Here is a 230,686-nt window from a genome sequence, read left to right as displayed (position 1 = left end):
TATTTGGTGTAATTGATATGATAAATATCAGTATCAATATACTGTAAATTTTGTGCATGTTAAATTTAATTATCATTAAAATGCTACCAACTATCATGTAAAAGAATAATACTGACAATGATTAAACTGTAATTAGTTTTGATTAGCAAGAATTAAGTATCAAGTTTAATTAATTGAGTGCTGTATTGTTGTTTTAGTCAAATAATAAGTTTTGGATTCAAAAGTATGATAAATTAATATTAAGTAATAATATTAACTTATATTTTTTTAGATGTGAAATTTAATATAATGTGTATATGAGAAAGTATAGTGTATTTTTGATAGTTTTCTTAGTTCATTATATAAAATTGAGTAATTTATTAATGTTGGTTGCATAATCACTTATTTAAGATCCTGCTCTTAAGATAGTATGAAGGCTGATTAATATAAGTGCTTTACTAATTCCTGAGCCATAGCTCTAGCCTGTAATGTGTGTCGTGTTTCAAATCTGATTTTCAAATAAGTGAAATATATAATTAGTTTATGTTGACAAAAATTAACTGTATGATTACTATGAAGATTTATTAACGATAGATGCAAATGGAGACTTTTTCTTTAAAGGCAAGTCAGATAAAAAAGCGTTGGGTTGTAATAGATGCAAGTGGAGTAGTGGTTGGTAGGCTTGCTGCTTTTGTTGCTAATATATTACGTGGCAAGGATAAACCTGAATATACGCCTCATATGGATTGCGGAGACAATGTTATTATAATTAATGCTGAAAAAGTGCAGTTTACTGGTAGTAAGCTAAAAGGTAAAGTATATTATAGACATACTGGGTATCCTGGTGGGTTAAAAAGTTGTACGCCTGCTGATTTGCTTTTGAACAAACATCCAGAGCGTATAATTAATATGGCAATTCGTCGTATGCTTAGTACTGGCCCGATGGCACGTCGTCGTTTAAAAAATTTATATATATACTCTGGTCCAGAACATAAGCACAATGCGCAACAGCCTGTAAAATTGGATTTTTTGTCAATGAATGCTAAAAATAATAAGAGGAGATAATGGAGAGTAATCCTGATATGTTATCCGATCATCTACAAGGTAATCGCTTAAAAGTAGATGCTTATGGTCGTGCTTATGGTACTGGTAGAAGAAAGGAAGCTGTTGCACGAGTGTGGTTAACAGTAGGAAAAGGAAATGTTACTGTTAATGGCTTAGATATTTTCAACTATTTTAAAAAAAATACTTTGTGTAGGAAGGTTTATCACCCATTTATTGCAACATCGACTTCTGGGTGTTATAATGTTGTTGCCACTGTACGTGGTGGTGGAATTTCAGGGCAGGCTGGAGCTGTGGCTCATGGAATCAGCAAAGCGCTTAAAGAAATTAATCCTAGCCTTCATGCTGTTTTAAGAGCAGGTGGATTTTTGACAAGAGATTCACGTGTTGTTGAACGTAAGAAATATGGTCAACATAAAGCTAGAAAAAGTTGTCAATATTCTAAAAGATAATTTACTACATGAGTTATCAGGTATCAGTTGCTGTAGTTGGGGCTACAGGTTATGTAGGGGTTGAGTTGGTTCGCTTGTTATTAGCTCACCCTATGGTTAAGATAAGGTATTTGTGTGCAACTCAATCTACTGGGAAATTGCTTTCTTCTAGCTATTTTCATATTTCTCAGAATTATATCTCTATTAGTGTGTCATCTTTTGATGATATTGATTTGGATAAGTTAGATGTGGTTTTTTTATGTTTACCTCATGGTGCATCAAGTGAAATTGTAAAAAAAATTCATAATGTAGTTAAAGTTATAGATCTATCAGCTGACTTTAGAATTAAAGACCCTGATATATATAAACAATGGTATGGAGTACATTATTGTCCAGATCTTATAAAAGATTTTGTTTATGGATTGACTGAAATATATTATGAAGATATTCAAAAATCTAGCTTTATAGCTTGTCCAGGGTGTTATCCTACTTCTGTGTTGATACCACTGTTTCCATTATTAAGACTACGTTTAGTAAAAAGTAACAATATAATAGTAGATGCTAAATCAGGAGTGAGTGGTGCTGGTAGGTCTGTAAAACAAGATAATTTATTTTGTGAAGTGTATGACGCTATCAAGTCATATAAAGTTTCTAACCATAGGCATATTCCTGAAATAGAACAAGAATTGTGTTTTGCTGCATGTAGGGAAGATATTAATTTACAATTTGTACCTAATTTAATACCAGTAAAAAGAGGTATGATGTCTAACATATACCTTGAATTGGAAGTTGGTGTATCTCTTACTGATGTTCGTGAGGCATTACTACTTTTTTACAGAGATTCATTTTTTGTTGTTGTAGATGAGGAAAAAGCTATAACAACTAGATCTGTTGTGGGTACAAATTATTGTTATTTAGGAATTTTTCCTGGGAGATTACCTAATACAATTGTTATAATATCTGTTATAGATAATTTGTTAAAAGGTGCTGCTGGTCAAGCTGTACAAAACTTTAATGTTATGATGTCTTATGAAGAGAAACTTGCATTGTCTAATATTCCTTATTTTTAAATCTGCTAAATATTACAAACATGTTATAAGTAATTTATGCAAGTTTATTGATTAATAGTGCATATAATACGCATTAAGAAATGTGTCTTTATAACTTTTATCTAAGGGTAATAAGACTATATTTTATTATAGTAATTTGTGAGTAGTGCAAAGTTTCAATAATTGTAATGCCATACCAACATTATTATTATATTGTGATTAATTTGTAAATCTGTTGAAACGTAATTACATATATTTGTAAGTAATTTGTTTAAACTAATCAAAATGATTAATGTAAATTTTTGTAATATTTGTGTAGCAAGTAATTTATAGGTATTCATTATTATTGAATAAGTATGTTGTATTATAGTTTTGATTAACGTATAGATCTTAGTATTTTAGATGTAATGCGTTATTATATTTAATCCATTAGAAGTTACAACATGTGTTTAAGTGACTTGTGCAGTTTCTTAATCAAATACACTTTATACGAGTACATTATAGACATGAGGGTAATTGCTACTTTGTACAATAGTAATAAAGTATATTTTACCATAGTAATTTGTTAGTAGTGCAAAATTTCAATATATGAAATCTTTTCTAAACACGTTACATATTTTTTGAGGCTCTTGAAACATGGTAATATAATTTATATGTAGTTTTATTCCAGCTAATCAGAGTGATGGATGGAAAATTCTGTAAAGTTTTTGATAAAAAAGCTTGTTGGATATTAACTAATTTGTTCAATGTTGTACTGTAGTAGTTTGCCAGTAGTATAATATTATTATGTTTTAGTATAATATGTTATCAAGTGATGTGTTGACTTGATCCTATTCAAGGTTATTACATGTGTTTATAGGTAATTATATAAGCTTATTATCAAATATTACTTTATTTAAAACATGTTGTGAAAGGGTCGGTTGATTTGTTCGTTATTTTCTGTCTGCTTTAAAATGCGTAAATTTACAGAATGTGTTTGAGATTAAGCTTAAGCAAGCGGTATTGAGTTTTTTGTTCTGTAGTTTTTTATGTGTAAAATTTTATGGCAGTATAAATTTGAGATACATTCGTTAGAAAATAATTGTTCAATTAAATGCGGTATTTATTGTGTTGTACTTGCAATAGTTGTGAATATTGAGTTGAGAAAAGGATTGACTACAATATAAAGGACATTAGTATTATTATAAGTTTAATGATCATTTCTTGATCTTGTATACAAAAAAATTTTGCTCATTTTGTTATGTAAGGGATTAATTATGAATTTAGATAATTTGACTAGTGGTGATAATGTACCTAAAGAAATCAATGTTGTTATTGAAATTAGTCAGAATTCATGTCCAGTGAAGTATGAGTTTGACAAAAAGAAAAATTTATTTTGTGTAGATAGATTTTTACCTACATCTATGTATTATCCATGTAACTATGGATTTATCCCACATACTTGTGCTGGAGATGGTGATCCTGTTGATGTTTTAGTGACGACTAGATTTCCTGTGATGCCTGGGGCAGTGCTCTGTGCAAGGCCGGTAGGTGTATTAGTTATGTGTGATGAGGGAGGAGAAGATGTAAAAATATTAGCTGTTCCTACAAGTAAGATAGATCAACACTATGCTAATATAAAGAATTATTCTGATTTTCCCGTGTCATTTTTAAATTCAATAACGCATTTCTTTTCTTTTTATAAAAAGCTAGAAGAAGATAAATTTGTATCTGTAGATGGTTGGCGAGATATTAAAGCTGCAGAAGATTTTATATTAAGTGCTTTAACTAAGTAAATATATTGATTTTGTTGTATAGTGGTTTATAGCGTAAGTTCATACCATATTGTTATATGGTGTAGTGCTTTTATCGTGTATCGCAAATACAGATTTTTATAATACCTTTAGCTTGAAAAATATGACTGTTGAGTTATGTCGATATACTATAATGTTAATAATAAGCAATAAATTACCAAGATATTTTAATACTATGACAGAAGTGTGAACTTTCTGCAAGTAGTTTGTGGTATTACGTTATTTGATTGTTAATATGATGGTTTTTTTAAAATGTTATTGGTATGGAATGTATTGTTTTTTGTAAGTAATAAAAGCTTGTAAATTACATTTAATTGATATTTTAGAATTAAATTGATGCTGATTATGTCATTTTGTGATGTCTGATTTCATGGTAGTAAGCGTTTGTATTGAAGTTAATTTTTTAAAATATTTAGTGCTACTTACTAGTAATTTTGCGATTTGGTACTCAACTATTAGTGAATAATTCAATTATTACTTGAGTTTATGTACTTTAGATTGTACAAAAATGTAATAAATATTAACTGTAAGGTGAATTTATGAAAACAAGTAGTGATAATAGTATGATAGTTACTAGAATGAAGTACCAAATGGATAAGATGGGAATAAATGCACGTGAACTAGCTCACAAAGCTGATGTTGGAAAATCTTTTGTATATGATATACTAAGCGGAAAGTCAACAAATCCTACATCTAAAAAGTTAATGGCAATAGCAAAAGTGTTAAATGTTTCATTGTCATATTTAATTAGTGATGATAATTATACTTATGGGCAAGGTAATATGAATATACTACCTGTGTATGATTTAGAATTAGAAAACGGTAAAATATCATCTTCAGGTGATGTGAATTTATATTTGTCTTCAAATATTAATTTAACTTCTAATATGAAAAATTTACGTGTATATTACGTAAAAGGTGATAGTATGATTCCAACGTTGATGAATCAAGATGTTGTTTTAGTAGATATAGGTGATAAAATTCCTCATCCTGCTGGGTTATTTGTAATAGTTGATACAGTTGGTGTATCAATTAGGAGATTGGAGTATTTAAGAGAAAATCAAAAGATAAAGTTACATGTAGTTTCAGATAATAAGAAATATTCTTCTTATGAGTGTCATTTAGAAGACATGGAGATATTAGGAAGAGTAATTTGGTATGCACGGTCGTTGTAATAAAATAAATGTCAAATTTTGGAAATTTTATATTAGTGTATGTGTCATTGTTAATGTATAATGATGCGTGTGTTAACCATTTTTATTATTAATAAAGTATTAACTTGTGCTTATATATAATCAGTGAAGTATTTTACTAGTTAAGGAAAATTAGGTGTGTTTACTATAATTCTTGAATAGTCTTTGGGGTAGTATTGTGTTATATATGCAACACAAGGAAAGTATATTACATGTAATTTACTATTATACTTGAATAGCATAGTAACACTATGTATTAACTTTTGATGAAATATTTAGTTGTTATAGGTTGATTATGTCTTTAGATTAGTGCTAAGTGCTTTATATGTTAAATTTTTGATTATTAAGTTTTTAGAGGTATTTATGCGTATATTATTAATAGAAGATGATATTGCATGTGCAAAAGCAGTAGAAGCTTCTTTATCTTCAGAAGGGCATTTTTGTGAAACTATGACTTCTGCTCAGGATTGTTATGGTAGTATCATTCCGAAAAATGATGACTATGATGTAGTGATATTAGATATACATTTTCCTGGGAAAATAGATGGATATGATATTTTGGTTAAGTTACGTGAATCTGGTATAAAAGTTCCAGTACTGATATTGTCATGTATTTCATCGGTATCACATAAAGTGAAAGGTTTATATTATGGTGCAGATGATTATGTCACTAAGCCTTTTCATAAGAGTGAGTTACTTGCAAGAATAAAAGCTATTGTACGTCGCACTAGAGGACACCCTGAATCAATAGTACGTGTTGGTAATATTGCAATAAATCTTGATCATAAATGTGTTGAATGTAATGGTGAAATAGTACATTTAACTAAGAAAGAATATGGTATGATAGAATTGTTATCGTCTAGGTTAGGTACGGTTCTTACAAAGGAAATGTTTTTGTCGCATTTATATAGGGAATTAGATGAACCTTCCGATGATAAAATTATAGATGTGTTTATGTGTAAGCTTCGTAAAAAACTTAAAGTTGCTAATAACGGTAAGAATTACATAGAAACTGTTTGGGGACGTGGTTATGTATTAAAAGAATGTGTTGATGAAGATGAAAATGATGATAGAGAAGGATACAGATGGGACCATGATGGTGGGTCTAACATTGATTCAGTTTATGGAGCACAAGAAGATAAAAAGTATGTTGAAGAAGCATAATATAGTTGAGCGTTCTCTTGCTACATGGTAAAATAGTAAAGATGTTATAGATATGATATATCTTTTCTATAGGTGGAGGAAATTTTACGTGCCTGTATTTGTACATGATTGTGATTTGCCTAATGGGCTAAATTTTGAAGATGCTGTTGCTATTGATACTGAAACTATGGGTTTAGTATGTAGACGAGATAGATTATGTTTAGTTCAGTTAGCTGATAGTAGTGGTAATGTGCACTTGGTTAAGTTTTCAGGTAATTATCAGGCGCCTAATTTAGTAAGTGTGCTTTCAGATCCAAATATAATTAAGATCTTTCATTTTGCTCGCTTTGATATTGCTGTAATGCGTTATTATCTTGGTATGTGGGCTAATCCATGTTATTGTACTAAGATAGCTTCAAAATTAGTTAGGACATATACAGATCATCATGGATTAAAGGAGCTATGTTATGAATTGTTAGGTGTGAAACTTAATAAAATGCAACAATCATCTGATTGGGGGAGGGAAAGCTTGACATCTGAACAATTGAATTATGCGGCATCAGATGTTATTTATTTGCATGCTTTAAAAAGCAAACTAGATGCAATGTTACAACGTGAAAATAAGCGAGAATTAGCAGCTGCTTGTTTTAAATTTCTGCAAACAAGAGCTCAGCTTGATTTACTAGGTTGGGAAAATGTTGATATATTCAGTCATTCCTTATAAATATAATAGTAAAGTGAACCATACCTTGACTTGTTGATATTTAATTTGTATAAAACTTCAATGAGTTAAGATTGATAGAAATATATGAATGGTGGTATTAAGTTGAACTTTTTTGTTAGCAAAGATAAGCTTTTGCAAGCTTTGTCTTATATTAATAGTGTTGTAGAAAAGCGTCATAGTATTGTTGTATTGTCATGTGTAAGAATAGAGGCAAAAGATCATCAGATTAATTTAACATCTACAGATCTTGATATTTCAATAATTGCATCTATTTCTGCTCATATAAATGAAAATGGTGTTGTTGTGGTTTCTGCACAACTTCTTTATGATATTGTGAAAAAATTGCCAAATGATATTGAAATTAAGTTTGTTATTGGTAAGGATGGAAGACTGGTTATAGAATGTGGTCGTACAGAATTTTTTCTTCCTGTAGTTGATATAGAAAAATTTCCTATTATTGAAAATAATGAGTTACAAAATAAGTTTACTTTACAAGTATCTGAATTAGTAAATCTATTTGGTAAAACTAAATTTGCAATTTCTGTTGAGGAGAGTAGATTTAATTTAAATGGAGTGTACGTTCATACAGCTGATAATATTTTATGTTGTGCTGCTACAGATGGTCACAGGTTATCATTGGCTAAGTTAAGTAAATCTCAGAATATGTTATCAAATTTTGGCATTATAGTACCTAAAAAAACAGTTAATGAAATTTTAAAAATAGTGAGTCATGGCAGTAATAATGATTTAATATCAGTCAGTTTATCAGATCGAAAGATATGTTTTGAATATCAAGAATATATTTTAATATCTAAAGTGATAGATGGTACTTTTCCAGATTATAATGCTATTATCCCTAAATCGCATAATAAGAGTGTGTTAATTGAATCTGAAGTGTTATCAAATGCAATAGATAGAGTATCTGTTGTAGTTTTTGATAAGGTAAAAGTAATAAAGTTACGGTTTGTTGATAATAAGCTTATATTAAGTGCTGCTTCTTCAGATCAAGGTGATGCTAGAGAAGAATTAGAGGTTGATTACTCTGGAGAAGATATGACTATTGGTTTAAATGCAAGGTATTTAATGGAGGCACTATATTGTGTTAAAGGAAAATGTATTTTGTCATTTTATGATGCTGGTACATCTGTTTTAATGCAAGAGCAAGAAAATATAGATGACTTTACTTATATTATTATGCCTATGAGGATATAATAATACTACATGCTGTGTGTTAAAGTTTAAAAAAATTAGTGTATTCTTGTTATTGAAAGTAGAAAAGACAATATACTTGAATTTTTAACTTAATAAAAACACTAGTTACTAGAAGAAACTGAAGGGGATCCTTCTACTGCACTTGATGTAGGTTTGTTATTTTTGTTAAGTACTTCAGATATTGAAGATTTTAGTACCTTAATCTCAACACCTTCTGATATCTCAACAAGAAAATGTCCATTTGTTGCATCAACTTTTGTAACTGAACCTAAAATGCTACTAGAAATAATAACTTTATCTCCTTTTTTTATACTATCTAACAGTTTATTGTGCTCTTTAATTTTTTTTTGTTGAGGACGAATAATAAAAAAGTAAAAAACAAAAAAGATCAGTACTAAAGGAACTAAACCTGCAATTGAACTACCTACCCCCGAAGCAGGTGCTGTTGTTGTTGCTGCTGCAAAAACTTCAGAAATAAGTGACATTTTTAATACCAATGGACCGATGAGTGGACCTACTTTATCAAGAATAGTATTGATTGTCAACACAGATTTTATAGAAGAGTATGATGGATTTATTAATATTAAGATATAAATTTTATTTTGCTAAAATTTTATAATATCTAAATTGTATTTAAATTATTATGAAAAGTTAGTATAATTTTTTTCTTGAAACTAAGTAGTAACGTTGTAGTGCTTTATAAGCCATGTACTTAAATTATAATTTATGAGAGATATAAATTTCTCATATTTTGTGATAGTTGTTAATTACATAATGCAATGAAAGATTGGTACAAACTGTAACAGATAGTTTTGGCTTGAATTGGATATTAATTTTAGGATATATGTGTTTTGGTGTAACACTGAGTAAAATACATATTGTGATACGATCTTGTAGTTTTTGTAATTTGTAAAATTATTGATAGATATTTCTCTTATTGGAAATTAAATGTTCAACAATTTGAAAACTATGTACTGGATTGTGATTATTATAATATGTTAAATATTTTTAATTATGTTTATAGATTTTTAATAAGTTAAAGAATTGATAGAGGTCATAACATGTTGGTTTTTGACTTTATGTATTTACTATGACAGTAAAGTTAAACTGGTTAAATAATTACAGATGAACTTATTTATCTGTTTTATTTGAGATTACATGTTATATTTTGATAATTAAAAAGCTATTTACTGAATTATCAATAATTAAAATACTTATGCTTTATAATTTTGTTTGTAAATTGTTTGATAGAAGTGTATAACAGGTGATTTTTTCACTTAAATTAATAATCAATGTTTTAGTGTATTGAATATAATAATAAAGTTAGATGCGTTACTGGTTGATAGTTTCTGTCAATAATAAGATTATTGATAAGTGGCTTTTTAATCTGTCTGATATTTATCTGAATATCGTAATGCCTTAGTAATTTGGACTGCATTGATTACGCTGTAATTTTTAACATTAAAAGTATAAATTTATCATGTTATTTCTCTATGATACTACTAGATAAAGTGGTTGATAAAAATAGAATACGGATATCACTTTTAAAAGTTAAACATGAATCCCTAGAAACTTGAATATGTAAACTTAAGTTGTAGTAGTATGAAAATACTACAGTGCACATGACCCTATATCGTACCTGTAGATTCCATCTGGCCAATCTAATAAATCCAGTGCAGCATATGCTTGATGTTTTGCACTAGCTAAATTTTCACCTTGTGCTACAACGTTTATCACTCTACCGGCATCTGATACCCAGTTATTACCTTCTCTTCTTGTACCTGCATGTAAAAGTTGAATGTTAGGTAGCTTTTCAATGTTCTCTATTCCATTGATTATAGAATTCTTCTTATATTCTCCTGGATATCCACGACTTGCTACTACAACACACAAGGCAGCTTTTTTGCTTAATTCTACTGACTCATTTCCTAATTTACCTTTAGCTGTCAGTGATAGAAGCTTTAGAAAATCAGAATTTAGTCTTGGTAGTATTGATTGTGTTTCAGGATCACCGAATCGTACATTGTACTCAAGTAACTTTGGTTCATTTTTTTTGATTATAATACCAGCAAATAACAACCCCCTGAATTGTATATTCATGTTAAACATTGCTTTAATAGTTGGATATATTATCTTCTGAATTATTATATGTTCCATTTCTTGTGTGATGATATTTGGTTTAGAATATGAACCCATACCACCAGTGTTAGGCCCTTTGTTATTATCTCCTATAGTTTTATAATCCTGTGCTACTCCAAGTATAACTGGATTAGATCCATCAACTAATGTAAAGAAACTGATTTCCTTTCCTTCGAGAAATTCTTCAATGATTATTGCATATCCAGCTTCTCCAAACTTGTGATGAACTAACATTGCGTCTACAGCATTATATGCTTCTTCATGTGTATGACATATTATTGTGCCCTTACCTTGTGCCAATCCGTCTGCCTTGACAACTAAAGGTAGCTTATGTTTATCAATGAACTTGTAAGCTGGTCCTGCGTCGACAAAGTATCCGTATTTTGCTGTAGGAATACCATATCTCATGCACAATTCTTTTGTGAATCCTTTTGAAGATTCAAGACGAGCTGCTGCTTTAGAAGGTCCAAAAACTAATATGCCTTCTTCTGTTAATGTATCTGATAACCCATTCATTAGTGGAGCTTCAGGCCCAATAACTACTAACTCAATCTTTTCTTTTTTGCATACTTGAATTACATCTATGGTATTATTGATATCTATGTCTATTATATCTGCTAATCCAGCCATCCCTTGACGTCCTGGTGCAATGAACAATTTATTTAGCAATGGAGATTTTCGAATGTGGTGCAACATTGAATGTTCACGTCCACCAGAACCAATTACCAATACATTCATTTAGTGTGCTTCACTTAATTACTTGCTATGCATTCTAGTATCAATATAATAGTTGTCAATAGTTATATGCTTCGTATATAATAGGTCTATTGTACATTCGTAAAAATTGCTTGTCTGGGATACATCTTTATGTTTCAATAGGGTATTTTATATTACAAGCTTATATTTACAGGCGATAAAATATGAATCACTCTAAAGTTATTAGAAATACTATTTGTTTATTATGCTGTTGTATTTTTATGCTAGGTTGCTCTCTTGTCAAAAAAGATATAAAGTTTGTTGAAGAACGGACAGCAGATGAAATGTATGAAAGTGCATTGAAAAAGTCTGGTATTAAAGATTATAAAAGTGCAGTAAAAGATTTAGAAGAAATAGATAATCTTTATCCGTTTTCTCCTGTAGCAATTAAAGCACGTCTTATGATGTCATTTTTGAATTATGAACTTGGTGATTATTCTCGTGCTGAAATTTATGCGGATGATTATATTCAGCTTTATCCTGATAGTAAAGATATAGATTTTGCTTATTATTTAAGGATAATGGCAAATTATATGCAGATTAGTGATATAGATCGTGATCAGAGTAGTGTGAATAAGGTTTTAGAATTATTAGATGAATTTGTGCGTCTCTTTCCTAATTCGATATATCTAGAAGAAGTTATGAAAAGATTAGATCTAGTTCATCAGCATATTGCTGCTAAGGAATTTTCAATAGGTAAGTTTTATTTGCAGCGTGGTGAATATGTTGCTGCTATTAAAAGGTTTAGTACAATATTGAATAAATATGAAGATACAAAGTATTATTCAGAGAGCCTGTATAGGATTGCTGAAGCATATTTAGCTTTAGGGGATGTTACTGCTTATGCAAAGTATATGTCTTTGTTAAAAGAATGTTGTATTAATACTGGATGGTATAAAGAACCAAATTTAGTAACTGGTAGTAAATAAGACTATATTGTAAAAACCTTGTTATTGTGTACATACTTTTAAAAGTGCTTTATGTATGTGATAGGTTTGTTTGATCTAAAGTATTATAATATTTTATCTTAACTAGTAACACTTATCCTTTATGTGTAGCTTAAATTGAAAATCATCTTTTACATTTCTGTAAATCACTCTTATATAATCAACTAATTTACAAACACAAATTAAGTGTCTTATTTTGATGACTACAATCCAGTATACAGCTTTTAAATAGTCGAAATGTGAAATACAGTCTTCATCAGATAAATAAATTCGCCAATTCATGGAAGCGTTAGCTTTTACCAAGCAATTTTACTGTTATAGGAAACATGTATATATATTACAAAAGCACTAAATGTTTTAAAATCAAAAACCAAATGTGTTATGGTTTACATTAATTCTTCTCTTTATAATCCAATCCACAAACATCATCAAAAATGTGAATATTTAACTTAATAAATAGCTTTTACTATGGAAAAAAGTTGGTTATATAAGGTACAATGTTTATTGTAATTTGAAAATATAAGCATGTGTAAATATTTAAACTGATGTTAAATCATATTTTTTGTTTTATATTGATATTTTTGAAATGTAGTTTTCTTAGAAATACTTTGTGAGAATAAAGTTTGTAGGTTCTTAACAGCCATAATACTGTGTTAAGTTTTATCAAATGTTTGATCAATGTATTGTGGTTTATATTTATAATGAAATTTAAAAGATATAAAAAAGTGTAAATCTTTAAAGTGATATGAGAGTGTGTTGCTTGCTTTATTCTTATGTTTTTTTGAAATGTAGTTTTTTAAAAATGCTTTTGAAAGTAAAATTTGAAGATTTTAGAAGCCATTGTGTTATGTCTTGTCTAATAATACTATATTGTGATTTTGTATCTTCTATATAGTAATGTTTGAAAATTATAATCAATCACAATATGGTATTTAGTATTGTACTTACTTGTGTTGTTATGCAAAACTGAATGGTAATGTAAACTTTGTAAGAGTAGAATTCTATAATGTAGTATATTTATTCTGGATGTAATACTACTTGTTTCTGGGCTTAATAGTTTTGAATGGTTGGCTGATGTGTTAAAAATATTAGAAACTGGCAAGAATAATGCATATAAATAAAATAAAAAGATAGGCAACAGAGTAGGTAAACATTGCCTTATATTTATAGTAATTACTTGAAGTAAAGACTTTAAAAGCGTGAAATAAAAATGTTATGCCAAGTGGTATAGCACAAATTTCATATAGTAAGTAATCCTTTAAAAATAGTCCAGGTAGTAGTGTTATTATGAAGAGTACAATACTGTATACTAATATGTGAACTTTAGTAACAAAGATACCATGTGTTACTGGTAACATTGGTATTTTGGCTTTTTCATATTCTTGGTAGTTTAATAGAGATAGTGCCCAAAAGTGTGGTGGAGTCCACATAAATATGATAAGAAATAATATCAAACTTTCTATAGAAATAGAACTAGTGACAGAAGTCCACCCAATAATTGGTGGAATTGCTCCTGCAATGCCTCCTATGACTATGTTTTGTGGAGTTCTTCTTTTTAGATACATTGTGTATGCGAAAGAATAAAATCCTATACTAATTGCTAATAATATTCCTGATATGTAATTAACAGAAATCATCATTACTGTTACAGATATAACAGATAATACCAACCCCAATTCAATTGCACTGGATTTTGAAATTTTTCCGGCAGGTATAGGTCTATTTTTGGTTCGTGTCATTAATGCGTCTATATCACTATCGTACCACATGTTTATTGCACCTGCTGCACCAGACCCTAGTGCTATGCATAATGTACTAATAATAGCAATGAAGGGATGAATACTTCCTGGTGCAATTATCATGCCTGTAATTCCTGTAAGAACTACTAAATACATAATTTTTGGTTTGAGTAGATTCCAATAATCTAGTATACTATTTACTACCTGTGGCTTAATAGTTTCACATTTAGAATTCATGTTCAATCAACCTTTGGTATTTCTTCAAATGTATGAAAAGGTGCTGGTGATGGAACTGTCCATTCTAATGTATCTCCTCCCCATGGATTACTAGGGCATTTCTTACCACTTCTTAATGTTGAAATAACTATATAGACAAAAAATAAGGCTGAAATAAATGATAAAACTGCTCCTGCTGATGATATGTAATTCCATGGAATAAAAGCATCTGGATAATCCGGAATACGTCTTGGCATACCTGCTATTCCTAAAAAGTGCTGAGGTAAAAAAGTAATATTAGTTGCAATGAAAGTTAACCAGAAATGTATTTTTCCTAGGCATTCATTGTATTGTTTGCCAGATATTTTCCCTATCCAATAGTAAAAGGCTCCAAAAGCAGCGAATAATGCAGCAATTGACATTACGTAGTGAAAATGTCCAACTACGTAATATGTGTCATGTAATGCTTTGTCAATACCTCCATGTGAAATTACAATACCAGTCACTCCACCTATTACGAATACAAAGATAAAGCCAATTGAAAATAACATTGGAGTTTTAAATTCTATTTGTCCTCCCCACATAGTTGCAATCCAACTGAATACTTTAACTCCTGTTAGTACACCTATTAACATGGTAGTAACACTGAAGTATGTCATAATTTCTGCATTTAACCCTACAGTAAACATATGATGTGCCCATACTACTGCGCCTACGACTGCGATACCAACTAGTGCTAGTACCATACCTAAGTATCCAAAGACTGCTTTATGGGAAAAAGTAGAAACGATTTGGCTTATTATCCCAAAAGCAGGAAATATTATTACGTATACTTCAGGATGTCCAAAAAACCAAAATAAGTGTTGGAATAATAAAGGATCACCACCACCAGAAGGATCAAAAAAGCTAGTCCCAAAGTTTCTATCTGTTAATAGCATTGTTACAGCCCCTCCTAGTACTGGGATTGTCACTATTAACATGAAAGATGTTAGTAAAATTGTCCAGACGAATAATGGCATTTTTAGTAATGTCATGCCATGAGCTCTCATATTAAATATTGTCACAATGAAATTTATTGATCCAACAATTGATGAAGCTCCAGCAACATGTATAGCGAATATTGCTATGTCAACAGAAGCACTTGGATGAGATCCTATATAGGATAGTGGTGGATATAATGTCCATCCTGTACCTGCTCCTTCACCTATTAGTACAGATGTACATAATAAAACCAATGACGCAACTAATAACCAGAAACTTACATTATTAAGACGAGGAAACGCCATATCTGGTGCTCCTATAAGCAATGGTACAAACCAGTTACCAAAACCTCCAGTTAAAGCTGGCATTATCATAAAGAACACCATAATTAATGCATGTCCTGTCACTATAACATTATAAAGTTGATAATTATCATGTAGTACATTGATATGTGCAAGTTGTAACCTTAGTACAAGGGATAACGCTCCTCCTACAAGACCACCAATAATAGAAAAAATTATATATAGTGTACCTATATCTTTATGATTTGTTGAAAACAACCAACGTTTTATTCCTTTTGGTGTATGTTCGCTACTCATGCATGCCTCTATAAATCAAGTGTCTTTTTTTGTATCCATTCATCAAATTGTTCTTTCTCAACAGCAACTATTACTATTGGCATGAATCCATGTAATCTTCCACAAAGTTCTGAACACTGTCCATAGTATACTCCTGGAGTTTTTATATTAAACCATGCTTCATTTAATCTGCCTGGAACTGCATCAATTTTTACACCTAGTGCTGGCACTGCCCAACTATGTATTACGTCTGCGCTTGTGACTTGTAGTAAGATGTTTGTGTTTATAGGTACTACTACTCTGTTATCTACTTCAAGGAATCGTAAATCATTATCTTCTAAACTGTCTGTTGCTTTCATGTAGCTATCAAAAGCAAAATTTTTATAATCTGGATATGAATATCCCCAATACCATTGGTACCCAATTGCTTTTAATGTCATTTCTACTTTAGGAATTTGTTGTTCATGTCTAATCAATTTGACATTACTTATGGTTAGAAAGCCTACAATTATTAAAGGAATCAATGTCCATAGTATTTCTAGTACTGTATTATGAGAATTTTTAGTGTTGAATACAATTTTATCTTCTGGTTTTTTTCTGAACTTTATAAGTACATATAACGTTATGGAGAAGACAACTACCACAACTATTGACATAACAAGCATAACAAAATTATGTGACTTTATGATAGACTCCATTATTTCTGTTGCTGGGGTCTGAAAACCCATTTGCCATTTTACTGGTGCTGCAAATGCGCTAAAGGAACTAAACATGTATAAAAAAAAAGTTAGAAGTCTTAACATAAATGCTACACTATTAATCATTTATCTTTATCATTTTGACTGTTAAAATGCAATAACTTTATACTACTTTTTAATAAGTATAAACTTGTAATATTAATTATAACTAAAAACTGTAGCACTTATAAAGCTATCTATAATTTAGCGTTATCTTTAATAACAAAACTGATTTTCAATTTTGTAAGAAATTATTGTAATTTAACGAAATCTTTAACTTTTATATAAAATTGTCAGTTAAAAAATGTGATACAAGATTTACTATTATGTAATTTTTTTATACTCAAAGGTTAATTTATTATTAAGTTAGATATTAAAAAATTTTGATAAAGTTATTGAGTAAAATCTTGAATGAATTGTAGTCACTTAAAAATGTACTTAAGAAATAGTCTTTATTTTTTAACATAGGAAGTTATATAGTAACAAAAGTTCTTAATGTATAGTGAGCCTTAAAACTTTAAACATGTATTACTTAAATTTTATGATTTTTAAGTTAGGTTACTTAACATGTAAATTTGAACTAAAAAACAGAATCTAACTTATTGTGTATAAATTTGATTCTGTACTGTCAAGTTCAAAAGCAGAATGTAAGGCTACTGTAGCAAGTTGACTGTCTTTTCTGTATATTAATACACTAATTTTTATTTCTGAAGTAGTGACTGCTAATATTTTTATATTATTTGATGTTAGTGTATCAAACATTTTATAAGCTATTCCAGAGTGGGAAATCATGCCTACACCAATAATAGAAACTTTTGCGACTTCAGAATTGATGATTAAATCTTGATACATGAGTTCAGATTGAATTTCTGTTAAGAATTTTTTTGTTGTTGGTAAATCTTCTTCTGAAATTGTGAAAGTAATATCATTGGCGTTGTTGTCATTCATGTTTTGAATTATCATGTCAACATTGATATTTTTTTCTGCTATTGCATTAAATACTGTAGTAATACCAGATAGTGTTTTTACTTGTTTTAACGTAATACTTGCTGTTTTGTTATTACATGTGACACCAGTAATAAGTTGACTTTCCATATGAGATTCTCCTTTTTTGCATAACATTGTTCCCTTTCCAGGATTAAAAGTAGATAGTATGCACAATTTTATGTTATATTTCATTGCTATTTCTACTGAGCGTACTTGTAACACTTTAGCTCCGAGAGAAGACATCTCTATCATTTCATCATATGTGATGTAATCTAACTTATGTGCTTTTGGTACTAAATTAGGGTCTGCTGTATATATTCCATCAACGTCTGTGTAGATATAGCATAGGTCGACTCCTAATGCTACTGCGATTGCTACAGCTGATGTGTCAGAACCACCTCTACCTAATGTTGTTACTCTATTGTTTTTATGCATTCCTTGAAATCCAGCAACGATGGCAACATCATTGTTAGCTAGTGAGTCCTGCAATGAATTTACATTAATATCTATGATCCTTGCTTTAGTGTGATCTTCGGTTGTTACTATAGGTAATTGCCATCCTAGCCATGATTGTGCATTAATGCCTACTTTTTGCAAGGCTAATGATAATAGGCCACATGATATTTGTTCTCCTGAAGAGATAATTAAATCGTATTCCGAACGTTCAGATGGGGATTTTACATCAGAAATTTGTTTAATTTGTGAAATGATATTATCAGTAAATTTTCCCATAGCTGATACTATTACAACTACTTTATAATTATTGTTAATATCTTGTTTTATGATTTCTACGACTTTGTTAATACATTTTATATCCTGTAAAGAAGTTCCTCCAAATTTTTTGACTAAAATCCTTTCCATTATTGTGTGATAGAAATATATGAATATTAAATAATAAGTTATTTTTTATGTTTTGCAAAGTTGTATGTAAAAACAGTGAATATTTGAATTGTAAAATTAGTAATTTTCAGTAATGTTTCTAGTGGGTTCTATATTAATTATCAGAAAGTATAGCTTATATTGTAAATATTACTATTTGAATAATTAACAGATAAAAAGTGTTCAAGCTGTAATTGGTTAATATTAGTTAATCGCTCTGTTGGTGTTAACATATGTTTTTTCTTTGTGAGTTTTTATGTAGTTTGCATAATTAGATTATTTGGTCATTAAAAAATATAGCAAAATTGTTAAATAGATAGGATTTTGCTATTAAGTTTTTTTAACAGTAAGTTATAGATGTTCAATATATTGTTATTACTTATATCTGTTGTCTGATGAATTTATGTGATTTGTGTTGGATTATACATTAGTTTTATCTTTTTGATTGAGTACATTTTTATATAGTTAACATATTATATTTCATGTAATCATAAAGTTTTTATGAGTGTAATTTTAAGATAAACAAATATATTTGTGAATATTGAATTAGTATAACTGAAATTGTATGGTAGAGTATTAATTATAGAAGTAACAATAATATTAACTTATGAATAACATATATATTACCACTCCAATTTATTATGTTAATGATGTTCCACATATAGGCCATGTTTATACAACTTTAATATCTGATATTATTGCAAGGTTTATGCGTCTTGATGGGTATAATGTAAAGTTTGTAACTGGAACAGATGAGCATGGGCAAAAAGTAGAAAAAGCAGCTCAAGAACGTAATATATCATTGCTAGAATTTACTAATGGTACAAGTGCTGTTTTTAGACAGTTAGCTGATGTTATGAACTATAGTTACAATGATTTTGTTCGTACAACGGAAATGAGACATAAAAAAGCTGTAACGGCGTTATGGACCAGTTTATGTGATAATGACATGGTGTATTTGGGTAGTTATTCTGGGTGGTATTCAGTTAGAGATGAGGCATTCTACCAAGAAAAAGAATTAATTGATGGTAAAGCTCCTACAGGTGCTGAAGTTGAATGGATAGAGGAACCTAGTTATTTTTTTCGATTATCAGATTTTCAAGAAAAATTATTAACTTTTTATGAAGAACATCCTGACTTTATTATTCCTAAGTACCGATATAATGAAGTAATATCATTTGTAAAATCAGGATTGAAAGATCTTTCTGTATCAAGAAAAAATGTTGTGTGGGGAATAAAAGTACCAAATGATGATGAACATGTGATTTACGTGTGGGTTGATGCTTTAGCAAATTATTTGACAGTGTTAGGGTTTCCTGATGTAAAGTCTAAAGATTATCAAACTTATTGGGGGAATGACAATAGTACTGTATTACATGTTGTTGGAAAGGATATATTAAGATTCCATGCTGTATATTGGCCTGCTATTTTAATGGCAGCTGGATTGCCCTTACCTAAAAAAATCTTAGCTCATGGTTGGTGGACTAATGAGGGACAAAAGATATCTAAATCACTTGGTAATATTATAAAACCTTTTGATTTAGTTGAAGAATTTGGAGTTGATCAATTGAGATATTTTTTAATTAAAGAAATGCCAATAGGGAATGATGGGGATTTTAAAAGGAGTAGTTTTATTAAGTGTATAAATTCTGATTTGGCAAATAATATAGGGAATTTGGTACAGAGAACTGTTTCACTATTGTATAAAGAGTGTGAAGGGAAAGTACCGTTAGTCAATAATTCTCTGTTAAGAAATGAAGAAGTTTTACCAGATTATCAAGAGATTCTTGAAAAAGCGAGGGGTTGTATAAAGTATTATAATCTCAATGGGCTGATACACATTATAGAACAATTATCTTCTATGGCTAATGAATATATTACAGCTAGAGTTCCATGGAAATTGTCTAAAAGTGATCGTGAAATTATGAAAGCAGTGTTGTATAAGTTGCTTGAATATATCAGATGTATAGGATTATTGCTGCAACCTGTAATACCTGAGTTGTCGTCTAAAATGTTAGATCAAATTAATTTGCCAAGATGCAACCGTGATTTTAGCAAATTTTCTATACCTATAAGTATGGGTGAAATTTTGCCAAAACCAGAGCCTATTTTTGCGAAAATAGTGTAAATGATTAGTTGATTAAGTTATATTGGCAGGTGTGAGTAAGTAATATTACTCCTAGTACAATATCAGTAAAAGAGTTTTATACGTGACATGACTTTACTTGATTTAAAAATATTTTGACTTATTAGTTCTCAGATGGTTGTTGAATTTGAAACACCATGTGATTCAGTGTAATAGAATAAGAGATGTAAAAAAAGTTAATTAAGTTGTAAATGTTAATAGAATAAGTAATGTTATTACCATTGCATATATAAGTGATATCAAACTTGTGCATGAAATGATTTTGCTTTGTTTAAACATATGTTGACTGTAAATGATTGTTAGATTTGTAATCCACATGTGATCTAATGTATAGAATAAGATGTGTCAGAAAATTGATTAACTTATAGGTATGAAAAACAAGTAATGTTATTACTATGCAAATATTAAGTAGTATCAAATTTAGATATGAAATGACTTTGCTATGTTTAAACAGAATGTTGACTGATGCATTTTAAAATGCTTACTTAGCATATAGTATAGCATTGTATAAGATAAAGTGTGTAAAATAATGTAAGTATGAGTAAAGAAGCAATGTTAGTACTAGTGCGGATATAAATGATAAAAAAGTTTTATCATAAAATAACTTTGCTTTGTTTAAATATATCTTAGCTTGTTGGATTTATTGTCTTGTGTAATGTTATACATAAAATAAAAAATTTGTGAAAAATTTTATGATAGTGGATATTAAGTTGGCAATTGATAGTATTACGTTATCTATTATATAAAGAATGTAATAATTAAGTCGTTGTGTAAGTTTATATTAATGGTGTTGTGGTCAAGCATTATTAAGTTCAAATAGGTATACTTTTATTGAATGATATGTAAAGTGAATTGTGATGTGAAATTAGTTCATTTTTTCCTGTTTGGGTATAATGTTATGTATTAAGTGGTAAATTATTTTATTCAATCAAAACCATGATTTAACATGTAAGAGGTCTTAATGTTGATTATTTTTACAAGTTGTGTGAAAAACATACAAGTATTGAAATTCAAGTATTGGTAGGTTTTTTATTCTTTAATGCTATTTATAATGTTTAAATTGACTTGATATGACATAATGTAAGTCTCATATAGTTAAAAATTCTGAACTTTTATTAAATAAATATGTGAAAAACTTTTGTATTAAAACAATGAGATTTTTAAATAATATATCATGGAATTACTTAAAGTTGCTATAGTCTTTGAGTAATTTCTTTCTTATATCAAAGCTTGTTTATGATGATTCTGATAAGATTGAAATGATGTTTGCATTGTATAATCAAAAATCCTAAAACCTCTGATGTTTAGTTTATTAGATAAGTTGTAAAGTGCTTTTATGTAAGGTTAGTTATATGTTTTTGAAACTTATTGGATTTATATGTTATTTTGTGTAAATTGCGTGTGTAGTGAAGTTTATTTTAATGATAAGTTGGCATTATATTGACATTGTAAAGTAAGAATTTTAAAAATTAAAGTAGTTGTACTTTGATTGATTAGGTGTGGTCTGTAAGGCTGCATATGATAAACTGATTGGATCTGTATCTTGTCTTTAGTAAATTTCTTGCGATGCGAAAGTTTATTTTGATGCTTACTATTGAAGACATTATGTTTGTATTTTGTAATTAAACATTCTAAAAATTAAAACTGCTGTACTTTTTTAGAAATTGAATAGTAGAGTGCTTTGATGTCAGTATTTGTTTTGTTAGATTATGTATAATGGAACTTATGAAGCTATATTTAAGTAAATTTTTCCACATGTAAAGTCTATTTTAATGCTGCTATATTGAAAATGTTTGCATTGCATAGCCAATGGGGAAGTAGGAAAAATTGTGATATTGGTGATTATATCTTTAAAGCTGTATATAGTGTAACTATGCCAAAGCATAAATTGTTATATTTGATTTCTACAAAGTTAGAATTTTGTATTTCTTGTGCAAAGTCTTCCTGATATGGAAATTCACTTATACTGTCCACTAAATATTGATATGAAGCTTTATCTTTTGCTACCAGCTGTCCTATATTAGGAATGATGCTGAATGAATAAAAGTTATAAAATTTATGAAGAGGATGACTTTCTTTTAGTGGTGAGAATTCTAAGCATATAAATTTTCCTCCTTGTTTAAGAACTCTATATGCTTCATTGAGTGCAAGTTGTCTGTTAGAGACGTTACGAATACCGAAAGAAATTGTATAATAGTCAAAACTGTTGTCTGAAAATGGAAGCTGTTCTGCATTGCCACATACCCATTTAAGATTTAATGCATTTGCATTAATGGCGTTGTCTCTACCATGACGTAACATTTTAGGATTGATATCACATACTATTATATCTACATTATTTTGTGTTTTTTTTGTTACCTTTATTGCAATGTCTCCAGTGCCACATGCAACATCAAGTAAACGTCCACTAGTGATACCCTGGATAGCTTTGTTTTTCCATAGTCTGTGAAGACCAAAGCTCATTATATCATTCATTAAGTCATATCTAGATGCAACTGAAGTAAATACTTGATTAACGAACTTTGATCTTTCTTCCATGGTTATAATATAAATTTTGATAAGTCTAATTGCTTTGAAATATCTTCTAATTTTTGCTTTACATATTCACTATCAATAACATATGTTTTACCGCTGTTCTCTGTTGCGGTGTAGCTGATATCTTCCATTAGTTTTTCTAAAATAGTGTGTAACCTACGTGCACCAATATTTTCAACTTCTCTATTAACTGTAGATGCTATTTCAGCTATGGTGCATACTCCTTCATCAGTAAAATCAATGGTAATATTTTCTGTTTTCATTAATGCACAGTATTGCTTTAATAAGCTTGACTCTGGTTCAGTTAATATACGTACTAGATCATCTTTACTGAGAGGTTTAAGTTCTACTCTTATAGGAAGACGTCCTTGCAATTCAGGTAATAAATCAGAAGGTTTAGCTAAGTGAAATGCTCCAGATGCTATGAACAAAATATGGTCAGTTGTTATAGTCCCATATTTGGTTGTTACACTTGTTCCCTCAAGTAATGGTAAAAGATCTCTTTGTACACCTTCTCTGTTCACTTCTCCTCTAATTTCTGTACGGGCTGCAATTTTATCTATTTCATCTAAGAATACAATACCATCATTACTTGCTAGTTGAAGTGCTTCTTTTATGATCTTATCTTCATCCATCAACTTTTCGCTTTCTTCATTAATAAGCAATTCTCTTGCTTCTTTAACAGTAACTTTAATGGTTTTGAGTTGTTTGTTATTGCCTAGCATCTTGTGTACAATCTCATTAATATTCATAATCCCAACTTGATTACCAGGAATATTAGGAATATCAATAGGAGGCATTGTATTTTTACTCTCCTTTATAGAAATTGAAATTTCAGAATCTTCAAACTCTCCGTTTCTTAACTTTTCTTGAAAGATAGTTTTCGTTTCTTCACTTGCATCAGGTCCTATCAATGCATCAAGAATCATACTTTCTGATAAAGCTTTTGCTTTTTTCTCTACAATTTTACGGAATTTTTCTTTTACAAGATTAATAGCCACATCAACTAAGTCACGTATAATGGAATCTACATCTCTACCTACATATCCTATTTCAGTGAATTTTGTAGCTTCTACTTTTATAAATGGGGCTTTTGCAAGCTTTGCTAGTCTACGTGCTATTTCTGTTTTACCAATACCTGTATGTCCTATCATGAGAATGTTTTTAGGAATAATCTCCTCTCTTAATGGTTCAGGTACTCTATTACGACGCCAACGGTTTCTTAAAGCAATGGCGACAGCACGTTTTGCATCTGCTTGTCCTATGATGAACCTGTCTAATGCTTGTGTAATTTGTTGAGGAGTTAATTCTTGAGTGTTATATGAATCATCTGAAGTTGTTTCATCTTCAGTGGCTGTTACACTAATAATATTTTTACTTTTTGTGGCACAAGTCTGATTGTGATCTTGATTGTCATGAGTATTATCTGATGTAGTTGTTGTATTGCTTTCTAGATCATCATTTAATTTTAGTTTAACAAACATTTTAATCCTCTATTTTTTCAATAATAATGTTGTTGTTTGTATAAATACATATTTCAGAAGCTATTCTCATTGCAGTAGTAATTGTGTATTCTAGAGTCATGTTTTGAGAAAACCGCTCATTGGTCTCACATAAAGCTTTTGCTGCTGCTAAAGCATAATTACCTCCTGATCCAATAGCTGCTATTCCATTTTCTGGTTCTAAAACATCTCCATTACCTGATATTATTAGTGATATAGATTTATCTGCTACAATCATCATTGCTTCTAGTCTACGCAGATATTTGTCCATTCTCCAATCTTTTGCTAATTCTACGCATGCACGAAGTAGCTGTCCAGGGTGTTTTTCCAATTTACTTTCTAATCTTTCAAAAAGTGTGAAGGCGTCTGCTGTTGCACCAGCAAACCCTGTAATTACTGTATCATTAGCTAAACGTTTTATCTTTTTTGCTGAATTTTTTATTACAGTCTGTCCTAAAGATACTTGGCCATCTCCTGCAATTATTACTTGGTTACCTCTACGAATACACAAAATAGTCGTTCCATACATCTGACTAGGATCTTTATGCTCCATTATTTAAACTCCTACTTATACTTAAATACTGCAATTTTTTGTTAATATGCATGGCTTTATCTATATCACTTAGAAAATAAATGTAAATTATTAAATACTTGATTATAATTTTATGTTGCCCTGAATGTATACTTTAAAAAATAAAATTAATTGCTGTAATTGCCTATTAAATTGATCCTCCTTGTTATACAAAATGCCACATTAGTAGTTATTAATTAATAATAGTTGATAAATTATGCGATATTATTTTAACAATTCTCTATATTTAAGCAAAATAATAAATCTCTGACAAATAGTAATTTCAATTAATGTTTTTTTAACATTATCTAGTATTAGCTGTTATGATTTGATCAAATATTAAATGTTGTAGTATTTTTTTATTAGACTTTTTGAATTTTATATATATAAAATACTTATTGCCATTGTATTACACACCATAGTATATAATAATTGGTTGTTAAGTTTTTTATATAGCTCTTGAAATATATTTTGGTGTTGAGTTGTATGATAATATCTTTTAGTATTGTTAATTAGTTAATGAATAGCCTATGTAGTATTGTTCAAGTTAGTTTTGCTGAGAAAGCATTATGTGATATGTCAGAGATAAGTTCATAGCAAATATAGCAAATAAAATTAACAGTTGTTGCAGTTTAAGTAATTTATGTATTGTCAAAATAAAAAAATATGCTAATTTAGCAGATGTGTCACCATATGCACAAGATTTACTATGTAAATACTTGGAGTAGTAAGTTTGCCGTTATTGATCAATTTGTTTCAAGTACTATATTTATAGCGTTGAAGGTATATTTGTTTGCAAGGCTTGTATAAATACTTGAGCATTGGTACCCTAGCATTTTAGTGTAAAGAGAGTTTTTATGTCAGAATCAGAAGATGTTGTATTAGATAGAGAGGTGTTAACTCCGGAAGTATTAGAGAAACAAGAAGATAAATCAGAAGAAGTAGGAGATAAAGAAGAAGTAGAAGGGAGTGCACAAGTAGAAGCACAAGAAGTGAAAGTGTTGGATTTGAGTGAATTGAAAAAGAAAAGTATAGAAGATCTCTTGAAAATAGCAGAAGAACTTGGTGTTGTAAGTAATGGTAGAATGCTTAAACAGGAAATAATCTTTCACTTGATGAAAAAAGTTGTAAATGATGGAGGTGCAGCAATAGGAGGTGGAGTAGTAGAAATATTATCTGATGGATTTGGATTCTTAAGATCTCCAGAAGCGAATTATGCTGCAAGTGGAGATGATGTGTATATTTCTGCAGGTCAAATAAAAAAGTTTAATTTAAGAACTGGTGATATAGTAAGTGGAGAAATAAGAGCTCCTAGTGAAAAAGAAAGATATTTTACTTTAGTAAAAGCACATAGTATAAATTTTACAGATATGGGAAAATTGCAAAGATATGTACACTTTGATGATTTAATCCCATTGTACCCGGAAGAAAGAATACTCTTAGAAACTAATGATCCTGTTAGCTTGAGTAAAAAAGATATAAGTATGAGGGTAATAGATATAGTTGCTCCTTTGGGTAAAGGACAAAGAGCCCTTATAGTTGCTCCACCAAGAGCTGGAAAAACGATAATATTGCAACAAATAGCACATTCAATATCTGTCAATCACCCTGATATAGAGTTAATAGTTTTGTTAATAGGTGAAAGACCAGAAGAAGTTACAGATATGTGTAGATCTGTAAAAGGAGAAGTAGTTAGTTCAACATTTGATGAACCTGGATATAGACATGTACAACTTGCAGAAATTGTGATTGAAAAAGCAAAAAGAATGGTAGAACATAAGAAAAATGTTGTAATACTACTTGATTCAATTACAAGATTAGCAAGGGCATATAATTCAGTGATACCATCATCAGGTAAGGTATTGACTGGAGGTGTGGATTCTAATGCTTTACAAAGACCAAAAAGATTCTTTGGTGCAGCAAGAAATATAGAAAATGGAGGTTCGTTGACGATAATAGCAACTGCTCTAATAGAAACAGGGTCAAAAATGGATGAAGTGATATTTGAAGAATTTAAAGGTACAGGAAATTGTGAAATAATATTGGATAGAAAAATATCTGATAAAAGAGTATATCCAGCAATAGATATTTCAAAATCAGGTACAAGAAAAGAAGATATGTTAATAGATCATGTGTGTTTGAAAAAAGTGTGGTTGTTAAGAAGGTTATTATCATCAATGGGTTCTGTTGAAGCAATGGAATTTTTAAGAGATAAATTGTCTATAACTAAGGATAATAATGAGTTCTTTGATATGATGAATAGCTAAAAATTTGCTTAGTGTTCTGTTGATTGAGTGCTGTGTATTGTTGGATGATAAGTTGTAAGTATAGAAAACTTAGCTTTGTTTGTAAATTCATCTCATTGTCATGTTTTTGACTTATGATGTAACAATTATATAAGATTATTCAAATTTTTAGTGTTCTGTTTTTGCATATTAGATAATGGTGTATTTAATATGCTTTAATGTTAATTAGAATGTTTTGTTGATCTGAATGCTGTTGTACTATTAGATTTAAGTGTAAGACAATTTTTATATCTCAGTTTATTTTGTTTAGTAATATAAATAATATTGCTATTGTATGAAATTGCTTAAGTTTTAAGTAGTTTATTCTTAGATGTGAATTAATGAAAGATTAGTTAGTGCTTACATTAAGACAAATTGTTTATGTAGGAAAATACCTAATTAAAGGTATATTAAAATAAAAAAATATAATGAATGTGCAATTATTATTTATAAATTTATTTAATAATATTTATAGTTTCAAGCTAGTTATTTAAGTTTTTTAATGAAGTTAATAAAATTGATATTCAGCAAAGTATTTAAGTTAATATGTGTGGTTATAGTAGTGAAATCTATATTAGAAAAAGTGCTCAAGTTGATATGGATGATGATAAAAATAAAGTTGAAATATTAAATATTTTTTAATTGTGATTGTATCTTTATTAGAGTAAGTATAGATCAAGAAATTGTATATTATATAAATAATTAGTTGTAAGTCTGATTAATATAAAAGCGATATTTTATGGAGATTTTGAGTAATATATTTGTATATAAGTTAGTTACTTAATATTAACATGCTGATTTATATATTATTTAGATACTATACCTAGATAATTTATTCTATGAAAGCTAATAAGTAGATTGATGTTAATAAATAGTTGGGTATAAGTGTAGATAAAATAGATATTTTATATATGTGAATACTATACTGTTGAATAATAAATTTATTATAGAACTTAGCTTTGTTTATAAATTTGTATACTGATACTTCTGAGTAATAGTGTAGCAATAGATGAAATGGTTTAGCTTTGATGTTTTTATATGTCAGTGGATGGTGTGTTTTATGTGTTGTTGTTAGGTAGGGTGTTTTGTTATCTTGTGTTGTTAAAAAATAAATAGCTGACTAAAAATTTGTTTAGAATATTTGTGTGAGTACTGTGCTTATATATGATAAATTTGTAAATGGAATTAGCTTTGTTTATAAATTTGTATACTGATACTTCTGAGTAATGATGTGGCAATAGATGAAATTGTTCAACTTTGATGTTTTTGTATGTCAGTGGATGGTGTGTTTTATGTGTTGTTGTTAGGTAGAGTGTTTTGTTATTAACTTGTTTTGGGTTGTAAGTAACTAATAAAGTGTGTATTTCTCTAGAGTGTTTGTTTCCTTGATGCATGTTTTAGTTGATTTATATTGATAGGTTTAATTTTTTTCCTATATTACTCTGATTTAATGATTATGTACTATTTTGCTTTTGGTTTGTGTTCTCATATGATGTAAGTATAAGTTTTGTAGTTTTATATTAAAGAGATATGGAATGGTTACATATTTGGAAGATTTAAAAGTTATACCTTCAATATTTGTTTTGTTAATTAACCTAATAATGTATCTCTAGCTTCATTTAGTTTCTGTGCTAAATAAGGAGACCCACCCTTATCTGGGTGCATGGATTTCATTAGCTTATGATATGCTGTGTTGATCTGTTCTGGACTTGCATTTTTTTCTAATCCCAATATTTCAAGTGCTTCTGCTTTTGATAAGCTATTGCCTGTACTTCTTGTATTACTATACATGCTTGCTTCATTCATTACTTTATTAAAAGTAGAAGTCATAACTTCACTCATGTTTATTATGCTATTCCTTTTCAATATTAGAAATATAAACAATGCTAGAATTGGCAATACAAATATCACACCTATTATAGAGAATATTATTAAAAAGATAAACAACATATAAATGACTTGATTTAAACAAGGTATATCCATATTATACAAGTTAAAAGTATTTTTTTGCAAATGGTTTATTATGTTTATACAAATAGAGGAAACTCCGAATCCTAATACTTTAAAATTTATGCCAGGTGTTCCTGTCAATAATGGTAAGGTTAGTGAATTTGCTGATAATATAGCAGCTGAAAGTTCTCCTCTTGCAGCAGCATTATTCAAAGTTGAACATGTGAAAGGAGTGTTTTTTGGAGGTGATTTTGTATCGATAACAAAATCTGATGAGATTGAATGGGATGTTTTAAAGCCAGAAGTTTTGACTGTTATTATGGAGTTTCTCACACTTAATCCTGGTGATAGCACTGAAGATTTTAATGAAGAAGAAACAGATGAGTTTTTTGATGAAAAAGATGTAGAAATGGTTGATAAGATTAAAGAGTTAATAAATGATTATGTGAAACCAGCTGTTATGCAGGATGGTGGAGATATAAAATTTAAAGGATACAGTAATGGTATTGTGTTTGTAAAATTAAGGGGAGCATGTTCAGGGTGTCCTAGTGCTTCAATTACTTTGAAAGAAGGAATATATAATATGCTAAGTTATTATATCCCAGATATACAAGGTGTAGAAAGTGTTCAATAAGTAGATAAGAACATTTTATTGTGGTGTAACTTGGTATTTTACTGTTATACTGGATCCCTTAAATATTTTGTAATGTATTTAAAGCTTAGATAAGAAGATTCTGTTTGTATGTAAAAGTGCTATTAATAATCACTTGCAAAATGGTTTTCTTATATTGTTGTACTAAAAGTTGTACTAAAATTCTTGTTGGTTTTTTGTGAGTAAAACTTATGTATGTGAAGTTACATTAAAATATAAGCTTACTGTTAATATTAGTTTATCAGTACATTGATGTTGAGAAGTACTGTGTTTCTAAATGTTTTTAGTGTGTTAAGTAAAGCTTGAGTACATAAATTGCATCTATACAAGTATTATTAATGATAATTCTATCAGTGTTTTAATAGACTTAAATGCACAATCTATTTTGAAAAAGTGTTATTAATTTGGTTAGTACGTTTTTTGTACTGTGTTGGATCTCTTCGATATTTTGCAATGTACTGATCAGTAATAAGTAAGTTTATAAAAGTACTATTGTAATTTATCAATGTATGGATTGTTTTATGTTATGCTACAGTTTTTTTGATGTGGTGTATTCAATCTTATATGTAAAAAATGTTTTGTACTGTTACTCTAATTTACTAAAGTATAGTTTATTTATTGTAAGTACTTGATTTTTTACTAATGTGTTGCTGTGAAAATACTATCTTAATGTTTTGATTATATAGAATGCTTCAATGTTTTTTAGTATTGATGTATAGAAATCATGTTTAATGTAGGCTGGTACATTAAGTAAGACTGAAGTTTTGAAGTGTTTTTCAAATATCTAACTTGTATTTAAAGTGCTGTTAATAGTTACTTGAAAGATAGCTTTTTTTATTGCTATTCTGAAGCTCTTGGTTTTGTGAAGATAGCTATATCTGTGTAATGCATTGCTATTGTATAAGCAGTATTGGTGGTTGTTGTATGTATGAGTTTATCTTTTTATAGTACTCAATATATTAGTGTTAGTGTTTGTCAATTCATCAGAAGATATTAAATCAATAAATGCGAAACTTGTTGTAGGCGTTGTATGAATTTTATGTGTCTTTTTTCGTTTTTTGTGTATTGTCTTTGTTATCCGATTTTTGATTGATTTGATATTTTCTTGCGCAATTTTATTAGTATAACTTATAGCTTTTTTTGCTTTTCTTATAATGTTACGTTTGTGAAATTTGTTGTGTTCTGTTTTTGTATGTGTACTTCCTGTATGTAAATTATTTAGGAAGTGTTGCTTTTTTGTATTTCTCACTATGTGTGTAGTGTGTTCGTGTTTAGGGTAAAACTTGATGTTGGTGATGAACTCTTTACTAGTCATTATGTTTTGTACGGGTGGTTCCATATTATTTAAAGACTTTATTAATGTATTAATGTCTTTATAAAATGGATTCCAGGATATGTTGGAATTTTTATGTATTGCCTTTAACTGTTTAAAGAAAAACACAGTGTCACCGTATGCTATACTTTCTTTGAATGCAGATGTTATTTGTGTTAAGATATGTGCTTTTTTTGTTAATTTTGGCTGTATGATGTGGGTGTAGATGACTTTCTTGATATTATTAATTATAGAGTACCATGGATATTTTGCTGTGGAAAATTTTTCTTTTCTGTTTTGATAGTCTTTTAGTGTTACATGTAGTTTAGTGAGTTGGTACTGTATTGAAAAAACAGGGTGTTTCTTAGGAAAAAGTTTAAGAGCATGTTTCAAGTCTATGGGTTCTGTTTTCATAATGTCTTGGTACAAATATTTTATCTTTTGAGATATTGGAATGTTAAGATAATTTTTACTGTATCCTTTGGTTATTCCATGGCATGTCCCTAATAAAGTTACATCTTGTGTATTTACAGATGCTATTATTTCATTTATTACCTCCATTTTGTGCTTTGTGAGATTTGAAGTATCAGTTGCATATGACTGAAAGAACTCTTTTAATTCTGGGTTTATATTTGATTTAGAAATTATTCTTCTAAATTTATTATAAAGTTTATCTTTGATTTGTTGAGTAGGGTATTGATTTATCTTTCTAAATTTGTTAAACAATTTATCTAATGTTTTATCTATTATTTTTTGATCTTCAGGGAATATTGTTATTCCATATGAAACTTTGTGAATTAATGCTTTGAACCATAGTTTTAGTAATAGTTTAGCTTGTTCTTTGTTTTGTATGTTATTGTATGCTTCATTAGTGTAATGCTGTATAATGTGATAATACCTATAGTTCTCATTGTCAGTTGAAGGAACATTGTAAATTTGTGGTACTATTACTAGTAATAAATTTAAAGAATCAGTTGAATGTAAAGAATTAGATGAAATTATTTCTAAGATTTCATTTATTGTTTGTGAGTATTTTCTTTGGTACATTGTTAAATAATAATAAATATATATGAATTCTCTAATGCTTTAAATTAATTTATTTTGAAAAATATATTTATAATAGTATAAATTAGTTAACTTGTTATGTATAATAAAAAATTAATTTATTTTGTAAAGTTTTAATAGTGCTTAAATATTTAAAATGATTCGTTATTTGAAATACTAATTATAAGTTTTTCAAATGGTATTTTATTAATATAATTGCAGTGAGATTTTTGGATTTTAGATAGGTAGTATATTGATTACTATTGTCATTAATCAGAGAGAAATGGTATTTGAATCTGGGCTAACACTTAGTCAGATTTTGAATATGTGCTCCTATGATACTAACTTACCATTTGCTGTCGCAGTGAATAGAAATTTAATTATCAGGGATAAATATAGCAGTACTTACTTAAATAATGGTGATATTGTAGATATAGTGTACCCTATGCAAGGTGGATGATTGAAGACAGTGTATCTTGTTGAAATCTAAATTAATTTGTAGTGTATAATATGGCTAAGTTGAACGTTTTGTTGATATTACATGAAGAAATTGGGAATTAATATAATTAATAGATATATATGTTAAATTTGTATGGTGTATTGTTGCAAAGTAGATTACTGTTGGGTTCTGCTATGTATCCATCTCCTGCTATTTTGTGTGAATCAATCAAACTTTCAGGTGCTGAAGTAGTAACTGTATCTTTATCTAGGCAAATGCCATCTGAAAATGGTGGTAATGATTTTTGGAATATAGTAAAAGAAAGTGGATGTCATATTTTGCCTAATACTGCTGGATGTTCTACAGTAGATGATGCAGTACTTATGTCTCAAATGGCAAGAGAAATTTTTGGTACCAATTGGATTAAATTAGAGCTAATAGGAGATGAGTATACGCTATATCCAGATTTAATATTGCTATGTGAGGCAGCAAAAGAATTAATTAATCAAGGATTTGAGGTATTTCCATATTGTACTGATGATTTGATTGTATGTAAGAAGTTAGTGGATTATGGATGTCGCGTATTAATGCCAGGTCTTGCTCCAATAGGATCTGGATGTGGTATACTCAATATGTATAATTTGAAATTGCTGAGGCATAGATTCCCAGAAACAACAATGATAGCTGATGCTGGTATAGGTAGACCATCTGATGCGGTAATGATTATGGAAATGGGCTTTGATGCTGTACTTATTAACACTGCTATTGCAAGATCTATTGTTCCTCAAGATATGTCTTGTGCTTTTAAATATGCTGTAGAAGCTGGACGTATAGCTTATCGTGCTGGTATTATTCATAAGAAAGACTTTGCCGTATCTAGTACACCACTTATTGATACACCTTTTTGGTGTAACACTTCTAATTAGATATTATAAGATTCTTTTATTTATTATAAAAAATTCAATATTGAATCTACTACATTAGTATTATTGCTATAAATCGTTATTGGTTTTAAATAGTCTTTATAGGTATTATGGCATTGTTGAACAATGTATTGTTAAGTGAAGTGATTGTAAGAAATCTCAATGTGTTGCTTTGTTCAGATTGTTATTAAGTTTTTCTTATCGGTATGTCAATAATAGTTATTCTTAAGACATTGTTGAAACATTTACTGAACTAATACTGTAAGATGGTATTCAAAAAAATAGTATAAGTTTAATGTTAAATTTTGTTTGGTTTTACAAATTAATGTGGGTGATAGTTTTGATCTATTAATATCAATGCTGAAATTTTGAAGTAATTTTTGTTAGTTCTGTAATTTTAGATTGTTAGCAACATACTACTGAGTATGTATGCAAGAAGCTGTAATAAATGTAATAGTGTATTTTTTGATATTAGTAGTGTCTTTAGTGTACTTTGTCAGCTTATTTATAATCTTGAAGGATTGTTTATCAATTTTGTGAAGTTGTGTTATGTATATACATTATTAAAATAGTACTGTGATTGTAATATAAAAACATATAAAGTTTGAATGTTGTTGTGACACTTTAGCTTGATGTGTGTAACCTAGAATCCAATTGTGTGAAAACTTTGTAAAACTTTTTGTAAGTCTGTAACCTTAAGATGTTGGTGTAATGTATAATTAAAGCATGATACGTATGCAAGGAAGATTATTGCGATCTTTTAATAATTCAAAATAAATTGTAGTATAAAATTTTAGTATAAACTTGCTTGATGTAATTTTGGTGTAGTTCTTTATCCTTTAAATTTTAGTTTTGCAGAGATTAAATTTTCGGCAAATATTACATCGTGTATCTTGTATCCTATTTTCTTTAGTTTTGCTTGGTACCAATCAGTGTAAGATGAAGCCATGTAGAAACTGTATAACAAGTTAATTAATAGGTAAATTGGTAAGTTAATTAAATTTAATGTTGAATACATAACATAAGTTACACTAAATACAGAAATTGAGATAAATGACAAAAGCCAGAGTTTTTTATAAAGTGTAAAGAAAATTGAAAATATAAAGGTCATAAATGAAAAACTATCTTTTACAAATACTGTACTATCTAGTGTGTTCATTTTTTTTGGATGCTTATATATAAAAAAGGATTGCATATAAAATATTTGGTTTACTAACGTGCATTAATAGTATGATTAAAATAAAAGTTAGTAAACCTAAAAACAGTATTTTTGAATATAGTAATTCTGAGAGTTTAAAGTATTGTAGTAGAAAAACTTGTAATAATATTTATTCTAAAATGTCTTGATTAAATGTATATTCAATTTTGAGCGCTAGTTTGTTTATAGTGATAAATTGCTGATATTGAAGGTATGTTATATTATTGACCGTAATATTTTAGTTGCTTGATTAAATCAGTGAAATTAAAAGAATAATTTTTATGACATTATGGAATCTAAGGAGATCTTGATTATGATTACACGTTTTGCTCCAAGTCCAACAGGATATCTTCATGTTGGAAATGTTCGCACTGCTTTAATCTGTTGGCTATATGTTCGTAAACAGAAAGGTAAATTCTTATTGAGATTTGATGATACTGATACTCAGAGATCACAAGAAGAATATATTAAAGAAATAGAAAATGATTTAAAGTGGTTGAACATGAATTGGGATGCTAGTTTTAGGCAATCTTCTAGGTTTGATCGTTATGAAGATGTGTTTCAGTATCTGTTAAAAGAAGGATTTCTGTATCCTTGTTATGAAAGTAAAGAAGAACTTGAGTTTAAAAGGAAAATGAAGTTAAAATCTGGATTGCCACCTATTTATGATAGAAGTGCATTGAACTTAACTCAAGCGGAAAAGGATAAATATTTTGGAAGAGCTCCATATTTTAGATTTAAAATAAATCAAGATCAGTTAATAAATTGGGATGATGAAATACGTGGTAAAGTGTCTTTTAATCCAAAAAATATTAGTGATCCAATTATTAGAAGAGTTGATGGAACATATACTTATATGTTGCCATCTGTGATAGATGATATGGATTTTAATGTTACTCATGTAATTCGTGGAGAAGATCATATAAGTAATACTGCAGTACAGATACAAATGTTAGATGCTTTAAAAGCTAAAGTACCAATGTTTGCTCATTTATCTCTGCTGTATTCTGACGATAATAAAATATCTAAGAGGGTTGGTGGATCTAGTGTCAAAGATATGCAATTATATGAATTAGAACCAATGGCTATTAATAGTTATTTTGCTAAAATAGGGACTTCTCATCCAATAGATGTACATATAAATATGTTAGGTTTAATTAATTCCTTTGATATTACTGCTTTTAGCCAAGCTCCTACTAAATTTAATATAGATGATATATTAAAATTAAATCCTAAAATATTACACAACATGTCGTTTGATGATGTGAAGGATAGGCTAAAAGAGCTTAAAATAGATAAACCAGCTTTTTGGGATTTTGTATGTGGAAATATAGAAAAATTTTCTGATATTGAAGAGTGGATAAAAATTTGTAGTAGGGATATGGTGCCTGTTGTTAAACAAGATGATAAAGATTTTATAACATTAGCACTAAATATGTTCCCTCAAGGGGAGGTACATGATAGTACTTGGAATACATGGGTTTCTAATATAAAACAGCAGACTGATCGTAGAGGTAAGAATTTATTTGCTCCATTGAGATTAGCATTAACTGGGTTAGCTGCAGGTCCAGAGCTTGCTAAATTGTTGCCATTGATTGGTAGAGAAGAAATTGTACGTAGACTTAGTTATTCTGTGACACAATAAATAAAATTATTATATGCCATATAATAATTAAAAAACTTGCATAGTACATGAATTAATATCTTTTCTGTTTATTAGTTACAGTATTTTTTCATTTTGTTGTAGTATTAACTAAATTGATAGAATTACTGTAGTTAGTTAGAAGTAGTGTATATATGCATTTTCATAGTACAGTAGCTTTTATAATTATGAGAATTCAATATGAAATAATTTTTTGATCACAAACAACACTTAACAATACGTTAATGCTGTAAGACTGAATATTATTGTTTAGATATAGGTTGTTTATCGAATACTCCATGTAATCTAAATCCAGTACTATTTCTACTACTTTCTTGATTGCTGCCATCATTTTGATGATGATGTAGTAATGTAAGCATAGGATTAGGTAGATCTTCTGGATGAGTAGTATCTTCTTGTATTGGCATTAACTATATTATCTGCAGATTTGAACCTGTCTGGTTGTGATCATTGATGAATTGTATACAAGTGTTGTTATATTATTAACATGTTAATAAGACTGCAATACAACAAAAATAATTTTGTGTTGCGCTAATATGCGGTACATGTAATGTCTTGTCATATTAATTGGATTGTTTATAAATTTATAACTTACTAAATTGTGTCGGTTAGTTAATAGCCATAAATTTATATTCTGACTTCTATAAAATACAATAAATTTGTTCATATGTCTTTATTATTATTGCATGTAAGTTTGGTATATGTACTTGTATTGTTTATCTTAGGTTTAATGGGTTCTAGTGTATAATTGTTGTTATCATATAATTTTTATAGAATAGTAAAACAACTTAGTTTCCGTAATATTATAGTTTTGCAGTTCTAATATTTGGATATTGTATGTTGTTGGGTTACAATTTTAAAATATTAATGAAAGATGATTCACAAGTGTTTATATTTTTATTATGTGATGTACAATATTTTCATTGTTTTTGATCATTTTTGTACTTTCTTGTAATTTTGATAATTGTTTAGTATTTCAAGATACTTGTATCAGAGTGTCTGTATATTAGTAGTGATAAAAAAACTGAATTGTTACATTATCAATTTAAAACATAATATTTGTAAGTTGTGTGATTTTAGTACGTTATAAACTTAATAAGAGATTTTTTATTAAGTGATAGGTGTTGCACATGTAGAATTTTTATTCTTTGATTGTGTCCCTTATAAATTATCAAGCATTTCTATGTTGTATTTGATCATTTATTATGGTACAAGTACAGTAGTTCTTTATTATATGGCGGGTGTAGCTCAGTTGGTAGAGCATCAGTTTGTGGCACTGAGGGTCGCCAGTTCAATCCTGGTCACTCGCCCGTATCTTAAGTTTGAAGTACTGTATCTCTATTGTATCAATGCAATAATATTAATTTATTTGTGCTTGTTATGCACATTATATCAAGATTTTTATACAAAGCTTTTATTTATTGTAACGTGTATGATGTATTTATTTTGAAAACAATTTTTATGAGAGTGCTACACTGTTAAAGAGTTTTTGACATTGCTGTATTTTTATATAAAGTTGAAGAAAGAACTTGTTAAATGATAATTAATATGTTTAATCATGCAGTAAGGTTATTGATTTTGTGTGTTATGTTATTTAGTAGTACTGTTTTTGCTGATGTAAAGATAGTTGCTATGGTAAATGATGATTTGATTTCTAATTTAGATTTAGAAAAGCGTGTTGCTATAAACAAATTTTTTTATAAAGTGGATGGTAGTACAGCAGCAGAAATAGCATTGGATGCTTTGATTGATGAGTCTATATGGAGACAAGAGGCTAAAAAACTTAAAATTACAGTTACTGAAAGAGATATTTTAGAAGCTGTTAAACAATTTTTAGTGATGAAAAATTTAGGAAATATTGATTTTAAGTCTTACGTTGAAACGCAAGGGTTAGATTATAAAATGTTTATGCAGCATATGAAATCTAAATTACTTTGGAATAAGATACTAATGCTCAAAGTAATACCTTATATTATCATTAGTGAGAAAGAAATACGCGATAATAGAGATTGTACTGTTACTAATGGGATAGATACATCTGTACATATTCAAGAAATAATAGTTCCAGCTAGTGTAAGTGATAATGAGTCTATAATAGATAGTATCATGTCTGATTTGCAAAATGGAGTAAGTGTTGAAAGTATTCAGGCTAATAAAAAGGATGTATTAGTTGAAGAAGCTAGTATTAATGTTAAAAATATTGATGTGGATTTAGCAAATAAATTACTTAATGTAAAAGTTGGGGATATGATAGGACCTATAAAAAACCAACATGGTAGTTTTATTATAAAACTTCTACATAGAGCTGACATAAATCGCGAATTTGCAAGTAGTAGTGTTAATTTAAAACAAATACATTTGAATGTTGAAGAAGGTAAAAAATATTCAAGTCAGATTAGCCAATTGAAGACTAAAGCTACATGTGAGAATTTTAACAATATTGCAAAAGAGTTTGGGCTACCTGAGCCGTTCAGTTTTGTAATGAAAGTGAAAGATTTGTCTGTAAAAATGCAAAATATGTTGCAGTCTTGTGATGTTGGTAAGATAGTAGAAGTTACTGATAATAATGTAGTTGACGTTATTATGTTATGTAGTGTTACAAAAGGTAAAGCTGATGATGTAATAGATAATGCTGATTTTATTAAGCAGAGGCTTTATATGGAAAAGTTAGCTATGCAAAGTGAATATTTATTATCCAGCTTGAAAAAGAATGCTTTAATAGAAAAATATAATTAATTGTTATGTTACGTATAACATCAGGCAAATATCGTGGTAGAAGAATATTTTCTGATAAATTACTAAGTGCTCGCCCTGCTATGTCTATAATTAGGGAATCTATTTTTAATATCATATTGTCTCGTATGAGTATTCAAGGATGTAAAGTTCTTGATTTATTTTGTGGTAGTGGTTCATTATCATTTGAAGCATTATCAAGAGGAGCAGAGAGTGCTTTATTGATTGATATAAACCACTATAATTTAAGCTTAGTAAAACGCACGTCTGAGCACTTAGGAGTTGTAAATAATGTCACACTTATGTGTTGTGATGTTGAGAAATTACCTATTGCTACTGATCAATATGATATTATTTTTGTTGATCCTCCGTATACTAATCCTGCTTTGGTTGATATAGCACTTAGTGTACTGATGAGATTAAATTGGATTAGAAGTAGTAGTGTGGTTGTGGTTAGGGTTAGAAAAAAAGTGGCTTTTATATGTCCTGCAGGGTATAAAGTGATGGTTGAGCGCATCTATGGGATTTCTAAAGTAATCATATTACAGTGTGAGTAAGGTAAGGTTTTTTGAATGGTTTTAGTGAGTTTTATATTTTGAAAACTTTATATGACTATAAGATTAGGTTTATCTCAAAAATTAGATATGAAAAAGTATGGGAATTTTAGATTTTGTTTATAAAAGTCTCTTTGTATTTCAATGAATGTTAAATTGATATATTCTGTTCAAATAGTATTAGGATGATTATATTACAAGTAATTGCAATAAGAATGTTTAATGGGTTTTTATATTTTGAAAGCTTATATAACTATAAAATTAGATTGATGTTGAATAGTTAGTGTAAGGAGTGTGAGAGTTTTGCCTGCCAAAGCTATTTAATTACAATAGCTGTAAAATATTAAGGTGTTATATTTTCTGCAATGTATTACAAGTGAAATGTTATGAAAGTATTTAAATATTTTTTAGGTTTTTGTTTTGAAAAACTATATAGCTATAGTATGAGTCTGATGTCAAATAATAAAATGTGAAAAAATATATAAATCTTAAATTATTTATAAAAAATACCTTATGTTTTAGTAGATGTTAAATTTATGCCTCTGCCTCTTATTCATATAGTAGTATTGAAATCATTAGTGGTACGTAAAATAGCCCTATGGTTGTATTGACTAGTAACATAATTGCTGTCTTGTCAGGGTTGTTGTTTAGCATTGTTGCTAATATTATACCTGTACCTGACATTGGTATTATTGCTAATAGTATTAGTGCTCTATATGTGTCGTTGTTATATAACTGTATAGTCAACTTGTCTAAAATAATGAATCCAAGTATTAGTACTGGCCAAAATACATATTTTATTATTAGTGTAATAAAAATAAATTTCCAATCAATAGTGAAGATTTTAATATTTGCAACTGCTATACCTAACAACATCATTCCTAATGATACATAGGCACCTCTAATATTAATTGCAACGTCGGATATAAATGGTGGAACAGGTATTTTGAAGTAATTAACAGTTAATGCTACTATGGCAGCATATGCTGCAGGTAATGTTGTTAATTTTATTATACATTTTCTTGGAGTGTATGATCCTTGAGCAGCAATATAAAAGCCAAAACTATTTTCAAACATTAACATCCCTACATAACAGAAGAGATATATGGATACTGTATGATTATCAAACATTGCTAGTGCAACTGGTAGTCCAAAAAACCCCATACTTGAGCTTCCTGAGCTAAATGCTAATATATTTCTTGTACTGTCTCTAAAAATGAAAGAAGAAGTATAATATACTACAGCTGACATTATACAACATACAAGCCATGTGAAGAAAGGGAGTGATAAAATTTCTGAATTGATAGTTATTTGTGAAATTCCGGAAAACACTACAATTGGGCCCATTATATAAAAAAGTAGTCTTGCTATGCTAGGGCTATCTATTTTAAGGAATTTTCCAGCAATAAATCCCAGAAATACTGTTATATATAAGGGTAGGATCTTAAATAATAATATAAAAAACATAATTTCTTTAACGTACTACTAGTGTATCAAATACTGTAACATAAGTATGAATTGCTTTACAACTATAGAATCATGAAAAATACATTTATAAATAGAATTAATAGTGGATAAATTATGTTATTAAATTATTAGATAATAATCAAATTAATGAATTTAATAATAAATTGGCATGCTTTTTTATGTATAAGATAATGTAAAAACTGTTAAGAAAATATGTGTATGGTAGTTTTAGTGTAAGATTTGTTTATATTAATTTTTATAGTGCATTTTTATATAAGATTTGAGATATAAAAATGAAGTACTATATAAAGTTGATATGATCCTGTAAAAGTAACTATTTGATAATCAAGTATTATTGCTGATGTTCTCAGTTTAAATGTGTAGTTTGTGTATAATTAAATTTTTTTATGTGACATAATTTTAATATTTGTGAAGAGAAATTAGTTAATGTTACCTAATACAAGTAATCATTTTATAGTAAAATGTTATGCTAATGTTCTTAGTTTAAGTGTGTATTTTATGCTTAATTAAATTTTGTTGACATGTGCTATGATTTTAATAGCTGTTATGTATTTTGTACATGTATTAACTATCTAGTTAATATTTCTTTAATTTTTTATTAATTCAGTGTTATGACTTAATAACTAATTTAAAATTTTTTAACATTATTTGATATATATAAACATACTTATATTAATATAAATAATTTAATATCTGTTGGTGAGTTTTAGTTAGTGTTTTCTATTAATTTAATACTGTGTGAGTATTATTAGTTACAAAAGTTTTATACTGTCATTATTTATATTTTTATAACTTATAGTTTTGATATATATAACATGTAAGTGCTTGATATCTCTAAATACCTCTAAGTCTTGTAAAGTTACTAGCATAAGATTTTGCAGATGTAGTGCGTGAATTGTTTTGTAAAACAATATAGTCAATGTTATGCGCTATTGCGTATGCAATAGCTAGTTCCTTGGTTTTAAAGAATAAACGTATCTGTTGCCTTGTATCATGTGATCCTGTCCATTTCATTAATGGTTCTATGTATTGAGTACATGAAGGTTCAAATTCAAGTTTCCATTTTTTTTGCTTGTTATCACAAGACTGCATGGCACTTTTTGTTGGTTTATATATTCTTGCACGCATATTTGATACTTGTTCTTATCTAAGGAAGCAATTACTATATTAAATATATACAGTAAATAATGCCTTATGTCTATTGATGATGAATATACTTTTGAAAGTGCTATAGAGCAATTGGAACTTATAGTTAAAGAATTGGAATCTAATCAAGTAAGTTTAGCTAGGAGTATTGAGTTATATAGTCTTGGTAAGAAGTTGTATGAGTATTGCAGTAAAACTATTGAGGAGATAGAGCTTAAAATAGAAGTGGAAGAATAAAGCTACTTTCTAAAGCACACTAGTTCTAATGTAAATAATGTCTGTTTTTTGGATAAGGTTGATATCAAAAAGTAAATGTAATTTGAATAACTATCATAAAATTTAACTTGATACTGTGATTTTTTGATATGTATGAAAATTAGTTGGATTATAAAAAATTTTTCTACTTTATGGAAAATAAATAGTTTAATTAATAAAAATACTGGTTAAGCACTTTATTAACTTCTTGTGATGCTGTGATAACTAAAATGTAGTTTCTAATTGATAGATTTTACTTTGATTTTACTTCCTGTTATCATAAATAATGAAATTTGTTGGGAAAACTGCTTATTTTTAACATCTAGAAAGTAAATTATTGTATTGTGCAGGATTTATTGTAGTTTCAGTTGTAAAGTTATGTTTCTATTCAGATACCCTATGGTGTATGTTAGAAAAGCTTGAAAAAAATTTAATGCGTATTTTGGTGTTATAATTAAAAATAATTATTGCAGTTGTGCTAATTAATGTGGATTAGAGATAAAGATGAGTGATGTTATTACTTTTGGATGTAGGTTGAATTTTTATGAAAGTGAAGTTATCAAGAATAACTTAAGAAAAGCACAATTAGAGGATGTTATTGTTATCCATAGTTGTGCTGTCACTAATGAAGCTGAACGTCAAGTAAGATCTAAAATACGTAAACTTTACAATAATAATGCTAATGTAAAAATCATAGTGGCAGGGTGTGCTGCACAATTAAATCCAGAATTATACATTAATATGCCTGGGGTAATTAAGGTATTAGGTAATCAAGATAAACTAAAATATGAAAGTTATGTTACTGAAGGTAAAGTTATTGTAAGTAAAATAGAAGATTCAAGAGAAATTGTACAGAATTCAGTAAATAGATTTTCTGGAAAATCTAGAGCGTTGATTGAAATTCAAAATGGATGTAATCATGAGTGTACATTTTGTGTGATTACAAAAGCAAGAGGGGATAATCGTTCTCTAAATATAGAAGATATTATCACTAAGGTAAGAGATTGTGTTAACAATGGATATAATGAAGTTGTATTTACTGGGGTGGATATTAGTGATTTTGGGTTGGATATTTATGGTCAACGTGTGCTTGGCACAATGGTGAAAAGGGTATTGAGTGCAGTGCCACAATTACGCAGATTAAGATTATCATCTATAGATGTAGCAGAGATAGAGGATGATCTTGTTGATATTATTGTAAATGAGCCTAGGTTTATGCCACATTTACATTTAAGTTTGCAATCAGGAAATAACTTGATTCTTAAGAGGATGAAACGTAGGCATAATAGGGAACAAGTGATAGATTTTTGTAATAAAATACGTAATAAAAGAAAAGAAGTAGCATTTGGTGCAGATATTATAGTTGGTTTTCCCACAGAGACTGAAGAAATGTTTAATGATACGGTGAGGTTGATAGAAGAAGCTAATATTTCTTATCTACATGTTTTTCCATATTCGAGAAGGGAAGGTACACCAGCTGCTAGGATGCCGCAAGTTATACAAGAAGTAAAAAAAAGACGTGTAAAGTACTTATTAGAGTTTGCTGAAAAGAGGTTGCATAGTTTCTATAATACTCTATTACATACAAAGCAAAGTGTTATTGTTGAAAAATCAGGTACTGGTAGAGCAGAGAATTTTGCTTTAGTAAAATTTGCTAATAATGATGTTAAATTGCAAAGTATTGTTGAGGTGAAAATAACAACAGTAGAAGGGAACTGTTTAATTGCACAAGTATTGTAATCTTAGGTTACTTGATAATTTTATACTTATTCTTTTATCAAAGCTTGTTGTATGTTTTGTGGTGTATAGAGTGCTAATAAGGATTATTAAATGCAATAAGTACTAGTGCTAAGCTGTCAGAATGTTAAAGTTGCTAAATTAAGCAATATTTAAAGATATGAGTTATGATATTTTTTTATTATGTATATAATTTAGTTTAAAAAGCAGGTGACAGTTATCATACAAAACTGTCTGCAAGTTTTGAATGGTTCTATTGATATTTGTAGTTTTCTAACTGATTAAACTAAGGGTTTGCTATTGCCTTGTTATTGTTGATGTTTAATTTGCGGCTATCTCATAGATTAGTGATTAACTTAAAGGGTTTGTTATCTTGTAAATTTCATATTTCACACTCTGTAATGAGCTATAATTTTTTTTACTTATATTGTGTGCTATATTACCATCTATAGCTACTCTTTCTAAAGTATTCTGATTTTTAATTGTAGTGCACTGATATGTTCTGTTATCACTACAACTCTGTTGACTTTGTTCTATCTGATGTAATAACAATCTGCTATTTGTCAAATAACCTGTGTTGGTGATGTTTACTTAGTATTAGAAAATTACCTAAAATATTTAATAGTATTGATTTCTGAAATGCACTTAAACTAATGGTAGAATATTTATGTAGTATGCTAGTTTTCAAAACGGTAACATATATTTGTGGTAATATATTTTATTTCATATTATTAAAAACTTCCTGAAAAGTTTTTATGATACTGAGTGTAATTTGTTCTAAGGTACGTTTGTATTTAAGATAAGTAAGTCATTTGGGAATTATTTGTGTGGATGTTTGTTACTATTTCTAGAGTATGTGTGCAATTTACTGATAAACAGTATTATTAATAATGTACAGAATATTGAAAAACTATCTGAATTAAGATATCACTTGTAATTTGTGCTGGTACGTACTTAAGCTTAAGATAGATCTGTGATTTGTAGATTATTTAGTATAAATATTTGTCACTATTTCTAATTGAGAGTATATGCTTAGTTTATTGGTAAGTTATATTAGTGTGTGTATACTTTACTTTAATGTTGAGAAACTATCTGAAAAGTTTTTATGATACTGAGTGTAATTTGTTCTAAGGTACGTTTGTATTTAAGATAAGTAAGTCATTTGGGAATTATTTGTGTGGATGTTTGTTACTATTTCTAGAGTATATGTGCAATTTACTGATAAACAGTATTATTAATAATGTACAGAATATTGAAAAACTATCTGAATTAAGATATCACTTGTAATTTGTGCTGGTACGTACTTAAGCTTAAGATAGATTATGATTTGATATATTATTTATACACATATTTATCACTATTTCTAATCTGTAGAGTATATGTTCTATTTGCTGATAAACTGTATTATTAATAATGCACTTGAATATTAAGAGGCTATCTAGGAAGTTTTAAGAGTGTTGTTTATGGTTTATCCTGATATACATTTCAGCTTAAGAGAGAATAGTAATTTGATAATTATTTGTTTAGATATTTGCTGCTACTTATAAATTTGTAAACCTAATGAAATGGATAATGGATTGTATGAATATCAAATTGTTACAGTACTACACTTGCTAGCTTTGAGTAGAAGCGAAGATATTGATAGATTTTTTAGTGTTGTGAAGCTTAGACAAAACAACTACATACCAGATTTAGAAAAAATTTCTAATGTTAGTAACCGCTTATTATAGTGTACTCAAACGTAAACATTTAATCTTTTATAACTTACAATCTTATTGCAACTAGTGATATTGATACATTAGTAAATATACAACTAATGAATAAATGCAAAGAGTGAAATGATTATAAAAAATCAAATGAAGATTAAGACTATAGCTCTTTAAATGTGGTTGTTTAGTTCATTTATTATCTTTGCAATGTCAGCTCCAATAACTTGTGATAGTTTTTTTCCGTTTTTAAACATCAAAGTAGTTGGTACTGCACTAACTCCATATTGAATAGCAACATCTTGGTTATCTTCAATGCTCAACTTGTATATCTTCACCTGTTCAGCGTACTGCTGTGCTAACTTTTCAAGTTGTGGTTCTAAAGTTTTGCAAGGTCCACACCATGGAGCCCAAAAATCTACTAAAATTAGTATGTCTTCATTGCAAGATATAACTTTACTGTGGAAATCACTATCACTAATTTGCTCGATCATTACTGATACCATGCTTATAAAATTTACTAATATTGTAGAACAGTTGTAAATTATCGCAAGAATAATGATGAAAAAATATTGTTGAAATATGTATTCTATAGTTTATTAAATTAATGTGCATGTATAAGTATCTTTTTGGGTTTTATATAAAACATTTTTAAATGTTAAGTAACATAGGTTCAATGTGTACTTAATGAAAATAATCTGCTTTCCTATTTAATAAATTATTTGCTAGATTGGTTGATTACTTAGTTTTAATAAATCTATTTTTGCTGTATTTTAAAACATACATGTATAGATAGGTCTAATATCTTGATTTAAATAGTATTTGTACTTCAAATGCAAGCCTAATTAAGAAGAGTTAATCAGCTAATTTATATTTAACAGCTTGTTTGATAATCTTATTTTTACTGTTTAATAAACATGCATTTTTAATAAGTTTAAGTACATCTTGGAAGAGACACACTTTAAGACTTTGCAATAATATGAAAGTCAAATGTATTCTTAATAGATGCAAGTTATTAGTTCTAAAAAATAGTAGATTAAAACGTATACTTCATCAATAAGTTTACTTAGAATAAATAACAAACAATACCACTATCCTTTAACATTTTAGAAGTTTTTGAATATGCAAATACTTGTAGTGTTTGATGTAAAATATTTTAACCATAAATATAAAATGTGTTTATAATTCAAATATGTTTAAGTTAAATAATGACAAACTTATTTAAGTTGATAATACTGTTGTTAATGTATTTCCATATTAGCATAAACCACCTTAAACAACATACTAATTATGTCATATTCTTATTATAAACTTCTATCTTTTTCTTTTCTTTTTATTGTATTTATTGTTAAATACACATACTGTATCTGAACCATACCGTAAAGTGAATACATCACTAACTCGTTCAATAATCACATAATCACCCGATATTCTAAAGTTAATCAGTGACTCATATCCTTCAGAGTCTACAGTAAAAATTGAAGGTAGATCTGCATTAATGTGTGCAAACTGCATATAAGTAAACTGATTATCATCAAAGATCTTAAGTGGTACAATTCTCTGACTTCCTCTGTTGTGTGACACTAGGTAGTCAAAATTTAATCCTTTTTTTGCAATTTCGCTATCAGTTAAGTCCGGAATAGCAGGTTGACTAACTGGAAATATCATACCAGAGCTATCTTCTCCAACAAGGTTTTCAGTGGAAGAATATATAAACCTAACTTCATAAGCTAATCTTGGATCATCCAGTCCTTTTGCTTCTTCTGCGAAAAACTCGAAATAGTACACACGCTTGTTTGTAATGATAGTTGCATTTGTATCTGCCTTATCAGCTACAGGCTTAATAAATAACCTATTACCTTTTGGCATTAATTGCCATCCAGTTGAATCACCCATAGATATAGTATCTATGGTCTCGCCTTCTTCAAACAGTATGCTAGACTGATACCCATAAAACCCTGTGTATTTATGTATAGCATGAGGATTGTAAGTCATAACTTTAATGTGATTATCTTGTGCTATAGACCGTACTTCTTGTTTAGCAAAACAAATTGTACTACTAAGTAAAATCAAAACAAAAACTATTGCTGTGTTTCTCATCTGTGTGTGTAGTAAAATATACAACATTTCATTTTAACATTAATCTTACAACTTGCAACAAGTCTATGCAAATTTAGTATGTAAAGTCATAAAATACACATGTTAAAAGTTTATTAAATTACTATGAAAGATTGTTTGTGTCCTAATTTTAGTAGAATGTTTTATATGATTAAATATTAGTAATAAGTCAGTTTAGGTAGACTTGTTGATTAAATTGTTGAGAATTATGTGCTCTGTAGTCTAGATTAGCAATGTATTTAAAGAGTTTAAATCTGGTATTATTACATTATTCTATATTGTTAAATTTGACATAAGTCTGTATTAGAAAAATTTTTAATGTGTTGTTATACGATAATAGTATTTAAAGTATTACTTTTTAATCTGATAATATTATTGAGTTGTATCATTAAATGTTAGTGACATTAAATTAATCTTGGAAAACTTTCTTATTAAGTTTGTGCAAATTATGTACTCTTTAATTTAGTCTGGCAATGTGTTATAAAACATGACTTATTAAACGTTATGTTAGCATTTTATAGTTATTAAAGATTAATAATAAGTATGCATGAGATAAATTTTTGATGAGTTGTTGAAATAATGTTGTTGTGATTTGAGTGTACAATATATTGTAATCATCACTTATTTAATTTAAGCTTATTGTTGTATTACTTATTGAATTTTTATTAGTTTCTGACACACACTTACTTCAGTGATTTGTTAACAGTACTTTACATTACTTGTAATGTATTTAAAAGTTCTGAAATTATCAAAGAATACAACAACTTTATCTATATACTTGTTAATATAATTTATGGTCATGAAAATTATGAGTATACTTAGGTTATATTAGTCTTTATATATGTCAGTATACAGAGTATTAATGTCAGGTTCACTACTATTTTGTGAAAAGTCTACAGCTTCTTTAACTATATTTCTTATTTCTTTATCATATTTATTACATTCTTCGTCAGATACAATATTGTTAGATATTAAGTGGTTTTTTAAGTGAGTAATTGGATCTTTGTTTTCTTTTATTCCTTCTACTTCTTGTTTTGATCTATATTTTGCTGGGTCTGACATAGAATGTCCTCTGTACCGATAAGTTTTCATTTCTAATAGTATTGGCCCATTGTTTGATCTGCAATAGGTTGCTGCATCAATTGCAGCTTGTGTTACAGCAAATAAATTCATACCATCTACTTGATGTCCTGGTATACCAAAACTTTCTCCTTTTTTATATAAATCTGTTATGTAAGATGATCTAGATACAGATGTACCCATTGCATATTCGTTGTTCTCTATAACATATATTACTGGCAGTTTCCATAGTGCAGCAATATTAAAAGCTTCATAAACTTGACCTTGATTAACTGCACCGTCTCCAAAACATGTAAATACAATGTTGTTATTTTTCTTATATTTATTTGCAAGTGCAATACCTGTCCCTATTGGTACTTGTGCGGCAACAATGCCATGACCTCCAAAAAAATTCTTCTCTATATTGAACATGTGCATTGATCCACCTTTACCTTTTGAGCACCCTGTGCTTTTACCCATTAATTCTGCCATTACGTATTTTGGATCTGTCCCTACGGAAAGCATGAATCCATGGTCTCTGTAACTAGTAATAATGGCATCTCCTTCTGTAATGGCATTTTGTATACCTGCTGCTATAGCTTCTTGCCCTATGTATAAATGACAAAAACCACCTATCAGACCCATACCATAGAGTTGGCCAGACTTTTCTTCAAATCTACGCATTAGTAGCATACTGTAATAGCAATTTACCAACTGTTCATTTGTTAAGTTATTAGAATGTTTTTTTGTCATGTATTACCTAAAATATGATGAACTTAATACGTAATATATTTATCAGTTTATTTTATATCAAAATATTGCTAACTTATTTATTAGTACATCGCAACAACTAATTATGTGTTAAATATGTATATTTGTTAATATAGTGATACTAAATAATTTATGATAACAATTAAAATAACTGTTAATCTACTTAATAATTAATGTATTGGTTTCTGTATTACACTAACTTGATAACCAATTTTTTATATCCTGTATTTGATAGTCATCCATTAATGCTGGTGCATGGCCTATATTACGATATTCTATAGAATCAATGTTTTGTTTTGAAAGTAGCATTTTTTTTAATGTACTGTGTGTTAAAACACCTGATAAACTTCCATGTATAACTAATATTTTGCTCTGTATTTTGTCCCATATATTCCATATATTCCATGTATCACTTTCTATCTTACTGATGTCTTCATCTAAAGCCATACCTATTTTAGGATCTGATGCTAATGAGTAAGTGTTATTAGGATTTTGTATAATACTATGCGTAATGATATGTTGCCAGTGATTTTCTTGATTTATGCCGAAGTTAATTAATAAATTTTTAATGTATACTACTGCTTCATCAATTGTGTTAAATGTTGGATTAATATTTATATGTTGAGAAATTTTTTTTAAAGTTGATACCCTGATGGATGGTCCTATATCATTAATGATGAGTTTATTGATTAAATTAGGGAAATATGCAGCTAAATACATTCCTATTATTCCACCCATTGATGTGCCTAAAAAGTCTACTTTATCAATTTTTAAATGTCTAAGTAGGTATACTATACTCTTGCAGTAAGTTGAGTAAGTGTATAATTGGTAATCTTGTAACCATGAGCTTTTACCTCTTCCTACAATATCTGGACAGATGATTTTATAATTGGATGATAGGGTGTTTGCTAAATAATCAAAATCTCTGGCATTTCTTGTTATACCATGTACACATATTAAATAATTATTACTAGTGCTGTTAAAATAATAATAGCACATTGTAAATTTTTCTTTGAGTTGACTTATATTAAGTGTATAGGATATCATAATTGTAAGTATAAATTGATATTGGATTATGATATTTTTTATTCATTTTTAAAATAAGATGCAAATAATAAAAAATAAGTGTTGACATAAGATGAATATGTCGTTAAAAATTATATCTCATGAGATGCATATTGTGTTATGTATCTTGTTGGTTGACAAGTAAGCAAAAAGATTAATTAAATGGTAAGGTTGATGATATTAATCATCAATCAATTCAATTAGCTAAGAGTATAATATAATAAATGCAGTTTTAGTACTGCATATATAGCAAATGAGTAAATAATAAAGAGCATTTGATGGATGCCTTGGCGTTAAGAGGCGATGAAAGACGTGGTAGGCTGCGATAAGCTGCGGGGAATTGTCAGACGAATTTTGATCCGCAGATTTCTGAATGGGGAAACCCAATCAATTTATTGATTATTGCATATTGAATACATAGATATGCAAGGCAAACCTGGTGAACTGAAATATCTCAGTAGCTAGAGGAAAGGAAATCAAAAGAGACTCCGTTAGTAGTGACGAGCGAACACGGACCAGGCCAGTGGTTTATAATTAAAAATTAGAATACTTTGGAAAGAGTAGCCATAGATGGTGATAGCCCAGTATAAGTAAAAAAATTATAAATCCTTGAGTAGGACGGGACACGTGGAATCCTGTTTGAAGATGGGGGGACCATCCTCCAAGCCTAAGTACTCCTTAACGACCGATAGTGGACAAGTACCGTGAGGGAAAGGTGAAAAGAACCCCGGGAGGGGAGTGAAATAGACCCTGAAATCGAATGCTTACAACCAGTTGGAGCCTTATACTTATATTTGTGAGTAATCACAACCTATATTTATTAAGGTGACAGCGTACCTTTTGCATAATGGGTCAGCGAGTTAATCTATTAAGCAAGCTTAAGCCGTTAGGTGTAGGCACAGCGAAAGCGAGTCTGAATAGGGCGTTTAGTTTAATGGATTAGACCCGAAACCAAGTGATCTAACCATGGCCAGGTTGAAGGTGTAGTAAAATACATTGGAGGACCGAACCTGTTACTGTTGCAATAGTATTGGATGAGTTGTGGTTAGGGGTGAAAGGCCAATCAAACTTGGAAATAGCTGGTTCTCCGCGAAATCTATTGAGGTAGAGCGTTGTACTATATACTTTTGGGGGTAGAGCACTGAATGGACTAGGGAGACTCATCCTCTTACCAAATCCAATCAAACTCCGAATACCAATAAGTAGTTATACAGCAGACACACTATGGGTGCTAAGTCCGTGGTGGAAAGGGAAACAGCCCAGATCGCCGTCTAAGGTCCCGAAATTATGGCTAAGTGTGGAAGGAAGTGAGAAGACCAATACAGCTAGTAGGTTGGCTTAGAAGCAGCCATCCTTTAAAGAAAGCGTAACAGCTCACTTGTCTAAATAAGTTTTCTTGCGCCGAAGATGTAACGGGGCTCAAGCCATATGCCGAAGACGCGAATTCCTAATGAAAATTAGGTCTGGTAGCGGAGCGTTTTGTAAGCCTGTGAAGGTAGTCCGTGAGGGCTGCTGGAGGTATCAAAAGTGAGAATGCTGACATGAGTAGCGTAAAAGAGTGTGAAAGCCACTCTCGCCGAAAACCTAAGGTTTCCTGTGTTAAGTCAATCTGCGCAGGGTTAGTCGGATCCTAAGGCGAGGCCGTAAAGGAGTAGTCGATGGAAATCAGGTTAATATTCCTGAACCTTTTAAGCGTGACGGATTTTGTGTTAGTATGAGCCTTATTGGATTGGCTCATGCTTTAAAAAGATCCCAGGAAATAGCGCTTAAGTTTATAAGTCCGTACCGTAAACCGACACTGGTAGGTAGGTAGAGTATACTAAGGCGATTGAGAGAACGATGTTGAAGGAACTCGGCAAATTACACCTGTAACTTAGGGAGAAGGGTGGCCTGTATATGGGCAACCATGTGTAGGTGGCACAGAATAGGGGGTAGCGACTGTTTACTAAAAACACAGGACTCTGCAAACACGTAAGTGGAAGTATAGGGTCTGACGCCTGCCCGGTGCTGGAAGGTTAACATGAGGGGTGCAAGCTCCAAGTCGAAGCCCCAGTAAACGGCGGCCGTAAAACTGACGGTCCTAAGGTAGCGAAATTCCTTGTCGGGTAAGTTCCGACCCGCACGAATGGCGTAACGATTTCTCCACTGTCTCCAACATCGACTCAGCGAAATTGAATTCCCCGTGCTGATGCGGGGTACCCGCGGGTAGACGAAGAGACCCCGTGCACCTTTACTATAGCTTTACATTGATGTTAGGAATGTGATGTGCAGGATAAGTGGGAAACTTTGAAGCTAGGGCGCCAGCTTTGGTGGAGTTGACCTTGAGATACCACTCTTTACATTTTTGATATCTAACTATGCTCCATAGAATCTGGGGTTAGGACATTGTATGGTGGGTAGTTTGACTGGGGCGGTCGCCTCCTAAAGAGTAACGGAGGCGTGCGATGGTAAGCTAGAGCTGGTCAGAAATCAGCTTTTATAGTACAATGGCATAAGCTTGCCTGACTGTGAGGCCGACAGGCCGAACAGAGACGAAAGTCGGTCATAGTGATCCGGTGATTCCGCATGGAAGGGTCATCGCTCAACGGATAAAAGGTACGCCGGGGATAACAGGCTTATGGTGTCTAAGAGTTCATATCGACGACACCGTTTGGCACCTCGATGTCGACTCATCACATCCTGGGGCTGAAGTAGGTCCCAAGGGTTCGGCTGTTCGCCGATTAAAGTGATACGTGAGTTGGGTTTAGAACGTCGTGAGACAGTTCGGTTTCTATCTTCCGTGGGCGTTTGGAAATTTGAGAGGATCTGACTCTAGTACGAGAGGACCGAGTTGGACATACCTCTGGTGTACCAGTTGTTGTGCCAACAGCATCGCTGGGTAGCTAAGTATGGATAGGATAATTACTGAAAGCATCTAAGTAAGAAACCTTCCTTAAGATTAGATTTCCCCATTAGGGCCGTGAAAGACCATCACGTTGATAGGCTGGGTGTGTAAGTATGGTAACATATGTAGCTAACCAGTACTAATAGCCCAATTGATTTACTTATTTTGTAAATATATGTAGTGTTAAAACTGCAAGCTCATCTTTTTGCTTATTTGGGATTTATAGTTTAATTGGGTTGGTGGTAATAGCGGAAGTGGTACACCCAGCTTACATTTCGAACCTGGAAGTTAAGCCTTCTAGCGCTGATGGTACTTTGTCTTAAGGCACGGGAGAGTAAGTCACTGCCACCCTTGTTAAGCTATAAATCCTTCTTTTTATCTTATTTTCTACATTACAAGTATTTTTGAGTAGCTATATTCTTCCATGATTAAAAATCCTATTGCTATACTATCATCAGGGAATATTGTGTTTGTATATAACTTTCATATTTTTTTTCTTTCTGATTTTAAAAGCAGCTAACTCCTGACAAGCTCTAATTTACTGTTATATCTTTTTAGCTAATTCTCATTGTTATAATTATTTTACTTTATTTAGTGTTTTATTTTTAAGCTAATGTTATGACATGGTTTTTCTTAGATGCTTTCAGTAATTATCCTATCCATACTTAGTGATTCTGTTAGCACAACAACTGGTACTTGTCTTATGTTATTGCAGTTTTAAAATTTCATTTTATCATATAACTGTATAATTGTTATGCTTTTTAAAGCTTTTTTTGTTTATAGTTTTTGTTTCTATATTGTGCTTTATTATGGAATTTTTGTATAAATAAGGTATTGTAAAAGTTTTTGTTGTAAAGATTTTTCATTGTAAAGGCGTATTTAAATAATATTCTTACTAATGTAGTGTAAAAATTTTTTTAGCTTATTTATTAGTTTTGATGATTTTTTATTTTAGAGCATTGTAATGAATGCAATGTGTGATTCAGTTTTTACATGTACTTTTTGAAGGTTTGTAACTCTCTAAAATTTAGCAACTTTTTTGCTGATTTATCTAGGTTTTAGTTTTGATAATTTCTTTGTTTGAGAATATTCTAATAAATGCCGTATAACGTTTAATTTTCTAAAGTTCTTACTGTATAAAATTTATGAAAAGTGCTTTTGTTGAACAAGTATGAGAATTTTTACTTATTCTACTGAGTTTTAATTTTATAGTATTGTGTTTAGGATATTGTAATAAATATCATGTGCATTTAGCTGTGAAGTGTGTTTTTTAAAAAAGCTGTAAAATTTTGAAACTTTTTGCATTTACTTAGATTTTGTTTTTGATAATGCTTAAAATATGCATGATAAATGCTATATAAATTTAATTTTCAGGAGTTTTTTTATAAAACTTATAATAACTTTTGTTAATAACTACTAAACACTTTTTTTACTTATTGTATGCTTAGTTTTTTGTTTTGGAATGTCATGAATTAAATATAAATTTTCTTAAAATGTGTAGTAATAATGATTTGTATTATTTTTGAGAGTTTAGTAGTGTTTTATGCCTAAATGTTTGATTTTTGATAGTATTTTGTATAAATTGTGAAATAAATAATATAATTTTCTTTTGAAAAATTCTGCGGATAAGAGCTTGTAAGCATCTAAAAAAATTTTTCTTTAACTTCTGTATTGCATAGTAGTGGATTGAGTGAGGAAACTATGTTTTTTATACTTTGTTCTTTAGCATAAGGTGGTTCTTTGATAAATATTATATGTATTTAAACTTTCTGTAATGTTGGTCACTAATGAGTTTATCTGGTTTAAATTATTGATAATAATTTTTGATAGTAATTAATAAATATACGTTGATTGTTATGTAAAGATTGTAATTTAATATTTCCTTATAGATTTGCATTATTAAGTATGATTCTTGTATAGTTCTGCTTGGTAGCACTAGTTAATTATATTTTCAAATGTTTTTCACATTTTTTATTAGCTATAAGTTTTATGGAAATATTAGTATAGTGATATCTTATGGAAACTCATAATGTGATGTTTTTGTAGGAATGATTTCTAGAGTAATATTCGCGTAATTTTATTATGTTGTTCTATTGTGCGAATTTAGTGTTAGTGTGTTCATTCTTTTTCATAAATTTTCAATAGTGATTTTAGTATTTTGGTTATCCTATGAGGAGAATAGAGTTTAATGTTTTTAATAGTTGTTGAGTTATCAATGTTATTTGTTGATATGATAATAGTCACTTTGTTTAAACATTTTTCTCAGTATTAGTTTCGTGTTATGGTGTTTTATTTATCATGTAATGGGTATCATCATATTAATTATTGCATGTGCACATGATATCATGGTGAGTAATATTTATGGTCTTCGTGTTTTTAATTGTAAGGAAGCATTACATAATTAGTGTTGTTATCTTTTGTAGAAACATCATTAGTAATTGTTAAGTTATGTGAGTATGGTATTACTAGTATAATATTAGAATTTATACTTGTGGTATTTTTTCATTATGGGTTTTAATAGAGATTTTAAATATTAATTGTTATGTTAGTGGATCATAATTTGATGCCTCTCTAGTAATGATAACATCATGAACGTGACTTTCGCGTAACCCTGCTGATGTGATACTAGTAAATTTACATTTTGTTTTCATATCACTTATATTCCTGTTTCCTGTGTACCCCATTGCAGACTTTAACCCGCCTACTAACTGATGGATTACTCCTGCAACTGGTCCTTTAAGTGGGACTCTGCCTTCTATACCTTCTGGAATAAATTTATGATTATTCTCCTGGAAATAACGACTTGCAGATCCATGTTTCATTGCTCCAACTGATCCCATGCCTCTGTATGACTTATATGCACGTCCATTGTAAATTATAATTTCTCCTGGACTCTCATCTGTGCCTGCAAAAATGGATCCTATCATTACAACATCTGCTCCTGCTGCTATAGATTTTGCTATATCTCCAGAATATTTAATACCTCCATCAGCAATAACCTTGATTTTTTTATTTTTACATGCATTTGCAACATTTAGAATTGCTGAGAACTGTGGTACACCTACTCCAGTTACAATTCTCGTTGTACAAATTGATCCTGGTCCTATTCCTACTTTAACAGAGTCTACTCCTGCTTCAATTAGTGCTTGTGCTCCTTCTGCTGTTGCAACATTCCCTCCAATTATTTGAGCATGAGGGAATAAAGACCTAATTTCTTTGACTGTTGTTAAAACTCTTTCAGAATGTCCGTGAGCTGTGTCTACAACTATTATGTCAACATCTTCTGCAATTAATGCTTCAGCCCTTTCTATACCATCTTTTGTTCCCGTACCTACTGCTGCTGCTACTCTTAACCTTGCCCCACTATCTTTGCATGAGTTTGGAAATTGATTGAATTTTTCTATATCTTTTACTGTAATAAGACCAACGCAGCAGTAATTATTATCTACTACTATAAGTCTCTCTTTTCTATATTGATGTAGTAATTTTATTGCATCTGCGCGCTCTATACCTTCTGGAACTGTAATCAAGTGATCTTTAGTCATTATATCAGCTACTTTACAGCCTTTATCTTCGATAAACCTTACATCACGGTTTGTTAGTATGCCAACTAAAAGTTTGCCATTTTCTGTATCTGTTACTACAGGTATTCCTGAATAGCTATATTCTTCCATTATTGAAAGTGCTACTGCTAAACTATCATCAGGAGAAACTGCAATTGGGTTGTACACTATCCAGCTTTCATATTTTTTTACTTTCCTGACTTCAAGTAGCTGCTTATCTATAGGTAAGTTTTTATGTATACAGCCTATGCCTCCATGTTGTGCCAATGCTATGGCAAGTTTTGCTTCTGTTACTGTGTCCATTGCTGCGGAAATAAGAGGAATTTTTAACTCTATTTCATTTGTTATGTAAGTTGTAACATCTGTTTCTGAGGGCAATACATTGGATGCTGATGGAATAATTAGTATATCGTCAAAGGCATAAGAAAGTTCCACTTTTTTTCCATAAAAGATTTGTCATAGAGTATATTAATTTTTAATTATTTTTGCAATAATATTACTCAATATAATCTGTGTGTGTATTGATTACTTACTACATATGCTACATCTGACGTGATAATTTCTTATACCTTGGGAATTAAAAAAGGCTATTTAATTAAGGTGCTTGCGGTCATTGTATTATCCATTTTACTTACGCAGAGAATTGTTCATTAATAATTCGTTCCTCTAAGTTGTGCCCTTTATCAAACAATAGTGTAATAGTAATATCATTGTCTTTTTTTATCTTGATGTTTGTAATATTACGAAATTCTGTGTAGTCAGCAACTGCTGATACAGAACGTATTTTTGGGTTAATAACATCTACCTCTATTATTGTAGAATTTGTTAATATAGCTCCTCTCCAACGTCTTGGTCTGAATGAATTGATTGCAGTTAAAGATAGAACGTTAGAACTTAAAGGTAATATAGAACCTCCTGCGGAAAAATTATAAGCTGTACTACCAGCTGGTGTTGACACTAAAATACCATCTGATACTAGTTTTTCCATTACTAATCTACTATTGATTTTTATTTGTAGGTTTGCAGCTTGATGAGTACTACGAAATAAAGAAACTTCATTTATAGCAATAGCATTATGCTGATTTTTATTAGTATCGATAGCGACCATATTTAACACTGTTAATTGTGTTGGAACAGACTGATTAATGCGATCTATAAGGTTATGGTCTGAATATTGATTTAACAAGAATCCTACAGTACCATAGTTGATACCGTAAACTGGTATATTAATGTATTTACTGACTATGTAGTTATGTAAGCTATGTAGCATTAACCCATCACCACCTATTACTACAAGTAAATCAATAGCAGCCTCTTTATTTTTTTTGATATCTATAAGACCATATTGCTTCTCTAGAGTAAGAGCTACACTTTTATCAAAGTCATCAAAAAAAACATATCCAATGTTTTTATATTTACTCATGTGCAATTACGAAAAAAAACACGCGTACAAATTGATTTTATAGATCTAAATCGCCAAATTTACTAATGAATTTTGCAGCTTTGCTATTTTTTTTGCTCACAGTTCTGAGGTTTGGATTCCACGCTGGGTGATTAAAGCAGTCACTTTCTAGGTGAATTTTTATTAATTCGTTCTTTTTACCTAAAGTGGACTTCATTTTTCTTTCTTCTCCGTTGGTAAATATAGTCAATATATCATTGGTTTCTGGATGTATCCCTTTTTTCATTCTGTAAACCTTTTCAAATGTTTTGTAGTATAAATTTATTTGTAACCTATGTTTGTAGCATTTATATGTGTCATTTGTCAATTTATATTAAGGGACTTTAATGATGGATATGTAAATTATTTTGACTAAGTTGCTATAACGAGATATTATATAGTTGATAGGTGATCGAGGATGTATAAGATGATTTTGATGTTCCCTGGTCAGGGCTCTCAATTTGTATCTATGGGGAAAGATATATATGACAACTTTGCTGTTGCTCGTTATGTCTTTCATGAGGTAGATGACATATTGAATAAAAAGTTATCTAAAATAATGTTCGAAGGTTCTATCGAAAATTTAACTTCAACTGATAATGCGCAATTAGCATTAATGGTGACTTCTATAGCAACATTGCGGGCTATAGAGTATGTCTTAGGTAAGCCAATACATTTATTTAATAAGGTAAAGTACATGGCAGGACATTCAGTTGGTGAATGTGTAGCGTTATGTGCATCTGGCGCATTAACTTTATATGAAGTTACACAACTTCTGCTAATAAGAAGCCAAGCTATGTATGATGCAGTGCCTCTAGGATATGGAGGAATGTGTGCATTAATAGGTGGTAGCTTAGAAGATGTAGAAAATGTTGTGAAAATGGCACAAGAGTATGGAGTTTGTGAAATTGCTAATGATAACTGTGATGGTCAAGTTGTTGTTAGTGGCGTTAAAGCAGCTCTTGAGCAATTACCAGACTTGATAAAAGATACTGGTATAAAAAAAGTTATAAAGTTACAAGTCAGTGGACCATTCCATTCATCATTGATGAACTCTGCATGTGATAAATTACAGCAATTTATTGAGCGTATTGAAGATATGAAAATGCCATTAGTCAAAGTTATATCTAATGTATCTGCAACAGAATATACTGATTGTCTCATGATCAAAGATTTAATAGCTAAACAGCTAATAAGTAGAGTTCGTTGGCGTGAAAGTATTTTGTATATGATAAAACAAGGGTGCACGTGCTTTATTGAAGTTGGTGCTGGTACTACGCTATCAGGGTTGGTGAAAAGGATTAGTCCAAATGTTTCTGCTGTTAGTGTGAACACGGCAAGTTGTATTGATTCTATAACGCAGCATTTTGCTGTAAATGCCGGTTTTGTTAATGCGTAGAATGTAGTATGTGCTTGTAACGATCTTTGTTATCTTCCTACTATAGTTTCAGTTATGTTTTTTGTGCATCGCTGTCTTAGTTGAATGGTTTTTTTATATTAATAAATCTTCTGGCTATGATGACCGCATAAATTTAGTAAAGAATAAGTATATTTATACTTATCTTTCTTAGGTGTAGATAACTTTAGGTATTCTTGCTTGCATATTACTCAATTAATAAAATAATAAAGTGTTTTTATCTAATAAGGTTAATTGATTGTTATGTTCATTACTTTTGAAGGTATAGATGGTTCTGGTAAAACTACTCAATCACACTTGTTAACAGAGTATTTATCTAAGATATATGGTGTTAACAATGTTGTGTTGACTAGAGAACCTGGTGGCACTTTATTAAATGAGGCAGTACGTGACTTATTATTTCAGGCTAAAGGGTTAGATAGTCTATCAGAGTTATTGTTTTTTATTGCTATGCGTAGAGAGCATTTTATGAAAGTAATAAAACCTTCTTTAATGCAAAAAAAAATAGTAGTTTGTGACAGATTTATTGATTCAACAATTGCATATCAAGGTTATGGACAAGGAATTGATTGTAATTTGATATGTCAGTTGAATGATCTTGTTGTTGATATGTATCCTGATATTACATTTGTTATTGATGTTGATGTTCATGAATCATTATCTAGGTCTTGTAAGAATGGGTATGAATTTGCTGAACTAGAGTTTTATTATAGGGTAAGGAATGGTTTTTATAGTATTGTTGAAAAAAATCCGCATCGTTGCCATATAATTACTGATAACAATGAGATTTGTGATATTGATGGTATCAATCTTATACATCTGAAAATAGTAAAGGTGTTGCAAATGGTATAAATTTGTGAATAGCATATTCGTCTTGTTTTTTTTATAACTTTATAAATTTAACAGATTTAAATTAATTATGGGGGATGTTTTGAATAGAAAATTTTTAGCATGGTTTTTGGTATCAATGTTTTATGCATATCAATATATATTGAGAGTACTTCCTAATGTTATTGCATCTATATCTATAGAGAAATTTAAAATTAGTGCTATAGCATTTGGTCAGTTCTCTGGATTGTATTACATTGGATACACATTAGCACATATACCGATAGGTATTTTTTTAGATAAATATGGTCCCAGAGTAGTATTACCAATTTGTGTTGTTTTGACATTTATTGGGTTAGTCCCATTATTAATATCTGATGTGTGGTTATTTGCTCAAATTGGGAGAATAGTCACAGGTATCGGTTCAGCTGGATCTGCTCTTGGTCTTTTTAAGGTTGCTAATATGTATTATAATAATAGATTTGCTAGAATGTCTGGTATTTCTATTATAATAGGACTATTAGGTGCAATGTATGGGGGATTACCAGTTTTATCTTTATTGGATAAGCTTGGATGGGAAAATTTATTCCTCATATTTATTGCTATAGGTGCTGTGTTGGCAGTATTGTTATATGTCTTTATGTTGCCTTATGATAGGGGTGGTATTGATGACGCTAGTAATAGTATATTGAGTAACATTAAGTTGGTTATATGTAATAAGTACATTATTATAATCAGCTTGCTTGCAGGCTTCATGATAGGACCTTTGGAAGGTTTTGCTGATGGATGGGTAACTTCATTTTTAAGAGCAGTAGGTAATATGGATAAAGAAGCATCTGCTTTACTTCCTTCTACAATATTTATTGGTGTGTGCTTTGGTGCATTTATTTTACCTTATATGTTTGAGAACATGTCATTTAATGGCTGGAATTTGCTTATAGCTTCTGGTTTTGGTATGATGATACCTTTCTTAATATTGTATATTAATAGCTCCAATGCTTTATTGGTAACAGTGTTATTCTTCCTTATAGGGTTCTTTTCAGCATATCAGATCATCACAACTTGTAAGGTGTTGAGTTATGTTAATGATAGTGTAGTTGCGTTAGCTACTGCTGTGAATAACATGATAGCTATGGCTTTTGGTTATTTTTTCCATACTGCTATATCTTGTGTAATAGATGTATTGTGGGATGGCAAAATTGTAGGGTCAGAACCAGTGTATACTAAAGCATTGATGCTAAAATCTATGTTATTTGTTCCTGGTGGTTTGTTAATAGGAATTATAGGATTTGTATATCTTAAATATACAGTTAGAGAGAATAAGTAACCTTACTAATACAGTTGTATATAATTTGTCTATAGAATATAGGTGTTATATATAACTGTATTTTTCTGTTGAGAGTATAGAGTTTATTAGCAGTACTTGATCTGTACTATTTAACATATGTATTAATTATTATTTTCTTGATTAATCGATAAAGCTAATTACATGTAATACTTTTACTTCAGTTTATTTGTTTATGTTCTTAGTGTGGTATAGAGCTACAGTTTTGAGTTGTAGTAATAATCAAATAATTTTATTCTGTTGATCTAATAACCTGTTATTCCTTCTATTTACTAGGAATGTAATGCTAAACACTTAATTGTATGATGTTTAGATAGTGAAGAAATTGTTTTCATGTTGGTTTGTAGTACTGTTATGAATTATTGTTTGTCTTTTATGTATTTAAAAGTATAACTAGCATTTAATTGTAATGAATGTCTTATACTAATTAGGATATATGTATAAATAGTTTAGCATATTGCTTTGTTGGCTTCAAGTTTTATAAAAAAATTGTATTTGATGTGTTATTAAATTATTTTGTTATTAATATATATCCTAATGTTACATTGGATATACTTGTATTATTGTATTCATGAATCATTATTTACTCTTGTGTAAGAGTAGTATGAATTTATCTGTTTGTTACAGTGTAAGGAGTGATTTCTATAGTTTGTTGAAAAGAATTCACATTGTTGCTATATAAATTACTAATAACAATTGTAAAATTGTTGATCTTAATATCTGAACATAATATTGTAGGTGAAATAAATTTATCTAGATAGCATGTGAGTTTTTGTACAGCTTGATAAATTGGAAAGAATATAAATCTGGTTTTTGTATGAACTATATTGTTAAGTTTTATTTGGAGTTATTCTAATTGTTGAATAGCAAATGTGCTATTTTTATGAAAAGGTATTTCAGAATATAAACTTGTAAGCAACATGTATGGTTTGTTTTTATGGATTTGTAAACTTAACAAATTGCTTGATAGTTATAGATTTTTGTAAGGACTGTTAAAATTTATTTGGGATTATTCTGATTGAATGGCATTGAGGTACCATTTTTTATTGGAAAGTGTAATGTCCTTTCTGAAAGTCCATACATCTTCAATCTTATTGATCTTTGATGTACTGCCTTGTATTACATTATCATCTTTATCTTTTACAAAGTTTATTTGTTCAGTGATAAACTTTACTGTGATATATGCAATATTCCCTGAAAGATCTAGTTTTATTATTTTATGAGATGTTACTGATACAATAATATCTTCATATACATGATTAAGCTTTTTTCTATTTTCTATTTCTTCTGAAAATGAGTTATATAAATTGGTGTCTAATAACATAGACAATATATGTACATTACCTTCATTAAAGGCTTTTATTATAATTTCAAATGCCTTTATTGACCCGTCCATGAAGTGTTTTAGTGAAAATTCTTTGTCTTTCTTTTTAATTTGATTGATTATTGATTTTTCATCTTTATTACAAGTATCCATTACGGATTCTATTTCAATTTCAGCATCATCGTATTCTTGTGTGTCTTCTACTACAATGCTTATAGCTTGTGAATGGTTGTTTGGTTGTAATCCTGAGGTTTTTCCAAGTGAGTTGTATAGTCGGAAAAAAATGAATGCTGCTAACAATGCATATATTGCTAATTCAACCATATAATCCTAATTTTTATTGACAAAAGTATATACTGTGTATACTCAATTAATATTATAGCTTAGTGTACGTTAATCAATAATTAATTACATTATTTTACTTGGGAGCTTGTTAGTATGTCGTATAAATTGAAAGTTAAGGGTCAGTATATTAAGGATCTTTCATTTGAGAATCAAAATTCTCCTCAAATCTTTGTAATGATTAGTAAAACTCCACCTGAAATTAATATTTCTGTTAACGTTAGTTCTGTAAGTCTTCCAGTAAAAGCACAAGATCAAGAAAATGGGCAATCTTTAGACAATAAAGTAGAACCATTATATGAAGTTACACTGCAAGTTAATGCTGAAGCTCGTGTTGGTACTACAGTAGCGTTTATTTGTGAAGTTAAGTATTGTGGTGTGTTTTCCGTTGAAAATAGTGATGCAAGTAATGGAGAGGAATTAAGCCAGCAGGATATGAGAGATATGTTGTTAATTTCTGCTCCAAGTATCTTGTTTCCATTTGTTAGGGAATTGATTTCTAGAATTACTGCGACAGGTGGATTCCCTCCGTTAATGCTTGATGTTGTTGATTTTAAAGCAATGTATGAATCTCAAATAAAACAGAATGCTGCTGAACAAAATGATAATGGTCAACATACTGAAAAGTAGTTTTGTTAACTATAATTTAATTTGTGATTTAAGACGACTTGTAGTAATTTGTAGTTAAATTAAATTAACTACAGGTTTTTTATATTATGAAGTTTTTAATATTAGGGAAGCTATTTTGTTTGTTAGCAATGGTTTCCTTTTTTGGTGTTGCTTTTTGTTCTGATAGTCAGGAAGAGATTACGGAAAAGTTTTATTCTGATACTCTTGTTAAGTTGAGTGACGATATTACTGCTAAAAAATTATTAAGTTTGTTACCTAATGATCGTTTTGTAGGTAATACAAAAGCTCCAGTTGTAATAATAGAATACGCTTCGTTTTCTTGTATGCATTGTGCGCATTTTACATTGAATGTATTTCCAGAGTTAGAGCGTAAGTACATTAAAACAGGCAAAGTACTGTATATTTTTAGGAACTTTCCGTTAGACTATGTTTCACTAAAAGCTGCTATGTTAGGTACATGTTATAATACTGCTAGTAGATTTTTTACTTATACTAGAGCCGTATTTAGCTCAATAGAAGCACTGGTAACTAATTATAAAGACTTAGGTGTGTTATCCAATATTGCAAAAATTAGTAATATAAGTGATGAAAGATTTGAGAAGTGCATTAATGATGAAGATATAATGAATTATGTTATTCAAGAAAAATTTGTTGCAAATAGGAAGTTACAGGTAAATGCTACTCCTGTATTTTTTATTAATGGAAAAAAGTATGATAAATCTCATGATATTGAAAGTTTTTCCGAAACAATTGATGAGCTAATAATGTTACATCCAAATTATTCACTAGTTAGTGGAAAATCTTAATTTTTAATAAAATTGATCTTAACTATTAAGAATTTTAAGTTAAGCATTTATAGAATGTATTATATGTGAAAATCTTTATTTATTGATATAATTTTATAGGATGTGTAATGCATCTATTAGCCGAAAGGCTTATGTCAAGTGTTTGTAATTGACATTATATATGAATGAACTTTGAGTTATATAATTTAAAATAGATATGTGTAATGCGTTTGTGTTATAGTTAATCATTAGTGTGAATATAATTCTACTGTGTGATTTAGTGTTTGTATAGTTAGTTTTTGTGCCTTATTTTTGAAGTAAATATCATAATACAGCTCTACGTTTGTAATTAATTATCTAGGAATAGATGTGTATAAACATTGTAACGTTATATTTCTTAACTAGTAAGTCTATTTAGTTTTATAAACATTAAGTGCTACAGTTTCTATTATGTGTGAAACATTTGCACTATATCACCATAAGAAGGCAAATTTTCAATCTGACCTATAGCTGCTAATGTTATTTTATTATTACTACCTAATAAGTTATGGATACAATTTTGTAGATCTGTAAGTGTAATCTCAGAAATTTTCTTTATTAGTTCTTCTTTTAAAATGTATCGATTATAGTGAGAGTAGTAATATCCTAAAGATTCAGCACGTGCAGTAGTGCTCTCTCTTGACATTAGTATCTCAGAGATTAATTTACCTTTTGCTCTTGTGATCTCATTTTCTTCTAGATTCATGGTAATGCTTTTTACTTCAGAAGCTATTGTGGTAAGTAATTGGATTAAATTGTTTTTATCTGTTGCTGCATATATGGAGAAAATACCATTATCACTGTAGCTGGAATTAAAAGATGATATGGTATATACTAGTCCTAGTTGTTCACGGATTTTTTGAAAAAGACGTGATGACATGCCATTCCCTAATATTGAATCTAAAATTTGTATAGTGTAAAATAGGTCATCTTTATATGAAACACTAGGAAATCCTATGACTAAATGTACTTGTTCTAAGTTTCTTATTTCTCTATATTCTCCACTATAGTAAACTGATGGTGCTGCTGTTTTAGGTTCTGATTTTTTCATGTTAGAAAAATGCTGAGATACTAGATCAATGACTTCTTCATGTGTGATATTTCCAGCTACTGATAATAACATGTTTCCAGCATGGTAGTACTCACTCATATAAGTCTGGAGATCTTCTTTAGAAAGGTTAGTTACTGATTCTGGAGTTCCTAAAATAGATTTTCCAAATATTTGATTAGGATAAGCTGCCTCTATGTACTTATCAAAAATTATACTAGTAGGAGAATCATTGGTTTGATATATTTCCTGTAATACTACTCCTTTTTCTCTGTCTATTTCTTCTTGTGGAAATTGTGAATTTAGTATTATGTCTGCAAGAACTTCTATAGCTATTTTAATGTCTCTTTTTAATGTTTTTACATGATAGACAGTGTGTTCTCTATCTGTATGTGCATTAAAATTTCCACCAATGTCATCAAAGATTTGTGCTATATCAAGTGCAGTACGAGTTTTAGTACCTTTGAAAGCCATGTGCTCTAAGAAATGTGATATACCGGTTATGTTTGTATTTTCGTATCTACTTCCAACATTAATCCAGATGTTAATAGATATAGATTCTACATGAGGCATTGTATCAGTTATTATCGTAAAGTTATTTCTAAACTGTGTAATACTTGGTGACATGACTTTAAAAAAATAAGAAATTAATGTATTATAGTGTATACAGTTAATGATATAACAGCAACAAATATAATAAAATATTGGTATGCAAAAATTATGATTTGTAGTAACCTTAAAGAATTTTCATAAAGTATTTTTTCTAATAATTTTGCGAATTTTAATTTACAAATATATTATCTGTTTGGATAGCTTTTATACTTGTATAAATACTGATTAATGAAAATATAGTTTATATTGTGTTTTTAAATTTGCTACTCAAAATAATGTGTATTATTGTACAATAATTTGTTATTGTTGTTTAACAGTAAAAATTTAGGATTTACTAGTTCTTTTGTCAAGGTATGTGAAATTTATAATAAATATCTGTCGTTTTTCTCATAAGAAATGAGAAGTTGAATAGTTTATTGTGATATTGATATTGCTTGTTAAGTTGTGAAAAAGGTGATAAAAGTAACAAATTGATTTTCTCACCTATAGTAGAAAGTATATAGTTATTGTTAATAGATTAAGGTTTAGATTTGCGTAAAAAAATTAATAAGGTATTCATTTCCGGAAAAAGTGTTTGGCCAATAATAGAAGGTGGCAAAGGTATAGGTGTGAGTGATGGTAGGAGTGCGGGTGCTTTTGCTGCTGCTTCTGCTGTAGGTACTTTTTCTGGAGCATGTGCTAGATTAATTGATGATAATGGTGAGCATATTCCTTTGATATATCGTGGTAAAACCAGGTTAGAACGTCATAATGAATTAATAAACTATAGCATTGATGCAGCAGTGAGTCAGGCTAAGATGGCTCATGAGATATCAAAAGGGTTAGGAAGAATACATATGAATGTACTATGGGAAATGGGAGGTGTGCAGCGTGTACTTCATGGTGTACTTGAAAAAGCAAAAGGGTTAATTCACGGTATTACTTGTGGTGCTGGTATGCCATATAAATTAGCTGAAATTGCTTCTCAGTATCAAGTTTATTATTATCCAATTGTGTCATCAATGAGGGCATTTAAAATTTTATGGCAGCGTTCTTATCAGAAATTTTCTAAAACACTTCTTGGTGGTGTTGTGTATGAAGATCCTTGGTTAGCAGGTGGTCATAATGGGCTTAGTAATAGTGAGTCTCCTGATAATCCACAAGATCCTTTTGAAAGGGTTTCAGCAATACGTACATATATGAATGAAGTTGGGTTGTCTGATGTTGTATTAATTATGGCAGGAGGTGTTTGGCACTTAAAGGATTGGGAAGAATGGTTAGACAATAGTTTAATTGGTCCTATAGCATTTCAATTTGGAACAAGACCTTTATTAACTCAGGAAAGTCCAATCTCTGCTGAATGGAAGAAAAAGTTAATGTCTTTAAAGCCTGGTGATGTATTTTTGAATAAATTTAGTCCTACAGGATTTTATTCTTCTGCAGTTAAAAATGAATTTATAAAAGAATTACAAGGACGTAATGAACGTCAAATTGCGTTTGAAAATGAAATGACTGAAAAGTGCAGCGCAGAGCTCTCTATTGGTAGTAGAGGAAGAAAAGTGTATGTTCATCCCTATGATAAAAAGTTATCAGAATCTTGGATTGCAATGGGTTATACAGATGCTTTGAAAACACCGGATAATACTTTGATATTTGTTACGCAGAGTAAGTCACGAAGCATTAGGGAAGATCAAATAAATTGTATGGGATGTTTGAGTCATTGTAAATTCAGTAATTGGAAAGATCATGGAGACTATAACACTGGTATTAAACCAGATGTTCGTAGTTTTTGTATTCAGAAAACTTTACAAAATATTGTTGCTGGTGCAGATCATGAACATGAGCTGATGTTTTCTGGCCATAACGCATATAAGTTTGTACAAGATGAGTTTTATAAGGATGGTTATATTCCTACAGTACAGGAGCTTGTTGATAGAATTTTAACTGGATATTGAATATTTGTAGTTTTATCATTGATAATTTTTTTGTATGTAAAATTTCCATGCTTTATTATTATATTGGATGGGTGTCAAAATACATCTTTTCATTTAAAGTTCATTGGTAGGTTTATATTGTTGTAAATAATATAGCTATGTTTTAATATTATATATGTACAATTGCTCTAAGTGTTTTGCTAGTATATCTGCTTCTATATTAATAATATCGTTTACTTTACTATATTGAAAAGTTGTCTTTTCCCAGGTATGGGGAATAATGTTTACTGATAATATTCCATTAGATATAGAATTAATAGTCAATGATACTCCGTTTATTGCGATTGATCCTTTTGTTATCGTGTATTTTAGCAGAGTATCTGGTACATGTAACTCTATATTGTGAGAGCTATTGACTTTAATGATTGATGTAATTTTCCCTATCCCATCAACATGCCCTTGTACAAAATGTCCATCTAATCTATCAGTTATTCTTATTGGTAATTCTAGGTTAACCTTGGTTCCTTCTTCCCAATATGTAGCATTGGTAATAGATAAAGTTGCATCTGAAACGTCAGTAACGAAATAATCATCGTTTAACTCTACTACACTTAAACAAATACCAGAACATCCTATAGAATCTCCTAACTTTGTTTCACTTAAAAACTTAAAATTACTTGGTTTGATTGAAACTCTTCTATCACAGTTTTTTGTATTACGTACTTGGATCACAGTGCCGATATCCTCGACTATACCTTTAAACATGTTACATGTATAGAAGATAGAATTCACCATCCTAATATACTGAACAGAAAACGTCAATGATAAAAGTTTAAAAGAATTATTTATCTAAAATATTTAAAAAATTAACTTGCTTTTTTATAAAGTTAGCATATATTCCAATAATTATAATAATTTGTTAATAAAATATATTTTTTATTATCAATATGTATTAATTTTTTTTGTAATATTTTTTAATAAAAAAGGATTATTTATATGTTTAGTGATTTAAAATCTTCAGCATTTAGTATTGTAAATAGTACTAGTAATTTCTCATTAGATTTAGGTGATGAGTTTTTTAATAATACAGTTGCTAATCAGACTGATTTAATAATTCATGATGCTAATGGTGATAAAGTAATAGGAGATAATATTATTGCTATTTCTATTATTGTAGCTGGAATTTTTATTGTAGTTGCGGTAGGAATATGTATGTTTTGGCTTAATCGTAATGAGTCTGTATTGCGGGAAAGGTATATGAGATGCGCTCAAAATCCTGATACGTTAAAAATGGACCAACCTAGTACTTCTGGTGTGACTTTTTGTAATGCTGTTAGTGATGAAGTAGAACTACAACAAATGGATGATGTTGAACTGCGACAAAGAAAAGTAGAAGAAACACATTTTCCAAAAACATTAATGAGTTCTCCTAGTAATAATAGTAATAATAGAGAATGTACGATGTATTATCCTAGTAATTTTAGTTAGATGTTGGTAAAAGATGATTTATGTTAATATTATCTTTCTATTCTAACTTAATTTGTCTATACCTTGTAGATGTTATGGAATGATTTTCTTAGTACAAGAGAATATAGGTTTTTGAATATGTGTTGGTGCAGATTTTTTTGATAGCTGATTTTGTCAATGCTGTTATATATTTTTAAGTCGATGATTCTCTTGATACAAGAGGATATGTGGTGTTATTGTTAAAATGTTTAATGTTACTTTACTTAATATTTAGTAAGTTTTGCTGTAGTTACTTAATTTATCAGTGTTGTTGATATATGTTATCTTGACAGTTCTTTAATACACGGAAATTGCCAGTACTATTGTGTACTATATATTGATATGATCTAGAGTATTTATATCAGTACTTAATAGATTTGTAATTGTTTCACATTTTTCCTATAAGAGTATAAATGAGAGTTATTGTGGAGAGAGATGTTTACGGATCTATATTAAGGTTGATAATATGTTTTGATATTTATAGGTTGATTGAGGTAATGATGTAGATAGAACTCGTTATATAGATAATGCATGTTGTTTTACTATGTTTATATATAGTATGAGAGTATTTTATAAAGAAGTTTTAACTTTGTGGTATTATTTTAACAAATGATTTCTTGTGAATATCATGCTATAATTAATTGTTGTGTTATTGCAATTTTCACTTATGTCATTTCTAGATGTTATCAGTGGTGTATTTGCTTCTCTTACTTCAAATTTTTTCAATAATACTACAAATAGTACACTAGGAACAATACGTGGTAATGTTACAGGAGTATATAATACATTGGTTAATTATGTTACTACTTTTTTCAATAGTACCGTGGTTAATACAAATGCAGTGACAGGATCTAGTGCATTGAACAATACATTACCTACAATCGATAATGATACTATTCATTTTGTAAATAGTACTATTGATGATGTGCTGAGAAATACTAATCATAGCGTAATTAATACGAGTAGTTCAAGTGATGACTGGAATAAATTTTTCTATTGTTTGTTAGCTCTTGGGTTTGTTTGTGTGATTCGTCGTATTTGTTATCACTTTATGCGTGGTTTTCGAGAGGAAAGACATCGTGATCTTATGATACGTGGATTTTTTAGTGAAGCAGAAGTTGAGAATAATGGTATTGGTTGTGAAAGTAGAGAAAGATCTATCTGTTGTAATGTTAAGGAAAATATAGTAAGGCAACGAAATGATATTAGTACAGAAGGAGATGAAGGTTTATCAGTTAATCAATGTGAAGAAGAGTTACATAGTATTTGTGGTGGGGCTAGAACTGATATAAGTGAAAAAGGTTCTGATAGTAGTAGTATTGGTTGTGAGGAAATAGCTTTAAATACTATGTCTACAAATGTTGTTGTTGAAATGAAAGTAACAGAAATGAGTACATTTTTATAATATTTCTGTATTTATTACAAGTTTATATAAATTACATTAGAATCATATTAAGTTGATTTTTGCTAATTGCTTAATGTTATCACTTACTATGCAGATATATTGAATATAATACGTAATTTGTTAATGTTATTATATAACCTACAGTTGGTTATATTGCAGGTGTCAGAATAGGTAATGATTTGGTGGGAAGAGAAATGTAACAGTCTGGAAACTTTGCACAGAGTTGAATACCTTAAAAAAGTTGTATTGGATAATCAGCTAGACAGTGTCTAGGTCGGAAATGGCAACGTGGATAGAGAGATGGTAATGATGGTGGTGTAACAAGTACAAGATCAAGAAGATAACAAAGGTATAGAAGTGGGTCGGTAAGTGGTAAAAAATATATTTTTGTAATGTTTGTATGGAGAGCAACTATGAAATTTTTGCTATGTACATAGTAGCATTATAATTAATTGTAATAATATACTTATATATTAGGGATGATTTTTTGTAGGATTGGTGTGAGACTTGCTTATATGGTAGGTGGTAATAATACAGGAAGGAGATATAAGAGCTAACAGTAGATTTTAAACAATTGATGGTTTGGTCACTTGAAGGGTTTGTATTAAATAATCAGTTTTTAAAGAAGATAATAAGAGTAGTATAATAATAGGATATCAATATAACAGTAAGAACTACTGTATATCAAAGGCTATATAATTGTTAGTTGAAAAATTAAGTAATATAGTTGTATAATTAAGAAATCAGTGTGTGTTTTTAGGTATTTGCATGTCAAGTGATTTTTATTTAAAGGTATTGCTTCCTATTATAGTTGCTGTAGTACTGTTGGTTGCTGCTTTGTTAATTGTGTGCATGATTTCCCGTTGTATACAAAAAAGTAGTAGCGATAGAAAAGTAAGAGATAAGTTAGAAATGGAGGAACATGGGTTATTAGCTGATGAATCTGAGAACGATAGAAATGAAGCTGTTCAACTTGTAGCGCGGCCAGTGCCACAGTTGAATGTAGAACATGTAGAAAATATATTCAGGTGTGTTGTTAACAGTGCAAGAGAAAGTCATAATTGTATGGTAGTAACAAGTGGTGGGTAATTGTTAATTAAATAATAATATGGTATAATAATAAGAAGTTTAGAGTGCCATGTTTAATTGTCAGTTTTAGAATGTAGAACTATTGGATAAGTTCTTGTTTATATGATCAACTAGCTTCATAGCAAAGAAGGAGCATTTGGTGCTAAAATATAGAATAGAAATAAAGTAGTAGAACTACTAGGAAATAATATATTAGGTAAAGAATTGAGTGTGTGTTTTTTAAGGTATTGATATGTCTGGTGATGGTTTGACTGTGCTTAACATTTGTCTTCTTGTTATGATAGCACTAGGTGTGCTGGTTGCTGTTGTTTTAGAATTGTATAGTGTCTTTGCAGATAAATCTGGTCAGTGCGCAGATAATAGAAGACAATTTGAAGAACCTAAGTCAGCACTTTATTTCTTGTGGATTGGTGGATATGGATAAAATGGTGAAGGATTTAGAAGCTGAACGTAGGGTCCGTGCTATGCGAGAACGTGCAGACAGGTATAATGAAAATCAATTACGAGCTGATGTTGTATTAGAACAGAGGAACCTTCAGGGTTATCTTGGTATTGGTGATTAGTAATTGGTATATTACAACAAGCAAGAGATACAGAAAAATGGTGAGTCAGTTTTTGACTGTTTTATGTAGTGAAGCTTCAAATGTTTTAAGATCGTGTTGAAGTATATAAAAAAAACTATCAACTCTGTGCAGTTTTATGATTTTAAACAAGTATTAGTAGATTTTCTATGTGGTTTATTGAAGTTGATGATATGTTTTACGTGTATTTACATTGATAAATATATTTGTGTACTCTTGCTACTTTAAATTGTTTAGAGACCATTGGATCTTAAAGTATATGTAGTTTTGTTATGAGAATTTTCTTAATTATGTAGCAGTGTAAGTGCATGACAATAGCATGACAAGATAAGAATTTTAGCAAGAGTGTCACTCTTGTATTTGAGGGATTATATGTTATATTCCCTGAGTGTACTTGATAAATGTGTTTTTTTGATCTTATGCAGTTTTCGTAAGATAATTTGTTACTTATAGTAATTTTAGTGTATGTGTTTATATGGGTAATAGTGGCATTAGTATAATTGTTTGTGTTGTCTTTATCTTTCTGATAATGATGGTACTTGTTAGCATGTTTCAAAGAAATGCTAGCATCTTTGATTGTGTTAGTAGACAACAGTGCAAAGCAAGTAATGCTGATCATGATAAAGGTAATGATACATCTAACCAAAGTGAAGAGGCTAGTGTTAATACTGATTTAGTAAGTGGAAGTAATGGCACATGTGAAGACATAGACTTGCAAAGTGTACAATCTCGAAAATGTTGCAGAACATAAGTTATCTGTTTATGGATTTATGTTTATAGTAGTCATTGTTTTTACATATAAATATTTAACAGTTTTTTTGTAAAAATTTCCCTTGTTGTGGGTTACTTAGATGTATGTAAGATACCAGTTAACCATATAGTGTTATCTATTTTATTTACAATATTTTTTGATAAATCAGCTAGTATTTATTTTTTTCATTATTTAAGTTAAATAATTTGTATAATAACATTTTTTATATTATATAATGTATCTTGTTAATATTTTAGCTAATATTTTATGGGTAATAATGACGATCACAAGATAAAGTGTATGGAGTGTTTGTTTTCTTTGGTAGATGTGTTTATGTGTCTTATTATGAGTTTTGCGATATTTGGTATATTGCGTATGGCTCATGATAGGACTGAACAACGTTCTGAGAATCAAAATGTTGAGCCTGTTGCTTTGCGTAATCGTCTTAGACAATTAAAATAAAGGTTGTTTACTATTAGATTTAGAGTAGTGTGTGTTGCCTAATCTCTTTTGATGGTTTGTATATGATAATTTTTAAAAAATGTTAAGTCAAGCTAAGTAAAAAGTGACTGTCATAAGCTAGATTGATGTACATTACTAATAGTAGATTTTAGTAATAAGCATTTCCTATATGTCTTTTGATAGTGGTTATATTGTTATATATGTGAATGTTTCATATGTTACTATGTGAGTCAAATAAACTAGCAAAACTGTTATATTTGTAAGGAAAGATAATGTAGCATAATATTATTACAGGTTATATGAGTGCAAGACTAAATACTTTATGTTAAAATACCATGTTACTAATCTTGCATAGGTAGAGTAATTTAACAGTATTTATTCCTTATGTATTTTTGTAAAAAATGGCAATAGTAAGCTTTTATATAATTGATTGCTTGTGTGTTATATTATTGTTGCTTAAACTGTTCTGTCTCATGAATGTTCCAGTATTTTTAAAGATACCTGATAGAACGATTATCCGTATAGCATATTTCTGGTTTATCACAATAACTTTTACATAATTAATTAGTATGTAGTTTTTTTGTTATTGAGTTATTTATGTTATAGTAAATGTGTTGTATTGATTGTAAGTATTATTCATTATGTGCCACAGAGGTGATTTTGTTGGTGATGATAATAATATGCGAAATGATATGTCTGTTGTGATTTTTGTATATTTATTTTTGGTATTGTTAAGTTTTATTATTATGTGTTTTTTAGTGGATGTTAGAAACCTGGTAATGATGGTGTAAATGTTGAAGACCTAGATATTGAGCTCTAGAGGCTGAAGAACCAGGTTTTGAAATGCTGGGTATTGAAAATTGAGAAGAGTTTGAAGTACAAGGTGCAGTTGAAGTGATGGGAATGAAATTGTTGTCACTAGTAAGATATTTTTTACCCTAGAATGTTCCTATTGTATTTTTTTATCAATAAATAATGATTGAAAAATTAGTAATATGATCTTATTAATTGAATCGTAAATTTATTCTATGTTAAGTTGTTTTAGTATAGCATGATATAGGACTCTTATTCTACTTTCTTAAATGACATAATGTGATTATAATGTATAAGTTGCTTAATTAGTAATATTATAGTTAACTAATTGTTTGTTATTATTTGATTTTGTACTCGATAAATTTGTTAATAAAAGTTATCTTGAGTTTAATGCGTTTATTTTACCAAGATGGTGTATAATAAAACTTGTAGTACAATAAGAGCTATTGTTGATTAACATTAATATGCTGTTATTTTGTATTTTGAAAATCAGAGGATTATTGATAAAATAATTAAGTGCTTCTTGCTTGAAAGTTGTATTACTCTGAATCCTTAGGTAGATGATATTCTTTACTTGCTCAATTTCGTAGATACCAATGTTTGCACACAGTTGCTTTATATATATAGTGTTTAGTAAATTTTCTACTTCATTTGGTAAATTGCCAAACTTGTTGATTAACTCTATATGATAGTTATCTATCTCTTGTTTTGTCTTAAGATTGCCAATTTTTTTGTATACACGCATTCTTAGTCCTATGTCTTTGATATAATGTTCAGGAATTCTGATGTTAACATTGATACTAATATTTATATGATCAAAATCTTTAGGATTTTCATTGTGAATATTAAGTTCTTCTTCTAGCATTTGTTGATATAATTCGATCCCTACATCTTTTATATTGCCTGATTGTTCTTCTCCTACTAAATTTCCAAATCCTCTGATATCCATATCATGTAGTGATAAAGTAAATCCTGAACTTATAGAATTTATTGATTGTATAATTTCTAGTTTGGTAGTAGGTTTATTTGTTACTTTTTCTGATAATATAAAATATACAAAACCTTTTATGTTGCTACGTCCTACTCTGCCTTTTAGTTGGTAAAGTTGAGCTAATCCAAACATGTCTGCATTATGTATGATTATTGTGTTAGCAAATGGAATATCTAATCCGCATTCTATAATTGATGTAGTGAGTAATATTGTAAATTTACCGTCAAAGAAATCATTCATTATTGTATCAAGCTGTGTTGGTGGAAGTTGTCCATGAGCAGTATTAATTTTAATTCCTGGTACTAATTTTGTTAGGTTATCACTAATGCTTTTTATATTGCTAATTTGTGGGCAAACGTAAAATACTCTACCTCCTCTATTGTGTTCACGTATTATGGCATCTTTTATTATGGTATCGTCATAGTGTGTTGTGCAAATTGTTACTGGTAATCTGTTTTTTGGTGATGTCTTTATTAAACTTAAATCTTTTATTCCACATAATGACATGTATAGTGTGCGTGGTATTGGAGTTGCAGATAATGAAATTACATGAACGTTTGTTTTTATTTTTTTTAATGATTCTTTTTGTTTTACTCCAAACTGTTGTTCTTCATCTATAATTAACAAACTTAGGTTAGCAAAAGTCACATCCTTTGCTAATATAGCATGTGTTCCTATTATTATCTGTACTTGACCACATGATAAACTTTCTTTTGTTTTCTTGATTTCAGATCTTTCAACTATTTTAGATAGTTGTTTGATTTTGATATTTGGAAATTTTTTGAATCTTTCGGTAAACACAATAAAATGCTGCCTACATAATAAAGTTGTTGGAACTATAACTGCTACTTGATAATTCTTATTTGCTACTAAGAATGCTGCACGTAGTGCTATTTCTGTTTTTCCGAAACCTACGTCTCCACAAATTAATCTGTTCATTATTTTGCCACTTGATAGGTCATGTTCCATATCTTTTATGGCTTGTAATTGATCTTCTGTTTCCGTATAAGAAAATTCGTTACAGAAATGTTGATAATTTTCATCTTTGCAAAAGATTTGACCCGTGGATAATTTCCTTGCTGCTTCTATAGCTAATAATTCTCTTGCAATTTTTTTGATGTGGTTTTTTATTTTAGTTTTACGTTGTTGCCATGATGTGCTACCTAGTTTGTCTAGTGTAACGTTAGGATTTTGTTGTCCGTATTTAGATATAAGATTGATGTTTTCTACAGGTAAAAATAGTTTGTCATTATTATAATACTCTATTTTTATAAAATCATGGTAGCTATCAAGTACTTTAGTAGTTTCAAGTTCTACTATCTTTCCAATACCATAATCTTTGTGTATTACTATGTCACCAATGTCTAAATTGGTATTATTATTAATAATATTTGAGATGTTACTTTTATTTGTCACTTCTTGTTTATATAGTAAATCATGTTCTGTTATGACGATGGTGGATTTTGTTATAAAACTTTGATTGGTTGGTAATATAGTGATGTTATGTGAGTAAAATATCTCTTGGTAATGATTGATTTTATATAGTTTAATACCTAATGTTTTAAGTTTATTTTGTATGTATTCTAAGGAGCCGATGGAATTGCATGCTATTATTAGTTTTTTTGTCTGACATGTAGTATTAATGTATTGTGTTAGGATTTCAAATATGTTGGCTTGTTTATCTTGTGCTAAAACTTTAAAGTTTGGAACATGTTGAATTTGTGTTGTAATATTAAAACTTTGTGCATTTATAGATGTGGAATTGTTGTTATTAGCACTATTATGTTGTGAGAATACAATCTTATTAAACTGTTGAGTTATAGTTTTAAAATCTTCAAGATTAATATAAAATTGATGTGGAGGTACTTGATAAAATAATTGAGATTTATAATTTAAATATATTTGGCTATTATATTGTTCTATTTCGTTGATGATTCTATCACTAAAAATAACTGTAGAGTTTTGTGGTATATAATTGAAAATATTTTTTAATTCTTCTTTGTAGAATAAAGGTAAAAAATTTTCTTCTCCTGTATGTTTCTTACCGGAAATTATTGTATCTAATAAATTTTGATCTTGGTTTGTTTTTGTTTTGTAGATTCTAGAAAAGAGATCTATAGTTGCTTTTTGTTTGATTAGTTCAGAAGTTGGATAGATTAAAATCTCATCTAAAAAGGAGTTGTTGTCTATTAGTTGTGTGGTATGATTAAAATAATTGATAGATTGTATAAAATTATTGTGTAGATGAATTCTTATAGGATTTTTGTAAGTCATTGGGAAGATGTCAATACTATTATTGAGAATAGCAAACTCACCTGTGTCCTGTACTATTGAATATTGATTATATCCGTAATGTGTTAAATAGTATTCTATATCGTGTTTTGTAATGTTTTGTTGTAGTGTAATTTTTAGTACTGACTGTAATATAATATTTTGAGGGAGTACTTTTTGCATAATTGCATTAGTTGTTGAAAGGATAATGTAAGGTGTGTTATTGCATTTAGTAGTTAGTGAATATAGAACTTTAATTCGTTCTGCCATTACTGAATTGTGTGGAGAATTTTTTTTGTATGGGATTGCATTCCATGCAGGGAATGTTATTACTTCAAGACTTGGAATATAGAACTTAAATATTGATGCTAGATCATGTAATTGTGTTTCTTTATCTACTATATATATTGCAGAATTGATAAGTTTTTTGGCATACATTTTTATAATAACAAATGGCTCAAATGTATGTGGAATGTTGAGAAATTTATTAATATTGCCCATAGAATATTTAAATGATTTTAGTAATTGATATTGTAAACAAAAAAATACAATCTATGGAAATATATTATATTTTACAAAGAAGTCTTTATAGTTATTCATCATAATAATGGAGTTGTAATATAGATTGATGGGTTGCTGTAACAATATCTTGTCTTGATAGGTATGCTTAAGCTATTTTTGTTTTAGTTCTAATATGATAAGGTAGCAGTTACTATAAAATTTCTATACCCTAGAATACAGTTAATATTATGCTATAAATTATCTGAAGTTAGTATAATTACTGCTGCGTTATATAGTTTGTTGTATGATATTTTTATTATGACATAACAAGTTGATAGGATTTTATGTTATCTTAGTATGCTGTAGTTTTGGTCTTTTAGTGCTTGTTTATAAATATTAGCTTAATCTTAGTTTTTGGTATAATATTCTTAAATAGAACTAATAACCCTTTCTAATATATGGTATGTACCGTGTATATTTTATATCAATATATCTATAGTAAAACAGTTCTCTAATCTGTTCTATTACTTTGTAGTTTTATAGTCTAAAATGAATTACTGATTGCTACATATTGTCTAAATTACAATATAGGATGTTATAAGATAAATCCATGCTCAACTTTTTATGTATACTTCTGTTATGTATTGTAAATGGGAGTGTGAAATTTATTAAAGTATAACTGATATTATTTGTTTATTTTGTATAATGGATATGTATATTACAGATGTTTTATTTATAGTATTACTGATTTAGCAATTGTGTAAATGATATAATACTAAGTTTAAGTAGGTTTAGAACAGTATTATAAATAATGTTGATATGACAATGTTGTTGATTACTTAAATATTTTCTTTATTAGTTATATATCTGTTTTACTATTAAGTATTTTTATATAGCAGATAAGTAGAGCTAGCATAAGAGATTAAGTAAAAAGATGCAAGATTATAGGAAATATGCATTCATTATTTTTATAATGTGGAACAAGAATAATTTTTAATAGAAAAATGCAGTAAACTTCTACTGATCAATTCTATTGTAAAACTTTTTTGCATAGAATATTTTGCTGTTAATTAGCATAATTAAGCTATTAGTTATTATTTGGCTGATGAATTAGATGCTGTATATGAAGCTATGGAATGTAAGATAAATGGCTTTTTCAATACTAATTGTAATTGCTAGTATTATAACTTATTGTGTAATAAAAAAAATCAGTGTGTATAGTAAAGGTGATGTTTTCTGTGAGTTTTCCAGATAGAAAGTAAGTTTTTTGATTTCTGATATTTTTTAAAGTGAGACATAATTAGTTGGTTATTAATAAGTCAGTAGTTTAGTGTATTTTGTATCTTAATAACTATGATTTTATAGTATTGAGCAAAATAAACTGCTTAAATTTATATATGTGTCGACCAAAATTTTAGTATATGCATGATAGTTGTGACTTGTACAGATGAAGTAATTGATTTTAGTTAATGTATATTTGTTAATTCTTAATTTTTTAGTAAAATTTCATCTAAACATTAGTTCAATCAGAGAAAACAATAGCTAGCAATATTGTATCTCTGAAGGAACTTATGCAAAGTAATACAACTTATTTGTCTGAATGATTTTAATAGGATTTGCTGATTGGATAACCCCAATATATAGGGAGAGTGGATATCTCTTTAAAATATTATAGAGTGTGTTCTTCAGTACAGTAAGGCTGTATACTGTCAGGTGGTTGTAAAGCTAAATCTGTAGAAGGTAGTGTAATAGGTGGATCATTATCACTAAATTCTGATCTAAAACTGGAATAATCATAATGTTGTGGGGTTTGTGGTGCTGGATCTGGATCTGGATCTTGGTTTTGTTCATTTTGAGATCGTGTGTTGGATGTAAGTTTTACATTTTCTTTATTTTGATGTGTAGTTCTTGCTGTATCATGGTTAGTAGTACTGTTATCATTACACCTAAATCTATTACGTAATAAGCGTAATATAAAAGCAAATGCCAATATGGCAAATGCAAAAAATATAAAAATGCTGATGTGAGATGATGTGTTACTTGTAGTACTAGTAGGAGTTGTGCTATTACTTGTTAAAGGTGTTGTACTATTACTTGTTGAAGATGTTGTACATTGTGTTATGTTGTTTGCTGTAGAATTTAGTGTAGACTGAGTAAGGTTTTGTAAAGATGTAGTAGAAGTATTAGTAGTACTTTCTGTAGCATTAGCTGATGTGCTTGTGTTCGTTGTAGTATTATTGTCCATAGTTTACCTGAATTTAAAATTCAATATGTTAAGATTTTTATTTAGATTACCGCTTATAGATATAAGTTTTTTTACTTATATTATTTTAAATAGTTCAATTGGTAAAAGTAAAATATACTTTTTTAATTTATATAAAAATATTTGCTAATAGTAAGTTAATACTACCTAATTAGTTAGTTATTTATATTTTATATTTAATATATTATCCCTGTGAAAGATTTATATTTGTATGATGCGCGCTTATCTATATGTAGTTCTGTATTAGATGTTATTATTTAAATATAACTTTAGTGTGTTTAAAAATGTAAAATTCTTAAGTATTATTAATATGACGCTGTAGTTTTTTGATTATAGAATTAGTACATTTTTGGTGTACTGTGTATTGGAGAATGTAGTTTTACTTTTAATGTAACTGAATAGATAGTTGAATGAAAATGTATAAAATATCTGAGTTTTAGTTTCTATAGTCTAGTTGTGCAATGTTTTTCTTCTAGATTTTCTAGTGTATCAGATAATACAGATAAAGTTGTACTTGGACTTGATGTGTGGTTTGTTTGTAAAATTGAATCACTTGCAGTTTCTTCTTCTTCAAATACTGAATCAGAAAGGGATTCATCCATAAGAGATCCTAATAATTGGCGTGGATATTGACTCTCCTCTTCCACGACTGTTATGTAACGACCAGTTCCATGACGATGATAATAATTTCTATAAACATAAGCTGCGAATGCAAAAAGTTAGTATGCAAGTACTAAAATGTTTATGAAATATCTAAATAAGTGGTAGATTACTTAATAGTTTATTCCATTAAATCTACAAATTTCGTTTGTTGTTCAATTACAAAATCAAAAATTACGTGTAGATTTAGTATTACGATAACTAGGTATTACAATTTGATGTTGTACTGTTAACGTAATCTATTTTTTTGCATGTTTATTGCAATGATATTGTATCATTGGCTCAGTAACGCTACCAGGTATTGTACCATCATCAGATGTGTCATGTGATTCATGTTCTTGATCTTCTTCATCAGAGTCTTCTGATACCATTATAACAGCTGTAATCGGTTCCCTATTTGTACATCTTCTAGAAACTGGTAATATACTACCATCTTCAAAAGCAATAAATTCCTGATATGGTGATCTTCTTCTTGGCTCATATAATAATTCCTCTTGGTTTTCCATTGTGAAACTATCTAGTCCTACATTTTGTGTTTCTGAACCTGCAGATCTATCTACTGTGCTTACCAGCTGTAGCAGTGCTTGTATCTCTTCATCACTATTTCTACGCGTCCTATCCTTGTTGCATTTTCTATTTAGATTTACTATTAATGTTATTGCTATCAGTATCAATACTATTGCAAACAAAGTTGCTGCTACAATTTTCAAATGATGATCTGAACTTTGTGCAGTGTATGTTGTTGTAGAACGTGATGTTCTTGGTATAGTGTTAGCTATGCTAGACGTTGTGTTAATAGCGGTGTTAGCAATATTTGTGGCAGTTTCTATGGCTGTAGTTAGTGCAGTAGTGACGTTTTCTGCTGCAGTAGATATTGCTGAACTTGTTGCGTTAACAGCTGTGCTAGTAATATTTGACAAGATTTCTGTAGATGTAGTTAGTGCAGTAGTGACGTTTTCTGCTGCAGTAGATATTACTGAACTTGTTGCGTTAGCAGCTGTGCTAACAGCACTTGATGTAGCATTCATAACTGTAGTTGCTATGCTAGCAGTGGTTTCTGCTACGGAAGATACGGCTGTGGTTATCACTTCAGAAGTAGCGTTAATAGTATTTGATGTATAATTTGTGATTGAGGTTAGTGTACTAGAAGCAATGTCTGTTATAGCGGATGTTACTGTACTTGCTGTGTCAGTAATAGTGTTAAGAGTATTATGCCCTGTAACTGTTGATGCTGAACTAGTGGTACTTTCTACTGCAGTAGATACTGTTGAACTGAATGTTTCAGTAGTTTGTGTTGGCATTTTTTTACCTTTATTAAGCTAAAAAATATAAAGTTACACTTGTTTTGCTGGTACAAACGTGTTATTTCATGAGTAACCATATATGTTAATAAAGTAAATATTGAAAGTGTTTGCCTCACTTGTTGATATTACTATATATCCTTTACCGTATAAGAAAAACGTTTCAAATTAAATTACCGGCAACAATAAAATAACTGTGTTAGTCCTATACATAACATAAAAAAATGTGCTACTGAAGAAAAAGATACGTTTTCATTTAGTAAAAAAACGCACTGAAATTATTATACAACAGCACTGTAATATGCCGATTGTTAATTCGATAAAATGACAAGGAATAAATAGAAACTACCAAAGATCAGTAGCACCTATTACAATACATATTAGTTTTAATAAAGCAACAGATGCTACTATAATATTTTAAAGCTACATAAACTAAAATGCTATTTATAAGTTTAAAGTACGCTTATACAGGCTTAACTTACTATACCCATACTGTACTTAATTATACATTAATATTTGTTTAAAGTAAAACTTTTTTTCTAATAAAAGTTGATTGGTTAATATAATGATACTCGTATATATATTATGATGCTGATAATCATATTGTTATAGAAAGTATATTTGAATTCTTTGAAATGACAAATATAAGATTTTTACTCATTGATGTATTGATGTGATTATAAATTGTTGTTATTGTGTATTAACAGTTTAATATGTGACTTTCATTTTTACTGAAATCTGATTTTGAAAATTATCTAAGCTATAATGCTTTTCTTTTAACGTGTATTTTTTTATTTTGAATAGTGTTATCTATAATGGCATAGTAGTTTAATGCAAAAAATATGTAGTGCTGTATTGTTTTATTTATAATTATTGAATTAATTTGTTTTGATTCGATATATTGGATGTGATTTTATAGATTTATTAGTATATTTTTACTAAAGTTTTTTCCTTCTTGTAGAATAGTAATAGCTTAATATATAGTAAGTTTAAGATACATTATGCTTTTAGTGACTGGAGTTGTTTTGCTTGATATATATAAATTTTATCAGGCTGTAATGTATTTTCTGTGCTTTTTATAATATTTAAAATTATGTAGTCCTTATTTATGAATACAGAGTGTAAAATTTTGTTAGGAATTTCAAAAGTGTTGTTGAATCATGCAAATATCGAGTTTAGTTATTGTGTATTTTGAAACTTATATAAAAGATTTACATTTTTGATGACACATGATTAAATTAACATAACTTGCGTTTACTATAGAATTGGAATACATAGGTGTTTATATAGTGTAATTTATAAACTAAATACTAATTTACTTCAGATTTTCTCTTTTAAGATATAATGTTTAACTTATTTGTAGTTTAAATTTTATTGCTAGGTTAAAACATTGATATTACTGTTAGCATAAAACTATATAAGTGATGACTGTTGTGATATTCCTTAGTGTATAGATTGTTAGTGTTTTTTTATATATGTTAAATATAAGTTTAAAGTTTTATTAAATGTTTTTTAAGCGTGAAAATGTTATTGCAAGTTATGTAGTTATCCATTATATGTTATCTGCTGTAGGTAGTTATTTATAATCTTTTGACATTTCTTAATGTAGATTAAAAAGTGGTTAATTCGTATATACTTAGTGCATCTACTTAAAATAAATTTACTGATAAAATTTTTAAAAAAGCAGAGCATATTTCTTTGGATTGTCCAATAGGTGTCTGTGTTTTCAGTATTGATATAGTGAATATTAGATGTTACTCTTGAGATCAAGGTTATTAAATATATTACATGAAAGATGAACTAAATAAAGTAGTGATTTATACTGATGGGGCATGTTCTGGTAACCCTGGTCCTGGAGGATGGGGCGCAATTTTGTTGTTTGATAAGAATGAGAGAACAATTTGTGGTAATAATCCGGATACTACTAATAATAGGATGGAGTTGACAGCAGTTATTGAAGCTCTAAAATTTTTGAAAGTAGCATATAATGTTGATTTGTATACTGATAGCATATATGTTAAAGATGGTATTACATTGTGGATTGAAAAATGGAAAATTAATGGGTGGAGAACTGCTAGCAAACTTCCTGTAAAAAATTTGGAGTTGTGGTTGGAACTAGATAGTCTTGCCAGTTTTCATAATGTGACTTGGTACTGGGTTAAAGCTCATGCAGGAAATTTGTATAATCAAAAAGCAGATATACTTGCACGTAGTCAGATTAGTAAATGAAATCTGTTTGTATTTGCGTTTCTAAAAGTATTAGATCAATGTGATAAGTATGGGTGTCTTTTTAAGTAGTGTTGTGTAGATAATACCTCTGTATATTAATTTAGTGTTTATTATGCTAAAAAAAAAAAAATTTATAAAGTTGTTTTGTATACTAATTATTTCTATAGGATGTAGTCTATCTTACCTCTATATTCGTGATAAAGATATTATAGATATTAATGCAAAGTTCTTAAATTTTTATATAAAACATAAGCTTGCTACAGTTTTTCCTGATTCAGAAATAAATATAGGGAAGACTACACTGACTTGGCAAAACAAAAGTGAGAATTTTATTCTATCATCACAAGATCTGACTATTAAGAATGCTAAGTTTGGAGCAGATATTACCATACCTGAATTCTTATTGTATTCTAGAGTGGGAATATTATTTTTATGGGGAAATTGTGATTTCTCTTATATTGATATTCCTAAAGTACGTATTGAATTTTATGATATTGAAAAAAAAGTTGAAGTAAATCTTATAGAAAATTTTATAAAAGCTGTAAAGGATATTTTACTGAATGCAATAAAACTAGATATACCAGTCTTTATTAGTAATGCTGTTCTTGCTAAAAGTGGCAAAGAAGATTTGATAATAAAGCAACTTAATATGAAAATAAGTAAAGGATATGATAAAAATACTATTGATTTCAATTTAGAAAGTGATAATTCTTTTGTCAGTATGACAGTGCATGAACATTATAAGGGTATAATGTCTCTTGAGATGTCATATGGTAATTTTAGTACTAATATATTGGGGTATTTAGGTAATTTGAATACTCAACTTCCATTATACGACAATTTGAATTTTAGTGGTGATGTTGTATTGAAGATTGATGAGTATGATAAAATCACATATGGTGATGTTAATGTTCAAAGTATAAAAGGTGTCATTCCTTGTGTCTCTTCACGTAAGTGTTACGTTCATGATTTTAGGACAAGATTAGTATATCAAAATGATATTCTGTCAGTAAAGAATTTCTTTGTGTTATTGGATCAGAGTAAAATAGTTGCAAATGGAGTGATTGATGATGAAAGCGTAAACTTGAATTTTAACATTGATGTTGTATCTCCAGAAGTGCTTTGTAATTACTGGGTTGCTAACTTATATCCTGATTTAAATCATTGGTATTGTACTAATGTCAAAGAAGGAAAAATTAGTGATCTTAAGCTTCAAATTAAAGGAAAATGGGATAATATTTTTCTTTATAATGATCTTTCAAGTTACAATGTTAATGCAGATATAAAAAATGTTTTAATAAAATTCAATGACAATTTTGATCCAGTACGTATAGTACATGGGAAATTGTATTTGTATGACAATAAATTTATTATTACTTCTGATAATTCAGATTTTAAGGGAATGGTTGTTAAGGATGGAATATTAGCGATAGAGGATTTAAGGGATACAAATGCAGTAATGAATATCAGTGGGAATTCTGTTAGTAATGTAAAACAATTATATTTAGCAGTAGATGATAAAGAGTTTATCCCACTTGATGATAAGAAAATTTTTGGCAATGCCTTTACTACCTTTAATTTTAAGATATTTAATTTGTTAAATGATGATGTTATAGATTATGAGTCTGATATACATACACTAGTTGAATCTTTTAAGGCAGATAGTATTTTGAGTGCTTTTGATGTTTATGATACGAAAGTTGATATTATTCTGCATGATAACGATGTTAATATAGATGCTCAAGGCCATATGAATGGTTATCCTATGTCTTTAAAGATTAGTAAAAATTTACAAAATAACTATAAATCTCACTATGCATTTACAGGGTATATTTCAACTGAGAATGTGAAGAGATTAGGGGTTTTTGATTATGAAAATTGTTCAGGAATAATGAGATCCAATCTTCAGTGGGATACTGATGGTGATAATACTGATATTACAGGAGATATTGATCTTGCTCATCTAAAAATTTACTTTAATGGTTTAGCAAAGAAAAACTTTAATAGTGTTGTAAAGTTTTTTGCTTCATTTAAAGATAAAAATGAAGTGAAAATAGGGAATGCATCTATAGTTGGAGATAATATAGATATAGAGTTAAGCGGTAGAGTAGGAAATAATATAGAATTGTTATTAAATAAGGTGAAGTTAGAAAATACAGATGTTAAAGCTGAATTGAAGAAAAATGAAGATTCTATAGCGGTAAAAGTGTTTGGTAAATCTTTGGATTTAAGTGCTTTTGATTTTACTGATGTTATGAAAGGTAGATCTGTTATAAAACAGGCTAATGTTCAGGTTAATGTAGATCGTGTTATAATGAAAAATGATGTTATAACTAAGAATATAGATTTTAAATTAGAGCGTGATGGTGGTGTTTATCGTATAATTAAGTTAACAGGTGATTTTGTAGATAGTGGTAATTTTAATATGGAATATGGTCCTATTGGACTGGAGATAAGTACTAATAATGCTGGAGAACTTCTTCGTGCATTGAACATTTTAGATGTTATAAATAAAGGAAAATTATCTTTTTATATGTATCCAATAAATACTAATGATGTTACTCATGGTATGTTTTCATTGACAAATTTTCATCTTGTCAATGCTTCCATCTTAGCACAAATATTGACTTTATCGTCACTAAAGGGGGTTGTTAATACATTAAATGGTAAAGGCATATATTTCAATACATTAAATGTACCATTTACTTATCAAGATAACTTAGTAAATATAGATGAATCGTGGATGGAAGGATCTGAATTGGGCATTAGTTTAGGTGGAGAACTTAATGTAGATACAAATATGTTTGATATAAAAGGACAAATAATTCCTGCATATGTCATTAATAAAATTATATGGCAAACTCCGATTATTGGGAAATTGTTAACAGGAGGCCAAAGTCGCGGTGTCATTGCTATAGATTATAAGGTAAAAGGTACAGATAAAGATCATGATTTATCAGTTAATTTAATGTCTATTTTAACTCCTAGTTTATTGAAGAGAGTATTGCAGGTATTTGATACTAAGTTGACAAAGAAAGACAATGTTAAAAACAAATCATCTGTTCAAAAAGTGAAAGAAAATCGGGTAAGCAAAGTATCATAGGAATTTACATGTTTTTATATTATGTTTGTTAACCTAGGTAAGTAAATTTAATCCATTATTATTTATGCAAAGATACATATGAAAAGCTTAATGTATCATTTTAAGAATATTTTAATAGACTTAGTATTTTTGAAAAAATTAATTCATTATAACTTAAATATTCTATCTGTAAGTAACTCTGATTTAGGTTTAAGCAGTTTGTTTGTTAAATAATGTTGAGAGTTATAGAAAAATACTTTTGTATTGAGTTTTAAACTGTGTATTTATACAATCATGATTAGAACAAGTGTTAAGCATAGTAAGTTGATGAGTAGCAGGAATTTATAAATTCTATTTTTCAGTATTTTTGAAGTTATTTTTTTAGAATATTGAATAATTAATTTATTGAGTAAGGTATAAGATAAAAATTAGATTTTGATATTATGTGACTTCTATTGAGCATAATAAATTTATGATGTTAGGAATTTGTATATTGCATCTTTTTGTGTCTAATATATAATTAGTTGGTCTGTGTTTACTATTTAGTTGTAGCTAATAGGAAGGAAAGTTAATGAGTGAGTCCTCTACTCCTAACGTTAAGTATTCTAGGGTTTTGTTGAAAGTATCTGGTGAAGCATTAATGGGGGAAAAAGGCTTTGGGTGTGATGTGGAAGTACTGGATAAGTTATCTCATGATCTCAAAGAAGTGTATGATTTTGGGATACAGTTGTGTTTAGTTGTGGGTGGTGGTAATATATTCCGTGGTGCATCGTCATCGTCTCCTTTTGGGTTCGAGAGAGCTAGTAATGATTATATAGGAATGCTAGCTACTATGATGAATGCTTTATCTTTACAAAATGCTTTGGAAAAAATAAATGTACAGTCTAGAGTCTTGTCTGCAATACCTATTACTGCTGTATGTGAAACTTATATTAGAAGACGGGCTATACGTCATTTGGAAAAAGGAAGAGTAGTAATATGTGCTGCTGGAGTTGGTAATCCATTCTTTACTACAGATACTGCAGCTGCGTTACGTGGTATAGAGATGGGTTGTGATGCTATATTTAAGGGTACGCAAGTTGATGGTGTGTATTCAGCTGACCCTAAAAAAACTGTTGATGCGGTAAGATATGATAGAATCTCTTATCGTGACTTATTGTCATTAGATCTTAAAATTATGGATGTTGCTGCTGTGTCTTTAGCTAGGGAGCATTCAGTACCTATTATTGTGTTTAATCTGGGAAAGCGTGGTAGTTTTGCAGATATAATTCGTGGGCGCGGGTTATATACAACAATATGTAATTAAAATTTAAATGTTGGGATGAATAGATGATAAATGAAATGAAGCAAGATGCTAAAAATAGAATGGAAAAAACTTTGTCTGTTTATTTAAGTGATATTGATGGTATTAGAACTGGAAGGGCAAGGACTTCAGTATTAGATGGAATTGTTGTTGAAACTTATGGTGGACGTGTAAAATTAAATACAATATCAAGTATATCTGTATCTGATAATAAAACTTTAATGATTAAAGTGTGGGATTCCAATAATATAGGTGCTATCAAAACTGCAATTATGAATTCAAATCTTGGATTTGGTTTTTCTTGTGAAGCAACGACAATACGTTTAACTGTTCCAGAGATGACGCAGGATATGAGGAAAAATTTAGTTAAGTTATTGGGTAAAATTTCAGAAGACTGTAGAGTTTCTGTACGTAATATACGTAGAGATATAATGGATAAGCTAAAAGTAATGCAAGATAATAAAGAAATTTCAGAAGACGATTTACGTGTGTCTGGAACAGAAATACAAAAAATTACAGATGATGTTATGAAAAAAATAAATGATGCTTTTTCTTCAAAGGAAAAAGAGTTACTACAAGTCTAATTATAGTAGAATAGTTATTGTTCTGATAGGTTTAGTATATAATGCTCAATAACAATGCCTGTTAGCGCTTCTAATTTATGTGCTGTGTAGTTTTAATATGTTTTAGTAATTTAGAAGTGTAAAAGAATATGTTGTATGTATTAATCATAATGTAAATTTCATTGTTTTACTGACAAGTAGTATATAATACTTATGTACTAATGACTTGCTCTTTTATATGTCAATTGATGGAAGAATCATAGTTTGTAATGATAAAGAAAGCTAGTCAAGTAATTGGTTATGCAATTTTTCTAATATAGATAGTGTTTTTATTGTCCAATAGTTTTGCATTGTTGAAAGATTAGTGTTTTTGTATTTACTTGAGTTAAAGTTTTTATTGGTAGCATTTTCTGTAAGACATATTATAAAGTAATTTGCTTCCAATATTTACTTGTAGGAATATTATTATGTGGTTTATTGGAATGATAGCAATTGTACTCAGTACTTGTTAAAATTAATATATGTTAATTTAATGTTATATGATTTAGGTGAATAAAATTTGTTTAGTTTTTGTATAATTTTGTTTAACATTGTACTCAGTTATGTTTTTTGTAATATGGCTTATATAAAATGTATAGTTTAAATTGGATGGTATTTGGTTGCAGTAATGGTAAGTAATAATTTTTTTATGAGGTCATTTTCTTCTGTATTAATTTTTTGTATTGTGTTTTTATCTTTATATTTTGGCAGAATGACTTTTTATTGCTTATGTTTCTTTCTTGCTGTTGTTTCTTCTGTTGAATTGTTTAATATTATGAAGCATAAGAGCTTATATTATATTCCATCTATTTTTATTGTAGTAATACCTTATGCATCTTTAGTATATATTTATAACTTATTGCATGGAGAAATAATTCTAATATGGCTAATTGCTGTTGTTTGGGGAACAGATATAGCTGCCTATTTTACTGGTAAAAGTATTGGTGGGAAAAAAATGATTCCTGTGATTAGCCCTAATAAAACATGGGCAGGATTATTAGGAGGGATAGCAGCAGGGACGTTTATTAGTGTTGTGATATCAATAATTTTTGGGATATTTTTTGTGTTTCATGCATTTGTTGGTGGTATTATTATAGCTTTTGTTGCTCAGGTTGGAGATGTTGCAGAGTCTTGTATAAAGCGCTTCTATAAAGTAAAGAATAGTGGAACTTTTATTCCTGGGCATGGAGGTATTCTTGACCGCATGGATAGTTTTATTTTTACTGCGCCATTAGTTGCTTATTATGTTCAAAAATTCTCTAAGTTTTTTTTAGTATAAAGTAATAAATCTTTTAATTGGTTGAAGAAGGTAATCTTTTTTGAGAGTTAATATCTTAAAATATTGAGACTTATATATGTTTTTTTTACATATCGCTGATTCAATCTATCTTCATTTTTACTGTGAGTATTATAGTTTCAAACTTATATTTATTCTGATATTTTAGTTTTCAAATACTTCTAATACGATACACATAAGGTTCTATACATTAAGCGATGTTGACTTAACTGATATATCAAAACTCAGATGTATTTTTGCTGTTTAATTTTTAATATTCAATTGCTCTAAATAGTAGAGGTTTTTGCTTAATTGGTATTAGAAAAGTGCTATGGATTTTTTTGTAGCATACTTAATTATTAATTTTTTAAGCAATTTCTAGCATTTATTCTTAATATATGTTTTTATTAATAAAATTATTTAATTTTTTAATAAAAAATGAATTTATTTAGGAGATTTTAATGAAAAGTATATCTACACTTTTGTATTCATATCTTTGCTCTGAATTGAGTAAGATGACTGAAGAGTTATATAATACGGATCGTGTAAAATTGAGTGAAAATCCAGAGCTTTGTAAACCACTTACTCCGGATGAAAAAGCTTTAGTAAGACTTGCTAACTATTCTGGCAATCTTTTAGTTGATCCAATGATGATAGAATATATGAATTTAGATGATAAAATTGTTAAAGATATAAGATCTAAAATACTATGGATTACTGAATCACTATCTACTATCCATAATAATATTGTTTATATATACAGTACTGATGATGTTAATCAAAAATTTGACATAATGCTTTCTAGTGAGTTGTTATTTGATGAGATAAATGCGGAAGCAGAGGATATAAGGTATTTATGTGGTGAATTAATAAAATATAGTAATGTAATAATCAAAGAAGATTTTTTTCATATATGCTTTGCAATTCATAATATTAATTTTTTTACACATAATGTACAAGAGCATGTTAAAAATATGAGAAGAATAATGTTTATGCGTAATAAAGTACGTGATGTGGATGATATTTCAGTTCCAATAGAAAGAAGAGTAAATTTTGATGATGATACTTATTTATGTGGTTTAAAGGATAAAGATAAATCTGGTTTAATGATTTTATATAAAGATTTTCATGATTATTTTGAACGTGAGTATGGATATAATATGCTGATTTTGTTTGAGTCTGTAATTAGGTGTGACACACCTAATGAAAAAGTTTTTCCTCAGGGATCACAAATAGTTGTGTTAAATAGTAGGGAAGTGGCTTATATTAGATGTATTAATAATATTGTAAATTTTATTGCTTTGTATGATAAATCGCGTATTACACTTGTAGAGGGTACTAATAATGTTCTTGTTTATGTAAATTTAGTTGATCAAGAAATTGATTATGATGTATCTGATAGTGATGATGAATTACATAATGTAGCAATTAATTGTAATGACACGTTGAGAGGTAGGTAATAAATTAATATTCGTATGGTAATCCTATAGTGCTTTAACAATCAAGTTGGATCATAACTTTTATGAGTTTGTATATATTTTTACAAATCTATCAGTAAGTAGCTTTAATTTTTATGAAATTATTTCACTTATCTTAATTAATAGGTCGATATTTGTATTATTGTTAATATTTATAGTTAAATTTATAAAATTATTAACTGCTTTATAGAGTTATTAATTTTTTCTATGTGTTGACAGGAAGTTTTAATATGAAAAACGTAGCTAATCTGATGTACTCCACTATGTATCGGAGTTGAATGATATGACTCAACATACAATGTAAAACTTTATTCCATAATAATAATCATTATTATTAGTTTGAAAATTAATGTTTTTTTAGATGATATTCCACGAATCTAATGGTTATTGTATTAGTATGTTTCGAAATTATTAAAATTATAATTAATTATTTTAGTTAATATATTAAATATAAAATACTATTTTTATAATTATTAATAGTTGTAGTGTATGAATTTTGTTGTATTAACTTATAATTTTGTATTATGATGGATGAAATTTACCTTGCAATAGTTAGTGTTTTAACACTTATTATTTTTATTTTAATGATATATAGTATATTGAAAAAGTGTAGAGATTCTAAAAAAGATTTTGATGTGAATAACGATAGTGGATTACCTGTTAGTGCTCTTAATATTTCTTATAGTAGAATAAGAAATTCCGTTATTTGTGATTTGAAGAAGCAATTAAAAGTGAAAATGAAAGAGCTGTATTATAGTGGTACTGAATTTATAGAAGCTAAGTCTCCTCAACATGGTGTTTTAATGGTTAAAATAGGTTTTAGGTATGTACAAGATCAAATATTTAACTTTATTGATAAAATTAACAATTATGATGTTTATAAGCAAATGTTACTGTTAACTAGGTTTATTTCTGAAACTGAAGATTCAGTGTTAATGTGCAATAGCCATAAGGAAATTTTATTAAAATGTGACTTACAAAACATGTCGTGTATCCGTGCTTTATTAAAAAATGTTTTTAATTTGGTAAAAAATATTGGTGATGAAGAACAGATAAAGTTAATGTCAGAATATTATATAAAATTGGACTATGGATTAGCTTTTATTGTTAAAGGGATGAGCTTCACTATTAAAAATGTTGATATATTAAATATATTTTGTCGTGATACTAGACCACGTGGTAATGGAATTTTTTATGATGATATTTCTTTTGTTGCTATATCTTTGGGTGATATTGAGAATTGTGTTCATTGAAGAGTGATGTTTGTTAATTAATTAAAGTACTAATACCTTTAGTATTATTAAATATAACTATCCATTCTATAGCATAAAATTAATAATTGCGTTAGCGAGAAATTTGTAAACTATTGTTTCTGTTTTTGTAGTGATTACAATTCTTATATTAGAAGTTGTGGATGATGATGAGACTAAATCATTGGACTTTGATAAATTATTTTTTTAAGTATGAGCAATGTATAACTTGGTTGGATGGATATCACTCATTACATCTTCAAAAATTATATAAAAAGCTTATTGTAATGTTTTATTATAATTCAGGAGCAAAATAGTTAAGAGGAAGTTGTGAACTGGTATAAGCGTTGTGAGTTTTGTTGAGTCAAATTTAATAAAGTGTCAGTATGTTTACTATAAAGTTGTATAACTGAATAACAAAAGCTGTAGTTTTTTTAATCTCATAATTCCTATTTATGGGGGTGTATGTATAATTTTCTACTACTATCTGTATAGCGAGTATCGATGTTGTTATAGTTTTTTTCAAGTTTCTAGGAATTTTATAGTTAAACTAATAAACTGTTGTTTTTTGACACTTAAAGCAACTCCTATGGATTCTGATAATAGGAGAGTATAAGCTTATTTTTTATACTTACAGGCTGACTAGGTAAAGATCTAGTTTAGATTTTTTGAAGGCGCATTGTTTTGTTTACCAAGTTATGTATTTGGAAAAATTTGTAAATTGGTGAACGTTTTATCGTACTAAAAATGTTCCGGATTTTATATAAAATCTTAATAAAGATAGTATTTGAGTAGAGTTTGTTATTAAGTTATGTCAGTGTAGGTATAGATTATTTATTTTTTATTAGAAATATTTAAAAAATTAATAGATTTTATATTAAAATTAGTTTATATATTTATATATTTTAACTAATTAGTGAATTTAATAATGTCAAATATAACTACTCATAATGAATCAACAATTGCATTATTTCTGTTACTTATATTGTTACTATTTATTTCAATATTTGGACTGGCAGTTTATATTAGTATGTCTACTAACGCATCTACTCAAATAGGATTACTTTGTGGAGCAAGTGCTATAATGTTAATTTTAGTAGTTGCCACTGTATATTATTTACGTTTGGGAGGGGAGGTATCTGCTGCTTGTAAATCTGTTATGCAAGAAGTTGAAGAAAAGCTTGATGGACAACTTATTGGTTGCGATTCTAAAGGTGTTAGGGCTTTGTTAGGTGCTAGTCTTGCAATAGATTATATCGTAAGTGAGTTTGAGAATTTTAAGAAAATATGTAGTGACTCTGATGAAAAACGTGATCGCATTGTGAATATGGAACGAACTCTTTCTGATGGGAAAATGTTAGCGTATATGGCTGGAATATATCAAACTAGAGAATTAAGTAAAGATGAACAGCAAGTATTGGTACGCTTAAAGAGATCACATTATCACAGGAGACAAGATTCTTTGAGACAATTATCATTGGATATGGTGGGGCGTTGTTTAAGAGAGATTATCTCGATGTTAGAGGTACCTCGTTTTACGTTGAAAGATTGTTTTAAACAGGAAAAGATAAGTTTAGGGCGTATAATGGTAGCTTATAACATTTTTTATGATCATATGTCATGTATAGGTGAAATGGTAAGGTCAAAATCATTAAAGATGGTAATAGATGAATCAGCTCAGAGTGTGAAATTTGATGTTGTTGAATCAGTTGTTCCTAGTTTGAGATACAGTATTTAATATTATTATGTAATGTATTCTAATAACTGGCTGTACATTTGTAAAGTACTATATTGTTATATTTACACAGTGTTATGTATAACTTTCATGTTTGTGGAAGTTATAAGAGATATTAAGTGAAACTAACATATATATCTATGTTGCTTCTACGAATTACAGTTTTAAAAGTGATTAATTAGTATCTATGTTACAAGTATAAATTTGTTGATTATTTTTTACATTATTTTCTAAGCTTATAGTGTTATTACAAATGCTGGTACTTTTTTATAATGTGTTTCATGTTAAGAAACTTAATTAAACCAACAAGAATATAATATTAAAAATAAGTATCAGTAGTAATACTGTTTAGTGTTAGTAATGGTGTGATTATAATTATTATAAATCGGAATTAGGTATGATTTGAAAGTATAGTTAATTTGTATGTTTTTGATAGAAGATGTGAATTGTAAAATATTTAGAATAAGTTCTTAATAAAAATAGTAAATAAAAAAGTCTATACTTAAAATTGCTTTTCTATAAAAATTAATTTATATAATCAGATGATGTTTATAGTTAATAATATTTAATATGACTTTTTATCAACAACAAGTTGCAGTTATGTTAATTTTCATTATATTGTTTTTCTTAACATTAATGTGTATGATATACGTTTGTTATCGTATGTCATGTTTTAATCATAAGTTAGAAAGGGCTTGTGACTTTGTTCGTGAGGAAGTTGAAGAAGACATTGATGAAAAATTAGTTGGCATTAATTCAACAGGGGATAGGTGCTTATGCCAGATTACTAGTGCAATAGATTATATCATGACACAATTTGAAATTTTAGATAACTGTGTTGGTAAAGAAGAAGATGTTGAATCTGCTAAAGAAGATTTTTTTCTCGGAAAGATGATAGCAAGGATAATTGGAGTATATCAAAGTGAGTCAAAGTTAAGTGAATATGAAAAAAGTATCTTAAAACAGTTAAAGTTAAAATATGCTGAAAGTTCACCTACTGATATAAGAGCAGAATCACTATTGTATATAAAAAATTTTGTTAATAAGGTTTGTACTAATGTACGTAGCAGCTTTCCTCGACATATTGATTTAAGTCCAAAATTACTGATTTTAGGTCGTATGAAAGTTGCTTTTGAGATTTTAGAAAATTGTATGAAATGTGTAAGACAAGATATAACGTTAGAGCGTTTCTTCTCTGTGATGGGAAAATCAACTGAGGAAGAACTAATCGAAACTGTAATATCCAAGGACCCAGAGCTTACTCTGAGATTATCACAATCAGTTAGGAAAAATGTACCAAAAAATAATGAGTCATGTTGTACAGGTAGTGATGTTAGTGATGTGATTAGACTGATTTTAGAAGTTGGGTACCTAGTTTCAAGATAGATGGTCTTTTATCTAAAATCTATAAAAATCTAGAATGATGAATTTTTTAAATTTTTCTTTACTAATTTTTGTGATAGCTTAGCAAGATTTGGTTATTTATATAGCAATACAGAGTATGATTTTGTTGTATTTGAGTGATCCTAAGGAACTTTACTAATCTGTTAATTTGTAATGTTGTCTTTACATAGTGTTATTTTAATTAGCATTAAAATATTAAGAATTAGAAATAAATCTTGGTAATATTTGATAATGTTAGAAATGGTAATTGATCTATTTAAATAATTATAAGTAAGATATTTTTTCAGATTTTTAATAGTATGTTGTTTGTCGAATAGTATTGTTTTTTAATGTGCATATTTTAACATTGTAAAATGTATCATATCTAAAATCTTATAGATAGTTTGAATGTTTGTTAGAATGTTTTCATACTATTAAAATATTAGTAGATTTTTTATTAAAATTTAACTAATATGTTATGTTTATAATTAATAATATTTTAATATGATTTTAATTGATGATAAAATTTTTGCTATGTACAGTAAAGTTGTAGTAATATCACTTGTGGCAATAGTATTAACCTTACTTTTTGTGATAGCGGTATATAAATTTTTTCAAATGTTCTTTTTTGATCGTCAGTTAAAAAAAGCTTATGACTTTGTCCATCAGGAAGTTAAAGAAGGAATGAATAAAAAACTGATTGGTATTCATTCAACAGGTGATAGGTGCTTATATAAGATTACTAATACAATAAATTATATTATGGAACAATTTGAAGCTTTAGATAAGTGTGTTGCTATAGAAGGTAATCAAGAAAAATTTTATCGAGGAATGATTGTAGCACGTATGATTGGAGCATATCGGAGTCGAGAACAGTTAAGTGAATATGAAAAAAGTCTTTTAAGAAAATTAAAGTCAGAATATGCTGAGGATCTACCTATTGATATAAGAGCAGAAGCGTTTTGGTATATAAGAGATTTTGTTAATGGGGTTTGTGCTGATATACGTGATAAATCTTTTGTACATTTTAAGTTAAAACCAGAGTTATTTATTTTGGGTCGTATGAAAGTTGCTCTTGAGATTTTAGAAAATTGTATGAGAAGTCTAAGGAAAGATATAACATTAGAACATTTCTTCTACATCATGAGAGAATTGAGTGATGAACAACTCATCGAAACTGTAACATCTAAGGATCCACAATTTATGCTTATGCTATCACAGTCAGTTAAGGAAAAGGAAGATGTATCAAATAATAGAATTAGTGAAACATGTTTTACATCTTCTGATATTATTGGGTTTAATGAAAATTATGTAAAAGCTGCTTAACACTGGGAATTTCTGTAATTTGTCTTTACTAATTTCTTTATGTTTAGGCAAATATAGTTTTTATGTTGATCTTTGTATAGCAGTACGAAGTATGTTTTGTTGTACTTTTATGATTTGTGAAGTTTTTTAGACTATTAATTATAGTGTTGTCTTGATTGGTGTTAAAATATTAATAATTAAAAATAAATCTTGATGATATTTGATGGTATTAGAAATAGTAATTTATCTATTTAGATAATTATAAGTGAGGTATTTCTTTAAATTTTTAATAGTATGTTGTTTGTCTGGTAATCTTGTTTTTCAAAGTGGATGTATTGTAAAATATATCATATCTAAAATCTTATAGATAGTTTGAATTTTTGTTTATAAAATGTCTTCATATTATTAAAATATTAGTAGATTTTTTCTTAAAATTAAGATATATTAACAGTAAATCTTTTATACATAGATATTACTTCAGTAGATAAGAGTATATGTAATCTACTTATTTTTACTGGACGTGATTATGTACTTCATACAATCTAAGAGTTGGATTATGGAATGTGTTCCAGTTGGAATAATTATTACAATATTCACTATATTTATGTTAATAATGTTAGCATTTATAGTGTTTCTATTTATTGATTTGATATACTTTAATATCGACTTGATGAAAATTTATAAGTCTGTTGAGAGTGAAGTTAAGGATCAGCTTAATTATGAACTTGAAAGTGCTGATATATCCAATGATAAGGACTTGTTACAAGTTACTAATGTAATAGAATATATTATAGATCAATTGACGATTTTGCATGATGCATGTCTTGATACTAATAGATCACAGTCATTTGAAAATGCAATGATATGTCTTTTGAATGCAAGAGTGCAAGCACATATGGCTGAAATGTATCAAAATGGAGAAACGTTAAGTAATGAAGATGAAATGTATATATTAGCAGAATTAAAAGCAAGGGAAGTTAAAAATGGTAATCAGTTATACGAGAAAAAAGATTTAAGACGTGGTATAATTCGTGCAATAAAAGATGCTATTAGCTATACTGAAAATGGAGTTAGAATCTGTGCCTTTATGTTATATGATGCAACTGAACAAAAGTTGATTTTGTGTCGTATGAAAGCAGCATTTGATGTGTGTAAAGCTGGTATAAAATCAATAGAAAAAAAAGAAACTGAGCAAAACGTAATTGATGATATACAACTATATCATGAAGCATATGAACATTGTGTAGTTCTTTAGAGTTATATTGGTTTTATGTTAAATGAACTTTATTATATCAATTTAGAATTTTATAAAAATGTTAAAGTAATATACAAACGGCACAGCTATGCGAAGCATTACTGATGATATAAATGTGTGGAAGTGAACCTTAAACATGAAGACTTATAATATTCTTTAGAATCAGCATTGATGTTAAAGTGATGCATTTGGTATTTGTTAATCTAGAATCAATGGAAGAAAAAAGCTGTATGAAACATGATAAGAATATAGTGTTTAGAAAGTATATTCTGTAAAACATGTGAACCTTATATTATCTTTAAGGTTATACTGTTTTAGACTGAATGAGCTTGAAATTTAGTAAAAATGTTGAAGTTGTATGCAAATTTGGTGTTTGTGAAAAATCTAATGTGGAATCAATATAAGCAAAACATAAATTGGTAATATAAAAGTGTTTTTCTAAATGTGAAGACTTAGAATATTATTTAAAGGTGATATTATCTTAGGTTTAGATTGAATAAACTTTATTTTCTAATTTAAGGTGTTGTAAGAAAGTTAAATCTGAAACTACAAATCTCCAAAATTTTTCTTTTCCTCTACTGATTCCTATTCTAGGAGTACATATGTAGTTATGTATGTTAATTCCTGTATTGCAAATACAGAAGTTATAATTTTGTGTCATGTCTATGTTATTGTGTTCTTTTGTGATGTGTAAAATTTTGCATAATTTCCCTGGTCCATTGATTATAATATTAGGTTGATCTTCAAGTAATAGTACTATCCCTCTGATTAATACTGCAGCAGGAAAGCCTCTAGGTTCAGTAACAACATTGAGACAGTGATACATTCCATAAATAAAATAAACGTAAGAGAATCCTGGATCGCCAAACATAACAGAAGTGCGCTTTGTATAACCATGTGAAGAGTGTGCAGCTGGATCATCATGTCCTATATATGCTTCTGTTTCTGTGATAATTCCTTGATGTTTGTTAAATAGTAATTTTTTTCCTAATAATTTTTCTGCAACGTCAAGTGATTGTTGTGCATAAAAAGACTTTTTTAGTATATTATATTGCATGATATATTTCTAATGGAGTGTGGGTTGATTATATTATACTAATAATATCTATGATTTATGTCAATGATGAGGATAAAAAATGAAAAGTAATGAAAAAACGGATACAGGTGATAAGAAAGTAGATAAATTAAAAAAATTTGAAAATACAGTATCTAAGGTTGCACAATTTATTATAGGAGATAGTTTAAGTATACAATTAAAAGAATATAAAGTAAGTTTTTCTTATATTATTGATAATACTAAGGATTATTTAAAATCAGTTAATGTGGAAGAAATAAAAATAATTGAGAAAGTAAATCAGCTGAAGACTATTAATAATACTTTGCTAGAAAGGTTGTTTAATTTTTGGTTGCGTAAAAATAAACAACTACTGTATTGGCATATGATGTTTTTATTAATTAATGTTATATTATTAATTATTAATGGGGATCAGATAGTTAGGTTATCAAATCTTATATTTGAAATGTTTATGACATGGAAAGATAAGATTTTATCTCTATATTGTGTGTGATTAATACTCATTTAAAGGAGTTTTGTTAATGTAAAAAATATTGTGGTTTATTTTGAAGTCAGTTTTTTTCAACGACATTTTTATTTTTTGATTATTTTGTAAATGTTGTAGAATTTTTAGTTGTTGTTTGTGGTCGGTAACAGTTCAATAGTTTTTAGCAGTAATTCTAAGAATAGAGTTGTACACTTAATAGATCATGAATAACAGCTTGTGTGTATAGAAATAAACTGGTACAGGAACTGAAACGAAATCACTTTGATGGTAGTAAATTGGTTAGTAGCACTTGATAATGGCGTTCAGAAAATGCTATACTGAGAAGTGTGTATGTAAGTGTAAAGCAAAATACGTAAAAGTGTTGTATTCTTAATAAATAACTTTGTAAAATGTTTAGCAAGTTAAAAGATGGTCATTGTTGTGCAAACATTGAAAATCTATAAAAAACTTGGAGAGTTATTAGTATTCAACTTAACAGTAATCTGCTGTATTTTTTAATATTATTTGGTAATGTTCAAATAAAGTAATTAAATTTTATAATAAAGTGAGTTGACTATGAGTTCTATAAGTTGTATTGTATATTATAAGCTATAACATTTAATAAGTATTCTTTGGTTGAAAATTTCAACTAATGGAGTTACTGCCTTGCGTATTACATATGTATAGTATGTATTTTAAAAAGTAGTAAGTCATATATGTTATTACAGTATTTGTGTATTCTGAAATCATTTAGGAGCGTAAATATTTGTTTTAGTGTTTTGAATTTTAAAAGTGTTTTAGAAGTAGTGTGTCATGTATAGAGATATATTTTGTATTATAGTAGCAGTAGCCGTTGTATTAGTAATTCTGATATTATTGTGTATCATTGGGTATATGATTTCTTGTATAAAATCTCTAGGGAATCAAATAGACAAAATGAAAACTGAGTTATCTCAATGTAGAAAAGAAGATACTGAGATGATGGAGGAGGTCCTTACACTGTATGATGAGGTGTATGATATGCGCAATGATTTAGCTTATCATCCATATTTTGGAAATGTTAAAAATGGTAAAAAGTTAGGTAATGAAGTAGGTGATACTACTCTACAACAAGGTTCATGTACTTTAGATTCAACTAATGTTAAAGGCTTAGGTGATAAATGTGAAAAAGATAAATAATGTGTCAGATCTTTTATTACTTTTTCTATTATAAATATGTGATGTTGTATTTATAGCTTGCTCACATTTATTGTAAATTCAGTTTTTGTGACAGGTTGTTACTTGATTTTTAGCATAATATACAACGAATATAAAGTGTAGTTTTTTTAGTTTATTTAATAGAGAAAGTAGTGTCTTTGCTTTTGAAATGCTCAATGTCGTGACTTTAAGTTGTGAAACTTGATGTATTTGTTATGATATAGCTTTGTTAATAACTATTTTAATTTGATGGTTTATTGTGCTAATGACAATAGCAAATGAGTATATTTTCAATTGTAAATTTTATCATGTTAAATATTATATGTGAGAATGCTAATTAGATAACAGTTGCGCATCAAAAATTGTGTTATTTCAGGTTACAGGTGGAAATTATAGTAAGTGAAAGATCCATTAGATATGTTTTGAGAAAGGAAACTGTAGTATAAAAGTTGGATAATCAAGCAAGTGGAAAATTTTGAAAAGATTGCAAGAACGTAAATGGCTTATAGATTTATTCCTGTAATATAAGCTACTTAAAAGATTTACTATGAGGCGAATGTTCTGAGTAGTAATGAAGTTTATAAATAATAATATTATTAATTATATTTATAATTTCTATGGATAAGGCATTATTTTATGAAAGAAGATATTATGCATGTGAGAAAAACTTATGCTTATATCGCTTTTTTTATGTTAACAAGCTTGTGTAAAAATGATATTAGTGATCAATTGTGCCTGCATATTTGTTTGTAATACTGTAGTTTCGTAAAATTATTGTATGATTTGCCAAAATGTTTTATAATAGAGTTGCTAGTCAATTATAGTTAAAGTGTGGAAAATGTACCTAAGCTGCTTTTGATTTCAGTAATAGTAATTTTGTTACTTTTAATAGCAGCAGTCTGTTACTCTGTATATAATAGAAATAAACAAACGGTACTCAGTCTTCAGGAGGAAGTCAAAGATCTAAGAAACCGTTTAGAAATGTTGAGTGGAAATTTTGAAAGATTTTATGACAGTTTCTTTAGTTCTTCTGTTGGTAGACAAATAAGGTATAGTAACCATTTGGTGGAGTCAATAAAAGATGAAGTGAGTGATATGGAAGAAAATATTATCACAAACTCTTGTATGATAAAACAACTAAAGGACAATCTGATAAATGCAAGTGAAACAATGTTGTCAAATATACAAGTGCTAGATTGCAAAATTGAAAGTATGATGTTGGACAGAGAAAGAAGCATAAAGCCTGTAAGTTGATTATTTTTAATAGAGGAGGTTTTCTAATATAGCGGGCTTTATTGTATTAGGTGTAATATATAAAGTAGTGAGAGGTAGGTTTTTAATTTAATTGTTATAAATTGATATAATAGTGTGTGTATTTTATGGATAACTATTGTATAATAATTTGTGCAGCATTAGTAATACTGCTTGCCATTTTAATGGCAGTGTTGTTTGGTTTATTGTATAAGTCTACTAGGGATTTAAAACGTTCATTAGAATCACAAAGTAAATCTTATAATAGTGAAATAGGATTGCTTAAGCAAAGTTTAGAATCATTGAAAGCAAATATTGCTGGACTAAACTTACAAAATATAAATAGTGTATTAAATAGAGTTAATACTTATGATAAAAAATTAGAGATAATCAAGAATGATATTAAAGGTTTTAGTAGTAAGTGTAATAGTCTAGAAACAGCATGTGATACATTAAAAAAGCAGTTAATATCAGCACACGGAGAATTAGCAAGTCTTTCAAAAAAAATACATGAGGCCTGGAAAGATAAAAACAAAGATGGTACTGTTGCTATACCTAGTCAGAATCAGATTTTTGATATTGATTTGATGGCTCTTGTGGAAGAGTTGAATATTATGAAAATGGCAGTAGCGAAACTAATGTCACAAAATGAAACTCATGATCTTATGAACTTGGAGCATAGTGTTAGTAATTTAGTATGTAGTGTCAGTAGTTTGTCAGATAGTTTAAGTGCCCTAGAAAGTGAAAGAGTAGAGTATAGTATATATATAAAAAATATAGCTGCAAAAGTTGCTAGTAACCTTGATGAAATAACATTCAGAGTTTCAGCTATTGAACGGAAAATCAGTGATTTACATTAGAAGAATGTGTGATAAAAGATATTTACATTAATATCAGGATACTCATAGTTGTTTTTATATGGAGTTTCAATTTGTCAGAGTAATATTAAGTGTATGTATAGTTATAAAATATAACTATTAATATCTTAGTGATGTATTAGTAGGTTGTGTGTTAATGGTAGTAAATAAACTGTAAAAAAACAAATAGTGGAATTGTAGATTTTGATGTTGTAACAGATAAATGGTGAAGATTTATGGTACGTTTTCTACTTGTGGTTAGTGAAAAATTATATATATAATTTATACAGTGTAATAGTATTTAATATCAGTAAATGAGATTTAAATTTTATCAGTGGTATTATGAGTTATGTAGATGTGAAAACATTTATTATGTATTATTGAGTTAATATTTTTCCTAAATTTAAAAAGTGTGTGTTCTAAGTGTGTCTGTATGGTTCTTAGCTTTTATTTTTAATATTGATGTACACTTTAAGGAGAGCAGTAGTATACAACTACTTGTTAAGAAAAAGTATATAGTAGTGAAATATATAGCGTTATTAAACATAGCAAATATTAACACTAGCTCAATGACTGCATTAACGGGATTGCAGTGTGAGTGTTGGATATGTGGAATGCTATTTATATCTATTTTTATAATTTATAGTATGGCAGTTATATTTTTTGCACATGGTAAGTTTGTTTATTTTAGTATTGTATTTGTGTGAGGTGTGTTATGTCTAATCCTTATTGTATAGCTTTAATATCATTGGTGTTGTTGTTATTGTTTGTACTGCTAGCTATTGCATTATACAGGTGTTGTACTAAATCTAAGCAAAGATTAGAGAAAGAGGAGCAACTGTTAATTAAGCAAACTGCAAAGCAATTAATGGGTGAGGTGGATTTATTAAAACGAGAAAACTCAGAATTTGTTAAATTAACAGACGAGTTAGGTAATGAGTTGTCGTCATTACAAGTAAAACACTCAATGTTAAAAAATGAATTTGATAAATTGTCAAATATGTATCGAATATCAAACAGAACGTGTTATGCCAGGGGGCTTGCTATTGAAGAGTTAGAAGGTGAATTGAACATTTGCGCCTTGCCATGCGAGCTTTGAAGGATAAACTTGCTTGTAAGGAAGGTGACAAATCACAGAGTTTATATGAGAATCTGGTTAGTCGAATAGAACAACTTAATTCTATAATGCGTCGTGTAATGGATGAAGAAATAACTGGAAAAAATGTGCAGTACATGCGAATGATGTCAGTAACTCAGCTGTACATTTTGATGCAAAATATTAGTAGTGTGTTAAACTCCATTTCAGTACAAGGTGTTGGTGATGAAACATTACAACAATAGCAAATTACATGAACCTGATATCAATCTTCATGATACTAATTTTCAAAACGTATAGTAAAAAGTTTTAAAATTTTATATGTGTGAGAATAAGCGTTATTTATATGAGATTTGTTAGGAGTAAGTAGTTAATAATATAATTCATTAGTTTGATTTAATTGATGATAGCGTAAGTTTAGTGATAAAAAACATAGTTTATAAGTGTTAAAGTTTTTTTTGATATCTATTGTTGTTAAAAGATTAATGCTTTGGAATGTAGTGTTATAGTTGTTCATTTTTTACAATTGTTCTGTTAATAATTGTTGAGTTGTATATTATACTCAGTATATGCTGGTAGAAGACTTAGGTAGAGAGAATAAGAAATTAAAGGTATTATCAGAGAATGCATAAAGATAGATTATTTCGAGTAAAATACATTATTTAAGCTTTATCATTAATGAATGTACTACTTTAAAGGATTGAATAAAAAGATAAAAATGTATAATTATTATGCCTAGCGTTTGATTAAGTATTTAGAAAACATGAATCTAGAAATGCAAAAAAAATTCTTGTAAGTAATATCAACAAATGAAAGAAAATTATGTGTTGCTATATAAAGTGTGCATGTTGAAATTCAAAAGAATAAAAGAAATATTGTAAATTAAAGTGTAGGAAATGTAAGTAGTAAGCTTTTGGTAATTAACTAAGAAATCAGGTTGATAAAGCTTTGTATATTTGTAAAAGTGACTTATAGATAGTGTCTTAAGTGGTACTTTCGATATCTTTAATTTCAGGTATAAAATATTTAAGTGTGTAGTAAATTCTGTATACTAAAAATTAGTTATTGTAAATACAATAGCTGTTTTTTCTATGTGTTGATGTTTTATATTGTGTAAGGTTATATGTAGTATGGTGTGCTAATATTAATTTATTAGTGTAGAAATTTTTTCAATAATGAGTTATAATTAATACTGTAAGGTTTAAATTGATAATGTGATGTTATTATGGAAATGGAAATTGATATTGTGAATCTTGTTATGCTTGTTTTATTCGCACTCATGGTTCTGGCTATGCTGGTTTAGCTGTGTTTGTCATTGAAACAAGAGTATGATAGAAAAAAAGAAAAACCAGTTGACAAAGAGAAATTATTCAGTGAGTACTTATCTTCAATAGGTAGCGTTGTGTATGCTGAGGCGCAAGCAAATCTTGCTATGGCTTCTGCCAAACGCATTGCTGTAAATGCTAATCGCGCTAAAGAAGAATTAGAAAGTACTGTAAACTTACAGTGTAGATGATATGTGTCTAGTGCTGTAGAAAAGATTGACTCAATTTTAGACAAACCGAACATTGAAAGACAAGATATATTATGGCTAAGGAATTCTTTGTTGGCAATGCAAAATAGAATGGCAGATGCTGTCTCGCGATCTAAAGAGCAATCTTTCAAAGATGCACTTAATTCTCTTTTAAATTTACATGAAATACCAATAGTAGGTGGTAAGCAAAGAGAAGGTACTAAAGAATCGTGTGAAGTTGATAATGTAAATGTACAAAATCAAGATAGAGATGAAAAACCTTCGGGTGAAGTTGATGGTGTAAATGTACAAGGTAAAAATAACTGTAATAATGTTAAGAAGGCAGCTTAAGAGTCTGTTGCTGATATAAATCTTATTTAGTGATATGTACTATTGTATTATGATAAAATATAAACCTAACACTATATAAGTAAGCTCGTTAGTAAAAGTAAGTGTATGTGTTAAGATGGTAGTAAAATCTTATTTGGTATTTAGTGTGTGGCTTATTTATAAGATATGTCTAGTTTTTTACATTAATACTTATAGGTAAGGAGAGTAAGCTTATGCAAAATGGTATTGTTATTGCATTATCTGTACTTGTTGTATTGTTATCTATATTATTGCTTATTGCTTTAACAAAATGTTATTGTGTTCTTTTAGACAATAAGAAATTGGCGGCACAAAATGATGAAATAGTAAGAATTAATAGAGGCATAACAGCTGATAACAAATCACTAAGAAATCAAAGTTCAAAATTGTTGTCAATAGTGAAAGACCGTCTTCTGCGAGACAAGGAAAAGTGTAAAGAACTCGCTGAAATGACGAAGCAACAGATTGATGAGAAGTTATCAGAATTTGTTCCATTGATTATAAAACAGGCTGTAGGTGTTTTGCGTGATAACATTGCACCTGATATTAAAGTTGACAAATCAGTTATTGCAGGAGCTATAGATTATTGTGTTCAAAGTATGCAAGAAGGTTTCTTAGGTTGTGTTGATAACATGCAAGTGGCACGAGAACATGACATAAAGTTATTAGAAGAGCAAGTAGAAGAAATCTGGAATAACACAGTAGAAGAAGAAGTTCCATGGCAAGTATCTGATCTTGCAGTAAATGGTATGTATAGTGTTAATGATAAAGCAGTTTAGTAGATTTGTACAACTATAAAAATTTTACTTAAAGGTGCTATGTTATATAAACACATTTGTATTTATTAAATGTAAGTGTTGATATAGCATTATAGTTTATTTTAAGTATGTTCTGTTCAGTTAGCTGATCTTTGAAGCTACGTTTATTTACTAAGACATTAAGTGTGCTATTTGTATCTTATTTTTTTAAATGTAGAATTAATATAATGGCGATGCTTTTTTGAGTGTAATATACGCGTGTAGCTAATTTTTGAGATAGTGTTAGATATATGAGTATTATGTTGATCTTGTTTTTTCAAATAATTGTAGAATTAATGTAAAATGTTTTATTTGAACTATCTGTTTAACTCGTTGTTGGAGTAACACTTAATAAGAAATAGTCTTTATTGGTGTTTTTTGCATGCACCTATAATGTTTTAAGATTATGTAAATGTAGTTGTAAGGAACGAGTTTTATAGTGTTTTATTTGTGTGGAAGATTTTTTTAATTGGTATAATAGTGTCAGTATTAGTGTTAGATAAGGTGTATTATGGATAATCGATTAATAACAGTTGCTATTGCTTTGTTGGCAGCGTTTATTTTAATTTTTGCTTGTTTATTAATTGTTGCGATATATAAATGTTGTGTTAGCACTAAGAAAGTAGCAGAAGATGAAAAGCCTTTATTAGAGGATGGCGGTCCATCAAGAGATGAGTTATTACAAACAGTAGAAAAGCTAGAATCTGACTTTCAGAGAGCATTAAGTGGTGAATTTCAACAAAAACTGGAAAATCGATCTTTATTGCGAGACCTGGGTAAGGAAAGAGAGTGTGTTGCCCAGTTGCAAAAAGAGTGTGATCTTCTCTTGGAAAAGAATAAAGCACTTGCTGCGCAAAGTGAAAAACTTGAACTTATGCTTAGCAGGGAGCATGAAATAAAAATGATAAAAGATAAAAGAGGCACTACTAATACTAGACCAAGGGCTTTAGCCTGGGGTTTTGATTTAATGAAAAAGTGTAGTAATGCTGTAGCAGGTATTAGAAGCAGTACTCATGTTTCTGAGAGTGATAAAGAGCTTATAACACAACAAGTATTATTGCTGAAAGAAAGTGTACAATATTTTTTAAATAGTATTAGTTATAGTGAATTACCACAAACTGTGATGAGTGATGTGGAACAGAGTGGAGTTAGTGGTGGTAAGAATGTAACTTAATTAATAGGTTATATTTGTAGTTGTAAGATATATTGATGTTGTTTTCATTATTAACTCTAAATATGTTAAGTATAATAATTAAAATATAGCATGATGAGTGTGTTGGTGTAGTTCTTAATTATATTTTTGTATTTGTTATTTATATGAGTTTTATTGTAAGTGATATTACATATTTTATTAAAGTGTAGTGAATTTTTTGAATTTTGTGTATAATTAATTATTGTACTTGAATAAGGTGTGTTATGATTACAGGTGGTATAGGTCTGTCTAATCTTGAACTTACTTTAATAATATGTCTTGTTTTATTATTACTTGCATTGTTAGCTTTTATAATAAACAAGTGTTGTGCTAAGCCTAAATATGAGCCATTGCCAAGTGACAAACAACAAGATTATAAAACATTACAGGGAGATTATGATGAATTAAAAAAAGTTTATGCAAAATTAGAACAAGAACATGAGCAAGTAAAGTGTAACCTTAATGATCTAAAGAAAGTTTATAGCGATGCCGCGGGTTTGTTGAGCAAATTGGAATCAGATTTAGGATTATTACGGTCAGATTATAATATGCTGCAAAATCAGTATGAAGGTCTAGAAAAAGATAGATTAGAAGCATTGCATGCATTTCGATCAAGTATGAAACATTACGCAATGCTGTACAAAGATTAATAAAGTCAACATGCGAAAGGTCTAAGGATTTATTGCAAAATCTTAATGTATTAGTAAAATTACGAAAAACACAGCTTATTGAAAAATTATCAAAAGCTAAGTTGATGGGAAGGAATGACTTAAAAGAGTTCATGGTATACGAACTGGTAGTTCTTCAAGGTGCACTAAATGATCTTATTCAAAGTAGCAACAATAAATTCTGTATTGAATCTGAAAAAATAATGTCAGCCTTATCAAATGTTGTAGTTGATGGAGTATCAGAACAACATGATGAATGTGCTATTGACAAAGCAGCTTAATAAAGATCTTCAAATTTTAATTACAGGTATATATGTGTTATTTCTATCGTTAGGTGGTAGTATACGTCATATTTTATTGTTATGGTTGTTGCATAACTTACAAATAGTTGAAACATTGTGAGTCTCAAGAAAGTTATTAGTTGTTTTTATATAGAAATGTCATTGTAAATGACATTGAATATATTTTATGAGTGTGGAAAGCTTGTTAAAATAATGTTATCATAATTTTAAGTTTAGTTTTAGATAAGGTGTGTTATGGGTAATTTGGATATACAAAAGTATGTTTATTTAGCATTATTTTTGTTATTATTAGTTATACTACTCATGCTTGCTATATATCGCTATTGTGTTGCAAGTGAACATGATTTACAAAGACAAGATGTATTGGTGTTAAGTAGAGAGTACTATAACCAATTGGCTGGTGGGTATAGGCAGCTTAAGAATGATCAATCAGTAATGTTTGTACATAATGTAAGATTGGCAAAGACTTGTGAAGCAGTTGCTGAAGAAAAACGGAATTTGGAAAAGAAAATAAAGGAACTTGGTGATGATATGTCCGAGGTAAGTGTGTCAATGGCAGTAGAACTGAATAGCCTTGGTGTACATCCAACTGTAGTTAGTAGTATGACGTCTCAAATGTTAAGCCTACAAAGGCGTATCTATGATGTTGCACGATCTTCCCCAGTAAGTATTGTGAAAGCTGATCAAGGTGTACAAACAGAGCAACAACAAGCAAGTAGCGCGTTAGATCAAATATTAGCTTCTGGTTTACAATGTAATACTGGTGGTAAAGTAGTACATTAATATTAGTTTTTAGTATATGTATATTGCGAACCTCTATTATTTTTCACTGATATTGCTCTTAAAAGATAAGTAAAGTTAATGTGTGTGGAATGCTTTTCACTTTATAGTTGAATAATTTTATTTATGAATTTTATACATTGGTGTGTTATAATTAGTTATTCAAGTTAGATAAGTTGTGTTATGGATACTACTGCCATAGTTTTGTTAGTATTGCTTATTGTAATGTTATTGTTACTTGTATTGTTAGCTGTTGCTGCAGTTAAGTGTCAAAAGCAGTACAATTTTTTAAAAGAAGAGAATAAAAAATTATTAGCATGTTGTGAAGAAGCTAGTGATTATAGTCAAGAGTTAGTCTCACAGAATGATAAATTAAAGAAAGAGAGTGAAAGAATAAAATCTAAATCTGATAAGCTTGAGAGAGAATTAAAAAATAAAATGCAAAAGTTTTTTAGTGATCAAGTGTCAGAATATGAAGATTTAAAAGAAAGTTGTATAGAACTAATTAATATACGTGGTGAAAGTGTTAAAAAACTGTTTGATGATGTGAAGCAAGACATGTCTCCAGAGTCTGTAAAGTGTTTAATAGATACTAATATACTATTTTTACAAAAAAGTATAACATATGAAATTGATAGTTCTAAAAATACATTAGAAAAAAGACTAAGTGATCAATTTCCTTCAAATGATATTGAAGGCGCTTCAGTGTCGTCTACTGGTGGCAATGTACAGCCTAATGATATTGCTTAAGTTGTATTGTAAAATTTTACTTCTTAAAATATAATAGCTTCTGGTAATTTACTTAATGTATTTTATTAAAATATATTAAATAGTTTGACAGATGGTTGAAGCATTGTTAATAAAATATGTTGCTTATTTTTATATTTTGTTAGTCGATATATTTTTAAGAATATTAGGTATATTTATTTAAGTATAGTAGATTTTTAATATATGTTAGGTTGATATACATTTAAAAATGAATAGTCTAGTGTTGATATTGCTTTATTAATGTTGCTTGTATTCTTAGTTATTGGTATCAATACTTGTTATTATTTAAATAATGTAAATTATTAAATAATGATCAACTGTTACAAGATCACGGTAAGTAGTGCAATACTATAATAAATTAGTATGAGATTATGATTGATTAGGAAAAGATAATGTAATGGTAGTTTGTAACGAGTGTCGGTATAAATGATGTAAGTATTTTCCTAAGTTATGATAAAAAATATACGTGATAATTTAAGAATAGTAGTGGTTTAGTATAGTTTTTACTCTGATAAGATTATATCTACTTTAGATAGGTATCGTAATCTAATGATTTGATAGTCATGTCAAAAATTAGTGTGAATTGTTAAAAAGGTTTAATACTTGATTAGTATTAGATAGAAGAAAGTATGTGCTGAATTGCAAAACAGGTACACAGTTGAAGGTTATAATATTAATGAATAATCTATCAGTATTTTAAAGTTTGTGAGAAGGCAATTGTATAATGCTTCTTGTGAAAGCTGACTTAGATTTTGTCATATAAAGGTATGTTTATGTATTTTTAGTGGTAGTACATAATCAATTTATTTCAGAGTGTATTATGTGGTTCAATTTACTATTGAAAAAATGTTATGCGTTCAAAATAGTAAATTTAGTTATATAAATATTGTTTATTTTAAAACTTAGATGTTTTATAATAAATTGAAGGTAAATTTAAATTGTGTGTGTTATGGATAAAGTGAAAATTGCTTTATTGTTAACTGTGGTGTCTCTTTTGTTGTTGGTTATTGTTATATTTAGTTGTTTAAAAATATATAGAGGTAATAAGAGTTATCAAAAATTACTAAACCAGTGTAATGAACTCCATAGTAAGTATGATGACTTAGTGAGGTCGCATGAGGTAATAGTTTCTCAATTGAAAGGAGAACTTGCTTTTTTACGAGAGGGGTGTAGTGCTTTAGAAATGAAGAATGAAGCTTTACGAAGCTCTGATTGTGATACAAAGGAATTAGAAAAAAGTTAAAAGAATTACAATTGCAATATAGTCTATTAAAAGATGAGGACAACAAGTGGCGTTACCTTCATACTCAAGTAGTGTCCGAGAATAGTCGATTAGCTAGACAAGAGAAGATGTTACAAAAGAAGTGTGATGATCTATTAGAAGATGTTAAAAGTAAAGCATTATCGGTAAAGATTTTTAGAGAAGAAGTTGTGCATGTTCGTGCTAGACTTGTTAAAATTGTTGAACTTATGTATCAAGAGTTTAGTACACGCCTTACTGTTTTGAGCAGATCTTTAATAAGTACTGTTACTGATGGTTATCCTATTATTAGACGAAAAATGCAGAGAGATCATTCTTTAACACCTCAAGCTATGCAGCAAGGTGTAGGTGCGTTGTGTAGAGCATTTGTAGTTAATATTGACAAGGAATTAGAGAAAACTAAAAAAGCATGTCATATTAAGTGTAAGGAATTACAGATAGAAGTTGAAGAAGTCCTTGGTAGTGATGGTATTTTGAAAAACTTTTAAATTACCTATTGGTATTAGTGAATAGCTTCATATAATTTCTTTCTAATTAAAATAATACTGTAGATGTTGTAATACTTTATTTCTTAGCGTGCATTGTATAATTTATGAAGAGACATTGTGTATATAAAGAAGAAAATAGTTTTTAGCATTACTGATGATATTTTCTAGGTAAAGGTAGTTTTAAAAAGTATAGTCTGTATTTTTTATAGATATAGTAAATCGCATATTTATAATCTAAATATTATGTTTAGTTAGAATCTTCATAATTGTATTTGTATAAACTTATTAGTATTTAATATAGTGTAGTGTGTGTAATGTGTACTAAAGTACATGTTTATTAAATGTGATGAGTGTGAAAAAACTACTGATATATTACCCTAGTGAAGAATTATTGAAAAAGTCACTATTACATAAAATTTAGTATAATATTGTTGTGATAAGAATTTTGGGAAAGTACCTTGATAGGTATATCTGTAAAGTTTTTAATATCATTGAAATGTACTATATTATTATAATAGTATGAATAGGTGAGTTTTATAGTTTTTAAAAATTATATAGAAAATGATGTTTGTAAAATAGGAATTTTTGTTAGTATACTTGAGTTGTTAAGTTTTAAATGGTGTGTGTTATGGATGCAATAAGCTATGAAATTCTTATAGGACTGAGTATTGTTTTTTGTTGCTTTTAGTAATTTTTCTTATATATCAACGCTGTTTTAAGCCTTTGCGTGATAAGGTAGATATGTTGGAATATGAGAATAAACTATTAGAAGAGAAAAATGCAGAATTAGAATCTGAAATATCAGATGTGTCAAAAGCCCGTGATGCGGTATTATCGAAGTATAGTGATGTTCTTGAGAATATTGTAGGTACACTTGATCCAGAAGTGAAAGTGTCTAAAACAGGTGACTTTTTTCAAGATGCTACAGCTAACGTAACTGTTATTGCGAGGTTGATGCAGCAATCAGTATCAGACTTTGTAAAATATATAAGAGGTAATGAGGAAAAACAGAAGAAACAATACAAGGAACAAGGTGTACAAGTAGGTAGTGTGTCACTAGTATCTAATAAAGCATGTTACTTAGTCTATTATTGCTTTGTAGTTGTTATGAGTCTGATGCAAAATTCAATATTGGAATTTATAAGAATTGCATGAAATAATGAAAAAACAACACAAGAAAGTGTGCAATTAATGCAATATATTAGTATATGAGCAAAAGTTTAAAATGATTTGTTTAATATGTTGTAGGTTGATACAGTTTATAAGTATTTAAAATATGCATAAATATAATATAGTTAGTTGAATTTTAATTGTTTTTACTTAAGAGATGTGTTATAATTAATTGTAATAGTGTTGCTTATTTGATTTGTTTTTCTATACTATGGCTTTAAATAAAGAATCAGAACATGTTATGGGTACTAGCATCTGGTGTATTACCAGTTAAAACCATGTATTTAAGATAAAATATTTAATATAAGTAATCAGTGTTAGGTAAGTAAGATGCATTGTTGTAAGTTATGCAACTTCAAATGTTTTGTTAGTAAATTCACATAATAACATATGTGGTATATTAGTAAGATTGGTAAATTTATTATACAATACTGCTAGTATTGTAATATATTTTTTCATTTGTGTTGACTTGATCTATTTCTATCAAAAGTAAAAAGTGATAAGGTTTTGAATTTTATTTGATGAGGATGATTAATTGGTGAGACATCGTATTTATGGTAATCTAAAGATATGATATTATAATGTTTTTGTTATAGTCTGAAAAATGTATTATTAGTAAGTGTAGTATTGTATTTAAATATTAAATAAGGTGTGTGGTTATGAATGATTACGACAGTGTTATACTAGGATTCTTTATTTTATTTATTGTATTAACCATAATAATGTTTTGTACATGTTGTGTTTTTTGTACTCGTTCTGTTTTATATGATCGTCTTATTGAATCAGAAATAAAAAAATATAAGGATGTAGAAGAACAAGAATCGAATAGTTTGGGATGGACGGGGATTTTTGTTAATAGAATGCGAGATACAAAATGGAGTATTAATAAAGACGGGATTAGGTCAACTCTTATACGGCAACTTGAATTGCAAGGTCCGTTACGAAATCAGGTAATAAACCCTGATGGTAATAGGAATGATATTGGACTAAATTAATAAGTTGCTTATATATCTATTTATAGATGTACTGTATTTTGTTTAAGTAGAAATCTCTTTGATTTTTTGGTAATTATAGTAAGTTTGTTAAACAGTATACTATAAGTTAAGTGTATAGTAATTTAAGAGAGTGTGTTGTGTCAGACAAAAACCAAATTATGCTACTAGTGCTGCTTGTGTTGTTGGTACTATTATTGATACTTGCTATATATTTTTATTGTTTTCGGTATAAAAATCAAGGTAATATAAATGCGTTATTACAAGACAAGGAAGAACTATCATTACACTGTCAAGTATTAGCAGAGAAGTACAACAAATTACTGGGAGAATATAAAAATGTAATTCTTGCGTATATTAGTGAGAAAAAATCTTCTCTTGAAAAAGCAGGAGAGCTTAATGATACGATAATGTCTGCTATCAGTGAAGCTTTGATAGGAAGTTTACAAAAAATACATGAGGATGAAGGTATTGAACATGATCCTGAAAGTATAATAGCTGGTGTAGTAGCTTGGTTGACGTCGGTGAGAATTTACTCAATGCAGTTACTTGATGGATCAATGCAAATGGTTGAACAAAGTGAAAAAGCGTTGGCAGGAGAATTTTCAAGTCAACTTTCATTAGCTTTATTATCTAAAAATATTAGAAAAGGCATTAACACTAGTAAATCTAAGCGTGGATTAAGTAATTTTTGTGCAGGATGCTGTGCTTGTTTTCGTTCTCAGTCTGAACCTGAACCTGAGCCTGAACCTCAACCTCAACTTCAAGTGCAAGATGTACAAGTTGATCATAATAATGAGCGAGACAATGCAAGAGTGAATTGATAAGATCTGTTATGTCATGATAAAGAAAATTTCACTTATCTATTCTCAGCTGGTGTGTATAGTTAATAATATGTATATTAATTGATGTTGCAGCATTAATGTGTATATAATTAATGTGGTACTTTATTTAGTAGAGTATCTTGTAAGTAAAAATATCTCTAAGAGATTAAAAATTTATGTTTGTAAAGAAAATTTTGTACTGTAATTAAGTATTTAATTTCAAATTAAGATGGGGTGTGTTATGAGTCATAGTCATGCGTATGCTATTATAGGTCTTCTTGTAATGTGTATTGTTATGTTAATGCTGTTATTATTAATTGCCATGTGTCAATGTTGTATTAGCATGCGTACACTTGATGGTAAGTTTGAGTCTGAAGCAATGGCAGAGCAACGAATACAAGAGTTGGTAGATGAAAATCAAAACTTAGTGTTGGAAAATAGAGAATTAAGTGCTGCTTGTAAGTCAGCTAATGGTAAACTATCAGAGTTACTACTGCAAATGAAAAACTTATTATTGTCAGCTGAAACTCAAAGTGAGAAAATCTTGAATGATCTTGCATTAGACAATCAAGCAAATCTGTGTACAAAAAAAGCTGTGCAATGTGGTGTGTTAAAAATAAGACAAGGTATATTTGACATTGTTCATAATAATAGAGAAGAGCAAAGAAGAAACATTGAACTAGGTGGTAACACACCTTCTAAAATACCAGTATCAAAACTTAGAATGCAATCGTTGTCAACATTACAAAGTGAAAACAAAGTACAAAGTTGTTGTAATTAAATAAATATTTTTAATTGTCTGAATTATTCGAAAGTATGTATTTGACCTGGTATTACTACCTAAGTTTGGTTGGCACAAACATTACAATGTGGTAGTTGAGTGTTGTCTGAGTTTATCTTGATAGATTGTTATGTAATTTTTAAAACTTGTGTATGTGGTAATATTTCACAATTATCTGGTTTTTCAAAAGTAGTAATCTGATCAAATACTACTACTTAAAGCGTTATTGTCACTAGCATTACAATGTTGTGTTATATATTATGAGTTTACTTTGATAAATGTGAAGTGCTATGTAAAACTTGTGTTTATAGTAGTGTAACCATGCTTTCTTATTATACTAATTGAAAAGTAGGTATTAGATGCTAGTTCTTTGTTTTTAAGTGTGTGTGAATAGTGAAAAAATTCATTATTGTTACATGGATAGCATTTTATTAGAAAGTTGTGATGGTGGAATTGGGAAAGCAGCTTGATGTAATATAGAAATTTCAATTGTTGATGTAGAAAATATGAGTGCTTTTTCATGTTTTCCTTGTCTGTTCTTATAAAATGTAGATGTGAAATTATTAATTAGAACTCTAAAATGATTTAGATATTCTACTAAGAATAGTGCTATTTGCTTTTATTGGCAGTATTTTGCAAGTTATATGAATTTGTAATTATGAAAAGGCTTGTAATGAAAAATATGGCTTTAGTAAGGCTTATTGTAGAATGTGTAAGTATCTCTGGATAGTATTGTTTGTTTTGTTAATAAGTATTTTGTAGGTTGTATAAGTTTAATTATTAAAAATATAATAAGCTGTAAAATTTTGAATAAATGTGTTACAATTAAAATGTGTATCTGAAAGTAAAGTGTTATGAGTTACAAAAATAAACTGCTAATTACTGCTGCTGTTCTAGTGGTATTATTAATTTGTTATTAATTTTTACACTGTATTGATCTTACTCTAAAAGTTGTGACAAGTTAATTCATAAATCGTCACAAGATATGCATCAACCTGTAGAAGTAAAGGTATATAGTAAAGCAGAGCAAGACAAACGATTGATTGAAAATCAAGCTATTATAAAAAATTTAAAATTGGAACAAGATCTGCTATTAAAAAAGTTAGCTAAGTATAAGGAGGATAAAGCATGTCTTTTAAGTGAGATACAACTTTTACAACAAGCACTGGAAACAGAAAGGTTGAATGGGATGCAGAGTGCAAGAAACTTAATAGAGTCAAAAATGGTGCGGTCAGATTCTGCAATATATGAGATAATGTTTGATATGTGTAGTACATTAGATAAGTGTGTTTAGAAGTGGAACAGCAATGTGATACGAGACGCAAATTAGTGATATTGCATAGTGGGTTATTATTTGAATTACAAAGAATATGTTATAGTGTTTGTTATCAAATTAATAATGTTGTTAAGAATAGGGTGAGTAGGGTATTAGAAAGAGTTAGAAATTTAGTAATTAATAATTTAGACATATTGAATAATGATGATGAATTTTTTGATGTAGATGAAATTCCGTAGTATGATATTTGTTGCATTCATTAGAAAAAGGTACAGTAATGTAGGTGTAAAAGTAGATTAATTGTTATGTGATTAATATTTCAATTACTGATGAAAAAAACATAGTTTATATTTTGTGGTATTGCTCTATCTATCGTTATCAAGTGTATATATGATATTCTTAATAAATTTACTAATATTAAAGTTTAGATAAGTATTGTTAGTTTTTTATGTTTACTAGTAAATGATGTTTTGTAAATTAATAGTTTTTGTAAAGAACATAGTATTTTATAAATGTAGAAAATTTTTATAAAATATTTTAATATTATATATATTTTATGTTTAAATTGTAAGTGAGTGTGTTATGGATATGAATAAAGGATTACTTGTTGCTATTGCTGTGTTAGCATTGTTTGTTTTATTGTTATTGTTTGCTTTATATATAGCTTATAGAAAATATAAGGTGTGTAGCAACCAAATGAATTGCCTATCAGAAGAGTTAATAGTTGGTGAAAAACGATATAATACTGCATTAGGAAAATTAGAGAAAGAAGTACATTGCTTAACAAAGCAGTTAGCAGCATTACGGAATGAAAATGCAAAGATGTTATTAGCCTTAGAACAGTCTGAGAAAAGTGAAGTGGCCTTTGAACATGATTCTGCGCTTGAAAGGCAATTACAATTAAGTAACAAACAGATGGTTTTAAAAAATTGTGCAAAATTAAAAGACTTAGCTAGCAGGTTACGTACTATTGTTAGTGAGGCTCAAGCAAGACATGAAGATGATGTAATGCAAATTGAACATATAATTAGTGCGGCATTTAATTCCATGGTTTCATGCTATAAAAGTATGTTAGGGAATAGTTGTCATCAGCAAGTAAAAATTGCTATGAAAGACTTAGAATCTAGTATAAGGTGTGTAAAAAAGCATCTGTATGTATTATGTGATAAATTAGGCGAAGGGTTTATAAGTGCAGAAGAAGATATAAGTGATGAAGTGTTTAATCCTGTTATACAGATTGTTAATCATGCTCAGAAAAAAGTAGCTTAATTATTAATGTGATTATAAAAATTTAAATTACTGATGTGGGAAATATAAGTACTGTTTATGTTTTTCTTATCTATCCTTATCAAATAAATATAGATCTAATGAGATTTCACTGTAGAGTATTCTAGTGTATGTGAGCTTAGTGTTTTGTATTTCTTGTTAATTATGTTGCTGCGTTATATAGAAGTTACAAGAAGTATAATGTGTAATTTTTTATAAATTGAATCAATATGTTAAGAATTACATTAAAATTTATATAAGGTGTGTTATGGATACTTACAAAGTCTTACTAATTGTTGCTGCTATTGCAATAGCATTATTGTTTTTGTTACTAGTTTTTATTGCGTATAAATATTGTGTTAAATCTAAAAATTATGAGGTCTGTAATAATGAAAAAGTGGCTTTATATAAAGAAAGATAAAAAGTACAAACAGAGTTACAACAGCAAAAGCAACAATGTCAAAAATTAACAAGTGATATAGAAGAAAAAGATAAAAAATTAAAATGTTTACAAGAAAAGACTTCACTGAATGCATCAGCAACAATAACGTTTACTAAAAACTTAGCAGATTTCTGTATGCAAATGGAGTCTGATGTAGTTCAAACTTCAAAATTCAGATTAAAGTTATTAATTTCTGAATTAGTATATAAACTTGGTAAAAATTGTACATCAGTTATTGCAACATGTTGTGATCTTAGTCTGTCTGAGAAATTGGCATTAAGTTCTAGTATGTTAACATTAGAACGTACTATGTTAAATCTTGTTGATAGTGCTGTAGGAGAAGCATCACTTGCTACTGTACCAAATACTCAGCTTTTTAGCACATTCTTACAATGTAATAATGTAAATTGTCCTGAGAAAAAACAGTGAAGTTGTTATATAGTGTAAAAGTTTTACTCTTGGGTGTCAGAAATATAATTTTGTTACGTTATTCTTAATTAAAAGTAAGAGCGATTGTATAATGTGAAGTTTAATTGATAATAAGGTATGTGTTTATATAGTTCATGTTTATAAATAAGAATACAGGATATTAAAGATTATCTTAACTAGTGAATATTTTTGAATTATGTAAGTGTAAAGTTGTATAGTAAAGTATATAGTTCTTTGATAAAAATATTTAACGTTATAATTATTATTTGTCTAAATAATTGTGTGTTATGAGTGTAGGAGAATTAGCATTCTATTCTATTCTATTATATATTTATTACTATTGTATTAATTATTAGTGCTATATATTAGTGTTATTGTTAAAGTAAAGGTAGGAATAAGGTAAGACATCAAGCTAATGAAAAATTTGAATTAAAGGAAAAATTAATATCATTAGAATTAGAAGCTAGATGATTAAAAGAATATAATTCAATATTAGTTTGTAAATTGAGCGTAAGAATTACTAAGTAAAGTCTTAGAATTAGAAAATGATGCATTGTCAAAATCTATAAAATTTTTTTCAAAGTGAGTTTCAAGGAAACAACTTTATGAGTCATTATTAATAAATACTATAGAATGAAACCTACAGTAAATTATAAAGTGAAAATATGATGTTAGGGCAACAGTTAGAAAAGATCTCAGATCATTTGTGATGATCTCAAGTGTTACAGAACTTACTTTGCAATTGCAAATAATGTACTAACATATACCTACAAAAGGTAAAGATGAGAAAAAGAAAGAAGAACTAGTAAATAGTGGTCAAGTTGGTACCCAGAATCTCAAGTCCAGTAATCATCAGTCTCAAGTTGTGGAAATCAAGTTAAATAATAATATATCTTGGTAAAATTATATTATTTATTAACTTATATTAACAACATGTTGCTGTTCTGCTACACTGTTTTTATTTAAAATCAGTCAATTTAGATCATACGATACTTTTTTGTGAAAAATATCATTACGTTTTTAGTTAAGTATACCTAGCATAATACTTTATTAATTATGTGTGTATTTTTTCTTATTTATAAATATTGTTAGAAAATAACAAAACTTAATTTTTTATAGATATGGTAAATTTTTAAAGTAAAAATCTTAAATAACATGTTATAATTAAACATTATACTTAATTATGTAAGGTATATTATGGATACTCAGCTCATAATTATTATTTTATTAGCAATATTTAGTTTTTTATTTGCTTTATTTATAGCTGTTTCTATATATAAATGTTGTGTTTCATGCAATGATATTAAAGAGGATTATAAAGAAGAGTGTGTAGAAGGAGATATACAGAAGGAACTCGAATTATTAAAACAAAGAAATAAGGAATTAGAAGATACTGTAAGAAAATTAAATACAGAATTGATTATATCAAGGGCAGATTTTCAAAAGCAATGTTCAGAAATGACCAAATCTTTAAAAGATATGTCAAATATAGATAATCTCACTATAGAAGTAGCAGTATTACATAAGAATTTAATAGATTTTGCGAAGCGGATGGAATCTGATTTAACAAAATCTTCAAGTGAGAAGTTACAATGCTTAAGTTCTGAAATTTTATTGAAACTTTATCAATTTTGTCATTCAGTTTTAATAAGAGGTCAGAGAAATGTAAAAAATGAGGCTATGGCACAGGATTTGGAACATGTTCAGAAAATCATGTTTAGTATTATTACCCAGTTAACAGAAAGACAACAATTGCAAACTGAAGAAGTATCACCAGAACATCAAGTACATAGTACTTCAGTATCATCTTATGGTGCTAGAAATATTAATCAAATAGAGTAATTGCTAATATATTGATAGAATTTAAATATTTATGTTAAAAAACTAGTTTCTACTTTTCTGTTTTTATAAAAAGTTAAACAGTATGAATAATTTAATACTTTATTTTTAATGGTAGTGATGTTTTATTACATTTTACTGATGAGTGAGTTATTACATACAAATTACCATATAAAAAGTACTATCCTGCTGTATTGTATTCCTGACAATATTATTCTTATTAAATAAACATGCTTCAAACATATATAGAATATAATTTATTATTAATTTAATAAGTAAATTTCTTAAGTAAAATTGTTAATAATCTGTTATAATATAGTATTATATAATTTGTGTAGGATATTATATGAAAGATCGGTTAATGATAGCTGCAATTTCTTTATTGGCAATATTTAGTTTTGTATTGATTATGTTAGTGGCTATTTCTATATATAAATGTTGTATTCTATCTAATGATAGATCCGAAAATAAAATATTAAGGGATGATATAGCAAGGTTAAATACACAATTAGATATATTAAGTAGAGAAAATAAAGGATTGAATTCACATATAAAAGATAGCAGTGTTGAATCACTACAACTGTCTTTTGAATTGGAGAATTTCACTAAAAGAATGAACGATATGGAAGAGGTAAAACCTGAGGATGTTAAACGTATGCTTTTTGAATTATTAGGTAAACTTGATAAATTTTGTAAGTCAGTAGCAAGAAAAAGTGAAAATGTTGAAGGAAATTGCGAAACTTTTATTGATATGCATTTGACTAAATGCAAAGAAAATATATTGAACATGATTGATAGATTAATACAAGGAGAAAATCAAGTACAGCAACAAACCCCACAAGTGTTGCTTGATTGTAATGAAACTCAGGGTGTATCAGCATTGTCTTGTAATAGTACAAATCATGTTCAATTAGTTTGATAATTTTATTTGTAAAGATTTTTCTTGTTAATTAGTAAAAGTATTAAAGGTATTTTTTGTCTATTTTTTATAATTTGAGAAAATTAGAAAAAATCTTAATTTAGGTTATTAGTTGATAGATATAAGCGTGTTGTCTAACAATGGAGTCTAAGTATTATGCATGGTGTCATATTGTAGTGCTACAGATCATTATGAAATAAGTTGATGATGCTATTTGTAAAAGCTTTGCTTATTAGTGTAAAAGAATGTTAAAATTTTATAATAATTCTTGTTGGTTGGAAGAATTGAAAAAAAACTATACTTACAAGATGAATAAATGAACATAATAAGCATGTCGAGTACAGTAAACTTACTGCTTTATCATAATGCAATCTAGTGATTATTATAGTCATCTTATATTAGTTGCAAATAATTGTATACTCATTGATCTGTTGTACTACTACTGCTTTGCAAAGAGCATATGAGAAATTTATACAGTTACATATAATGTTATACTTTGCTTATTGTTAATGTATATTAATTAGTGATGAAATTTTAATAAGCATGCAAGTTATTATATACATTTCTTTATTACTAACGTTGAGCAGAATATATAAGTATAATTATTTTTAGTTGTAGCAAATTACTTAAATAGTATGTTATAATTAAGTATTAGTTTTAAATTTTAATCTAAATTAGGTGTGTGATGACAAATACTGAAATTGGATTAACAGTAACACTTATATTATTGTTGAGTGTAATATTATTAGCTTTATTGCTTGCTTTTTGTGTTTTTCGATATTGTGGAAGTTACTTAGATAGAAAAGTTGAAAGTATGCAAAGGCTTTTAGAGGAACCACGAATTATGGACCAACACAAGTTAGGTAACGCTGGTGGTATGGAAGAAGTGGTACAATGCAGGTTAGGTAATGCTGATGGTGTAGGAGATCCGTTGCTGCAAGCAAGTGGTGGTTCTAGTATTACGGTGGAAGAAATGCGTATAAGAAGATTAGGAAGATTTAGTACTAACAAAGAAGGAAATATTAATCCAAGAAGTGGTTTAAGTAGTTCAAAAATAGTAACTTTGGATAGCCTTGTTCAAGATAAAGCAGCTTAGTTTAATCTATTATAAGTTTGTTAAATTTATTAGCATTAAAAGTATGTGGACTGTATTCTGTCAAGGTTAGATATTAAAGCTGATAGTATGGTTTTTACCATTGTAAAAACGCTATAGTGGTATGTAAATTAGTATATATACTATATTCCCCAGTTGGTATTTTATATTTTTTAGTATCGTTTTTTATACTCGTTCAGTATTGCACTGTTTTATCAGTCTAAAAAAGTTTCTGAAATGAATGTAGAATTTAAGTTTAAATAAGGTGTGTTATGTGTGAGAGATCTCTAAATGTTATTATAGCTTTGTTAGCATTGCTTGCTTTATTGATAGTTGTATTATTGTGTGCTGTTATATATAAATGTCATGTTGACTGTCAAAATGAACGTCAGCGTAGTAGTGAAATAGAGGAAATGAAGCTTCTGTTGAGAGGGCAACCTCAAGCTATTTTAGAACCTGATGTAGATAGGGAAAAAATTGAAAAGCTATGTGAAGAAAAGTTTAAAAATCAGTTGAAAGAACAGCAGAAAGCTAATAGTGATTTACAAAGTAAGTTAAAGTCATTAGAAAAAACGAATAAACACCTAGCAGAAGTTGTGTCATCTTTGAAGAAACATGGTGTAATAATAAATAGAAAAAACACTGAATTGACAGAACAGTGTTCAATGCTGAGGAAGAATTGTGCACAACTTGGAGTGGTTTGTAGAAAGTTAGGGTATGATAACAAAGTCTTGATGCGAGATGCGCAAGTTGTTTTTAATGCTGGGTTCTATAGTTTTAAAGAAGCTGTTGATGGAATGTTACAAATATCTGCTGAGATTGAACTACTTCTATTGAAAAGAAATGAAAGAATAGATGCATTAACAGTAGGTGAGATAGAATATCATCTGTTAACACTGAGAACAATACTTATGGACCTTGAAAAACAGGAGAAAAAAAGTCAAAAACAACCAACACAGCAAGTTAAAGCAGCATCAGTATTACCTTGTAGTGATCAAGATAATAATAAAGCAGCTTAATCAAGATGTTAGTAAATTTTACTTTGGTAATCTTTGTGCATTAATTGTTACATGTGGTGATGTGGTCTGAATATGTAGTTATTGCAAAATATGCTATGAATGAGATGGCACGAAATATGTGATAAATGTATTTGTGATGTTGTCAGGCCTTCAATCTAAATCAATTAGAATCACCAAATTTTAGCATGCACAAGATGTCTATATCAAGTTATAGTAATGATGGTAGAGTAGCTTGAGTAAATAATATGTTTATAATACGTATCGATATAAGTAAAAGCTGCTTAGTTGTAGGTTATATACTCTTATTAAAGTTGGATAATATGTTTAATGTGTAGTTGAATTCTACATTTATTGGTAAACATGATAGTGTATAGGTAGTTGTGGAATATCACATCTGATTTTTTTAGTGTATTATATTTGTTAAAGTGTGTTAAATTAAATATTAGCTTCAGGTAAAGTGTATTATAAATAAAAATTATATTTTATAAGCAGATATGTCTGTAAAGTTTATAATATATAGTTCTTTAGAATTGCATATTTATTAACTGTAATTCAATTTTTATACTGTGTGTTTTTTATGGATGCAACAAGTCAAAGCGGTATAATGGTTATAAGTGTGGCGGTATTGGTTTAGTTATTTTTCTTATAACCATTGCTATTATGATTTTGTATTTTAGTGATGGTATAGGTAATCAAAGAGCAATACAAAGAAATGCTGGAAAAAAGAATAATGGAAAGGTAGAGGATAGTGAGAAAAGCTCTACTCTAATAGAAAGTGAAGGACAAGAAAATACTGAAGTAAAATGTAGAAGCACAACAACTAATTTGAAAGATATACAATCATCAAGTTGTAGTGGTGAACAAAAATTGTGAGTATATATTAGTATTCAAATGTTAATAATATGTCTAGGGTAAGTAAAGGAAGTTGTAAAGTTTTGTGTGTGAGTTTGTTTACATGTTTATTTGATAATCCTATGTAATGAATTAGGCAGAGTTTAGAATATTGATTGTTTTGTTAGTAAATTTTTGGTGCAACTTATATTGTGGTGCTATAGTAGTCTTTGTATTTCTGTAGTTTAGTGTGTAGTGTTTTGCTTAAATTGAGAGTATTTAACATAGAGGTAAATTAGCTAATGCGAAGCTTTGAGTTTGTTATAATACTATGAAATATAAGTGGAAAAGATGTATTGAAATCAAACTTATTGTTTTGTTTGTAGTATAATGGTATGTCTTACTTGCTATAATAGTATAATGTATTATGTTCAATTATTAGCAATAACAGTGGGATGTGTGATGGAAGAGTTTTACTTTGTTGCAATACTATGAATGTTAAAAGAAAGATGTGTTAAAGTTAAGAACCATTATGTCAAATCTAATATGTATGTTTATGATCAAATATTGATTAGAAATTGAAGTGGAACCTTTCTGTATATTAAATGTTAGCTTGTTATATTGTTAGTAGATATGAGTAAATTATATCTTTGTCAAACAGGATCACAATAAGTTTTTAGTGTGTAAAGATCGATTTGAATAAGTACTTTGTTACTTATGTAAGAATAATTTATTATTAATAATTATTTGTGCATTATTTATTGTGAAAAGTGTAATTCAATAGTATTGTCATTTTATAGTATATTAGAAGTTTTATGGAGAAAGCTTGAGTAGCTGTTGAATTTAATTGTACTATTTTATTCTTGAATTTTTTAGTAATTTGCTGTTGCATCTTTGTGAAATGTTGTATGTGTATGTTGTGTTTAACAATTTAGAATAAGTAGCGTAATGCTTATACAGTATTTGTAAAGTATCTTACTTATTGCCTTTGTTTAGATGTGGAAGACCGCAATTTGCAGTTAAAGTGATATTCTGTTTATAAGATATAAGCTTTTCAAGTTTTGATGGTATTTTAATTTTAATAATTAAGTTATATACTATTTAGTGTGTAAAAGGTTTCTATTGTAAATAAGTAATAGATATTCTGTTATTTTGATCATTTGTAAAAAAATTGTGTTTTAAGTTATATGGTATAAACATGAAAATTGAATACATACTTGCTATAGTTTTTGCAGTAGTGGTAGCGATTCTTTTAATAATTTCGTTATTGTATTGGTTATTAAAAAGTAGTAGAAGGTTAAAAGAGCAAGCAGGTGGACAAGAAATATTTAAGAGCATAGGTAGCGGAAGAATTCCAATAGTGCCAGAAAATAAAAATGTGGTAAATGCATTATTTAAAGTAAATGCAAGTCTTGCTGAGCATGTGTCTTGTCAATTTTCTGTAATGCAAATTCTATTAGATGCGATAAAATACATGATGTTAGAGAATGGTGAAGAAGAAGCACTGATATTAAAATTAAATGAAATTTGTATTGACATATTTTCTGCTTACTATGTAATAGATTTTAGATCACGGGTTAGTACTATTAGGATTAACGAGTACAATCTGTTAGCAAATGATCTAGTACGTTCTTATCAAGATATGTGTGATATTTGTGAAGATTTGTTGTCTCTGATAGAACAGCACAAAGTTACTGACTATAAACAGTGTTGTGCTCAATTAATGAAAAATATAGTGTTAGAGTGCAAAAACGAGTGCTTAATGCTAATGCTACAAGAGCAAAGCTATAATTGCAGTGTTTTACCTTCAATAGGACTTGAAGATTCATTTGTTAATGGTGTTGGATCGTGTCAGCAAGACATGTGTTAATGTATTAATCAAATCAAAATGATGTTGATATAAGTTAAGTAGTTGTAAATTTGAAAATCTAATTATATTGACTTTTGCATTTCCTCATCAGTGAAGGAGTGTTATCAGCATTAATTTTTATAGACTAATAAAATTTAAGAATATTAAGTAATTGATGCTTTTTAACTTTAATTATACTAGTTTACATTACTATGATGATTCCATTACATGACATATAAAATATAACAACACTAAAACTAATATTGTTATCTTACAATTAAAGACGCAATGTAAAAAATATTAACAACATAAATATTACTAATATGACATAACATCATGTAATACATAAGGAATCAACTGTTTTGAAATAGTATAAGAGCTTGTTGTTTGATATTGCAAACATATATTGTTTTAACAACACTTAAACAATGCTTTATTTTTCTTAAATGTTGAAGAATGATGTTGTTACGTGATAGAATAATTTAGAAACATAGAATTTATAATATTATTAGGCATTTTTGTGATGCTACTTATGTGTAATTTGAATGCTTAATATACTGTTATTTTGCAAAAGTATGTTAGATTTGATTATAGGAAGAAATTGTATAAGAAGTTGATTAATATTACTAGTAACTTTGTCTACTTTTACAGATCAAGTGCTCAATATAGCAAATATGATAATTTGTATTCAGAATTGTAAAGAGGAAGATTTCTTAGTTGTTTGTAAGAATTACAATAATATTAGCTAAGTTTCAAAAGATTGTTTCCTAAAATATGTAGTAGAAAGGATAGAAAATATGAAGATTGTTGTTTTACGTATCTGCACAGTCTATGATATTAGAATGTATTAGTGGTAAAGGCTTCTTCTAGTACAAATAGCAATCTATAACATATTAATGATGCTTCACAGTTAGTAGGTTTGGACAAGAACTAATTGATGAATGAAGTGTTCTAGTGTATAAGAAAATCAGATAGTTGTTTAAAATTTGGTTTTCCTCTTTATTGGTGGTGATAAATAAAATTAAGTCATATTTTTATATTCTGTAATTAACTATGAGGTAAGTGAGATAGTTTTACAGATTATTGGAAGATTTTATAACATTATGTTTTATATGTAGTTATTATTTGAATCAGGTATATATTTGTTTAATATTTCGCATATAAGTAACGTGTAATACTTATAATGTTTTAGATAAATCTTTTAATAATTACTTGAATAAGTATAATACACCTGTTAATAAAATATCAAGTTAATCTAAAATGTTACAATATTTAGATTGAGTAATATTAAACTTTCATTGTATTTATAATTTCAAACAGATTAGAGTTTATGTAGGTTAAAACTACTATCATTAAATATTATTTAGTGCAATTATCGTTATAATATTCAATTGAGAGCTGTTTATATTTTTAATAAAACATAATGCTAGTTTAAAAATGGAATGAATATGGGTACAAAAGAAATAATTGGTATAGTAATTGCATTTATTGTTATTTGTGCTCTTATATCTTGCTTAGTATACAAGTTAGTAAAGCAAAGTCAAGAAGAAAAAAAAATATTAAAACTCTTAAATAGCGAGAAACCGCTTGCTAGTTTTCCAGAAATGTTGCAACTTGCAAAGTTACTGAAATCTATCACTACATGCTCTGCTAATTTTGAATCGTTGTCTTATTGTTGTTGTAACATGTCTTGTGTGATATGTTATATTCATAAAAGTTGTGTTGTTGATAATAAAGCAAAAAAAACAATAAGAAGGCTTGAGAGAGAGGTTATTTTTTGTAGAAATGCACTTGTGTTAGTTGAAACTAGGATGTTAGAATGTCCATTGTCTGATAAAAAACTTTGTGAATTGTTAGTAGCAGTTAGCGAAAAATTAGAGTGTACATTAGACGAAATGATGAATATTTTTGTGAACACATGTGCTGCTCCAGGTCAAAAAGAAATATTTGCTGCTAATTGTGAAGGTCTTCTGAATGATCGCAAAACTCTGCAAAAAGTGAAAAAATATTGTGAATCAATAGTTAACGGTTCTGTAACACAAAGTAATAGTAAACTGGATGTTAATGGTTTAAGATGTGTAGGTAATAGTTCTGAGAGAAGTAAATAAGTTAATTTCAAAATTTACTTATTTATTCTATATTTTACTGTTGTATTAATACTGAAACAAAATATAATTCAGCCTGCTTAAAATGAATTATAAATAGTTATAGAAGAATCTAGATCATTAAGCAGTCACTTGATTCACTTTACTTGTATAATGTTACAAATAGTGTATAATTGTTCTTGAAAATAAAGGATAATCTATTTACTAAGCATTCCATAATAACTTGTTTTTGATACCATTGAATTAAATGAATTCAATGTTTGAAAAATTTGGGAAAAGTATATTATTACTGTTGTATAAAATATAAAGTACATATGATTTACTCAGTAACATTTTTGTTGTGTATTTCATTAAAAGATTATTGTGGCTTAGTGTAAATGATGCACTATCTTTTTCAGTGTTAGATAAAAATTATTATCTTTTTTAATATTTAATTATATATTGTTGAGTGTAAGCAAGTGTGTTGTTACAAGTTAAATTGTGGTCACATATTTATCATTAAATTTTAATTATTAGTAATAATTTAAGTCAATTGATGTTGGTTTTTTAATGCTTAAATTGTGTATAATTTAGTGTGATTATTGTGATAACAATAAATTGAAAATTGTTTAATATTTTTAACATGTTTCATACAAGTTTGATCAGTATGAATTTATAGAATGTGGTAACTATGTAGAACGAAACTAGTAAGAAAGTGAAGATTGCATGTTTAGTTATAGCTTTTGTTTTGTTGCTGCTAATGTTTTATTGTCTATATGAATATTTGCAGAAGAAAAGTGAAAAAAAGGAAAATCTATTACAACAGTTATCATATAACAATAAGCTTCATCTGAAAGATTTGGAAAAGCTTATTAAATTATTGGACAAACGCAAAACCCTATATGCTAATTATTTTAGTTATGTATCTATTTTTATTCAGGCTGCATGTCTATTGTGTGATGATCTTTTGGTTGCGTGTATGGATGGTCCTCCTATGCTCGAAATGTTAATAACAAAAACCTCTGATGATTTTGTGGCTGCTCATCATGATATTAAGTTGCTGGCAGTTAAGGCATTAAAGGAGAAAGGAATGGATGACCTAATGTTAGGTGTATGCTTACTTAAACATTACGGAGTATTAGAAATGCGCTTCGGCCAATTAATGTCTTGTGTTTGTACAGTACGCAGTAGATATACATGTCAAAAGCCTTTTTCTCAAGTGTGCAAACAAGCTGAATGTATGTTGACAAGTTTCTATAATATGTTAGAAGCTCTTAAAAGTGAAGTAAATGATAGAGCGAAAAAAAGAAGTATTCCTTCAGCAGATATTAAAATTGACGGTATTATCTTAGAAAAGTATGGAAAATATCAGCAACTGATAGAATAGATAAGTTGTTTACTTATCAAATTTATGTATTCTATTTTTACTATTATATTAGTTCTGATATAGAATGTTGTACAGTAGGTACTGCATCCTTGAAATAGATTGGATATGTAAAGTCTAGATCATTAAGTGGTTATTTAAAGAGCTGTTAGCTTGTTTGTACTGTATTACATATGATTTACGATTCTTACTTTAGATGTGGGGTATAAAGGATTTTGTATGGATTTCTAATGGGTTGTTATTCTTTAGTAATTTAAAGATGTATACTATATTTATTAAGTTCTGCAATTATTGTGATGATTTTATAGGTAATTAGCATGGCATTCTACTTAAAATGAATTATGAATCAGTATAGAAAAGTCAGAATAATTCAGTAGTGCTTTAATGCAATATTTCTATTATATATTTCCCTATATGTCTTGCTTTTGCTACTGTACTAATACTGTACATATCGTAGTTTAGAACTACATTCTGAGGTATATTAGAAAATCAATATAAAAAGCTTTAAATCTTAAATGTAGTTCTTTAAATAATATTGTTAATCTTATTTGCATTGTTTTACATGGGTGTATTACTTTAAGTATAAAGTATAGATAAATTATCAGTTTTGTTGTTAACTGAGTGATAGTTTATTATTGCATGAGAAGTTTAACAAATGAAGTAATTCATTATGTTAAGAGTTTTATAATTGTTGTTGTAATTCGTGTGTTATATAAATAGCAGAAAGTTTTTTATATGCTGATGATTGTGAAATTTATCACAAGTACTATATTACTTTGACTGTAGTTAAGAGGTATTTCAATGATTATATTTTTCACAGGTAAAAAAGATTATAGTTTTAAATAAATAGGTTAAGTAGTGTTTTGTTGATAGAGGTCAAATTCTATGAGTTTTTATTTGTGGAAAATGTTTTTTATACTTGTTATCATGACTTTGTATGAAATTTTTTCTGTTGATATTTACAGTAAACTTTTGTATAGTAATTAAATATAGTATTTCATTGTTACATTAAATATTAGTTTTTTGAATACAAAAATAGTAATCTTGGTGTTTAGTAGCTGGTTATGCATGTTAATGTGATACATGCAATTGTATCGTTATTAGTCTTTACTCTTGTTGTTTTTTGTTTATTATTATGTTGCTTATTACGGTACTTTTGTTCATTAAAACATAATGAGCATTTGTTAAAACAACAAAAGCAAGAATTTTATAAGAAACTGTCAGAAGCAGTAGGTGAAGAAGGTGATATAAAACTAGTTAGTACTAGGAGAAAAATATATGAACCCCTAAGACCTACAGGTAGAAGGTTAAGGGTTCCTAAAAAGCTATGTACTGGTAACACTGCTACTAAGTTTAAGTATCTGTTGAGAGTTAGTAGCACAAAATTTGATGACATTCCTTTTCTTAGATGTTTAATGTTGCGTGCATATTATGCAATGGTTTTTCATGACATGTTGGTAGCTATGCTGCTGTGGGGTCGTGGAATGTCTCTAGTTAATACAGAAAAAATTATTAGTCATATTGCACGTTTTTCTGCTTATTTTTATGACACACAGTGGCTTGCAGCTAGTATACTTGGTAATCCTAGTTTATTAGCTAATGAAAAAATTCTGCAATTTATCAAAATGGGTGAAAGTATATTAAAACAAGCAGTAGAAGGTTTGAAAGAGTTATTGATTAAAGCATATAGTGATGATGTAGAAACGCTTAAGTTTTATCAACGTAAAGTTGCACATTTTATGAAACACTGTGAGAGAGAAGAAAGAATTTCTTCATCCTTTGAAGGTGTTGAATATTCAGTAAAAGGCTTATATTTACTTCCTCGACGGTTATAAATAAATTTTATACTTATTGTTAATTTATATGTTATTGCTAGTAAAGTATATAATTCAACTATATTAAGTTTTGTAATGCATTAGAAAATTCTAATTGTAGAGCATACTAGTTGTTTAATTGGGATTACAAATGCATATGATTGCTCATTATATGAATGTACACCAAGTATAGTAGTGATGCAGTATTTGATTATCCAATTTGTAAAGTTGTTTATTGAATTAAAATTTATTCTATATGGGAATCAATGTAATGTTAGCAGAGTGTTAAATGTACTTATTAGCTGTATTGTAAAATAAATGTTGTATTTATATACATTGTGCAAAAACTAGTAGTTAGGTTAAAATTTATGCTACTGGAAATCAATACAATATTAAGTAGAGTGTTAGCTGATGTTAAATTATGGTGTTGATATGTATTGTGCAAAAGCTAGTAGTTAGGTTAAAATTATGCTATTGTGAATCAGTACAGTATTGAGCAGAATGTTAATTATTGGTTAATGATATTATTGGTAAATTACTGTAGAATTTTGTAAAAATTAGTTCTTATATTGGAATCATTCTAGAGAAAATAGTGGTACAGTATTGTTCAATAGTATTGGTGTAATGTACTTATTGAGTAGTATTATGAAAAATTATTATGTTTATGCGTTTGAGAAAGTGATATAGGGCTTTTACTTGAGCTAGATAAGTACTTACTTATTGTCTGATATTTTCAACAATGAAAATTGCTATTACCTACAATAGAGCAGTTAACAGTGTTCTGCTGATGATAATGTTAATCGTATAAGTTTTTATAGTAGCAGTAAATATTTTTATATGTATGGTGTTATAATATACATAATTTTAATACTTAGATTATATACTATTTATTGTACAAGGTAGTGACTATTACAGTAGTAAAGTTGTAATAATATTTCATATCTTAATCATTTTAATCTTAATATAGGAACGATAATGCTTGGTGATGAAATAGCTGCGATAGTTATAGGGGTACTTTTAATTATTGTCAGTGCTATTTTGTTGTATCGTTTAATATGTTGGATGTTAACACCAGAATTGCATGTAAAAAAAGGTATACCGAGTCATATTGACGTACAACAGACAAAATTCGATTCTGAAGAAACAAAACCACAAACTGTAACATTACCTAAAGTGCGCACTGCTGGATATTTGCAGTTTATGCTTGAAGCTCACGATTGTTGTTTCAATATTGTGCTAGATATGATGAAGCAATCTGCAAATAATAAAATGTTAGTAGGTGATAATTTAACGTTTTTAATGGATAAAATTTGTAACTCTAGTAGTAAGTTGAAAGAATTGCAAAATTTGTCAATAGGTTCTGAAGCAGCACTTGAACAATACTTGCCTACTATATATCAATGTTGCTTAGCATTAGTTAAGTATGGATCATTAATACAATCGCAAATTAAAAAAGTATCTAGAAAAACGTGTAATACAGAACAACTGATTCCGTACCAGTTGACTGTTAGTGTTCTAATGCATGAATGTAATATGTTACTTAGAGAGATAAAGCAAGAAATGGTTAACGCTACTGAAAGTGATAGACTTCCTGTATCAATACTTGAATCTTCAACAGCAAACAGTCATAGTACCAGTACTGGTTTGAATCAATAAATTAATTATTTATTTATTTATTATAGATTTACTATATTGTGTATTTAAGTTATTCAATTTATAAGACACTAAGTGTTTTGATGTCAAGTGCTTTTAAATTGAATGTTTTAAGTATATTATGGATAGTTAAAAGCTTGTACTTTGTGTTTTGTTAAGAGAAATCCCTGTTCTAAATTCATATGATAAAAGCATGTATATTTTGTAAAAAAACTAGGTGTTGTAATGTAAAATACAGCTAAGTTTATAGTATATTCTAAATTATTAACTTAGGATATAGACGTTAACCTAATGAGTAACATGCGTACTTTATTATATGTATTATATAAAATTGCTTACTTATGAAATTCAAATTAATTTAATAATAGATAATCTTAATTTTCGTATTAGTATTCCTGTTAAAAAATTTTATATTTTAAATTAATCATAGAATATCTTGCATATTGTTTTTTCTTCTATTTAGAAATCCTGGTTTTAATATTTTAATAAAATATGTTATATATGGTATAATTTATGTTGCATTCATAATAAATGTAATGTATATGCTAATTATAGCATAAAAGAGTTTATAAGTTATGAAATCAGAGATATATGTATCAATACTGATATTACTTTTGTTATTCATCCTTTGTGTAGTAGTCTTTTATATCCTAAAATATTGTTATAACATTCAGAATATTGCTTTAGTAGAAGATCAAAAACAACAAAGTTTAGATTTCTGTGCTGAGGAAGATCAAAATGCTGCTTCTGAACACGCGAATGTGGAAGGAAGTAGTGATTATAGATCTGAAGTTGAGAAGTTAAAAAGTTATTCTGAAGATTTTGATGTGTATGAATATAGTTATCAAGTAGATCAGAGAAAATGTAGCTCTGATGTTGCAAATGAAACTTATAATTTTGCAGCTATAGCAAGAGTTGCTGATGATGTCATTAGCAGTAGTATAGAGTCTTCCGATGGAGATTTTAGTATAAGTGGATGTGTAAATACGATAGATCAAAGCAAATCTAGATCTGTGCCTAAAACTTATAACTCTGCAGTTATGGCAAGAGTTGCTGATGATGTCATTAGTAGTAGTATAGAGTCTTCCGATGGAGATTTTAGTATAAGTGGATGTGTAAATACGATAGATCAAAGAAAATCTAGATCTGTGCCTAAAACTTATAACTCTGCAGTTATGGCAAGAGTTGCTGATGATGTCATTAGCAGTAGTATAGAGTCTTCCGATGGAGATTTTAGTATAAGTGGATGTGTAAATACGATAGATCAAAGAAAATCTAGATCTGTGCCTAAAACTTATAACTCTGCAGTTATGGCAAGAGTTGCTGATGATGTCATTAGCAGTAGTATAGAGTCTTCCGATGGAGATTTTAGTATAAGTAGATGTGTTAATACGATAGATCAAAGCAAATCTAGATCTGTGCCTAAAACTTATAACTCTACAGTTATGGCAAGAGTTGCTGATGATGTCATTAGCAGTAGTATAGAGTCTTCCGATGGAGATTTTAGTATAAGTGGATGTGTAAATACGATAGATCAAAGCAAATCTAGATCTGTGCCTAAAACTTATAACTCTGCAGTTATGGCAAGAGTTGCTGATGATGTCATTAGTAGTAGTATAGAGTCTTCCGATGGAGATTTTAGTATAAGTGGATGTGTAAATACGATAGATCAAAGAAAATCTAGATCTGTGCCTAAAACTTATAACTCTGCAGTTATGGCAAGAGTTGCTGATGATGTCATTAGCAGTAGTATAGAGTCTTCCGATGGAGATTTTAGTATAAGTGGATGTGTAAATACGATAGATCAAAGAAAATCTAGATCTGTGCCTAAAACTTATAACTCTGCAGTTATGGCAAGAGTTGCTGATGATGTCATTAGCAGTAGTATAGAGTCTTCCGATGGAGATTTTAGTATAAGTAGATGTGTTAATACGATAGATCAAAGCAAATCTAGATCTGTGCCTAAAACTTATAACTCTACAGTTATGGCAAGAGTTGCTGATGATGTCATTAGCAGTAGTATAGAGTCTTCCGATGGAGATTTTAGTATAAGTGGATGTGTAAATACGATAGATCAAAGCAAATCTAGATCTGTGCCTAAAACTTATAACTCTGCAGTTATGGCAAGAGTTGCTGATGATGTCATTAGTAGTAGTATAGAGTCTTCCGATGGAGATTTTAGTATAAGTGGATGTGTAAATACGATAGATCAAAGAAAATCTAGATCTGTGCCTAAAACTTATAACTCTGCAGTTATGGCAAGAGTTGCTGATGATGTCATTAGCAGTAGTATAGAGTCTTCCGATGGAGATTTTAGTATAAGTGGATGTGTAAATACGATAGATCAAAGAAAATCTAGATCTGTGCCTAAAACTTATAACTCTGTAGCTATAGCAAATGTTGCTAAGGATGTAGTTAGTTGTAGTAGCATGGGGTCTTCTAGTGTAGGTTTTAGTATAAGTGAATGTGATGGTCTGATAGGTCCTAAAGGATATATATCTGATATTGTGTTTGAAACTTATAATCCTGCAGCTAGAATAAATATTGCTAAAGACATGATTGCGTATAGCAGTCTGGAGTCATATGGTGAGTATTTTTGGAGTTTTGAAGTTTCAGAGTGTAATACTCTAATTCAACCTTATTGTTCTGAAATGATGATAGGGAGTTTTGGGAATTCTAAAGAGTTTTACAATATTACATTTCTTGATGACTGTGTTGCATCTGATATTCCAGAAAATGATACTGCAATTGAATATCAGGAGGTACATGGGTTTGATTATTGTGATAAAGTTGATAATTCTTGTAGGAACCTTATAAGATCACAGACTTATGATTCTGATCTTAGTGTAGCCAGTGTTAATAATATAAGACTGAGTAATGGTAATGATGTAGATTTTGCAGCAGTGAGATCTGATTATTTTACATCTTATGGATTTAATCGTAGGTTATCATTTCATTATGGTAGTAAATTTGCACGTGATAATTTTAGTTTTGCAAATTTTATGATGTATCCTACTATTAATAGTATGGCAGTATATGTAAAGTTTGAGGGCATACCAATTTTCCATTTACATCATTCAGTGATAAGTTTTTTTGAAGGAACTAGAGGATTGGGTAGTCCTGGTTATTACGATGTAAATGGTTATTCTTATACTGTGATGCTACAGAATGTCAGTTTATGCTTCAAAACTTTTAGAAAATTACAAAAGAGTAGAATTTTTATTGTTAATCAAGGAGATTTAATAAATATGAAAGATCATATTTCTAATATTTTACAGAGTAATGTTAAGCCTGTAGTTTCTGAATCTCAGGAAATTGTGTGTACAGCTGTAAGAGCTGAGGATAATTCAAGAAGCTCACAAAGTGTTGTACGAGAACCAGGTGTGGAGTTAAAAGATATAACTGATTCTGAAGCTAAAGTACCATTTAATGATCAAGAAATTGGTAGTGCTAATAAAAGCAGTGTTCATGTAACAACAGATCCAGCTTTGGATCAGATTTTAGCGGATGCACTGCATTATCTAAAAGAATTTGCAAGTAGTGATGCAAGTGTACGACGTGTTATTGAACAAGATGATGCATCTTGTAGTACAATTCCTGCGGTGACGCAATTTGAGGAATCTAGTGAAATTTCTGAAGAAGTGGATATTTCAAGTAAACCAGGAAATGATAATTTGTGTGATAGCAGGTTGTTGAATGATAGAACATCCTCTCAAGGTCAAGAGACAATGCATCATATGAAAAATTCAATAATTGTTCAGGCAGAAGTGCATGGTGGTGCTATCCCTAAAAGGTATAGAAGTAATGTTCCAGTAGAGTGTGGGGAGTCACTAGGTAGAAAAAAATTAGTAGAGAGAATGCCTGTGTATAAATGGGATGATATAGAGGTAATTTCTCAAACACCTGATTGTGGTGTTAGCAAAAAATCAGTTGCTGGTGATAGATCTGATTTATTTGCACGTGGAGGATTTAGGACAAGTGGTATACCTGTTAGTAGACGTATTGCTTCAGTAATGAAATTAGTAAAATCTAGTGATGGAAAGAAAAAGCAGGTAGTTCATCAAAATAACCCTGTAGAAAAAAGTAGAGGTGATGCTACCGGTCTGTCTGGTGCTAAATCTAGTGAAGTTAAAATAACAGAGCAGGTGAAAGATCATGACAATGGTCACAATTCACAACAAACAATACATCAAGATGTAAGAAAGTCTATACTAAAAAAATCTGAGATTCCAGTAAAAGCTGAAAGATCAAATAGTGTAAGTGTAGCAAAGCATTCTGTAGAAAATATTCCTGATGTTGCAACAGCTAGGCATGATAGAAAAGACGTCCGTAATAAATCTTTAGCGAGAAGTGCATCTACTATGCACAAGGGAAGTTCTAGATTTAGTTTATTGGATGTGGTTAATCCGGAAGGTCATACAACTGCAGGTAAAAAAGTTGAATCTGTTAAGGTTAATCCAAATGTTAGGAGAAGTAAAAGTAATGTTGCAGATCTTAGGTCTCAAGGGAGTAATACTACAGATTTTGTTCCATCAACAATCAATTTAGGTGAAATTGCTATTTTATGTGATGATGGCGTCAGTAGAACTTTGATTGATATATTAGGTGAAAAATTTTCTATAATGCGTAAATTATTGTTGCGATTAAGAAATAAAGGTGATGCTGACATTCAGTTTAAAGAGTTACTGTATATTGCTGATTCACGCATTATGTATGTAAATAATCTTATGCGAAATAGTATTGATAAGTGGTGTATGACACAGAAAACTATGTTGTGGGATAAATATGGCAAAAGGATAATAAGTGAGTGTATGGAAGATATGAGAAACATTTTTGCAAAAGTTGACATGCAGCAAGATGAAGTGTGTGTTAATTCTTCGAAATCAATTAAAGATATACGTGATTTTATAGAAGCTACTGTCAAGTGGAAAATTGATTTTATAGTAAAAAATGCAATATCTGAAGTATATATTATGGTTTTTAATGAAGCAGCGTCCACTATATATAATAAAGTGTGTACTGCACATAGGGCAATGATTAAAGGTGCAAATAAGTATTTACAAAAGAGTGAAGAGGGTAAAGTAGTAAGCAGTTGTCTGTTATTTCATAAAGATACTATACGAGGGAATGTGTTAGTTCATATAGAAGTATTAAAGACATTTTTTGCAAAGCAATTACAGTTAAAGTCTAAGGAAATGGTAAAAGGACACTTGAAGAAATGTGAAGTAAACTTTGTATTTGATTCTGTTAAAGATGATTGTCTAAGGTTAGTACATGCTAAATATCGTTTTCCAGTGAGAGATAGATTTGTTGGAGATATGCGTTGCATGTTAAGTAGTGGAACAAGTGTTAATGAGTTTGCTTCAAGTCAATTGAGGTAGTGGTTATTAATTTTGTAAGTACTTCTAAGCTTATAAAAAGCGTCAAATTTTAAAAAATAACATTTACTTAATTATTTTTAGTTGAATAAAGAAAAATTTTTTACAAATTTGATGCTTTTATGTTAAGATTGACTAATTTATTAAATAAAATATTTTTTAAATTTAATAATACTTGATATTTAGGATGTTTTTTTAATATGATAATTAATTAGTTTCTTAAGAAAGATACTATTATGTTAATAAATTAGTTTTTTGTGTTTGCATGGTATACTTATGAAAGATTGTTATAAAATAGCACTGTTAGTTACAACTATATTAGTGTTAATATTTTTAATATTACTCATGGCATCGATATTCTTAATTATGATATATAAACATAATAAGAAAGTAATGCAAACTATACAACATCCAACAATAGATAGTACAGATTTAAGAGTGGAAGAAGCTAGTGATGATGAAGAGTATGATCCTATGGATCGAGATTTACTTTATTGTGATGAAGAAGGTGAAAATGTTAGAGGTGTTCTAGATGCTCAGACTACTACTGATGAAGGATCTAATGATGTACCACCAAGTACGCATGTTAATCAAGAAACAAGTCATACAGCTAGAGTGGAGCAAATAGATAAAGCAACACAAACTCAAGAAACTTTAAATGCGCAAGAGGAAGTACAAGTAAATAAACATACTAATGATGTTGGAAATGATACAAATGAAAGTCTTGCACCAATTGTTAATATATCTAGAGAAGGCTTAGCAGGTTATAGTCGCTTATTAGAAGAAGTAGTGGATGATAAGCTTAACTTGACTACTCAGAACCCTACTTTTGCTGGTGTGGGATCTAGTCTGTCAAATACACATGATGTTACACAAAAAGCTTATATAACTGAAAGAGAGACTGAAAGAGAGAAAGTAGAAACAGAGGTAAAAGTTCAAGAGACTTTGAGTGTGAAAAAAACAGAATATCAAGGTGCAAGTAGTAAATTTTTTAATGATATTGGAAGTAATGTAAGTAAAGATTTACCTCCGTTTGTTAATACAACATTTTGTAGAGAAGCTTTAAATGGTGAATTATCAGATATAGAAATGGATGATGATAGTGATTCATGTTTATTGTATTCTGGAATGAAGAAAAAAGTTCCATATTTTAATGCTGACTTTTATGCTGGTAATGGATATGAAAACGCTTCAGGTGCATATTATTCTTATCATGTTAGCCCAGATTCTTTGAGTACTACAGCTTCTGCGAGAGGAAAATATGATGGTGTTTTTGCTCAAGCTATTGAAGAGGGTTTAGAAAGAATCAGTAGTGGATTACAAAACAAAAGTATAGGTGCAGCTCAAGGTGATAGTATTAAAGATTGTGCAGGTGATGATATTAGTCCAGTTGTTAGGATTGCTGGTAATGAATGTTTAGTGGGTAATGATGATTTGGTAAAAGAAACAACAGATGATGACGATAATTCAAAGTTGGTTTCTCTTAATGCTCCTGCTGCAGATAGTAACCGTAGTGGTATTTCTGTTTTATCTGATGTTAACCCAGTGGCTAATTATACAGCTGAAGTAGGAAAGGAATATGTAGCAAAAAATGGAGAAACTAATGTATCTCAAAGTGGGGGTGTAATCTTTCCTAATGTTAAAGAACATGTAAGTTTTAACTCTGAGCAGTCTGGTAATGGTAAAAAGCGTGTAAGTTTTTCCTTACATCCAACTATTTTTTATTACAGTACGGTGTTTGATGAAGTATCAAGAGGTAATGATGGTGTATCTGAGGAAAGTAGAGAAAAATATGCAGTAAAGTATGAACAAGAAGATAGTACAACATTTAGTCTTTCTACTAGTCAAGAACATTTGAAAGATGAAACAAGTATTGCTACTGGTCAGGATATTGTTGATTGTGATAAGACTACTGAAAATTATTTTGTTAGTTTGCCTAATGACGTTAGTACAGTACAGGGTGCTGCAAATGATAGTGAAACAAATATTCATAAACAGACAACGCTGATTGATGTTGTGGAGCGTAAATCATTACATTTGTGTGATACAGTTTCTCTGGGTAGTGGAAGTTCTAAAACTATGGTAGTTGATAGTACTGCTACTGCAAGTGCTTGTGGTTTAGTAGAAAAGTCTTCTATTGAAAATGCAACAGCAACTTCTACTTCAGCTGTTAGCACGCCTGAGATGCGGCAAGAACTGCGTACTAGTGTTGTAGAAAGTAGTAATGTAAGTCAGAAATTTGTAGAGCCTGTAGCTTTTGATTCAGGGAAGGAGTCTTCTAGTAGTGCTGTACCAGCAGAATTTTCTTCTGAAAGTATTGGCACGGCTACAGTAAAAGGTGAGCTACCTAATGAAGCTGTTGATCAGTCAATGAGTACTAGTTTAAATCAGGCATTAGTGCCGTATGCTGTTGGTGCTGTGGTTGATACAGCAGGAAATTCTTTTGATACTAATATGTTTAGGATAAATGAACAGTTATCTGATGTTTTGCCAAGTGAGAAAACTACACTTGTAATTACATATGGTGTTGATGGTGGATCAAAAAATACTTTTGTATGTCAAGTTAATCATAATTCTATTACTTCTAGGTTTAATCTTTCTGTTAATGAAATTGGTATGCTTAATTCACGTAATACAGATTCTGGTGTAGATTTTGTGGAAAGATTTTTACAGCCAAGGTTTCCATATGGTTTACAACAAAGATTTTCTTTAGATCAGCTTAGTATGCTTTATCCGCGTCATGCAAACCCTGATATAATAGGTTCTAGAGCAGGATTTTTACAACCAGTCCCATATAGATTACAACAAAGATTTTCTTTTGATCAGCTTACTATGCTTTATCCGCGTCATGCAAACCCTGATATAATAGGTTCTAGAGCAGGATTTTTACAACCAGTCCCATATGGATTACAACAAAGATTTTCTTTTGATCAGCTTAGTATGCTTTATCCGTGTCATACAAACCCTGGTATGATAGGGTTTAGGGCAAGATTTTTACAACGAGGGTTATCACAACAATTACATGAATTACAGAAAACGGCTGTACAAGTATGTAATTTTGATGAAAGTATTACAACTTCAGTAAAACCTGTTGCTGCAGTTAATAGTATATCTGAAATGCAGAGAGAACTACCTATTGTTACTGATAGTCATTTAGCAAGTAGTAGTCTAAGTCAAGAGTTCATGGAATCTGAGACTACAGTTTGCTCAAAAGAAGGTTTTCAGGATCGATCAGCAAAACCTATTGCTACAATTAATAGTGTATCTGAAATGCAGAGAGAACTACCTATTGTTACTGATAGTCATTTAGCAAGTAGTAGTCTAAGTCAAGAGTTCATGGAATCTGAGACTGCAGTTTGCTCAAAAGAAGGTTTTCAGGATCGATCAGCAAAACCTATTGCTGCAATTAATAGTGTATCTGAAATGCATAGAGAACTACCTATTGTTACTGATAGTCATTTAGCAAGTAGTAGTCTAAGTCAAGAGTTCATGGAATCTGAGACTACAGTTTGCTCAAAAGAAGGTTTTCAGGATCGATCAGCAAAACCTATTGCTGCAATTAATAGTGCATATGAAATGCAGAGTAAGCTGCCTATTATGACTGGTAATCATTTAGCGAGTAGTAATGGTAGACAGGAATTAATACTGTCTGTTGCTGCATTTGATTTAGCAAAAGAATCTTCTAGTGGATATACTGAAGAAAATCCTGCTGCAATTGTTAGTACGTCTGAAATCCGAGAATCTACTGAGACTATTCATACAGCAGGTAGTATGAGACAAGGATTAGTGTTGTCTACTACAGGTGATTTAGCAAAAGAATTTTCTAGTGGATATACTGAAGAAAATCCTGCTGCAATTGTTAGTACATCTGAAATCCGAGAATCTACTGAGACTATTCATACAGCAGGTAGTATGAGACAAGGATTAGTGTTGTCTACTACAGGTGATTTAGGAAAAGAATCTTCTAGTGGATATACTGAAGAAAATCCTGCTGCAATTGTTAGTACATCTGAAATCCAGGAATCTACTGAGACTATTCATACAGCAGGTAGTATGAGACAAGGATTAGTGTTATCTACTACAGGTGATTTAGCAAAAGAATCTTCTAGTGAATATACTGAAGAAAATCCTGCTGCAATTGTTAGTACATCTGAAATCCAGGAATCTACTGAGACTATTCATACAGCAGGTAGTATGAGACAAGGATTAGTGTTATCTACTACAGAATTTGGTATAGCAAAAGTACCTGATAGTATTGATACATCTAAAAACAATGGACGACTATCTAGTGTTTTACAAGATGATGATAATAATATATTTGGTACTGTGTCTTTTGTTACTAATGAAATAAAAAGTGTTTGTGTGAATAAAGTTAAGAGTAACATTAGTTTTATTTCTAATGGGTTTGATATAGCTGTTCGTAAGGGTAAAATGGAGTTTAAAATGCTTTATCCTCATGCTGCAAATCCTAATATAGGTGATAGAGCAAAATTTTTACAACCAAGATTATCGATTGAGCTACAACAGCAATTGTCTAAATTGCAAAAAACAGCTGTACAAGCATATGCTGTTGATCAAGGTATTGAAAACTTATTATCAACATCTACTGTTGAGAGTATTGACACGACTGAAATGAATGGTCAGTTGTTTGATGAACCTATTTATCATTTAGTAGATAGTGATGTTAACCAGAAATTAATAAAGCCTACTTCTCCAGCTGTATTTGATTTAGAAGAAGAGTCTTTTATGGAAAATGCATCAGCAAAACCTACTACTGCAATTATTGATATGCATGAAATTCAGAAAAAGCTGCCTACTGGAACTGATCATCATTTAGCAAGTAGTAGTGTTAGTAAAGAATTAATGGGGTCTACTATTTCTGGTGTATTTAATTCAGCAGAGATTTCTAATGGTCAAACATGTGAAGCTGTATTAACTGAACCTGTAGTAGAACGTGTTACTAATACTACAAAGGATGATATGCAATATGATGATTTGCCTCTTATTGATAATAGATATGAATTAGTAGTCTATAATTTAATTGAAGAGAGAAAAGCGAAAGGTAATGTAACAGTAAAGTCAAGCAGCATGATAATAGAACAGGAAATATTGCTTGTTGATTGTTATGATATCATTAGATTAAGCATGAAAGATTTGAAAATGGATTTTGTAGATATTAGTTCTGTTGAGTTAGAAGATGTGAGTTTGTTATTCTTAGAACGTGGGCAATTAGTTACTAAAAAATTGTTGTTGTCAATTATTAAAAATATATCTCCAATTTTTGTAAGGGTATTTTCTGGTGGCGATGTGTCGGATAATGAGTGGAAGTTATTAGAAATGTTACTCAATGACAGAAGGATTTGTGAGAATTTTTATGTAAAGAGAATACTTTGTTATTATGCTGTTATTATTGAATATGCAGGTGTGTTGAATAAAGAATATAGTAAACTGTTAGATCGGAAGTTGAAAATTGGTGGAAAAATTGAAAGAAAAAGAGCAGAAATTGATAGAGCAATTGTTAATGATGGGAAACCGCATGGTAAGTTTAGTTTATCCAAGTTTAAGCCTAGTGTGGCAACTTTAAAAAAAGAGTTAAGTGAGCTTAATTCAAATTTTGGTAGTAATGCAATATTGTTGAGTGAGTGTGAAGAGAAGATCAAGCAACTTAAAAATGAGAGGGTGGCATTTGTAAACAATGATTCTGATTATATGAATAGTCTTGTATCATGTATTATTGGTGATTTTGATATTTATGACGATAGAGCTAATAATGTTGTAAAAAATTGTTATACTATAGGTAATTTTATATCAAAAGATATTGGTGAAGATTTAGAAATGTTAGTGTTAGTATTAAAGTGTTCAGTAGTAGATTCTAGTGGTTTTGTAAAAAATATAATATTAAGAATGAAACAAATAAATTCTAAAAAAGCTGCTCTGTTAAATACAGAACAGACAAGAGGTATGTTATTAGGTGTTGCTACTACAAACGGGTATGAGGTTGTATCTGCTTGTGGTAGTGTGCGTTCAGTATAGTTAACATAATAGTTAATATAATTATAAATTTTCTTTATAAAGGAAAGAATATATTGTAAATGATATATTGTTTATAAAAAATTTTTAATATATATTAAATAGAATGTTATATATGGATAAAGAAATTAATCTTAGTAAATCAAGTCCTAATTTATTTAAAAGTATTTCAGTTGTTGAGTATCAGTTAATGAGGCCACAATATCTCAAGGAAATAGTGGATTCATTAAAGTTGGAGAAAGAGGAACTAGGGAAAGTTAGAACATTATTGATAATGTATGAATATAATGTGCAATTCTATAGGTTGCTAGTACTGTTTTTTAGAGTATTGATACGTAGAGATAAATCACTGCAAGTATTACAAAAATATACTGAAATTATGGCAGTTTTTACTTTGATAAAAAATAAAGAAGTACTGCTGAATGACAGTTTTGTGAGGAAGTGCATTAATAGTACAATAAATAAGTTTATTAGATTCTTTATAAAAAGAAAAAATGCTCCAAGATTAGCAGCTAAAATAGAAAGAAAGGCAATAGAAGATTATTATGAAGTCATTAATGAGTTAAATAAGAAAGAAAGGAAAAACGTTGAGCAGAACATTATAGAGGATAGTATAGAGCAGCGTAATGGTGAATTACTAGAGAAGTATGAAGAGCTTGTGAGTGTGGTTTCTAGAGCTAGAGATCAAGATTTTGATGTGTTGGAATGTATTCCTTCTATGTCGGAAATATTATCTGCAAGTGATGTTATTGATAATGATAAAATTTGTAATGTTGTAGTATCTACTTTTGCAATATCGCGGGTTGATATGTTAATGATTAAGTATATTGTTTTTGGAAATAATGGTAACTTATTAAAATCAAGTTTTTTATTTAATCAAATAAAACATAGTTTTAAAACTATTTGTTCTGAGATTGCTTATCATGTTTTTGGTACAGAAGCATGTCAAGATGCAAAGACTGATACACGTAAAGTCCAATTATATCAGGAAATTAGTGTAACATTTAAGAATGTTATAAAGATTATTATGTCATCTGAAAATATATGTAGTGCATATACAAAAATTTATCAAATATTATCGTTACGGTTTCTTACTGTAGGTAAAGAAATAGAATTTTTTCTAATCAAAATACTTATGTCTTATAAGAAACAAGACATTGAAGTATATGAGAAAAGAGTTGTTAAATTTCTTTACGATGATCAATTTAAAGCAATGTATGCAATTATAAAAAAAGAATATAATTTTAATGATATTGTGTATGCCAATAAAGGAATAAAAGCTATCATAAAAAACCTTTGTGATCAAAGAAGTAACATTATAGAGCAGATGTGTAATATGAAAAAATTACTTTTTACTGCTGAAAATTATAATGATATTCTAGTTGATTTTTTATTGAGTGATTCTGTTAAATGTGATGAAGAAATTGTATCGAGTGTTACTTGGTTAAAACATATGAAAAAAAATATAAAGTCACCAAGTAAATTAAATAGCAGTGAATTGCTAATTTTAAGGCAAGATGTGCAGTATGTAGACAGTGAGATACAAATGCTAAATGAGAACTTAGAAGTGTTGGTGTCAAGAATATGTAACAATTCTATTTCACGTATAAGGTGTAATAGTGTGAGTAGTTATTCTGATATACTATCAAAGATTGTGTTATAATAAATGTATGTATTATAATATTTTGTTGATTAAGAAAAACTTGTAATATATTTGTTTTTTTAGTATTTTGAAATGTCATTATTTTAGATTAATGTATTGTGTTATATAGTGAGTAAAATTTAAAAGCTTCTTATAATAAAGTAAATTGTTATAAAATTCTGTATAAAGTAAAATTTCTTGCTTGCTATAAAGTAATGGATGTATATAACGTTAGCCTTTTCTAATTATTGTTATCAATTATATGTTTTGTGGTAATGACATTTAATTTTTGAGCGACTTCTTTATATGCTTCTATCACATTTCCTAAATTCATGCGGTAAAGATCTTTATCTAACTTTCTATTATCTGAGATATTCCAAAGCCTGCATGTATCAGGGCTTATTTCATCAGCTAATAATAAATCTGATGCTTTGTTATTATATAATTTTCCAAATTCTAATTTAAAATCTACTAACTTAATGCCGACATTTAAGAAAATCTCACTAAGGATTTCATTAATCTTAAGAGATAGCATTTTTATTTTTTCTAATTCTTGATTTGTAAGCCATTGAAAACTTAAAATATGTCCATCACTTACCATAGGGTCGGATAACTTATCACTTTTATAGTAAAACTCAATAATAGGTGATTTAAAAGATGTACCATCTGCTATTTGAAATCTTTTACTAAAATTGCCAGCTGATAAATTTCTTACTACAATTTCGAGTGGTATTATTGATACTTTTTTTACTAACTGTTCTCTTTGATTTAACAATGATATAAAATGTGTTTTGATACCTTTGTTTGTAAGCTCTTTCATTAAGAAGCTGCTTATGTAATTGTTGACAATTCCTTTTTCATTAATAACATCTGCTTTTTTGTTGTTAAAAGCAGTAACTTCATCTTTGAAATGTTGTATTACTTCTAAAGGATTAGATGTTGCAAATATTATCTTTGCTTTCCCTTCGTAAATTTTTTCTCTATTTTTCATTATGTACTTGTGAGATCCATTTACCATTTTATTGTATACTCATGTAACCGGTTTAGCAATTAACTTTTTAAATTTAAAATTAATGTACAGTACTTTATTTATTATTTAAAAGATATTTAATGTATAAGTTGGTAGAAATAATATGATATAGTTCAGTGTGGTATAGTTTTGAGGTTTTATGCAGCGTAGTAAATTGAAAGAAGTTAGAGGTACTAAAGATCTATTAGGTGCTGAATTTTATAAATTTCAGTATATACAACATCTATCTCAAGCGATAGCAAATAGATACGGGTTTATAGCTGTTGACACGCCGATTATTGAGTTTACTGAGGTATTTACTAAAACTCTAGGAGATGATTCAGATATTGTAACAAAAGAAATGTATAATTTTCAGGATAAAAGTGGTGAGAATATTACACTAAGACCGGAATTTACATCTGCTATTGTTAGGTTATTAATTAATAAGAATTTAGTTACTCCTGTAAAGTTGTTTTCTAGTGGTCCAGTATTTCGTTACGAACGGCCTCAAAAATGTCGTCAAAGACAGTTTCATCAAGTTAATTTTGAATTTTTTGGTAGTGATAGTCCTCTTGCAGATGTTGAAATGATAGCATTGGGGTATAATATTTTAAGTGAATTAAAGTTGTTGAATAATATTACATTAGAAATTAATTTTTTAGGTGATAAAGAGACTATGAACTCATATAGGCTTAGTCTTGTTGAATATTTAAATAAATATAAAAAAGATTTGTCAGGGGATAGCCAACGTAGGCTCATTACAAACCCTCTGAGGGTATTAGATTCTAAATCTCCAGAAGATTGTGAAATTTTGTTGAATGCTCCTAATATTGGAGATTTTTACACCAAATACTCTAGTGATTTTTTTACAGAGGTTTTAGATGGTTTAAATGATCTTTGTATTCCTTATCAATTGAACAATCGTATAGTCAGGGGGTTAGATTATTATTGTAATACGGTGTTTGAATTTACAACGTCTGAATTGGGATCACAAAATGCAGTTATTGCTGGTGGTAGATATGATGGGTTGGTAAGGTCTATGGGAGGAAATGATACACCTGCTGTTGGTTTTGCTATGGGAATTGAAAGAGTAAGTGCATTAATAGATTATGAACACAAAGAATCTAGAAATGTGGTATTGGTTCCTATAGGTAAGGATGCAATGTCTTATGCTTTAAAACTTGCTTATGAGTTACGTTGTAAAGGTATTTCTGTAGGTTGGAACTATAAGAATACTGGTTTAAAAAATATGTTGAGAAAAATAAATGATAATAGCATAGTTTTGATTTTTGGTGATGAGGAATTGAAAAGTAATACTGTACAGGTAAAAGATATGAAAACTGGTGAGCAACAAGAAGTGGAAAAAGGTAATTTATTGGATGCATTATACAATAAAATCTAACAATTTATTAAAATCGTGTTTGATTTTGTAAAATACTTTCTTATGATATTGTAAATATGTTACCATATAGTAATAATTGTTTAAAATTTAACATGTTCAATTTAAATACTAAGGTAAATGTATATGTGTTGTTGTAGAGTGATAAATATAGCTTGTATTAAAAGAAGGTTTAATAATTAGTCTTTAAAATAGGTGGGAAATAGTATAAACATTTTGCTACTTGTAAGTACCACATTTTATTTATTAATAATAGTGAGTATAAAATGTTAACTGGTAAGTTTAAACGAAATGCTTTTATTAGGCATGAAGTGAGTTGTCTGGCACTTTTTTTAAAGAGTCGTGGGTTCACTAGTAAAGAAATATTAGGATTCTTATCTGTTGTACAGTCTTTTCATCAAAGTACTCCTTCTTTCATTATATATACTGGATACGAGTTTAACATTGTAAGCGAAAAACAAATAAATTTTGTAGTTAAATCATTTGATCATAGAAATTATTCGAATTATCAATATATCTTAAGCAGATTAGATGAATCTGGTGAACTTGATTTAGTATGTCAAGCATACTTGTGGACTATTCAGATGTATGCACTACTGCGTTTTTATTGTTATGCTTGTCAACTTCAATTTGGTTCAGAATGTTATAGTAAGGATGAAATGGTGGATGCATTACTTGAGGATCTGTATGATCTTTGTGCAGGTATCATGACACGTGGTGAAGGAGGTAGAGATCAAATTCCTCCTGATGTATTACTGCCATATGTTGAAAGATTTGTAAGTTTAGTTTTTAAAGTAGATTATCAATCATTACGTTTAAAACTGTGTTGTATAGTTGAAAACGCTTATCGTGGTTATTCTGAAGCTAGAGCAGGGGTAGCACTAGAGGCACAAGATAAAGAAAAAAGAATGCTTGTCCTTGTTATGTATAAAACTGCTATGAGTGAATTTGTATCTATTAATTCTGATGAGTTTAGCAGTTTATTTAAAAAACAAATTTTTCCTATGACATGCCGGTTTATTTGTAATGGTATAAATGTACTACCTGAGTTGTTCATAAGTCGTCTTGGTATAGAGTGTTACATAGATGTTATTAATTTTTATAAGGATTTATTTTTTGTTTTTGATTCAAGAGATTTGTATGATGTTTATCAAAATGAAGATGAATTTTGTTCAGCTATATTTAATGATATATGTCTATCAGCAAGAGGTTCACTAGCTGCTGTTGGTGGTAATACGAAGTCATATAATCCATATTCGTATCAGATGAGTGTTTTTGCTTTTTATGACATTTCCTTGGCTATTCATGAAATATTTGGGACTAAAAGACTTAAGAAGCTTTTGCAATTAGAATATATGTTACAGTTGTATAAAACTCTATTAGCAGAAGATCTAAACGAGATGCATGTTACATTAGTAACATTATTAGGTAGGTTTAGTTTTTACTATACTGATGAAAACGGAGAAAACAAATGTGCTCTTGAATTGTTACTTGAATTAATGTCTTTGTGTTATTATGCTGCTTTTATTAACAGAGTACCAATGGAACAAGTTAGTCTATGTTATAGTGTATGTTATAATATGATGTCTGAAATTGCTGATAGTGGTAATTTTGAAATATCACTTCAGGAGTATAGGAAGGTTTTTGATGATGTGGTAGCTGAATTGCATTGTCGGAGTATTGATTTATCAGAAGTTGTATTTGAAAAGAATTTATTTTTTATTCTAGTGCAACATTTGTTGTGTGGTGAAGTTTTAGGGAAGAAACTAACAGTATCAGGTTTAACATATGATGTCTTGCTGGAATGTAAGAAAACACAAGAGTTAAAAGCTCAACAAGCATCAATAATGTTATGTAGAATATTTAAAAAATCTAATGGTATTATTGGTAGTTGTTCTAGTAATAATATCGGTGGTTTATTAGGTAAGCTCCTTTTTGGTAATTTTTTGGAAAGGAACTTAATATTAAAAATGTTAAATATTTTTCATATTGCTTATAAACGTTCTAAAAATAGTCATAACTCACGTGATATACAAAAAAACTTGAGTCAAGAATTAGCATCTTATTTTTCTGTTGTCTTAAATTTATTAAAATATGTTGAAGCAAGTCTGCCTTATGACTTTTCTCTAGATAGTATAGATGGGTTATCTCCTGATCATTGTGAAATATATAGTAATATAAACAATATGCTTAATATTTGTGCAGAAAGTTTAGGTATATCTTTATGTGATCTTGAGATGGAACATGATGTAAAATTTGAAAAGGATTTTGCTGACATATTAGGTGCTATTCCAATATCATTGTTAAATAATGAATCTGATGTAGTAAATCAAGTAAGTTTTTGTAAGGATTTTGATAAAGAAACATGCATGCTTATAATGCAACTAGTTGTATCTTACGTATGTTTGTATGATTCAAGTAAAGTTAAAGAAGATTTGTGCTCTGCAAATTTAAGTTCACCTGCGTTTTTATTATTTAATATTCTAACCTATCCTGGGTTATCTAGTGCTTTTGTAAATTTATGTTATAAAACTTCATTAGAGAAAAGCATTGTAGTAAAGAGAACGTTTATTGAAATGCTTCAATCTTTTAGTAGTGAAGGAATGTTAAATGATTTACCTACTACTGAAGTTGAAAATAAAATAATTGCTAAAGGTAAGGAGATTATAACAGAGCGCTTAGTTAAACTGTTGATAAGAGAAGATATGAGTTTCAACATTAATGAGGAAGTTCTTAAATGTGCTTGTTTAAGTATTATCAAGTTAAGAGAATTGAGTCATGCTGATGTTGAATTAGATATGAGAAACGCTCGTAATATTGCAAGAACTTCAGGTGTATTTATAATAGATGATAGTTTGTTAAGTAATGCGTTATCGTATGAGGATAAAAGTTTAGGTATTGATCAGGCTATTAAGCAAAATCCTTTATTTAGTCAGTTTTTTTCAAGCAGTGCTGCAGATGAAATTTCTACTGTGGATAAAATATTGAGCGAGCTTGGTGACCTTGCTGAAAGTAAAAAACTTGATACCACAAGTATGGGTATTATTGAGTTGAGTGATGTTAAAGATGAAAGCACAAGTACAAGCAGTTTAATTATAACAGATGATAAAGTTGCTCATAAATATGAAAAGTTGTCATCTGATTTTTATGATATTGATTTTGAATCAGAAATTGATAAGGTTGAAATATCTAAAATGAAAGATGGTTTGAAATCATACTTTGATTCTGATTTCTATCGTAAAGCATACTTAGAGAAGAAGAAAGAAAGTACATCATTATTTAAGATGGATGTTTGTGTTTATAGTGCTCCTGTAATAGCTTTAACTATGGGATGTATGTCTGTTTTATTGTTATCTATTGCTTTTGCAAGTCAAGAGAATACAATGTTGTTTGTTTCATGTGTAGTAATAGCTGTTATTTGTTTAGTCATATCAATACTATGCTGTTGTATTACAGCCATGCAAATTTATAACCAGAAGGATGATGTTGCTGAGGAAGAAACATGCTTACTTGAGCGTGAAAACATCTTTACTAAAACTCAGAACCCTGATATTTTTCGTGTAAAACCTGACCATAATAAGATGCATTAAAACCCAAAAATTTTAATAGTAATTATTTTCAGAAGTGACTTATTTCTGCATATCTATTTTACTTCTTAAAGTTGATATATCAGCTGCACCACCGATAAATGTATCCCCTACTATGATAGCAGGAGTGCCCCTTATATTAATGTTCTGTGCTAGTTCTCTGGTAGATTGTATCATTTTGTCTATAGCATCAGCATTTTTTGCTAATGATACTTTGAAGTCTTCTTCAGTTATACCTATTGATTTTATGATACTTAATATTGACTCATCATTAAACTGTTGCTTGTAATGTAGTGCTGCATAATAGAAGTCTATGTACTTATTTGGATTAATCATATGTACAGCTAGTGCTGCTTGGGCAACTTTGAGTGAAGACTCACCAAGTATTGGAAAATCTCTGAATATAACATGCACTTTACCGTCTTGTACTATTTGTTTCATATCTTCAGACATCATTTTGCAATAGCCGCATGAGTAATCAAAGAACTCTACAAATACTATTTTACTATCTTTATTTCCAGCTGAAGGATATGAAGTATTTTCCAATTCAGATTTGTATTTTTTTATGTTTTGACTCATTTCTTCATTCTCTGCCCGCACTTGCCCTTTGGTGAGCAGATCTATCACTTTTTGAGGGTAATTTGATATATATTCTTCAATAATTGCAATAATTGTATCTTTATCTACTATAGGCTTACCAGATTTATTAGATAACCAGTTATTTATTAGTGGAAAACTTGCCACTAGTATTACTAAGCTTAATAAAAATAGAATCCTTAGCATTATTACTGCCTTAAAAAATGTAGAATGTTAAAACTACTATAGATTTTTGATGAAGTCAATAGTAGAAATCTCTGAAAAGTATATATGTAACGTTGTAGTATTTGTGAATTTTTTAGTGTTTATATTATTAAGAATTGTTTACATCTACAACATGTGATTAACTATATTGATTGAAGCAAAAAGTGTTATGTATGTTGTAGGATTCATTTTATATTCTAACATGAATTGCACTACATAAATGTTTTACGCATTTGCATAATTCATTAAGTATGAGTTCTTATTTTTGTAAAATGTTAGAGATAAATATAATGTTTATAGTAAAAGAATGTTTATTGTATTTGTTTTGTAGTGTAAATTAAATTGCAATGTATAAATATTTTTAGAATTTGTATCGTTCTATAAAATATAAGTTCTTGCTTATAATATCAAGGATTATTGTAAGGGTTATAATGAAGATTGCTGATAATACTGAACATGTATGTGTTAGTGTGAAAGTTTGGTTATGTATATGTTCTATTGGGATATTGCTGATGGTATTGGTTGGAGGGATAACACGTCTTACTCATTCTGGGTTATCCATTACTGAGTGGAATCCTGTGATTGGAATATTCCCACCGGTTAGTGAAAAAGAATGGATAGCGGAAAAGATGAAATATATGTCTACTCCAGAATTTAAATGTCTGAATTTTAATATTACATTTCAAGAATTTAAAAAATTATATTTAATAGAATACTTTCATCGATTGCTTGGAAGAATTGTTGGATTAATATTTTTATTACCGTTTCTGTATTTTACATATAAGAAAAAACTTAATAAAAATTTAATAGTCAATTTTATAATCATTTGTGTGCTAATACTGTTTCAGGGTGTTATGGGATGGCTTATGGTCAAGAGTGGGTTAATTGACCGTCCTCATGTAAGCCACTATAGATTAACAGCACATTTGTTATTAGCGTTATTGATTTTCTATCTTTTATGGCGGCAATTTTTGTCTGCTGTTATTTTAAATGTAACTTGTAATTTGAAAATAAATAACACATTAATTTTTTATGTAATTAGCATATTGATTGTTATTCAGATAACATTTGGGTCATTAGTTGCTGGATTAAATGCTGGTTTATTGCATAAAACTGTTCCTTTTTTAGAAGGAAGGTTCATGTTAGAAGATTTGTTATTCATGAAGCCATTATGGTCTAATATTTTTGATAATCCTATTACAGTACAGTTTATACATGAAGTAATTGCAGTACTCATTTTGGTTATTGTTTCTGCAACTTTGTTAATATTAAGATTAAATTTTTTCCCATCTTATTTATTACTGGTATGTTTACTTATACAGTTAACTTTTGGTATTTTGACATTTATATATAATGTACCTATAGCTCTCGCATCTTTGCATCAAGTTACAGCTTTTATTTTGTTTGCTATTAACACATACTTATTACATTGTGTGAAATTGCTGAAATTACAACATGTTAAATTTGTATCTTAAATTGTACAATGGTTTTTTTATATCTGATGAGTAAGTTATTTTTGTATAGTGTAAATTTTTGTAATTTTTAATTTTTCTATATGAATGTCTGTTTTGAATTTTTTTAAAGTTTAGTTATTTATTAAATTACTTGCTGTTTCAATATAATAGGTATCAATTAGTTAAGATATTGATATTATAAATCAAGTTATACAAGGTGTTAGGCTATCTATATTATATGCTGTTAAAATTGTTTTATCATAGATCTATGTTGTGTTGTAAGTAATTACCTACTTAATTTTTAAAATTTTTGAAGCTATAGTTTAGGATTCAGAATATATATTCTATGTCGTTTGATTATATATTATTGCTTTTGTTTAGTAATATGAAAATGTGTTTTGATAAAATGTAATATTAAAAAATAATGTTACATTAGTCAGATAGGAATTAAGTGATAAGATCTTTAACTTTTAGAATGCTGCAATCTATGGACCTGCATATATTTCTGTAATATTTAGAAAGAATATTAAATTATTATAGATGTCATTGTATTATAAGTAGTTAGATTGCTGGCTTTTTGAGATGTTGAGGTCTATAACTTGGCATTCACCATATATTGCTGCTTTACTATGATCAGATATTATGACGATGCTGTTCTTCTGTTTTAATCTTGTGGAAATGAGCTCTAATATTAATTCTTTTATATGAATGTCAAGGTGAACAAATGGTTCATCTATAATCCATATATTAGTGTTGTATATTAGTAGTCTTGATAATGCAACTCTCCTTTTCCAGCCAGATGATAAGTCCTTATATTTTATATCTAATACTAATTGCAATTCGAAAAAACATATTGTGGCTGCTATTAACTCATTAGTATTTTTTAAATTTGCCCATAATTGAATATTTTCTAAAACAGTGAGATTATCATTGCAAAAATTTTTGTGCCCTATATATGTGAGAGATGCAAAGTATGTATCAGAATTGTGAATGTTTTTTCCATTATATTTTACACTACCATGTGTTATAGGAATTAATCCTGCGAGTAACCTTAGTAGACTTGTTTTACCACTACCGTTGTTTCCTATAACTAATGTTAATAGATTTTGTTGTGTAGTGAAATTAAGATTAGAAAATAAGCATTTGTTATTCCTAATGCATGCAAGATCTTTACATTCTAGCATATTTTTTATAGATTCAAATTTACGCTTATACTGCTAATGGTGGCTTTTTGCAAGTAGTAGCAATAAATGTTGTGATTTTAATATTATTTACAAGTGTATATAAAAATACTAATTGTGCTATAGTGAGGTGTTTATATAGTTCTACAAGAATCTTTATACAGAGTTTACTAATGTATATATCTAAGGTCTGATAGTGCTATAAATTCTTATCTTTAATGTTAAGTGTAGTGTTTAACTATTATTTACTATTGGTAAAGTGACATCTAACTGCTTCATATATTTACCCTTCATTTCATTGTAAGATAAACTACACTGACTATCTCCTTTTAAGAAAATGAATTGACATGCACCTTCAAATGCGTAAATCTTTGCTGGTAGAGGTGTAGTATTTGAAAACTCTAGCGTTACATACCCTTCCCAACCAGGTTCTAATGGTGTGACATTAACGACAATCCCGCACCTTGCATAAGTTGATTTCCCAACACACATTACAAGTATATCTTTTGGTATTTTGAAGTACTCAACAGTTTTTGCAAGAACAAAACTATTTGGTGGGATAATACATATATCTTCTTCTTTATCTATAAAACTTCCTAATGGAAAATTTTTAGGATCAACTGTTACTGGATTAATATTTGTAAATATCTTAAACTTATTATCTATTCTTGCGTCATATCCATATGATGATAATCCATATGACAAAATCCCGCTGCTCTCTTTGTAATCAATAAATGGGTCAATCATTTTCTCTTGAATAGCCTTATCTTTTATCCAATGATCTGGCATGACTGACATATTTAGCCTCTCAAATAGCATCTTTTAGATAGTGAATAAAACATTTACAATTAATCACTGATTAATGCAAGTTTAAAATTGTATATACAAATTATAACATTTTATGTAATGGCAACAAATATTTTTAATAATTACTACCGGATAATATGTTTTTAATTGGATATTGTGTTGAACCCTGATGTTGTATAAATAATACGTATAATAATAAGTAATGTGTGAAAATTTTATAATGCTTATAATGCATAATACTTTTGTTGAAGTTATGTAAAATGATTAAGTTTTTTATAAATATTGTCAATCTTTATTGCTGACTCAATGGTTTTTCAATTTTTATCAGGTTTTGTAGTCCTTGTATATAACTAGGATATAGCAATGATATGTTTAATGCATTTTTTATCTTGAAATTGCTTACCAGCTTTCTTTCAGAGTAAAATTTTTTCATATTATCTGATAAATCTTCTAACAGCACTGGTTCTGGTGTTTTAATATTTAATAGTTGAGATCCATATTTAATTATGTTTGAATATGATGTAGGTAAATCATCTGCACAGTTATATATACTTCCAGGATTTGGATTATTTATTGATGTAAATAAAATATTTGCTATATCTTCTACATGTATACGAGAAAATATAGTGTCACTGATAATATACTTAACATTGTTTTGAATAAGATTGCATAATACGTTTCTGTTTGGACCATATATACCTGAAAGTCTGAAAATATGTGATGGAAGATTAGAGTTGTACCATATTTTTTCTTGTTTTAAGCGATTAATACCACTAACAGTTGATGGATTTGTTGCAGATGTTTCGTCTACCCAATTGCCATTGTGATCACCATATACATTTGTTGCTGATAGATATCCTAGCCATTTGATTTCTTTTAAATATTTATAATACTTTTGTAGTACATTGTCTCCCTCTGGTGGAATTGATATTAGTACATGTGTAACATCAGAGAATATAGATTCTGGTAATGGGAAATTGTAGTTTAACAAATTTACATTTTTGTCTTGTGATATTTTATTAAATGATGTTCCACTGATTTTCCATTTTAAAGGTAGTAGTTTTTGTGCAAGGAACTTGGCTGTGTATCCATATCCAAAACAAAATAAGTGCATAGTTTAAAGTGAGTATGAAATATTTACTATTATAATAAATTTTGGTGAAAATCAATTCAATTGTACGTTGCTTGGTTTGTAATGTAATTGACTAAATGTAGTACTTCACTAAAATTAAGACATTACCGTACTATAGTAAAATGTCAGTCTATTGTTAATTAGTTTGTATAGTGAAAGAATTGACATTTTCTATACCATTTAGTCATGATATTGTACATTATGTGAGTTTTATTAATATTACTACTAATAAAAGTTATGAATGTGTGAATAACATAGTATAGAAATTAATATTTTACTTGCAAAAAATATATTAACCTTTACCCTTAACCTAACATGGTATTGTATGTTTAGTACATGTTATTATCTTAGTATGTTCTTAGCAGTATAGTCTATGCGTTTATTTTATTTTTTAAGGATTTTTAATGTCTCAACGGTTAGTGGATGATTCAACTTACACTGGATATGTAAAGTGGTTTAGTTCAGAAAAGGGTTATGGTTTTATTTGTAAAGATCAAGGTGATAAGGTAAAAAATATTGGTCAAGATATTAAGGATATTTTTGTTCATATTACTGCATTGCAGAGAAGCAAAATTGATGGTTTAAGAGAAGGCCAGAAAGTTAAGTATCAACTTGATAAAAATAATGGAAAGTTTTCAGCTGTTAACCTTGAGGTGTTAGAAAACTAAATCATGTAATACGCTATAAATGTTTTTTTATGTATTTATTATGTTGAAAGGGTTTGTAGCGTTTTCTTATGATATCCTGTGTATTAGGTATGTTATAGTGTGTTGTCAAACCTAAGATCTGGTTTTTGTTTACACTTGTATAAGTAGTTTGTCCAGCATGTAATATACTAATGAAAAACTGGTTTATAAAGTTATATAACAATATAAGTAAGTTTAAGTTTTTTAGAATTATTGCTTCATTTTTAGCAATATCTGTTTTTTTATTTTCAATTATAACCTATTGTGTTGTTTTTCATCACGATGATCCACTTGGTCCTGATCATAGTAAAGCTATCAAATTAGTATTTTTTGATTTGCTATTATTTATGTTATTGATTACTAGTGTATCACACAGATTAATCAATATATGGATACAAAGAAAAAGAGGACGCTTAGGTTCTCATTTGCAGACAAAAATTGTTCTAATGTTTTCAGTGGTAGCTGTTATACCAACAATTATTATTTCAGGTTTTTCTACCTTGTTTTTTAATTATAGTATTCAAGCTTGGTTCAATAAAAGAGTTGAAGCTGTTATGCATGAATCTATTCAAGTAGCTGAAGCGTATTTAAAAGAACATAAAAGGAATATTCGTTCAGATGTTTTAGCGATTTCACATTATATAGCTGGTCATAAGGTAATTTTGAATTATGATAAAGTAGCGTTACAAAATATTGTGCAAGCTAAAGCAGAGTTACTAGGGTTAGCTGAAGTATTAATTTTTCAGCCAGGTAGAGTGATAGCAAATAGTAAGTTTAGTTTCACATCAAGTTTTGACATGATTCCATGGTATGATTTAGATAAAATAGATAATGGTAAGATTGTTATTGTTATTAAAGAAGATATGATACGTGCCTTCCTTTTGCTTGATGGATTTTCATCTACTTATGTTATGGTAGGACGTTTTATTGATAGAAAAGTCACTTCACATTTATCTGCAACAAAAGGGGCAGTGAAGTCATATAGGGACCTACAATCGCAAATATCATCACTGCAAATACAATTTTCTATGATATTTATTTTAATATCATTGTTGTTATTGTTTACTGCTATTTGGTATGGCATTAACTTTGCTGGTGATATAGTTCGTCCATTATTAGACTTATTCTATGCTACAAGAAAAGTTCAAAAGGGTGATTTATCTTTTAAGATAGAAGAGGGTAAAGTTGGAGAAGAAATGTCTACGCTTGCACGTGCATTCAATCAAATGGTATCGCAACTTAATAGCCAGCGTTCACAATTGATAAAACTTTATCAAGATATGAATGAGAGAAGAGAGTTTATAGAAGCTGTTTTATCTGGTGTTTCTTCTGGAATAATAGCAGTTAATTGTGCTGGTATAATTACTTTGATGAATGAGAAAGCAAGGGAGTTATTATCTCCAGATGACATATTATACGGTGAGCTTGATGATATATTTCCTGAAATGTCTGACTTGCTTAAAAATTCTAAAATGAAAGATGAGATTGCTGTTGTAAGAAACAAGAAGTCGTTTACTTTATCTGTAAGAATAAAAATATTTGGTAGTATTAGTAAAGGTTATATTATTACCTTTGATGATATTTCAAGTTTGGTTGATGCTCAGAGATCAGCTGCATGGTCTGATGTTGCAAGGAGAATAGCCCATGAAATAAATAATCCTATTACTCCAATATATCTTGCTGCTGAAAGGTTAAGTAGTAAGTATCAAAATGAGATTGTTTCTGATAAGGAAAGTTTTATAAGGTATATTGAGACGATAATTCGTCATGTAACAAGTATTAGGTGTATTGTTGATGAATTTGCTAAATTTGCAAAGATGTCTGATCCAGTATTAGTTAAACATGATATTTGTAGTGTAGTAAAAGAATTGTCATTTTCTGGACAGTTTAGTCGTGGTATTGTAAATTATGAATTGAATATACCAAATCAGACGATTTTTGTTGCATTAGATAAAAGCCAGATTAATCATGTTTTTATTAATTTATTTAAAAATGCATGTGAATCAATTGATATGAAGTCTGATGTACAAGGTCTAATAACAATCAGTGTAATTGATGGTGAAGGTTATGTTTATGTGCAAATTCAGGATAATGGGATTGGGTTCCCAGAAGAACTTATAGATAAACTTACAGAACCTTATGTTACAACTCGTGTTCAAGGTACAGGATTGGGTTTATCTATAGTAAAGAAAATACTAGATGAGCATAATGCAACAATAAGTTTCTATAATATTGAAGGTGGTGGAGTGGTTAAGTTAACATTTGTAAAATGTAACGATCATAGTGATAATTAAAAGTAATATTATTTGATTATCATTAGGAATAAAATCAATATTAGTGTTAACAGTCAAGTCATCTTTGAAATATCCAATATGGAAATATGCTATATGATAAGCTTAATTAATGTAGTATTTTTCTGTACTGTTGTTTAAAATTTAGATTATGGAGTAAGATAAAAGTGTATGTTAATTGATAGTGTGAAAAATTTAGAACATATGTGTAATAATCTACTTATGTTGCAACCTAAGTTTATTGCAATTGATACTGAATTTATTAGGAATAGTAGTGAATATTACCCTAGGTTATGTTTAATGCAGGTTGCATATGGTAGGGAACAGTTTGTTATTGATGTATTAGCAAGTGATATGGATTTATCACCTTTAAATTCTATTTTGTATAATAAAAATATAGTAAAAGTTTTTCATGATTGTAGGCAAGATATAGATGCATTGTTAACAAAATTTCCAAAAATTCCTAATCCTATATTTGATACTCAAGTTGCTGCTATGTTTTGTTATTGTTATGAAAACGCTGTTGGATATTCTAGATTAGTAGAACAGTTTTTGGGAATTTCACTGGATAAATTAAGCTTGAAAAGATCTAATTGGATGCTGCGTCCATTATCTCCTGATAAAATTCAATATGCATTAAACGATGTTATATATTTGCATGAGCTTTATCAAATATTGTATGACAATCTAGTAGATTCTGGAAAGTTATTATGGTTCTTAGAGGAGATGGATAATATAGTGTTACAAGAACTTAACTATAGTAATGTTTGTGATATTCCTGATCTTTCTTCTGATATTACAAGAGAAGAAATTATTGTTGTGAAATCTGTAATTGAATGGAGGGAAAAATTAGCTCAATTTTTTAATCTTAACCGTGAATTGATATTAAGAAATAAGGTAATGCTGTCTTTAATTAAAGATTTTATTAGAAAGAGTGATATTAGTACTTTGAGTAAATACATAAAGAAAGAGTATTTAACACATGGTATAGTAGCTGATCTTTTGGAAATTATTAATAACAACCAAGATGTTAATGTTGATGAGTTATATAATATAGATACCAATTATAATCAATCTATTTTAAATGTACTGCTTATATTATTGTGCAACTTATGTTATAAAAATAATATCTCACAAAAACTAGTTACTTCTAAAGGTAGCTTAATTAAATTACTTAATGGTAAATTTAGTTATGTAATGAAGGGTTGGAGATATGAATTTTTCGGGTGTGAGATAGAAAAATTTATGCAAGGGAAATCCAAAATTATAGTTTCAGCACAAGTCTTAGATAATAATTTTATAGATATAATGACCACTTTAACAGATATGTAATCTAATATTGCTAGTTAAGAGTTAAATTAAAATATTATATATCATTGGTGTAATTACTTTTACAAGCTCAGTATTATTCAATTAATAATGAACATTTTTTTCATGTTAATATCAATATTTGTAAAGCTTTAAGTCAATATAGATTAATGTTGTTAAGAATAGAGATAAGTTGAATGGTATAGCTGTTTTGAATGAATGTAGACTTAATGTTATTGATTGGTGGTAAACAGTTTTTTAGTATTGTATTATTAGTATTTATAAATCCTTTGATCAATATAAGCAGTTTTATTAAAGATACAGATAGTTAAATATTAGAGGTAGTTGTACTGTTTTGAGTGAATACAGACTTAATGTTGTTGATTGGTGGTAAACAGTTTTTTAGTATTGTATTATTAGTATTTATAAATCCTTTGATCAATATAAGCAGTTTTATTAAAGATACAGATAGTTAAATATTAGAGGTAGTTGTACTGTTTTGAGTGAATACAGACTTAATGTGATTGGTTAGTAATAAACAGTTTTTTTATTATTGTATCATTAGTGTTTATAAATTCTTTGGTTGATAGTTTTATTAAGAGTAGTGTTTTTTAGGTATTAAATGTTGTTATTATAACTGTGTTGAACAAGTATAGACTTGATTTTGTTAATAAAAAGTCAGAGATTTTGATATACCAGATAATAGTATATTATAACTATTTTTGGTGCAGTATTATTAATTAGTAAGTGTATATGATTTTTCTATTATATTAACCTTGATTGAAATTTATAGATTAAAATAATTACAGTTAAAATACAGTATTATGAAGCTAAATGTAGTATTGTGCAAATTTATATTAAAGTAATAGTTGTGATGATTTGTAATGATGTCTTAATAAGATTGGTGGCATAAGTTTTATTGGATCAAATATTGGAATTTATTTTTTTTATATAGGGAAGATAAGTATTAATTATAGATAATGACATATCTTGTTAATGCTGTATTTTATTGTTCTCTATAAATTTTTTTACATGATAACAGCAGTAAATTGATTTTTGATGTAATATTACTAATTGCTAAAAATAAGCATTTGTTTTAGTAATACTAATTCTATTAAGTTTGTTATTTAGTAGTAATTGGTTTTTTTGATACTAGATTATTATTATGGTTTTCTTATGTATACTGAGTGTCTATTTTGGTATAAATATAAAACACTAGAATTTATAGAATGTTATTTAAAGTTTGCTTATTAGGATATTACTAATTTTCATTGGTATTTGGGCTGATGTACTGTAGCCATAAATCTTCTGTTAAAATCTGTATATTTAAGGATTGTGCTTTTTTGTATTTTGATCCTGGATTGTTTCCTACAATTAAAAAATCTGTATTTTTTGATAGTGATGATGAAACTTTTGCTCCTGCAGTCTCTGATTTTGTTTTTGCTTCATGTCTTGACATATTTGATAATTCACCAGTAAAAACTATGGTTTTTCCATGTAAAAGTGATAAATGAGATGTAGTTTTGGCATCTGTTATTGTTAGATGTCTTACTAAATTGTTTATTGTGTCTAAGTTATGTTGCTCTGTGAAAAACATTTTAAGAGAATGTATAGTTTTGTGACCTATTTGTTGTATGTTAAGTAGATAATTTTCATCTTGAGCTAATCTTAACATTTCATGATACCATTTTTCATATGATAGAAAATGTTTAGCTAATATTTTTGCTATATATTTTCCTACAAATCTTATGCCTAATGCAAAAATGAAATTCTCTAAGCTGATAGTTTTACTGTTGTTGATAGCAGAAAATAAATTATGTATGGATTTTTCTCCCCATCCATGTAGTGACTCTAATTTTAAATCACTGTTGCTTATTTTTTCTTCTAGTGTGAATATGTCAACAATATTTGTTATTAGGCCTTGTTCATAAAAAAATAAAAGCTGTTTTTTTCCAAATCCAATAATGTTAAAAGCATCTTTTGAGACGAAATGCTTAATTTTTTCTAAAATTTGGTTTTTACAAAATAATTCTCCTGTACAGTATATTGATACCTCTTGTTCTGCTTGAAATAAATTGCTGCCACATGATGGGCATGTTGTTGGAAAAATGAATTTTGTTAATTCCTGAGCTCTGAGATTTTTATCTACATCAACTACTTGAGGTATAACATCTCCTGCTCTTTTAACAATGACGTAATCACCTTCACGTATATCTTTACGTTCTATTTCACTTTTATTGTGTAAGCTTGCTCTTGTTACTATTACACCACCTATGTTAATTGGAGAAAGTTCTGCTATTGGTGTTAATACTCCGGTTCTACCAATCTGTATAGAAATTTTATTTACTAATGTTTTGGCTTCTGCAGCAGGAAATTTGTAAGCTATTGCCCACCTTGGTGATTTGTTGGTTGCGCCGAGAATATGTTGTGATTTTATATCATTGACTTTATATATTATTCCGTCAATGTCATAACTAATGTTGCTTCTATTGTTATAAAATTGGTTGTAAAAATTAAGAGCATCTTCAATATTATTTGTAGTGATAGTATGTTCATTAACACAAAACCCCAAAGTTTTTAATTGATTTAGTGTTTCTTCTTGTGTTAGACATTTAGTGTTAACTATTGTGTACATAAAGTATTTTAACTTGCGCTGAGCAGTAATATTGATGTCTAATTGTCTGACGGATCCAGCAGCAGCATTTCGCGGATTTGCAAAGTTGTTTCCATCTTTATTAAGTTGTATAAAATCACTACGATCTATGTATATTTCACCTCTTACTTCTAAAGAATCTGGTGCATTTTGTATGGTATGTGGTAGATTTTTTATAGTCTTTACATTATTTGTAATATTTTCACCGAAGTACCCATTACCTCTTGTTGATGCTTGAGAAATTTCTCCTTTTTTGTATATTACAGAAAATGATAATCCATCAATTTTTAATTCACAAGATATAGCTATAGATTGACTATTGTCCATGTCTAATAGCTTTTTAGTTCTTGTAATGAATTTTTCTATATCTTGCTGATTAAAAGCATTATCTAGGGAAAGCATTTTCTCTGCATGTTTTACCTTGGCAAATTTTGCATCTGGAGTACTACCTACGTTGTCTTGGTAGTTGTTATTTGATGCAAGTTCTGGAAATGATTCAAGTATTAAGTTTCTTTTGTGACATAACACATCATATTCAGCATCAGTGATTTGTGGGTTATCCTGTGTATAGTAAAGAAAGTCATGATGCTGTATTTGACTGTTTAGTTTATCTAACTCTAACTTAGCTTCTTCTTGCTTCATAATTAGCTTAAATAAAAATATTTTGTGTTATTGAGTTGAAATTAAATTGTTTTTACTAAATAATTCCTGAAGCTCTCCACTGTGGTACATTTCTTTAACTATGTCGCACCCACCAATAAACTCACCTTTGACATATAATTGTGGTATAGTAGGCCAATTTGTGAATTCTTTAATGGCCTCACGTAATTCTAAATCTTCTAATACGTTAATGCTCTTAAAGTTTACTTTCATTTTTTTTAAAATACTAACTACTACACTAGAAAACCCGCATTGTGGGAAATCAGCGTCTCCTTTCATGTATAAAACTACATCATTATTTTCTATATCATGTTTTATTTTATCCATTATATCGTTTTTCATAGTATATTACTTACACCCTGTTTGTATTTGTATTGCATGTATGTTTAATCCATCTAGCACTTTGTATATCATTCTATGTTGCTCTAGTTTTGATTTACCTTGAAACTGATTTGAGATTACTTTGATTGAATAGTGATTATTATCATTTACAAGGCTGGTAATAGTGACTTCAGCTTCTGGAAAAGCATCTTTTATTAGGGTTTCCAATTGAGATTGTATTATAGTCATTTTTAACAATTATAAATTGATATAGTGCTAGTTCAATATAGCATGCTTTAATATGTAGGTAAATAGTTAAAGCTATTAGAAATATATCATTTAAATATGTTTATGTTGAATGTGACAAACATTTAAAAATACGATATTGTAGGTGTGTTATCGCTATCAGATTTTACAACATTATTTTTTGTATAAGATTTGTATTTCAATACAATACTAAGTGGTAAATCTTTATATAGATGAATAATTAACATTCTTATGTTTTAAAACTTAGTCTTGAGTTATATCTATTAGATATATTGCGATGTCTTTATAGTAGTATTGTAATATTTTTATCAAAAACAAAAGTTTTATGTACCTCACAATGCACTATCTATTTTACTGATAATCTAGCTGTTATGTTATCTAGTTATATTGATTTGGTGTTTTAATTTCAATGATGATATTATGGTAGAAAATATCAAAATATACTTATTACAGTGGTTATAGTATTTCTATTGTATGAGTTTTAATATTTGATTTTCTAATATATCCTTAGATATATTACCATGTATTTGTAATATCATTTTGCCATTTTTATCGAAAACAAAAGTTTCAGGTACTGCTGTTACTCCTAATACACTTCCCATTTTACCAGAGTAGTCTTTAGCTATTTTAGTGTATGGGTCACCATGTTTTTTCAGCCATTCCTTTACTTTATGTTCTGTATCAAGGTAGTTTATGCCATATATTTTTATTGTTTTTTTCTCAGCAACTTCTACCCATAATTTATGTTCTTCTTGACATGTTGTACACCAGGAAGCAAATACATTGAGTATATATGGATGTCCAATCAGATCATTTGTGTCAAATACTTGATCTTCTGTAAAGAGTATAGGTAGTACTATTCTGTTTGTATTATCAGGTGCAGTATTTTTGTTTAGTAGCACTTTTGTAAATATTGCAACAAATGTAAAAAAACATACTAATAAAGCTGTAGCAATGATTTTCATAGTTCAATAAGATATTTTTTTAACATTTTTATATGACCTATTTCTACTGTATTAATATCAGTGAAAACATGCTTATTATTAAGTGGAATAATAGCTTTTGTAAAGCCTAGCTTATGAGCTTCTTTTAATCGTGAATCAATGCTTGATATGTTCCTGACTTCTCCTGATAAAGCTATTTCCCCTAGTATTATTATTGATGATGGAATTGCTACATTAATAAAGCTTGATATTAAGGATGCTGCAATAGCTAAATCTGCTGCTGGTTCACATATTTTTAATCCGCCAGCAATGTTAAGATAGACTTCTTTATCACCTAGAAATATATTGCATTTTGCAGTTAGTACAGCAATGATCATTGCCAATCTGTTGACATCCCAACCAACTACTGCTCTTCTTGGGGTAACCATATTTGTGTTTGCAATTAGTGATTGTATTTCCATTAATATAGGTCTTGATCCTTCAATACCAGCAAAAACTGCGCTACCAACTATGTTATTATTTTGTGATTTAGCTAAAAAAAGATATGAGGGATTTTTTACAGGGATTAATCCTTTATCAGACATTTCAAATACACCTATTTCATTAGTAGGTCCAAACCTATTTTTTACTGTGCGCAGAATTCGTAATTGACTATTGTTTTCTCCTTCGAAATATAATACTGTGTCTACCATGTGTTCTAGAGTTTTTGGCCCAGCTATTTGACCATCTTTTGTGATTTGTCCTAAGATAAATAGTATTATGTTGTGTTGTTTTGTGAATGTGATTAACTCATGAGTACACATACGTATTTGTACTACTGTTCCTGGTGATGATGATATCCTACTATCATATATAGTTTGTATTGAATCAATGACGACACATTTAAAATCTTTATTTTTTTTGAGTGACAAGATAATATCTGATAGTGATGAAGTAGATAATAATTGAATGTTTGATTGAGTGATTTGTAGACGATCTGCTCTTATTTTTATTTGGTCTATAGATTCTTCTCCTGATACATAAAGACACTTAGAGAAATTTTTATCTAAAATTGATGTTAATTGGAGTAGTAGTGTTGATTTTCCTACTCCAGGCTCTCCTCCGACAAGTGTACTGCTTCCTAAAACTATTCCACCTCCAAATACTCTATCTAGTTCACTGATTTTAGTAATAAAACGTGATGATATTTCTACATTTTTATCAGATAATGAGCTTAGCTTTATTTCAGAGTTATGTTGTGTGTTTATTAAATGTTCTGTAGCTGTTTCACCAGTAATACTATCCCAACTGCCACATGAATTGCATTTGCCAGTCCACCTGTGTGTTTGATTCCCACAAACTTGGCAGATATAGAGAACTTTTGTGGACATATCTAAAAATCATCAATTATGCTATATTAGTTGATTCTAGCAAATAAAAGGTATCTTAGCTACTTGAAGTTTCTTGATCTGCTTGTATTTTGTTATTGTTGCAGGATATATCAGAAAATTTAAATTCTTCTAAAAATGAATCATGTATTATTAATAAATATTTTATAGAATTGTTTTTTATATATTTGAAAGTGACAAATAAAATATATGAGTTTAATTATAATAATCTATGATAGCTTGAATAGTGTTGTATATTTTTAAAAATATAAATTAATGTATATCAATGATGTAAAAATTTTTTAATATTAAATATTTTTTTCTTAAGTAAAAGTTTTTAATTTGTGTTGATTGAAATATCCGTATTATTTTTTTTTATTAAGTATATTTTAGGAAAATACCTATATTACTTTAGGGGTCATATTTTATTGACGTGAAAAGTATGTAATGTTATTAACTAATAAAGTGTTATGAAAGGGATTAATTATATAATGAAAAAGGAAGCAGAGCATATACAACACTTAATAGACAGGGAATTAGCTTCCTCTAGGCCAATTGATGATGGCAATAAAATTACAAGTTATACAATAAGTTTTATAGCGTTTTTGTGGGCTTGTTTTCAATTGTTTATAGCGTCTCCATTGCCGTTTTGGTTGGTTGATCATGGTTTAGAATGGGCAGTATTTCCTGATGTAAAGTCTCGAGCTATTCATTTGGCGTTTGCATTTTCATTGTTATTTTTATTTTTGCCTATATCTAAAAATTCTAATAAAACCTTGAAAGCCTTGGATTGTGTTTCTGCAGTGCTATCTTGTATATCAGTGTTATATATTGTTGTATTTTATGAGGATTTATCATTTAGGATAGCGATGCCTAATGATCTTGATTTGATCATGGCATTTTTAGGACTTGTATTCCTGTTAGAAGGAGCAAGGCGGGCTATTGGTGCTCCCATAGCTATTATTGCTTTAATGTTTCTAATGTATGCTTATTTTGGAAATAGTATGCCGGATATTATTGCTCATAAAGGGCATAATTTTTCTGCTATTGCATCTCATGCATGGTTGTCTTCAGAAGGGGTATTTGGTGTAGCACTTGCTGTGTCTTCTAATTTTGTGTTTTTATATGTTTTATTTGGTGCGTTTTTAGATAAAGCAGGAGCTGGGAATTTCTTTATTAAGCTTTCATTTGCTTTACTTGGTAGATTTGTTGGGGGGCCAGCTAAAGCTGCTGTGATTGCTTCTGGTTTCATGGGTATGATGTCTGGTTCATCAGTTGCTAATACTATAACTATAGGTTCTTTTACAATCCCATTAATGAAGAAAATGGGTCTTAGTTCTGAAAAGGCTGCTGCTATAGAAGTATCAGCTGGTGTCAATGGGCAAATTATGCCTCCAGTTATGGGGGCAGCAGCGTTTTTAATGTCTGAATTCTTATCTATTCCTTATGCTACTATTGTAAAGTATGCTTTTGTACCTGCAGTCATGGTATATGTTACTTTACTTTATATTGTACATTTGGAAGCATGTAAGTTGGATATGCGTCCTGTTATTGACCTCACTAAAGCTAGATCCATTTATTTTAGCATTTTGAGATTTTTTATATCTGTGACGTGTTTAGTTATATTTTCATGTGTAGTTTATGTATTAATAGAAGGAATTAGCATATATGGGTTTTATATACCAGGGATTAAAGCTATATTTCTAGATAAAAGTATATATTGCATATCGTTAATTTTAATTTCTGTGTATATTGGTGTGTTATTTTATCAGTTCAAAGGGGAAAGAAAAAGAACTGTAGAGAATGATGAAGAAGAAAATAAGTGTCCAAGATTATCAGAAACTTTTAAGTATGGGATCCATTATTTTATTCCGATTTTTATTTTAGTGTGGTGCTTAATTGTTGAAAAGTTATCTTCTGCATTGTCTTGTTTTTGGACAAATTTATTTTTGATTTTTATGTTGCTTGCTAAAGACACAATATATGCTTTATTTGATAAACGAATAATGAATTTATGCTCTGTATTTTATGGAAGTATGAAGCAAGTATATGAAGCTATGGTTGTTGCTTCTAAAAATATGATTGCTATTGCAGTGGCAACTGGTGCTGCAGGGATAATAGTAGGGGCAGTATCATTAACTGGTTTTGGTTTATCAATTAGTGGATTACTTGATTCGATAGCTCATGGTAGTTTGTTTTTTACTTTATTAGTGACAGCAGTAATATGTATAGTGTTAGGTATGGGTATGCCTGCAACAGGGTGTTATATAATTGTATCAACTCTTATGGCTCCAATTTTAACTTCTGTTATACATAAAAGTGGTTTTTATGTTCCACAAATAGCTATTCATTTATTTGTATTTTATTTTGGGATTATGGCGGATGTTACCCCTCCTGTGGGGATAGCATCTTATGCTGCTGCTGCTATTGCAAAAGCTAATGCATTTAAAACTGGAGTGCAGTCTTTCTTATATAATATAAGAACTATGATTGTTCCATTTTTATTTATATTCAATACTGAGCTTATCCTATATGATGTTACCAACATATGGGATAATGTATTTGTAATTTTTGTTTCATTAGTTGGTATATTAAGTATTTCTGCTGCAATGCAGGGGTATTTTATTAGAAAAAATAAGTTATACGAATCTATTATGCTTCTGATGTTAGGTATAATACTGATTATGCCTAATTATATTGCTAAATTATTTGTTTCGCCTTACGATACTATACCATTTTCTAAGTTACACGATAAATTTGTAGTTCTTAAAGATAGTGCTATGAAATTTACTGTAGAAAGTAGAAAACAATCTGATGGTATAAGAAAAGAAGTAATAGTGCCATTGAAAGATAAGATACAGGGAGTTGAGTTTCAGGGTACATTATTTGATTTGTTAGATAAAAATATTGGGATTACTGTTGATCCAAATGGAACATCTAATAACCGTTTGGAAATTAAAGATATAGCAAGTTGGAGTTACATAGAACCATCTGATATGGATGAAAGCTATTGCATTGTTGAGTTAGCATTGTCATTGAAGAAAAATTATCATGTTACTTATGTTTATTTAATAGCTATTATATTATTGGTTTTAATAATCTTTTTGCAGACTAGAAAACGTGATTTGGTAAAGCGAGAATAGAATTTATGCTAGATGTAGCAGTTATTGGAATTATATCATTATCAGTAATAATTGGTGTTTTTAGAGGGTTTATCAAAGAAATATTTGGATTATGTGGTATTTGTATATCAGTATTATTGACTATTAAATATCATGGTTATTTTTCTAATTTGTATAGTCAGTATGTTGTTTCTGATATTATATCACAGATTTTGTCTACAATTACTGTCTTTATTTTGATAATTGTTGCTATGATGATTGTAAATGGATGGATTATGCATCTTTTGTCTTCAGTAAGATGTACTATAATTGATAGATTTGGTGGATTGCTTATAGGGTTTGTTAAGGGGATAGTTTTTTCATATTTCTTGTTTTTTATTATAGAAACCTCTTGTTATGCATTATCAGCTCCTAAAGATGGTGATGAAGAAGAAAAGGTTTTACCTTCTTGGTTTGTAAATTCTTATTATTACAATATATTTTATGTATTTAATACTTATGTAGATGATATTATACCTGAAACTACTCATGAGAAGATTCATGAAGTGGAGTCTGTAGTGCAAGATATCATTGAGAAAAAGCATACTGCTGATAGCATTAAAAAGAAAAAATTTAAGCACAAAGAATAATTATGATAGGAAAATTTAGTGTTATTTAGTTTGCATTGTAATTGAATAATAAAAACATCCAGTTAGCAAAATAATTAACTTGATTATAATGTAATATTTTATATAATGACGTAGTTAGTTTTTGTTAAGGAGAAGACGTGCCTTTATATGAATTTACTTTTATAGCACAGCAAGGGTTAACTCAGTATGAGTTGGAAGGCTTGGTAAAAGGTTTGTCTTCCTTATTAACAAAAAATGGTGCTGAACTTCTTAAGTATGAGTATTGGGGGCTCTTGGATTTTGCTTATACCATAGATAAGATGAATAAGGGGCATTATTGTATGATATATATCAAAGCAACTCCTAGTAGCATGGATGAGTTTAAGCGTAAGGTTAGGTTAAACGAAGATGTCTTGCGTTTCTTGTGTCTTAAGAAAGATAAGTTGCCAAAAGGTGATTCTTTGATGATACAAGCAAATCAAGTATAGTTGGATATTTATTATGTTGAAAAAAAATAAGAAAGCAAATTCTAATAATTCTAATGCTACTGCTTATTCCCCTTTGGCTTACCTAAAAAGGCCATATTTTAAAAGGTCTAAAGCTTGCCCATTAGAACAATGTCCAAATGAAGATATAGACTATAAAAATAAAACTCTATTATCTAAATTTACTTCAGAGTATGGGCGTATATTACCTAGTAGAATTACTTCTGTTTCATCTAGAAAGCAAAGGTTATTGTCTACTGCTGTAAAAAGAGCTCGTTATTTAGCTTTATTGCCTTATTGTTGATATTTGTTTGTAGGTTAATGATGTTATCAATTATTCTAAAAGAGAGTGTTAGAAATCTTGGTAAGGCTGGCGTAGTAACTAAAGTAAAGCCAGGGTATGCAAGGTATTTGTTAACACAAAAAAAGGCAGTTAGGGCAACTAAAGAAAATTTAAAGAATTTAGAAGAACAATATTTGGTCATTGAAAGAGAAAATTTAGAAAAATTGGAAGCGGCAAAAGCTTTAAAGTTATCTTTAGAAGATGAATTCCTGATTATAACTAGGCAGGCAGCTGATGATGGAAAGCTTTTTGGTTCTGTAACTCCAAAGTGCATATCTAAATTACTGTCTGATAAAGGGTACAATATACATTATCGTAATATATTTTTTTACTCTGTAATTAAGTATATTGGTGAGTATGTAGTTAATTTGGAATTACACCCTGACTTAGTACTTCCTATTACGCTTTATGTAGTTAAGAATGATCTAGGTGCTATGCAAGCACAAAAGTTACATGCAGAGAAGAAAAGAAAAATAGAAAAAGAAGTTGAAGAAGGAAGTGGTACGTCAGTAGATGAAAGTTTAAAGCTTGATAGCGTTAGTGATAGTATAGATACTAGTGGTGTAAATAGTAGTGATAAAGAAGAAGAAAATAACATTATAGAGTAATACAGTAGGGGTTATATCTAATATTGTAATAACGCTGTTAAGAGTTTGTTTTAGTTTATTACGGGGTTATTTCTATGGTTAGGTATATCTTAGATCACAATTTACAAGATATAGATGTAGAAGTTTTTGACTGTATTTCCGGAGAATTAAATAGGCAAAATTCTCAATTACAGTTGATAGCATCAGAAAATTTTGTTAGTAAAGCGGTTTTAGAAGCTCAGGGTTCTATATTCACAAATAAATATGCAGAAGGTTATCCTGGTAAAAGATATTATTGTGGATGCCACTTTGCAGATATTGTAGAGAATATAGCAATAGAACGTTTATGTAAGTTATTTGGTTGTAAATTTGCAAATGTTCAGCCGCATTCTGGTTCACAAGCTAATCAAGGTGTATTTGCTGCATTATTAAAGCCAGGTGATACAGTAGTTGGATTATCACTTGATTGTGGAGGTCATTTAACTCATGGTTCTGCTCCTAGTATTTCGGGTAAGTGGTTTAATGCTGTTCAGTATCAAGTTGATCGTAATACTGGTTTGCTAGATATGGATGAGATAGAAAAGCTAGTTCTTGAGCATAAGCCAACATTACTTATTGCTGGTTCATCTGCTTATCCTCGTACAATAGATTTCAAAAGGTTTAGAGAAATAGCTGATAAAGTTGGAGCATATCTTTTAGCTGACATAGCTCATTATGCTGGATTAATTGCTGCTGGAGAGTTTCCTTCACCTTTTGAATATGCTCATGTTGTTACATCTACTACTCATAAGACTTTACGTGGTCCTAGGGGTGCAGTAATAATGACTAATTATGAAGATATTCATAAAAAGATTCAATCTTCTATCTTTCCTGGTATGCAAGGAGGTCCATTAATGCATGTTATTGCTGCAAAAGCTGTAGCATTTGGAGAAGCATTGAAACCTGATTTTAAAGATTATGCAAAACAAATAATTAAAAATTCTAGGGTTTTAGTTGAAGTATTTAAAGAAAGAGGGCTTAATATTGTTACAGATGGGACAGATTCTCATATAGTTTTAGTTGATTTACGTCCTAAAGGTGTTACAGGTAAAGATGCAGTGCTTGCACTAGAAAGATTGGGAATTATTTGTAATAAAAATGCTATTCCTTTTGATACAGAAAAACCTTTTGTAACTTCTGGCTTGCGGTTTGGTAGTGCTGCTGAAACATCTAGAGGTTTACAAGAATCAGAGTTTAGAGAGATTGGTAATATGGTTTGTGATGTTATTGATAACTTAAAAGCTAGTGATATTGTTAAAGCATCTGTTGAACAGGATGTGATAAAAAAAGTTAAAGAATTAACCTTTGCTTTTATTTCTTAAGTAAATATAAAGTAATATCATGTAATATTTTAAAAGATTAAATAATTTGTTGTTATTGATTGGTATTACCTATTTTTTTAAGTAAGATTAACCTTAAGCTAATCTTATTTTTTTAATTTGTTAGTGAGGGTTCATGTTGTATAAATATTTATTACTATAGATTGAAATGTAAAAAAAAATGTCACATTCTTTGTGTATATCTGATTTTCAGGCTTTATCTTATAACCTCTTAAATACTTTAACTGAAATGATAGACAGAGTAGATATTGATGGTGTGCTAGAGTGTGAAAACTGTGATGGAGTAGTGAAAATATCAGATAGTAATGGTAACTTATATATTATTAATAAACATGAACCTTCTATGCAAATTTGGGTTGCTTCTCCTATTAGTGGATCTGTGAGATTTAGTTATGATAAATCCTTGAGTGCATGGATAAATGATAAAAGCGATGAATTGTTTAACTTTCTAAGAGTTGAGATGAAGGTATTGTTTGATATTGTGATATAAAAATGAAAGCATTATTTCAGTTTGTAAAACCTCATTTGTTATATTTTATATTTGCGTATTTAGTAGTTGCTGTATCTTCTGTAACGATTTTAGCATTTGGGTATGGTTTACATAATTTAGTAGATTCATGGGTTGCAACTTCTGATGTTAGTTCTATCAACAATTCATTATTGTTTTTACTTGCTATAGTTTTAATAGTTGCACTTACATCCTTTTTACGATTGTGGTTGACTGGATATGGTAGTGAGAGAGTTATTCTTGGTATTAGGCTAAAGTTATATAATAAGATAATACATTTTTCTCCGAGATTTTTTGAAAACAATAGTATATCAAGTTTAATTACAAGATTGATGGCGGATACATCAACTCTGCAAGTAATTTTGAGTGCTAGTATGTCAACAATACTTAGAAATGTCACTACTTTGCTTGGTAGTATTGTCATGTTGATACATACTAATTTTAAGTTAACTATGTATACTATAGTAGTCATTCCAGTAATTTTGTTAATTTTGACTTTTCTTGGCAAGAAAGTAAAATTGTTATCTGGTAAAGTACGTTTAGGTATTGATAATATAACTTCTTTTGTTGAAGAAACATATCGTGGAGTATATGTTATCCAGTCTTTTTCAAAAGAGGATCTTACAAAGCAGAAATTTGAGAATTTGCTTGCTAATGTACTCAATATAACAAATAGGTATATTCTTCTGCGTGCATTACTGGTTACATTGATTATAACTTCTGCTATGATATCTATAGGGTTTGTTTTATTTCTTGGAATAAGAGAAGTATTAAATAGCAATATAACTGTTGGTTCTCTTTTTTCTTTTATATTTTATGCAGCAATAGCTGCTGGTTCAGTGAATAATATGGGGGACAATTTTAATGATATACAGAAGGCTATAAGAATTGCAGAAGATATTTCTAAAATATTGTCAATGTCTTCAGATATTGTTGAAGTAGCACATCCACAGGAAATTAAGGAAATAAAGAATAGAATTTCAATTAATGATGTCACTTTTAATTATCCTAGTAAGCCAGATACTCCTGCATTGAAAAATGTATCATTTACTATTGATAGAGGACAAGTTGTTGCTTTGGTTGGACCATCTGGTAGCGGTAAAAGTACTATAGTAAATATACTATTACGTTTTTATGATGTCAGTACAGGGAGTATTACTATTGATGGTATCGATATAAAAGAATTGTCAATAAAGAATTTACGTTCTCTTTTTAGTATTATACCTCAAAGCCCTATAATGTTTTCTGGAACAATATGGGATAATATAACTTATGGGGTTGCTGATGCTACATATGAAGAAGTGAGAAGTGCAGCAGAAACAGCTTGTATACTTGATTTTATAGAAGGTCTACCAGAGAAATTTGACGCTTTTGTTGGTGAAAGAGGTTTATGTTTATCTGAAGGGCAAAAACAAAGAATTGTTATAGCAAGAGCTATATTAAAGGATTCAGGTGTGTTGATATTGGATGAGGCTACATCTTCTTTGGATTCAAAAAATGAACAATTAATACATGATGCTTTAGATAATTTGAGGAGTAATAAAACAATGCTTGTAATAGCTCATAGGTTGTCGACTATTATTAAAGCAGATAAAATAATTGTGTTTAATAATGGATGCATTGATGATATAGGCACACATAAGTCATTGATAAGTAAGCAGGATGGTTTATATACAAAATTAGCAAAATTACAGTTATCAAGTGATTATTTTTCAGATAATCATCAGTAAAATCTGTTATTTTTCTATAGTTTATTAATAAGATGATATCTTATATTGGATATGTTATAGTGACGGTATTAAGTAATGGATATTCAGTGGTTTTTAGAAATTTGTATAAGTGATACTGAAATGTGATACATTTTATAAATATAATATATTACTTTAATGTAATAAAGATAGATCTGAGTGAAATGATGTATTATCAGTCAGTTTAATTATCATAAGTAGTTTATTTATAGTATGCATAATAGATAGATTTGTTAACTGATAATTCTAGTTTTTTGATGTATATAAATGTATATGCTTTAATGTTAAAAGATAATGTGAGTAATATTCAAAATTATAGGTATGTTAACAATATACATCAATTATCAATAAGTAATTTTTTATATGTTCAACTTATTTATACAAGGCGTTTTATTATGCATATTTCTATTTTAATAGGTATGAGCATACTGAATATGTTATCTGATGTGATGTTGTTGATATGTGTGCACGTTAATGTTATGGAATATATTTAATTATTTAGGGTGATATATAACATTAGTAATATCAGTTATTGATAGTTATATACTTAGTTTGTTTGTGGAATTTATTAGTTGCTATTTTGATGGGTAAGTTGCTTCAGTATGTTAGAATGAGATATGTTATCTAGTGATTATATTGTTTTGATATATTTAAATGTTGAAAAATAAATCTAAATTAGTGTTGTAAATTGTTAATATGTTAGTGGTACGTGTTGGGGATCAGTTAGTATGTTTTTTATATACTTAATTTACCGATGAGAATTTATAGGTGCATATCTTTATTTAATAAATTAATTATTTTAACATATTAGATGTGCTATTAGTGACCATAAAATATGATTAAATTTTAACTTCTGCTCATTTGAAGTTGTGGTTGTATATTTTTTGAATTTTGATTGAAATTAATGTTGTATAATTAAATATTGTTAAATAGAAAATGTGTTTGTAACTGGTTTTTTAATAAAATTGTAAGTTACATTATGAACTTATTTAACATAGGAATTATATTGACTCGCTGTGTTATTGTGATAGCCTAATTAATGTTTATTATTTAAAATATTGTTTTTTCCAATGTCTAGTTCTGCATATGATATTATAGATCATGAATATGATGTTGTAGTCGTAGGTGCTGGTGGAGCTGGTTTAAGAGCAACTTTTGGTATGACTAATGTTGGGTTGTCTGTTGCATGTATATCTAAGGTTTTCCCTACACGAAGTCATACAGTAGCAGCTCAAGGTGGTATTAGTGCTGCATTGGGAAATGTTTCTGAAGATGACTGGAGATGGCACATGTTTGATACAGTCAAAGGTTCAGATTGGCTTGGTGATCAGGATGCTATTGAGTATATGTGTAAGAATGCTCCAGAAGCTGTAATTGAGCTTGAGAGATATGGTGTGCCTTTCTCTCGTACTAGTGAAGGTAAGATATATCAACGTCCTTTTGGTGGTATGACTACAGAGTTTGGTAAAGGTAAGCCAGCAGTACGTACATGTGCTGCATCTGATAAAACAGGTCATGCTATACTTCACACACTGTATCAACAGTCTTTAAAATATAATGCTAAGTTTTTTGTAGAATATTTTGCTATTGATTTAATAATGGACGAAGAAGGTCAATGTAAGGGTGTCCTTGCATGGTCTTTATGTGATGGTACATTGCATAGGTTCCGTGCCCATGTTGTTGTTCTTGCTACGGGTGGTTATGGTAGGATATATTTTTCTGCTACTAGTGCACATACTTGTACTGGTGATGGCGGAGGTATGGTATCTCGTATTAATTTACCTCTAGAAGATATGGAATTTGTACAATTTCATCCGACTGGTATATATGGTGCTGGATGTTTGATAACAGAAGGTTGTAGAGGGGAAGGTGGATATTTAATTAATTCTGAAGGTGAGAGGTTTATGGAGCGATATGCTCCGAAAGCCAAGGATTTAGCATCTCGTGATGTTGTTAGTAGAGCGATGACATTAGAAATCAGAGAAGGTCGTGGTGTTGGTCCTAAGAAGGATCATGTGTATTTATCTGTGTCTCATTTGGGTGCAAAGGTTATTAGTGAGAGACTGCCAGGTATTAGTGAGACTGCACGTACTTTTGCTGGAGTAGATGTTACAAAAGATCCAATACCAGTTTTACCGACTGTTCATTATAACATGGGTGGTATACCTACAAATTATTATGGTGAAGTTGTTACTTTAAGTAATGGGCAACAGAAAGTAGTACCAGGGCTTTTTGCTATAGGAGAAGCAGCTTGTGTTTCTGTACATGGTGCGAATCGTTTAGGATCTAATTCACTCCTTGATTTGGTGGTTTTTGGAAGGGCAGCAGCAATTAGAGCAAAAGAGTTAATTAAACCTGGTATGTTGCATGTTCCTGTAAAGAAATCATCAGAAGATTGGATAATTGATAGGTTTGATGCATTAAGATTTTCAAAAGGAAGCTTACGTGTATCAGAGATACGTAATAATATGCAGAATGTAATGCAGAACCATGCAGCTGTTTTTCGTACTGCAGAAGTACTAGAAGAAGGTAAGAAAAATATTAAAAATGTTGCTGAATCTGTATCTGAAATTGCAGTTGAAGACAGAAGTATGATATGGAATAGTGATTTAGTTGAAGCATTAGAATTAACTAATATGATGCCACAAGCTGTTGTAACTATGGAATGTGCTGCAAATCGTCAAGAAAGTAGAGGTGCTCATGCGCGTGAAGATTTTCCTGAACGTGATGATGAGAATTGGATGAAGCATAGTTTGGCATGGTACAATCCTGTGGATTGTTCTGTAAATATAAAATATAAAGATGTTGCTAAAACAACTTTAACAGATGATGTTCAGTATTTTCCACCGCAGAAAAGGGTATATTAATAGTGTCTCTAAAGTGGTTATTTAAAAGGTTTGACTATGGTTCAATTTTGTTTACCTAAGAATTCTAAGATTAATAAGAATGGTAAAGTTCATCACGCTCCTGAAAATGCGAAAAATGTGAAATGTTTTAAAATATATAGATGGTCTCCAGATGATGATGAAAATCCAAGAATTGATACATTTTTTATAGATCTTGATGAATGTGGACAAATGGTATTAGATGCTTTAATCAAGATTAAAAATGAAGTTGATTCTACATTAACATTTAGAAGATCATGTCGAGAAGGTATATGTGGCTCATGTGCTATGAACATTGATGGTACAAATACTTTAGCTTGTACCAAAGCAATATCAGATATTAAATCAGATGTAAAGATTTATCCTTTGCCGCATATGTATGTTATCAAAGATTTAGTTCCTGATCTAAGTAATTTTTATGCACAATATGAGTCAGTAACTCCATGGATGCAGGCTGAAGAACCTAATCATAATAAGGAGAGGTTACAGACAATAGAAGATAGAAGTAAGTTGGATGGAATATATGACTGTATATTGTGTGCATGTTGTAGTACTAGTTGTCCTAGTTATTGGTGGAATTCAGATAAGTATTTAGGGCCAGCAGCTTTGTTACAAGCTTATAGATGGCTTATTGATAGTAGAGATGAAGCATCAAATAGTAGGTTAGATATGCTTGATGATGCGTTTAAGTTATACCGCTGTCATACTATTATGAACTGTACTAAAACTTGTCCTAAGGGGTTAAATCCTGCGAAAGCAATTGCTCATATTAAGCAGATGATGGTGAGAAGATAATAGCAGTATCGTCAGAGTTATTAACGCTAGCTTTTGTATATACACAACTTATTAAGTATAAAATGTTATATGTAAGCTGTAGGAAATGTGATTATGGAAGTGAAGTTACATCATTAATTTATAAAGTTTTTGCTTTACTATGGTTAAGTAAGATAGTTAATCTATTATTGTGGTGAAATATATACTTTTCTTAAATATTTTTTGTTACAGGTAGTTTGTTATATTTATGTTGTGATACATATATATGAAGTACAATGATAATATGTTTATTATTTGCACTATAAATTTACAAGGTTGTATTGCACAGATTTAAGTAATAGGTTTAAAAATATGTTACACTTGATGTTATTTAGTGTAATGAGTTTTGGGAGAAGTAGTTGTGATATTATCTAGAATGTTATGCACATAAAGATAATAAGTATGATATTAACATTTTTATTGTTTGTACTATGTTACAAGATTGTGTTGCACTTAGATTTAAGTGATAGATTTAAAAATATTGTTACACTTGATTTATGTTATTAAGTGAAATGAATTTTGAGAGAAAATAGTTTGTAATATTTTCTAGAATGCTATGCATATAAAGATAGTAAATATAGTAGTAACATTTTTATTCTTAAAAATTTGTTACATGTTAAATGTATTATTATTTTATGTAATGAATTTTTAGTATAAGTAGTTGTTATTGTGTTTTCAGAGTGTTATATCTATCGATATAGATAGTATAAGAGTTATATTTTCATTTTTTTGCTATGAAATTATGGAGATTTTGTGCTGCTAGCTTTGCGTGATGAAAAAAAATTTTAACTATAGTGTTAAGAGTTTAAATTTTGTACTATACTTCTTTTATCATGTATGATAGGTGTTAGTTTTTAAAGCTTGATCTAATGTAGGCAATTGTTAGTATTGAGTATAAGTGATGATTAATGTAAGATGGGAGGGGTAATGATGGAATTGATGGAATCTAAGCTTACAAAGCGTGTTGTTGTCCCTGAGTTAGAGGAAATTCTTTATAAAGAGCATAAAGTTTTAGATAAAGGATTTGTTAGGTTAGTTGATTATATGGGATCTGATGAATCTGTTGTACAGTCTGCTAGAATATCTTATGGTAGGGGTACTAAGAGTGTAAATCAGGATGCTGCATTGATTAATTATTTAATGCGTCATTCACATACTACTCCGTTTGAAATGTGTGAAATTAAGTTTCATATAAAATTACCTATATTTGTTGCAAGACAGTGGGTACGTCATCGGACTGCAAATGTCAATGAATATTCTGCAAGGTATTCTGTGTTAGATCGTGAGTTTTATATTCCAGAACATGACCAAATAGCAAAGCAGTCTGAAAATAATGCTCAAGGTAGGGGAAGTAGCTTATCTCATGAAGATGCTGAGTATGTTACTGATCTTTTAGTACATGATTCTAATATGGTCTATGAAACTTATAATAAATTTTTGGAGAAAGGTATTTCCAGAGAAATATCACGTGTTAATCTAACTTTAAATTATTATACCGAATGGTATTGGAAAATAGATTTGCATAATTTATTACATTTTTTAAAATTAAGATCTGAAATGAATGCTCAATATGAAATTAGAGTATATGCAAAAGCTATATTAGAGATTGTAAAGAAATGGGTACCGTTAACTTACGCAGCTTTTGTTGAATATTCTTTAGAGTCACAGCATTTATCAAAGAGTGCACTAGATGTTGTAAGAAGATTAATTGCTGGTGAAGAAGTTGCTCGTGAAGATACTAGTATTGGAAAAAGAGAATGGAAAGAATTAATGTCTATTTTAGAGAATGAACTATAGAAAGTATCATAAGTTTTATATGTCTTAATTGTTGTGTTTAATATATATTAGAATCTTATAGAATTTTAAGTATTTTTAATGTTGTGTGTTAGGTTTCATAGCATAATGATATTAGATAATATTTTTTTCTTGATCAAATAATTTAAAGGTTATTTTAAATATTTATTGCTCTGTATTTAATAGTATTCTGGGTAGTCTATAATTTAGATTGTAGATTTGGATATTAATTAAAAAATTTAGAATAATTTAATTATATACAATGATTTTGCATGAAATGTTATATTAATGATATGTTTATTAATTAAGGATTTTATTTTAGTTTATGAAAATTTTAAAAAAAAGTATTTTAGTGCTTATTATTGCTGTGATTGTAATGTGTGATATGTCTTCTGATATATATTTGCCTGCATTGCCAAAAATTAGTGAATTTTTTAATGTAGACCATACTATTGTTCAGTTAACAGTTAGTTTAAATTTGGTGGGAATCTCTGTCTCCGGATTATTATATGGTCCATTATCTGATTATTATGGACGTAGGCCTATTATCCTGTTAGGTGTAGGAATATTTATGGTAGCAAGCATAATGTGTTGTTTTTCTAGTAATATTATTATGTTAATTATCATGCGTTTTATTCAGGGATTTGGTGCAGGTGTAGCTGGAGTTGTTGGATATGCTATTATTAAAGATATGTATTCAGGAAATGAATGTGCTAAAAATATCTCTATAGTAAATATAGCAGTAGCATTTGCTCCTGTGGTAGCTCCAATTTTAGGTAGTGCTATTATAGCACATGGTTATCATTGGAACATGTTGTTTGTTACAATATCTATTATGGCAGTATTGGTTTTGGCTAGTTTGTTTATGTTTTTGCAAGAAACTATTTCTTTTGATAATGTTGATAGTAGTATATCTTTTTTGTCTATTATACGAAAATATAAAGAACTTGTTTTAAATATTAGATTTTGTGGTTTTGCTTTAATTCAAAGTTTTACTATTATGTGGATTTGGTCATGTGTAGCTAACTTACCATTTATTTTTGTTAATGATATGGGTGTTCCTGTTGGTTATTATGGTTATTTTGTTGCTATTAATGTAGCTGCATATATTGTTGGTGCAATTATTAATCAAAGGTTTGTTGAGAGATTTGGAATCAATAATATGTTGCTTATAGGATTAATTTTAACTACTTTATCAGATTTGGTAGTACTTGTACTTTATCAAATAATTGAAATTAGTCCTTTATTAGCAGAAATTATGTGGATGCCGTCTGGCATGGGAATTGCTTTTATTCTTGGTAATAATATGACAGCTGCATTTTCTGAAATTAAGGAACCAGGCATAGGTTCCGCATTTATTCTGTTTTTACAAACAATTTTTGGTGCACTTGGTATTTATATTTTAGGATGTTTTTATGATGGTACTCTAATTCCAGTAATACTGTTTCCAATAATTTGTTCTGTAATTTGCCTTGTAATATATGCTTTTTTACAAGTGACTAATAAGAGTAATAGATCTAAGTTTGTAGATGTATAACTAGTTTTTTTACAATAGAGCATTATTTTTGTAGTGTTGAAACTTTTAATAATTATTGATGTAGTTTTTTATTATTTTGGAACTTAGGGTAGCTTATTATTAGTTTTTTGACTAATGTTATTTTAATCTAATTACTCTGACATTATGTTATGTAAGATATAGAACTGTATCTTTTTATATTTCAGTGTCTTTTGTGTTGAATACGAAATGTAAAAAAATGTTATGTAAAAAGGTGGACATTAGAAAAAAGATTGAGAAAAAATGGCAGATGATAGTTCAATTATCCGTTTCAGGTAGGTAATGTATTACTTTAATGTAGATTGATATAAAATAGATCTTTTTGAAATCAATTACTTTGGCAATTGTTCTGTGTTATATAAAGTTTATTTTAGATATAATAATTAGAAATATACTCAAGTGCTACTTTCATAATTATAATTAATGAAGATTTTCAACTACTTAATATAAAATTGCTTTCTTTTATTACTTCTAGTAACAAATGCAGAGTTTTCAACAGCATACATTATATGAATTAATAATAATTAATGATTCTAATACTTTTCTTTAAAAATAGATATGGTATTTCCTAATTAAGTTTTGCTTAAAAATGAATACTAAAGATTTATTATTCGTAAGGTGGCGTAGGACAAATAGGGATGAGCGTTAATCTATATCGTCTTGATGGTAAATGGATAATTATTGTTTCGGAGCAGGATTTGCTGATGATAATATGCCAGTAATCGACTTTTTATAATGTATTTTGTTTAGTGTTTCTTATAACGGTATGAATAAATGCTTATTAAGCAGTGTTTACATAAAAGATAATATACTTCTATGAATATATGCTTGTTTTTTAATAAAGTATATTTTTAATCAAATAATAAAAATTTTTACTAACAAAAATTATATGGATGCAATTTTGGTGCTTTTACTTTTTGTAATAGTTAATGATTGGTAGTAATCTTATGATTATACTGTGTTGTTATATAAAGGTTATTTTAGTTAGTTTCTTTGATGTATTTAAAATCTTATTATGATCTATATATAGTTACTAGTTATTCAAGTAGTAGTATTATTGCATTATTAATTTAAGCTTGATTATGTAATGTATAGCTGAGAGATTATTAAATACGTTATTTATTATGGAAAATATTTCAATTTGTATTTCAGTTATGTTATTAAGTTATATATGATGTTAAGGTAAGGTTATAAAGGTAATAAACAGATTTGTTTTAATTAATTCATTGCCATTATATAAGTGTAAAAAATGTATTTTTCACGGGCTTTTTGATAATCTAAAGATGTTTGTTATAGTGGTATTGCATTATTTCCCAGAAGTAATTTTTGTAAATATTATTAGATATTATTAAATATATGATTGCTCTTTAAGATAAGATATTGCTTTTTGAGTAATTACTCTACCACGTGGTGTACGTTGTATAAAATTTATTTTAATAAGATATGGTTCTATAGTTTCTTCTATATTTCCTGTATCTTCTGATAACCCAGAAGATATGGTATCTATTCCAGTTGGGTTATTAGAATCATGTATAAATTTGAGATATTGGATATCCTGTCTATCTAAACCTAATTTATCAATTCCTAAACGTAATAGTGCTTTATCTGCAAATGTATCTGTAATGGTTTTGTTGTGTTCTGTTACTTCTATAAAATCTCTTATCCTGCGTAATAATCTAAGAGCAATTCTGGGTGTTCCTCTGGCTCTTAATGATATTTCTTGTGCTCCGCTATCAGAAATATCTGTCTTGATAACTTTTGCGGCACGTTGTATTACTTTGATAAGCTCTTCAGTTGAGTAGAATTCTAAATGTATTGGTATTCCAAATCTGTCACGTAACGGGTTTGATAATAATCCTATACGTGTAGTAGCTCCTACTAAAGTGAATTTTGGTAAATCTACTCTAAGAGTACGTGCTCCACATCCTTCTCCTACTATTATATCTAGACAGAAATCTTCCATTGCGGAGTATAGTATTTCTTCTATATTCCGATTTAAACGGTGTATTTCATCTATGAACAATATATCTTTTGCTTGAAGATTGGTAAGTATTGCAGCTAAATCTCCTGCTTTGCTTAAGAGAGGCCCAGCTGTAGATCTAAAATTTACTTTTAATTCTTTAGCTATTATATGTGCTAGTGTTGTTTTACCAAGCCCTGGTGGACCATATAATAATACATGATCCATCGGTTCTTTTCTTGTATAAGCTGCATTTATAAAAATTTTTAGATTATTAACTACACTGCTTTGTCCTATGAATTCATCTAGTAAGTTAGGTCTTATTGAAACATTTTGTTGATCTTCTAAGCATTCAGTACTTTGTAATATATTTTTCATAAGGTTTTCTTATCATATTTTATGTATAACTTTGTGTATTCTAAAGTATAAAGGTATAATACATTATTATAGATAAATTAGTAATTTCTTTATAATTAAAAAAGCATTATTATTGCTTCTGCATTTTGTAGAAAGCAAGTGTTTTACATAAAGTCTATATTAAAGCTTAATTGTTTATAAGTATCACATTGTGTAATAAAATATAAAGATATAAGTTTATTGAAATTGAAAGTATTAGTACTAATGTGTTTGTTAGCTGAAGTATAAGAGAATACTGTTCTGGTAATATTACTTAGGTTTTGTGTTAAAAAACTGGAGTACTACTTGTTAAGATTTATTTTAAAATTATTATACCAGTTTGTATATAAACATTATATGCTTGGAAATATAACTTGGATTACTGATATAATTTTAATGATGATGTATATAAACACTATAAATGCGATTTAATAAAAATTTGTTCTGCAATAAGTTTGTTCATAAGTTTTACTTTTAGAGTTGCATGTTATATATTTTATGTTTTTTTAGATAATATTTGATGTGGATAAAAATTTTTTTATCTCAGTTATTGTGCTAACTTGCTATATGAATTGATATGACTTGTAAAGGTAGCATGGTTTGTGAGAATGTAGTTTTAAATGGTGATATATGTAAAAAGTTATAAGTGTGACTAGTAGAAATTTATTATGTTATAAATTATAAACTAACCTTTGTTTGGGTGTAATATACATGTATAACTCATTAAAATAATGTTTTCTGTAAAAAAACTGTAAATTTATATAGGTTGAAAGTATGTAATTATTCTTGATTACATAGTTTGGGATAGTGATCTCTACAAAGAACTATAAGTGCGATTTAGTAAAAGTTTATTCTATGAATAAGTTATTTTACACAGGTCTTACTTACAGTTACTAATTTAGTATTGCTTGAACTGTGGTTTATGTAGATTGTTGTATCTACATAATGTTTAACTGTGTATGTAAATATTATATGATTAGAAGTATTAGGAATATGTTTAGTGTGATTTTATATAGAAAAACTAGGTAAAAAAAGCTATAGACTTAAGTTTAGCGTAACTATTAAGAATATAATTTAATCATAATTTTTATATGAAAAAATTGTGATGTTGAGTTAATAGAAGTTTGTTTTGTCTAAGCTGTAGTATTAATTCATATGTTAGATATAATTATTGTGAAAGTTTTTGTAATGCTTTACGTATGATTTCTTGTATATTGGCATTGGGAAAATCGGATTTTATTTCTTGTATTGCGTTAAAGGCTTTTAATTTGTCATACCCTAAACTTATAAGAGCAGCTAATGAATCATCTTCTTTTATTATCAGAGTTTCTTCTATTGGCATCTTACTGATTTTATATTGAAGTTCAGTTGTGATGCGTCCTGCAAGTTTTTCTCCTATTCCATTTCCTCTAAATGCATTTTTATTGTTACTTACTACTGCAGAAAAGATTTGTTCCGGTGATAGCTTACTTAATATTGACATTGCTGTTTTATAATTAATGCCATTTATTGTAATGAGCATCCTCATGTAGTCTTGTTCTTGTTTATCTAAAAATCCATATAACTGTGTTAAGTTATCTCTATTTACATGGGTTTCTATGTAAAGTTTAATATTATTTCCAATTTTGCAAGTCTGTAAGACCCTCTGTGAGACGTGAACTATGTATCCAACATTACCTACATTTAGTATTATATAGGTAATATATATTTCTTCTATAATGCCTGTAAGACTGCCTATCAATACTTTCCTCAAAGAATATTATTTAACAAAATAAGCTTAGAATTAATTTTACGTAAGTTGATTAATGTGTGTGACCTAAGTATTAACAGTATGCAAAATAGCAAACTCAATGTAGCAAACATAGTGAGGAGAGGTATTAACATTGATATATCAATAGCGATACCACTTTTACGAAATATGCTTGCAGGTTGGTGTAATGTTGTCCATATGTTAACAGAAAATTTGATCACTGGAATATTAATGGCACTGAATATTGCAAATATTGATGCAGCTTTCATTGATCTAGATTCATTATCAAAAAAATTCCACAGGGATAGGTAACCTAGATAGAGAAAAAGTAATACTAACATTGATGTTAAACGTGCATCCCATACCCACCATATTCCCCATGTACATTTACCCCATATGCTACCTGTAATTAAACATATGAATGTAAATGTTAAGCCAAGTGGTGCAATTGCGTGTGATAAAATTGCTGAGATCACATTCCTCCATACTAGTGCGATAAAGCTGAAAATTGCCATTAATGTATAAGACCCAAGTGAAATCCATGCAGATGGTACATGTAAGTACATAATACGCACAAATTCTCCTTGTTTATAATCTGGTGGAGAAGAAATGAATACCATGTATAAGCTACATACTAAGAGAATAAAGAATAATGATACTGTATATGGTAAAGCTAACCTTGTATAGCTTATGAACTTACTCATAGTATAAAGTGATTACATGATTGCTTAAAGTAACATAGATTACAGAATTAAGCAATCTATATGATAGGATAGGTTATTGTATATCAGTATATCATAGTCTAAAAATCTGATTGTACTTTATGTAAGTTATTTGTATGTAAGAATGTTAAAATAAATTTCCTTTTATGAAAAATTCCAATAGTGTTGATATGTCGAATTGATGTATCAAATGTATATTTTTATAATTAGATTGTATCAATGGTCTATTGGTTTTATATTAGTGCGCTTTAAGCTTTATGAATGGTTTTCTTTTTATTAAGTTATTACTGCATAATGTATAGGGTGGATTTATTTAAATGATAAAATTTTTGTTTTATTAAATGTTTGTACTCAAAACTTTTATTATGATTGTTATGTTTTTGGGAAGTGTAAGGTGAATGATAATTTAAAAAGTAGTGGAATAATGTTGGTAATATCTTCTCCTTCTGGAGGAGGAAAAACTACAATCTCACATTTGTTAATTGATGAATTACAAAATGATCTTGTTAGATCAGTTTCTGTGACTACTCGTGAGCCTAGAGATGGTGAAGTTAATGGTAAGGATTATTTTTTCGTAACTGAACATGAGTTCATTAATTTATGTAATACGGATCAAATGTTAGAATATGCTAAAGTTTTTGGAAATTATTACGGCATACCTCGTAAATTTGTTATGGATAATATTACTACTGGTGTTAGTGTACTGTTTAGTATTGATTGGCAAGGTGCGTTTAAATTGATTGATATTATGAGAGAACATGTCGTGAGTGTTTTTATATTGCCTCCATCTATGGAAGAGTTGAGAAGGCGCTTATATAACCGTAGTGGTAAGAGTGATATAGTAAAAAAAAGATTAGGAGAAGCTGCTTTTGAGATTGATCATTGTTATCGTTATGATTATGTGATTGTTAATCATGATGTAGAAGAAAGTGTGCACCAAATTAAGTGTATTTTTACTTCAGAAAGATTAAGAGTGCAGCGTAGGATATTACTTAAACAGTTTATAGATAATTATATTAAATGAAAGAGTTAATGTAGTTCATTTGTGTTGATAATTAACACTTTTATGTGAGTGTATTTAAAGTTGAATATATTTGTTCTTTTAATTAGAAGTGAATTTTTTATACATTGATTAAGTTTATTATAAATAAAATGTGAGGATTTTATAAGTAATAAATAAATTGTAAACAAATAGTAAACTAATATGAAATTGTGAATACAGAAATAGAATGAAATTGTTAATATATATAATGTAATTTGTCAGAAATTTGTTGTGAATGTTTGTTGAAATGTTCTATAAAATACACTAATCTGTAAATGTGAGAATAGTTTTTGGGCTTTAATGGAAGCGAATATTATAAATGGAAAAGCTATTGCTGAAGATATTACTGGGACACTTGCTACATGTATTAATGATTTAAAATTACAGTATAGCTTGGTACCATGTTTGATAGTTGTACTTGTTGGTGATGATCCTGCAAGTCATTTATATGTACGTAATAAACAGCGAAAAGCTGAAATGTTAGGATTAAGGTCTGAAACAATATTGTTACCAAGTACTACATCAGAAAGCAGTTTGATTGATAAAATACATGAATTGAATAATGATGATAATGTTCATGGAATTTTAGTACAACTTCCCGTGCCGAAGCACATTGATAAAAATTTAATAATTAATACTATTGATCCAAGGAAAGATGTTGATGGATTTCACAATGATAATGTTGGAAGACTTTTTACTGGCCAGAAAAGGAATTGTTTAATACCTTGTACTCCTAGGGGATGTCTTTATTTAATTAAAACTGTCACGCATAATTTATCTGGTAGTGATGCTGTAGTTATAGGTAGGTCAAATATAGTAGGTAAACCTATGGCTTGTTTGTTATTGGGAGAAAATTGTACTGTTACTACAGTGCATTCAGCTACGCGTAATTTATCTGATTATTGTTCCAAGGCTGATATCCTTGTTGCTGCTGTTGGTATACCTAATTTTGTAAAATCTTCTTGGATTAAGCCTGGTGCAATTGTAATAGATGTTGGAATTAATTCTGTTGAGGAAGATGGAGTCAAGAAGTTTGTTGGTGATGTTAATTTTGCTGAGGCTAAGAATGTAGCTTCAGCTATTACTCCAGTTCCAGGTGGTGTAGGTCCTATGACTATTGCATTCTTGATGGTTAATACTGTAATGGCTGCTTGTAATCAATCTGGTATTGAAAATTTTGTTGAAAAATATTTGGACTTGTAATTCTTTATTGCAGTAAATAAGTTTATAGTTTATAAATAAGTAATAAAGGGCGGTTAGCTCAGTTGGTAGAGCATCTCGTTTACACCGAGGAGGTCAGCAGTTCGAGTCTGTTACCGCCCACTGTATTTGTTTATAGTATTTATATTTAATTTATAGTTTATAAATTTTTTGAAAAGTAATTACCAGTGTATGCATTAGGTAAATTAGCATTACAATTCTCTAATTATCTCACTTTTATCAGTGTTAATCTTTTGCTGTTTTGTAAGATATGTTGTGGAATGTTGTTTAGAGTATTAAAAGTGTAGCTGAAGTTGTGTAATATATCTTTTATGAATTGGCTTGTTATATTCTATTGTATGAGGTTTTGTAGTGAATTTATTGTCAGAAATTAACGGAAGTTGGTGTATGTACATTAATTAGTTAGCATGTAGTTTGTAATGATCTTTTACTTTTATCAGTTTTTGGCTTTATAGTGCATGTTATAAAATCTATTGTTTAAAGGTATTGCTAAAATTAATGAATATATCAATTGTGTGGGTTAGTTTACGATATTCTGTATACCTACTACTGTATCATTTTATGGATTATAAGTTTGTGCTATAGTATAATAAGTGTTTTTTAAAGTAATGAAGTCAATTTGTAAAGTATAGTATTTAGAGTAGGTAGTCTAGTATGTTATACTTTTATACATATTATGCTGTGGTGTTCATTTGTTATATTATGTACCAGTGTATAATAGGTGATGTATGTTGGAATTAAATAGTATGTGAAGTACTTTTATAAACTTATATTTAATGTTGAGTTATTAAAGTGTTTTGAAACTTATTAAAAGTTTGGTGGTATATCTTGTGTGTTTATCTAAGTATATATAAGATGTTTTTGTAAAATAAATAATGTTTTACTGGTTATTATTGGTGAAAATCTAATATAAATTTCTATTAAAAGAACAAGATGTACTTATATCTTGTCATGTATATAGAAAACTTAATAACTTTGATCTACTGCTTCCTTTACATATCTAAGAATTATATTGATTGAATTATCATCTGATAGATTGTGATCAGCTGATTTTATTAAATGTAAGTTGATATTGTTTGATTTAATTTTCTCTGCTAAAGTAATAGAAACTTGATATGGCACTGTATCGTCTTTCATACCATGAATAAGTGTTACTGAACAAGTAATGTTAATTGATTCCTGATGTAACAGTAAATGCTTGCGTCCATCTTCGATCAAATTGCGTGTTATCAAATAAGAATGTGTTTTATTGCTATTTGCATACAAAGTTATTTTGCCATTTTTATATAACTCATCTTTTTGTATTGCATTTAATTTTTGAAAAATCAAAGATTCAGTAAAATCAGGAGCACCAGCTAGACTAATGAGATGAGATACCTTATCTTGGTTAGATATTGCTGCAAGTAACATAAGCCATGCTCCCATGCTGGATCCTATAATAATTTGTGGTTTATCAACAGGAGTTAGTTGATTCATAACTTCTATGCAGTTTTTATACCAATCACTGATATTATAGTCAGTAAATTCACCATCTGATTCTCCATGACCTAAGTAGTCAAATATGATGAGTCCTAAATTATGTAACTTGCAATAATCATATAGAGCAGTTGCTTTAGTGCCTTGCATATTGGAATTAAATCCACCGAAAAATATAATAGATACTTTATCTCCTACTAATTGTTTATATGCAATATGTAAGTCTTGTGCATAGGATAATGTTAGTGTTGCATAACCAGACATGTTTTACCTAGTTGATATATAATAATCATGTAAAGTGATTGACTGAGTGTATTGTATATTAGAGTTAAAAATCAACAGAAAAATATAAAGAATGCTTTAATTTTCTACTACTTATTTGTAACTAGTATGTTATGTGAAATAATCACATGATTAGATATATTGTACCTAGTTGGTGAATATTTATGAAATGGCTTGTTTAGTATATTTTATAATTTAGAAATAGTAAAACAGGACCTATCTTTGAAACATTAGATATTAAAGGAGTAGGCAAATTGATATCAATATGCAGTGGATTTAGGTAGGAAATCTTATCTAAAATTGGCATATGTGGAGAGTATGGCAGAAATTTTGGATTATACAGTCTTTTCTGAATTAATTGAATAAAATACTTTGTTTACTGTTTAGTTCTCTAAATACAACGTGTAACACTTAGTTTTGTATAATCAGATACCTAATTTAAGGATTTTAAATATGCAATTAAATCTGCTACATCTTGAGGTTTTGATATTCCAGCAAATGCCATACGTGTACCTTTAATGTATGCTTGAGGTTTTGTTAAAAACTCAAATAAATCTTGGTGTTCCCATGTGCCGCCTTTATTGAGCATTGCTTTTGAATAATTGAATTTATCTCCTAAATGTGCTTTTTTATTGCCTATTATATTCCATAAGTTTGGCCCAACTCTATTTGCTCCACCTTTTTCAAAAGTGTGACAAGATATGCATTTTTTTGTTATTTCCTTGCCTTTTGTAATATCTGCTTGTGCTATCAGAGTTTCAATATCAGTTTGTGTTTCTGTACTATTAATTGCTGTGTTAACTGGCTGTTCCTCAATGTTTATTTGATACCCTCTTACCTGTTCAGCGTGTGGATTGGGGTTGTATAGTAAATCTACTACATTACTAATGAAAAGTATTATAAAAGATGAAAACAAAATTGCTGTGAATATTTTGTTTAAGTGGAATCCGTCCATAATTATTGTATTCCTAGATCAGAAGTAACTATACTATACACTTCTAGGGTAATATAATCATTAACTATAGTCAATAAATAACATTGTTTGAGTTGTTAATATAGATGATAATCTTAATATATGATGTAGTCTTGTGCTTGATATAGAGTACTTTTAGTTTGCTATATCATAGTAAAATATTATTTTTCATAAATAAAATCATATGAATGTTTAATTTATGACAATTTTTATGAAATAAAAATAACACTGATAATATTGGAGTTGAGCTTTAGAAAATTGACTGAAAATAATTATCTATGAATGCTGAAATTATATATGGAATGACGAATAATAACAATGTGCATATTGCAGTTGTGATTATGGCTATTAGCATTGGTAATGGAGCTTCTGCGTACTTAAAACTGTAAGATGTAGAGAATGCATTGTATATTATGGGAATGAAATACATAGTATTTAATACAGTACTTAATATTAATATTGATATTACTAAGAAATTTTTTTGTTGTAGTGCTTCAGAAATAATAAAAAATTTACCATAGAATGTAGGGGCTGGGGGTATGCCTATCATTGCAATAGCACCAATGGAAAATGCAATCATGGTAATAGGCATAGACATACCTATCCCATGTAGTTCGTGTAAATATTTCTTTCCTGTTTTAGTATATATCGCGCCTGCGGTGAAAAATAATGTAATTTTTGCAAAGGCGTGAGATATCATTTGAAACATAGAAACTTTAATTGCATATTCTGTACATAATGATGCTGCTATTACTATATATGAAAGTTGTGAAATTGTTGAATATGCTAGTAATTTTTTTAAATTGGTTTGTTTTATTGCTATTAAGGATGCTAATATAATTGTAGCTCCTGAAATATACATCAGGATGTTATGGTGTTCTTGAATAAATGCATTTAAATTTTTTAATCCTATAATATACAATAAGATTTTTATTATGGTAAATACTCCAGATTTTACAACTGCTACAGCATGTAATAATGCACTGACTGGAGTAGGGGCTACCATGGCTTGTGGTAGCCATGAATGTATAGGCATTAATGCAGCTTTCCCAATTCCATAGGTGAATAATAACAGTAGAGTAATAAGTAAAGTGTTAGAAATATTATCTGGTAATATGCCATTTGTTGTGAAATCTAATGTACCGCTGATATTATATGTTATTATGATTGCTGGCAAAAATAATAACATTGAAGTCCCTAGTAGTATTCCTATGTAATACCTGCCAGAAATTTTTGATTGATCGTTGATGTAATAGGTAATAAGAGGGTATGTACTAATAGTAAGTAGCTCATAAAATATAAATAATGTTAGCAAATTTGCTGAAAATGCTATACCCATTGTACATCCAATGCTTATTGCAAAACATGAATAAAAAAGAGGTTGTTTTTTGTTATTGTTATCATTATTTTTCATGTAGCTGATGCTATAAATAGTAGTAATTATCCATAGAAATGAAACAAGTAAGCTGAATATCATACTTAGTATTTCAGCTTTAAATGCAATATATATCTTGGGGTTAATGAATTCATATAATTCTATGTATAACTCTGAATCGTGTTTTGTATAAAATTTGTATGTTTCAAATGCCATGTAAAATAAAATACATGAGGAAATGATACTGATAATTTCTTGTGAATATTTGATTTTCTTAAGCATTAATATCATGATTGCAGATATAAATGGTAATAAAATTGTACATACCAAAGTAAATTCTGATGTTAGATTATTGAAAAAATGCATAAACTCTGTTACTACCGTATTTAAACTATAGATAACAACAAAGCTATTTAAAGTAAAGTATCTTAAGTGGTATTTTAGATATCTTGTGTTTTTAATTTTAGGTATAAAGTATTTTAGTGTGTAGTAAATTATGTATGTATACTGAAAATTAGTTAAAGTATAACATTGTATGTTATACTATTCTTGTGTAGCAAAATTTTTTACATACTCATTAAAATATTTAAAAAATAAAGCCTCTGCCATCGCATGATCTGCTGAAACTAAATGTTTATTAATTTCTACTGTATCTACTATGAAATTTTTGTCTGCATACATGCAATAGAACCATGGACCTCCTGTTTGTGCAATAAGGTTATTAATTGAAAATTTTACTTTTTTGTAATCTATTGCAACGTTATACCACTTTTTTAAGTTTTTAGGTTTTGGTAGTTTGCCGCCAACTCCTGCACGTGATACAGGGTCTATAGTACACATTAAATCTATGGTATTCATTTCAAGTTTTTTTACTATCTTATATTCAGAATCTCCTCCCCAGCTATGTCCTACAAGGCAAATTTTTTGCTCTGCTTCGTACCAGGCTTTTATTATAGGGATTGTTGCTGATGATCCCCAGGTTGCATATGCTATGTCTTGATGATCGTGATTTTGTGTATAATATCTTGCATATAAACGTAACACAAGTCTTGTCGTATCATCTAATGCTCCACCAATAAATACTACTAGTGGTTTTGTGCCTGGAGTAATTTTGTTTTTTAAAATTTCTTTAGAATTTCTAGGTATTGCTATTCCATCTGAGCTATATCCTTTTCCTGTTCCTACTGCTGGAATATGTGGTGGAATAATTTTATCTGCTCCTAAAATACACATTTTGTTTACCTTTAATAAGACAATATATCTCAACTTTACTATATCGAATGTGTTTGTGAAATATTTAAAGTTAATAATATGCTTTATTTATAATGAAATTAAATCAATTATAACAATAATAAAAGTATTAAAATAATAATATAATTATTAAGTAAGTATTTTTTATATAATAGTTATGAATAAAGAGTAATCTTTTTATATTAGTAGTTATACAGAAATTTAGTTTATTGTATTGGTTTTATTATAAAGAAAATCTGTGTAATAAAATGAGGTATTTCAATTAGTTATTTAAGGAAGTAGTTGTTTACTAGTATTTTTGTAAGTTTGTGAGTTTATATTAAAGAGGGTATGCAATGTTTGTTTTTGTACCTATAAATAATGTTGCTGTATATAAGTCTTGCTAAAAAATTATTATGACACACTTTTTAGTTGGTAATACTTTATTGAATTATAAAATATAGTTTTTTACGTGTTTTGATTAATGATTGCTGATTGTGCAGCTATTAACCTTGCTGTTGGTATTCTATATGCAGAACAAGAAATGTAGTCTAAATTTAATTTAGAAAAAAACTGTATAGATTCAAAATTTCCGCCATGTTCTCCGCATATGCCAATTTTAATGTTTGGATAAGATTTTCTACCTAAGTCTACTGCAATTGATATCAATTTGCCTACTCCTTCAATATCTAAGGTTTCAAAGGGGTCTTGTTTTACTATTTCTAAATTTTGATATATTCCAATAAAATTTGCAGAATCATCTCTCGATACTCCTAAGGTAGTTTGTGTAAGATCATTTGTACCAAAACTAAAAAATTGAACATGCTTAGCAATTTTATCTGCAATGAGAGCTGCTTTTGGTAATTCTATCATTGTTCCTATTGAATACTGAGTATTGCCAAACTGTTGTGCTATGTTGTTAATTAGTTCTTTAATGATGATAATTTCCTTTTCAGCCATCACTAGAGGTATCATTATTTCAGGTACTATGCATGTTATGCCAGTTTCTTCTTGTAATTCTTTTACTGCAAGAAATATTGCTCTAACCTGCATTTCGTATATTTCTGGATATGATATAGCAAGTCTGCACCCACGGTGCCCTAACATAGGGTTTTTTTCAGATAAATATAAAATCTTATTTTTTAGTTTTTCTAAAGATTTACCAGTTCTTGCTGAAATTTCACTTATAGCATTGTTATTGTCTGGGAGAAATTCATGTAATGGTGGATCAAGTAACCTAATAGTTACTTGCTTATTGAGTGTAGACTTAAAGATTTTTTTAAAATCTTCTTTTTGCATTACTTCAAGTTTTTCTAATGCTGCTATTCTTTCTTCTTTATTATCAGATACGATCATTTCTTGTACTATGCTTATTCTATTGTGTGAGAAAAACATATGCTCTGTGCGGCATAGACCTATTCCGTCAGCTTGAAAACTCATAGCTATATCCGTATCTTCTGGTGTATCAGCATTTGCCATTACTTTTAATGTTCTTATTCCATCTACCCATTGCATTAATGTATAGAAACTTTCACTTAATTTAGGGATAACTGTTTTGATAGTTCCTAAAATAACTTCTCCATTACATCCATTAATTGTAATACTGTCACCTTTGTGTACTTTAAGGCCTGTACTTGTATAGAAAAATTCTTCACTCTTGTCTATAAATATGCCAGTTGCACTACAGATGCAAGGTTTACCCATACCTCTAGCTACTACTGCTGCATGTGAAGTCATCCCACCTCTTAAAGTAATAATACCTGCTGCACTGTTCATTCCGTTTATATCTTCTGGATTGGTCTCTTGGCGCACTAATATAGCGTTCCTACCATCTTTTCTAAATTGTTCTGCATCGTTTGGTGTAAAAACTACATATCCAGTAGCTGCACCAGGGGATGCTGGCAATCCTCTTGCAATAGTATTTATATTTGTATTATTTTCAAGAATTGGATGGAATAACTTGCTGAATGATTTATGATCGATTCTTAGTATTGCTTCTTCTTTTGAAATTAGGTTCTCTTTTACCATATCTACTGCTATTTTTACAGAAGATTGAATACTGCGTTTTCCTGTTCTAGCTTGAAGAATCCACAATTTCCCATTCTCTATTGTAAATTCTATGTCTTGCATATCACGGTAATGTAACTCTAGTTTTTTACATACTTGTTCTAGGTCGTTGTAAGGTTGTGGCATTAATTCTTTCATTTTGTCTAATGGCAATGGGCTATGAGTTCCAGATACTACATCTTCTCCTTGGGCATTTACTAAAAATTCTCCAAAAATTTCTTGTGCTCCAGTTGATGGGTTACGAGTAAATACAACACCTGTAGCGGAATTGTGACTCATATTACCGAATACCATGGACTGTACATTAACAGCTGTACCTAGATTATCTGGTATATTGTGTATTTTCCTATATGCAACTGCTCGTTTGTTCATCCATGATCTAAAGACTGCGTCTATTGAGTTGTATAATTGTTTATGAACATTTTGTGGAAAGTTTGTGTTAGTATGAAAAGTTACTATCTTCTTAAATTCAGCTATTATTTCTTTTAATATATTTGGATCTGATATTTGAGAATTTATAGGAATGTTATACATTCTCTTTTTTTTGTATATTACTTCTTCAAACAGACTGTTTTCTACTTGTAGTACTGTATGGGCATACATTTGTATAAGTCTGCGGTAGCTATCGTATGCAAAAAGTTCACCACTTTTTTTTGTTAATCCTATGACTGTTTCATCATTTAATCCTACATTTAATATTGTATCTAGCATGCCTGGCATAGAGCTTACACTACCTGATCTGACTGACAATAATAGTGGGTTGTCTTTATCACCAAATTTTAAATTTACTTCATTATTTAAAAACTCTATTGCATTTTCTACTAGGCTAAATACTTGGTCAGGTAGTTTGTTATTTTGATAATAATAGTTGCATAAATTCGTTGATAATGTAAATCCAGGTGGTACATCTACACCAATATTACACATTTCTGCAAGGTTTGCGCCTTTACCACCCAATAGATGCTTTAATGTTAAATTGCCATCACATTTTGTTTTACTAAAATAATATATTAATTTTTCACTCATATGAAGAGAACCGAAAAAAATTTTGTTTTTTATGCTATAATAGTCATTTACACTACCTCGCTAGGTATAATATAAGACCTAATTATCTGTAGTGCAACTATTGTAAAATAATTAATTAGTAGAAGTGATGTAAAAATGTTAGCTGATTTATTATGTTTATAAAAATTATTGTATTAATTTTATTGGCGAATTAATTTTATTTTTAGTAGTATAGTTTTTGTCAATGATAGATCATCAATAAAAGTGTAATATAACATGATAAATGTATATTGTAGGTAAAAAATCACTATTTTGATTGAATGATGTGACTTATATGTTCTAATGGTAGGGTAAACTATCGTAATGATTATTTATTTTCTACTACTATAGTATTAAATATAATATCATGAATCGTTTGATTATTTTGTGAAAATAAAGCAATTAAATACCAAACTACTGATACTATTAATGTTACAATAGTGATCAAGAATATAATGCTTGTTATAAACGAGTTATTAATATTCATGTTTACGATTTGTATGCTTATCATGAGTATAGTAGGGCATAGAAACTCTGATAATGATCTATCAAATGCTAAACAAGCATCAATTTTCTTATTGTCACAACGTATGGTATGTATGTTTAATATTTTTTGTCCAATAGATGCTTGTGCTGTAGATGATAAAAAATATGTGTAGTAGTAACAGCTAATCAGTAAGTTCACAATAAACGGTATGATTGTTAGTTCATGTGTTAGCAATACAACTGGGTAATTGAGTAATGATAGAATTATATGATCAATAGTACTTGCTAATACTCTTTTTAGTATATTTGCAACTTTAATGTTTTTTGTATTCATATATTTATTAATTTGCAGATAAAGTGACGAATGTCATCAAAATTTGAAAAAGAGAGAACATTATTTATAGTAGTAGTACTGCCATATTTTATAGGCAAACAACCTGCTTCAGTTGCGCTTTGTATGTCTGATATACTATCTCCTATAAAAAACACCTCTTTGCTTGGCTGAACATTTATATTTGTTAATGCTGCTAATACTGGTTCAGGAGATGGTTTTGTAGTTCCTGTATCTCCAGAGCCGATTATAGAGTCAAAATAGTGTGTTAAATTTTTATTTTGTACTTCAGCTCGTAGACTTTTACCGTTTTTATTGCTGACAATTGCCATAATTATATTGTTTGCTTTTAATGTATCTAACAATTCAATTGCTCCATCATTTAGCATAAAGTTATCTGATTTTTGTGACTTCTCTAAGCTATTTTCATACAAAGTTGTTGCTTCTTTCCATCTTTTTCCTAATAATGTTGTTAGGTATTTTGGTATTGTAGAATTTGGTATAGAATGTAAGTCTATGTTTTTGTATCCCATCTGATCTAGTACTTTGTTGAGAATTACGCAATCTGTGTTAATACTAGTATCAATTAGTGTATTGTACCAGTCAAATATTACTGCTGTTGGTTGCTTCATCATTTATTTGAATTTCTAAATTATCATTTTTGTGGAATATTTATTAAGATTCTATTAAAGTCAGAATTATTTGCAATGTTTAAATTAGTATTGCATTTTTAGAGTTGCTTCTGTGCATACTGTATTACTTTGAGTGAAATAAATCTAAATATCTGAGTTATAAGTTACTACAAGGTTTTATTAACACTGTATCATTTAGCATTTAATTTGACCTTATATTATTAAAATGCTTATGTGCGAGTAGTACGTTGTTTATAGTGAAATAAATTTAGGTATCTAATAGATATATTGTTAGTGTAATATTTATAAAAGTTGTAATTGTTTTCAGTGTTGAAAAACTTGCTTGCTGAAATTACTTAATATGCAGATAGTAAATTATTTACAATAAAATAAAAATCAAGCTTTTATACAATGTCACTCCATATTTCTCAAATAGTTGGTAAAAATATTCGGTGCTAAAACTGATTAAGATTTTTTTGTAATGTTTAGTGATAACAATTTTAAATGTTCTGTGTCTATTTCTGATGGAGCGCCCATAAGTAAATCTTCACCAGATTGATTAAGTGGGAAGCAGATAACTTCTCTAATGTTTGTTGCATCTGCTAATAGCATTACCATACGATCTATCCCTGGAGCAATCCCTCCATGTGGTGGTGCTCCAAATTTGAAAGCACGTGTAAGAGAGTTGAATTTTTTATCTACCATTTCTTGAGTATAACCTGCTATTGAAAATGCCTTATACATAATATCCAGTTTGTGGTTACGTATTGCTCCACTGGAAATTTCTATACCGTTACATACTATGTCATACTGGTATGCGAGTATACTTAATGGATCTTGGTTATTTAGAGCTTCTAAACCTCCTTGTGGCATTGAAAAAGGATTATGAAAGAATCCAATAGATTTTTCTTTTTTGTCGTACTTGAAATATGGAAAATCTACAACCCAACAAAATCTAAAGGTATCTGGCTCAATTAGATTGAGCTCTGTTCCCAATATTGTTCTTATTTCTCCTGCAAATTCTGCGGCTTTGTCTTCTGTTTCTGATACAAAAAATACACTATCTCCAGTCTGTAAATTACAGATAGACTTAATTTTATTTAACCTCTCTTCGTCTAAAAATTTAGCTATAGGTCCTTTAGCAGAAGAATCATCGTTGAAGGTAATATACCCTAATCCTTGTGCTCCTAACGTTTTTGCAAATTCAATTTTATTATCAAAAAAGCTGCGAGGATTATTTGCTGTTTTAGGTGCCGGTATTGCTCTTACTACCATTCCTTTTTTGATGTTTGAGTTAAAGATATTGAATTGTGAATCTCTGAAAATTTCTGTGACATCTTGAATTATTAATGGGTTTCTCAGATCTGGTTTGTCTGATCCATAATATAGCATTGCATTGTGGTATGATATTCTTGGAAATTCTTTGTGAATAGTTTTACTTGAAAATTTACTGAATATATTGAGTAGTACTGGTTCAATAACATTGAATACGTCTTCTTGTGTAACAAAAGACATTTCCATATCTAACTGATAGAATTCTCCAGGTGAGCGGTCTGCTCTTGCATCCTCATCTCTAAAGCAAGGTGCTATTTGAAAATATTTATCGAATCCACTTACCATTAATATCTGTTTAAATAACTGAGGAGCTTGAGGTAAAGCATAAAATTTTCCATGGTGTATACGACTTGGTACTAAATAATCTCTAGCTCCTTCTGGAGATGATGATGTCAAAATAGGAGTTTGTATTTCAATGAAACCCATATTTTCCATGCTTTTTCTTAGTTCTGCAATGACTTTAGATCTTAAGATTATATTATGTTTTACTTTGTCACGCCTTAGATCTAGGAACCTATACTTGAATCTTATATCTTCTGGATATTCTTGAGTTGATGCTATATTCATTGGTAGGAGGTTTGCTTCTGACTCAATTGTGACATGATTTACTACAACTTCAATTAATCCAGTACTGACTGTAGTATTGATAGTAGAACTATCCCTGGCTACTACTGTACCTTTTATTGTAATTACGCTTTCTAATTTTAGATAAGAGATTAGTTGAAAAATTTCATTATCAGCTTCGTTAAATACTAATTGTGTTATTCCATAGTGATCGCGTAAATCTACAAAAATAATTTTTCCGTGATCACGTTTTCTATATACCCATCCAGAAAGAATTACTTCTTGGTTAATATGTTCTTCCCTTAGTTCATTGCACAGGTGTGTTCTGTATATGTTCATAAAAATCTATATTTTCAACTTCACTTTATTTTATACTATAATATATACATTGAAAGTCTTTTTGAGAGATTGTTATTAAATAAAGTTGTTAAGAATAATGTTATGCTTAAAATATGTTTCTACTAAATCTATATAATTAGTAGTTAGGATTTGTATTTATAGTTCTAATTTGATAATTGTTACAAACAAAGTATTTTATTTGTATTAAGTGATAAGATTAATTTAGGTAATGTTTTTTTAGATAAATGCTAATTTTATTGAATTATTGTTGAAATCTTGAGATTACTAAAGTATTAAGATAATTTATATCTTAAAAAGGTATAAAATATTTTACTATTTACACACTGTAAAAAGTTGTATAGCATAAACTCTATCGCTTTATGCTTTTATTATTCCATATGCGTCTTCTAGTAAATTTTTTATTGGTGATTTTATTAATGATAAACCAAACTGGTTGTTCTGGAATAATGGCTGGTCTTGCTGTCACTACAGGTGCAATTATTACATTACAGGATAGGTCAATTGGTGACACTATAGATGATACGGCAATATTGATTAGAATTAATAAAGAGCTATTTAAAGTGGGATTATTTCCTCAGGTAACTGTTAAAGTAAGTGAAGGACGTGTATTATTGTTAGGACATGTAAAATCGTTGGATGATCAAATAACAGCTGAAAAAGTTTCATGGCAGCAAAAGGATGTTAGAGAAGTTGTTAATGAGATAACTGTAGATAAAGGATCAATTAATTTAAAAGAGACAGCTATTGATGCTGCAATTAGTGCTCAAGTTAAAGCACGAATACTTTCTCAAAGTAAAGTTAAATCTATGAATTATAGTGTTAACACAATAGATAGAATTGTTTATTTGATGGGTATAGCTCAAGATCAAGAAGAGCTGAATAAAGTGGTATCGATAGCACAGAAGGTGAAAAAAGTAAAACAAGTGGTTAGCTATGTGAGGTTGAAAGATAGCAAATTGCGTAATTAGTAATCTTTACTTGTTATCAATTTGAATCTGAGTTTGTAGTGTTACTCTTTGTAATAGGTGTGTACTCAATCAATTGTTTTATTAATGTAATAGTATATCATACGCATTATTTAATATATCTGCTGTAGTGATTTTGTTTTTTTATCTCTGATAAGTTGTTGTTGTTTGTAATATTGTATAGTATGAATACTTCTAAAAGTAGAATAATCTTTTTATATTTAGGTATCTTGTAAGTTTTATTGTATTAATTTGAATAAAATAAGGTTTTTTCTTTTATAAGAAGTTATTAGTATAGATTAAAAATGTAAGGAAATATATGGCACTTGTTGTTGCTTTTCAGATGGATAGGGATGTTGTTGTTGATAAGGATTTATCAGTTAAGTTTATACAGGAAGCCCAAGCTAGAGGACATACTGTCTTTTTTTATTCTCCTGATCAATTATCGATAAAGGGTAATGTTCCAGTTGCTAGGGCTTGCTTAGTAACTTTGGATGGAGGTAGACTAAAATTTGCTAATGTGCAAGAGTTATTACTTGAGCATGTTGATATAATTTTTATCCGTCAAAATCCACCATTTGACATGCGTTATATTACGTGTACATATATTTTAGAAAAACTCAAAAAACCTCTTTTGATAAATCATCCTAGAAGTCTTAGGGATTATTCAGAGAAATTATTACCGCTTTTATTTCCTGAATTTATACCAGATACTGTAATAACTGAAGATCGTCTTATATTGCAGGATTTTTATCAAGAGCATAGGGATATAGTATTAAAACCTTTATACAGTTATGCTGGAAATGATGTTACTAGGATGCATAGTAATGTTGATATTAATGTTGTAATAGAGTTAATGATCGAAAAATATGGCTGTCCTATAATTGCTCAAAAATTTATACCAAATATCAGCAATGATAAAAGAATTGTTCTTTTAGATGGTAAGCCTATAGGTGTGCTCAAACGTAAAATATCATTTGATGGAGAAATTAGGACTAATTTGAGTATTGGATCAATTCCAGAAGCTACTGCATTGTCAGATAGAGATTTAGCGATATGTTCAGCTATAGAACATGAATTGTTAGGAAAAGGCATTATATTTGTTGGAATAGATGTTTTGGATAGGTACTTAATAGAAGTAAATGTTACTTCTCCTTGTGGTATTTTACAGATAAATGAGTTATACGGAGTATCTTTGGAGAAAAAATGTTGGGATTGTTTTGAAGAAAAATTCTATAAGAAACTTAATGGATGTCAGTAATGTGACTAAGAAATTTGTTAGTTATATCAAGTAAATATTACTTATCCTTGTAAATTTATTAAAAAGATTATATATGGTACATTGGTGAAGAATATTGCTTTGATAGAAGTTCTATGCAAAGTGTAATAAGTGTAAATGATGTGAATATGTGAAATAGAGTTTTTATTTTATAGTAATTATATAAAGTAAATATTGCTTATCTTTTCGAAAAGGATGACGAATAATGCAGTGGTAAAAACATATTGGAATTGTTTTAAAAAAGTTCTATACACAATGTAAGAAATGTGCATGATGTTACTAAGTGAATATTGATAGTAATTTAAAATAGGTGTTACTTATTTATATATATTTTCTAAAAGAGTTGTGCCTAGTACATTGGTGAAAAAATATTGAAGTTACTTAAAAAAGTTCTCTACAAAATTTAGTAAAGTAAATATTGCTGCTAAGTAAAATGTATTTTTTATTTATAGTAGTACTATAAAGTAAATATTACTTGTTTATATACATTTTGCAGATGGGTTGTGCATAATATTTATAGAAAAATATCTGGATTGTTTTAAAAAGAGTTTTGTTGAGAGTGTAGTAGTAATACTAATGAATGATGTAAATTTTACAGTTATTCTATAACTTGTTGAGTGTATATTATCATACAATGTAGTTTTTTTAATCCCTTGTTATAATTGTAATTTTTATATAGAAATAGCTACTAATTTGTAGTTTAATTGATAATTTGCATAAATTCTTATTAATTGTAGTTTTATTTTTTATAACTTGAAATTCTAAATATAGTATTGTGAGTTGTTTTTGCTAAATTTTATGTTATGGATTTAGATAAATATTGATTTTTAGTGTAATTTTTTTCTTTTTTGTAAAAGTTTGATGTTGTACATAATTTAGATTTAGTCTAATGTGTAAACTGTGTTTGTTGATACTAAAATTTGTTTTAAAGGAGTTTATTGTTCCTTTATTCTAAAAGAATTATATGTTTGTTACTTGTGGGGTTTTGTATAAGTGTTTAAATTGCTGTGTTATTTTTAGTGATTAAGTTTTTTGTAAAATATAGTTTACATTATTGATTTTATACTTAAATAAGGTGTTGAATGATCTACTGTTAATTAGTTAGTGCTTAAAACGAAAATCTGTAAATTAGTTAGGTTAAGTGTTATGAGAGAAATTAGTGATCTTAAAGATATAGATGACTATCGGTCCTTGAGTAATGCTGGTAATATTGGTAGCGTTAATATTTTTAAATCAAGTATGCGTTTTTTTACACGCAAGAATTTGGTTTTCTTTTTAATGATTATTATTAGTATTACCTTTATATATTTTTTTAAAGGTGAAATAGCAAATAAATTTCGAAATTGTGCTCTAATTATATCACATTATATATCAGATAAGTTAATAAATTGTGGATTTGCTGTTGATGATATAGTTATTAATGGCAACAAATTTGTACCTTCAGACTATATTCGTGGATTTGTTAGCGTTAATAAATCTATTTTATTTCTACCTTTAAGTGAGTTACAGAAGGAAATAAAAGATAGTAGTAAGTGGATTAAAAGTGTTTCAGTAAAAAGGTTATTGCCTAACGTTTTGCAAATAAGAGTACTAGAATATTTACCATTTGCAAATTGGTATCATGATGATGGCAGTTCAATTATTGATGATACAGGACATGTTATTGTTAGCGATTATGATGAACAGGATGATTTAGTTTCAATATATGGTAATGAAGCATTGCAAGGGTTACATTTTATAAAAAAGCTAGTCAATGAAAATAGTGTTCTCAGCAATATGATTTCTTCTATGTTTTATTTTGATGATGGTAGTTGGGATATTGTGTTGTCTAGTGGGTTAAATATCAAATTACCTAAAGAAAATCCTTATAATGCTTGGAATAACTTACTAAGTATATGTGAAGCTTCTAGTGAATTTTTAATTTGGAAAACTGTTGATATGCGTGTCCCTACACAAATTAACATAGAAGAGTAATTTTATTAATAATTGGTTATAATTGATTTATAAGATTGGTGGTAAGTTAAGATGTTACTTTGTTTATTTATTCATTTGGATATATAGGACTCATATATTTGATAAGTTAACTATTATTATAATAAATTTTTATTATATATTTAAAATTTATAGAGTAAAAATGATGAATTTTATATATTGGTTGTTGATCATTAACAAGAGTGGTAGTATTATTAGGTGTACTTGTTATGTAGTACACTGTGTTTTGCGGTGTTTCATTAGTATTGTAGGTAATTATGGCGCAGGATTTTGAAATGTCCAAGGAAAGATTGTATATTTCTGAAGTATTGGTTGTTGATGATGAAGGTGATATCAGAAATTTAATAAAAGATATATTAAGCGATGATAATCATGGCACTAAGTTAGCAGTTGATGGATTGTCTGCTATTAAGATGGCTTATGAAAAAGAGCCAGATGTTGTATTACTAGATATATGGTTGAAAGGATCAGATATTGATGGGTTAAGTGTTTTGGAAAAGCTTAAGGAAAGATATCCACATTTGCCTGTTATTGTAATTAGTGGACATGGTAATATTGCTACTGCTGTGAAGTCTTTACATATAGGTGCTTATGATTATATAGAGAAGCCTTTTACAGAAAGTAGATTGAAATTAGTAGTGAAAAGAGCAATAGAGTCTGGTAGGTTACGTAGAGAAAATGATGAGTTAAAATCAGCATTTGAAGATTATGAAATAGTTGGTAGCTCTTCTGTGATAAAAAATTTGCGAAGTATGGTTAATAAAGCTGCTGCAACGTCTAGTCGTATTTTGATTACTGGATCACCTGGTGTGGGGAAAGAGGTAGTTGCTAGGTTAATACATAAAAAATCAAAAGGATATGATACACCATTTATATCAATGTATTCATCTATGTTACCTGCAAACAATTACTTGGTGAATATATTTGGTAGTGAGGAGAGTAGTAATATTTTATCTCATAGAGTACCTCCTCATATTGGTATCATAGAGCAGGCAAATCGTGGAACACTGTTTATAGATGAAGTAACAGATTTACGTTATGATACACAGTTAAGATTACTTAGATTGTTGCAAGAAGGTAAAATATATAGAGAAAATAGCAAAGTTCCTGTGAGTGTGGATGTTAGGATTATTGTTTCATCGTCAAAAGATATAGAAAATGAAGTAAGAGCAGGAAAATTTTGTGAGGATTTATATTATAGATTAAATGTTTTGCCAATTAGGGTTCCATCTTTGGTTGAGTATTGTACTGATATTCCAGAATTGTGTAGATATTTTATGAATAGCATATGTAAAAAGATGGGTTTATGTACTCATATATTGAGTGATGAAGCTTTAATAGCAATGCAATCTTATGAATGGCCGGGTAATTTACGTCAATTACGTAATGTTATAGAGTGGATATTAATTATGAAGTCTCCTAAGGAGGTTATTACTGCAAAGGATCTTCCAGTAGATATAGTATCTAATTCACCTATAAATGATGTTCTGAGTGCTAAAGTAATATCTGTTCCTCTACGTCAGGCACGTGAAGAATTTGAAAGACAATATTTAAAAACTCAATTGTCACGTTTTGGTGGTAATGTATCAAAAACTGCTGAATTTGTTGGTATGGAACGTTCTGCACTTCATCGAAAATTAAAAGTTTTAGGATTGTGTAATATATCTGAGTAACGATGATTGTATATTAGTTTTTTTATATTATTGTTGCTTATTATATATATTTATAGTAGGGAATGTTAGATTTATAGTTATGTTTTTTAGTCTAGAGTAAGTATAATATTCATATATTCAACTCATAGTAATGTATTTATAGTGGGTTTAATATTATTTATTAAGGCTATTTTTTTAGATATCTAATAATTATTTAGAACTTTTGTTTTTGATTTGTGGTGTATTACAAAATTTATACAGCTTATTAATAATATCTTTAATAATTATTTTATCTTGTGTTATGTATTGGTATGCAGATTCTGTATAATATATTACATGTAAGTTAGTATACAAGTCCAATATTTGTGTAAAATTTGTTACAATTATATAGTACTTCCAGATGTAATTTTTCTAAAAACATATTTCTAAGGAAGTTATATACTGAAATTAAGTTTATTGTAATGTATTGATATTATACACTTAACGTACAGATGCTAGTTTGTACTCAATTAGTGAAGTCTCATTCTTCATTGTATTTTTGATAATTTGTGCTGCCTAATCCCATTATGATATGTTTTTGATACGCTAGTTTGACATTAACAACCTAAGATCTGTAGTGGGTTGGTAATTACTAAGTAATATTAATCATTATTGTAAATAAGTTGTGCTTTAGGTTATACCTATACGTAAATTCTAATTTCAGAAAATTGTTATAATTGTATAGTACTTCCAGTTATGATTTTACTAGCAGCATATTATCAAGATATATATTAAGATTAATCTATTTGTAATTTATGGATGTTGTCTACTTAACATATAGATGCTAAAGTTTGTACTAAATTTATCAATCAGTATTATTTTTTTATATTATATTTGAAGGGAATTTGTGTGTTGTTGATTCTGTTGTAATGTGTTTTTATATTGTAATTTAGTATGAAAATACTAATAAAGCCTAGCTAGGTTTATAGTAATACCTATGTATTTTTATTTAGATGAATCTTGCTATGGTATGTGTATGTTTGTTGTATAATGTGTAAGTAAGTATAAATTCTAATACTTGTGTAAGATTTGTTACAATTACATTAGTACTTACGGTTATAATTTTTCTGGAAAATATTCCTAAAGAAGTCATGTACTGAAAAATTAAGTGTATTGTAACGTATTGATATTATCCACTTTAGCATACAGATACTAGTTTGTGCTCAATTAGTGAGGTCTTATTTCTTATCTTGTATTTTTTGATGATTTGTATAGCTGATACTATAGTAATGAGTTTTTTGTATTCTAGAATAATATGAAAAATCTGTACTGATTTGTTGTAATGTAAAGTAATATCTATGTTTGATTTAAATAAGCCTAGGTTATTTGTATTTAGATTTTGTTATAATATGGTGTATGATTTTGACGTTGGGTTTATAACAATTTCTATAATATCTCTGATATTGTTTTATCTAGTGATACATTTTTATAAAGTAAGTTGTATATAGACGTACAAATTGGTAGTTCTATATTGAGTTTTTCTGCTAAGGAAATTAGTGGTTTTACGGTACTAACACCTTCTATAATTTCTGATTTTTTATTCAGCATTTTGTTTATGTCTTCTCCTTGACCTATCGCTACTCCAAAAGACATGTTACGTGAATGTGTAGTAGTGCAAGTTAATATTAGATCTCCAAGGCATGATGGACCAATTAAGGTTGAAAGATTAATAGTCTCATTTTTTGCGGTATATAAGGTTTTTATTTCTTCCATTCCTTTAGCAATTACACTTGCTACAGCATTATTTCCCAAATTTTTTCCTGTTATTATTCCGCAAGCAATTGCAATTATATTCTTTAATGCAGCTCCAATCTGTACTCCTAGTGTGTCTTTGCTATAGACGATTTTGAAAGTTTTATTACTCATTTTATTAATTAGTGATGTACCTAAAACTTCATTTTCTCCTGCAAGTACTATAGTACAAGGCAGATTTGCTGCAATTTCTTTTGCGAAGCTTGGTCCTGATAATATATATGTTGGATTGTTTGGTAGAATTTCTTTTACTATTTCACTTGGAAATTTGAGTGATATGTTTTCAATGCCCTTGCTACAAATTAGTAGAGGTGTTTGTTCGAAAATATGTTGTTGTACGTAAAGACATAGTGTGCGTAGTTGTTGTGTAGGTACTGCAAGGATAATACAAGTATTATGATCTGATAATACTTCATCTATACTGCTGCTTGGAATGATATTATCTGGTAATTCATATGTTGGTAAGTATTTAAGATTTTTTCTATTAATTGTTATAGATTGCATATCTGTGTGATTGCGTCCCCATAGATTAATTGAAGTGCTGATTGAAGATAATGCAATTGCGATTGCTGTCCCAAATGATCCTGCACCCAAAATAGTTATTTTCATTTTTATTTACTTATAAAGCACTTAGATGGATGGGATTATATATTATATATTATATAGTGTTAAGAACTGAATTAATATGGTGTATGGTTAATAATAAACTTTAACGTGTTAGTGTAAATTTTTATAAAAATGATGTTCATATGAATGTTTTGTGTTTCTTATAAGTTATATGATACTATGCGTTAAAATTTTTATGTTTTTAACATATGAAGGATGAAAAACTTTGTATTATTGTAAATGAATGGGTGTCTTGGCTAGAAAAGGAAAGAAGGTATTCAGTCAATACAGTTGATGCTTATGTAAGAGATGTTAATAAATTTCTTGGGTTTTTATATACGTATGTTTTACGTCCTGTTACTTTGGAGGATGTTGTAAATATTAAAGTTGCAGATTTAAGGAAGTGGTTTACATTTAGGTATCAGGCTAATGTAGAGGCTATAACAAATGCAAGATCTTTATCAGCATTGAAAAATTTTTTTAGGTATTTGTCACGTACTTATGATGTAGATAACCAATCAATATTTTGTTTATCTAGGCCAAAACTTAAAAGTGCTTTACCTAAAACATTGGGTCAGTTTCACATTGAAAATATAGTGAATTATTATAGCTTACACGATAATTGGGTATTTAAACGTGATTTTGCAATAATTATGCTGCTTTATGGATGTGGATTAAGAATTAGTGAAGCAGTAGGTTTAAAATTTCAAGATGTTAGAACAGGGGAAATTTTAATTACTGGTAAGGGCAATAAAGAAAGAATATTACCTATTTTACCTGTAGTACGTAACAGTTTAGATGAATATATAAAGTTTTGCCCATATCATACAAAATTGAATTCAGTTGGTAATGAATACATTTTTGTAGGTGTTAATGGTAAAAAACTTGGAAGAACTTATTTTGCAAATAGGATACAGAAAATTTGTGAAAAAATAGGCTTGCCTGATACTACTACTCCACATGTGTTTCGTCATAGTTTTGCTACACATTTGTTGTTAAGTGGTGCAGATATTAGATCTATACAAGAATTGTTAGGTCATGCTAATTTATCAACTACACAAATTTATACTCATTTAGATCATAAAAGTATCATTGATCATTACAAAAATTTTCATCCTCAAGTTATAAAAAAGCATTCTTAATTATGATAGATCTAATAAGTGATAGATGATCATGGTAAAGTGTGCACTGGTCTAGCAATGTCTTTGAAGTAGTATTACAGTTTTTACATTCAAGTTATAAGAAATGCAATAAGTTATAATAAGTTTGAAAAATGATAATGTATAAATAGTAGTAGGCTGCTTGATATAGTAAGTCTTACATGCTTTAATACTGAAAATATCACTTAATGACTGTATTTTTAAGTCGTAAAAAATACTAGTTATAACAAGTGTGAAGAATGGTAATAATAAAATGTTGTAAAAAGTACTGTTTGTAAAGTAATCATTATGAAAAGTTGTAGTGTATATAGATAGTTTAAGAATTTGATATAGCGGATCTTACAATTTAATGCTGAAAATATCACTTAAAATTGTAGTGACTGTATTTTGAAGTTATAAAAAAATACTGGTTTATGACAAATGTGAAGAATAGTAATAATGAGATGTTGTGGAAAGTACTGTTGGTAATCATCATCATGGACAGTTGTAATAAGTAAGATTAAAAATTTGGTATAGTACCTTATGATAATCTGAGTATAAAAATATTGCTGAATATTATTGTGGCTGCACCTTTAGTTATGAAAGGATGACTGGTTATACAAGTATGAAAATTAGTGTACGAAGATGATTATATAAAGTTTAGTATTATAGTTAAAGCTTTATATAGTTTGTAATAAGTTGCTAATAAAAGTTTTGTGTTGAAGTTTTTATACTTAAGTTATAAAGCACAGTTGATTATAATGAGTGTAGAATGTGATAATATAAATAGCATGTGAATTTGCTAGTTTATTAGTGATTTAATCATAAGAATATTACTGAACATTATATGACTACATTTTTTACTGGTTGTAGAAAATGTGAAAAGCAGTAGTAAATATTTGTAAGACGTAATTTTAGTTAAAATTTTCTATAGTTTGTAATTTTACAATGAAAATAGTGTTATTGAAGTTTTTATGTACTAGTTTGAAAATTATTGTTAGTTATAATCAGTCGAAAGTTAGTAATATACAGAATAATCTTAGTGTTTACTGTATAGATTATTAGATTTAATTGTAAAATATTGCTGAATATTACTGTGGCTGTACCTTTAAGTTATGAAAGGATTACTGGTTATACAAATATGAAAATTAGTGTACGAAGATGATTATATAAAGTTTAGTATTATAGTTAAAGCTTTATATAGTTTGTAATAAGTTGCTAATAAAAGTTTTGTGTTGAAGTTTTTATACTTAAATTATGAAAGAATACTGTGTATTATAATGAGCATGTGAGGTTATGATATAAAAATAATCTGAGGATTTGCTAGTTTTATGTAGATATTATGATGATTTAGTTGTGAAAGCTGAACATTATAGTGTGTTACATGTTTAGTGTATAAAAAAGCATAATTATTTGTAATCAACATGAGGCATGTTAATAAGTGAGATGATTCTATAAAGTATGGTTCACTATAAACTTTTTAATAGTAATGAGTTGATGAATTAGTATGACATAACAATTCTTTTATAGATCTAATATTTGCACTAGCAACAAGTGTGTAGCAAAACTATGACGAGACACATGTGGAGGAGTGGTAGTATAAGGCAATTTTTACAAATTTAATGTAGTAATTTATTAGAAATTTTTTAAAATAAAAAAAGCTGAGGATCATGTTATTATTGTCTATTTAGTAATATGGTTATTGGCTGTATTTATTTAAATATTACTTGATCTTCAGTTGTCCTTTCTGTAATCTCCCCGATTTTGTATACGGATTCATCTATGCCTTTGAGTAATGATAATACTTGACATTCATTTTCTTGTGGTATAACTAATATCATGCCGATACCGCAGTTAAAAGTTTTGAGTAATTCCATTTGATGTATTTGCATTTCAGTATTTAACCAGTGGAATATTTGTGGCATTTTCCAAGAGTTTAAATCAATTGTTGCTGATAAGTGATTTGGAATTATACGTGGTATATTGTATATGAATCCTCCGCCAGTGATATGTGCCAATCCGTTCACTAGTGAGATTGTTGGTAATAGAGAATTTACATAGATACGTGTTGGTGTAAGTAGATAATTTGCCCATGTTTGATTAGACCAAGGGCATATGTCATGGTAATTAATTTTGTTGTCGCTGATGATTTTTCTTATTAGTGAAAATCCATTTGAATGTAATCCACTTGCAATTAAGCCAAGTATTATGTCTCCGGCTTTAATATTGTTACTTTTTGGTAAGATATTTTCTGCTTCGATTATACCTACTGCAAAACCAGCTATGTCATATTTATTATCGCTATACATTCCAGGCATTTCAGCAGTCTCTCCGCCTATTAGTGCTACATTTGCTTTTTTACATCCTACTGCTATGCTATTAATAACTTCTAATGCAATGTTATGATCTATTTGTCCTGTTGCGAAATAATCTAGGAAAAATAGTGGTTCTGCTCCTTGTGCTAAAACATCGTTAACACACATTGCTACAAGATCTATGCCTATAGTTTTATGATTATTTACTTCTTGAGCTATACATAGTTTTGTACCAACTCCATCAGTTGAAGAGACTAGGACAGGCTTGTTGTATTCTTTTATTTTTGATATATCAAAAAGTGCTCCAAATGACCCTATGCTATCAAGTACCCCTGGCCTAAATGTTGATGATGCAATTGGTTTGATTTTTTCTACTAGGCTATTACCAGATTCAATATCAACTCCGGAACTTGAATATGTTGTCATATGTACCTTAACTTTATGTAAAACTTATTTTTGCAATTGATTAGGATAGCATTAAATGTTTGAACTTCATATAAAAAATTGTTTATTTAGTTAGTAAGATTATTTTTTTTGATATGTTAAAATGGCGTAAAGTAAATATAGGAGGTTTATGCAAAATAGTGATATTTTATCAAATGTAGAATTGGTGTCTGCAAGACTGTTACATGATTTAGCTGGTTCTGTAGGTGCAATAGTAAATTACATAGAATGTTTAAGTGATGATGAAGGTTTGTGTGAAGATATGATGTCTTTGCTTTCTGATGCAGCTAATGATGTTATGAATAAATTTAAATTATTGAAACAAGCTTATAGTATTTCTGATGATAATGGTGACTTTGGTGTTACCAAGCATAATATAAAAAATTATCTCAAAAGAAAGAAAATTTTGCTTGAATGGGATGTAGATGTACAACTTTTTGATGTTGAATTAGTTGAAAAAGTAAATAAGTTACTTACTAATATGGTTATGATATTGATGTATTTTATGATTAATGGAAGTAAAGTAAAAGTTACATTGTCTAAGTCAAGTGATGGTGGTTTGTTATTGGAAATAGTAGCTTGTGCACAGAAAATAGAAGTACATGACAGTATTAAAAGTATTCTTGACAGAGATATATCCAATAGAGAATTAAATACAAAGAACATCCAGGTAAATTTTCTTATGATGCTTTTGGACAATTATCATGCAAAAATGACATATGAAGTACAGGAAACAATATTTAAATTTTTTGTATGCATTTAATTTAAAAAGTTGATAATTTTAGTTAAAATATATCTTTGGAATTGTTTAATTATACGCTTGTCAGCAAACTCAATTGTAAAGAAATAACTAAATATAATGTTATTAAGTAGAGATTTTGTTATTAAATGTTAGTGCTTTTGATTGTTCCTCCACCTGCTTCTTGTTGAGCAATGAATAACATATTGTTTAAGTTGGTTAAAATTTGTGTTGTATCAGTTTCATTGTACATTTGAGCATAACCAATAGATGCTTTTACATGTAAATTTTGAAGGTTATTGTTAATATTTTTATGTATTCTTGATATTGCTGTGTGTGCATATTCAGATTTACATCCTAATAAGAGGCAAATAATTTTATGATCTCCTATATAGCCAACTATGTCACTCTCTCTGACATTTTTATGTAGTAAATTTATGGTGTACTGTGTTAAGGTATCTATATTGGAGCTATTATGTGGTGGGTCTATTTGTATTATACCTATGACAGCATGTATGTTATATTTATGAAGAAAGTCTAGTACAATTTTTATTTCTTTATTAGTAGATGCTTCGTCCATTATATTGAAAAATGGATGCATGTTATGTTTTGTATTAGGTAGTACAGATTGTCTAAATATGTCAAGTTTTTGTGACATACTAGCATCTCGTACTAGGATTTCATAATTTATTATATCTTGATTATAAGCTGTAGTTCTAAAAACTTTTGGTTTTATTGGTATTACTTTATTATTCTTTCCGATAAGAGAACAATTGATTGTTTTGGATAAAATGTCAAATAAATCAGTTCCATCACTTGAATATTCTAAGTAATTGTTTATATTTTCTGTAACATTTTTATGTAGTATAGTTGATAATGGTTTGTTAGTTAGTTCTGCTGCTTTGTATTCTAAAAGTGTCTCTGCTGATTCATTTAGATTAGAAATCATCAAATTTTGTAGGGTGTTGTTTTGTTGTACTGATATTACAGAGTCATCAGCCCTTCTTGCAACTACAAATTGATTCATGTTTCTCTCATTTTACACATTAACACTGCATTTAAATATGTTTATTATGTGATTTGTATAAAAATTTTATTTTATGATTTTATTCATTAATGGTAGTTAATGAATTATTCATAAGGTAATTTAATTACATGTGAATTTCAAAATGTTTTACATGTAATGAACATTATTTTACTCTATTACAGTAAAAAATGTATTATTGATTTTGTTTAAAAGTATTACAGAGCGTGTTATGCTGATTGTGTGTTTTTTAATTTGTACTATGTTTGAATATACAATGTAGTAATACATTGACCTAAGCAATTAGAGTTGTAGCTAATTTGTTCGTATGTCACTATAGTGTGGTGTATAATAAACTCAATCTATTAATCATATCTAAAACTGTGTGATATTTATTATAGCTCAAGCATTGTGTTACAATATATAGGCTTTTAACTTTCTTCTTTGATTTGAGAGTTCCATAAACTTTCAAGTTGATAATATTCTCTGACTTCTGGTTTAAAAATATGCACTAATATATTACAGCAGTTTAATACTACCCAATTCCCATCTTTTAATCCTTCAATAGAGAATTTTTTATATGGTTTGATTTCTTTTTTAATTTTTTCAGCTAATGATTTGACGTGATAACTTGATTCACCTGAAGCAATGATTAAATATTCTGCTAAATTGCTTTTATCACTTATATTCATTGTAACAATGTTGCTAGCTTTGTGTTTATCAAGTATACATGTTATAAGGTTTTTGAGTTCTTCTGTAGAGTTAGTTTCAGATTTACTGGGACTCATTTTGCCTCGGTTTTAGTATAATAGGTTCTAATTGTATTACATATTGTATGTAATATAAACAGTTAAAAATAATTAAAATAAGTGTATTTATGTAAAATTTATATATATTATTAACGTTGCTTGTAATATAGTTGATCATTAATTTTCTTGGAAGTTTATCAATAAATATGTGTAATATGATTAAATGAATATGTGTATTGGTTGATTTTATGAATATTAAAAACTTAATATTATTTCTAATTGTTTTGTTGCATAGCAATATATCATTTTGTCAGAATGACTATATGATATTTAGAGATAGTGAAGTTGAATCTGTAATAAAAAAAATAGCATTTCCAATATTTACTGCAGCTAAAATTAATCCTGAGACTGTTAGAGTATTTATTGTTAATGATAAGATGGTAAATGCTTATGTTGATGGTAATAATAATGATGTATTTTTGAATTATGGGTTGTTTAAATTTTCGGAGGATCCGAGTGTACTGATTGGAGTGTTGGCTCATGAAGTTGGTCATATATCTCAGAAGCATGTATTATTCCGTAAAAATAAGATACACAATTCAATGATTTTATCTGGGATAGGATATGTTTTAGGTATTATTACTGCGATTACAGTAAATCCTGATATGGGACAGGCAATAGCTCTTGCCACTAATGATATTAGTAAAAGAATGTTTTTCCTTTATAGTCGTTTGCAGGAAGCATCTGCTGATCAATGTGCGTTGCGATATTTAGATGAAGCTGGATATAGTAATGATGGATTGGTTAAAATGTTTAAGTATTTCTATTCATTAGAAGCACAGTATAGAGGAAACATTGATCAATATTTATTATCTCATCCTCTTAGTTATGATAGATTATTGCAAATACAAAATTACCGTAATCACAATGAAGTTCATGGTTTTTCTGATGAAGATATGTATAAGTTTAAGCGTGTGGTAGAAAAAATTAATGCATTTTTTAATCCAGTAGAACGCTTAGTTAATGATAAAAGTGATATAAATCAATTATCTCCATATGCACAATCTATTATTTTTTATAAGCAATCTGATGTTTCAAAAGCTTTGGAAAAACTTGATAGTCTAATATCAAAATCCCCAGAAGATCCTTATCTTTATGAATTAAAAGCACAAATGTTATATAAAGTAGGCGACATTAAAAAATCTGTAGAGAATTATAAATTAGCTCTTAAATTTTCTTTTGATAATGTTTTAATAAAACTTGAAACGTCACAAGCGTTGTTGTTGTATGATCAGAAAGAAGCAGTGAATTATTTAGAACAGGTTACATATCAAGAGCCAGATAATATTTTTGCTTGGAAGCAATTAGCTATTGCTTATGGTAAAACTGGAAATTTGGGAATGTCATATTTTTCATTAGCAAGTAAGTCTTTTTTTGAAAATAATAAGAAAGATTTTGATAAATATTTTAGGTTGGCAAAAAAGTATTTGCCAAAAGATAGTGTTCAGTTAGAACGTATGTATGATTTAAAAACGAGTTTATTGAGTAATGTATAGATAGTTAAGTTGATAACAATAGTTATGTGTATTTTAATGAAAATGTTTTAATTTATTACTTAATGTTAAGGTGTGGTAACCTTTTATGAAAATACAAAATACTATATTTATTTTATTAACACTACAAGCCGCTTGTAGTCCTATTTATGATAATAAAGTTACATATAAAGATCCAGAAAGTGAATCTGGAAAAGCTTGTGTAGTGAAATGTGCTTATATAAGAAATGATTGCTATAGACAATGTCAAGTTAATGCAACTAACTGTCAGTTAACTGAGAAAATGATCAATGTTCAAGAGCGTGCTAAGCCATTTATTAGTATAGTAAATAATAATGAAAGTAAAGATAAAGGAAATGATACTGAGAAAAACTCATGTGAAAGTGAGAATTTAAAATGCAAGAAATCTTGTTCTAATAGTACTGCTTGTGAAACTAGATGTGACATGTCTATGGATATGTGTAATACTCAGCGAAATTTGAATAAGCCTGAAAATTTTGATAGATTTTTTTCAAATATGAGTAGAAAAAGTGCTAAAATAATAGAACCACAATCTATTAGTTTATGTAAGGTTGATGAATGTGATAGGTTATGTAGAAGTGATTACAATTTATGTTTTTCTAGTTGTGGGGGACAGATAATAACCTATAAGCAATGTGTAGCATTTTGTGGTAAAAAGTGAAGTTGTACCTGCTATTTTATTCATATGTAGGATAATATAGTGTGGTAATACTGTAGTGATATTTCTAATGCTTTATAAGTATTTAGTAAGTATTATGTATCAAGATAAATTTATGTAGTAGTAACTGAATTTGTTAAAATGTTTATATAATACAAAATAGATTCTATATTAGGTGGATTGTTTTATATAAATATGATTTATATAGACTTTATGATGCTGCTAATACTTCAATAAGTTAAATATCAAATGTTATAAATTTGTATTGTGTGTTTTTGTTATGAAGGTAAATTAGGTGAGTGTTGTTGAGTGTAACATTATACAGTAACTGAATTTATAGTTCTTCTAGTAATTTAGAGAATTTTTTGAATATTAAAACTATGTAATTTAAATGGGTTGGAATCTACAGCGAACATTTTTTGACTATGTGAAATATTTGGCTTAGTACTATTCAAACCTTATAGTATGATGACAATCTACTTTTAAATGAACTGTACGTACTACTATTCAAATAAATTTGCATTCTGCTTTATTAAATTGATATCTTTTAGTTTTAATAACATATCTTGTATTGAGGTTTTTGATGTTGGGTGAGGGAGTCTTGCATAAATATCGCATAGTGGTACTAGCACAAAATCTCTACAATGCATTTGCTTGTGAGGAATGGATAAATTATCTAAATCCAATACTGTATTCTCCCATAATATAATATCAATGTCTATAGGCCTAGGTGCCCAACGTTCATGACTAATTCTACCAAGCTTTTTTTCAATAGATTTAACTTGTTCTAACATAGAGTGTGGTGACAAATTTGTGTATCCTGATACTACCATATTCAAAAATGGAGTATCCCAATGGTCAGCTGCATTTTCTGGCAATAGAGCTGGTGTTTTATAAAGATAAGAATAATTCATATTGTATAGAGGTAACATACTAACTGCTGATTTAATGTATCCTAACATGTTACCGCAATTACTTCCTAGTGCTAATATAACAATATCATTACTCAATGGACCACACATCTTATATCATTCGCTTAAAACAATAAAGTATATAATTTTAAACTTAATTTCAAGTTTTTTGTGAATGTGCCAGTAATACAGAGTTACTATATATATTCTACATTGTTTCGAGTAAGTAGTGAATTTTACTTTATAAAGTTTAGTATAGGATAACATCTCTTTTTAAAATAGTTTGTTTAATATGTTATGTTACCTTGGGATATGTGAAATGTTGTTAGATATTGATCGTAAATTTTATGTCATTAGATCATATAATGCATCTTATATGATAAAGCTTAATGTGACAAAACATCTTTTTTTTAAGGATGATTTGTTTTGGTTTGTTATGTAAGTTGAAGACATTTTGAGAATTGTTTAATATTGATTATATGGTTTGAAGATATATATCTAAATATATAATGCATTTTACTTACAAATTTATATAAGATGTCTAATTTGTTACAACGGTTTTAAGTGAGTATACAATTATATTGTGAGTTTATATTGTTTAAATATAGTACTATACTAAATGTGTAATATATTTTGTTCTATAAATTTTATACAATGAGCTACTTCGAAAATGGTTTGTTTTTTTTGATATGCTATGTAATCTGGAGGTATATAGTACTATTTAGTATTGATCATGAGTTTTGTGATATATAGTTGCTGAGTATGTAATGCATTTTATTATAATTTAATGTGATAAAACATCTTTTGTTACAAATAATTTATCTGTTATCTAAATTGAAGGTATGTAGCACTTTTTATTATTAATCATAGATCTCTATGTTGTTAGAATGTGTAGCACTTATCAAACTTACAGGTGATGGAGAGATGTATCAGCTATAGTATCACTATTTTATATAATTTCAGCAGCAGTAAAAAAATGTAAAGTATATAAGTTAGTTGTAACAGTGTTACATAGAGAAAAGACATTTGTAATTGGTAAAAAACATTAAAAATGTGTAGCACTTATCAAACTTACAGGTGATGGAGAGATGTATCAGCTATAGTATCACTATTTTTATATAATTTCAGCAGCAGTAAAAAAGTGTAGATAAGTTAGTTGTAACAGTGTTACATAGAGAAAAGACATTTGTAATTGGTAAAAAACATTAAAAATGTGTAGCACTTATCAAATTTACAGGTGATGGAGAGATGTATCAGCTATAGTATCACTATTTTATATAATTTCAGCAGCAGTAAAAAAGTGTAAAGTAGATAAGTTAGTTGTAACAGTGTTACATAGAGAAAAGACACTTGGAATTGATAAAAAACATTAGTAAAGTGTGCGTATAAAGCTTATAGATGGTGAAGGCTGTGATATCACTATAAAAGGGATGCATATTTTGGTATAGAAGGAGCATCAGGCGTTATACTTATAGCTGCAGCGTTGTTATATGTAAAAACTGGTTATAATGTATTTTGTTTTATAAAGTTTATGCAACAATGTACTACTTTTGAAAAAAGTTTATTTTTTTAATGTAGTATGTAAGTTTAGGCAAATACTATGTTTAATTGATAATAAATTGTATATTTTTTGTTTATATGATTTGATATATATTCCATATCATTACTGATATATAGTGCATTTTGTTTTAGAAAAGTTAATGTCTAAAGTATCTCTCATTTTAGAACAGCTGTAGATATTTGTGCCTCAACCAAAGGCTGTAATTTATAAATTTAAACTTAAGATTGGTGTGGGATTATAGTTCATGTTTTTTTGATTCTTATGTGTATAGGTTTTATACTGAAATGTTTTTATAAGTGATGGTAAAGTAGGTTTTGCTTTATAACGCATTTATTTTAGCAATAATAATGGCATACAGTAATAAGATTAAATACAATATCTGTGTTATATGTTTTTTTACGGTGCTGTAGCTTCTGTTTTGTACTTGCTTAATACAGTTGATGTGTAGAGTTGAATTTCAACTTACAATTATAATACTGTTGCTTTACTTTTGTATATAGATTTTAAAGTCTTCTAATTGTTCAATCCCAATTATGTTGCATATGATTGTATCTTCATGTTGCTAAATTTTTTATAACTATATTCAAGCATGTTTAAATCAATGGAGCACATATTATCTATAATAAGAGTATTTATAGATGTGACTTTACCTATGTTTGCATGTGGAATGTTTTTGAATATTGTTTCAAACTCTTGTTTTTTGTTTTCGTTTACTGTTACTAAGATCCTACTTTGTGATTCTGAGAACAAGATAACTTTTTCTTGTAAATGATTGTTCTCAATGTTACATATTGGTATTGATGATAAACTAATTTCAGCTCCAAGTTGTCCTCCAATGAGTGATTTAACTAAGCTAATTATTATACCTCCTAGATTAATAGCAATGGCTGATGCTATAAGGTTTGCACTAATTGCTTTGTTATAAGATGTATATAATTTTTTAGCATGTTCAGCGTGTACTTGTGGTACATTATTATTTTCTATACCAGTGTATTTTTGATATTCTGAACCTCCAAGCTCATTGTAGGTAATACCTAAAATATATATTAAATCTCCAGGGCTTTTTACATCAAGTGTCACAGCGTTTTCTACATTTTCTATAATTCCAATTGTAGAAATTAAAAGTGAAGGTGGTGCAGAAATAGTAATTTCTTCTCCTTTTTTATTGTATCCTTTAAAATCATTGAACATACTATCTTTACCAGAGATAAAAGGTGTTTTAAATGCTACAGCATAGTCATAACATGCTTTTGCTGCATTTTTTAATTGCCATAATCTTTGTGGATTTGTTGAATCACACCAACAGAAATTATCTAATAATGCTAAATGATTGAAATTTCCTCCTACTGCAACGTAGTTACGTATAGCAGTATCTATTGCACACGCTGCCATATGATATGTGCTTATTTCTCCATAGCTTGATCCTAACCCCTGTGATTTTACTATTCCTCTGTTTGATGATAATATTGGTCTAATAACTGTTGCATCTCCATTTACCCTGCCTTTGCCTTGAAGAGGTTTTATTACTGATGTTCCTTGTACTTCATGATCATATTGTAAAGATATAAATTCTTTACTGCATATGTTCATTCTCTGTATGATCTCATTTAATTCAACTGCTAATGGTTTATTAAACTTTTTATTAGGTATTGATTCTATAGTTTGTGTATATGAATTAGTTTGTAAATGGATTTTTGGAACACCATTATGCAAGAAATCTACATCCATATCCATGATCACAGAGCCTTTATATAATACTACAGCTTTATTAGTGTTGTTGAATTCTCCTATTATACTGATTTCTACGTCATGCTTTTTCATTACTTTTTCAAACATTGTAAATTTATTAGGAGGGACGGCAAACGTCATTCTTTCTTGAGATTCTGAGACCCAAATTTCCCAAGGTAACATATTATCATGTTTGAGTAATACTTTATCTAGCTCTACTCTAAAACCATTGTTACCCATTTCTCCTACAGAAGAAGATAATCCACCTGCACCATTATCAGTTATTGCGTTGTATAGATCTAAATCTCTTGCTTCTTTAATTATTGCATCAGATAATTTTTTTTGAGTTATAGGGTCTCCTATCTGTACTACTGTACTGCTACTATTATGTTCAGTTAATGCGTTTGATGAAAAAGTAGCACCATGTATTCCATCTCTTCCTGTTCTACCTCCTGCGATAACTATGAAATCTCCATTATTTGGCTTTTTTAGATGTGATAGTGCATTGTTAATTGTGCGTGGCATAATACCTGTACATCCTACAAAGACAAGTGGTTTGCTACGGAATCTATCATCAAAATATGCGGATCCTAAACTTGTTGGTATTCCAGAACAATTTCCTCCAGAATTTACACCTTTTATTACTCCATCCATTATTACATCGGATGGTAGTACTTTTACTGTGCATGATTTATCTCTGTATAATTCTTCCTCTGATTCAGAAAAGCAAAAATAATAAGCATTTAATATAGGTTTTGCTCCTTTACCAAATCCAATAATATCTCTATTTACTCCTAATATTCCGGTAATTGCTCCTCCGAATGGATCAAGTGCTGAAGGACTGTTATGTGTTTCTACTTTGTCTGCTATGATAAAGTTATCATCAAATATTATTGCTCCAGCATTATCAGAGAATGTAGAGACGCATATTTCTGAGTTTATTTCTTGTGTTGCGCGTTTTATGTAGTGTTTATATAGTCCATCTGTGATTTCATCTATAGGAGATGAGAAAATGTTATGCTTACAGTGTTCTGACCAGGTTTGTGCTAGTGTTTCAAGTTCAATATCGTTAGGGTTTCGTTGAATTTTTTTAAAGTATGCCTGAATAGCTTTCATTGCTTCCAATGATAGGTTTAAAGGACCTCTGTTATTAATTCCATGTTTGCTAATTTGTATTAGTTTGTGGTCTTGAATATTTAGATCTACGGAAGTTACATATGTATTTTGTGCTTTCTGTTGTGGAAAAAGATGTTCGTGTTTTATGTATGGAATTAAAAATATGCTGTTAGAAGGGTTTGAATAGATTTTATTTAGGTCTAATATTTGTTTATTTCCAAAGAATTGTACTTGGAATAGTTCTCCTTTTGCAATAGATAGTTTGCAGTATTCTATTAATGAATTAAATAATTTAGATACTTCATCTTCTTGTGGTATTGGTTCTTGCCCAAATATTACTTGAGAAGTAAATACACTAACTTCTGAGTTATTTCCTAATGCTTCATTTATTATGCACTTAGTAGTATTGCCAACATTATCTGTGACTCTAGGTAAAAAGCCTTTCTCTAGTGACCAAGTAGCTTTGAAAGTATTGAGTAGATTGTAATTAGTATTGTGAGTTATTTCTTTGTAATTCAATTCTCTGATGTCATATATAAATGCAAAGAATTTTTGTGTTATTGGATTGGTCAACAGTGAGCCTATTTTATTAATAGTTTCTGTATTTAGATGATGTTTAATGTCTATCGTATAAACTGTAGCATTAGTTCTCATATAGTGTTCTGGGAGTACTTTATCTATTACTCCGATTCTTATAATCATGAATAGTTTTTAGTTAAGTGATATCTTTACACTGTATAATAATTAATAATAATTTCAAATACATTATTAGTATTTTCTATTGGTAATTGGTGTATGTTACTGTTAGATAAGTGATACATATTATAGTTTATTTTGATACAATGTTGTTGTGTCTTTTTATTTAACGTGTTAAATGATGTTTTAAAGAATCTGAAATTGTCAATACTTCTAGTTTATAAAAAACTTGAGGTTGGCTGTATTGTATTAATTATATATTAAGTAAGTTATGCATTTTTATGATAAATTCATGATAGTTATGTTATACATATCTCTTTAAATAACATATTTTTGTAGGATAGTATAATATAAAAATAAAAGATTCTTTTGTAATTAATATTAAATTTGTAAAATTATAAGCCTTGTTAAGAAGTGTCGGGTTAATTGTGATTTAACATAATTTTGTTAATGCATAAATAACAGAGTCTTTATTATAACAATTATAATTTAATATAAGTTTTTTTCTTTGATATGAGCATTTAGCTATAAATATGAGTTTATGCTTAGCTAAATTGTACTGTTTACTTTAATATTATGTAGTTTTTAAAAGTAAACATAATAGTGAGATAGGTTGGTGTTTTTTAATCTTGTGTTTATATTTTTTTATAGGACAAAGTTTATTTATTCCGAGTAACTTGTACTGTAGTACTTATGTTGTTTGTTTAATATACGTCGTGTTTGTATTATCAGTGTATTTTTAGCATATAAATTGTCTTATAAAGTGGATATGGTGTTTATAATATTTTATTTTATACTGATAGGTTCATTCTAGTTGATTTGGTAATTGTTTATAGTATTTAGTATATATTATTTGTTTTATCTAGATTATTGATAAGTAGAACTTTGGTTTTTATGCTTACCATTTTATACTTCATGATCAGCTTAAATTTGTATAATAGACTAGAGTGTT

General features: G+C 28.8%; 169 protein-coding genes, 2 tRNA genes, 2 rRNA genes and 1 pseudogene (1 of these 174 cut by a window edge). 116 read left to right on the top strand and 58 right to left on the bottom strand.

Going from position 1 to position 230,686, the window contains the following annotated elements:
* Positions 1-76 carry the 5' end (the start) of a TolC family protein gene (locus tag ECAJ_RS04230; RefSeq protein WP_044262213.1) on the bottom strand. The gene continues 1,202 nt to the left of window position 1, outside the view, so the window shows 76 of its 1,278 coding nt (coding positions 1-76); its start codon is at positions 74-76; the stop codon falls past the left edge of the window.
* A 503-nt stretch (positions 77-579) separates the two neighbouring features.
* Between ECAJ_RS04230 and rplM the strand changes: the two genes are divergently transcribed.
* The 8 genes from rplM (at position 580) to dnaN (ending at position 8,586) form a co-directional block, all read left to right on the top strand.
* Positions 580-1,044 (top strand): 50S ribosomal protein L13, encoded by a 465-nt coding sequence (rplM, locus tag ECAJ_RS04225; protein WP_044262211.1) that lies wholly within the window; start codon positions 580-582, stop codon positions 1,042-1,044.
* Positions 1,044-1,493 (top strand): 30S ribosomal protein S9, encoded by a 450-nt coding sequence (rpsI, locus tag ECAJ_RS04220; protein ID WP_011304929.1) that lies wholly within the window; start codon positions 1,044-1,046, stop codon positions 1,491-1,493. The genes rplM and rpsI overlap by 1 nt, the downstream gene beginning before the upstream one ends.
* An 8-nt stretch (positions 1,494-1,501) precedes the next feature.
* Positions 1,502-2,542 carry an N-acetyl-gamma-glutamyl-phosphate reductase gene (gene argC / locus ECAJ_RS04215; RefSeq protein WP_011304928.1) on the top strand — a complete coding sequence of 347 codons (1,041 nt, stop codon included), beginning with the start codon at positions 1,502-1,504 and terminating at the stop codon, positions 2,540-2,542.
* Positions 2,543-3,777: 1,235 nt separating this feature from the next.
* Positions 3,778-4,296, top strand: coding sequence for an inorganic diphosphatase (gene ppa, locus ECAJ_RS04210; RefSeq protein WP_011304927.1), 519 nt, complete (start codon positions 3,778-3,780; stop codon positions 4,294-4,296).
* Positions 4,297-4,853: 557 nt separating this feature from the next.
* The gene (locus ECAJ_RS04205) at positions 4,854-5,489 is read left to right on the top strand and encodes an ECH_1013 family putative transcriptional regulator (RefSeq protein WP_011304926.1); all 636 of its coding nucleotides are present in this window, start codon (positions 4,854-4,856) and stop codon (positions 5,487-5,489) included.
* A 381-nt stretch (positions 5,490-5,870) separates the two neighbouring features.
* Positions 5,871-6,671 (top strand): response regulator transcription factor, encoded by an 801-nt coding sequence (locus ECAJ_RS04200; protein ID WP_011304925.1) that lies wholly within the window; start codon positions 5,871-5,873, stop codon positions 6,669-6,671.
* A gap of 88 nt (positions 6,672-6,759) precedes the next feature.
* The gene (locus tag ECAJ_RS04195) at positions 6,760-7,374 is read left to right on the top strand and encodes a ribonuclease D (RefSeq protein WP_044262065.1); all 615 of its coding nucleotides are present in this window, start codon (positions 6,760-6,762) and stop codon (positions 7,372-7,374) included.
* A gap of 84 nt (positions 7,375-7,458) precedes the next feature.
* The gene (gene dnaN / locus ECAJ_RS04190) at positions 7,459-8,586 is read left to right on the top strand and encodes a DNA polymerase III subunit beta (protein ID WP_011304923.1); all 1,128 of its coding nucleotides are present in this window, start codon (positions 7,459-7,461) and stop codon (positions 8,584-8,586) included.
* A gap of 101 nt (positions 8,587-8,687) precedes the next feature.
* Here the strand turns inward: dnaN and yajC are convergent, their stop codons facing one another.
* Positions 8,688-9,071 carry a preprotein translocase subunit YajC gene (gene yajC / locus ECAJ_RS04185; RefSeq protein ID WP_044262062.1) on the bottom strand — a complete coding sequence of 128 codons (384 nt, stop codon included), beginning with the start codon at positions 9,069-9,071 and terminating at the stop codon, positions 8,688-8,690.
* A gap of 1,126 nt (positions 9,072-10,197) precedes the next feature.
* Entirely contained in the window at positions 10,198-11,463 is a 1,266-nt protein-coding gene (gene purD, locus ECAJ_RS04180) for a phosphoribosylamine--glycine ligase (protein WP_011304921.1), read from the bottom strand.
* Positions 11,464-11,645: 182 nt separating this feature from the next.
* Here purD and ECAJ_RS04175 point away from each other — a divergent pair, with 182 nt between their 5' ends.
* Positions 11,646-12,410, top strand: coding sequence for an outer membrane protein assembly factor BamD (locus tag ECAJ_RS04175; protein WP_011304920.1), 765 nt, complete (start codon positions 11,646-11,648; stop codon positions 12,408-12,410).
* Positions 12,411-13,516: 1,106 nt separating this feature from the next.
* Here ECAJ_RS04175 and cyoE read toward each other — a convergent pair.
* From cyoE to ECAJ_RS04155, 4 genes are all read right to left on the bottom strand, one after another.
* Positions 13,517-14,404, bottom strand: a complete 888-nt coding sequence (gene cyoE, locus ECAJ_RS04170; RefSeq protein WP_011304919.1) for a heme o synthase — start codon at positions 14,402-14,404, stop codon at positions 13,517-13,519.
* A gap of 2 nt (positions 14,405-14,406) precedes the next feature.
* Positions 14,407-15,963, bottom strand: a complete 1,557-nt coding sequence (gene ctaD, locus ECAJ_RS04165) for a cytochrome c oxidase subunit I (protein ID WP_011304918.1) — start codon at positions 15,961-15,963, stop codon at positions 14,407-14,409.
* Between the two features lie 8 nt (positions 15,964-15,971).
* Entirely contained in the window at positions 15,972-16,745 is a 774-nt protein-coding gene (gene coxB / locus ECAJ_RS04160) for a cytochrome c oxidase subunit II (RefSeq protein ID WP_044262060.1), read from the bottom strand.
* A gap of 528 nt (positions 16,746-17,273) precedes the next feature.
* Positions 17,274-18,527 carry an aspartate kinase gene (locus tag ECAJ_RS04155; RefSeq protein ID WP_011304916.1) on the bottom strand — a complete coding sequence of 418 codons (1,254 nt, stop codon included), beginning with the start codon at positions 18,525-18,527 and terminating at the stop codon, positions 17,274-17,276.
* A gap of 625 nt (positions 18,528-19,152) precedes the next feature.
* Between ECAJ_RS04155 and metG the strand changes: the two genes are divergently transcribed.
* Positions 19,153-20,673 carry a methionine--tRNA ligase gene (gene metG / locus ECAJ_RS04150; RefSeq protein ID WP_011304915.1) on the top strand — a complete coding sequence of 507 codons (1,521 nt, stop codon included), beginning with the start codon at positions 19,153-19,155 and terminating at the stop codon, positions 20,671-20,673.
* 1,860 nt (positions 20,674-22,533) lie between these two features.
* Here metG and ubiE read toward each other — a convergent pair.
* Genes ubiE through hslV form a run of 3 tightly spaced genes read right to left on the bottom strand, consistent with a single transcriptional unit; the run spans position 22,534 to position 25,281 of the window.
* Positions 22,534-23,229: a bifunctional demethylmenaquinone methyltransferase/2-methoxy-6-polyprenyl-1,4-benzoquinol methylase UbiE gene (gene ubiE, locus ECAJ_RS04145; RefSeq protein ID WP_011304914.1), complete on the bottom strand. Its 696-nt coding sequence runs from the start codon at positions 23,227-23,229 to the stop codon at positions 22,534-22,536.
* A 2-nt stretch (positions 23,230-23,231) separates the two neighbouring features.
* Positions 23,232-24,710, bottom strand: a complete 1,479-nt coding sequence (gene hslU / locus ECAJ_RS04140; RefSeq protein ID WP_011304913.1) for an ATP-dependent protease ATPase subunit HslU — start codon at positions 24,708-24,710, stop codon at positions 23,232-23,234.
* A 1-nt stretch (position 24,711) separates the two neighbouring features.
* A complete protein-coding gene (gene hslV / locus ECAJ_RS04135) occupies positions 24,712-25,281 on the bottom strand; it encodes an ATP-dependent protease subunit HslV (protein ID WP_011304912.1) in 570 nt (189 codons plus the stop codon).
* An 875-nt stretch (positions 25,282-26,156) separates the two neighbouring features.
* Between hslV and rho the strand changes: the two genes are divergently transcribed.
* A complete protein-coding gene (rho, locus tag ECAJ_RS04130; protein ID WP_011304911.1) occupies positions 26,157-27,566 on the top strand; it encodes a transcription termination factor Rho in 1,410 nt (469 codons plus the stop codon).
* A gap of 1,608 nt (positions 27,567-29,174) precedes the next feature.
* Here rho and ECAJ_RS04125 read toward each other — a convergent pair.
* A complete protein-coding gene (locus ECAJ_RS04125) occupies positions 29,175-29,534 on the bottom strand; it encodes a J domain-containing protein (RefSeq protein WP_044262209.1) in 360 nt (119 codons plus the stop codon).
* A gap of 73 nt (positions 29,535-29,607) precedes the next feature.
* On the opposite strand from ECAJ_RS04125, the gene ECAJ_RS04120 reads away from it, so the two are divergent.
* On the top strand, positions 29,608-30,168 hold the full coding sequence (locus ECAJ_RS04120; RefSeq protein ID WP_011304908.1) for a NifU family protein: 561 nt from the start codon (positions 29,608-29,610) through the stop codon (positions 30,166-30,168).
* A gap of 952 nt (positions 30,169-31,120) precedes the next feature.
* Here the strand turns inward: ECAJ_RS04120 and ECAJ_RS04115 are convergent.
* Positions 31,121-32,545, bottom strand: a complete 1,425-nt coding sequence (locus ECAJ_RS04115; RefSeq protein WP_011304907.1) for a hypothetical protein — start codon at positions 32,543-32,545, stop codon at positions 31,121-31,123.
* A gap of 250 nt (positions 32,546-32,795) precedes the next feature.
* Between ECAJ_RS04115 and thiS the strand changes: the two genes are divergently transcribed.
* Together thiS and ECAJ_RS04105 are read left to right on the top strand one after the other, a co-directional pair.
* A complete protein-coding gene (gene thiS / locus ECAJ_RS04110; RefSeq protein ID WP_237422692.1) occupies positions 32,796-33,002 on the top strand; it encodes a sulfur carrier protein ThiS in 207 nt (68 codons plus the stop codon).
* Positions 33,003-33,121: 119 nt separating this feature from the next.
* Positions 33,122-33,907, top strand: coding sequence for a thiazole synthase (locus tag ECAJ_RS04105; RefSeq protein ID WP_011304905.1), 786 nt, complete (start codon positions 33,122-33,124; stop codon positions 33,905-33,907).
* A gap of 979 nt (positions 33,908-34,886) precedes the next feature.
* Here the strand turns inward: ECAJ_RS04105 and ECAJ_RS05095 are convergent.
* Positions 34,887-35,015: pseudogene (locus tag ECAJ_RS05095) on the bottom strand (DUF2628 domain-containing protein); the annotation flags it as partial.
* Between the two features lie 394 nt (positions 35,016-35,409).
* Here ECAJ_RS05095 and gltX point away from each other — a divergent pair.
* A complete protein-coding gene (gene gltX, locus ECAJ_RS04095) occupies positions 35,410-36,747 on the top strand; it encodes a glutamate--tRNA ligase (protein WP_196792416.1) in 1,338 nt (445 codons plus the stop codon).
* A 260-nt stretch (positions 36,748-37,007) separates the two neighbouring features.
* On the opposite strand, the gene ECAJ_RS05060 is transcribed toward gltX, so the two are convergent.
* Entirely contained in the window at positions 37,008-37,172 is a 165-nt protein-coding gene (locus ECAJ_RS05060; protein WP_155799210.1) for a hypothetical protein, read from the bottom strand.
* 830 nt (positions 37,173-38,002) lie between these two features.
* Here ECAJ_RS05060 and ECAJ_RS04090 point away from each other — a divergent pair.
* The 3 genes from ECAJ_RS04090 (at position 38,003) to rsmD (ending at position 40,055) form a co-directional block, all read left to right on the top strand.
* Positions 38,003-38,075: transfer RNA gene (locus ECAJ_RS04090), tRNA-His, on the top strand.
* A 238-nt stretch (positions 38,076-38,313) separates the two neighbouring features.
* Positions 38,314-39,501 carry a SurA N-terminal domain-containing protein gene (locus ECAJ_RS04085; protein ID WP_044262207.1) on the top strand — a complete coding sequence of 396 codons (1,188 nt, stop codon included), beginning with the start codon at positions 38,314-38,316 and terminating at the stop codon, positions 39,499-39,501.
* A gap of 5 nt (positions 39,502-39,506) precedes the next feature.
* A complete protein-coding gene (gene rsmD, locus ECAJ_RS04080) occupies positions 39,507-40,055 on the top strand; it encodes a 16S rRNA (guanine(966)-N(2))-methyltransferase RsmD (RefSeq protein WP_011304901.1) in 549 nt (182 codons plus the stop codon).
* Positions 40,056-40,601: 546 nt separating this feature from the next.
* Here the strand turns inward: rsmD and ECAJ_RS04075 are convergent.
* Positions 40,602-41,519 carry an AEC family transporter gene (locus ECAJ_RS04075; protein ID WP_011304900.1) on the bottom strand — a complete coding sequence of 306 codons (918 nt, stop codon included), beginning with the start codon at positions 41,517-41,519 and terminating at the stop codon, positions 40,602-40,604.
* A gap of 855 nt (positions 41,520-42,374) precedes the next feature.
* Entirely contained in the window at positions 42,375-42,668 is a 294-nt protein-coding gene (locus tag ECAJ_RS04070; protein WP_011304899.1) for an ETC complex I subunit, read from the bottom strand.
* Between the two features lie 66 nt (positions 42,669-42,734).
* Between ECAJ_RS04070 and xseB the strand changes: the two genes are divergently transcribed.
* The 3 genes from xseB (at position 42,735) to ECAJ_RS05055 (ending at position 46,408) form a co-directional block, all read left to right on the top strand.
* A complete protein-coding gene (xseB, locus tag ECAJ_RS04065; RefSeq protein ID WP_011304898.1) occupies positions 42,735-42,923 on the top strand; it encodes an exodeoxyribonuclease VII small subunit in 189 nt (62 codons plus the stop codon).
* Between the two features lie 522 nt (positions 42,924-43,445).
* A complete protein-coding gene (gene mtaB / locus ECAJ_RS04060) occupies positions 43,446-44,681 on the top strand; it encodes a tRNA (N(6)-L-threonylcarbamoyladenosine(37)-C(2))-methylthiotransferase MtaB (protein ID WP_011304897.1) in 1,236 nt (411 codons plus the stop codon).
* 1,562 nt (positions 44,682-46,243) lie between these two features.
* Positions 46,244-46,408, top strand: a complete 165-nt coding sequence (locus ECAJ_RS05055; protein WP_155799209.1) for a hypothetical protein — start codon at positions 46,244-46,246, stop codon at positions 46,406-46,408.
* Between the two features lie 149 nt (positions 46,409-46,557).
* Here ECAJ_RS05055 and trxA read toward each other — a convergent pair whose 3' ends face one another.
* From trxA to ECAJ_RS04035, 4 genes are all read right to left on the bottom strand, one after another.
* Positions 46,558-46,878, bottom strand: a complete 321-nt coding sequence (gene trxA / locus ECAJ_RS04050) for a thioredoxin (protein ID WP_044262205.1) — start codon at positions 46,876-46,878, stop codon at positions 46,558-46,560.
* Positions 46,879-47,698: 820 nt separating this feature from the next.
* Entirely contained in the window at positions 47,699-48,484 is a 786-nt protein-coding gene (locus ECAJ_RS04045; RefSeq protein ID WP_044262055.1) for a TrbG/VirB9 family P-type conjugative transfer protein, read from the bottom strand.
* 846 nt (positions 48,485-49,330) lie between these two features.
* Positions 49,331-50,314: a pyruvate dehydrogenase (acetyl-transferring) E1 component subunit alpha gene (pdhA, locus tag ECAJ_RS04040; protein ID WP_011304894.1), complete on the bottom strand. Its 984-nt coding sequence runs from the start codon at positions 50,312-50,314 to the stop codon at positions 49,331-49,333.
* Positions 50,315-50,527: 213 nt separating this feature from the next.
* Positions 50,528-51,379 (bottom strand): alpha/beta fold hydrolase, encoded by an 852-nt coding sequence (locus ECAJ_RS04035; RefSeq protein WP_011304893.1) that lies wholly within the window; start codon positions 51,377-51,379, stop codon positions 50,528-50,530.
* Between the two features lie 273 nt (positions 51,380-51,652).
* Between ECAJ_RS04035 and ECAJ_RS04030 the strand changes: the two genes are divergently transcribed.
* Both ECAJ_RS04030 and rrf read left to right on the top strand, forming a co-directional pair.
* Positions 51,653-54,445: ribosomal RNA gene (locus tag ECAJ_RS04030) — 23S ribosomal RNA — on the top strand.
* 71 nt (positions 54,446-54,516) lie between these two features.
* A 5S ribosomal RNA gene (rrf, locus tag ECAJ_RS04025) occupies positions 54,517-54,632 on the top strand.
* A 2,189-nt stretch (positions 54,633-56,821) separates the two neighbouring features.
* Here the strand turns inward: rrf and guaB are convergent.
* The 3 genes from guaB to rpmE form a co-directional block, all read right to left on the bottom strand.
* The gene (guaB, locus tag ECAJ_RS04020) at positions 56,822-58,279 is read right to left on the bottom strand and encodes an IMP dehydrogenase (protein ID WP_011304892.1); all 1,458 of its coding nucleotides are present in this window, start codon (positions 58,277-58,279) and stop codon (positions 56,822-56,824) included.
* 196 nt (positions 58,280-58,475) lie between these two features.
* Complete coding sequence (locus ECAJ_RS04015) at positions 58,476-59,267, bottom strand: NAD kinase (protein WP_011304891.1); 792 nt, start codon at positions 59,265-59,267, stop codon at positions 58,476-58,478.
* A 37-nt stretch (positions 59,268-59,304) separates the two neighbouring features.
* Positions 59,305-59,613: a 50S ribosomal protein L31 gene (gene rpmE, locus ECAJ_RS04010; protein ID WP_231243029.1), complete on the bottom strand. Its 309-nt coding sequence runs from the start codon at positions 59,611-59,613 to the stop codon at positions 59,305-59,307.
* 99 nt (positions 59,614-59,712) lie between these two features.
* On the opposite strand from rpmE, the gene fabD reads away from it, so the two are divergent.
* The 3 genes from fabD to ECAJ_RS03995 all read left to right on the top strand — a co-directional run bounded on the left by fabD (position 59,713) and on the right by ECAJ_RS03995 (position 62,857).
* A complete protein-coding gene (gene fabD, locus ECAJ_RS04005; protein ID WP_044262203.1) occupies positions 59,713-60,684 on the top strand; it encodes an ACP S-malonyltransferase in 972 nt (323 codons plus the stop codon).
* A 261-nt stretch (positions 60,685-60,945) separates the two neighbouring features.
* The gene (tmk, locus tag ECAJ_RS04000) at positions 60,946-61,554 is read left to right on the top strand and encodes a dTMP kinase (RefSeq protein WP_011304888.1); all 609 of its coding nucleotides are present in this window, start codon (positions 60,946-60,948) and stop codon (positions 61,552-61,554) included.
* 67 nt (positions 61,555-61,621) lie between these two features.
* A complete protein-coding gene (locus ECAJ_RS03995) occupies positions 61,622-62,857 on the top strand; it encodes an MFS transporter (RefSeq protein WP_011304887.1) in 1,236 nt (411 codons plus the stop codon).
* A 1,027-nt stretch (positions 62,858-63,884) separates the two neighbouring features.
* On the opposite strand, the gene ECAJ_RS03990 is transcribed toward ECAJ_RS03995, so the two are convergent.
* A complete protein-coding gene (locus ECAJ_RS03990) occupies positions 63,885-64,523 on the bottom strand; it encodes a Tim44/TimA family putative adaptor protein (RefSeq protein WP_011304886.1) in 639 nt (212 codons plus the stop codon).
* A gap of 114 nt (positions 64,524-64,637) precedes the next feature.
* Here ECAJ_RS03990 and secB point away from each other — a divergent pair, with 114 nt between their 5' ends.
* Together secB and ECAJ_RS03980 are read left to right on the top strand one after the other, a co-directional pair.
* Positions 64,638-65,171: a protein-export chaperone SecB gene (secB, locus tag ECAJ_RS03985; RefSeq protein WP_011304885.1), complete on the top strand. Its 534-nt coding sequence runs from the start codon at positions 64,638-64,640 to the stop codon at positions 65,169-65,171.
* Between the two features lie 86 nt (positions 65,172-65,257).
* Complete coding sequence (locus ECAJ_RS03980; RefSeq protein WP_011304884.1) at positions 65,258-65,977, top strand: DsbA family protein; 720 nt, start codon at positions 65,258-65,260, stop codon at positions 65,975-65,977.
* Positions 65,978-66,404: 427 nt separating this feature from the next.
* On the opposite strand, the gene ECAJ_RS03975 is transcribed toward ECAJ_RS03980, so the two are convergent.
* Positions 66,405-67,670 (bottom strand): M16 family metallopeptidase, encoded by a 1,266-nt coding sequence (locus ECAJ_RS03975; RefSeq protein ID WP_011304883.1) that lies wholly within the window; start codon positions 67,668-67,670, stop codon positions 66,405-66,407.
* 515 nt (positions 67,671-68,185) lie between these two features.
* Here ECAJ_RS03975 and ECAJ_RS03970 point away from each other — a divergent pair.
* Positions 68,186-69,589, top strand: a complete 1,404-nt coding sequence (locus ECAJ_RS03970; protein WP_011304882.1) for an NAD(P)H-dependent flavin oxidoreductase — start codon at positions 68,186-68,188, stop codon at positions 69,587-69,589.
* Between the two features lie 135 nt (positions 69,590-69,724).
* Here ECAJ_RS03970 and ECAJ_RS03965 read toward each other — a convergent pair whose 3' ends face one another.
* Positions 69,725-70,333, bottom strand: a complete 609-nt coding sequence (locus tag ECAJ_RS03965; protein WP_011304881.1) for a riboflavin synthase — start codon at positions 70,331-70,333, stop codon at positions 69,725-69,727.
* A gap of 231 nt (positions 70,334-70,564) precedes the next feature.
* On the opposite strand from ECAJ_RS03965, the gene ECAJ_RS03960 reads away from it, so the two are divergent.
* The 7 genes from ECAJ_RS03960 (at position 70,565) to ECAJ_RS03935 (ending at position 75,362) form a co-directional block, all read left to right on the top strand.
* The gene (locus tag ECAJ_RS03960) at positions 70,565-71,056 is read left to right on the top strand and encodes a hypothetical protein (protein ID WP_011304880.1); all 492 of its coding nucleotides are present in this window, start codon (positions 70,565-70,567) and stop codon (positions 71,054-71,056) included.
* Between the two features lie 685 nt (positions 71,057-71,741).
* Entirely contained in the window at positions 71,742-72,479 is a 738-nt protein-coding gene (locus ECAJ_RS03955; protein ID WP_011304879.1) for a hypothetical protein, read from the top strand.
* Positions 72,480-73,247: 768 nt separating this feature from the next.
* Positions 73,248-73,568: a hypothetical protein gene (locus ECAJ_RS03950; RefSeq protein ID WP_011304878.1), complete on the top strand. Its 321-nt coding sequence runs from the start codon at positions 73,248-73,250 to the stop codon at positions 73,566-73,568.
* Positions 73,569-73,800: 232 nt separating this feature from the next.
* Positions 73,801-73,992 (top strand): hypothetical protein, encoded by a 192-nt coding sequence (locus ECAJ_RS03945; protein ID WP_011304877.1) that lies wholly within the window; start codon positions 73,801-73,803, stop codon positions 73,990-73,992.
* Positions 73,985-74,131, top strand: a complete 147-nt coding sequence (locus tag ECAJ_RS05050; RefSeq protein ID WP_155799208.1) for a hypothetical protein — start codon at positions 73,985-73,987, stop codon at positions 74,129-74,131. Before ECAJ_RS03945 ends, ECAJ_RS05050 begins: the two co-directional genes overlap by 8 nt.
* 565 nt (positions 74,132-74,696) lie before the next feature.
* On the top strand, positions 74,697-74,900 hold the full coding sequence (locus ECAJ_RS03940) for a hypothetical protein (RefSeq protein ID WP_155799207.1): 204 nt from the start codon (positions 74,697-74,699) through the stop codon (positions 74,898-74,900).
* 267 nt (positions 74,901-75,167) lie between these two features.
* On the top strand, positions 75,168-75,362 hold the full coding sequence (locus tag ECAJ_RS03935) for a hypothetical protein (RefSeq protein WP_011304874.1): 195 nt from the start codon (positions 75,168-75,170) through the stop codon (positions 75,360-75,362).
* Positions 75,363-76,551: 1,189 nt separating this feature from the next.
* Here ECAJ_RS03935 and mfd read toward each other — a convergent pair.
* The 4 genes from mfd to ECAJ_RS03920 all read right to left on the bottom strand — a co-directional run bounded on the left by mfd (position 76,552) and on the right by ECAJ_RS03920 (position 83,571).
* The gene (gene mfd, locus ECAJ_RS03930) at positions 76,552-79,938 is read right to left on the bottom strand and encodes a transcription-repair coupling factor (RefSeq protein ID WP_011304873.1); all 3,387 of its coding nucleotides are present in this window, start codon (positions 79,936-79,938) and stop codon (positions 76,552-76,554) included.
* A 1,669-nt stretch (positions 79,939-81,607) separates the two neighbouring features.
* Positions 81,608-82,183, bottom strand: a complete 576-nt coding sequence (locus ECAJ_RS04890) for a hypothetical protein (protein ID WP_011304872.1) — start codon at positions 82,181-82,183, stop codon at positions 81,608-81,610.
* Between the two features lie 461 nt (positions 82,184-82,644).
* Positions 82,645-82,848 (bottom strand): hypothetical protein, encoded by a 204-nt coding sequence (locus ECAJ_RS05045; protein ID WP_155799206.1) that lies wholly within the window; start codon positions 82,846-82,848, stop codon positions 82,645-82,647.
* A gap of 252 nt (positions 82,849-83,100) precedes the next feature.
* Positions 83,101-83,571 carry a hypothetical protein gene (locus ECAJ_RS03920; protein ID WP_044262052.1) on the bottom strand — a complete coding sequence of 157 codons (471 nt, stop codon included), beginning with the start codon at positions 83,569-83,571 and terminating at the stop codon, positions 83,101-83,103.
* A gap of 22 nt (positions 83,572-83,593) precedes the next feature.
* Here ECAJ_RS03920 and ECAJ_RS03915 point away from each other — a divergent pair, with 22 nt between their 5' ends.
* The 13 genes from ECAJ_RS03915 to ECAJ_RS03855 all read left to right on the top strand — a co-directional run bounded on the left by ECAJ_RS03915 (position 83,594) and on the right by ECAJ_RS03855 (position 101,060).
* On the top strand, positions 83,594-83,983 hold the full coding sequence (locus tag ECAJ_RS03915; protein WP_044262050.1) for a hypothetical protein: 390 nt from the start codon (positions 83,594-83,596) through the stop codon (positions 83,981-83,983).
* 3 nt (positions 83,984-83,986) lie between these two features.
* Complete coding sequence (locus ECAJ_RS03910) at positions 83,987-84,184, top strand: hypothetical protein (protein ID WP_044262048.1); 198 nt, start codon at positions 83,987-83,989, stop codon at positions 84,182-84,184.
* 1,766 nt (positions 84,185-85,950) lie between these two features.
* On the top strand, positions 85,951-86,391 hold the full coding sequence (gene rnhA / locus ECAJ_RS03905; RefSeq protein ID WP_011304870.1) for a ribonuclease HI: 441 nt from the start codon (positions 85,951-85,953) through the stop codon (positions 86,389-86,391).
* A 112-nt stretch (positions 86,392-86,503) separates the two neighbouring features.
* Entirely contained in the window at positions 86,504-89,494 is a 2,991-nt protein-coding gene (locus ECAJ_RS03900; RefSeq protein WP_011304869.1) for a DUF3971 domain-containing protein, read from the top strand.
* Positions 89,495-90,044: 550 nt separating this feature from the next.
* Positions 90,045-90,779, top strand: coding sequence for a UMP kinase (gene pyrH / locus ECAJ_RS03895; RefSeq protein WP_011304868.1), 735 nt, complete (start codon positions 90,045-90,047; stop codon positions 90,777-90,779).
* Positions 90,780-90,802: 23 nt separating this feature from the next.
* Positions 90,803-91,360, top strand: coding sequence for a ribosome recycling factor (gene frr, locus ECAJ_RS03890; protein WP_011304867.1), 558 nt, complete (start codon positions 90,803-90,805; stop codon positions 91,358-91,360).
* Between the two features lie 667 nt (positions 91,361-92,027).
* Positions 92,028-92,657 carry a phosphatidate cytidylyltransferase gene (locus ECAJ_RS03885; protein ID WP_231243024.1) on the top strand — a complete coding sequence of 210 codons (630 nt, stop codon included), beginning with the start codon at positions 92,028-92,030 and terminating at the stop codon, positions 92,655-92,657.
* A gap of 458 nt (positions 92,658-93,115) precedes the next feature.
* Entirely contained in the window at positions 93,116-94,114 is a 999-nt protein-coding gene (locus tag ECAJ_RS03880) for a hypothetical protein (protein WP_011304865.1), read from the top strand.
* 542 nt (positions 94,115-94,656) lie between these two features.
* The gene (locus ECAJ_RS03875) at positions 94,657-95,385 is read left to right on the top strand and encodes a hypothetical protein (RefSeq protein ID WP_011304864.1); all 729 of its coding nucleotides are present in this window, start codon (positions 94,657-94,659) and stop codon (positions 95,383-95,385) included.
* Positions 95,386-96,310: 925 nt separating this feature from the next.
* Positions 96,311-97,120 carry a hypothetical protein gene (locus tag ECAJ_RS03870; protein ID WP_011304863.1) on the top strand — a complete coding sequence of 270 codons (810 nt, stop codon included), beginning with the start codon at positions 96,311-96,313 and terminating at the stop codon, positions 97,118-97,120.
* 660 nt (positions 97,121-97,780) lie between these two features.
* Positions 97,781-98,503 (top strand): hypothetical protein, encoded by a 723-nt coding sequence (locus tag ECAJ_RS03865; RefSeq protein ID WP_155799203.1) that lies wholly within the window; start codon positions 97,781-97,783, stop codon positions 98,501-98,503.
* Between the two features lie 501 nt (positions 98,504-99,004).
* Positions 99,005-99,826 (top strand): hypothetical protein, encoded by an 822-nt coding sequence (locus tag ECAJ_RS03860; RefSeq protein WP_011304861.1) that lies wholly within the window; start codon positions 99,005-99,007, stop codon positions 99,824-99,826.
* Between the two features lie 505 nt (positions 99,827-100,331).
* A complete protein-coding gene (locus ECAJ_RS03855; protein WP_011304860.1) occupies positions 100,332-101,060 on the top strand; it encodes a hypothetical protein in 729 nt (242 codons plus the stop codon).
* Positions 101,061-101,547: 487 nt separating this feature from the next.
* Here the strand turns inward: ECAJ_RS03855 and ECAJ_RS03850 are convergent, their stop codons facing one another.
* Positions 101,548-102,117: a DNA-3-methyladenine glycosylase gene (locus ECAJ_RS03850; RefSeq protein WP_011304859.1), complete on the bottom strand. Its 570-nt coding sequence runs from the start codon at positions 102,115-102,117 to the stop codon at positions 101,548-101,550.
* A gap of 79 nt (positions 102,118-102,196) precedes the next feature.
* Between ECAJ_RS03850 and ECAJ_RS03845 the strand changes: the two genes are divergently transcribed.
* The 38 genes from ECAJ_RS03845 to ECAJ_RS03660 all read left to right on the top strand — a co-directional run bounded on the left by ECAJ_RS03845 (position 102,197) and on the right by ECAJ_RS03660 (position 149,876).
* Positions 102,197-102,628: a hypothetical protein gene (locus tag ECAJ_RS03845; protein ID WP_011304858.1), complete on the top strand. Its 432-nt coding sequence runs from the start codon at positions 102,197-102,199 to the stop codon at positions 102,626-102,628.
* Between the two features lie 786 nt (positions 102,629-103,414).
* Positions 103,415-103,780: a hypothetical protein gene (locus tag ECAJ_RS03840; RefSeq protein WP_011304857.1), complete on the top strand. Its 366-nt coding sequence runs from the start codon at positions 103,415-103,417 to the stop codon at positions 103,778-103,780.
* Positions 103,781-104,629: 849 nt separating this feature from the next.
* A complete protein-coding gene (locus ECAJ_RS03835; RefSeq protein ID WP_011304856.1) occupies positions 104,630-105,052 on the top strand; it encodes a hypothetical protein in 423 nt (140 codons plus the stop codon).
* A 125-nt stretch (positions 105,053-105,177) separates the two neighbouring features.
* On the top strand, positions 105,178-105,909 hold the full coding sequence (locus tag ECAJ_RS03830; protein WP_011304855.1) for a hypothetical protein: 732 nt from the start codon (positions 105,178-105,180) through the stop codon (positions 105,907-105,909).
* 712 nt (positions 105,910-106,621) lie between these two features.
* Entirely contained in the window at positions 106,622-107,005 is a 384-nt protein-coding gene (locus ECAJ_RS03820; protein ID WP_011304853.1) for a hypothetical protein, read from the top strand.
* Positions 106,993-107,247 carry a hypothetical protein gene (locus tag ECAJ_RS03815; protein ID WP_011304852.1) on the top strand — a complete coding sequence of 85 codons (255 nt, stop codon included), beginning with the start codon at positions 106,993-106,995 and terminating at the stop codon, positions 107,245-107,247. The genes ECAJ_RS03820 and ECAJ_RS03815 overlap by 13 nt, the downstream gene beginning before the upstream one ends.
* A 1,064-nt stretch (positions 107,248-108,311) precedes the next feature.
* On the top strand, positions 108,312-108,518 hold the full coding sequence (locus ECAJ_RS03810; protein WP_011304851.1) for a hypothetical protein: 207 nt from the start codon (positions 108,312-108,314) through the stop codon (positions 108,516-108,518).
* A 3-nt stretch (positions 108,519-108,521) separates the two neighbouring features.
* A complete protein-coding gene (locus ECAJ_RS03805; RefSeq protein ID WP_011304850.1) occupies positions 108,522-108,866 on the top strand; it encodes a hypothetical protein in 345 nt (114 codons plus the stop codon).
* Positions 108,867-109,078: 212 nt separating this feature from the next.
* Positions 109,079-109,663, top strand: coding sequence for a hypothetical protein (locus ECAJ_RS03800; RefSeq protein ID WP_011304849.1), 585 nt, complete (start codon positions 109,079-109,081; stop codon positions 109,661-109,663).
* Positions 109,664-110,192: 529 nt separating this feature from the next.
* The gene (locus ECAJ_RS03795; protein ID WP_011304848.1) at positions 110,193-110,855 is read left to right on the top strand and encodes a hypothetical protein; all 663 of its coding nucleotides are present in this window, start codon (positions 110,193-110,195) and stop codon (positions 110,853-110,855) included.
* 242 nt (positions 110,856-111,097) lie between these two features.
* Entirely contained in the window at positions 111,098-111,523 is a 426-nt protein-coding gene (locus ECAJ_RS03790; RefSeq protein ID WP_011304847.1) for a hypothetical protein, read from the top strand.
* A 32-nt stretch (positions 111,524-111,555) separates the two neighbouring features.
* Positions 111,556-111,822: a hypothetical protein gene (locus ECAJ_RS03785; RefSeq protein ID WP_155799202.1), complete on the top strand. Its 267-nt coding sequence runs from the start codon at positions 111,556-111,558 to the stop codon at positions 111,820-111,822.
* 255 nt (positions 111,823-112,077) lie between these two features.
* Positions 112,078-112,626, top strand: a complete 549-nt coding sequence (locus tag ECAJ_RS03780; protein ID WP_011304846.1) for a hypothetical protein — start codon at positions 112,078-112,080, stop codon at positions 112,624-112,626.
* 180 nt (positions 112,627-112,806) lie between these two features.
* Positions 112,807-113,373: a hypothetical protein gene (locus ECAJ_RS03775; RefSeq protein WP_011304845.1), complete on the top strand. Its 567-nt coding sequence runs from the start codon at positions 112,807-112,809 to the stop codon at positions 113,371-113,373.
* Positions 113,374-114,340: 967 nt separating this feature from the next.
* Positions 114,341-114,634 (top strand): hypothetical protein, encoded by a 294-nt coding sequence (locus ECAJ_RS03770; protein WP_044262031.1) that lies wholly within the window; start codon positions 114,341-114,343, stop codon positions 114,632-114,634.
* 11 nt (positions 114,635-114,645) lie between these two features.
* Positions 114,646-115,140: a hypothetical protein gene (locus tag ECAJ_RS03765; protein WP_155799201.1), complete on the top strand. Its 495-nt coding sequence runs from the start codon at positions 114,646-114,648 to the stop codon at positions 115,138-115,140.
* A 675-nt stretch (positions 115,141-115,815) separates the two neighbouring features.
* Positions 115,816-116,295, top strand: a complete 480-nt coding sequence (locus ECAJ_RS03760; protein ID WP_011304842.1) for a hypothetical protein — start codon at positions 115,816-115,818, stop codon at positions 116,293-116,295.
* Positions 116,296-116,969: 674 nt separating this feature from the next.
* Positions 116,970-117,305: a hypothetical protein gene (locus tag ECAJ_RS03755; protein WP_044262027.1), complete on the top strand. Its 336-nt coding sequence runs from the start codon at positions 116,970-116,972 to the stop codon at positions 117,303-117,305.
* A gap of 137 nt (positions 117,306-117,442) precedes the next feature.
* Positions 117,443-118,126 carry a hypothetical protein gene (locus tag ECAJ_RS03750; protein WP_044262026.1) on the top strand — a complete coding sequence of 228 codons (684 nt, stop codon included), beginning with the start codon at positions 117,443-117,445 and terminating at the stop codon, positions 118,124-118,126.
* Between the two features lie 241 nt (positions 118,127-118,367).
* Positions 118,368-118,907, top strand: a complete 540-nt coding sequence (locus tag ECAJ_RS03745; RefSeq protein ID WP_044262025.1) for a hypothetical protein — start codon at positions 118,368-118,370, stop codon at positions 118,905-118,907.
* A gap of 985 nt (positions 118,908-119,892) precedes the next feature.
* Positions 119,893-120,201 (top strand): hypothetical protein, encoded by a 309-nt coding sequence (locus tag ECAJ_RS03740; protein WP_011304838.1) that lies wholly within the window; start codon positions 119,893-119,895, stop codon positions 120,199-120,201.
* Positions 120,202-120,203: 2 nt separating this feature from the next.
* Positions 120,204-120,422, top strand: a complete 219-nt coding sequence (locus ECAJ_RS03735) for a hypothetical protein (protein WP_044262024.1) — start codon at positions 120,204-120,206, stop codon at positions 120,420-120,422.
* 343 nt (positions 120,423-120,765) lie between these two features.
* A complete protein-coding gene (locus ECAJ_RS03730) occupies positions 120,766-121,452 on the top strand; it encodes a hypothetical protein (protein WP_011304837.1) in 687 nt (228 codons plus the stop codon).
* 265 nt (positions 121,453-121,717) lie between these two features.
* Positions 121,718-121,870 (top strand): hypothetical protein, encoded by a 153-nt coding sequence (locus ECAJ_RS05040; protein WP_155799200.1) that lies wholly within the window; start codon positions 121,718-121,720, stop codon positions 121,868-121,870.
* A 156-nt stretch (positions 121,871-122,026) separates the two neighbouring features.
* Positions 122,027-122,320 carry a hypothetical protein gene (locus tag ECAJ_RS03725; protein ID WP_011304836.1) on the top strand — a complete coding sequence of 98 codons (294 nt, stop codon included), beginning with the start codon at positions 122,027-122,029 and terminating at the stop codon, positions 122,318-122,320.
* Positions 122,321-123,517: 1,197 nt separating this feature from the next.
* Positions 123,518-124,162 (top strand): hypothetical protein, encoded by a 645-nt coding sequence (locus tag ECAJ_RS03720; RefSeq protein WP_011304835.1) that lies wholly within the window; start codon positions 123,518-123,520, stop codon positions 124,160-124,162.
* Between the two features lie 343 nt (positions 124,163-124,505).
* Positions 124,506-125,078, top strand: a complete 573-nt coding sequence (locus ECAJ_RS03715; RefSeq protein WP_011304834.1) for a hypothetical protein — start codon at positions 124,506-124,508, stop codon at positions 125,076-125,078.
* 685 nt (positions 125,079-125,763) lie between these two features.
* Positions 125,764-126,174: a hypothetical protein gene (locus tag ECAJ_RS03710; protein ID WP_011304833.1), complete on the top strand. Its 411-nt coding sequence runs from the start codon at positions 125,764-125,766 to the stop codon at positions 126,172-126,174.
* A 269-nt stretch (positions 126,175-126,443) separates the two neighbouring features.
* Positions 126,444-127,190: a hypothetical protein gene (locus ECAJ_RS03705; RefSeq protein WP_011304832.1), complete on the top strand. Its 747-nt coding sequence runs from the start codon at positions 126,444-126,446 to the stop codon at positions 127,188-127,190.
* Between the two features lie 660 nt (positions 127,191-127,850).
* Positions 127,851-128,063, top strand: a complete 213-nt coding sequence (locus ECAJ_RS03700; protein ID WP_011304831.1) for a hypothetical protein — start codon at positions 127,851-127,853, stop codon at positions 128,061-128,063.
* Positions 128,064-129,219: 1,156 nt separating this feature from the next.
* Positions 129,220-129,891: a hypothetical protein gene (locus tag ECAJ_RS03695; RefSeq protein WP_011304830.1), complete on the top strand. Its 672-nt coding sequence runs from the start codon at positions 129,220-129,222 to the stop codon at positions 129,889-129,891.
* Between the two features lie 1,427 nt (positions 129,892-131,318).
* On the top strand, positions 131,319-131,978 hold the full coding sequence (locus tag ECAJ_RS03690) for a hypothetical protein (RefSeq protein ID WP_044262023.1): 660 nt from the start codon (positions 131,319-131,321) through the stop codon (positions 131,976-131,978).
* Between the two features lie 736 nt (positions 131,979-132,714).
* Positions 132,715-133,341, top strand: a complete 627-nt coding sequence (locus ECAJ_RS03685; RefSeq protein WP_011304828.1) for a hypothetical protein — start codon at positions 132,715-132,717, stop codon at positions 133,339-133,341.
* A 1,061-nt stretch (positions 133,342-134,402) separates the two neighbouring features.
* Complete coding sequence (locus tag ECAJ_RS03680; protein ID WP_011304827.1) at positions 134,403-135,173, top strand: hypothetical protein; 771 nt, start codon at positions 134,403-134,405, stop codon at positions 135,171-135,173.
* A gap of 954 nt (positions 135,174-136,127) precedes the next feature.
* Positions 136,128-136,808, top strand: a complete 681-nt coding sequence (locus tag ECAJ_RS03675) for a hypothetical protein (protein WP_011304826.1) — start codon at positions 136,128-136,130, stop codon at positions 136,806-136,808.
* A gap of 572 nt (positions 136,809-137,380) precedes the next feature.
* Positions 137,381-142,186, top strand: coding sequence for a hypothetical protein (locus ECAJ_RS03670; protein ID WP_011304825.1), 4,806 nt, complete (start codon positions 137,381-137,383; stop codon positions 142,184-142,186).
* 273 nt (positions 142,187-142,459) lie between these two features.
* Positions 142,460-148,216 carry a hypothetical protein gene (locus ECAJ_RS03665; protein WP_011304824.1) on the top strand — a complete coding sequence of 1,919 codons (5,757 nt, stop codon included), beginning with the start codon at positions 142,460-142,462 and terminating at the stop codon, positions 148,214-148,216.
* Between the two features lie 112 nt (positions 148,217-148,328).
* On the top strand, positions 148,329-149,876 hold the full coding sequence (locus tag ECAJ_RS03660) for a hypothetical protein (protein ID WP_044262019.1): 1,548 nt from the start codon (positions 148,329-148,331) through the stop codon (positions 149,874-149,876).
* 220 nt (positions 149,877-150,096) lie between these two features.
* Here the strand turns inward: ECAJ_RS03660 and purC are convergent, their stop codons facing one another.
* Positions 150,097-150,846 (bottom strand): phosphoribosylaminoimidazolesuccinocarboxamide synthase, encoded by a 750-nt coding sequence (purC, locus tag ECAJ_RS03655; RefSeq protein ID WP_044262197.1) that lies wholly within the window; start codon positions 150,844-150,846, stop codon positions 150,097-150,099.
* 178 nt (positions 150,847-151,024) lie between these two features.
* Here purC and hisS point away from each other — a divergent pair, with 178 nt between their 5' ends.
* Entirely contained in the window at positions 151,025-152,266 is a 1,242-nt protein-coding gene (gene hisS, locus ECAJ_RS03650; protein WP_011304821.1) for a histidine--tRNA ligase, read from the top strand.
* Between the two features lie 263 nt (positions 152,267-152,529).
* Complete coding sequence (locus ECAJ_RS03645; RefSeq protein WP_011304820.1) at positions 152,530-155,853, top strand: hypothetical protein; 3,324 nt, start codon at positions 152,530-152,532, stop codon at positions 155,851-155,853.
* Between the two features lie 39 nt (positions 155,854-155,892).
* On the opposite strand, the gene ECAJ_RS03640 is transcribed toward ECAJ_RS03645, so the two are convergent.
* Positions 155,893-156,633 carry a DsbA family protein gene (locus ECAJ_RS03640; RefSeq protein WP_011304819.1) on the bottom strand — a complete coding sequence of 247 codons (741 nt, stop codon included), beginning with the start codon at positions 156,631-156,633 and terminating at the stop codon, positions 155,893-155,895.
* A gap of 449 nt (positions 156,634-157,082) precedes the next feature.
* Here ECAJ_RS03640 and ECAJ_RS03635 point away from each other — a divergent pair, with 449 nt between their 5' ends.
* Positions 157,083-158,126 (top strand): COX15/CtaA family protein, encoded by a 1,044-nt coding sequence (locus ECAJ_RS03635; RefSeq protein ID WP_011304818.1) that lies wholly within the window; start codon positions 157,083-157,085, stop codon positions 158,124-158,126.
* Between the two features lie 530 nt (positions 158,127-158,656).
* Here ECAJ_RS03635 and ccmA read toward each other — a convergent pair.
* The 3 genes from ccmA to ECAJ_RS03620 form a co-directional block, all read right to left on the bottom strand.
* Positions 158,657-159,289, bottom strand: coding sequence for a heme ABC exporter ATP-binding protein CcmA (ccmA, locus tag ECAJ_RS03630; protein ID WP_011304817.1), 633 nt, complete (start codon positions 159,287-159,289; stop codon positions 158,657-158,659).
* Between the two features lie 231 nt (positions 159,290-159,520).
* Positions 159,521-160,084: a dCTP deaminase gene (dcd, locus tag ECAJ_RS03625; protein WP_011304816.1), complete on the bottom strand. Its 564-nt coding sequence runs from the start codon at positions 160,082-160,084 to the stop codon at positions 159,521-159,523.
* A 301-nt stretch (positions 160,085-160,385) separates the two neighbouring features.
* Complete coding sequence (locus ECAJ_RS03620; protein ID WP_011304815.1) at positions 160,386-161,207, bottom strand: SDR family oxidoreductase; 822 nt, start codon at positions 161,205-161,207, stop codon at positions 160,386-160,388.
* 422 nt (positions 161,208-161,629) lie between these two features.
* Here ECAJ_RS03620 and ECAJ_RS03615 point away from each other — a divergent pair, with 422 nt between their 5' ends.
* The 3 genes from ECAJ_RS03615 (at position 161,630) to ECAJ_RS03605 (ending at position 165,534) form a co-directional block, all read left to right on the top strand.
* Positions 161,630-161,893: a cold-shock protein gene (locus ECAJ_RS03615; protein ID WP_011304814.1), complete on the top strand. Its 264-nt coding sequence runs from the start codon at positions 161,630-161,632 to the stop codon at positions 161,891-161,893.
* Positions 161,894-162,063: 170 nt separating this feature from the next.
* Positions 162,064-164,205: a sensor histidine kinase NtrY-like gene (locus tag ECAJ_RS03610; protein WP_011304813.1), complete on the top strand. Its 2,142-nt coding sequence runs from the start codon at positions 162,064-162,066 to the stop codon at positions 164,203-164,205.
* A 168-nt stretch (positions 164,206-164,373) separates the two neighbouring features.
* Positions 164,374-165,534 (top strand): ribonuclease D, encoded by a 1,161-nt coding sequence (locus ECAJ_RS03605; protein WP_011304812.1) that lies wholly within the window; start codon positions 164,374-164,376, stop codon positions 165,532-165,534.
* Positions 165,535-166,771: 1,237 nt separating this feature from the next.
* Here the strand turns inward: ECAJ_RS03605 and ligA are convergent.
* The 5 genes from ligA to radA all read right to left on the bottom strand — a co-directional run bounded on the left by ligA (position 166,772) and on the right by radA (position 171,725).
* On the bottom strand, positions 166,772-168,805 hold the full coding sequence (ligA, locus tag ECAJ_RS03600; protein WP_011304811.1) for an NAD-dependent DNA ligase LigA: 2,034 nt from the start codon (positions 168,803-168,805) through the stop codon (positions 166,772-166,774).
* A gap of 27 nt (positions 168,806-168,832) precedes the next feature.
* Positions 168,833-169,165: a Grx4 family monothiol glutaredoxin gene (gene grxD / locus ECAJ_RS03595; RefSeq protein ID WP_011304810.1), complete on the bottom strand. Its 333-nt coding sequence runs from the start codon at positions 169,163-169,165 to the stop codon at positions 168,833-168,835.
* A gap of 6 nt (positions 169,166-169,171) precedes the next feature.
* A complete protein-coding gene (locus ECAJ_RS03590; protein ID WP_044262015.1) occupies positions 169,172-169,393 on the bottom strand; it encodes a BolA/IbaG family iron-sulfur metabolism protein in 222 nt (73 codons plus the stop codon).
* A gap of 485 nt (positions 169,394-169,878) precedes the next feature.
* The gene (locus ECAJ_RS03585) at positions 169,879-170,376 is read right to left on the bottom strand and encodes a DsbE family thiol:disulfide interchange protein (RefSeq protein WP_011304808.1); all 498 of its coding nucleotides are present in this window, start codon (positions 170,374-170,376) and stop codon (positions 169,879-169,881) included.
* Positions 170,373-171,725: a DNA repair protein RadA gene (gene radA / locus ECAJ_RS03580; protein ID WP_011304807.1), complete on the bottom strand. Its 1,353-nt coding sequence runs from the start codon at positions 171,723-171,725 to the stop codon at positions 170,373-170,375. The genes ECAJ_RS03585 and radA overlap by 4 nt, the downstream gene beginning before the upstream one ends.
* A 467-nt stretch (positions 171,726-172,192) precedes the next feature.
* Between radA and ECAJ_RS03575 the strand changes: the two genes are divergently transcribed.
* From ECAJ_RS03575 to ECAJ_RS03515, 12 genes are all read left to right on the top strand, one after another.
* Complete coding sequence (locus tag ECAJ_RS03575; RefSeq protein WP_231243020.1) at positions 172,193-174,865, top strand: TRAP transporter fused permease subunit; 2,673 nt, start codon at positions 172,193-172,195, stop codon at positions 174,863-174,865.
* Positions 174,866-174,870: 5 nt separating this feature from the next.
* The gene (locus tag ECAJ_RS03570; RefSeq protein ID WP_011304805.1) at positions 174,871-175,473 is read left to right on the top strand and encodes a CvpA family protein; all 603 of its coding nucleotides are present in this window, start codon (positions 174,871-174,873) and stop codon (positions 175,471-175,473) included.
* Positions 175,474-175,610: 137 nt separating this feature from the next.
* Positions 175,611-175,940 carry a 30S ribosomal protein S6 gene (rpsF, locus tag ECAJ_RS03565; protein WP_011304804.1) on the top strand — a complete coding sequence of 110 codons (330 nt, stop codon included), beginning with the start codon at positions 175,611-175,613 and terminating at the stop codon, positions 175,938-175,940.
* Positions 175,941-175,953: 13 nt separating this feature from the next.
* Positions 175,954-176,241 (top strand): 30S ribosomal protein S18, encoded by a 288-nt coding sequence (rpsR, locus tag ECAJ_RS03560; protein WP_011304803.1) that lies wholly within the window; start codon positions 175,954-175,956, stop codon positions 176,239-176,241.
* 20 nt (positions 176,242-176,261) lie between these two features.
* The gene (gene rplI / locus ECAJ_RS03555; protein WP_011304802.1) at positions 176,262-176,888 is read left to right on the top strand and encodes a 50S ribosomal protein L9; all 627 of its coding nucleotides are present in this window, start codon (positions 176,262-176,264) and stop codon (positions 176,886-176,888) included.
* A gap of 74 nt (positions 176,889-176,962) precedes the next feature.
* Positions 176,963-178,228, top strand: a complete 1,266-nt coding sequence (glyA, locus tag ECAJ_RS03550; protein WP_011304801.1) for a serine hydroxymethyltransferase — start codon at positions 176,963-176,965, stop codon at positions 178,226-178,228.
* 178 nt (positions 178,229-178,406) lie between these two features.
* Positions 178,407-178,736 carry an iron donor protein CyaY gene (gene cyaY, locus ECAJ_RS03545; RefSeq protein WP_011304800.1) on the top strand — a complete coding sequence of 110 codons (330 nt, stop codon included), beginning with the start codon at positions 178,407-178,409 and terminating at the stop codon, positions 178,734-178,736.
* Positions 178,737-178,738: 2 nt separating this feature from the next.
* Complete coding sequence (locus ECAJ_RS03540; protein ID WP_011304799.1) at positions 178,739-180,484, top strand: ABC transporter ATP-binding protein; 1,746 nt, start codon at positions 178,739-178,741, stop codon at positions 180,482-180,484.
* Between the two features lie 1,088 nt (positions 180,485-181,572).
* Positions 181,573-183,369 (top strand): succinate dehydrogenase flavoprotein subunit, encoded by a 1,797-nt coding sequence (gene sdhA, locus ECAJ_RS03530; RefSeq protein WP_011304797.1) that lies wholly within the window; start codon positions 181,573-181,575, stop codon positions 183,367-183,369.
* 36 nt (positions 183,370-183,405) lie between these two features.
* Positions 183,406-184,182, top strand: coding sequence for a succinate dehydrogenase iron-sulfur subunit (locus tag ECAJ_RS03525; RefSeq protein WP_011304796.1), 777 nt, complete (start codon positions 183,406-183,408; stop codon positions 184,180-184,182).
* Positions 184,183-185,139: 957 nt separating this feature from the next.
* Positions 185,140-185,997, top strand: coding sequence for an FAD-dependent thymidylate synthase (thyX, locus tag ECAJ_RS03520; protein ID WP_044262191.1), 858 nt, complete (start codon positions 185,140-185,142; stop codon positions 185,995-185,997).
* A gap of 322 nt (positions 185,998-186,319) precedes the next feature.
* Positions 186,320-187,531: a multidrug effflux MFS transporter gene (locus ECAJ_RS03515; RefSeq protein ID WP_044262010.1), complete on the top strand. Its 1,212-nt coding sequence runs from the start codon at positions 186,320-186,322 to the stop codon at positions 187,529-187,531.
* A 1,366-nt stretch (positions 187,532-188,897) separates the two neighbouring features.
* On the opposite strand, the gene ruvB is transcribed toward ECAJ_RS03515, so the two are convergent.
* The 3 genes from ruvB to ECAJ_RS03500 form a co-directional block, all read right to left on the bottom strand.
* Complete coding sequence (gene ruvB / locus ECAJ_RS03510) at positions 188,898-189,887, bottom strand: Holliday junction branch migration DNA helicase RuvB (protein WP_011304793.1); 990 nt, start codon at positions 189,885-189,887, stop codon at positions 188,898-188,900.
* Between the two features lie 1,186 nt (positions 189,888-191,073).
* The gene (gene ruvA / locus ECAJ_RS03505) at positions 191,074-191,646 is read right to left on the bottom strand and encodes a Holliday junction branch migration protein RuvA (protein ID WP_011304792.1); all 573 of its coding nucleotides are present in this window, start codon (positions 191,644-191,646) and stop codon (positions 191,074-191,076) included.
* A gap of 8 nt (positions 191,647-191,654) precedes the next feature.
* Positions 191,655-192,359 (bottom strand): heme ABC transporter permease, encoded by a 705-nt coding sequence (locus ECAJ_RS03500; RefSeq protein ID WP_011304791.1) that lies wholly within the window; start codon positions 192,357-192,359, stop codon positions 191,655-191,657.
* Between the two features lie 412 nt (positions 192,360-192,771).
* Here ECAJ_RS03500 and gmk point away from each other — a divergent pair, with 412 nt between their 5' ends.
* The 3 genes from gmk to ECAJ_RS03485 all read left to right on the top strand — a co-directional run bounded on the left by gmk (position 192,772) and on the right by ECAJ_RS03485 (position 194,742).
* Positions 192,772-193,401: a guanylate kinase gene (gene gmk, locus ECAJ_RS03495; RefSeq protein WP_011304790.1), complete on the top strand. Its 630-nt coding sequence runs from the start codon at positions 192,772-192,774 to the stop codon at positions 193,399-193,401.
* Between the two features lie 318 nt (positions 193,402-193,719).
* A complete protein-coding gene (gene folD / locus ECAJ_RS03490) occupies positions 193,720-194,622 on the top strand; it encodes a bifunctional methylenetetrahydrofolate dehydrogenase/methenyltetrahydrofolate cyclohydrolase FolD (RefSeq protein WP_011304789.1) in 903 nt (300 codons plus the stop codon).
* A 47-nt stretch (positions 194,623-194,669) separates the two neighbouring features.
* A tRNA-Val gene (locus tag ECAJ_RS03485) sits at positions 194,670-194,742 on the top strand.
* 864 nt (positions 194,743-195,606) lie between these two features.
* Here ECAJ_RS03485 and ECAJ_RS03480 read toward each other — a convergent pair.
* The 8 genes from ECAJ_RS03480 to aspS all read right to left on the bottom strand — a co-directional run bounded on the left by ECAJ_RS03480 (position 195,607) and on the right by aspS (position 206,774).
* Complete coding sequence (locus tag ECAJ_RS03480) at positions 195,607-196,380, bottom strand: alpha/beta hydrolase (protein WP_011304788.1); 774 nt, start codon at positions 196,378-196,380, stop codon at positions 195,607-195,609.
* A 451-nt stretch (positions 196,381-196,831) separates the two neighbouring features.
* A complete protein-coding gene (locus ECAJ_RS03475; RefSeq protein ID WP_011304787.1) occupies positions 196,832-197,353 on the bottom strand; it encodes a c-type cytochrome in 522 nt (173 codons plus the stop codon).
* A gap of 268 nt (positions 197,354-197,621) precedes the next feature.
* A complete protein-coding gene (locus ECAJ_RS03470; RefSeq protein ID WP_011304786.1) occupies positions 197,622-199,112 on the bottom strand; it encodes a proton-conducting transporter membrane subunit in 1,491 nt (496 codons plus the stop codon).
* A gap of 177 nt (positions 199,113-199,289) precedes the next feature.
* The gene (locus tag ECAJ_RS03465) at positions 199,290-199,979 is read right to left on the bottom strand and encodes an alpha/beta hydrolase (RefSeq protein ID WP_011304785.1); all 690 of its coding nucleotides are present in this window, start codon (positions 199,977-199,979) and stop codon (positions 199,290-199,292) included.
* A 465-nt stretch (positions 199,980-200,444) separates the two neighbouring features.
* The gene (ppdK, locus tag ECAJ_RS03460) at positions 200,445-203,069 is read right to left on the bottom strand and encodes a pyruvate, phosphate dikinase (protein ID WP_011304784.1); all 2,625 of its coding nucleotides are present in this window, start codon (positions 203,067-203,069) and stop codon (positions 200,445-200,447) included.
* A 346-nt stretch (positions 203,070-203,415) separates the two neighbouring features.
* On the bottom strand, positions 203,416-203,907 hold the full coding sequence (locus ECAJ_RS03455) for an RDD family protein (protein WP_011304783.1): 492 nt from the start codon (positions 203,905-203,907) through the stop codon (positions 203,416-203,418).
* Positions 203,904-204,536 (bottom strand): HAD family hydrolase, encoded by a 633-nt coding sequence (locus ECAJ_RS03450; protein WP_044262185.1) that lies wholly within the window; start codon positions 204,534-204,536, stop codon positions 203,904-203,906. Before ECAJ_RS03450 ends, ECAJ_RS03455 begins: the two co-directional genes overlap by 4 nt.
* Positions 204,537-205,001: 465 nt before the next feature.
* Positions 205,002-206,774: an aspartate--tRNA ligase gene (gene aspS / locus ECAJ_RS03445; protein ID WP_011304781.1), complete on the bottom strand. Its 1,773-nt coding sequence runs from the start codon at positions 206,772-206,774 to the stop codon at positions 205,002-205,004.
* Positions 206,775-207,172: 398 nt separating this feature from the next.
* Here aspS and ECAJ_RS03440 point away from each other — a divergent pair, with 398 nt between their 5' ends.
* The 4 genes from ECAJ_RS03440 (at position 207,173) to ECAJ_RS03425 (ending at position 212,704) form a co-directional block, all read left to right on the top strand.
* A complete protein-coding gene (locus tag ECAJ_RS03440) occupies positions 207,173-207,763 on the top strand; it encodes a BON domain-containing protein (RefSeq protein WP_044262182.1) in 591 nt (196 codons plus the stop codon).
* 316 nt (positions 207,764-208,079) lie between these two features.
* Positions 208,080-209,021, top strand: a complete 942-nt coding sequence (gene gshB / locus ECAJ_RS03435; protein WP_011304779.1) for a glutathione synthase — start codon at positions 208,080-208,082, stop codon at positions 209,019-209,021.
* A gap of 1,164 nt (positions 209,022-210,185) precedes the next feature.
* A complete protein-coding gene (locus ECAJ_RS03430; RefSeq protein WP_011304778.1) occupies positions 210,186-211,013 on the top strand; it encodes a cell division protein FtsQ/DivIB in 828 nt (275 codons plus the stop codon).
* 275 nt (positions 211,014-211,288) lie between these two features.
* A complete protein-coding gene (locus ECAJ_RS03425) occupies positions 211,289-212,704 on the top strand; it encodes a sigma-54-dependent transcriptional regulator (protein ID WP_011304777.1) in 1,416 nt (471 codons plus the stop codon).
* A 1,404-nt stretch (positions 212,705-214,108) separates the two neighbouring features.
* On the opposite strand, the gene ECAJ_RS03420 is transcribed toward ECAJ_RS03425, so the two are convergent.
* Positions 214,109-215,083 (bottom strand): NAD(P)H-dependent glycerol-3-phosphate dehydrogenase, encoded by a 975-nt coding sequence (locus ECAJ_RS03420; RefSeq protein WP_011304776.1) that lies wholly within the window; start codon positions 215,081-215,083, stop codon positions 214,109-214,111.
* A 206-nt stretch (positions 215,084-215,289) separates the two neighbouring features.
* Between ECAJ_RS03420 and ECAJ_RS03415 the strand changes: the two genes are divergently transcribed.
* Positions 215,290-216,222, top strand: a complete 933-nt coding sequence (locus tag ECAJ_RS03415; protein WP_011304775.1) for a tyrosine-type recombinase/integrase — start codon at positions 215,290-215,292, stop codon at positions 216,220-216,222.
* A gap of 1,709 nt (positions 216,223-217,931) precedes the next feature.
* On the opposite strand, the gene purM is transcribed toward ECAJ_RS03415, so the two are convergent.
* Entirely contained in the window at positions 217,932-218,960 is a 1,029-nt protein-coding gene (gene purM, locus ECAJ_RS03410) for a phosphoribosylformylglycinamidine cyclo-ligase (RefSeq protein WP_011304774.1), read from the bottom strand.
* 148 nt (positions 218,961-219,108) lie between these two features.
* Here purM and ECAJ_RS03405 point away from each other — a divergent pair, with 148 nt between their 5' ends.
* A complete protein-coding gene (locus ECAJ_RS03405; protein WP_011304773.1) occupies positions 219,109-219,741 on the top strand; it encodes a histidine phosphotransferase family protein in 633 nt (210 codons plus the stop codon).
* A 121-nt stretch (positions 219,742-219,862) separates the two neighbouring features.
* On the opposite strand, the gene ECAJ_RS03400 is transcribed toward ECAJ_RS03405, so the two are convergent.
* Positions 219,863-220,744, bottom strand: a complete 882-nt coding sequence (locus ECAJ_RS03400; protein ID WP_011304772.1) for a diguanylate cyclase domain-containing protein — start codon at positions 220,742-220,744, stop codon at positions 219,863-219,865.
* Positions 220,745-221,172: 428 nt separating this feature from the next.
* Positions 221,173-221,529 (bottom strand): ribosome silencing factor, encoded by a 357-nt coding sequence (rsfS, locus tag ECAJ_RS03395; protein WP_011304771.1) that lies wholly within the window; start codon positions 221,527-221,529, stop codon positions 221,173-221,175.
* A gap of 284 nt (positions 221,530-221,813) precedes the next feature.
* Between rsfS and ECAJ_RS03390 the strand changes: the two genes are divergently transcribed.
* Both ECAJ_RS03390 and ECAJ_RS03385 read left to right on the top strand, forming a co-directional pair.
* On the top strand, positions 221,814-223,046 hold the full coding sequence (locus ECAJ_RS03390; protein WP_231243014.1) for a M48 family metalloprotease: 1,233 nt from the start codon (positions 221,814-221,816) through the stop codon (positions 223,044-223,046).
* Positions 223,047-223,131: 85 nt separating this feature from the next.
* Positions 223,132-223,725, top strand: a complete 594-nt coding sequence (locus tag ECAJ_RS03385) for a hypothetical protein (RefSeq protein ID WP_011304769.1) — start codon at positions 223,132-223,134, stop codon at positions 223,723-223,725.
* A 500-nt stretch (positions 223,726-224,225) separates the two neighbouring features.
* Here the strand turns inward: ECAJ_RS03385 and folK are convergent, their stop codons facing one another.
* On the bottom strand, positions 224,226-224,744 hold the full coding sequence (gene folK / locus ECAJ_RS03380; protein WP_011304768.1) for a 2-amino-4-hydroxy-6-hydroxymethyldihydropteridine diphosphokinase: 519 nt from the start codon (positions 224,742-224,744) through the stop codon (positions 224,226-224,228).
* A gap of 1,981 nt (positions 224,745-226,725) precedes the next feature.
* A complete protein-coding gene (purL, locus tag ECAJ_RS03375) occupies positions 226,726-229,740 on the bottom strand; it encodes a phosphoribosylformylglycinamidine synthase subunit PurL (protein WP_011304767.1) in 3,015 nt (1,004 codons plus the stop codon).
* Between the last annotated feature and the right edge of the window lie 946 nt (positions 229,741-230,686).

Source organism: Ehrlichia canis str. Jake, assembly GCF_000012565.1.
Classification (GTDB): domain Bacteria; phylum Pseudomonadota; class Alphaproteobacteria; order Rickettsiales; family Anaplasmataceae; genus Ehrlichia; species Ehrlichia canis.
Note: the sequence above shows the minus strand (reverse complement) of the source record. Positions and strands in the feature narration are given on the sequence as shown.

Coding starts and splice junctions, on each gene's coding strand:
- rplM (WP_044262211.1), top strand. CDS start 580: ATGGAGACTTTTTCTTTAAAGGCAAGTCAGATAAAAAAGCGTTGGGTT.
- rpsI (WP_011304929.1), top strand. CDS start 1,044: ATGGAGAGTAATCCTGATATGTTATCCGATCATCTACAAGGTAATCGC.
- argC (WP_011304928.1), top strand. CDS start 1,502: ATGAGTTATCAGGTATCAGTTGCTGTAGTTGGGGCTACAGGTTATGTA.
- ppa (WP_011304927.1), top strand. CDS start 3,778: ATGAATTTAGATAATTTGACTAGTGGTGATAATGTACCTAAAGAAATC.
- ECAJ_RS04205 (WP_011304926.1), top strand. CDS start 4,854: ATGAAAACAAGTAGTGATAATAGTATGATAGTTACTAGAATGAAGTAC.
- ECAJ_RS04200 (WP_011304925.1), top strand. CDS start 5,871: ATGCGTATATTATTAATAGAAGATGATATTGCATGTGCAAAAGCAGTA.
- dnaN (WP_011304923.1), top strand. CDS start 7,459: ATGAATGGTGGTATTAAGTTGAACTTTTTTGTTAGCAAAGATAAGCTT.
- yajC (WP_044262062.1), bottom strand. CDS start 9,071: ATGTCACTTATTTCTGAAGTTTTTGCAGCAGCAACAACAACAGCACCT.
- purD (WP_011304921.1), bottom strand. CDS start 11,463: ATGAATGTATTGGTAATTGGTTCTGGTGGACGTGAACATTCAATGTTG.
- ECAJ_RS04175 (WP_011304920.1), top strand. CDS start 11,646: ATGAATCACTCTAAAGTTATTAGAAATACTATTTGTTTATTATGCTGT.
- cyoE (WP_011304919.1), bottom strand. CDS start 14,404: ATGAATTCTAAATGTGAAACTATTAAGCCACAGGTAGTAAATAGTATA.
- ctaD (WP_011304918.1), bottom strand. CDS start 15,963: ATGAGTAGCGAACATACACCAAAAGGAATAAAACGTTGGTTGTTTTCA.
- coxB (WP_044262060.1), bottom strand. CDS start 16,745: ATGTTAAGACTTCTAACTTTTTTTTTATACATGTTTAGTTCCTTTAGC.
- ECAJ_RS04155 (WP_011304916.1), bottom strand. CDS start 18,527: ATGGAAAGGATTTTAGTCAAAAAATTTGGAGGAACTTCTTTACAGGAT.
- metG (WP_011304915.1), top strand. CDS start 19,153: ATGAATAACATATATATTACCACTCCAATTTATTATGTTAATGATGTT.
- ubiE (WP_011304914.1), bottom strand. CDS start 23,229: ATGGAAGAAAGATCAAAGTTCGTTAATCAAGTATTTACTTCAGTTGCA.
- hslU (WP_011304913.1), bottom strand. CDS start 24,710: ATGTTTGTTAAACTAAAATTAAATGATGATCTAGAAAGCAATACAACA.
- hslV (WP_011304912.1), bottom strand. CDS start 25,281: ATGGAGCATAAAGATCCTAGTCAGATGTATGGAACGACTATTTTGTGT.
- rho (WP_011304911.1), top strand. CDS start 26,157: ATGTCAGAATCAGAAGATGTTGTATTAGATAGAGAGGTGTTAACTCCG.
- ECAJ_RS04125 (WP_044262209.1), bottom strand. CDS start 29,534: ATGTTGTTTATCTTTTTAATAATATTCTCTATAATAGGTGTGATATTT.
- ECAJ_RS04120 (WP_011304908.1), top strand. CDS start 29,608: ATGTTTATACAAATAGAGGAAACTCCGAATCCTAATACTTTAAAATTT.
- ECAJ_RS04115 (WP_011304907.1), bottom strand. CDS start 32,545: ATGTACCAAAGAAAATACTCACAAACAATAAATGAAATCTTAGAAATA.
- ECAJ_RS04105 (WP_011304905.1), top strand. CDS start 33,122: ATGTTAAATTTGTATGGTGTATTGTTGCAAAGTAGATTACTGTTGGGT.
- ECAJ_RS05060 (WP_155799210.1), bottom strand. CDS start 37,172: ATGCCAATACAAGAAGATACTACTCATCCAGAAGATCTACCTAATCCT.
- ECAJ_RS04085 (WP_044262207.1), top strand. CDS start 38,314: ATGTTTAATCATGCAGTAAGGTTATTGATTTTGTGTGTTATGTTATTT.
- rsmD (WP_011304901.1), top strand. CDS start 39,507: ATGTTACGTATAACATCAGGCAAATATCGTGGTAGAAGAATATTTTCT.
- ECAJ_RS04075 (WP_011304900.1), bottom strand. CDS start 41,519: ATGTTTTTTATATTATTATTTAAGATCCTACCCTTATATATAACAGTA.
- ECAJ_RS04070 (WP_011304899.1), bottom strand. CDS start 42,668: ATGCGTGCAAGAATATATAAACCAACAAAAAGTGCCATGCAGTCTTGT.
- xseB (WP_011304898.1), top strand. CDS start 42,735: ATGTCTATTGATGATGAATATACTTTTGAAAGTGCTATAGAGCAATTG.
- mtaB (WP_011304897.1), top strand. CDS start 43,446: ATGAGTGATGTTATTACTTTTGGATGTAGGTTGAATTTTTATGAAAGT.
- ECAJ_RS05055 (WP_155799209.1), top strand. CDS start 46,244: ATGGATAATGGATTGTATGAATATCAAATTGTTACAGTACTACACTTG.
- trxA (WP_044262205.1), bottom strand. CDS start 46,878: ATGATCGAGCAAATTAGTGATAGTGATTTCCACAGTAAAGTTATATCT.
- ECAJ_RS04045 (WP_044262055.1), bottom strand. CDS start 48,484: ATGAGAAACACAGCAATAGTTTTTGTTTTGATTTTACTTAGTAGTACA.
- pdhA (WP_011304894.1), bottom strand. CDS start 50,314: ATGACAAAAAAACATTCTAATAACTTAACAAATGAACAGTTGGTAAAT.
- ECAJ_RS04035 (WP_011304893.1), bottom strand. CDS start 51,379: ATGATATCCTATACACTTAATATAAGTCAACTCAAAGAAAAATTTACA.
- ECAJ_RS04015 (WP_011304891.1), bottom strand. CDS start 59,267: ATGAGTAAATATAAAAACATTGGATATGTTTTTTTTGATGACTTTGAT.
- fabD (WP_044262203.1), top strand. CDS start 59,713: ATGATTTTGATGTTCCCTGGTCAGGGCTCTCAATTTGTATCTATGGGG.
- tmk (WP_011304888.1), top strand. CDS start 60,946: ATGTTCATTACTTTTGAAGGTATAGATGGTTCTGGTAAAACTACTCAA.
- ECAJ_RS03995 (WP_011304887.1), top strand. CDS start 61,622: ATGGGGGATGTTTTGAATAGAAAATTTTTAGCATGGTTTTTGGTATCA.
- ECAJ_RS03990 (WP_011304886.1), bottom strand. CDS start 64,523: ATGGTTGAATTAGCAATATATGCATTGTTAGCAGCATTCATTTTTTTC.
- secB (WP_011304885.1), top strand. CDS start 64,638: ATGTCGTATAAATTGAAAGTTAAGGGTCAGTATATTAAGGATCTTTCA.
- ECAJ_RS03980 (WP_011304884.1), top strand. CDS start 65,258: ATGAAGTTTTTAATATTAGGGAAGCTATTTTGTTTGTTAGCAATGGTT.
- ECAJ_RS03975 (WP_011304883.1), bottom strand. CDS start 67,670: ATGTCACCAAGTATTACACAGTTTAGAAATAACTTTACGATAATAACT.
- ECAJ_RS03965 (WP_011304881.1), bottom strand. CDS start 70,333: ATGTTTAAAGGTATAGTCGAGGATATCGGCACTGTGATCCAAGTACGT.
- ECAJ_RS03960 (WP_011304880.1), top strand. CDS start 70,565: ATGTTTAGTGATTTAAAATCTTCAGCATTTAGTATTGTAAATAGTACT.
- ECAJ_RS03955 (WP_011304879.1), top strand. CDS start 71,742: ATGTCATTTCTAGATGTTATCAGTGGTGTATTTGCTTCTCTTACTTCA.
- ECAJ_RS03950 (WP_011304878.1), top strand. CDS start 73,248: ATGTCAAGTGATTTTTATTTAAAGGTATTGCTTCCTATTATAGTTGCT.
- ECAJ_RS03945 (WP_011304877.1), top strand. CDS start 73,801: ATGTCTGGTGATGGTTTGACTGTGCTTAACATTTGTCTTCTTGTTATG.
- ECAJ_RS05050 (WP_155799208.1), top strand. CDS start 73,985: ATGGATAAAATGGTGAAGGATTTAGAAGCTGAACGTAGGGTCCGTGCT.
- ECAJ_RS03940 (WP_155799207.1), top strand. CDS start 74,697: ATGTTTCAAAGAAATGCTAGCATCTTTGATTGTGTTAGTAGACAACAG.
- ECAJ_RS03935 (WP_011304874.1), top strand. CDS start 75,168: ATGGGTAATAATGACGATCACAAGATAAAGTGTATGGAGTGTTTGTTT.
- mfd (WP_011304873.1), bottom strand. CDS start 79,938: ATGGGCAATATTAATAAATTTCTCAACATTCCACATACATTTGAGCCA.
- ECAJ_RS04890 (WP_011304872.1), bottom strand. CDS start 82,183: ATGGACAATAATACTACAACGAACACAAGCACATCAGCTAATGCTACA.
- rnhA (WP_011304870.1), top strand. CDS start 85,951: ATGAAAGATGAACTAAATAAAGTAGTGATTTATACTGATGGGGCATGT.
- ECAJ_RS03900 (WP_011304869.1), top strand. CDS start 86,504: ATGCTAAAAAAAAAAAAATTTATAAAGTTGTTTTGTATACTAATTATT.
- pyrH (WP_011304868.1), top strand. CDS start 90,045: ATGAGTGAGTCCTCTACTCCTAACGTTAAGTATTCTAGGGTTTTGTTG.
- frr (WP_011304867.1), top strand. CDS start 90,803: ATGATAAATGAAATGAAGCAAGATGCTAAAAATAGAATGGAAAAAACT.
- ECAJ_RS03885 (WP_231243024.1), top strand. CDS start 92,028: ATGAGGTCATTTTCTTCTGTATTAATTTTTTGTATTGTGTTTTTATCT.
- ECAJ_RS03880 (WP_011304865.1), top strand. CDS start 93,116: ATGAAAAGTATATCTACACTTTTGTATTCATATCTTTGCTCTGAATTG.
- ECAJ_RS03875 (WP_011304864.1), top strand. CDS start 94,657: ATGATGGATGAAATTTACCTTGCAATAGTTAGTGTTTTAACACTTATT.
- ECAJ_RS03870 (WP_011304863.1), top strand. CDS start 96,311: ATGTCAAATATAACTACTCATAATGAATCAACAATTGCATTATTTCTG.
- ECAJ_RS03865 (WP_155799203.1), top strand. CDS start 97,781: ATGTCATGTTTTAATCATAAGTTAGAAAGGGCTTGTGACTTTGTTCGT.
- ECAJ_RS03860 (WP_011304861.1), top strand. CDS start 99,005: ATGATTTTAATTGATGATAAAATTTTTGCTATGTACAGTAAAGTTGTA.
- ECAJ_RS03855 (WP_011304860.1), top strand. CDS start 100,332: ATGTACTTCATACAATCTAAGAGTTGGATTATGGAATGTGTTCCAGTT.
- ECAJ_RS03850 (WP_011304859.1), bottom strand. CDS start 102,117: ATGCAATATAATATACTAAAAAAGTCTTTTTATGCACAACAATCACTT.
- ECAJ_RS03845 (WP_011304858.1), top strand. CDS start 102,197: ATGAAAAGTAATGAAAAAACGGATACAGGTGATAAGAAAGTAGATAAA.
- ECAJ_RS03840 (WP_011304857.1), top strand. CDS start 103,415: ATGTATAGAGATATATTTTGTATTATAGTAGCAGTAGCCGTTGTATTA.
- ECAJ_RS03830 (WP_011304855.1), top strand. CDS start 105,178: ATGGATAACTATTGTATAATAATTTGTGCAGCATTAGTAATACTGCTT.
- ECAJ_RS03820 (WP_011304853.1), top strand. CDS start 106,622: ATGTCTAATCCTTATTGTATAGCTTTAATATCATTGGTGTTGTTGTTA.
- ECAJ_RS03815 (WP_011304852.1), top strand. CDS start 106,993: ATGCGAGCTTTGAAGGATAAACTTGCTTGTAAGGAAGGTGACAAATCA.
- ECAJ_RS03800 (WP_011304849.1), top strand. CDS start 109,079: ATGCAAAATGGTATTGTTATTGCATTATCTGTACTTGTTGTATTGTTA.
- ECAJ_RS03795 (WP_011304848.1), top strand. CDS start 110,193: ATGGATAATCGATTAATAACAGTTGCTATTGCTTTGTTGGCAGCGTTT.
- ECAJ_RS03790 (WP_011304847.1), top strand. CDS start 111,098: ATGATTACAGGTGGTATAGGTCTGTCTAATCTTGAACTTACTTTAATA.
- ECAJ_RS03780 (WP_011304846.1), top strand. CDS start 112,078: ATGGGTAATTTGGATATACAAAAGTATGTTTATTTAGCATTATTTTTG.
- ECAJ_RS03775 (WP_011304845.1), top strand. CDS start 112,807: ATGGATACTACTGCCATAGTTTTGTTAGTATTGCTTATTGTAATGTTA.
- ECAJ_RS03770 (WP_044262031.1), top strand. CDS start 114,341: ATGGATAAAGTGAAAATTGCTTTATTGTTAACTGTGGTGTCTCTTTTG.
- ECAJ_RS03755 (WP_044262027.1), top strand. CDS start 116,970: ATGAATGATTACGACAGTGTTATACTAGGATTCTTTATTTTATTTATT.
- ECAJ_RS03745 (WP_044262025.1), top strand. CDS start 118,368: ATGAGTCATAGTCATGCGTATGCTATTATAGGTCTTCTTGTAATGTGT.
- ECAJ_RS03740 (WP_011304838.1), top strand. CDS start 119,893: ATGCATCAACCTGTAGAAGTAAAGGTATATAGTAAAGCAGAGCAAGAC.
- ECAJ_RS03730 (WP_011304837.1), top strand. CDS start 120,766: ATGGATATGAATAAAGGATTACTTGTTGCTATTGCTGTGTTAGCATTG.
- ECAJ_RS05040 (WP_155799200.1), top strand. CDS start 121,718: ATGGATACTTACAAAGTCTTACTAATTGTTGCTGCTATTGCAATAGCA.
- ECAJ_RS03725 (WP_011304836.1), top strand. CDS start 122,027: ATGCAAATGGAGTCTGATGTAGTTCAAACTTCAAAATTCAGATTAAAG.
- ECAJ_RS03720 (WP_011304835.1), top strand. CDS start 123,518: ATGGATACTCAGCTCATAATTATTATTTTATTAGCAATATTTAGTTTT.
- ECAJ_RS03715 (WP_011304834.1), top strand. CDS start 124,506: ATGAAAGATCGGTTAATGATAGCTGCAATTTCTTTATTGGCAATATTT.
- ECAJ_RS03710 (WP_011304833.1), top strand. CDS start 125,764: ATGACAAATACTGAAATTGGATTAACAGTAACACTTATATTATTGTTG.
- ECAJ_RS03705 (WP_011304832.1), top strand. CDS start 126,444: ATGTGTGAGAGATCTCTAAATGTTATTATAGCTTTGTTAGCATTGCTT.
- ECAJ_RS03700 (WP_011304831.1), top strand. CDS start 127,851: ATGATTTTGTATTTTAGTGATGGTATAGGTAATCAAAGAGCAATACAA.
- ECAJ_RS03695 (WP_011304830.1), top strand. CDS start 129,220: ATGAAAATTGAATACATACTTGCTATAGTTTTTGCAGTAGTGGTAGCG.
- ECAJ_RS03690 (WP_044262023.1), top strand. CDS start 131,319: ATGGGTACAAAAGAAATAATTGGTATAGTAATTGCATTTATTGTTATT.
- ECAJ_RS03685 (WP_011304828.1), top strand. CDS start 132,715: ATGTTTTATTGTCTATATGAATATTTGCAGAAGAAAAGTGAAAAAAAG.
- ECAJ_RS03680 (WP_011304827.1), top strand. CDS start 134,403: ATGCATGTTAATGTGATACATGCAATTGTATCGTTATTAGTCTTTACT.
- ECAJ_RS03675 (WP_011304826.1), top strand. CDS start 136,128: ATGCTTGGTGATGAAATAGCTGCGATAGTTATAGGGGTACTTTTAATT.
- ECAJ_RS03670 (WP_011304825.1), top strand. CDS start 137,381: ATGAAATCAGAGATATATGTATCAATACTGATATTACTTTTGTTATTC.
- ECAJ_RS03665 (WP_011304824.1), top strand. CDS start 142,460: ATGAAAGATTGTTATAAAATAGCACTGTTAGTTACAACTATATTAGTG.
- ECAJ_RS03660 (WP_044262019.1), top strand. CDS start 148,329: ATGGATAAAGAAATTAATCTTAGTAAATCAAGTCCTAATTTATTTAAA.
- purC (WP_044262197.1), bottom strand. CDS start 150,846: ATGAAAAATAGAGAAAAAATTTACGAAGGGAAAGCAAAGATAATATTT.
- hisS (WP_011304821.1), top strand. CDS start 151,025: ATGCAGCGTAGTAAATTGAAAGAAGTTAGAGGTACTAAAGATCTATTA.
- ECAJ_RS03645 (WP_011304820.1), top strand. CDS start 152,530: ATGTTAACTGGTAAGTTTAAACGAAATGCTTTTATTAGGCATGAAGTG.
- ECAJ_RS03640 (WP_011304819.1), bottom strand. CDS start 156,633: ATGCTAAGGATTCTATTTTTATTAAGCTTAGTAATACTAGTGGCAAGT.
- ECAJ_RS03635 (WP_011304818.1), top strand. CDS start 157,083: ATGAAGATTGCTGATAATACTGAACATGTATGTGTTAGTGTGAAAGTT.
- ccmA (WP_011304817.1), bottom strand. CDS start 159,289: ATGCTAGAATGTAAAGATCTTGCATGCATTAGGAATAACAAATGCTTA.
- dcd (WP_011304816.1), bottom strand. CDS start 160,084: ATGTCAGTCATGCCAGATCATTGGATAAAAGATAAGGCTATTCAAGAG.
- ECAJ_RS03620 (WP_011304815.1), bottom strand. CDS start 161,207: ATGCACTTATTTTGTTTTGGATATGGATACACAGCCAAGTTCCTTGCA.
- ECAJ_RS03615 (WP_011304814.1), top strand. CDS start 161,630: ATGTCTCAACGGTTAGTGGATGATTCAACTTACACTGGATATGTAAAG.
- ECAJ_RS03610 (WP_011304813.1), top strand. CDS start 162,064: ATGAAAAACTGGTTTATAAAGTTATATAACAATATAAGTAAGTTTAAG.
- ECAJ_RS03605 (WP_011304812.1), top strand. CDS start 164,374: ATGTTAATTGATAGTGTGAAAAATTTAGAACATATGTGTAATAATCTA.
- ligA (WP_011304811.1), bottom strand. CDS start 168,805: ATGAAGCAAGAAGAAGCTAAGTTAGAGTTAGATAAACTAAACAGTCAA.
- grxD (WP_011304810.1), bottom strand. CDS start 169,165: ATGAAAAACGATATAATGGATAAAATAAAACATGATATAGAAAATAAT.
- ECAJ_RS03590 (WP_044262015.1), bottom strand. CDS start 169,393: ATGACTATAATACAATCTCAATTGGAAACCCTAATAAAAGATGCTTTT.
- ECAJ_RS03585 (WP_011304808.1), bottom strand. CDS start 170,376: ATGAAAATCATTGCTACAGCTTTATTAGTATGTTTTTTTACATTTGTT.
- radA (WP_011304807.1), bottom strand. CDS start 171,725: ATGTCCACAAAAGTTCTCTATATCTGCCAAGTTTGTGGGAATCAAACA.
- ECAJ_RS03575 (WP_231243020.1), top strand. CDS start 172,193: ATGAAAGGGATTAATTATATAATGAAAAAGGAAGCAGAGCATATACAA.
- ECAJ_RS03570 (WP_011304805.1), top strand. CDS start 174,871: ATGCTAGATGTAGCAGTTATTGGAATTATATCATTATCAGTAATAATT.
- rpsR (WP_011304803.1), top strand. CDS start 175,954: ATGTTGAAAAAAAATAAGAAAGCAAATTCTAATAATTCTAATGCTACT.
- rplI (WP_011304802.1), top strand. CDS start 176,262: ATGTTATCAATTATTCTAAAAGAGAGTGTTAGAAATCTTGGTAAGGCT.
- glyA (WP_011304801.1), top strand. CDS start 176,963: ATGGTTAGGTATATCTTAGATCACAATTTACAAGATATAGATGTAGAA.
- cyaY (WP_011304800.1), top strand. CDS start 178,407: ATGTCACATTCTTTGTGTATATCTGATTTTCAGGCTTTATCTTATAAC.
- ECAJ_RS03540 (WP_011304799.1), top strand. CDS start 178,739: ATGAAAGCATTATTTCAGTTTGTAAAACCTCATTTGTTATATTTTATA.
- sdhA (WP_011304797.1), top strand. CDS start 181,573: ATGTCTAGTTCTGCATATGATATTATAGATCATGAATATGATGTTGTA.
- ECAJ_RS03525 (WP_011304796.1), top strand. CDS start 183,406: ATGGTTCAATTTTGTTTACCTAAGAATTCTAAGATTAATAAGAATGGT.
- thyX (WP_044262191.1), top strand. CDS start 185,140: ATGGAATCTAAGCTTACAAAGCGTGTTGTTGTCCCTGAGTTAGAGGAA.
- ECAJ_RS03515 (WP_044262010.1), top strand. CDS start 186,320: ATGAAAATTTTAAAAAAAAGTATTTTAGTGCTTATTATTGCTGTGATT.
- ruvB (WP_011304793.1), bottom strand. CDS start 189,887: ATGAAAAATATATTACAAAGTACTGAATGCTTAGAAGATCAACAAAAT.
- ECAJ_RS03500 (WP_011304791.1), bottom strand. CDS start 192,359: ATGAGTAAGTTCATAAGCTATACAAGGTTAGCTTTACCATATACAGTA.
- folD (WP_011304789.1), top strand. CDS start 193,720: ATGGAAGCGAATATTATAAATGGAAAAGCTATTGCTGAAGATATTACT.
- ECAJ_RS03480 (WP_011304788.1), bottom strand. CDS start 196,380: ATGTCTGGTTATGCAACACTAACATTATCCTATGCACAAGACTTACAT.
- ECAJ_RS03475 (WP_011304787.1), bottom strand. CDS start 197,353: ATGGACGGATTCCACTTAAACAAAATATTCACAGCAATTTTGTTTTCA.
- ECAJ_RS03470 (WP_011304786.1), bottom strand. CDS start 199,112: ATGCATTTTTTCAATAATCTAACATCAGAATTTACTTTGGTATGTACA.
- ECAJ_RS03465 (WP_011304785.1), bottom strand. CDS start 199,979: ATGTGTATTTTAGGAGCAGATAAAATTATTCCACCACATATTCCAGCA.
- ppdK (WP_011304784.1), bottom strand. CDS start 203,069: ATGAGTGAAAAATTAATATATTATTTTAGTAAAACAAAATGTGATGGC.
- ECAJ_RS03455 (WP_011304783.1), bottom strand. CDS start 203,907: ATGAATACAAAAAACATTAAAGTTGCAAATATACTAAAAAGAGTATTA.
- ECAJ_RS03450 (WP_044262185.1), bottom strand. CDS start 204,536: ATGAAGCAACCAACAGCAGTAATATTTGACTGGTACAATACACTAATT.
- aspS (WP_011304781.1), bottom strand. CDS start 206,774: ATGAACATATACAGAACACACCTGTGCAATGAACTAAGGGAAGAACAT.
- ECAJ_RS03440 (WP_044262182.1), top strand. CDS start 207,173: ATGCGTCTTCTAGTAAATTTTTTATTGGTGATTTTATTAATGATAAAC.
- gshB (WP_011304779.1), top strand. CDS start 208,080: ATGGCACTTGTTGTTGCTTTTCAGATGGATAGGGATGTTGTTGTTGAT.
- ECAJ_RS03430 (WP_011304778.1), top strand. CDS start 210,186: ATGAGAGAAATTAGTGATCTTAAAGATATAGATGACTATCGGTCCTTG.
- ECAJ_RS03425 (WP_011304777.1), top strand. CDS start 211,289: ATGGCGCAGGATTTTGAAATGTCCAAGGAAAGATTGTATATTTCTGAA.
- ECAJ_RS03420 (WP_011304776.1), bottom strand. CDS start 215,083: ATGAAAATAACTATTTTGGGTGCAGGATCATTTGGGACAGCAATCGCA.
- ECAJ_RS03415 (WP_011304775.1), top strand. CDS start 215,290: ATGAAGGATGAAAAACTTTGTATTATTGTAAATGAATGGGTGTCTTGG.
- purM (WP_011304774.1), bottom strand. CDS start 218,960: ATGACAACATATTCAAGTTCCGGAGTTGATATTGAATCTGGTAATAGC.
- ECAJ_RS03405 (WP_011304773.1), top strand. CDS start 219,109: ATGCAAAATAGTGATATTTTATCAAATGTAGAATTGGTGTCTGCAAGA.
- ECAJ_RS03400 (WP_011304772.1), bottom strand. CDS start 220,744: ATGAATCAATTTGTAGTTGCAAGAAGGGCTGATGACTCTGTAATATCA.
- rsfS (WP_011304771.1), bottom strand. CDS start 221,529: ATGAGTCCCAGTAAATCTGAAACTAACTCTACAGAAGAACTCAAAAAC.
- ECAJ_RS03390 (WP_231243014.1), top strand. CDS start 221,814: ATGATATTTAGAGATAGTGAAGTTGAATCTGTAATAAAAAAAATAGCA.
- ECAJ_RS03385 (WP_011304769.1), top strand. CDS start 223,132: ATGAAAATACAAAATACTATATTTATTTTATTAACACTACAAGCCGCT.
- folK (WP_011304768.1), bottom strand. CDS start 224,744: ATGTGTGGTCCATTGAGTAATGATATTGTTATATTAGCACTAGGAAGT.
- purL (WP_011304767.1), bottom strand. CDS start 229,740: ATGATTATAAGAATCGGAGTAATAGATAAAGTACTCCCAGAACACTAT.